Source organism: Haloterrigena gelatinilytica, assembly GCF_013342145.1.
GTDB lineage: Archaea > Halobacteriota > Halobacteria > Halobacteriales > Natrialbaceae > Haloterrigena > Haloterrigena gelatinilytica.
The window spans coordinates 3,515,769-3,740,680 of record NZ_JABUQZ010000001.1 but is presented as its reverse complement, the minus strand read 5'-3'; the positions used below and the strand labels follow the sequence as shown (position 1 = coordinate 3,740,680).

The window sequence follows — 224,912 nt, the reverse complement described above, 5'->3', positions numbered from 1 at the left end:
TCCGCAGAGGAGATCTGCTCCGCGCTGGACGATCCCGACTGCCGCGAGATCATCCGGAATCTCGAGGAACCGATGACGGCCTCTGAGCTCACGAAGCGGTGTGAGATCCCTCAGTCGACGCTGTATCGGAAGCTGGAGGTGTTGACCGACTCGACGCTGCTCGAGGAGTCGACCGAGATCCGCCAGGACGGTCACCACGCGAGCAAGTACGCGATCGCGTTCGACGAGATCACGATCACGTTGGACGAGGATCGGTCGCTGGCGGTCCAGATCGAGCGTCCGGCCCGGACGGCAGACGAGCGCCTCGCGGAACTGTGGTCGGAGGTGCGAAAGGAAACATGAGTCCGTACACCGGCGTCACCGAAATCGCGCTCGCACTCGCGGTCGTCAAGACGCTCGTCTTGGTGGTCGGCGGAGTTATCACGTACGTCGCGTTCAAAGCCTATCGGCGGACGCGCCAGCGTCCGCTCGGCTATCTCGCCGCCGGGTTCGGGCTCGTGACGCTCGGGCTCGTCCTCGCGGGAATGCTCTACGAACTCCTCAGCGTTCGGCTCGCGACGGGGATTTTACTCGAGAGTCTCCTCGTTCTCGCCGGCTTCTTGGTGATCGCGTACTCGCTGTACGTGCAGTGACCCGCCGGAGAACCGTTTGCGAACGGATCAGGGTTAGCCCTCGTATCCGGCGTCGTCCATTACCTCGGCGAACTCCTCGGTATCCATCGCTTCTTCGTAGACGATCGCGGTCGCCATCCCGCCGGGGTAGCGACCGTCGGTCGTGACGTGGTCGACCTTGTGACAGTGGACCGGGTAGAGTCCGGGGTCCGCGTCGGCCTCGAACTCGAGGGTGAGTCGCTCGGCGGGCGCGATCGGAACGACGTCCTGCTCGTAGCGGGCCGCCTCGGGGATCGGACTGCCCTCCTCCTCAACGACGGTAAATCGGTGGCCGTGCGTGTGGAACGCGTGGGTCTCGTAGCCCGCGTTGACGACGTGGATACGGACCGTCTCGCCCTCGGACATGAGCAGCGGCGAGCCGAGTTCGGGGTGGAACGTCGTCGGCGCGCTTCGCCCGTTGACCGTGTAGAAGTTCGGCTGGCGGTCGCCGACGTCGTACTCGGCGTCGCCGCCGGCCGTCTGTTCGTGGAGTCGGCTGTCCCACTCCCGGAGCGTCAGGAAGTACTCCCGGTCGGGCGCCTCGTACCCCTCGGGGTCGACACGGATGATGCCGTACATCCCCATGTCGAGGTGGTTGTGCGTCTGGTAGTGACAGTGGTAGAAGTGCGTCCCGGGGACGTCGCCCTCGAGAACGTACGTTTTGCTCTCGCCGGGGTAGACCTTCGTCCGCGTGGAGACGGGCGCACCGTCGTCTTTCCAGGACTTGCCGACAGCGTGGACGTGGACGGTGTGTGGCCGACCGTGATCGTTTTCGAACGTGAGTTCGAACGTCTCGCCCTCTTGCATCCGGTAGATCGGTCCCGGCACGCTGGGCGCGAGGTCGTCGGCCTGCCAGGCCCACACCTCGGGGAGTTCGACCGGTCCGCCCGTGGCCTCGTCGCTCACGAGCTGGTGGCGCGCGGAGACGGTCCGCAGCGTCGACTTGTGGCCCTGCTCGGCGAGGTCGACGATCTGCGGCGGCTCGGTGTACTCGTAGTCGGTCAGCGGGTTCCCCTCTTCGTCAACGTCGGACTCGTTGTCCGGTTCGGTCGCCGTGGTGTCGTCGCTCGAGAGGCCGGAGAGACAACCCGCGAGGGCGCCGAGGGCGCCCGTACCAGCCATCGAGAGGACGGTTCGGCGTCGGAGAGCGGAGTTCGAGGTGGGTGTTGTGTTCATATTCGAAGAGAGGTCCCCCCTAATGAAGGGTGCAGAGGTAATTCCCACTCCGAGAGAGATATTCCCGCTCGAGGAGAATCAGCGATGATCGACGGCGCGTTCTCCGCCCGAAAAGCGGCGGCTACGGGCGGGACGCGCCGCTTACCGGTTCAACGTGTGAATCGCGTGGCCGAGCGCGTTCTCGGCGGCCTCCATTACCGACTCCGAGAGCGTCGGGTGGGCGTGGACCGTCGACGCGACATCCTCGAGGGTCGCGCCCAGTTCGATCGCGAGCCCCAGTTCCGCGATCAGTTCGGAGGCCTCGGGGCCGACGATGCTGGCGCCGAGCACGTAGCCGTCGGATTCCTCGGCGACGACCTTGACGAACCCGTCCGACTCGCCGGTCGTCAGCGCGCGGCCGCTGGCCCGGAACGGGAACTGGCCGACGACGGTCTCGAACCCGTTCTCTGCGGCCTCGGACTCGGTCATCCCGACGGTCGCGATCTCCGGATCGGTGAAGACGACCGCGGGCATGGCCTGGTAGTCGATCGCCGCGGGCTCGCCGGCGATGACCGCGGCGGCGACCTGCCCCTCCGCGCTGCCCTTGTGGGCGAGCATCGGCTCGCCCGCGACGTCGCCGACGGCGAAGACGTGGTCGACGTTCGTGCGTGCGCGCGAATCGGTTTCGATGAAGCCGCGGTCGTTCGTCTCGACGCCCGCGGCCTCGAGCTCGAGCGTGTCGGAGACGGGTTCGCGGCCGACGGCGACGAGGACCTTCTCGGCGTCGAGTTCGAGGGAGTCACCCGGTTCGCTCTCGACGGCCTCGGCGCTACCGCCGTCGGCGGCGGTCTCTTCGACGGGGTCGGCGGCGACCGTGATCCCCTCGCCGTCGGCCCGTTCGTGCCACTCGGAGGCCGTGTAGCCGAACTCGAACTCGATGCCGAGGTCGTTCGCCCGCTTCTTGACGGGCCGTTTCAGGTCGTCGTCGTAGCCCGGAAGGATCGAGTCGAGCATCTCGATAACCGTCACGTCGGTGCCCAGCTTGGCGAAGACGCTGGCCAGTTCCATCCCGATGTAGCCGGCGCCGACGACGACCAGCGAGTCGGGGACGGAGTCGAGCGCCAGCGCCTGTCGGGAGTTGAGGACGGGCTCGTCGCCGAACTCGAAGTTAGGGATCTCGATCGGTCGCGAGCCGGTCGCGATGACGGCGTGTTCGAACTCGAGGGTCTCCGAGCCCTGCCCCTCGCCGCTGTGGGAGACGCGGGCGGTGTGCTCGTCAGTGAAGGTGGCGGTCCCCTCGAGCAGGTTGACCTGGTTGGCCTTGCAGAGCTTCTCGACGCCGCTGGTGAGCTGGTCGACGACGCCGTCCTTCCAGTCGACCATCCCCGCGAGGTCGATCGCGGGGTCGGCGTGGATCCCCATCGCCTCGGCGTTGCGGGCGTCGTGGGCGACGTCGGTCGCCGTGATCAGCGCCTTCGACGGGATGCAGCCGTGGTTCAGACAGGTCCCACCGTAGGCCTCCTTCTCGACGAGCGTGACGTCCAGATCGAGCTGTCCGGCGCGGATCGCGGCCACGTAGCCCGCTGGGCCGGCGCCGATTATCAGGACGTCCGTTCCGGTGGTGACGTCTCCGACGACCATCAGTTCGCTCCCTCCCCGGTGTGTGCGTACGGCGCGTCTCGTGTGTGCGGTGGTTCAGCGTACATAATCGGTGAATCGTAAATCGGTGGTGACGAGTCGTGGGTCCGTCTACGCTCACTCGAGCAATAGTAGGCTGGGGTTCTCGAGGTACTCCATGACGGCGTTGGTGAACTGCGCGGCGATCGCGCCGTCGATCAGCCGGTGATCGAACGACAGCGAGAGGGTCAGCACGGAGCGGGGCTCGATCGACTCGGCGCCGTTCTCGTCGGTCATCACGCGCGGTTTGCGCTTGATCGCGCCGATCGCGAGGATCCCCGCCTCGGGGTAGTTGATGATCGGCGTGGCGTACTCGCCGCCGATGGCGCCGACGTTGGTGATCGTGAACGTCGAGCCCCGCAGTTCGCCGGGGCTGATCGACCGCTCGCGGGCCTTCTGGACGAGTTCGTTCATCTCCGAGGAGAGTTGCAGGAGCCCCTTCTCGTCGGCGTTCTCGACGACGGGCACCATCAGGCCGACGTCGGTCGCGGTGGCGACCCCGACGTTATAGTAGTCGCGGTAGACGATCTCGTCGCTCTCCTCGTCGATGACCGCGTTCATCTCGGGGTACTCCTGTAGCGCCGCGACGACCGCCTTCATGATGAAGGGCATGTAGGTCAGCCGAATGCCCCGCTCCTCGGCGCGGGGTTTGAGCTCCTCGCGCGCCTCGACGAGTTCGGTGACGTCGACCTCGTCGTGGTGGGTGACGTGGGGCGCGCTGTACTTCGACTCGACCATCGCCTCGGCGATCCGCTTGCGCACGCCTCTGAACGGCTCCCGACGCTCGCGCTCGCCCTCGGCGAAATCGGTCCCCTTCGTTCCGACCGGTTCGCCCGCCTCGACCGCCTCCCGGTCGGCCTCCTGGGCCCGCTGCTGGGCCTCGGCGTACTCCCGGACCGCTTCGGGCGTGACGAACGCCTCGCCCTCTCGCTGCTCGTCGGTCGGGACGGCGTCGATGTCGACGCCCTTCTCCCGAGCGATCCGTCGAGTCGCCGGTGCAGCGAGCGTCTTCTCGCGGTCCGCGGACTCGAGGCCCGACGGTGGAGTCGTCGGTTCGCTGGTACTCGCGGCTCCGGATTCGGTTCCGGCCTCGGTCCCGGGTTCGGGCTGCCCCTCCGTTTCGACTGCAACGCCGCCGGTCTCGCTCGAGTCGCCGGTCGTCGCGTCCGATTCGGCCGCCGTCTCCGCCGGCTGCTGGGTCTGCGTTCCGCCGTCCATCGGACCGGTGCTCGCGGCGGCCTGCACGTCGGCCGCGGTGATCCGACCGCCGGGGCCGCTGCCCTCGAGGCGCGAGAGGTCGATCCCCTCCTCGCGGGCCGTGCGTCGCACGCGCGGCGGCGCGAAGACGCGGTCCTGGGGCGTGGCGGTCTCCTCGGCGTCGGCGCCGATCGCTTCGGGACTGCCGGCGGATTCACCGCCTGCGGCTTCGGCTTCAGTTCCGGCCCCAGTCGCCTCGTCCGGTGTGTCCACGCCTTCGGGTTCGCCGGCCCGCTCCTGTTCCTCGTCGGTCGTTTGCTCCGCTTCTTCACCCTCTACATCGAACGAGATGATCACCGTCCCGACGGGGACGACCTCGCCCTCGTCGACGTGCAGTTCGCGGACCGTCCCGTTGACTGGCGCGGGAACCTCCACGAGCGCCTTATCGGTCTCGACCTCCGCGACCGGCTGGTCCTCCGAGACCGTGTCTCCCTTCTCGACCAGCCACGAGACCAGTTCGCCCTCTGCAACGCCCTCGCCGACGTCCGGTAGTTCGAACTCCCTGACCATGATCAGAACTCCGCGGCGTCTCGAATGCCGTCCTCGATGCGCGCCGGTTCGGGCAGGTAGTAGTCCTCGAGCGCGTACAGCGGGAACGGCGTGTCGAAACCCGTGATACGCTCCACCGGCGCCTCCTGATACAGTAGTGCTTCCTCCTGCAGGGTCGCGGTGATCTCGGCGCCCAGCCCGCCGGTCTTCGGCGCTTCGTGGACCACGGCGGCGCGACCCGTCTTCTCGAAGGAGTCGACGATCGTCTCCTCGTCCAACGGCGACAGCGTCCGCAGGTCGACCACCTCGGCGTCGATCCCCTCCTCGGCGAGGTTCTCGGCGGCCTCGAGCGTCGGTCGGGTCATCGCCCCCCACGTGTAGACCGAGATATCGCTGCCCTCGCGGCGGATCGCGGCCTCGCCGAGGGGCACCTCGTAGGATCCCGTGGGCACGTCCTCGCGGAACGCCCGGTAGATGAGTTTGGGCTCGAGGAAGATCACCGGATCCGGGCTCCGAATCGCGCTCGTGAGCAACCCCTTCGTGTCGTAGGGCGTCGACGGAACCACGACCTTCAGTCCGGGCTGGTGGACGAACATCGCCTCGGTCGACTCGGAGTGGTGTTCGGGCGCCCGAATGCCGCCGCCGTAGGGCGCGCGAACGACCAGCGGGCAGGTGAATCGTCCGCGCGAGCGCGTCCGCAGGCGCGCGGCGTGGGAGACGATCTGGTCGAACGCGGGGTAGATAAAGCCCATAAATTGGATCTCGGGCACCGGGCGCATCCCGTAGGCGGCCATCCCGATGGCCGTGCCGACGATCCCCGACTCGGCCAGCGGGGTGTCGATCACGCGATTGCCGCCGAACTCGTCGTACAGCCCCTCCGTCGCCCGGAAGACGCCGCCGTTCTTCCCGACGTCCTCGCCCATGACGACGACGTCGTCGTCGCGTTGCATCTCCGTCTCCAGCCCGTCTCGAACCGCCTGGACGAGGGTGAGGTTCTCCGTCTCCGATACGTCCGATACCGACTCCGATTCAGGTTCAGTCTCTGCTGCCATGGTATCACTCAAGAAGCGCGTCGTCGCCGTGGCGTTCGCGAATCGATTCGAAGTACTCGAGTTGCCGCTGTAAGCGCCGGGGCATTCCCTCGTAGACGTGGGCGAAGATCTCCTCGGGATCGGGCCGTTCGATCGACTCCGCGGTCTCGATCGCGTCGGCCACATCCTCCCGAACGCGCTCGTCGATCGCGTCGACGCGGTCGTCGTCGAGGATCCCCTCGTTTCGCAGGTACGACTCGAGTCGCGGGATCGGATCCTTCGCCTTCCAGCGTTCGACCTCGTCCTCGTCTCGGTAGACCGAGGGATCGTCCGCGGTCGTGTGCGCGCCGAAACGGTACTGGACGGCCTCGATCAGCGTCGGCCGCGTCGCGTCGCCGGGGGAGTCGTCCTCGACGGAGTCGGGATCCTTTGCCTTCTGGACGGCCTCGTTGGTGACCTTGTAGACCGCCAGCGGATCCATCCCGTCGACCTGCACGCCCTCGAACCCGTAGGCCTCGGCCTTCTGGGCCAGCGTGGCGCTGGCCGTCTGGCGCTCGCGAGGCACCGAGATGGCCCACTGGTTGTTGTTACAGAAGAAGACGGTCGGCGTGTCGAAGACGCCGGCGAAGTTCAGCCCCTCGTGGAAGTCGCCCTCTGACGTGGCGCCGTCGCCGAAGTAGCACATGAAGGCCTTCTCCTCGCCCTTGAGCGTCGAGGCCCACGCCGCGCCGGTCGCGTGGGGAATCTGGGTCGCGATGGGCACCGCGACGGAGAACATGTTGACGTCCTCCGGGATGTAGTTGCCCCGCTCGTGGCCCATCCAGTACAGCAGCGTTCGCTCGAGGCTCACGCCGCGCACCAGGCCGACGCCGTGTTCGCGGTAGCTGGGAAACACCCAGTCGTCCTCGGCGAGCGCGTGGGCGCTGCCGATCTGGGACCCCTCCTGCCCCGACAGGGGCGGGTAGGTACCCATCCGCCCCTGCCGCTGGAGGCTCACCGCCCGCTCGTCGAAGTGGCGCACCAGCCGCATCTGCTCGTACATCTCGACGAGTTCGTCGGCCGAGAGGTCGGGCACATCGGCGCCCTCGAGGACCCGGCCGTCCTCGTCGAGCACCTGTACTCGTTCTCGGGGGTCGCGCTGTATCGTACTCACGGGACAACCCACCTGTACATACCCTAGTGAACTATCGCTCGGGATAAAGGAGTTTCCCAAAATATTTTACTATTGGTGAGATTCTTGCCCGCCACGCCGAAAAGATCTGGACACGACTGTACAGTTCTGGCCGCTGACGGGCAGCGAGTTGCGATACCGGTCGCGGGCGCTACTGCTGTTCGAGTAGCGTGACCGCAGCGATGGACCGCTCAAATTGGAGAAGAGTTGTCCAAGACCGAGTGCTCAGTGAGAGCCGAATCACTCGGCCGCCGGCGTCTGCCCGTCGCGTCGCGCGTCCGCTCGCGCCTCCTCGACGCTCTTGCCTTCCCGGAGCACGGCGTCGACGAACAGTTCGCCGGCCTTGTACGACGAGCGCACCATCGGCCCGCTGGCGCAGTAGAGGTATCCGAGTTCCTCCTCGGCGACTCGCCGCCACGTCTCGTACTTGTCGGGATGATCGTACCGTCGCACCTCGAGGTGGTCCATCGAGGGCCGGAGGTACTGGCCGAGGGTGACGACGTCGACCCCGCGCTCGCGGCAGTCGGCCAAGGTCTGGTAGACTTCGTGGTCGTACTCGCCGTGGCCGAGCATGATCGACGTTTTCGTGTAGATATCGGACTCGCGGTCGACCTGCTCGAGGACGCTTAGGCTCTGCTCGTAGCCCGCACGGCGGTCCCGGACGGGAAACTGCAGGCGCTCGACGGTCTCGACGTTGTGGGCGATCACGTCCGGATCGGCGTCGATGATCTTCCGGACGAGACGCTCCTCGCCCTGGAAGTCGGGAATCAGCACCTCGACGAGGATGCCCGGATGGCGCTCCTTGATCTCGCGAATCGTCTCCGCGAAGTGGCCCGCGCCCTGGTCGGGCAGGTCGTCGCGGTCGACAGAGGTCAGGACGACGTAATCCAGCCCGATCTCGGCGACCGCCTCGGCGACGTTTTCCGGCTCGTCGGGGTCGAGGGCCTCCATCCCACCCGTCTCGACGTCACAGAAGTTACAGGCTCGAGAGCAGCGATCGCCCATCAGCATGAACGTGGCCGTGCCGCCCTCCCCGTCACCCGTTCCGGCGCCGCCCGACCAGCATTCGCCGAGATTCGGACAGTTGGCCTCTTCGCAGACCGTGTGGAGGTTCCGCTCGCGCAGCGTCTCCCGGATGTCGGTGAACTCCCGACCCGACGGCGGCCGCATCTTGAGCCAGTCGGGCTTACGTGCGCTGCTCATACCCGGTCTCTAGCGACGGGCGGTGAAAAACGGTGCCCCTCGAGTCCCCGGACGATCGCAGCCGAGACGTCTCCTGTCGCGCTGGTCGTCCGGACGGGAGACGTTTCAGCGGAACGATTACTTGGTTGCCGACCGGTTGTGGAGGTATGGTCGTTCCGCTGCAGATGGGCTGGCGGCACCTCCTCTTCGAGAACTGGCCGGTGGAGCCGTCACTTCTCGAAGCCCACCTCCCGAGGGGCCTCACCGTCGACGAGCACGACGGCCGCGGCTGGCTCTCGGTGGTTCCGTTCACCAACGTCGCCGTCCGGCCGCAGGGCTGCCCGAGACGACTTGGAATACGGCTGCCCGAAATCAACCTCCGAACGTACGTCCGCCGGGACGGCGAGCCGGCCGTCTACTTCTTCAGCCTCGACGCGCAGGGGATCGCGAGCGTCCTCGGGGCGCGGCTGTTCCATCATCTGCCCTACTACTACGCCCGGATCGCCCTCGAGTCCGATCGGGAGAGCGGCCGCGTTCGGTTCTCGAGTCGGCGCAAGCACCCCGGCGCGCGGCCGGCGGCGTACGAGGCCACCTACGGGCCGACGGGCGAGGGGATTTCGGCGCCGGACGATCCGCTGGCGCGGTTTCTCGTCGAACGATACCGGTTCTACACCGAAGCGCCGGACGGGACGCTCCGGCGGACGCGGGTCGACCACGAGCCGTGGACGCTCTATCCCGCAACCGCGGACGTCGAGACGAACACGCTCCTGCGGGCGAACGGGTTCGAGCTTCCGGAGTCGGACCCGGTGTACTACTACAGCCCCGGACTGGACGTGCAGGCGTCCCGCAGCGAGTCCGTCTGAGCGAGACGTACCCATAGCTTTACGGGAGCGAACGGAATACCGCCGACAATGGCGTTCAGCACGACGCCCGACTGGTTTCACATCAGCGACGAGGACGACATCGTCTGGGAGAGTCGTCCCCACCCCGTCTCGATGGGATCGCGGCTCCCGCTCGGCGTCGCGGTCGCGATCGTCGGCCTCGTTCTGACCGGGTGGACGGCGGGCGACGGCGTCGGACTCCTGACGCTCGTCGGCGTCCTCGTCGCCGTCGCCGGGACGGCTCTGGCGGGCGCGCGCTACCTCGTCTGGACGAACACCCGCTACGTCATCACGACCTCGGAACTCTACAAGAAGTACGGCGTCGTCTCGCGGGACGTCACCCAGTTTCGCCTCGAGCGCGTCCAGAACACCAGCCTCAGCCAGAGCGTCCTCGGCCGCGCGCTGGGCTACGGCGACCTGACCGTCTACACCGCCGGCTCCGGCGAACCGGAACTCGTCTTCGAGCGCGTCCCCGAGCCCGAACGCGCCTCGCGGCTGTTGAGCGACCAACTCGAGGAGACGGCGGCCTCGAGCGAGGAAACGGCCGTCTGATCGCGAGCGACGAATTACAGCCCTCAATTGTATTACGGTCCGTCGCTGTCGGTTCGATGTTCCCGCAGTCGACGGTATCCGACGAGGGACCCGCATCGCGCGACTCGAGGGCCGCGGCCGTCGCCGCGAGCGCGGGACGATCGGCTACGCCGTCGTGTTGGGGCTGGGTGCGATCGTCACCGGGGCCAGCGCCGAGGGAACGGTCGTCGGCTTCGAGGTGAGCCGATCGATGGGGCCGCAGCTCCTCCCCACCGTCTTCCTCGGGGCGTCCGCTACCCGCTCGTCTTCGCCACCGCTGGCGCGGTCCTCGGCGCCTCGCCCGCGGGCCGGTCGGGTCGGCGACCTCGAAGGAAACGCCTTTGACCCGGCGCTTCCCGTTTGAGGGTGATGGAGGTCGCCGAGGTTCTCCCCGAATTCGCCGACGCCTTCGCCTTCGAGGAGTTCAACCGAATGCAACGCGAGGCACTGCCAGGGCTGCTCGAGTCCGAGGACAACGTGGTCGCGAGCGCGCCGACGGCCTCGGGCAAGACCGCGCTGGCGGAACTGGCGATCTGCAAGGCCTTGGCCGACGGCGGCACCGCGCTCTTTATCGCGCCGCTGCGAGCCCTGACCAACGAGAAGGAAGACGACTGGGACCGCTTCGAGGACCTCGACTACTCGGTATACGTCGTCACCGGCGAACGGGATCTGAATCCCCGCCGGGCGCGGCGCGCGGACATCCTCGTGATGACCCCCGAGAAACTCGACTCGGCGACCCGAAAACACGATTCCCGGCGGTACGACTTCGTCACCGACGTCGACGTCTGCGTCATCGACGAGGTCCACCTGCTGGACGCCGATCGACGGGGGTCGGTGCTCGAGGTGACGATCTCGCGGCTCCGACGGCTCTGTGACCCGCGCGTCGTCGCCCTGTCGGCGACGATGCCCAACGTCGACGACGTGGCCTCGTGGCTCGACGCCCCCGAGGAGACCACCTTCGAGTTCGGCGACGAGTACCGACCCGTCGATCTCAAATCGGGCGTCAAGACCTACACGCACGGCGACAACGCCTTCGCGGACAAGTACCGCCGCCTGTATCGCGCCCTCGATCTGGCCGAACCGCATCTGCGAGAAGACGGCCAGGCGCTCGTCTTCGTCTCCTCCCGCCAGGACACCGTGCAGGCGGCCAAGAAGGCCAGAGACGAGATCGCCGAACGCGACGTGCCGATGGGCGCTCGCGGCGACTACGATTTTCATACCGACGCGAAGGAACTCGACGACGCCACGCTCCGCAAGTCGGTGTTAGACGGCGTCGCCTTCCACCACGCCGGCCTCTCGAAGAACGACCGGGATCTGGTCGAGGAGTGGTTCAAGGAGGGCCACGTCGAACTCCTCTTTTCGACGTCGACGCTGGCCTGGGGCGTCAATCTGCCCGCTCGCTGCGTCGTGATCCGAGACACGAAATACCACGATCCGCTCGAGGGCGAGGTCGACATGAGCCCCCTCGACGTCCTCCAGATGCTCGGTCGCGCCGGCCGCCCCGGCTACGACGACGTCGGCTACGGCTGGGTGGTCTGCGACGGCGCGGACGCGGACAAGTACCGCCGGCTGCTCCGGGACGGCAAGGAGATCGAGTCCCGCCTCGCCGAGAGCTTAGAGACCCACCTCAACGCCGAGATCGCGATGGGGACCATCACCGATCTCGAGGCGGTCATGGACTGGCTCGAGACCACGTTCTACTACGTCCGCGGCCAGTCGAAACCCGAGGCGTACGACTTTCCCAATCTCCGTGAACGCGTTCGGAACTGCCTCGAGGACCTCGTCGACCGCGGGTTCGTCGAGATGGACGCCGACGACCTCTCGATCGAACCGACGCCGCGGGGAAAACTCGCCTCCGAGTACTACCTGCGACTCGAGACGGCCGCGGGGTTCGCGGACCTCTGTGACCGCATCACCGATGGCGAGACGACCCTCGAGACCGGCGACATCCTCGAGACGGTCGCGACCGCCGAGGAGTTCGACTCGGTGTCGGCCCGCCAGTCCGAGCGGGACGCGATCAACGCCGTGCTCGTCGGCCAGGAGACCGACGACCTCGAGGCGGGCCAACGGAAGGTGCTGGCCATCCTCCGAGGGGCGGCCGACGGCTCGACGCCGTCGGAACTGGCCAGTGACGCGTGGGTGATCCGGCGCAACGCGACGCGACTCGTCTCGGCGCTGGGCGCCTTCCTCGATCGGTTCGTCGGCCCCCACGCCGCGAACCTCGCCCGGCGCGTCGAGGCCCGCATCGAGAACGGCGTCGCCGAGGACGCGGTCGGACTGACCGCCATCGACGGCGTCGGGCCGGGCCGGGCGAGCAAACTCGCCAGAGAGGGGCTGTCGGCCCCCGGCGACATCGTCGCCGTCGGCGTCGAGGGACTCGTCGACGCCGGCCTCTCCGAGGGCGTCGCCGAGCGCGTCTACGAGGGCGCCCAGTCGCTGCCCGCCCTCGAGATCGACTGGGGCGAGTTCCCGGAGACGATCGCCACCGGCGAGAACGAGGTCTGCGAGGTGACCGTCCGCAACGTGGGCGAGCCCGCGCGGGCCGGCATTCGCGTGACCGTCAACGGGGTCGAGATGACCAGTACGAACACCTACCTGCGCGATACGGACACCGTCCCGGTCGGCGTCTTCGGCGCCGACGCCGAGGACCTCGAGTTCACCGTCAGCGTCGCCTTCCCCGAGGAGCCGCTGGTGCCGATCGTCTCGAGTCGAACGGTCGACGTCGTCTGACCGGCGTCGGATCCGGCTCGAGGCCTCGAACGGGGTGTGAAAGAGGAGTTCTCGGTAGCGCCCAGATACGCGGGTCGGTGCACTGACTGATCGAAATGTCGAGCCGACGGTCCCGACGTGATATCGAGCCGGCTACGACGCCAACTCGAGGACCGTCTCCCGCAGTTCCGCGGCCGAGTCCGCGATCTCGTCGGCCGGCGAGAGGTCGAGGTCGTCGTGGGCGTCGATTCGGTAGGCCACGACCAGCGCGCCGGCCCGCGCGCCGGCCTCGACGCCGTTCTCCGAGTCCTCGACGACGACGCACTCCTCGGCCGGCACGCCGACCTCGCTCGCGGCGTACTCGAAGACGTCCGGCTCCGGCTTGCCCGCCGCGTCGATGTCCTCGGCGCTGATCACGTGGTCGAACGACCCCTCGAGGTCGAATCGCTCGAGGACGATGTCGATCCACTCGTGCGGAGACGAGGAGACGAGCGCTCGCTCGACCCCGCGGTCGTCGAGTTCGGCGAGGAGGTCGTGGAGACCGTCGACGGGGTCGACGTGCTCGCGGTAGATCTCGCGAGCGGTCTCCTCGAAGCGCTCCTCGAACTCCTCGCGGGAGACGGCGGTCCCGTACTCCGCCTCGAGGTAGTCGTAGGTCTCGCGGTAGTTCATCCCGGTCACTTCGGCGACGTCGACGTCGTCGTCGGGGACGGCCGCCGGAAGGATGTCTTCGGCCTGGAACTCGGTCCAGTAGTCCTCGCTGTTGACGAGGACCCCGTCCATGTCGAACAGCACTGCGTTCATGTGGCCCTGCCTACCCGGGCGTCACGGATAGCAATTTGGCAAGGAGCAACCGGGCGCGGTGGCTCGGGAGATAGTGGTCCGTCGCTCCTCTCGTGCTGACCGCGCCGCGTTGCGTGGCGCGCGCTGTCGATCGTGCCTGAGCGAAGCGAGAGCCGATCGATGACAGTGCGCGAGGGATGAGTGAGTGAGTGGCGCGGGACCTTCGGTCCCGCGTACCGTGCGAACGGGCGCTTCGCGCCCGTGAGCAGACGAAGCGAACGAGCGAATCGGCTGGGGAGGGCGTGGCAACTCCCTGTTGCCACGATAACGGAACGCTCCCGTTGCTACTCACTCGAGACGAGAGCAACGCGACCGCCGATATCTGTACGGGCTGTTATCAACCGAACACTTCGCCGCGCTCGTAGGCCATCTCCTCGCTCACTTCGCTCGCGACGTCCTCGCCGAACTCCCGCTCGACGAGCCACAGCGCCAGATCGAGTCCCGAGGTGACGCCGCCGGCGGTCAGCACGTCGCCGTCGTCGACGACCCGCTCGTCGACCACGTTCGCCGCGTGGGCCTCGAGGTCGTCGACGGCAACCCGGTGTGTAGCGGCGGGCCGGCCCTCGAGCAGGTCGGCCTCGGCCAGCACCATCGCACCGGTACAGACCGAGGCGACCGTCGAGCCCTCGGCGTAGCATTCGTCGACCCTGTCGGGCAACACGCCGTCCTCGACGACCGCGCGGACGCCCTCGTTGGCGGACGTCCACCCGCCGCCGGGGACGAGCAGGATGTCGGGCCGGCCGAGCGTCCCCTGCGGTTCGACGCGCAGGTCGTGGCTCGCCGTGACGAGGTCGGTCTCGTCGAGGGTCACCAGGTCGACCTCGAGGTCGGCGCCCGCGTGGGCGGCGTTCTCGAGCACCTCGTAGGGGCCGATCGCGTCCAGTTCGTCGAAGCCGTCGAACAGCACGATCTCGGCGGTGGTCGCGGTCATAGGACGACCGACGGGGGCACGGAATAAGCGCGTTGTGCAAGAATTGGCAGAACGAGTCGGCGGAGCGAACGCCCAGATCAGACGTTCGCACGCGCGATCTCGCGGAGCGCGTCGAGCACCGCCTCGTTGCCGGCGCCGACGAACCACCGGCCGTCGTCGGACCCCTCGCCCGTGGCGGTGTGGAGTCCGCTCTCGGACGCGAACAGTTCGCCCAGGAGTTGGTCCTCCCGGTCGGGTCGGTAGCGGACGATGCCGTCCAGCCGCCCGCGGGCGAGCAGCCCCCAGTGGACCGTCGGCGACCAGCTCTCGAGGCGGCGCTTGCACCGATCCTTGAGCGCCCGATTGACCGACGACGAGACCGCCGCCCGTTCGGGGCTGGCGTCGGTCGCTCCGCGCACGGTCGTTATTTGTGGCTCGATCGCGAAGTCCGAATGATAATGTCTCACGCATTCGTGATGATCGACGTCGCGACGGGCATGTCCGAGGCGGTCTGCGAATCGGTTCGCGAGGTCGACGGCGTCGTCGAGGCGCACGTCGTCGCCGGCGACTTCGACGTCGTGGTCGAACTCGAGGGCGAGCGACCGCACGACCTCCTCTCGACGGTCACGTCGGCGGTCCGGCCGCTCGAAGACGTCGGCACGACGCGGACGTACGTCTGTCTCGACTGACGCTCCCCGACGGATCGGAGGGGTACGATTCCGCCGGCTGACCACTCGTTCTCGTGCCGGGCCACGTGGCCGAAGCCGGGGAAACAAACACGTGACTCCGCGGCGACGAACTCGTATACGGAGCCGAACCGGCGGGCGGCGGCCGTCCGATACGACATGAAACGACGCGCATTCATCGCGGGCACGGCGGTACTGGCGGCGGGGTCGGGCTGCCTCGAGGACGGCGCCGACTCGAACGACGGCGACGAGTCCAACGAGTCGGCGGTCGAGCTCACGACCGTCGACGCGCCCGGGAGCGAGGGCGGGACGATCGGCGTTCCGAGCCGAGGGCAGGTCCAGCTCGTCAACTGCATTCGAACCACCTGTCCGACCAGCCGCGCCATGCTCTCGCGGGTCGGCGAGGCCCGCGACGAACTCGCGACGGCCCGCGAGGTCGGTCCCGACGGCGACGTCCACGTCGTGAGCGTCGTCGACGAGTACTCCGGCGCCGCGTCCTCGCCGTCGGAACTGGCCGACTGGTGGGCCGAGCAGGACGGCGACTGGACCCTCGCCGTCGACGAGGACGGCGCGCTGTTCGAGGACTACGGCGTCACCGGCACGCCCACGACGCTGGCCGTCGACGGCGCCGGCGAGGTCCACTGGCGCGACGAGGGCGGTACGACCGCGACCAATCTGGTCAGCGGCGTCGAGACGGCGCTCGAGGCGTCGGACTCGTAGCGTCGGATTCGCGCCGGCGAACTCACAGCGTTTCGGTACTCGAGGCGCCGGAGAATCGGACCCGATAGCATCGCGTGCAAGCCTCCGATAGCGCCCCCTCGAGACCGCGCCGATCGCCAGCTCGGATGCGCGGCGTCGTCGACCGGACGGCGCGCGCTCGAGTCGTGTTCGCCGCTGCGCTCGACCCGACGCCTCGGCGACGGGATCCCCGCCTTCGATCGGCGTTAAACCGGAGACAAACCCGCGAAAACGTCCCTCAAATGGCGTCAAACGCTCGAAAACCCGATCCACGACGAACCCCCTTCAAGTCGGTCCGGCCACCGAGAGCGGGATGCGAGCTATGAAACGAACGACGCTCATCGCAGTCGGCTGCGCAGTACTGATCGCAACCACCGGGTTCGCCGCCGCGGCGCCCGGGAACGCGCCCGTGTCCCCGGACGCGAGTTCGGAGAGCGCGGACGAAGGACACGCGAACGACAACGCGGATCGAAGCGGGAACGGAACCGCCGGCGATACCGCCGCAGACGATCGGAACGGACAGGGACCGAACGTCGAGCTCCCCGGCCAAGTTCCCGATCACGTCTCCGCGATCCACGAGCGGATTTCGTCGTTCCTGAGCGGAGACCTCGGCGGTTCGCTCGGCGACGCGATCAGCGACGTGACGCCTGATGGCGACGAAGACGAGAGCGAGAGCGCCGACGAACGCGACGGAAGCGGGGACGCTGACTCGGACAGCGCTGAACGCGACGGCGGCGCGGACGCCGACGAGAACGGCGACGGCAAGACCGACGAAACCGGCGAATCGAACGATGAGGAGTCTGTCGAACCGGGCTCCTCGGACGATAGCGAACAGACCGATGGCGACGACGAATCGGGCGGCGACGAATAAGTCTCCCGTAACTTCCCCATCCCATGCCACCATTCGCTTCCCCGGCGCCGATCGGACTCGAGGACCGGCTGCTGGCGTTCGCCGTGAGCCTGTTAGTCGGCGGCGCGGCCCTCCACACCGGCACCCACGTCGCCGCGGACGCCCGCGACTACGGCCACGCGGTGGTAACCGCGCTGCTCGGCGCGCTGGCCTGGGCGTTCCTCGAGCCGATTCCGCTGCTCGGCGGTCTGCTGGCCGCCGTCGCGTGGATCGCGGTCGTCAAGTGGCGCTATCGACTCGGCTGGCTTCGCTCCGGCGCGGTCGGCCTCGCCGCGTGGGCGGCCGCGGTCGTCGTCCTCGCGGCCCTCGAGTTGCTCGGTATCGGCTCGATCACGGCGCTCGGCGTTCCGGGAGCCTGAACGGCGCTGCCACCGTCCCCCGCTGACGCACCCTCCACCGGTCCCGTCCCTCGCTGACGCTCCTCTTCACTGCCGCCGTCCCCCATTGATGCACCCTCGCTGACGCTCCTGTCGGCTCATGCATCGAGACGCATCCGTCGACGTACTCGATCGCCACGAGAACACGGATCAGAGACGAGAGTGAGTACGAGAACGGCGACGCCGCATCAAGTCGGTGTAATACGTGCCGGTCGCGTGTGGCTACCGGACGCGTCGGTATCGCTATCGGAGGCGACGGCATCGCTCGGTTCGGCGTCAGTGCGTGGAACCATCCGGCACGTGATGAACTGAGAGCGGTCGAAAACGATCGATAACGGGCGTAAATCGGCGCAAAACGAGCTCACGAACTGACCGGTTCAAGAGGGTGAACGTCCAATGGAGAACTGTGATGCACGGACGAACGCTACTCGCGATCGCGATTACGATGTCACTCCTCGTCGGCGCAACGGGCGCGGCGGCAGCACAACCGGCCAACGGTCCACCGGACGAGCTTCCGGATCCGGTACCGGAGTTCGTCCTCGACGCCCTCGGGGAGATATCCGACTTCGTCGGCGGCCTCCTCGAGTCGCTCGGTGAGGTCGTTCGGGGCCTCACGCCCGGCGGTGCCGACGCAGAGTTGAACGGCGCCGGGAAATGAACATTCGTTGAACACTTCTTCGCCGTTTCAGCCCTGTTGCACCGTTGAAGGTAGGTAGCGACGCTCTCCCAGCTTCCGCATGTTTTAACAGAGGTGAAAAGTACCCACTCGTATGAACGATCGCGTCGGCGTGATGGCCGTGGTCGCCGCGCTCCTCCTCGCCGCAACGGGCCCGATCGGCGCCGCCGCCGGAGCCACGGACGCCGGACAGTCCGAGTCGACGCCGTTCGCGATCCAGCAGGACCAGATCGACGCGGACGAGGTCCGAATGGACGTCGCGCTCCGATCGAACGGGACCGCCGAGTGGCGCCTCGAGTTCCTCGTTCGGCTCGACGACGAGGAGAGCACGACGGCGTTCGAATCGCTGCGGGACGATATCCGCGACGATCCGGACAACCACACGCGATCCTTCGCCGATCGAATGGCCGAAACGGTCGCCACCGCCGAGAACGCGACGGGTCGCGAGATGTCCGCCGACGGGTTCGCCGTGGAGACCGAGCGACGGTCGTTCGCTCGAGAGTACGGCGTCGTCAGGTACACGTTCCAATGGCGCGGGTTCGCCGCCAGCGAGGGCGACGAACTCCGGGCGGGCGACGCGCTCGAGGGGATCTACCTCGACGACGGAACCCGATTGCTGATCGAGTGGCCGGACGGATACGAGCGAACCTCGGTCGCGCCGGAACCCGACGACGAACGCGATCGCGCGGTCATCTGGCGGGGCGGCGACACCGACTTCGTCTCCGGCGAGCCGCGCGTCGTCGTCACCGCTGCGGGGACGGGGCCGTCCTCGGCGCTGCTCGCAGCGGCCGGCCTCGCCGTCGTCGGACTCGGTGCCGCAGGCCTCTGGTGGTATCGCACCCGCTCGCGGCCGAGCGCGCCGCCGACCGACGGAGACGCCGATCGAAGCGATCCCGACGCCGCTCGAGCGGACGATGCGACGGCGTCGCCACCGAGCAACGAACCGACGGAGCCGGCAGAGTTGGCGCAGTCCGCACAGTCGGCAGACTCGAGTACGAGCGCAACCGGGACCGGGACCGGGGCGCCGGATCCGGACCTGCTCAGTAACGAGGAACAGGTCCTTCGGCTCGTCCGCGAGAACGGCGGCCGGATGAAACAGCAAGCCGTCGTCGCGGAACTCGACTGGACCGACGCGAAGACGAGCAAGGTCGTCAGCGGCCTCCGCGAGGAGGGGAAACTCGAGTCGTTCCGCCTCGGTCGCGAGAACGTGCTCTCGCTGCCCGACGAGGGCGGCGGTCCCGAATCGACATGAGAGCGAACCGAAACCGCATTCCGCTCCGGACGGATGGCAGACACGAATCGTCGAAACCGACGAAATCGCCCGACGGCGTCGGATCGAAAACGGCGTTGAATCGCGTTAACCGTCGGTGAACCCAAGTCATCGTCTCGAGTGTCTATCACCACACGAAGACAACACCCACCAATGAACCGAACCACGTCGATCGCACTGGCAGCGATTCTCCTCGTCGCGACGGTCGCGGTCCCCTTCGCGGCGGCGAGCGCGACCTCAAGCGACGGCGCGCAGTCGGAGACCGACGCCGACGACGGAACCGAATCGATCGAACCCGGCGCGCAGTTCGCCGCCGCCGTCGGCGTCCAGAACGCCGAACTCGAGGGCAACGTCTCGGAGCGGGCCTTCGGCGTCCGAATCGCGAACGCCGAGTCCAACGAGACGAAAGCGGCCGTCATCGCCGCGCAGTTCAACGAGACCGACCGGCGCCTGACGGAACTCGAGGACAGACTCGAGGAGTTGAACGAGTCCCGCGAGGCCGGCGACCTCAGCGAGGGGCGCTACCGCGCGGAAGTCGCGACGACCGTCGCCGAGATGCGGAGCCTCGAGCGACGGGCCGACGCGGCCGAGACCGCCGCAGCCGGGGTACCCGAAGCCGTCCTGTCCGATCACGGCGTCGACGTCGAGTCGATCCGGACGCTCCGGGACCGCGCCGGCGAACTCGGCGGCCCGGAGACCGCGGAAGGCCCTTGAAAAGCTCCGTCTATGTGATTAGAGCAACGAGGTTTATCGCATCAATGATAGTAGCTGTCATTGGGAGCATGAGTGCGGGCCCGCCAGCAACATACAGAAGTAATGCCAGTGAATATCTCTCCAGAGTTGGCTGCGGCCCTTTTCTCATTTCTCGATGTAGTTAAAAACTACTTATTCTAGGATGGAGTCTATTCTGAGTTACTTAAAAGGGTTTGTCGAAGAACAGAAGCGATGTGTTATTTGCTGAACGAGGACTGGAATCCCCAATATGCGAACAGAATCAGGGCGGTTAGCATGAACGTGAGGCCGCCCGCCGTTATCCCACTTATCACAGCCACGAACACCGGTTGACCGGACAGTAGCATTGCGAAGATGGCGAACAGGACGATAGCCGCAGCTAATACTTGGAGCGTTCGAACTCTGGATTTGTTAATTTCCATTATTGTTTGGTTAATATTCTATCCGAGATAGATTTAGTATTGCGGTTGGTTACTGGAGACGGGACACCGTGGGTGACCCTTCGGGACTGCTATTTCACGGTAAGGGTAGCAGTCGACCATGACTGGTACGGCCAGAATGTACCCGTCTTCGCCTTAACGTTTCCAGAGCTGTACGGGTCGATTTCTGCATCTACCATTGCAGAGGTCCCGAAGGCGTCAACGGTCCAGATTTTGGCCTGCCAGTGATATGCAGAGCCGACTGGGCTGCTACTCCTGTACTCCCAGTTCTTGGTGATCTTGCCTGAACCGACGTTCGTCGACCGAGTGGTGGGCTTTCTCACGTTATTCGAATTCACGAGGATGTCGAGCTGGTAGTTGTTTGCCGGAATCAGAGGGATAGTCTGGAATTCCCACCGGCTTTTCAGAATTGAGGTCCCCGAAGTGGAGATTGAGTACGGCGAGAACGTGGTCGTGGCGTTCTTCATCGCGTCCGGCTCAACCGTAGGCTCGTCGCTTTGGGTACCGAACGTGCTCGGTCCCTCGACAGACTGGTTGTTGGCATCTTTCGCTGCGGCAGTCCCTGCTCCGAGAGCCGAAAGCGATGCTGCACTGATGCCGATCGTTTTGATGAGAGAGCGACGCGATTGCGAGTTCTGTTTGGGTTGCTTCTTTTTCACCATTAGCTTTCGCATCAACTAACACATGTGTTGATATTATGAATCTAAGTAATACAGATAGTATTAGTCATAAGCAATATTTATTATGAGTACATGTATAATCAAACCCTGAGATGCCGTTCGACCGTCGATCGATTGATGTGGTTGCTGAAATTATAGTAAGGGACGGACACCGCAAGCCACTGGCGGACGCTCAGTCGACTGCCGACCCACGAATTATGGAAACGGTCGACTCTCATTTCAACATGTGAAACCCACTACGGCACTGGATACGTCATGGTGACGTCAAAAACAATTCCATCTGACATCACACAGGCAGTAGCCTGATGTCAGCTCGACGTCAATATGGCGGCTGCTATGCGGCTCTGCTGTCGTGTTGGCCGATTAGCGAACGAGGTCGCCGATGTCAAACGGTCGCTCAAGGCCGATGAACTTCTTCCGCCGGTAGAGGTAGACCAGCCCTACGAACGTTGCGAGAAGCGGCGTAACTGAGACCGCGATGTAGAGGTACCACCAGTACCGTCGTTCGTGAGTGTCGTTGAGGTACATGCCATCGAGAGCGAGAGCGATTGGAAGACCGACTCACCCGACTATGATCGCAAGGCCATCAGTCGGCGATCGCTCGCTCGATCGTCGATGACGACGACCGTTCGTCCGGCGAGCCGAACGAACGAGGGAACGGACCGCAGGGCGACGAGCGCGGCGGCCAGTCGTAATCGCGACCGCGACCGCCATCGAGAGCACGTGCGAGTGCTGACCCGGTTCTCACGTTCGAAACCAGCCACCGAGCCGCGGGTTTAAGTACGAAACCGGGGCCAGACCGCCCATGATCGACGACGCGATCCGCGTGCTCGCGGGCGACTGTACCGTTATCGCCGAGACAGGGGACCGCGAGGAGTACCGCGGCCGTGTGACGACCATCGTCAAACCCGACAACACCGTCCTGGTCCACGACAGCGGCGGCTACCAACCCGTCGCGTGGCTGACCCGCGCCGACAGCGTCTCGAGCGATCACACGGGCGATTTCACGCTCGTCGCGAAGAAGGGCACGCAGACGCTCCGGATCGCCGCCCACGAGCAGGACGGCTTCGCCAACTACCCGGCCTCCGCGGCCGGGACCCCCGTCGGCCAGTGTCCCGACTGCGGCGCCGCCCTCGTGCGCTCGAGCGGCGTCCACTGCGTCGGCTGCGGCGACCGCTACGGCGTGCCCGCCGACGCGACGATCCGCGACGAGCAGAGTGACTGCGACTGCGGCCTCCCCCGGATGCGCGTCGAGCGCGGCCTCGCGTTCGACGTCTGTCTCGATCGGAGCTGCGAGTCCCTCGACGCGGCGGTCCGGGAGGCCTTCGACCGCGAGTGGGACTGCCCCGAATCCGACTGCGACGGCGACCTCCGAATCCTGCGGCGCGGCGGACTCATCGCCGGCTGCGAACACTACCCCGACTGCGATACCGGCTTCGCGGTCCCCGCTGGCGTCATCGACGGCGAGTGCGGCTGTGGCCTCCCCACCTTCGAGACCGCCAGCGGCACCCGCTGTCTCGACGCGACGTGCGAGAAGGGGGTAGCGCTGCCGCTCGAGGCCGATTCCGCAACTGACGACTGACGACTGACGACGGAACGCCGCAACGAAGCGGCGCTTCTCACCGAGCTACGGCCGCCCGATCGACCGGCGCTGCGGTGGGTGGGACTGAAAGGGGCCGATTCGCTCGGGGAAGGCGGACGATGCAAGCACTGCAGAGGCGATCGAAGTGAGCGTCGAAGCGCGCAGCGAGTCCTCCGACTCGAGCGAATCGGGGGCTTTCGAGGTGCTCGTCGCACTACCACCGGTACTCACTGGGACGAACGACGAAGAGGAATCGATCCGCAGCCCCTTAGTCCCCGACCGTCAAACCTCGGCTATGGCACTCGAGGGGCGGTTCGACGAGGCGGCGGGCGTCGTTCGCGTCGGCGACGACGCGCGCCAGCGCTATCACGATTCCCGGGGGTACGGCTATCCGCTCGAGGGCAACGAGATCGCACTCGCACCGGTCGAGGCGGCCCACCTGCTCTACCGCGGGGATCTCGAGGCGGTCGTCGACGATTCGGGCGAACGACTCGATTTCCGGGCGTTCGTGGCCCGCGAGCCCGGCCGGAAGTTCGGCGTGCGATTTCTCGTCTACGCCGACCTGCGCTCGCGGGGGTTCTACCTCTCGCCGGCGTCGGAGCCGTGGGTCGCCGATCCGCCCGAAGAGCCGGCCGATTTCGCGGTCTTCCCGCGCGGAAAAGGGCCCGGCGACGGCGAGATCGAGTACGCCCTCCGGGTGATCGGCGAGCGAACCGACGTCCCGGCCGGCGAACTCACCGCCGGCGTCCTCGCGGTGGTCGACGAGGAGAGCGAAATCACCTACTTCGAGGTCTCCCGGCGGGACCCGTCGGGGACGACCGGCGCCACACTTCCCGACGGCTGCGAGGCCGACCTGCTGGCCGACCGCGTCGTCGTCTGGGAGCCGCCGGTCGACCTCTACGAGTCGGCCTTCTACGGCCAGCCCCTCGAGGGACGGGAGTACGACAAGCCGACGCTGCAGTGCTCGCTGCTCGAGGCGGCCTATCTCGCCGAGCGCGGCGCGATCGCCCTCGAGCCGACGGCGGTCCGCGAGCGGGGCCGCGAGGTCGAGGGAGAACGGTTCGACCGGCGGCTGGCGGTCTACACCACCCTGCGCGAACGCGGCGTCGTCCCGAAGACGGGCTACAAGTTCGGTGCGGACTTCCGGACCTACGCCGACGTCGAGTCCGTCGAGAACCTGGGCCACTCGGAGCTGCTGATCCGGGTCCACCCCGACGACTACGTCTTCGAACCGCGGGACCTCGCGCTGGACGTTCGGCTGGCCCACGGCGTCCGGAAGACGATGGCGTTCGCGCTGGTCGACGAGGCCGGCGGCGTCGACTGGTGGTCCCTCGAGCGACTGACGCCCTGAGCCTCGAGCGAGCGCAACCGTGAAAACCCCTCGGCCGAGTATCCCGGTATGCAACTCGAGGTGATCGGCGTCGGGGGCGCGGGCTGTCGGATCGCCGACGCGATCCGAGCCGCGGAGCCGGCGGACCACTCGTTTCTGACGGACGTTTACGTCTTCGACACCGACGCGGCGACGCTCCGGCGAACCGTCGTTCCCGAATCGCACCGCCACCGGTACGGACAGGGCACCGGGATCGGCGCGGACGACGACCTCGAGCGACGGTTCGAGACGGGCGAGACACACGCCGAGGAACTGCTCGAGGCGCTGAATCAGGGAACGCCGGGCGAGGCCGACGCGTTTCTGGTCGCCGTCGGCCTGGGCGGCGCGACCGGCGGCGGAACGGCGCCCGCACTCGTCGCCGCGCTGCAACGGCAGTACGACGCGCCCGTCTACGTGCTCGCGACGCTGCCGGCCGACCGGGAGTTCGACCCCGACGCCGACGCCGGGGATACCGGACCGCACTCCCGAACGACCGCGGCCGCCGGGAGCGACGAGCCGCCGCGACCGAACGCGGCATCGAACGCGGTCGCCACGCTCGAGCGCCTCGAGGGGCTGGCCAGCGCCATCGTTTGTTTCGACAACGAGGCGTGGCTCCGCCCCGGCGAGACGATGTCGGACGCTCGCGACCGGTGCAATCGGGAGCTGGCGGGTCGCGTCGCGGCCGTCTTCGCCGGCGGCGGTGCGTCGGACGGGCCCGTCGCCCAGAACGTGATCGACGCGAGCGACGTCGAGCGGATCCTCGGCAACGAGTCGGCGATCGTGGCACTGGGCTACGGCGATCAGGACGTCGAGACGAGTAGTTCGCGGTTCGGGCTCGGACTCCTGTCGACCGATCGGGACGTCGAGACGAGCGAAGCGGTTAGCGCCGTGGAAACGGTCGTCCGGAAGGGAATCCACGGGAAGCTCACCCTCGAGTGCGACCCCGAGACGGCCGCCCGCGGGCTGTTAGTCGTCGGCGGCCCGCCGACGTGGCTCAACCGGCAGGCGATCGCCGAGGGCCGGCGGGCGCTGCAGTCGACCGTCGGCGGCACCGGCGTGCTGGGCGGCGACGCGCCCCGTCCCGACGACGAGACGGTCTTCGCGGCGGTCGTGCTGGCCGGGGTCGAACCCGGTCGACTGGAGGAACTGCGGGCGGCCGCCGATCGAACGGCGTAGAGCCGTTCCAACGGACTTACGCGAAGTCCTCGAGAAATCGCGTCCCGAGCACGACCTCCGTTCCCGCGAGTCCGACCGAACAGAACAGCGTGATCTCGTCGGCGTCGGTCCGACCCAGGTCCGGGTGCTCGAGCACGTCGGCGAGTTCGACCATCCGGTCGTAGTCGTCGCCGGAGACCAGATACTCGCGGTCGTAGGCGTCGACCTGCGAGAGCGAATCGGTCGCGATGACATCGGCGCGGTTGACGACCTCGAGGGGCAGTTCGTGAGCGTCTCGGAAACGCGGGCCGATGGTCGTCACGTGGGTTCCGGCCTCGAGCCAGTCCGGATCGAAGACGGGGTCGGTGCTGTCGGTCGCGCAGACGAGCGCGTCGGCCTCGCGGACGACCGGCTTCGGATCGTCGACCGCACGGACGGGCGGTTCGACGTCCTCGGCTGCCGTCTCGGCGAACGCCGTGCGGCTCTCTGGCGTTGGGCTGTAGATCAGTACCTCGTCGAAGTCCCGGACCGCACAGGCCGCGCCGACCTGCGTTCGGGCCTGTACGCCCGCGCCCAGCACGCCCAGCGTCTCGCAGTCCTCGCGGGCCAGACAGTCGATCGCGACGCCACCGATCCCGCCCGTTCGGAGACTACCGGTCGCGTGGCCGACGATCAGCCCCTCGACGGTGCCGGTCGTCGCGTCGAAGACGACCACCAGTTGCGTGTGGTCCTCGCCCGACCCGTGGGTCTCGTAAACCCGGAATCCGGCGGCGTTCGTCGGTCCCGTCGCGGCGCCGACCGTGAAGACGAGTTCGCCCTCGCCGGCCTCGACGTACCAGCGCGGCGGCGCCTCGAGGGTCCCAGCGGCGCGTTCGGCGAACGCGTCGCGCATCGCGTCGACGACGGTCTCGTAGTCGAACTGCGAGTAGACGTCGCCGTCCGTCAGAATCGGGAACTCGACCATACGCGGACGTTACGGGGAGCGAATATAACGGTTCGCGGACCGCTCGAGCGGATCACACACCGAACGAACGCCGACCTACGCCTCGCCCGGAATCGAAGCCCCCTCGTGCTCGAGCAGCCGTCGTTTCAGCTCCAGTCCGCCCGCGTAGCCGGTCAGCGAGTCGGCGCCGACGATCCGGTGACAGGGGACGACGACGGGGATCGGGTTGCGGCCGCAGGCCTGTCCGACCGCGACCGGCGCCGTCTCGAGGGCGGCCGCGACCTCGCCGTACGTTCGCGTCTCGCCGGCCGGAATCCGTTCCATCGCCCGCATGACGTCGCCCGTGAACCCGTCGGGATAGTCGATCTCGAGGTCGAACGTCGTTCGCTCGCCGGCCTCGTACTCGCGGACCCGCTCGCTGATCGCCTCCGCGTCCGCGTCGATCCTCGAGTCGTCGATCTCGCACTCCCGGCCGAACACTCGGATCTGCATATCGCGTCGTTCGTCGGGGCGTCGCTTTACTCTAGCAGGTTCCGTCGAACGGGATCACTCGCTTCGGTTGGGACGGTCAGGGCCGCCGCTCCGGCGGCCAGTATCGTCCGTCTAGATCGTTCGGTCGTACGATACTCGTCGCCGGATCGCGGTATTCTTGTACGCGCGGTATCCCGTCGCCTGCGAAAACGGTTCGAGCGAGCGAAACGGTGAGTGTGCGAGGCAGATCGATTCCCGATTCGGCGCGATACCGCCGCGAAGCCGAAGGCTTTTGCGAACTGGCGCGCCAAGACGAATCTAATGACCGGAGACGACCCACTCGAGGAGTCCGAGTCAGGGGAATCGACGACTGCAGAACCCCGTACCGACGGGGGAGCAGCTGGTGCCGATGACGTTGCACTGGACCCCTGGGGATCCTCGAGCGTCTCCGACTACCGCAAGCTGTTCGAGGAGTTCGGCATCGAGGAGTTCGACGAGGTCCTGGAGGAGGTCCCGAATCCGCACTACCTGATGCGGCGGGGCGTCATCTTCGGCCACCGCGACTACCGGCCGGTCGCTGAGGCCTTACAGAACGACGAACCCGCGGCCGTTCTCTCCGGGTTCATGCCCACCGGCGACCCCCACATCGGCCACAAGCTGGTCTTCGACGAGATCATCTGGCACCAACAGCAGGGGGCCGACGCCTACGGGCTGATCGCCGACCTCGAGGCCAACTCGGCCCGCGGCATGTCCTGGGAGGAGATCGACGAGCACGCCCGGGACTACCTGCTCTCCCTGCTCGCGCTCGGCTTCGACCCCGAGGAGGGCGAACTCTACCGCCAGTCCGAGAACCGCGAACTGCAGGACCTCGCCTTCGAACTGGGCGCCGACGCCAACTTCTCGGAGTTCCAGGCGATCTACGGCTTCGACGGCGAGACCGACGTCTCGCACATGCAGTCGGTCGTCACCCAGATGGCCGACATCCTCTACCCGCAACTCGAGGAGCCCAAGCCGACGGTCATCCCCGTCGGTCCCGACCAGGACCCCCACGTCCGGCTGGCGCGGGACTTAGCCGAGCGAATGCGCTTCTTCAAGGTCACCGAGGCCTACGCCAGCTTCGAACTCGAGGACGAGGAGCGCGCGCTGGTCGCGGCGTTCTACGAGCGACTCGAGCCCGAGGCGTTCGACGACGACACGCTGCGCTGCGTCCACGTCGCCGAGGCGTTAGAGGAGACGCCGCTGTCGGAACTCGACGTCGACGCGAGCGTCCTCGACTCGGTGCTGACCAAGCTCGAGGAGGGCGGCATGGAACCGCTGCGACCCCGCACGCGCTTCTTCGACCGGCGAGCGACCGAGGAGGCCTTCGACGCCCTGGTCGAGACCATCGACGGCGAGAAACGAGTCTACGAGAGTCACGTCGACGCCTTCGAACTCGACCGCGGGGAGGCCGAGGAGCTCGCCTGCGAGATCGAGGTCGACAACGGCGGCTACGGCTTCCGCCCGCCGTCGTCGATCTACCACCGCTTCATGACCGGCCTCACCGGCGGGAAGATGTCCTCCTCGATTCCCGCCTCCCACATCTCGCTACTGGACGACCCCGAGGACGGCTACGACAAGGTCAAAGCGGCCTCGACCGGCGGCCGCGAGACCGCGGAGGAACACCGCGAGAAGGGCGGGAAGGCCGACGAGTGTCCCGTCTACGAACTCTACGCCTACCTGCTGGCCGGCGACGACGACGAGTTCGCCAAGCGCGTCTACGACGAGTGTACGAGCGGCGAGCGACTCTGTGGCGACTGCAAGGAGCAGGCCGCCCAGCTGATGCGAGAGTTCCTCGAGGAGCACCAGGAGAAACGCGAGGAGGTCGAGGACCTGCTCGCGGAGACGGACATCGAACTCGAGTCGCCGCGTCGACGATAGTAGATGGCCCCGCGGTGACAGGGGATGACTGGTGTCCGCTCACTGATTTTTCTCGAGTTCAGGAGAAAGCATATCCGGGGTCGCGGTGTAGCCCGCGTCGATGGAGACCGGTCGCGCCGACGATCCGGACCGGGACGTCGTCGTCTGCGCCGACGTCCTCGGCTCCTTCGGCGTCACGCCCGACGACGTCCGCGCCCAGCGTCGGGAGTACCGCACCGCGGTCCCGCCCGGTCAGGAGGAGCGCACCCTCGAGTCGATCCTTTCGGACGTCCTCGCGGACGCGCGCGACCGGACGGCGACGGTGCGCCAGCTCGTCTGCCGGAGCGACCGCGGGCTGACCTGCTCGGCGCGCTACGCCCAGCGGGCACTGGGACGGGAACTCGAGGCCGTCTTCGACGCGATCGGTTGGTCGTTCGAGTGGACGCGAACGGGGCCGACCGAGAACGGCCGCGACCGGCTGGAACTCGCCGCGACGGATCCGAACGGTCGCAAACGTGAGGCGACGGTCGCCTACCCGCGAACGCCGCTGGCCGACGACAACCTGCCCGCCATCCTGCGGGCGGTCGACGAGCGCCTGCTCGCGGGCACCGACGCGACCGTCGTCCTCCTCTCAGCGGGCGTCGACCGCTGGCGGGCCGCGCTGGTCGAGGACGGGGAGCTCGAGGCGCTTCGCGATCGCTACGGCGAGCGGATTTCGGCGTTCGATCGGCCACTATTGCCGAAACACGACCTCGAGGCGTACGTGCCCGAGGACCCCGACGGCGGGATCGACCCGGCGGACGCGACCGAGTCGGATCCGTGGCCGACGTGGGCGCTCGAGCGCGCCGAACGGCGCTCGGGTCCCCTCGCCAGCGCCGTCGAGACGGAAGCGGCGGCGTCCGACGACGGGCGGGACTCGGTCGCGTCGCTCATCGACGAAGCCGAACCCGAACTCGAACGCCCCTCGACGCCACGAACCGACGACACCCCGACCGACGCGAGCGAGTCGGCTCGGGAGTCACAATCGACGACAGCCACGTCGGCGCCGTCGACGGCGGCCGGCGGGCTCGAACTCCGGGGCGGGTCGCCGACCGTCTCGCGGGTTCGCGACGACGACTCGAGCGCCGGCGCGTCGCCGCGGGACGTCGCCGATTCGATCCTCGAGACGGAGCGCGAGCGAGCGGCGGGGAGAGAGGATCGATGCGATACCGACGGCGACGACGAGAGCGAGACCGAGGACGAGGATAATTCGTCTGACGACGGGTTCGGCACGCTCTCGGGAACCACGAAGACGACTCGCGTGACCAACGACTCCTTCGGCGCGGGCGAGGCGTTCGCCACGGAGAACGACCGCTACCGCGCGCTCGGCGTCGCGCTGGGCGCCGGCGGCGCCGTCGACGTCGAGGGGCTCCTCGAGGACGACGACTTCCTCCCGGAACTGCCCGCGAGCGGCCCCTGCGAGACGCGTATCGAGTTCGCCGACGAGTTCGATCCCGCGGCCGTCCCCGAGACGACGGCCAGCGCCGAGCAGTCGGGCTTCGAGTGGGTCGACAGCGGCCGCCTCGAGACGACGCGGCTCTCGAACGACTGAGCGGGAGCGCCGTCGGATCGCCGAGTCACGGTGGCCGCGTCGTGGTGTGAGTGATCGTATCACAACGTTTTTGGCTCGGAACTGAGTCTAATCGCGTATGGCAACCGAATCCCACGACGGTGGCGGTGTCGCCGAACAGTCACAGCGACTGCGATCGGGATTCGGCTTCTTCTTCGCCCGGTGAACCCGGACCAGTGGAGCCGCGAGCGACCGTAACGGGTGCTCGCGGCGAAACCGGCCGTTCTGTGCGCCCGCCCGGACGATCCGGCGGGCGGTATGGTATCGGAACCGCTAACTGACCGACACGCAGCCATACGAACAAGCGAATGCAACTTCCAGCACAACAGGTCGCGGTCTTGGAGGCCGCGAGCGCGGACGAAGCAACGTCCGTCGACGCGCTCGCCGAGCGAGCCGACCTCCCGCCCGAAACCGTCACCGGGGCGGCGTTCGAGCTCGAGGACGAGGGTCTGGTCGAAATCGAGGAACGCGTCGACGAAACGGTGGCGCTCACCGAGGAGGGCGCCGACTACGCGAGCGACGAACTACCCGAAATCGCGCTCTACGAGGCCGCCCTCGAGGCCGGCGCCGACGAGGAGGCCGTCCAGATGGGGCGAGTCATCGGCGCCTCGGGACTCGAGGGTACAGGGGTCGACATCGCTCTCTCGAACTACGCCCGCAAGGGGTACGGCACGATCGACAGCGGCGAGATCACGGCCGATGCGGACGCCGATCCGTCGGCGGACGCCGAGGCGAACGCGCTCGAGACGCTTTCCGGCGCCGACGAGGCGGCCGTCGATAGCGTCGCCGTCGATTCGGAGACGCTCGACCAGCTCGAGCGTCGCGGCCTGCTCGAGCGCCGGGAGTCGACCGTCCGCGAGATCCGTCTGACCGACCGCGCCGTCACGGAGCTGATGGCCGGCATCGAGACCGCCGAGACGGTCGGACAGGTGACGCCCGAACTGCTGACCAGTTGGGCGAAGCAACGCTTCGCCGACCATTCGAGCGGCCAGGGGCCGCGAGAAGACGGCGACTGGGAGGACGTCGAGTTCGCCGAGTACAACGTCGAGGCCGACGCCGAGGAGATCGAGAGCGGGACGGTCCACGTCCTGCGCCAGATGTCCGAGCGCGTCAAGGACGTCCTCGTCGGGATGGGCTTCCAGGAGATGGACGGCCCCCACGTCGACGCGGACTTCTGGATCAACGACTGCCTGTTCATGCCCCAGGACCACCCGGCGCGGACCCACTGGGACCGCTTCGCCATGGAACAGCCCAGCCACATCGACGAGTTGCCGGAAGACCTCGTCGCGGACGTCGAGCGCGTCCACCGCGAGGGACTGGGCGAGGACAGCGAGGGCTACCACTCCCCGTGGGACGAAGAGTTCGCCCGCGCGCTCGCGTTACGCGGACACACGACCTCGCTGTCGACGCGCTACCTCTCCGGGACCCAGATCGGCGAGATCGAGCCGCCGGCGCGGTTCTTCAGCGTCGAGAAGGCCTACCGCAACGACACGCTCGACGCGACCCACCTGCTCGAGTTCTACCAGATCGAGGGCTGGGTGATGGCCGAGGACCTCTCGGTGCGAGATCTCATGGGCACCTTCGAGGAGTTCTACGCCCAGTTCGGCATCGAGGACATCCAATTCAAACCCCACTACAACCCCTACACCGAACCGAGCTTCGAGCTGTTCGGCACCCACCCCACGACGGGCGAACTGATCGAGATCGGTAACTCCGGCATCTTCCGCGAGGAGATGTTAGAGCCGCTCGGCGTCGACTGCGACGTCATGGCCTGGGGACTGGCCCTCGAGCGACTCGCCATGCTGACCACCGGCGCGGAGGACATCCGCGACCTCCACGGCACGCTCGCCGATCTCGAGTTCCTGCGGAACGCTGAGGTGACCTACTGATGCCCACCGTCGACATCGATCCCGACGAACTGCGCGACCTGACCGGTCGCGAGGAGAAGAGCGACGACGAACTCAAAGACGACCTGTTCGGCCTCGGCCTCGAGTTCGAGGGGCGCACCGAGGACGGCGAGTTCGAACTCGAGTTCGCGCCCGACCGCCTCGACCGGCTCTCCGTCGAGGGCGTGGCGCGCTCGATGCGCTACCACTACGGCGACTCGCGCGGGGTCCACGTCCCCTCGACGAACTCGGCGGACTGGACCATCGAGGTCGACGAGTCGGTCCCCGACGAGCGGCCGTACGTGACCGGCGCCGTGATCCGCGACGTCGATCTCGACGAGGAGGCCCTCGAGTCGCTCATCCAACTGCAGGAGAAGCTCCACGCGACGATGGGCCGCAAGCGCGCGAAGGGCGCGATCGGGATCCACGACCTGACGATGCTGAAGGGGCGGTCCGCCACGGACGAGAGCGCGCCGACGATCGAGTACGTCGGGCTCGAGCCCGACGAGGACACGTTCGTCCCCCTCGATTCCGATCGGGAGATGACGCCCGCGGAGGTCCTCGAGGACCACCAGACCGGCCAGACCTACGCCGACCTCGTCAGCGAGTACGAGCGCTACCCCGCGATCTACGACGATCTGGGGCTGTTCTCGTTCCCGCCGGTCATCAACGGCCGCCGGACCGAGGTCTCGACGGACTCGAGAGACCTGTTCGTCGAGATGACGGGCACCGACCAGTGGACGATCGACAAGATGCTCAACATCGTCTGCTACGCGCTGGCCGCGCGCGGGGCCACGCTCGAGGACGTCGAAGTTGAATACCCCGACCGCGAGATCGTCCGGCCGGACCTCTCGACGAAGACGAAGACGGTCGCCCACGACCGCATCGAGACCATCCTCGGCATCGGCCTCGACCCCGAGGAAGTGATCGACCTCGCCGAGCGTTCCGGCCTCGAGGCCGAACGCGAGGAGAACGACGACGGAGACCTGGTCTACGAGGTCACCGTCCCGCCCTACCGCGTCGACGTCCTCCACCCGCTGGACGTCATCGACGACCTCGGGCGCGCCTACGGCTTCAACGACCTCGAGCCGACCTATCCCGACGTGGGGACCGTCGGCGGCCGCCACGAGCGCTCCCGCCTCGAGCGCGCCGCGCGCACCCAGCTGGTCGGGCTGGGCTTCGAGGACCTCCTCAACTTCCACATGATCAACGAGGCGGAGAACTACGAGCGCATGGATATCGAGCCCGGGAGCGACGCGTACGGCGCCGGGGAGCCGGCGACCATCAAGGAGGCCTACAGCGAGGACTACACCATGCTGCGGACCTGGACCATGCCCTCGCTGCTGATGGTCTTAGAGCGCAACACCCACCGCTCGTACCCCCAGCACCTCTCGGAGATCGGCTTCACGGCCCGCGTCGACGAGCGCGAGAACACCGGCGTCGGCGAGAACCGCCACGTCGGAGCCGTCCTCGCGAGCCACGAAGCGGGCTACGAGGACGCCAAGGCGCGCCTGCAGGCGCTCGCGGAGAACTTCGACGTCGACCTCGAGACGCCGCCGACCGATCATCCGACCTTCATCCCGGGTCGCACCGCAGCCGTCGTCATCGACGGCGAGGAAGTCGGCGTCATCGGCGAGGTCCATCCGAAGGTGCTCGTCGAGCACGACCTCGAGGTGCCCGTCGCGGCCTTCGAGTTCGACCTCGAGGCGTTACGGTAGGTCCGCGAACGACCGCCGATCACGATCGGGTTTCGGCCGACTCCGATTCTCGCTCGAGGACGATCGATCGACGGAAAACGAGTAGTGCGCGGTCGAAGGCGAAGGGAGACCGCGACTCAATCAGAAGCTGTTCCGGATCGTCGCCTCCTCTTCGGTGATCGTGGTCAACTCTAACGAGCCGCGGCCGTTCCCGCCGGCGGACGTTTCCTCGATGACGACCGTTTCCGCACCGAGGGAGAATCCGTGGCCAGAATTGTCCTCGGCGACGCAGTTCGTAACCGTCTGTTCGTCGTCACCTCTCGTACCGAGGACGCGAACGCCGTCTCCGCTCGCACTCTCGATGAACGACGAATTGCGCACGTCGACCGTCTGTCCGCGAACGTCGTTCCCTTCGATATTGAGTTGAGTCCCCTCGTTCCGGCGCAGTTCGACGTTTTCGACCTCGATCGTCTCGCCGTTGACGACGTGAATCCCGTAGCCGTACTCGTCGACACTGGAGCTGAACCAACTCGTCGTCGTTTCCCGCTCGGTATCGGTGACTGTGGTATCGCGCACCGTCACGTCGCCGTTACTCGAACTTTCGATCGAGATACCGCTGTCCGCGGCCCCGCCGCTCTGTACCTCGACGCCGGTGATGTCTACGGTTTCGGCCGCGACATCGATGCCGTGATACGAGTTGTCGACGAAATCGACGTTCTCGACGGTGACCGTATCGTCGCCGCTCGTTCCGATGATGGAGAGACCGTTACCGCTCTCGTTCTCGGTCATCGACGAGTTGCGAACGGAGACCGTCTGTCCGCGAACGTCTCCGCCTTCGACGCGGAGCTGATCGTTCCCGTTCTGGAGTAGTTCGATCCCTTCGATTTCGATCGTCTTCCCGCCGGCGACGCGAATCCCGTATCCGCCGTCGTGCGTGACATCGCTATCGCGTACCGCCACGTCGCCGTCGCTGGTGCTCTCGATCGAGAGCCCGCTTCCGGTCCCGTTTTCCCGGAGATCGAGGCCGGTCACGTCCACGGACTCGGCCGCGATATCGACGCCGTAGCTCGAATTATCGACGGCCTCGACGGTCTCGACGGTCACGGTATCGTCCCCCCGCGTTCCGGTGACGGAGAGCCCGCTCCCGCCGTTCTCCAAACTGGTCACGCCCGTGACCTCGACCGTCTGTCCGCGCACGTTCCCGCCGCCGACGCTGATGCCCGTCCCGCCGTTTTGCAGCGCTTCGACGCCGTCGAGGACGACCGTCTTCCCGCCGGCGATGGTGAGTCCACCAGCAGCAGAACGGACGAAGTTGCTGTTGCGTACCGTCACGTCGCCGTCGGCAGACGCTTCGATACTGGCCGCTCCGCCGTTGTCCTCGAGGGTGACGTCGGCGAGCGAGACGGTCTCGGCGGTAACCTGGAGTGCCGCTCCCGAGATATTGTATAGCTCGACGTCAGTAATCGAAATCTCGGCGGGATCGCCGGAGGTACGAATCCCGGCGGTCTCGTAATCGAAGATTTCGAACCCTTCGATCTGAACGCCGGACTCCGACACCGTAATGGCCGAACCGCCGTCGGCGTCGACGCCGTCGAGGGCCGCGCCGTCCGGAGCGGTGAGCACGAGTTTCTTGTCGACCGCGAGGGACTCCACGTACGTCCCCGACCGCACCTCGACGGTTCCGTTCGGACTGACCTCGTCGATCGCATGCTGAATCGAATCGCCCGATTCAACGACCACCGTCTCCGCCGTCCCCGTCGTCTCCTCGTCGCCGTTCGATTGCCCGCCGTTTCCGGTTCCATCGCCGTCACCGTTCGGCGAATCCTCCGAACCCGTACAGCCGGCGATACAGAGCGTCGACACCGATCCGACTCCGGCAAGTAGCCGTCTCCGTTTCATATCGGAGCGTGATTGTAATTGGATATTATAAGTCGTTTCGGCCGATAAGAACCGAACAAGATCCAATCAACCGTACAGTTCTGAAACTAACCGAATATTATGATTGGATATAGGAGAGCGGCAATCTGATGAAGTTAGCTCATCGAGTTGCGCTCGAAAGCCGGATTCGCGGTCGGCGACGCATTTGACGGAGCGAACGTGATTCGGTAGTCACGCGGAAACCGATCGCCGCGCGAAGCGACAGTCACAGCAGTTGTAGTATCGACGGCGCCTCGAATTCCCGAGCAACGCTGGGACGTACGCTGCGCGGCCGCGACGCGAGCGCGGCGGAGTCAGAACTCGTGTTCGACGTCTTCCTCGTCGGCTTTCTGGATGATGATCTTGCCGTCTCGGACGCGGACGAAAACCTCGTCGCCGATATCCATGCCCGCGACTGCCAGTTCGTCCTCGTGGAGGTTCAGATGGACGTTGTGATAGTTGCCGTCTTCGTCTTTGGCACCGCTTGGACTCAGCTTCTTTTTCCGTACCATCGCGGGATTCTATCCCGAACTTCGCCGTAGGATATACTTAAGTGTTTTCGACGCCTCAACGAATGACCGAACGAGCGGTGAAACCAGGGGACGGAACCGTCAGCATCGTTGGAGTCGTCCGCCGGGTAGTGCGGTACACTGGCGGAAGCTACTTACTTAAAGATACCGCCGCAGTCGGTCGGTTTTGGGGGATATCTTTATGTCGGATCGTGTGCTGGATTGACACGGAGGCGAAACTTATGGTACGCGAAGACGGGAAACGAAACTTTGCACTGCGCGAGTCGGACGGCGAAGAATCGAGCGTCTTCTCCGGAAACACCCCGCGACAGGCCGCTCTCAAGGCGGCCCGGCGGCTCGAGCCCGGCTCGAGCGAGGACGCCGCGGAACGCGTCGAGCTCAGGTTACGGGAGAAGGGAACGGACAAGGTCCACATCTACGACGGCTGGGCGTGGGAGGAGACGGCTCCCGACGACAAGCCCGACTGGATGCCCGGCGAGATCACGGAGGCGAACGTCTCGAAGAAAGGTATCGAACACTTAGACGAGTGAGTCGCTGGCGGGCGAGCTTTTCTCTTCGCGAGTTACGTAGCGATATCCGTCGACATATTTCCGTTTTTAGTTTAATCTTTCGTATTCTCCCGACTATCCGTTGACTTCGATGAAGTCCTAGAGGGGGTTTAGTCCGATAGCTACTCCACACTAGTATTGAGTTCGTCTAAGAAATACGCTTTTATAGCATCAGACGTCCAGTCTAATTCAGAATATGAGTTCGTCCAACATCCGTATCCGGGAGAAAGAAAACGATTGTACTCAAAATCTGACCTCAGCACGCGAGTCACACGCAGGCCGAGATTCGGCGAACGGGGGTGAGGGAGCCGCATGATTCCCGCGAAGTACAAGAACCTGATCCTCGCGACGGCGATGTTCAACCTCGGGTTCGTCATCTGGTTCTCCTTCGCCCCCTTCACGGGCGAGATCGCCGACGAGTTCGGGCTCTCGGTGGCCCAACTCGGGATCGTCTCGAGCGCGGCCGTCATCGCCGTGCCGCTCGGCCGGATCGTCGTCGGCCCGCTGACCGACAAGTACGGGGCGCCGGTGACGGCGGGGGGCACGATGCTGCTCGTCGGTACCTTCGCGATCGTCAGCGCGTTCGCGCAGACCTACGAGGTGTTTACGGCCTCGCGGATCGTCGCCTCGCTGGCGGGGATCACCTTCGTCATCGGCATCCAGCACGTCTCCGAGTGGTTCGAAGCGGAGGAACTCGGGACGGCGGAGGGGATCTTCGCCGGGATCGGCAACGCCGGCGCGGGACTGGGCGCGTACTTCACCCTGCCGCGGCTCTTCGGCGAGGGGTACGCCGGACCGCTGTTCTCGTCGAACTGGCGAGCCGCGTTCTTCTACACTGGCGTGCTCGCCGTCGCGATCGGCATCCTGTACTTCGTCTTCGGCGACGCGGCGAAAAGCGCCGCGAAACGCGCGGAAACCAAGCAGGGCGTCAGCCGGGAGCAGTGGCTCTACATCGCGACGCGCCACGGCGCGGTCGTGCTCGCGGTGGCGTACGTCATGACCTTCGGCCTCGAGCTGGCGATGAACGGCTGGCTTGGCACCTACTACCGCGAGGCGTTCGGCCAGAGCGACATCGTGATCGCGGCGACGTTCGCGGCGACGTTCTCGATCGCGGCGGGGCTGCTCCGCCCGATCGGCGGCTACGTCAGCGATCTCGTCGCGCGCGAGGAGAAGAATATCCTTCCGTGGTTTACGGGCCGTTACCGCGAGCAGTGGACGTTCGCGACGCTCGTGTTCGTCGTGTGCGCTATGTTCGGCATGACGGCGGCCGGCCTGACCGGCAACATCTACGTCGCCGTCGTCGCCGGCTTCCTCGTCGGAACCGGCTGCGCGTTCGCCGAAGGGGCGATCTTCGCCCAGGTGCCCGCGATGTTCCCCGACAACTCGGGCTCCGTGGCCGGCTTCGTCGGCGGCATCGGCTCCTCCGGCGGCTCGATCTACCCGCTGATCTTCGCCGCGCCGTTCCTGTCGAACCTTCACCTCGGCTACGCGGTCGTCGGGCTCACCATGATTCCGATCGTCGCCCTGAGCGCGTGGGTCTTCCAGCCACAGATCGCCGAGCGCGCGACCGAGAACGGCTGGCTCATCGCCGAGAACCCCGCCGCCAGCAACGGCAACCCAGACCCGACCAGCGACGACTGACGTCGTCCTCGAGTCGCGCTCGAGCGGCGACCCGATCGCACTGCGACGCGCTTCTCACTCCGCCGCGGTCGCGTCGTCGACGATCGACGCGAAGTTCTCGACGACCCGGGTCGCGTTCACGTCGCCGAACCCGCGCTCGGCCTCGGTCCAGCCGAAGTCCGCCTCGAGTCGCTCGCGCAGCGCGGCGGTGAACTCGGGGTGGAACTGAACGGTCCACAGCGGCGCCGTCCGGTGGCGCGTCGCGAACGCGGGGTAGTAGTCGGCCGACGCGATCGCGTCCATCCCGTCGCCGGGTTCGGTGACGACGTCCCCGTGGGCGACCGGGACGACCGACGAGACGCCGTCGAAGAGCGGGTCGTCCGCGAGATCGGCGTCGACCGGGCGGGCGATCGTCTCGGCCCGCTCGACGGTTCCGCCCAGCGCCGCGTTGGCGATCTGATGGCCGAAGCAGACGCCCAGCGTCGGGATCTCGCGGTCGACCAGCTCCCGGACGAGCCGCTTCTGGTCGGCGATCCACGGCCGGTCGTCGACCTCGTAGACGCCCGCCGTACTCCCCGTGATGACGACGCCGTCCGTCTCCTCGAGGTCTGGACGCTCGCCGGCCGGGTAGTCGACCGCTCGAGCGTCGGCCGCGGCGTCGGAGACGACCCCCGCTAAGGCGTCGCAGTGGTACTCGCAGTCGGGATCGACCTCGTTGCGGACGACGGTGATCGTCGGGGACGACATCGGTAGTTCGGTGGCCCTTGGATCGCCTTCGAAAAAGGGCTATCGCGATGGAGTGGGGCGTCGAGCGTCCGGCGTCCGATCTCGAACTCCGGCGACGGTCAGGCGAGGACGTCCTTGTAGGCCTCGAGGGTCCGCTCGACGTCCGCCTCGGTGTGCGCGTCGCTCACGAACTGGCTCTCGAACTGATTGGGCGGCAGAAGGATCCCCCGGTCTTTCATCGCGGGTCGAAAGAGCCGCCGCCAGCGCTCGGTGTCGCCGGCGTCGACGTCGCCGCCGTCTCGCGGGTAGCGGTCGGATCCATCGACCGACTCGTCGCGGGTGAACAGGAGCTTGAACATCGAGTCCGTGCCGACGACCGCGTACTCGGGCGCGTGGTCCGCGACGATCTCGCTGAGGCCGGTCCGGAGCCGATCGCCGAGCGCGTCGACGCGTTCGTAGACGTCGTTCTCCTCGGCGTACTCGAGGGTCGCCAGGCCGGCCGCCATCGCGACCGGGTGCCCGTTGAACGTCCCCGACTCGAACACCTCGCCGGTCGGCGTGAACTCCTCCATCACCGACGCGCGGCCGCCGATCGCGCCGACGGGAAAGCCGCCGCCGACGATCTTCGCGAACGTCGTCAGGTCCGGTTCGATGTCGTACTTCCCCTGCGCACACGAGAGGCCGCCGACCCGGAAGCCGGTGATGACCTCGTCGAGGACGAACAGCGCGCCGTACTCGTCGCACAGATCCCGGACGGTGTCGTGGAACCCCTCGACCGGGCGGACGATCCCGCGGTTGCCGAGCAGCGGTTCGGTGATGACGGCCGCGATCTCGTCGCCGTGTCGTTCGAACGCGTCGGCGAGCGCCGTCTCGTCGTTGAAGGGGACCGGAATCGTCTGCTCGGCGAACGCTTCGGGAACGCCCGCGCTTCCCGGGCGCGGCCGCTCTGCGTCGCCCTCGACGAGGAACGACTCGTGGCCGCCGTGATAGCCGCCCTGCATGACGACGATCTTGTCGCGGCCGGTCGCGCCGCGGGCCAGTCGAACCGCCGCGGCCGTCGCCTCGGTCCCGGAGTTGACGAACCGCAGGCGCTCGACCGACGGGACGTGGTCGGCGATGAACTCCGCCAGTTCGACCTCGAGGTCGGTCGAGAGGCCGTACATCGGTCCCGCGTCGACCGCCCCGTCGACCGCGTCCCGAACCGGGTCGGGCAGATCGTGACCGAGCAAGAGGGGCCCGTACCCCATCACGTAATCGAGATAGCGGTTCCCGTCGACGTCGACGACGTGGGCGCCCTCGCCGCGCTCGACGAACTCCGGATAGGGCTGGGAGCCGGCCCGCACGGGCGAGTTCACGCCGCCGACGAGCGTCGACAGCGATCGTTCGTACAGGGCTCGAGTCGTCTCTTCGTTCATCGACTCACCTCGTCGCGGTCGGTTTCGTCTCGCATGCTTCTTTCGGTAGTTTCCTGTCCGGCTAAAACAACGTTCCGAACGCGTTCATCGACTCGACGATCCGCGTCCGTCGAGTCCGTTGAGAACGCAAGGAGTAGTTCGATTTCGCGGGTCGCCGGAGGTCCACACATGACCGACTACGAGATGCACGAACCCGACTTTTCGGGCACGACGACCGAGGAGTGGGACGAGCCGCAACTCGAGGACTTCGACACCGATGATCTGAGCGAGGTCGCGGACCACTTCATCCTCTCGTCGTCCGGGTTCCCGCCGGAGAACTTCACGGACCTGAAACTGCCCGTGGTCGATCCCGACGGCAACCTGAACAAGAACGCGCTCCAGACCGCCAAGAGCGGCGGCCACGGCGTCGGCGCGGTCGAGGACTTAGACGACGACACGCAGGAGGAGATCGAGGACATGATCGACGAACTGGCCAACGACAACTTCGACGACGCCGATTTCGGGGACTGACGTCGATCGCGTTGATCGGCGACGGTCGGTCGAACGCCGACGATCGACTTACCGCCACTCGCAGGTCGTCCCGGCAGTCAACCCCTCCTCCTCGATGTGGGCCGCGAGACAGCCGTAGTTGCAGAACCGGCTCGGCGGCGTCTCGACGCTTCCCTCGCTGACGAACACCGGCTCGTGGCGCTCGATATCGCAGCCGCAGTAGGTGCAGTCGGCTCCCATACCGGAACCGTCGGGAACCGACGGGGAAGGCGTTACGCCCGGAGAGGCGTCTCGACGGCTCGCTCGAGCGCCGCGGCCTCGCGGTTACGCGATCAGGCCGGACTCGAGTCCGACGCCGACGGCCCACCGCCGCGGACGAGTTTGAGAAGGCCCTGCGCGGCGAGTCCGGCCACCGTCCACTTCCAGGCGAGGACGGCGACGCCGAGGAGCGCGATTCCGCGAGTCCGGTCCCCCCGCCCGAACGCCTTTCGAGCCTCCGAGAGCACCGAAACGACCGTCAGCGACCGCGTCGCTTTCGAACCGAGGAGTTTCTCGAGTGGCATATCCGTCCTGAGGGCGCCGACGGAATAACGAGCGTCCCGGAGCGCGCAAGCGCGACCGAAGCCGCCGAGTTACTCCGGATCGAAGCCGCCGACGAGGTACTCGAGACCGAACAGGACGACGGCGCCGAGGGCCGCCCACGCGGCGGTCAGCCCCATCGTCTCGGCCGTCCACGCGTGGGTCTCGCCGATGTTGTGCAGCGGGGCCGGCACCGAGCCGGCGATGAGGCTCACCAGGAAGATCAGCGTCACCGATCGGTGGCGGGCCAGCGCGGCGCGGACGAGGCGATCGTCACGAGCGAACAGGACGACGGCGCCGAGGGCCGCCCGCGGCAGTCAGCCCCATCGTCTCGGCCGTCCACGCGTGGGTCTCGCCGATGTTGTGCAGCGGGGCCGGCACCGAGCCGGCGATGAGGCTCACCAGGAAGATCAGCGTCACCGATCGGTGGCGGGCCAGCGCGGCGCGGACGAGGCGAGCGATCGTCACGAGCCCGACGATCCCGCCGGCGACGAACAGCGCCACGGTCGTCCCCGGGTCGACGACGGCCGCGAGCGAGCCGCCGCCGACGAGGTCGGCGACCGCGCGAACGAACGCGCTCAGTTCCCCGGAAAGGAACACGTACTGGCCGAGCAGGATCAGGATGAGCGAGCCCGAGATCCCCGGCAGGATCATCGCGCTGATGGCGACGGCGCCGGCGAGGAAGATCACGACCCCGCCGCTGCCCGGAAGCTGGACGATGTCGGCGGCGACCAGCAAGGCGAGCCCGGCGCCGGCCAGCCCGGCGACGACGTGGCTCGGCGAGGAGATCTCGAGGCTCCGGTAGAGGGCGACCGCCGAGGCGGCGATCAGGCCGGTGAAGAAGCCGAACAGGGCGACCGGGTGAGACGACGCGAGCGACGAGACGATATCCGCGATGAAGACGACGGCGGTGACCATCCCGACGCCGAGGGGCAGCAGGAACTGGAGGTCCAGCTCGAGGAGCGCGTCCCGGGCCTTGGAGCGTCGCTCGGGGCGGTACCCTCGCAGGACGGTGAGCGCCCGGCCGGGGGTGAACGCGGTGACGGCGGCGATCAGCCGACCGTAGAAGCCGAGCAGGAGCGCGACGGTGCCGCCGGAGACGCCGGGCAGGGCGTCGGCCGCGCCCATACAGAGGCCGTACGCGTAGGCGCGAAGCAGTTCGACGCGGTCGACCACGTCGGTGCGTTCATACTCCATGCGTCTCCTCTCGTCGCCGTCCGTTCGGGGTGGGGATCGATCCGAGTCGGTACCGCGCCGACGAACCGTAGGGCGGTCTGGGCTGCATGGTCGAGTGGGTAACGCGCTGCCGTATAAAAGTGCGACACCGACGCCGACGCGCGGCCCTCGTCGGCCGTCGGTCGGCTCTCGCCTCTCGTCTCGCATCGCCGCCCGTTTCCGCTTCCCGCTGGCTTCCGCCACACGTCACCGTCCGATTCGGCGACGAGCGTCTCAGGCCGGTCGTCCGATCGTGTACAGGAACATCGGGGTCTGTCCGGCGGCTCGCGGCGCGAAGAAGTCCGTCACGACGTCGTCGTAGAACGTCAGCCCGGTCCCGCCCAGCGTCCGGTGGGCGTAGGTCCCCAGATACAGCCGCCCCGCGGTCAGGGCGGCCTCGAGTTGGGCCGCGCGATAGCCGCGGTCACCGAGCGCGTCGACGAGTTCGTCCAAGTCGGTCAGGAAGTAGACGCAGACGGCGGCCTCGCCGCCCAGTCGCTGGTCCAGCGCGAGGTGGCTCGCCTCGCGGCGGAACGCGCCGGACTGGAGGCGCTCGAGTTCGCCCGCGTCGGGGTGGTAGTGGTAGCTGCCCGACTCGAGGCCGTCGACGCCGTTGACGATCAGGTAGGGGTCAACGAACGAGAGCGGCGGGTCGGCGCCGGTCTCGCTTCGCTCGCCCCCGCCCCGCACGTCCATCGGGACGCCGCGGACGGCCCGGTCGAGCACGGTCGAGAGCTGGCGGAAGCTGATCGGCTCGCGCTCGTACTCGCGACAGGAGCCGCGCCGACGGATCGTTCGATGGAGGGGGCGGCTCGAGGCCGTCTCCGGATCGACCGGCTCGAGCGGGACGCGCTCGCCGTCGCCGGGGTCGCGGGTGCCGATCGTCCGGTTCCCCGTCGGTCCTCTAGCGCGCCACGAAGCGGCAGCGGCGCCGTCCTCGAGCGTCCCGGCCTGCCAGGCCTCGTGGATCAGCGGGAACTCCCGTTCGTTCGGTGAGAGAGGTTCAGTAGCGGGATCGATCGGGTCGATATCGGCGGCCGCCGAACTCGGAACGGGCGCGTCCGCGCCGATCGGGACGATCTCGAGCGGTGCCTCGCGCTCGGGATCGACGCCGAGCAGATCCGCGACGGGGCGGTCGGCGAAGCCGGCGACGACCTCGGCGCGGTAGTCCAGCGCGTGGGCGGCCGCGAGCAAGTTCGCCAGCGTCGTCCCCGAGTCCCAGAAGGCGTGGCGAACGGTGCGCGCCTCGTACTTCCATGCGTTTCGCCACCACGTCGAGGTCGCGACGATCGACAGCGGCGCCTCGGCGACGGCATCGTACTCGCTGGCGGCCGCGAGGACGCGGCGGTGGTCGCCCTCGCGGAGGACATCGAGCGAGCAGGTGCTGGGATCGAAGTGGTAGACGCCGGCCTCGAGATCGAGGTCGAGATCACCGCTCGAGCCGTCGCCCGGTCCCTCAAGGTCGCCGCAGACGACGTACAGATCGACGTGGTAGAGCGCGCCGGTGGTCGCCGCGGCGCGAAAGAGTTTCGTCCGGTTGCGAAGCTCGATCGCCTTCGTGATGCCCGCGGCGTAGTAACAGAGCGTCGTGACGGTCTCGCACGCTTCTGGGCGAGTGTTTCGTCCGTTCGTGGTACTCGAGTGCCCCAGTTGGCATGCACCGAGTTACCACGCCGGTCGCCAAAAACCGGGCGGGAGCTTTTTCTCGCTCCGGTTGGATACGACCCTCGAGAAGCAATGGACCTCGAGTCGATCCCGGGCGTGGGCGAAAAGACCGCTCGGGCGCTGGAAGCGCTCGACGAACCCGAGCGCGCGCTGCGGCGGGGCGACGTCGCGACGATCGCGACCGCGCCGGGGATCACCCAGGGGCGAGCCGCCCGCATCGCGCGCGGCGCGATCCGCCAGGAGCACGACGACCCCGGCGGCTTCCTCGCGACCGACCGCGCCCGCGAGGTCTATCGAGAGGTCCTCGGGCTGCTGAAAGAACGCACCGTCACCGACTACGCCGCCCAGCGCCTCGAGACGATCTACCCGAGTCCGCGCCGCTCGCGCATCGAGGACGTGCAGGCGTTCGCCCGCGAGGCGATCGACCGCGACTACGACGACGCGGTGCTCGAGGCCCTCGAGGGGCTCGAGCCGCTCCGGAACCCGGGCGACGTCCGCGTCCGCGAGCGCTGTCTGGCGACGACCGACGCCGAGCGGTACAGCGAGGCGAAAGAAGCGATCCCGGAGCTCTCCGTCGAGATCGTGGAGGACGCTCAGGGACTGGCCGAACTCGCGCGGGGGTACTCGACGGTGATCGCCCTCGACGAATCCTTCGCCGGCGTCACCCTCGAGGGCGACGTCCAGGTCAAACCCGGCGCGCTCGAGAATCCCGCCGAAGTCGTCCCCGAGCGCCCGCTGTCCTTCTTCGCGCGCAACCGGGACCGCCTGCAGGCGGCCGTCGAGGTGCATCAAGCGGCGGCTCTGGAGCCGGCTTGTGACCTCGCAGCGCTCGAGGACGGCCTCTCGCGGCTCGACGAGGACGGCACCGTCGCGGGCGACGACGAACTCGACCGGCTGACGACGGCTGTCGACGATCTGGACGCGGCCGCGAGCGCGGCCGAGAGCGTCGCCAACGACCGGCTGCGAGAGGCGATCCGCGAGCAGGACGTGACGATCGAGGGGTCGGACCTGCTCTCCCTGGTCGAACGGGGCGCCGGCGTCGACTCCCTGCTGTCCCGAGAACTCGCGGACGAGTACGCCGCGGCCGTCGAGGCCGCCCGCGAGCACCTGATCGACGCGCTGGATCTCGATCAGGGGGAGAGCGAGATCGCCCGCCGCGCGTTCAGCGACGAACCGGCGTTTCCGGTCGAGCGCGACGAGGCGGTCGTCTCGCGGCTGCGCGAGGAGCTGACCGCGGCCAAGGAGCGCCGCGCCGGCCGGCTCAAACGCGAGCTCGCCGCCGATCTGGCCGACCAGCGCGAGGGGGCCCGCCAGCTCGTTCGGGACGCCCTCGAGTTGGACGTCGAACTCGCGATCGCCCGCTTCGCCCGGGAGTACGAGTGTACGATGCCGGAGTTCGTTGAGAGCGAGGCGCGTGGCGCCTCGGAAGACGACGGAGCGGCGACCGAGAGCGACGACCCCGTCGGCTTCGCTATCGAGGGCGGCCAGTCGCCCCTGCTCGACGAGCCGCTCGAGGCCATCGATCCCGTCGACTACGCGGTCTCGGACGTGGCGCTGCTGTCGGGAGTCAACAGCGGCGGGAAGACCTCGACGCTTGATCTGGTCGCCGGCGTCGTCGTACTTGCCCACATGGGCCTGCCCGTCCCCGCGGAGCGCGTTCGCCTCCGGCGGTTCGACGACCTCCACTACCACGCTAAGACCCAGGGGACCCTCGACGCGGGCGCCTTCGAGTCGACGGTCCGGGAGTTCGCCGATCTCGCCCAGGGCGGCGAGGGCTCGCTCGTGCTGGTCGACGAACTCGAGAGCATCACCGAACCCGGCGCCTCGGCGAAGATCATCGCCGGCATCCTGGAAGCGCTCTCGGAGAACGGCGCGACGGCCGTCTTCGTCTCCCACCTCGCCGGCGAGATCCGGGAGATGGCCGACTACGACGTGACCGTCGACGGCATCGAGGCGGTCGGCCTCGTGGACGGCGAACTCGAGGTCAACCGCTCGCCCGTCAAGGACCACCTCGCGCGGTCGACCCCCGAGTTGATCGTCGAGAAACTGGCCGACGAGGCCCGAGACGACGCGGTCGCGACCAACGGCGGCGCGCCGGACGGCGAGGGCGATCCGGAGCCCGTCTTCTACGATCGGCTGCTCGAGAAGTTCGACTAGCCGTCGGGTCGGTCTCGAATCCTGTTCCCGCAAATGCAAGTGAAATAGCTACCCCGATACTCGAGCGATGAACGGCGGCGCGCCGGACGGCGAGGGCGATCCGGAGCCCGTCTTCTACGATCGGCTGCTCGAGAAGTTCGACTAGCCGTCGGGTCGGTCTCGAATCCTGTTCCCGCAAATGCAAGTGAAATAGCTACCCCGATACTCGAGCGATGCTATGATATGCCCTACCAGTTCGAGTGTTCGGGGGATCACTGCCAGTTCATGATCCGCTCGAGCAGCTCCGACGAGGTGGAGCGGTTAGTCCGAGCGCACGTTCGAATGACCCACAACGGACGGATCGCGAAAGCCGATATCGAACGCGAAATGGATCGCGTCGAACTCGCGTAAGCAGGCTGTGCGGTCGAGTCGACCGCGCCGGAGATCCCGCCGGTCGGCCGCTCAACTGTGCCAGTCCAGGATTCGCCGGTGACCCCACGATTCCTCGTCGTCCGTATCGTCGCCGGTGATCGCCTCGAGCGAATCGACGTCGCGCTCCTCGAGGAAGTCGGCGAGTTCGTCGACGTACCCTGCGATCGCCGCGAGCGTCTCCTCGTCCTGCAGCGCGAAGGCTTCGACGATGGAGTCGGCCGCCGCCTCGGGCGCGACGTAGGTCTCCTCGCGGGCGTACTCGCCGATGGCTCGCAGCGTCTCCGGCGAGTGATCAGTGAACTGATCGAGCAGGAAGTCGGGAATCGTCGCCGGTGGGTCCGGTGGTGTCATATCGGTATCCTCGCCCGAAAGTCAATATAATAAACATTAATTATTGTGGTGTGGTCACACACATCGATCGATTCCTCGCGACCGCGGGATCGGCCGCCCGAATCCTTAAGACGCTGCGGGAGCAGGGTGAAAGTGATGGCAGACGACCCCGAGGAGGGGATGTTGTCGTGGGACGAATCCGTGTTCCGGGACGAGCACGTCTTCGAGATCGACTACGTTCCCGAGACGTTCAAGCACCGCGAGGGCCAGACGCAGGGCCTGACGTACGCGCTTCGGCCGGCGGTGCGCGGCTCCCGGCCGCTGAACGTCATGGTCCGCGGACCGCCGGGCACCGGCAAGACGACGGCCATCCAGAAGCTGTTCGACGAAGTGGGCGCCCAGACCAGCGACGTCCGCACCATCCGCGTCAACTGTCAGGTCAACGCCACCCGGTACTCGGTGTTCTCGCGGCTCTTCGAGGGAACGTTCGACTACGAGCCGCCGTCCTCGGGGATCTCGTTCAAGAAGCTGTTCGGCCAGATCGCCGAGAAGCTCGTCGAGGAGGACAAGGTGCTCGTCGTCGCCTTGGACGACATCAACTACCTCTTCTACGAGAACGAGGCCTCGGACACGCTCTACTCGCTCCTGCGGGCCCACGAGGAGTACCCCGGCGCGAAGATCGGGGTCGTCGTCGTCTCCTCCGACCCCGCCCTGGACGTCATCGACGAACTCGACTCGCGGGTCCAGAGCGTCTTCCGGCCGGAAGACGTCTACTTCCCCGTCTACGACCAGCCCGAGATCGTCGACATCCTCGACGAACGCGTCAAACGCGGCTTCAACGACGGCGTCATCGGCCGGGACACTCTGGAGTACGTCGCCGACCTCACCGCCGACAGCGGCGATCTGCGGGTCGGGATCGACCTGCTGCGCCGGGCCGGGCTGAACGCCGAGATGCGCGCCAGCCGCACCGTCGAGCGCCAGGACGTCGAGGATGCCTACGAGAAATCCAAGTACATCAACCTCTCGCGGAGCCTCTCGGGGCTGACCGGCACCGAACGGACGCTGCTCGAGGTGATCGCCCACCACGACGGCGAGCAGGCCGGCGACGTCTACGAGGCGTTCCACGAGGAGACCGAACTGGGCTACACGCGCTACTCGGAGATCGTCAACAAACTCGACCAGCTGGGGCTGATCGACGCCGACTACGCCGAGGTCGACGGCCGCGGGCGCTCGCGGTCGCTGTCGCTGTCCTACGAGAAGGACGCGGTGCTCGAACGACTCGAGTGAGCCGTATCGGTCCCTCGAGATACTGATTCTCGCCGTCGCCGTTCGCCGCATAGCAATGCCGGCCCGTCGCTTAACCGCCGACGCGGCCTCGTTCGGGATATGCCGACCCTCCTGATCTACGGCTCGTACGGGTTCGTCGGCGGTCTGATCGCCGAGGAGGCGATCGACCGCGGACTGGATCCGATCCTGGCCGGCCGCGACCGGGAACGGCTCCGCGAGCAGGTCGCCGCCCTCGAGCAGCCGGGGCGCCGGTTCTCGCTCGAGGACCCCGTGACCGTCGCGACGGCCCTCGAGGACGTCGACTGCGTGCTGAACTGCGCGGGGCCGTTCTCGAACACCGCCGAAGCGCTGGTCGAGGGCTGTCTCCGCAGCGAGACGGACTACGTCGATATCACCGGCGAGATCCCCGTCATCGAGTCGATCCACGACCGCGACGCGGAGGCGGCCGAGGCGGGGATCACCCTGCTGCCGGCCGCCGCCCTCTCGACGATTCCGATGGACTGTCTGGCCGCCCACCTCGCCGACCGGCTGCCGGAGGCGACCCGCCTCGCGCTGGGCGTCGACTCGTTCCGCGTGCCCTCGATCGGCACCCTGCGGACGGTCATCGAGGGCGCCGACACCGAGAACGCCGTCCGCCGAGACGGCGACCTCGAGAGCGCGCCGACGGGGTGGAAGACCCGCGAAATCGACTTCGGTCGCGGCGAACGGCCGGCGGTGACGATGCCGATGGGCGACGTTTCGACGGCCCACTACACGACCGGGATCCCGAACGTCGAGATGTACGCGGTGATGCCCCAGCCCGCTCGCACCGCGCTGCGGTTGCATCGCTATCTCTCGCCGGTGTTCGAGTCGAAACCGGTGCGCTGGACGCTGAAGCGGTTGGCCGGCGTCCGCGACGGCCCCTCCGAGCGGGCCCGCGAGCGCGGCTCGGCCTACGTCTGGGGCGAAGCGCGCACCGAAGACGGCGAGCGCGTCGTCTCCCGCCTGCGGACGCCCGATCCGTACGTCGTCACCGTCGACGGCGCGGTGACGGTCGCCGAGCGCGTCCTCGCGGGCGACGCCGACCCCGGGTTCCAGACCCCCGCCGGCGCGTTCGGCGCCGACTTCGTCTTCGAACTCGAGGGCGTCGAGGGCTTCTTCGACGAGGAGACGCCAGCGGAGACATCGCCGGTGAGTCCGCTGTTACAGTAACGTCGATTGTCGGGTTTCTTCCCTCGAAAACGTGTTTCCGGCTGGCTCGATCGGTCACTTGAACTCTCCGACGCGGAATACGACCCGCGTTTCGCCTCCTCCTTACTCAGAGGGAGTGCGTGAAACTCGCGTTCAGTAGAGGTGTGAGCGTTACCGCTGTGACCGCGAGCGAACGGCGTGAGCGAGTGGGCCAAGGAATCCCTCGAAGCCGCGCCGCTGGCGCGGCTGAGGGGGTGACGCCGTGCTTTTCATCGAAGTTTTGCCGAGGGCGCGACTTCGTCGCGCCCGCAGCGCAAAAGTTCGTTATGCACACGTAGTTACCAAACTACGCGATTTGGTTTCAGACACTGTTCTGAATGGAGAATGCGCGCTACGATCTACTGCGAGAGCTCGAGCGTGTAGACCGCCTCGTCGTAGCACTCGCCGTCGATCTCGACCTCGTCGACGTCGGTCCGTTCGAACCCGAATCCCTCGTAGAACTGCCGGCTGGCGTCGTTGAAGGCGAAGTCGAAGGCGCGGATCCGCTCGACGTCGTAGACTCGGAGCTGCTCGACCAGCCGCTCGTGGAGGTCGGTGCCGACGCCCGCCGCCTGCCGGTCGGGATCGACGTACATCCGGAGGATATCGGCCGTGTCGCCCTGGACGACCGCGTGGGTGAAGCCGACGATGTCGCCGTCGGAGTCCGACCGTCCCCCGTCGGTCGCTTCCACGACGAGGACGACCGTCCCCGGCGCCTCGAGCGGCATCGAGTCGTCGGTGTACCAACTCTCGACGGTTCGGTCGATCAGGTCTTCGTCGAGTTCGTCGTAGGTATCGTGCCAGGTTTTTCGAGCGATCGCTCGAATGTCCGGAAAATCGTCGTCCGCCGCCGGACGAATCCTCATACTCGTACTTGCGAGGACGGACATAAAGCGACTTCGACGCGGGGCCGGTTTGCGGCCCCGGGTCGACGCGAAAAGCGTCAGTTCGACCGTTCGGGACGGCTCACTCGCGGACGTCGAATCCTCGGTCGCGAAGCAAGTCGGGCACGCGATCCCGGTGGTCGCCCTGCAGTTCGATCCGGCCGTCGTCGACGGTCCCGCCGGTCCCCATCGAACTCTTGAGGTCCGACGCGATCGATTTGATCTCGTCCGACTCGAGGTCGAAGCCCTCGACGATCGTCACCGGCTTGTCGTACCGACGGCTCTCCGTCCGGATCGACAGCACCTGCTGTGACGTCTCGAGGTCGCCCTGGCTGTCGAGTTCGTCGAGCAGGTCGTCGAGTTCGTCGTCGTTTGACATGCCGTATCATAGTACCGGTACGGGGGATAGCCCTGTCCTTGCTTTCGCAACGGTCACACGGCGGCGGCCCGCCGGGGTTTCGGTCATTCCTCGAGGTCGAACTCGAGGACGTCCCCCTCGCTGACGTCGTGGTCGGTCGTCCACTCGTAGTTGACCTCGAGCACGTACTGCCCGCGGCCGGGGTACTGGTGGTGTTCTTCCTCGCCGTCTTCGTCCGGTTCGGGCGCCGGCGCGTGGTGAACGTCGGTGATCGTTCCGTCCGCGTCGGCGAAGACGATATCGATGCCGAAGTCCATCTCTCGCATGACGAAGCCGCGCTCCTCGACCGACTCGAAGACGAACAGCATGCCGCGGTCCGACGGCAGTTCCTCGGTGTCGCTGAGTCCGAGAGTCCGGAGGTCCCGCGTGTCGGCGATCGCCGCCGTCACCGCCCCGAGTTCGTCGCCGTCGGCGGAAACGACCCGGACCTCGGTCGTTTCGTAGCCCTCGTGAACCGTGTCCGCGGTAGCGTTCGTCTCCGATCCATCCGTCTCGTCGTCGTCAGTCGTTCCGTCGGTCGGTTCGGCCTGCGTCTCGTCGTTCGCCTCGCCCGAGTCGCCCGCGTCGAGACAGCCGGCGACCGCGACCGCGCCGGAGACGGCGAGCAGGGTTCGGCGGCGCAGTTCGGTTTTCATAGCAGTGCCTCCAACGATAGGGGATAAATTACTTCTGCATAGTTCCGGTAAGTAATCGCCGGCAGAGAGTGTCAGCCACCGATACCGGTTCCGGAAGCGAGCGCGTCAGAGCCGGGATTTGATCGTCTCGGCCGTCTTCTCGCCGATCCCCTCGACGCTCTCGAGGTCGGCGACGCTCGCCTCGCGGACGTTCTCGACGCTTCCGAACCGGCCGAGGAGTCGCTTTCTGGTCTCGGGGCCGACGCCGGGGACGTCGTCCAGCACCGTCTTGACCTCGTCGCGGACGGTCTGGTGGTACTGCACCGCGAAGCGATGGGCCTCGTCGCGCACCCGCTGGAGGAGGTGGAGGTGCGGTGCGTCGCTCGGCCACGAGAACGTCCGGTCGGGCGTGACCACGCGCTCTTCGGCCTTCGCCAGCGCGACCGCGGGCACGTCCCAGCCGACGGCGGCCAGCGCGTCGCGGGCGGCATCGAGTTGGCCTTCGCCGCCGTCGATCAGGAGCAGATCGGGGTCGGGCCGATCGTCGCGGCCCTCGACGGCGCGGCTGGCGCGCCACTCGAGGAGGGTCCGCATGTTGTCGTAGTCGTCGTTCTGATCGGTGAGTTTCTTCCGCCGGTAGTCCGCCTTCTCGGCGCTGCCGTCGACGAACGTCACGTTGCTGCCGACCGCAGACTTCCCCTGGGCGTGGCTCACGTCGAACCCCTCGATCCGCCGGGCCGCGTCGATCTCGAGGGCGTCGGCGAGCATCCCGCACTCGTCGCGGCCGCCGACGTTGCGGCGGGCGTTCTTCAGCGCGAGGTCGACCAGTTTGGCCTCCCGGCCGGCGCCGGGGACGCGGACCGAGACGCCCTCGGCCTCGAGCCACGCCGCGACCTCGCCGTCCCCGTGGCGTTCGGGCAGCAGCAGGGCGTCGGGCAGGTCGCGCTCGGCGTAGTACTGGACGATGAAGGCGGCCAGCACCGCTGGGACGCCGCCCTCCTCGTCTCCGGCGCCCTCGGCCGCGGGCGCCTCGAGGGTGTGACGGTCCCGGTCGACCAGTTTCCCGCGCTCGGCGCGCAGGCGGGCGACGGTCGCGTCCTCGCCCTCGATGGCGACCCCGAGGACGTCGACCGCGCGCTCGTCGCCGACCGACTGGACCGCCTCGCCGCCCTCGCCGTGGAAGGCCTCGACGGTCTCGAGGCGGTCCCGGAGATTGGCGGCGCGCTCGAAGTTCTGGTCCTCCGCGGCGGCTTCCATCTCCCGTCGCAGCGGGTCCGCGAGGATCCCCGTCTCGCCCTCGAAGAAGCGCTCGACCGCGGTGACGTCCTCGCCGTAGCTCTCGAGGTCGATCTCGCGGGTGCAGGGCGCGGTACAGAGCCCCATCTCGTAGTCCAGACAGGGGCGCTCGCGACCGCTGTACTTGTGGTCCGAACACCCGCGGACGCCGTAGGTCTCCCGCAGGGCCTTCACGACGGTCTCGACCTGCCCCTTGTCGGTGAACGGACCGAAGACCGTCGGCCCGCTCGCGGCTCCACCGCTCGCACTCGAGGCGCCCTGCGCCTCGCCGTCGGGATCGCGCGTGATCTCGATCCGCGGGGCCTCGTGGTCGGTCAACTGCACCATCGGGTAGGACTTGTCGTCCTTCAGCCGGACGTTGTAGCGGGGCTGGTGGCGCTTGATCAGGTTCGCCTCGAGCAACAGCGCCTGCGTCTCGGTGTCGGTGACGGCGATCTCGATCTCGTCGGCGCGGTCGACCATCCGGCGGATCCGCGCCGTCCGCGGATCGGCGTAGGAGCGGACGCGACTCCGGAGGTCGACGGCCTTCCCGACGTAGAGAGTGGTTCCCTCGGCCCGGAACTGGTAGACGCCGGGCTCGCGCGGCAGCGACTTCGCTCGTTCGCGGACCCCGTCGACGTTCATCGGCGGGGCTAGGTCGTCAGCGGCTTTCAGCCTGACTCATCGACCCCGGCAGTTGACGGATCGTTGGTCGACGGGCCGTCGATCGATGCGTCGTCGGTTGACGGATCGCCGGTCGATAAGCCGTCGGTCGGCGAGTCGCCACCGGCGTCGCCGTCCGCGGGCGACGTATTCGGGAGGATCGCCTCCTCGAGGGCGACCGCCCGCCCGGCCTCGAGGTCGGCGTCGGTGACCGGGAGCAGGATGTCGTCGCCGCCGCTGACCCGGAGGGCGAGTCGCCGCCATCGCGACCGGGCGTAGCCGGCGAAGAACAGGGCGGCGAGCGCGAGCAGGAGTCCGCCACCGACGAGGATCGAGAGATCGAACACCAACAAAATCGTCGCGAGCGTCTCGAGAGCGGCGTCGACGATACCGGTCGGGTCGCCGGTTGCGCCGGCGTAGTCGTCGGCGAGGCCGGCGAGATCGACCGTCGTGCCGATCAGTAGGAGGCCGAGCCCGAGGCACAGGAAGAGCGACCCCCAGAGGAGCCGTCCCGGCGCGCTGTCGGTTTCGACGGAGACCCGCGTGACGTTCGGCCGATCGGCGGATCGGTAGTTCGGCCCGTCCTCGTCGGGCGTAAAGGCCAGCACGCGACGGTTCGTGACGACGACCGTCGCCCGATCGAGGTCGACGCGGTGCTGTTCGCGCTCGCGCTCGTCCAGCAGCTGGTCGACGTGGTCGCTCCAGGTCTCCTGCATGGAGTAGTACGAAATCTCACCTCGAAGGGCAAGTACCTCGCGGAATCTGGCACTGCGTGAGACCGTCCACCCGGTGTCACCCGACGAGAGACGCGGTACATTCTCGGTCGTCGACACCGAAGGGCCGAGCATGAGTGAGTCGACGGTCCAGTGCTGGCTCGTCGAGCGCGACTTCGACAGCCGGAACATCGTGACGCTCGTCTACGCGACGCCCGACGGATCGCGGTATCAACAGCGGGAGCGATCGGGCCAGTCGCTGCAAACCGGCGCCGAAGTCACCGCGGCGGTCGACGTCCCCGAGGACGAACTCGAGCCGGTCGACGACGAGGAGACCCGGGACCGGTACGCCACGGAGGCCGAACGTACCGCCGAGCAGTACGGTCCCGACGACCCGATTTAGCCCATTTTTCCCCTCTGAGGGGCGGAATATTATCGCGGGAGAGTAACAACTCTTATCGGACGCGGGTGAGACCACACAGCTATGCCAGCTATTACAGTCGATACCCTGACCAAGTCCTACGGTCAGACCCTCGCGCTCGAGGATCTGTCGTTTCAGGTCCAAGAGGGAGAGGTATTCGGCTTTCTCGGTCCGAACGGCGCCGGCAAGTCGACGACGATCAACGTCATCCTCGACTTCATCCGGCCGACCGCCGGACAGGTCGAGGTTCTGGGAATGGACGCCCAGGCCAACAGCCGCGAGATCCGCTCGCGGACCGGCGTCCTCCCGGAGGGCGTCGAGACCTACGACCGCCTGACGGCCCGCCAGCACCTCGAGTTCGCCATCGACTCGAAGGGGTCCGACGACGACCCCGAAGCCCTCCTCGAGCGGGTCGGCCTCGTCGACGCCATCGACAAGAAGGCCGGCGGCTTCTCGAAGGGGATGTCCCAGCGACTCATGCTGGCGATGGCCCTCGTGGGCCAGCCGGACCTCCTCATTCTGGACGAGCCCTCGACGGGGCTCGACCCCAACGGCGCCCGCGAGATGCGCGAAATCGTCCGCGAGGAGAACCGCCGGGGCGCGACCGTCTTCTTCTCGAGTCACATCATGGAGCAGGTCGAGGCGGTCTGTGACCGCGTCGGCATCCTCCGGGACGGCGAGATGGTCGCCGTCGACACCGTCGAGGGGCTGCGCGACTCCGTCGGCGGCGGGACGACCCTGCGGGTCACCGTCGACCGCCTCGACGACGACACGCTCCAGGTCGTTCGCTCGCTGCCCGACGTCTCCGACGCCACCGTCGAGGGCGAGACGTCTCCGGCGTCTCGAGCAGACGGCGAAGCCGTCAGCGGCCGGAATCCGCCCGTCCTCGTCGTCCAGGTCCAGGGCTCCAAGACGGCCGTCCTCGGCGAACTCGAGGACCGGGGCATCGAGGTCAAGGACTTCACGACCCGCGAGGCCTCCCTCGAGGACGTCTTCCAGTCGTACACGACCGGCACGGAGGTGCACGCGCGATGAGCACCGAGACCGCAGCCGGATCATCGGGGTCGGGGTCGGGATCGGCCTCGAGTTCCGTGAATCTCGAGAGCGTCCGCGCCGTCGCGAAGAAGGACTTCCAGGACGCGGTCCGTTCGTGGCTGTTCTGGGGACTGAGCGTCTTCTTCTTCCTGTTGCTGGTCGGCGTCACGGGCGCGCTCTCGTACTTCGGTGCCGAGGTCTCGCCGACGCAAGCGGAGACGACCGGGGCGCTCGTCTCGCTGGTCAGCCAGATGACGCGGGTCATCATTCCGCTGATCGCGCTGGTGTTGGGCTGGAAGGCCATCGCCGGCGAGCGGGAGAGCGGGAGCATCAAGGTGTTGCTCTCGCTGCCCCACTCGCGAAAGGACGTGCTCCTTGGCAAACTGATCGGCCGAGCGGCCGTGCTGTCGCTGTCGCTGATCGTCGGGTTCGTCCTCGCGGCCGTCGTCGTCGCCGCGATCCTCGGGAGCTTCGACGTGGTCGAGTACGCCGGACTGCTCGCGATGGCGATCCTCTACGGCCTCGCCTACACCAGTATCGCCGTCTCGCTCTCCTCGATGACCAAGTCGACGACGATCGCCGGCGCCGCGGTCTTCGGCGTCTTCCTGCTGTTCTACGCCGTCTGGAACCTGCTTCTCACCGGACTTCAGATCCTGATGTCCCGGGGGACGATCGACGGCGTCGAATACACGCGGACCTTCGAGATGGCCGACGGAACGACCGAACAGATAACCGCCCAACGAGTGCCCGACTGGGCGCTGTTCATCGACTCGCTCGATCCGGGTAACGCCTTCGCGAACGCGCTCTCGATCATCAGTTCCACCGTCGAGGGCACCACGTATCCGGACTACTACTTCCCGGACGGCATGCCGTTCTTCCTCGAGGACTGGTTCTCCTTTATCATCCTGCTGCTGTGGATCGTCGTCCCGCTCGCGGTCGCGCTCTACCGGTTCGACCGCGTCGACCTGTAGACTGACGGCGTTCGCAGCGATTTCGTTCTTTTCGCCTCGCTTCGCGCTCGAGTCCTCACCCCGACTCGATCGACCTGCATCCGATCGCCAGCGATGACACTCCGGCGATCGTGGCAATCGATTTAGGTGTCCGTCGATCGTACGCGAGACCGTGACCGACTGCATCTTCTACGGCGGTAAGGGCGGCGTCGGCAAGACGACCTGCGCGGCGGCGACCGCCGTCCGACTGGCCGACGCCGGCCGGCAGACGCTGGTCGTCTCGACCGACCCGGCCCACTCGCTGTCGGACTCCCTCGAGGTCGATCTCGAGGCCGAACCCCGCGAACTCGATCTCGAGGGCGTCGGCGACGGTGACGGAAATCTCTGGGCCGTCGAGATCGATCCCGACACCCAGAAGGAACGGTACGAGAAACTGGCGCGAGCGCTCGCGAAGGACCTCCGCAGCGCCGGCATTCGGCTGGACGACGAGGAGGTCCGACGGCTGTTCGCCTCGGGCGCACCGGCCGGCAGCGACGAGATCGCGGCCCTCGATCTGCTCGTCGAGTACGTCGACGAGGGCGACTGGGACGTCGTCGTCTTCGACACCGCGCCGACGGGCCACACCCTCCGGCTGTTCGACATGCCCGAGGTGATGGGGCTGGCCCTCGAGACGGCCCAGTCGCTGCGCGGGCAGGCCAAGCGGATCGGCAACGCCGCCCGGACGGCAGTGCTCGGCCCGATGTCGATGATGGGCAGCAGTAGCGACGACGAGGAGGAAAGTCTCGAGGCGTTTCGCGCCCGCCTCGAGCGCGCTCGCGACCTGCTGACCGATCCCGAACGGACGGAGTTTCGGGTCGTCCTCCTGCCCGAGGGGATGGCCATCGCCGAGTCCGAACGGCTGGTGGGGACGCTACGGGAAGCCGACGTTCGGGTCGACCGCCTCGTCGTGAATCGGGTCTTCGAAGACCCCGAGGACGACTGCTCGCGGTGTCAGTCGCGCCACCAGCGGCACCTGAAACGGGTCGAAGAGGTCCGGGAGACGTTTCCCGATCTCGAGGTCGTGACGCTTCCCGAACGGGACGGAGAGGTGCAGGGCCTCGAGGCGGTGTCAGAGATCGCGGCGCGGTTGCCCGCCGAGGCGTGAGCCGGAGCACCCGTCGTCGACTCGCGACGTCCGTGACCCCGCCGCATCCTCCTCTCGATTCCGTAACGACTGTGCCCGAGCGAATAGTTTTTAGTTAATGACACGAAAGGAGGCGCATGTCGATGTTTCCCGTCGAGATGGAGAGCGAGCGACTCCGGTACGAGCGGCTCCATCCCGACGACTTCGATCCGTTCGAACTGTACGAACACGCCCGGGAAGGCGCGCCGGCTATCGATGAGATCACCGAGTACGTCACCTGGGACGCGTACGAACAGCCGAAGGAGGCGTTCGACTGGGTCTCGACCTGTGGCGAGGCGTTCGACGACGGCGAGAACGCGACCTACGCGGTCCGTCCGAAAGACGGCGACCGGGCGGGAGAGCTGGCCGGACTGGCCGGACTGCATCCCAACTGGGAGCAGCGGCTGGGGATTCTGGGTGTCTGGTTCCGAAAGCCGTTCTGGGGCCGAGGCTACTCGGGCGAGCGCGCCGGCCGGATGCTCGAGCTCGCGTTCGATCGACTGGACCTCGAGGTCGTCGCGGTCACCCACGACGCGGACAACGAGAACTCCCGGCGGGCCATCGAGGGGTACGTCGACCGGTTCGGCGGCCGGAGGGAGGGCGTGATCCGCAACGACGTCATCATCGGCGGCGAGCCTCGCGACTCCGTCCGGTACAGCATCTCGTGCGAGGAATGGGAGGAGAACCGATAACCGGTACCGTCGATAGCCGTCGATCGGTCCCGAGCAGCTACTCGAGGTCGATCCCGTACTCCGCCAGCAGCTCGCGGAACTCGTCCTCGTCGACGATCGGCACGTCGTTGGCCTCGGCGTCGTCGCGTTTGGTCTGTCCCGGGTTCTCGCCGACGACGAGGTAGTCCGTGTTCCCCGAGACGCTGCCCGTCGCGTTGGCACCGTGGGCCTCGACGGTCTCCTGTGCCTCGGACCGAGTGACGCCCTCGAGTGACCCAGTGAAGACGAAGGTCAGTCCCTCGAGTTCGTCGCCGCCGCTCTCGAGCTCCGACTCCTGGGGCGAGACGTGCTCGAGCAAGTCGTCGACCGCCGCGGCGTTGGCCTCGCTGGTGAAGAACTCGTGGAGCTGGTCGGCGACGGTCTCGCCGACGTCAGGTACGTCCTCGAGGCGTTCGGGCTCGTCCTCGGCGGCCTCGCGGAACGCGTCGAATGTGCCGAACTCGCGGGCGAGTTCGCGGGCCGTCGTCGGGCCGACGTGGGGGATGCCCAGCGCCGAGAGGAAGTCCGCGAGCGGCGGCTCGCGGCTGGCCTCGATTTCGGCGAGGACGTTCTCGGCGCTGGTCTCGCCCCAGCCCTCGAGGGCCGTGAGGTCCTCGCGGTCGAGTTCGTAGAGGTCCGCGACGGACTCGAGGAGGGCGGCGTCGACCAGTTGGCGGACGCTCTTCTCGCCGAGCCCCTCGAGATCGAGGCCGTCGTCGCCGGCGTAGTACTCGATCGACCGCCGGAGCTGGGCGTCACAGGCGAGGCCGCCGGTACAGAAGGCCATCGGGCCGTCCCGCTCGACGGCGCTGTCGCAGACGGGACAGTGGTCGGGCAGCTCGTAGTGGCCCTCGCCGTCCTTCTCGACGACCTCCTCGACGTAGGGGATGACGTCGCCGGCCCGCTGGACGCGGACCGTGTCGCCGATCCCGACGTTCTTCTCGGCGATCTCCTCGGGGTTGTGCAGACTCGCTCGCGAGACGGTCACGCCGCCGACGTCGACCGGTTCCAGGAGGGCGACCGGCGTCAGCCGACCCGTGCGACCGACCTGAACCGCCACGTCGACGATCGGCGTCACCTCCGCGCGGGCGGGGAACTTGTAGGCGAACGCGTAGCGGTCGTGACGGGCCGTCCGGCCCAACTCCTCGCGAGCCTCGCGGTCGTCGACCTTGATGACGGTGCCGTCGATCTCGTAGTTCAGGTCGTCGCGGGCCTCGAGCATCCGCTCGCGGTAGTCGATCGCCTCGTCGATGTCGGCCGCGAGTTCGACGTGTTCGGTAACCCGCAGCCCCCAGTCGGGAAAGCGTTCGAGTTCGGCGCTGTGGGAGTCTTCGAGGTCCGAGGCCTCGAGCACGTCGAAGAAGAACACCTCGAGGGGACGGTCGGCGACGATCGACGGGTCGAGCTGGCGGATCGTCCCCGCGGTGGCGTTGCGCGGGTTGGCAAAGGGCTCCTCGCCGCGCTCGATGCGCTCGCGGTTGTGCTTCTGAAAGGCGTCCTTGGGCATGTAGACCTCGCCCCGAACGGCGAGGAAGTCGGGGTAGTCGCCGTGGAGCTTCTGGGGAACGGAGCCGATCGTGCGCGCGTTGCGCGTCACGTCGTCGCCCTCGCGGCCGTCCCCGCGGGTCGCCGCGCGCTCGAGGCGGCCGTCCTCGTAGACGAACTCCATCGAGACGCCGTCGAACTTGGGTTCACAGACGTAGTCGACGTCACCGACCTCTCGCTGTACTCGATCCGCGAACTCCCGGACGTCCGCCTCCTCGCCGCTCTGGTCGATCGAGAGCATCGGCGCGACGTGCTCGACCGTCTCGAACTCCTCGAGCGGTTCGCCGCCGACGCTGCGCGTGGGGCTGTCGGGATGTTCGAGCCCGAAGGCGTCCTCGAGGTCCCGCAGGCGGGCGAACAAGGCGTCGTAGGTCCGGTCGGCGATCAGCGGTTCGCTCTCGACGTAGTACCGGCGGTCGTGTTCGCGGACGGCCTCCCGGAGCAGTTCGACCTGTTCGCGGGCCTCGTCCTCCGAGAGCTCCGCGACCGGCGCGAAGTCGGTCGGCGGATCCCGGAGGTACGGGTTCTCCGCGTCCTCGTCGGCGACAGACATTGCTCGAGGGTTGCCGCCCGCGCCCGTTAACGTTACTGACTGCCGCTCGAATGCGGGATCTCCGCTCGAGACGCGACCGGTTCGTCCGAATCGGTCACTTCCACGGGTTGTCCACCAGTTCGGTGTGGACGCTCGCGCCGACGGCGAGCCGGCAGCCGACTCGCGGCGAAGCGATGCAGAGAAGCACGTAACCGTCGGCCCGATGTCGGTCCTTCAGCGCTCGCGGCGAGCGACGGTACGAGAACGCGTCGGTGACGTCGATCGTACCGCGTTCGTCGTCGCCGGCCGCTGACTCTGCTCCGTCGGCCTCGAGCAGCCGCCCCGTACAGGTCCCGCAGGCGCCGGTGCGACAGCCGAAGGGAAGGGCGATGTCGGCGCGCTCGGCGGCCTCGAGGACCGTCTCGTCCTCGTCGACCGCGACGGTTCGCGTCTCGCGGTCGGCGTCGGGCCACTCGAGGGTCACGTCGTGGTGCTGTTTCGCCATCCGGTCACTGCCAGACGTCGCTGGTACAGTCGCCGTCGGGCCAGCGGATCTCGTGGGCGCGGGCTGGACCCTCAGGGCACTCGCCCCAGTCGACGAGGAAGTCCTCATCGAGTTCAATCGTGCCCTTTCGGGGGTCGACGTCAGCCTTCAGCATCACCGAGCCGCGCTCGCCCTCCTCTGGGTAGAACTGCTCGTCCCACGAGGAGAACAGCGAGGTGGTCCAGTAGAGCCGTTCGCCGTCCAGCGAGAGCTGGATCATCTGCGGCCCCGCGGACAGTTCGCGGCCCTGGACCTCCTGCACCTCGCCGAAGGTGCCCCCGACCGAGAGCGAGTCGGCCCGCCGCGGGTTCGACGGATCGGAGATGTCGTACATCCAGACCTCGCCGTGGAGCCAGTTCGAACCGAACAGGTAGCGGTCGTCCATCGAGATCAGGATGTCCGTCGGGAGCGCGGGGACCGGCATGTCCCAGTCGTCGTGCTCCCGGCTCTCGAAGTCGATGACCTTCTCGGCGCGGTACTCGCCGGACTCACCGTCGCGCCAGAAGTGGAAAATATTCGACGACAGCGCGGCCCCGACGAACCCGTGGGTCGACTCGGGGGTGTGGAGGAATCGCACCTCGAGCGGGATCAGCCCCTCCTCGCCGAGGTCGATGGTCTGCTCGACGGTGCCGTCCTCCCAGTCCCAGAAGTGGAGCCGCTGGCCGTAGTTGCCGGCCTCGACGTCCTCGAGGTCGAACCCCGGGTAGTACGTCTTCGGAGCGGCCCACTCGCTCGAGACCATCACGTTCTGGCGGGGCTGGTACCAGTAGTCGTAGTTCATCTCGATCTCGCCCGGCGGCTCCCACCGGCCCTCGATCTCGAAGTCGTCGTTCAGTTCGAGGAACCCCCCCGGCAACTCGCCGTCGGCGTCCCCGAGCATGCTGATCAGGATCTCCCCGTCCGGGATGCAGTGGACGGTGTGGGGTGCCGAGAGGTCGTACTCGAAGACCTCCTCGGGTTCGATCACCGTCTCGAGTTCCGGGTTGTGTCGATCCTTCGCGTCGATCACGTGGATCCGCGAGGATCGCTGGCCGGGAACGATCAGGTGTCGCCGCTCGAGGCCCTCCATGTGACACGACGAGGAACAGGCGTTCCACCCGAAGTGATGGAGTTCGTCGCCGCGGTTGGGGAGTTCGATCCGGTCGACGATCTCGCAGTACGTGTCGGAGTCGGGATCGAGGTCGACGACCGCGACGAAATCCGGCGCGTCGACGTCCGTGCCGACGTAGAGGCTCATCACGTAGGCCAGCTTCTCTCGGTCGCCCTCCTCGATGGCGGCCTGGGGCGTCGCGTAGCCGGGGCCCTCGTGGTCGTGGTGGTCGTGATCGTGCTCCGGTTCGACGTCACTGGGTGTGTTAGCATCGCTCATATTCCTTCCGACTACGAGCACGGAGATAAGTCTGGTCGGGGGGAGAGACATAGGGGTGGCGAGAGCGGCGTTACGCCCAGGGACTGTCGCCGACCTCGGCGTGCACTCGCGGTCCGACTTCGATTCGACAGTCCGACTGCGGGTGCGCGATACAGAGCAGGACGTAGCCGTCCGCCTGCTCCTCGTCGGTCAGCGCCGCCGGCGCCCGCCGATACGTGAACGCGTCCGCGGCGTGGGGCGGCCGTTCCGTCCCGTCCTCGGCCGACTCGTCGGCGCCCTCCTCGCCCTCGAGGGCGAGCAATCGACCGACGCAGGTGATACAGGTCCCCTCCCGACAGTCGTAGGGCAGCCGGGCGCCGGCCCGCTGGGCCACGTCGAGGACCGACTCGTTCTCGTCGACCGCGATCGTCTGCGTCGAGCCGTCGGTCCACTCGAGGGTCACGTCGTGGCTCGTCATCGTCCCCGTTCCGTCGGTACGCGTTTCGCGTGCAGTTCGACCATGACCGACGGTACGGCGGCCGACGAGAAAAAGTCCGCGCGTGGGTGCGATCGGTCTCACTCGAGTCGTCGTCAGTACCGCCCGCGGTTCGAGGTGTCGTCAGCGCCAGCCACGGCCCGGCTTCGAAACGGTGGACGAGACCCAACGACGACGACGCTATTCGACGGAGGGCGCCGGCGCGTCGGCTTCCGCCGGCGATTCACGTTCGGGGTCGTCCGTGTAGAAGATCCGCCAGCCGGTCGCGCCCATCAGGATCAGAATCAGCGGCGAGAGGATGCCGAAGAAGTAGTACGGGGCGTACTCGATCACCGGCACGCCGAGCGCCGAGGCCATGAAGACCCCGCCGGAGCCCCAGGGCACGAACGCCGACGTCGTCGTCCCGGACGCCTCGACCGCCCGCGAGAGGTTCCGGCTCTCGAGGTCGTACTCGTCGTACAGGTTCTGCAGCGTCATCCCGGGGACGACGATCGCCATGTACTGTTCCGCGGCGAGGAAGTTCATCGCGATCGTGCCCGCGGCCGTGCCGGCCGTCAGGCCCGCGACGCTGCTGACGGCCCGGCCGATGTGGTACGCGATCGCCGCCAGCACGCCGGTCTCCTGCAGGATACCGCCCAGCGCCAGCGCGGCCACGACGATCGAAACGACCCACACGGAGCCCTCGAGGCCGCCGCTCGCGAGCAGTTCGTCCGTGAGGTCGACGCCCGTTTCGGGGCCGGTCCCGAAGTGGACGGTCTCCCAGGCGGCGGCGAAGCCGACGCCCTGCACCGCGGTGCTGACCGCGACGCCGGCGAAGATCCCGGCGCCGAGCGACGGCAGCGCGGGGAAGCCGTAGAAGGCGAGCGCGAACGTGATGACCAGCGGAACGAACGTCAGCGGCGAGATCGCGTAACTGCTCTCGAGGCCGCCCTGGATCTCGGCGATCCGATCGACGGGGATCGTCCCGCTCGCGCTCAGGCCCAACACGACGAACAGGAGCAGCGAGATCGCGAACGAGATCGCAGTGCCGGGGCGCATCGCCCGGATGTGGTCCATCAGCTCCGTGTTCGTCACCGCGGCGGCGAGGTTCGTGGTGTCAGAGAGCGGCGAGTTCTTGTCGCCGGTGTAGGCCCCCGACAGGACGGCGCCGGCCGTCATCGCCTCCGGAATCCCGAGCCCGGAGCCGATCCCGATCATCGCGACGCCGAGCGTCCCGGCCGTCGTCCACGACGAGCCGATCGCGAAGGCGACGACCGCCGAGAGGACGACGGTGAAGGGGAGGAAGATCGCCGGCGAGAGGAACTCCAGCCCGTAGTACATGAGCGTGGGGATCGTTCCGGAGTCGATCCACGCCGAGATGAGCATGTAGATGACGAACAGGATGAGGATGGCCTGCAGGCCGGTCAGAATACTGCGACCGATCCCGTCGTAGAGGCCGCTCCAGGCGTAGCCGAAGTAGTACCGGCCGAACAGTCCCGCGAATGCGATTCCCCACAACAGCGGCATCTGCGGGTCCATCTCGAGCCAGATCATCCCGAGCGAGAGGAACAGGATCATTCCCGCGATAGGGACGAGCGCTTCCCCCAGGGACGGCCGCTTGTCCGCGGGGATTTCGTCGTAGGTCTTCGGTGTGAAGTCCAGTGCCATGAGCAGGTCGCACGCGTTTTTTCGACAGCGGATACAAATAGATCGCCGTTCCCCGTTCGCCGTCGACACCCGACATCGCAGCGGCCGGAACGGACCGGCGACCAGACCCAGTACTTTACCCGTCGGGGCGCCTACGACCGAGTAGATGGGAGAGGGAACGGAATACGGGCTGGTCGACCTCGAGGAGGTCGAGACGCCGGGCGACGAGTGGGAAGAGATCGACGTCTCGGACACCGAGGCCGACCGGATCGCTCGCAAGCGCGACCGGGAGTTCGAGCAGTTCGAGGAGCGCATCAAGGACGCCGACCAGTTCAAGGTCGAGCAGTCGGTGTTCGACGACGCGACCCTCGCTGCGCTGTACAAACTCGTCCAGGACGGCCACGTCGAGGCCTTCGGCGGGCCGCTGTCGACGGGCAAGGAGGCCAACGTCTACCACGCGCTGGGCGACGACCGCGAGGTCGCGGTCAAGATCTACCGGATCAACGCCTCGAACTTCCGGCAGATGCGCGACTACCTCGAGGGCGACCCGCGCTTCGAGGGGTTGGGCGGCAAGAAGAAGGACGTCGTCCTCGCGTGGACGAAAAAGGAACTGGCGAACTTGGAGCGGGCGAAGGCGGCCGGCGTCCGCGTGCCCGAACCGATCGCCACCGAGCGCAACGTGTTGGTCATGGAGTACATCGGCACCGACGACGGCCGCGCGAAACGCCTCGGCGAGGTCCACATCGAGAACCCCCAGACCGCCTACGAGGTCATGCGCGAGTATATGCGCCGCCTCTACTCGGCGGGGCTGATACACGGCGATCTCAGCGAGTACAACGTCGTCTTCGACCAGGACGAGGGCCAGCTCGTCTTCATCGACCTCGGCCAGGCCGTCACGGTCCACCACCCCAACAGCCGGGAGTTCTTAGAGCGGGACTGCCGGAACGTCGCCGGGTTCTTCTCGCGGCAGGGGATGGACGTTACCGAAGACGACCTCCTCGAGTTCGTCACGAGTCCGGAGCCGGATCCGTCGCGGGACTAAGAGCCGGGCTACCGTCTCCGAGCGCAGTCGAACCCGGCCTCAGACGACCTCGATCCGTCCCTCCGTTTCGGGTCCGATGACCTCGGCCTCCTGGACGGCCTCGATCGCGAGCGCCGAGAGCAGCGTCCCCTCGTCGGCTGGGACGAGCACGTCGCCGTCCGCGAACATCTCGTAGCCGTCGCCGCCGCCCGCGACGAAGTCGTTCGTCGCGAGTTCGTACGTCGCGTCGGTCTCGAGGGGCTCGCCGCCGACCGTGATCTCTTCGACGCGCTCGCCCGCGGGGGCGTCCGGATCGTAGGCGTAGGCCATCCCGCTGACCTGCGGGAACCGACCGTGGCCCTCCGCGACCGCACTCACGCCGAGTTCGATCGCCTCGCGAAGCGTCGCGCCCGAGACCTCGAGTTTCACCGTCCGATTGGGGAACGGGAGAATATCGACGATCGTCCGTCTGGTGACGCCGCCGGCCGCGTACAGCTCGTCGCTGCGGATGCCGCCGCCGTTCTGGAGGGCGACGTCGGCCTCGAGGTCCGCGCGCACGACGTCGGTCAGCCAGTTCCCGAAGTTCGACTCCTCCCTGCGGACCGTTTCGGTCCGCACGTCCAGGGGCTCGGTCGTCTCCCCGATGACGACGTCGAGTTCCGCCTCGAGGTCGGCCTCGTAGCTCTCGAGCAGCGATTGGACCTCCTCGTGGGGCGTGACGTCGCCGTTCTCGACCAGTTCGGCGAGGTCGAAGCGTCGGAACGAGTGATCGACGAGTCCGTCGCTCCCGACCTCGAGATCGAGGCGGCCGACGTAGTCGAACTCGTCGCCGACGAGGGAGACGACGGTGTCGTTCACCGACATCGGCTCGTCGCGCACGACGGCGGCGTGGTCGCCGACGGCGACGTCGATGCCGTCGACGGCCGCGACCAGATCCGCGGCGACGGGACTGGCGAGGTGCGAGAGCAGGACGACCACGTCCGCGCCCTCGTCGCGGAGTTCGCCGACGACGTCCGCGGCCGCGGTCTCCGGCTCGAGCACCTCGACGTGGTCGCCGACGGAGGTGACCTCGGGCGTGTCCACCGGCGCGAGTCCGGTGATTCCGAACCGGACGCCCTCGATCTCCTCGACGGCGTAGCGCCGAGCGCCCTCCTCGGCGGCGAAGACGTCGCCGGTGCGCTCGTCGCGGACGTTGGCGCTCACCCACGTGAACTCGCTGTCGGCGACGTTCTCGCGGAGGCTCGCCGGGCCGTTGTCGAACTCGTGGTTGCCGTACGTGTCGTACTCGAGGGGGGCCGCGTTGAACAGCGAGACGATGTGGCCGCCGTCGAAGACCGAGGACTCGACGGACGTGTGCAGATCGTCGCCGTTCCCGACGACGAGCGCGTTTCCGTCGGGCGCGTCGGCGGCGAGATCGCACATCAGCCCGAAGTAGTTCGCGACGTTGAGCGCCTCGTCGGGCGACCCCATCGATCCGTGCAAGTGCGTATCATGGAGCAGTCGGACGGTCGTCGTCGACCCGTCGTCGGTCGACTCCTCCGGCTCCGTTTCTTCGGAATCGGGGTCGCCGGAATCGGTGGCGTTCTCGTCACCGTTCCCCTCGTCGTCCGTCGTTTCCTCGCCGAACAGGCACCCCGCCAGCGCGGTGACGCCCGTCGCACCGGCGTACCCCAGCAGTCGCCGCCGTTCGATATCGGTCGTCCGGTCGGTCATACGCGGACCCTCTCGCGGAGCGCTGATATTCCTATCGGAAAATTTATACTAAAACAACAACACGCAAACGTAGCGGGATGCGTCTCGGGGAGACACGATAGGCCCCTCTATTGGCATCCATAGTCGATGGAGGGGCCTCGAGAGACGACCGTTACGCCCGATCTCGAGAACCGAAACCGTTAGAGTCGCCGACAGGCTACGGATCGGTAATGGCGTCCGCTCTCGAGTGGCACTGGCGCTGGCAGCTCCCCTCGAGAGCGGACAGTTCCGTCGCTGCGGGCGACGCGGCCTAACCCGGCGGCCGCGGCGGCGGGCGCTCCCTTCGCTCTGGTTCTCGAATCGCGTTCCGACCGCCGCAGTCGCACCTACGAATCCGATGCCAGCACCATCCGACACGCCGAACAGCACCGACAGCGAGACGAACGCCGACTCACCCGCCGAGGCGACCGCGGCCGCCGACGGGTTCACCGTCACGCCCTACGCCGTCGACGGCGAGATCGACTACGAGAAACTGCTCGAGCGCTTCGGCGCCGATCCGCTCACCGACGCGCAGATCGAACGCTTCCCCGACCACCCGCTGCTCCGGCGGCGGACGTTCTACGCGGGCCGGGGCGTCGACCGCTACCTCGAGGCCGCCGCGGCCGGCGATCCGCACGCGATCGTCACCGGTCGCGGGCCCTCGGGACCGATGCATCTGGGCCACGTCCTCCCGCTGTCCCTCGCGAAGCGCTTTCAGAAAGCGACGGGCGCGACGGTGTACATCCCGCTCTCGGACGACGAGAAGTTCCTCGCCAGGGACCAGTCGTTCGAATCGATCGGCGAGCACGCCCGCGAGAACCTGCGGGATATCCTCGCCGTCGGTTTCGATCCCGACCGGACGCGGATCGTCGTCGACACCGCCGACGCGGACGTGGTCTATCCGATCGCGGTCCGACTCGCGAAGCACCTCACGCCGGCGACGGTCGAGGCCGTCTACGGCGAGCAGGACACCGTGGGTCTGCAGTTCTACCCCGCCGTGCAGGCGACTCACCTCCTGCTCCCGCAACTCGTCGCCGGCCGGCAGCCGACGCTCGTCCCCATCGCCGTGGATCAGGATCCGCACGTCCGCGTCTGTCGCGACGTCGCCGCGAAGGAGGCGCTACCGGTCGACAAACCGGGCGCCCTGCTCGGGCGGTTCCTCCCGAGCCTCGAGGGACCCGGCAAGATGAGTTCCTCCGGGGACGCGCCCTCGATCGAACTCACGGACGACCCCGAGACCGTCGCCGAGACGATTCGAACCCACGCCTATACCGGCGGTCGGGCGACTCTCGCCGACCACCGCGAGAAGGGCGGCGATCCGACCGTCGACGTCCCCTTCCAGTACCTCCGGTTCTTCTTCGAACCGAACGACGACCGCCTCGAGCGCATCGCCGCCGACTACCGGGCGGGCGACCTGCTCAGCGGCGAGTTGAAGGAGATCGCGATCGACCGGATCACCGAGTTCCTCGCCGACCACCAGCGCCGGCGCGCGGAGCTGGGATCGCTCGAGTCTGAATTGGAGCCCTATCGGCTGACGTCAGAAGAGCGGCGGCGGGCGCTCGAGCGGGCCGGCGTGCCGACGGGACTCGAGCCGTAAGTCCGCTCTCGAGTCCTCGTGATCATCGGATCGTGTACTCCGCGTACGTCTCCACGGCGCGGTCGATGGCCGCCCTCGAGACGGCCAGCGCGATACCGATCGTCAGGAGGACGGCGGCGCTTCGAACGAGCGGTGCCGGAACGCCGAGCACCGCCGTCACCGTCTCGGTGACCAGCGGGACGGACGCGACGGCCGCCGGCAGACAGACGGCGGCGAGCGCGACCCCGATCAGTCCGAGTCGGATGAACGACGCGCGACCGATCTCCCCGTAGATCATCGCGCTGGTGAACGGATACGGCATCGGGTAGATGTCCCGATACCGGACGTCCATTCCGAGCGCCGTCGCGACGGCGACGCTACAGCAACACCACGCGACGCTCGCGGCGGTGATCAGGACGGCCTCGAGAACGCCGATCGAGCCGACCAGTCCGGCGCCCAGCGTGAGCAGCGCGGTCGGCGGCGCACCGGCGGCGACGCCGGCGAGGATGGTTCCTCGGACGAACTCCCGGCCGGAAACTGACGTGAGCGTCATCGGTAACACGGGGTACTCGGCGCCGAGCACCTCGCTTCCGAACCCCTGTCCGACGCCGGTCGCACAGACGAACGCGATAGATACCAGCGCGAGCGGCGGGACGTCCCTCACCGTGCTCGTGTAGAGAGTGATTCCGGTCAGACCGAACAACGGGAAGCAGATCATTCCGAAGAACGCCACCGACACCCGCCACTCCTGGACCCACCGCTTCCGGGCGACGGTCAGGGCGGGGCGCGAGACGTAGCGTCCGAACAGCCGCCTCGAGAGGCCGTCACCGACGAGCGATCGCGATCCGGCCGTCAGTTCGGCAGCGTCCGCTTCCTCGCCGAGGACTCGATCGGCGATCGCGACTGCAGCGATTACGCCACCTGGAATGCCGACGGCGAGTACCACCAGCGCACCGAGGCCGCGACGTGAGACGGTGTCGATTTCCGGGACGGCGATCAGCCCCAGATCGACGAGCCACGCGCTCGGCGCTCGGCGAGCGAGCTCCGTCACCCGATCGAGCGGGAGCACGATGACGACGACGGACCCGATCAGCCATATCACGCCGATCAACGCGTACCGCAGGACGGATCCCTGCCGAAGGACGGCAGTAACGCGCGCGGGAACGAGACTCCAAGCGAAGACGACCACGGTACCGATCACCGCCGCGAGCGTGACGCCACCGCCGACCGCGACGGCGATGGCCACGGCAGTCGACGGGGACCGAACGCCGGCGGCGAACCCGACGGCCCCGCTGCAGACGGGGAGGAGCCACGGCAGCGCCACTCGGCTATAGACGGCGAGGGCGATCCCGACCACGAACTCGCGGGTGGTAACCGTCGTCAGCAACAGGTCGGTTTCGGCGCGTTCGAGTTGCCGCGACGTCGCCTGTGCGAAGACGACGATCGCGGAGAGCAATCCGACGGTCGCTCCCGTCCGCACGGTCTCGAGCGGGAACGCGAACAGGTCCCGGGAAACTGCTGCCCCGAGACCGTACGCACCGATGCCACTGACGATCGAGAGCGCGATCAGTGCAATGCCGAGAACGAGACGAAGGCTTCGCGGACGGCCGCGTTTCCGCCGTGCACACGTCACTTCGATCCAGGCGATTCGGACGCTGCGGCCCGACCAACCAGGGACCATCACCATACTAGATGGTGACAGAGACAGAACATATTAATTCTAACAATCGCTGTACGAGCGACGCCGTGGCGAAGACGGGTCGGCTACGAGCGACGACTCCTCAACGAATTAGTGGCTCGCCCGCGCGTACTCCCGTATGAACATCGGGATCGTTGCCGACACCCACGACAACGTCGCGGCCATCGAGCGAGCGACCGAAATCTTCGCCGAGGAAGGCGTCGAGATCGTCATTCACTGTGGCGACTTCGTCGCGCCGCTGATGGTCGACTACTTCGAGGCGTTCGAACTCCACGGCGTCCTGGGGAACAACGACGGCGACGTCGCCAACTTGCAGGCCGCGTTCGACGCATTGGGCGGCGAGAGCGAACTCCACGGCCGGTTCGCCGGCCTCGAGTTCGACGGGCTCTCTGTCGCCGTCCTCCACGGGGAGAGTCTCGAGGAGGTCGAGGCGATCGCGGCCGGCGAGACGTTCGATTTCGTCTGTTACGGCCACCACCACGAGCGCGAACTGTCCGAGGAGGGCCGAACGACGGTCCTCAACCCCGGTGCGCACGTGCTGGCGGCAGACGAGGATCGCACGGTCGCGATCGTCGACACCCGTTCGGAGTCGGTCCGGTTCCGGTCGGTCGACGAGTGACTTGGGCCACCGCGCGCTCGTCACCGCGACCGCTCGATTCGGTTCGACTCGAAAACGGAGGCCGAAACCTTATTAATCCAATAACATATAATTAGCCAGTAGAAATTGATGAATTAGATGATTACGACCCCGAACCACCGTAGCTGGCCGAAAAAGTATTATCGACCTCTGTACTCTTTCGGCTATGCCGGTAATAAGGACTAGCAATGTGTGACGATCTACCACCCGTCGACGGATCCGGAACGGGGCCGTGCCTCGACGATTTCTTCGCCGTCTTCGCGAACTACCGGCGGCGGTGCGTGCTCCACCATCTACGAGAGGAACAGTGTGTATCGCTCGGAGCCATCGCCCGACAGATCGCGGCGTGGGAGCGCGCGTATCGGGCCGAGATCGACTCCGAGAACCTGATCGATCGAATCGAGACCGAACTGATTCACACGCACTTGCCGAAATTACGCGAGGTGAACCTCGTCGAGTACGACCGACAGTCTTCGATCGTCGTCTATCGCGATCCGCCCGCCATCGTCAGCGCGCTTCTCGATCTCTGCACCGACCGCGATATTCCGAAGTGAGGAGGCGTCCGGTCGCGGATCGGAACGCGACACTCGTCGGCACCGCGATCCCGTCCGGACGTTCGTAATCGCTCGAGTGGGACTCACATGAACATTCGATCCTCCGGAAAGCTCCGACTTCCGGCGCCCTCGTTGGCCTCCAGCGTCGCCATGCGATCCGCGAGTTCGGCGTAGTGTCGCTGCAGCTCCGCGGCGCGTTCGCGGAGCTGATCGTCGTCGATCTCGAGGTCGTAGACCGTTCGCAGGAGGTCCAGATACCGCAGCGCCGCCTCGAGGTCCGGACCGGGCGGGTGCGTCGGGGTGACGTACGCGCCGAGCGGCGGGGCGTCCCCGTCGAGACTGCGGGCCGTCAGTTCGCCGGCGACGCCGTCGAGCACGCCGCCGCTGGCCGGCGACACGTCCGCACCGTCGAGTCGCCGGTCCCCGTACGCCGGGGTGGCGACGTAGCAGACGTCGTGCTCGTCCGGACCGTGCGGGTACGGAATTCCGTGCAAGACGGCCAGCTCGTCGATCTCGGTGGTATCGAGCCACTCCAACAGCCCGTCGGCGAACGCGTCGGCCGCCCACACCGGGACGAACAGTTCACTGAGCACCGCGCAGTAGCCGGCCCGCGGGGCGGCGTACACGCGCATCGGGTGTCGCGGGACGCCGTCCTCGACCGGCGTGATGTCGGGCAGTCCGCGGGCCCGGACGTGACCGACCTGCTCGAACTCGAGGTGCGAGACGAGGTAATCGACGGCCGTGAGTCCCGCCAGCCCCGCGTTCGAGAGGCCGACGAGCAGGGGGCCCTCGAGCGCCTCGTCGCTCTCGACGGCGACCTCGTACGCTGGATCGGAAGCCATGAGAGCCCTACGCGGGAGCGACTCTTCAACGTCGCACCTCCATTTTCCGGCGACGGTAGCGGGACTCGAGCGGCCCTCGAGATCGGTTCCCCCTCCCCCCGCCGCGGCCGCCGCGAGGGGGCGCCCCGAGCGTCGTGGGACCGCTCCCCGCAGACCCTGAACGCTCGGACCAAGGTCTTAACCTCACCCAGCCAGTATCGGGCAGTATGCAACACGTGAAGATTCCGCAGGACCGCATCGGCGTCCTCATCGGCGAGGGCGGCGAGACGATGCGCGAGATCGAAGCGGAAGCGGAGGTGCGACTCGACATCGATTCGGAGAACGGCTCCGTCGCCGTCGAGACCGTCGGCGATCCCGTCCGCGGGCTCAAGGGCCCCGAGATCGTCCGCGCCGTCGGCCGCGGCTTCGCGCCCGACGCGGCGCTGCGCCTGCTCGAGGACGACATGATGCTGTTCGACGTCGTCGACATCGACGCCGCCGCCCGCAACAAGAACGACATGAAACGCAAGAAGGGCCGACTCATCGGCGAAGGCGGTCGGACCCGCGAACTCATGGAGGAGCTCACCGGCGCCGACGTCGTCATCTACGGCTCGACGCTCGGCATCATCGGGACGCCCGAACAGGTCGACGCCGTCCGCAGCGCCGCCGAGATGCTCCTCGACGGCGCGCCCCACGGCGCGGTGTACTCCTTCCTCGAGGAGAAACACAACGAGATGAAACACCAGGGGATGGAGTACCACCGGTTCCCGGGCGGCCAGTCCTAATTTCGAAGTCTCGAGTTCATCGACCGGCTCTACGGACGGTCTCTTTCGCCGCCGAATAGAACGGAACGAGTCTCCTCGCGAGTCACATGTGTTTCGCGAGGTTCTCCGGCAGGTCGACCTCCTCGCGGTCGCACATGTTCTCGAGGCGACGGGCGATGAGGAACGCGGCCACGTCGCCGGCCGTCGCCACGTACGCGCCGACGAGGTCCCCGAGGACCGCCCGGCCGTCGCGTTCGACGTCGACGACGGTCCCGTCGCCGTCGACGACGAGTCCGTCGACGGAGTCGGCGCACTCGATCGCGTCCGCCGGCCCCAGAATGTCCTTCTCCCGGTCGATCGCGGCCTGAATCAGTACGGTGTAGCCGGGGGTTTCGTCCGTCATGGACATGGGTTAGGCGCTCTCGCCCGTCGCGGCGGACGCGGGGTTACAGTGATTCATTGGTGATAACCTCGATGGCGATGCTCTGGTGGTGGACGTCCTGACGCATGAGCGACCGCGGATCGTCGTTCCACAGCGGGTTCGGCGTCGCGATCTCCCCGTAGCTGTAGAAGCCGGCGACGGGAACGTTCGGGCCGACGCGCTCCCTGACGATGTCGAGTTCGGCGTTTCGCGTCTCCTCGTTCGACAGGTGGTACCAGCGGCAGTTGCAGTCGAACACCAGCACGGCCGCGATATCGTCCGGCCCGCCGGCGGCCGTCAGCGCCCGATCGACGGCGGTCTCGACGCCGTCGAGGACCGCGTCGGCCGACGTATCCATGACCGTCAGTTCCTGACCCTCCTCGAGCGGTTTCTCGCCGACGATCATCGATCCCGTTTCCTCGTCGACGTCGGTCATCATCGCGATGTGGGTCTCCTCGCCGTCGTCGTCCGCGCCGAGGGGATGGGTCATCAGGAAGTGTTCCTGGGTTACCCGGTCGCCGTAGCGGTCGCGGTAGGCCTCCAGTGCGGGTTTGTCGTCGAGTTCGTAGAGGCGGTTGTCCTCGGCGCTCGTCACGATGAACGTGTGCTCGGTCTCGCGCAGGCCGTTGGCGACGCCGATGCCGGTCTTGACGTCGACGTCCATCGCGGCGACGGCCATCGAGTCCTCGACCGGTTCGCCGTCCCGGTAGACCCACGTCGAATCGAGCTTCCAGTCGTCCCCGGCGAACCCGCCGGCGACGTGCGCCCAGCCCAGCGCGTCCTGGACGCCGATCAGGGCCCACTCCTTGCTGCCGGTCAGGCCCGGGCCGAACGCGTTCACGAGCAGCTTCGGATACCACCGCCGCCGCCCCGACTCGGACGCCGAAACCGACGTCGGGACGGGGCCGTCGTCGAGGTCGTCCACGGCCGCCGAGGCCGCTTCCATTCCCGCCTTTCTCGAGAACTCGGCGAACTCCGGTGCGGACCCGACGCCGGGGCGAATACCGTCGCCCGCGAGCGCGAGCACGACGACGCTTTCGGTGTACGACTGCGCGTGGGCGATTTCGCCGGCCGTCGAACAGCCGACGACCGGACAGTCGAGTTGGGCCTCGATACCGCCGAGTAACGCGGCCTGATCGTACTCGCTCGAGCCGAACGCGTACGCGATCCGTTCCTCGCCGCCGAGGTCGTCTCGTGCGGCGCGGGCTGCGCGGCGGCCGGCCGCCGTCGAGTCGTCGTCGGTCGCGTGGCCGACTCCGGCGAGAATCTCACTCATCGATGCTAAGGCAAGGATGGAAGTACACTCACATAAACGTACTGTCCGTCACAACGGCAGAGACGTCTCCGTCGCCGCGAGTCGGCGACGAGCGAAGCGCCGGCGAAAGCCGCACGCGACCGGCCGCGGGCGCCCATCGCCACCCCCACAATGACTATGCCGGTTCGTTACTATCTGCAATGCAATGTCCGATCTCGATCCGCTGTCGGACATCGACGCCGTCGAGGCCGTACTGGCCGACGAGTCGCCGGCGACCCGCGAGGGGTTGCTGGTGGCGCTGGCGTCGAACCGGGGCCGTTCGACGGCGGAGATCGCCGCACTTACCGGACTCTCGAGCGACGCCGTCGAGCAGTGGGTCGAGGCGCTCGACGTCGAGGGGCCGCCGGCGGAGAGGGACGACGGTGACGACGATGGGACCGATCGGTCCCGGTTCGAACTCGTCGACGCGGCCGTCCGTTCGTTGGTCAAGTCGGAAACGATCGACGGGATCACGGAGCCGGTGACCGACGTCGCGGACGAATTCTTCGGGACGACCGCGGTCGCCGTCTACCGGTACGACGGTCTCCGATCGGAGCTCGTACCCGAGATCGTCACGCCCGCGGCCGACGCCCGCTTCGAGATCGAACCGATCGCCGAAGGGGGAGATCCGCGGTGGTCGGCGTTCCGATCCGACGACCCGACCGCCGCGGCGTCGACCGAGCTCGTCGTCCCGTCCGAGACGCTGGGAATCGTCCGCCTCGGCGGTCTCGACGCCGACGCGGTAGACGAGATCGACGTCCGGACGTTCCGACCGATCGCGACGGCGGCCATCGGCGCGATCGAGCGCCGCCGCCGAATCCGGGCGCTCGAGGACGACCGCGCCGAACTCAAGGGGAAGAACGAGGACCTCCAGGACTTCGCGAACATCGTCTCCCACGACCTGCGGAACCCGCTGTCCGTCGCGGAGGGCTACCTCGATCTGGCCGTCGAGACCGGCGACGAGGAGTACGTCCGGGAGGTCGAAGACGCCCACGAGCGCATCGATCGGATCATCGAACACACGCTGACGCTGGCCCGACAGGGACAGGGGATCGACGACGCCGAGCCCGTCGATCTCGAGTTGATCGCGCGACGGGCCTGGAGAACCGTCGAAACGCCGAACGCGACGCTCAACGTCGCGGACTCGACGACGTTCGACGCCGATCCGGACCGGCTCCGACAGCTGTTCGAGAACCTGTTTCGAAACAGCGTGGAACACGGTTCCACGAGCAGTCGGCCTGCGGCCGACGACAGTGTCGAGCACGGCTCGACAACCCCTCCTTCGCAGGCTCAGGAGGACAGCGTGGAACACGGTTCCACGAGCAGTCGGCCTGCGGCCGACGACAGTGTCGAGCACGGCTCGACGGGCGGTCAACCGTCGACCGACGACAGCGAACCCGGCGAGACCGACGACGAACTCGTCGTCACCGTCGGAACGCTCGCGGAAGGAAACGGGTTCTTCGTCGCCGACGACGGTCCCGGCATCCCGGTCCCCGAGCGGTCCCGGATCTTCGAGCGAGGGTACACCGACAGCGACGACGGAACCGGCTTCGGACTGCACATCGTTCGCGAGATCGTCGACGCCCACCGCTGGAGCATCTCCGTGACCGACAGCGATTCCGGCGGCGCCCGATTCGAGATCGACGGGGTGTGAGAAACCCCCGTACGGAACGGGGATCGCCCGACCAACAAACAAAAAGCTTATATAGAATAACAATCAATCGTTCCCTTGACTATGGCTCAGCAGATGGGTAACCAGCCCCTTATCGTTCTCTCGGAGGACAGCCAGCGGACCTCCGGAAAAGACGCGCAGTCGATGAACATTCAGGCCGGGAAAGCCGTCGCCGAGTCCGTACGGACCACGCTGGGTCCGAAGGGGATGGACAAGATGCTCGTCGACTCGACGGGCAACGTCATCGTCACGAACGACGGTGTCACCCTGCTGTCGGAGATGGAGATCGACCACCCGGCGGCCGACATGATCGTCGAAGTCGCCGAGACCCAGGAGGACGAGGTCGGCGACGGCACCACGAGCGCCGTCGTCATCGCCGGCGAACTCCTCAGCCAGGCCGAGGAGCTCCTCGACCAGGACATCCACGCGACCACCCTCGCCCAGGGGTACCGACAGGCCGCCGAGGAGGCCACCGAGGCCCTCGAGGACGTCGCCATCGACGTCGACGAGGACGACGACGAGATCCTCGAGCAGATCGCCGCCACGGCGATGACCGGCAAGGGCGCCGAGAGCGCCCGCGACCTGCTGGCCGAACTCGTCGTCGACGCCGTCCAGGCCGTCGCGGACGACGACGGTGTCGACACGGACAACATCAAAGTCGAGAAGGTCGTCGGCGGCTCCATCGAGAACTCCGAGCTCGTCGAGGGCGTCATCATCGACAAGGAGCGCGTCTCTGACAGCATGCCCTACTTCGCCGAGGACGCCGACGTCGCGATCATCGACGGCGACCTCGAGATCAAGGAGACCGAGATCGACGCCGAGGTCAACGTCACCGACCCCGACCAGCTCGAACAGTTCCTCGAACAGGAGGAACAGCAGCTCAAGGAGATGGCCGAGGGCATCGCCGCAGTCGGCGCCGACGTCGTCTTCGTCGACGGCGGCATCGACGACATGGCCCAGCACTACCTCGCCCAGGAGGGCATCATCGCCGTCCGCCGCGTTAAAGCGAGCGACCAGTCCCAGCTCGCCCGCGCGACCGGCGCCACGCCCGTCTCGTCCGTCGACGACCTGAGCGAGGACGACCTCGGCTTCGCCGGGAGCGTCGCCCAGAAGGAGATCGCCGGCGACCAGCGCATCTTCGTCGAGGACGTCGACGACGCGAAGGCCGTCACCCTCATCCTGCGGGGCGGCACCGACCACGTCATCGACGAGGTCGACCGCGCCATCGAGGACTCGCTCGGCGTCGTGCGAACGACCCTCGAGGACGGCAAGGTCGTCGCCGGCGGCGGCGCCCCCGAAGTCGACCTCTCGCTCTCGCTGCGCGACTACGCCGACTCCGTCGGCGGCCGCGAGCAGCTCGCCGTCGAAGCCTTCGCGGACGCCCTCGAGGTCATCCCGCGCACGCTGGCCGAGAACGCCGGCCTCGATCCCATCGACTCGCTGGTCGAGCTGCGCGCCGACCACGACGGCGGCGAGACCAGCTCCGGTCTCGACGCCTACACGGGCGACACCATCGACATGGCCGAGGAAGGCGTCTACGAGCCGCTGCGCGTGAAGACCCAGGCCATCGAGTCCGCCACCGAGGCGGCCGTCATGCTGCTGCGCATCGACGACGTCATTGCCGCCGGTGACCTCGCGGTCGCCGACGACGACGATGACGAGGAGATGCCCGGCGGCCCCGGCGGCGGCATGGGCGGCATGGGCGGTATGGGCGGCGGCATGGGCGGCATGATGTAAACCTAAATTTCGCTCTGCGGGGCGGCTACGCCGCCCCTCGGCAAAATTTAGTATAAAAGCCTCCTCCCTCCGTTCGCTCCGCTCACATCGGTCGTCGGCCCGCTCGGGCCTGCGGCCCTCGCGGCGAGGAACGGAGGACACCGCTCGCACCGACCGCCGTTTCGACTAGCCCATCTCGATTCCACCGAGTCGGCCCATTTCTCCATATTTCGTCGTCGCTCCCGAATCCCGTCTTTCGGATCCGTTCGTCGTTCGTATCGCCTGCTCTCGTCGAACCCAGCCTCGAGTCTCGTCCCCACCTCGAGAGCCGTCCCCACCAACCTTCATGTTCGTTTCACCACAAGAACGGCTCGTGACGAACGACGCCGACAGAAAACGCGACGTAGCGACCGCCTTCGGAGACGCCACGGACGGCTATCGGGACGGGGCCGTTCTCAAGGAGGGGAACGACCTCGAGACGCTCGTCGACTGGTCTGCCGACGCGACGCGGGCCCTCGACGTCGCGACGGGCGCAGGCCACGTCGCCGGTGCCGTCGCCGACCGAGGCGTGTCGCGGGTCGTCGCGTCGGACCTCGCTCCCGAGATGGTCGCGACGGCGACGAGCGAGTACGACGGTCTCGAGGGGACCGTCGTCGACGCCGAGCGCCTGCCGTTTCCGTCGGATCGGTTCGACGCGGTCACCTGTCGGTTCGCCGCGCACCACTTCCCGGATCCCGAGGCGTTCCTCGCCGAGGTCGAGCGGGTGCTCGCGCCGGGGGGCGTCTTCGCGTTCGAGGACCTCGCGGTCCCCGCCGACCCGGAACTGGCGAGCTACGTCAACCGAATCGAACGACTGCGCGATCCGGGCCACGTCGAGACCTCCTCCCCGGCGCAGTGGCGCGACTGGTTCGAGGCCGCGGGACTGACCGTCGACGCGGTCCGGGAGACGAGCCGACGCCTCGAGGTCGACGCGTGGCTCGATCGTATGGACGTGCCCGACGACCGCCGACGGGAGATCCGGTCGCTGCTCGCGGACGCGCCGGTCGCCCTCGAAGCGGCGTTCGACTTCAGGTACGCCGACGACGGCGAGCGGTTGGAATCGTACCGCACCGGCGTCGTGCTGTTTCGGGCGCGGGCCTGACGACCCCCGATCGAGACGGTGTCGGTGAGACGTGCGGGTAGACGACGCGACGGACGGCTCCCGTCTACCACGGGAACAGCGGCGGGGACCGAGTCGCCACCGTCGACGCCGTCAGTTCGTCGCCGTCCTCGCCGTAGGCCATCGCGGGATAGCGGCCGATCGAGGTGGCGTGGTCGAGATACTGTTCGTACCCCGTCCGAATCTGCGGGGAAAACGGCGAACGGAGGTCCTGCTCCTCGAGCGCCCACTGACCGAACCGCTCGTTGGCGTTCTCGTTCTGCCGCCACTCGCCGCCCTCGAGCCGGCTCCCCTCCTCGAACTCCGTCTCGTCGCGCTTCCGCTCGTCGACGTAGAGATAGTGTTTGGGGTATGGGCTGACGTCCCAGACGCGGACGAGACTCGTCCCGTCGGCCATCACCGCGAGCTCGAGGAACGTGTACATCGTCGGCGGCTGGACGATGAACGCGGGGACCGCTTCGGTCTCCATCCCCGTCGTCTCGAGGAACTCGACCGGCCCGAGTTCGTAGAACTTCTCGCGCATGATCTCGATGTACGTGTCGCTCCCGCCGAAGAGGACGGACGCGCGCACGCCCTCGATTCCGTCGACCGCCTCGCGGACGGCGTCGCTCTCGAACCGCTTGCCTTCCACGTCGGCCCGGAGCTTGTCCTTCCCGTCGAACCAGTCGAGGTCGTCGCGCTCGATGATGTCCCTGACGACGTTCTCCTCGCCCGCCTCGCCCTCGACGCCGACGTACGACGGCTTCTCGTTCGCGTTCGTCGCCCGGGTGACGCTCGAGTCGACGACGGTCCGGCCGTCCTCGGTCGAGAAGGAGAGTTCGAGCTCGTTCGCGAGGCGGTACTGGCGCAGCCCCTCGTCGTACTCCGGGAGGTGCTTTCGCATCTCGCGGACCGTCTCGAGGTCGTCGGGGAGGTCGGTCGCGGCGTCGGCGACGAACCACGCGTCGAGGGACTTCCCGTCGTAGTCGGGTATCGCGCTGTCGAGCGCGTCGCCGCCCTCCGCGGTGTTCTCGCTGTGGCCGGGCAGCAGCGTGATCGTCGCCGCCGAGGTCGCGCGCTCGACCATCAGGACCACCCCTCGCCGAACTCGATCTCCGCGTCCGCGACGGCGAGCAGATACCGGTCCGCGCCGACCGTCTCGAACCGGTACGGTTCGGTTTCCCCGTCGGCGAAGACGAATGCCCCCGCCTCGCCGCCGTCGAACGTCTCGGTCACCTCGGTCCGGACGTAGGGGCCGCGGTCGAACTGGAGGTCCCGCATCGTCGCCGCGAGTCGGGCGCTCCCCACGGCGTCGACCGAGGCGGTCGCACGGACATCGTCGACGACGACGTCGCCGCGGGCGGCGACCGTTCCGTCCACCGGGTCGCCGTCGGTCGGATACCAGCCGATCTCGAGGCGAGAGACCGCGTCCAGGAGACCGAAGTCGACGTCGCTCGCGTCCCAGTAGAGACGGCCCGGCGTCGCCTGCGGGACCGTCACCGGATCGGACTCGGCGACCGGCTCCCCCGTCGAGCCGTCCGCGAGGAGATCGGTCGAGCGATAGAGTCGACACTGAAAGGCGACGCGGGCGTCGGTCCCGACGAGTCGGCCCGGCGTGACGTCGGCAACGAAGTACGGATGCGTCGCGAGGTCGAGGTCGGTGACCGGCCTCGAGATCACCGGTTCCGTCTCGCCGTCGACGGCTGCCTCGAGGGCGTACTCGCCCTCGGTGACCGCCACCGGGCGCTCGTCTCGGCCGACCCGCGACAGCGCGAGGTCGCCCTCGGGGCGCCACTCCTCGAGCGACGACTCGAAGGTGCCGAGCGAAATCTCGTCGATCGCGTCGAGCGCGGCCGCGTCGGAAACGCCGTATTTCGACGCGAGCGCCCCGATGGCGGCGACGCCGGTTCCCGCGACCGTCGATAGCACGCGCCGGCGCGACGCTCGAATCCCGCTCTCGTTTCCCGACATCACCCGAAGCGTGACACTCCCGGACGTATGAAAGTACGTGTAGCGCGAACGTCGCCGCCCGGCGTCGGACTACGCGCAGGCCGTCGATTCAGGACGAACTAAGTGTCTTCCCGCGATATTTGCCAGCATGAACACGCTTCTGTTGGACAGCGAGGACGTCGACGAGTACGCCGCCCTCGACGACGTCATCGACGCCGTCGAACAGGCCTTCGCGGCCTTCGAGCGCGGAGACACGCAGATGCCCGCGAAGTCCTACATCGACCTGCCCCGGTACAACGGCGACTTCCGGTCGATGCCCGCCTACCTCGATACGGGCGACTGGGACGCCGCCGGGCTGAAGTGGGTCAACGTCCACCCCGATAACCCCGCGGACCACGACCTGCCGACGGTGCTGGGGACGATGATCTACTCCGACCCCGAGACCGCCTTTCCGCTTGCGATCATGGACGGGACGACGCTCACGATGAAGCGGACCGGGGCCGCGGCGGCCGTCGCGACCGACCACCTCGCCGTCGACGACGCCTCGAGTCTCGGCATCGTCGGCGCCGGCGTCCAGTCGTACACCCAGCTTCGAGCGATCAGCGAGGTCCGACCGATCGAGGAGGTCGTCATCGCGGATCAGGACGAGGACCGCGTCCGGCGGTTCGTCGAGACCTTCGCGGACGAGTTCGACGTCCGCGCTGGCTCGATCGCCGAGGCCGGCCACTGCGATATCCTCTCGACGGTGACGCCCGTGGAAGACCCCATCGTCGGCCTCGAGGACGTCGGCGATGACACCCACATTAACGCCATCGGCGCCGACGCCGCGGGGAAACACGAACTGAGCGACGACCTCCTGCTCGAGGCGACGATCGTCATCGACGACCGCGAGCAGTGTACCCACTCCGGCGAGATCAACGTCCCCTACGGCGAGGGCACCCTGACCGACGACGACATCCACGCCGAAATCGGCGAGGTCGTCGTCGGCGCGACGGAGGGGCGGACCGAGGAGACGGGGATCACCGTCTTCGACTCGACCGGACTGGCCATCCAGGACGTCGCGGCGGCCCACGTCGTCTACGATCGCGCCAGCGACGCGGGGAAGGGACTGTCCTTCGACCTCGTCGGCGCCGGAGACGCCGCGCAGTAGTCGACGCCGCTCGAGCGGACCGCTCGCGGCGAATCGAACCGACGGAAAAGGGAACCGCGCAGCGCGTCAGTCGTCCGATTCGGCGGGACGCGGACTGTCGTCACCGACGGTGGAGCCGAACGCCGTCTCCCGCAGGTCGGCCTCGATCTCCTCGAGCGACCGTCCCTTCGTTTCGGGGACGAGTTGATAGCAGAAGACGAGCGCGAACAGCGTCAGGACGCCGTACAGCCAGAACGTGCCGGACTGGCCGAAGACGTCGACGAGTCGGAGGAACGTCAGCGAGACGATCAGGTTCGCGGCCCAGTTTAAGACCGTGACGACGCCCATGGCCGTTCCGCGGATCTCCATCGGGTAGATCTCCGAGATCATGAGCCAGAACACGGGGCCGAGCCCGATCGCGAAGAAGGCGACGTACAGCATCAGGCTGCCCGTCGCGAACCAGCCGAGCATCCCGGAGAGCCCGGGCAGGTAGAACACGGTACCGAGGACCGCGAGCATGACGGTCATGCCGCCGAGCCCGGAGAGCAACAGCGGTCGCCGACCGAGTCGGTCCATCAAGAGGACCGCGACGACGGTCATCGCGACGTTGACGGCGCCGATGCCGACGGTCGCGAGGATCGAGACGTTATCCGTGAAGCCGGTCGACTCGAGGATCGTCGGCGCGTAGTACATCACCGTGTTGATGCCGGTGACCTGCTGGAACACCGCCAGTCCGATCCCCACGACGAGCATCGGGCGGACCCACGCCTGAAGCAGGTCGCGGAGGGTTCCGGACTCGGTCCGGATGGTCTCTTTGATCTCGCGAAGTTCGCCGGCCACCTGACTCTCGGTGCGCGTGCGAGAGAGCACGTCGCGAGCGTCGTCTTCGCGGCCCCGCTCGTAGAGCCATCTGGGACTCTCGGGCATGAAGAGCATGCCGGCGAACAGGATCGCCGCGGGGACCATCCCGAGGCCGAGCATCCAGCGCCACTGGCCGCCCTCGGAGAGCGCGTAGTTCACGAGGTAGGCGATGAGGATCCCGCTCGTGATCGTCAACTGGTTCAGCGAAACCAGCGAGCCGCGGATCTTCGGCGGCGAGATCTCCGAGATGTACAGCGGCCCGACGACGGAGGCGAAGCCGACGCCGATCCCGTCGACGATGCGACCGAGGATGAGCACCTCGACCGTCGGCGCGACGGCCATGATGAGCGAGCCGACGAAGAAGACGACGGCGCCGACCAGGATGAGGCGCCGACGTCCGAGTCGGTCGGCCAGTCGGCCGCCGAACGCGGCGCCGACGATCGCGCCGATCATCGCACCGCTGACGATGACCCCTTCGACGAGCGAGGGGTTCATCGAGTAGCCGAATATCGTTGCCAGTTCGAACGTCTCCCGGATGTAAAGCATCGCACCGGAGATGACGCCCGTATCGAAACCGAACAGTAAGCCGTTGAGCGCGGCCAGCGCCGCGACGACGTAGACGAACGGATTTCGTTCGTCGACCGAACCGCCGGTCGATGTTGCAGTCATGGGTGATTAGCCAATATAATTATCTCGGATCATAGTTAACAAAGACTCCGATCTTCTTCGGGAGGTGTTGACCCGCAATCAGGAGAGCCCGAACTCTCGAACGATGTCGGTATCCCGCCGGCTGCGGTCGGCAGCGGACCGTTCGCCGCCGGACCGACCGACCTCATTCCCCACGGAGTCGCCGCGGAATCGAACCCGTCATCGGGAGTTCGTCGCAGTAGTAGACGACCGGATCGCCGGCCGGCTCCGGCAGGTCGTTGACCTCGAACATGGTGTTTTCGTTGATCGTCACTTCGCCGGGCCGGAGGGGCCACCGCTCGTGGGCGATTTCGCCGGTCAGGACTCCCCTGTCTTCGGCGGCGTAGAACCGACGGCGTTCGACGAGCCAGTGGGCGAGCGTGTCCGGTTCGGGGCGAAAGACGCCGCCGTCGGGGCGATACGTCGCGTCGAAGCGAGCCCGCGGCGCGTCCTCGTCGAACCGCGGCCGCGCGCCGGCCGCGGTCTGGCCCCGCGTACTCGAGAAGCGGACGTCGCCGCTGTCGGCGCTGACCCGCATGTGTGCGTGATAGACCGGGAGCCGCGTCGTTCGGCCGACGATCGCGGCGATCAACGGGCTCCCGACGTCGATACTGAAGAAGAACAGGCCCGGGTCGCCGCGGTACCGGACGTACGTCCGGACGTTGAGTTCGGCGACGGCCGTTCTGGTAAACGCCGGCGCGCCGCGGATCCCGACCTTCGTGAGCACGAACGGCAGCACGCTGAGCCAGGCGTCGCCGTCTCGCGTCTCGAGCGTCAGTTGGTCGGGAACGTGCGGACGGAGGGCGTCGGCGTCGACGGGCCAGTTGACGAACAACCCGTCGCGCCACGTCATCGAGGCGACGTGTGGCGCGGTCGGGGTCGAGCCGTCGGCGAAGTCCCACCGAAAGGGATCAGTTCGCGGTCGTGTTCGACGTCGTGTCTGTCTGTTGCTGTGATCCGTCATCCTCGAGAGCCAGTCCTGTGGACTGTGGTCCCGAATACGAGGAGCGATCGGATAAAGGAGACAGTCGACTGTCAGCTTCGATTGAGGTCTCGAACGGTGACAGTCGAGCGGCCGTTCGAACCGGAACTGCGACCGGTTAGTCGGCCGGTTCGATGTCGGGATCGGCGTCGGAGTCGCCGGACGACTCCGCGAACGTCACTTCGTCACCGGGCTCACCGGAGCCGCCGTTCGACTCGACGTCGTCGATGAGGTTCGCCATCGCATCGGACCCCCGGAGAAGCAACAGTCCGAAGCCGATTCGGGTGGCGATGTCGAGATAGGCGCCCGCGAAGACGCCGCCGAAGGCGTCGAGCAGGCCGAGCCCCTGTCGCGAGATGACGCCGATAACCAGATACGCAATCCAGAGCAGGATGATCAAATTCCTGAGTTTGCCGTAGAGAAGCACCCGCTCGCCGGAGGTCTCGCCGGAGCGTTTCGTCACCGGCCAGATCATCACGTAGAGGAGCGCGGCGAGGGCGACGGCCGTACCCAGGTTCGCGGCGAGCACTGCCGCCCCAGTGAGGAAGTATCGGCCGAGGCTGAAACCGATCCAACCGATCGTCAGGGCGATGAGCGTGGCCAACTGGCGTCGGGTCGCGTCCGCGACCTTCCCCGCGACCGCGATCATGATCGTCGTCGCGACGAAGTAGTCGACGTAGCGGCTCATCGGAAGCGGCTGGCCGTTCGGCGTCGTCACTCGAAGCAGTTCGAGCGACATCCCGAAGTACGCGAGCGAGAGCGTCCCGCAGACGATCGGCGCCGGCAGGAAGTACCGGCGCGTCCCGGCCGGTTTCTTCGCGACCCAGCCGAGAAACGCCAGCGTCGCGACGGCCGTCACGTAGGAGCTGAGCCGGTACATCTCGAGCTCGCCGATCATCGGCTCTCACCTCCGTGTTCGGCGGCCGGCAGCTGTGAGTCGGATTCCGCCGCCTCCGAGACGGCGAACTCGTCGACGGCGTCGGCCAGCTCCGTCGCCCGCCGGTCGAGCCGCGTCGCCTCGGCGGAGACGTCGGTGATCGTCGCCGTCGTCTCCTCGGAGGCCGCCGCGACCTGCTGTGCCTGCGAGGTCGTTTCGTTGGCCACGCTGGCGACGTCCTGAACGATCGTCGCGAGCTCCTCGGCGGACTCGGACTGCTCGTTCGTCGCCTGATCGATCTGCGTGACGCCGCTCGCGACCTGCTCGATCTCCCGGGCGATCCGGTCCAAGTTGTCCGCGAGGGAGTCGACGCGATCGGTAGCCGATCCGATCGTCTCCTCGGTCTCCTCGATCTGTGCCGCACTCTCGGTCGCGCGCCGTTGTATCGATTCGATCATGGCTTCGACGTCGTCGACTGCCGTCTGGGTCTGCTCGGCCAGCTCCTTGACCTCGTCGGCGACGGCCTGGAAGCCGCCGTCCTCGCTCGAGGCGCTCTGGGACCGGGCCGACTCGATCGCCGCGTTCAGCGCCAGCATGTTCGTCTGGCCGGCGATCTCGTCGATCAGCTCGACGATCTCCTGAATCTGTTCGGCCTCCCGCTCGAGTTCGTGGATCGTCTCGGCGACGGTCTCCGTCTGGTCGCTGGCGACGTGCATCTCCGCCGTCGTCTCCTCGGCCGCCTCCTGTCCGGCGGTCGCGAGCTCGTCGACCTGCGTCGACTGGTCGGCGATCGTACTCGTCGCGGCGGCGACCTCCTCGACGGTCGCCGACATCTCCTTGACTTCCGTCGTCGCCGTCTCCAGATCCTCGGCCTGCGTCGAGGAGCCGGCGGAGATCTCCTGGACCGAGGCGCTGACCTCCTCGCTGGCCCGGCTGATCTCCTCGGAACTGGACTGGACCTCCGTACTCGTCCGCGCGACGTCCCGCGAGATCCGCTTGACCTGAGACACCGTCGTCTCGAGGTCGGCGATCATCTCGTTGAACGACTCGGCGATCTCGACCATCGCCTCGTGGTCGGTCTCGGCCTCGAGGCGCCGCTGCAGATCGCCGTCGGCGCAGTCGGCCATCACCTCGCCGAAGCGCTCGGCCTCCGCCTCGAGTTCGCGGTTGCGCTGCTCGGTGCGGCGCTGGGCCTCGCGTGCGCGTTCGCGTTCGTCCTCCAGATCGGCCAGCGTGGTGCTGAGATCGTCGCGCATCGATCCGAAGGAGTCGTAGAGGATGCCGACCTCGTCGATCCGGTCGCTCTCGAGGTCGACGTCGAGGTCGCCGTCGCCCATCCGTTCGGCCTTCTGGGCGAGCCGGCGCAGCTGTAGGGAGAGGTTGCCGCCGAGGACGATGGCGACGAAGCCGAGGTTGATGACGAAGATGAACGCCAGCGTCGCGATGGCGGCCGTCGCGGTGTTCTGGGCCGCGAAGACGTCGTCCGCGACGCCGTAGGTCGTGACCCCCATCGTCGACTCGCCGACGTCGATCGTCGCCGTCGTCGCGGCGAGTTCCCGATCGGTTCCCTCGGGAGTCGCCGTCACGACGCCCGACGCGTCGGTTCCGACGGACTCGAGGACGGCCGCGTCGTCGACCTCGACGTCCTCGCTCAGTTCGCCGACGCCGACGATCCGCTCGCCGTCGGCGCCGGTGACGACCGTCCGGTAGTCGTCACCGCTCTCGAGCGTCGACGCGAAGGCGGCGACCGGCGCCGAGAGGGCGACGTAGCGATCCTCATCCGGGACGCTCGCGACGAACGAGAGCACTTCGCCGTCGCTCGAGAGCGCCCGGTGGGCCGCGGTCGGGCCGTCGGTCTCGCCGTCGACGCCCGCGGCGTCGAAGAAGTTCTCGGTCGTCGCCGCGTCGTCGCTGCTCGCGAGCACCTCGCCGTCGGCGGCGAGGTAGTGGATTTCCGCGACGCGATCACCCCGGGCGGCCTGTGCGTCGGCGAGCCGGTCGGCGATCGCTTCGGTATCGCCGTCGCGGACGGTCGCGTCCGCCGCCAATCCGTTCGTCGTCTCCGCGTTCGTTTCGAGCCACGTCTCCGCGACGTCGCTTCGGTCGTCGGTTCGGTCGCCGAAGTGCTGTTCCGCTTCCGGCCCGACCGCCCCGGAGACGTGGGCGAAAAAGACCGCCGAGACGAGCAGCGTCACGAGCGCGATCGCGACGAAAATCAAACCGATCTTTACACTGTACGTTTCTCTGAGCCGATCGGGGAGTGAGTCCTCGAATGCCATAGTGTACCGTGGACGTGTCGGGCAGCGTGGCGCTGCGACGTGTCTCCGTAATACTGGTAATTCACACTAATTGAATGTATCGACACAATTGAACACTCCGAGCTGGTTTGTACACATCGTTATAGCTCTCGGAGCTCCCCCGAATCCGCGAGCGCGAGCGGACGGTTCGATCGAAAAGTGGTCCCTGATAGCCGCACGCAGCCGTCGGGGAGAGAGGACGGTCCGTACGCTCGAGCGATCGCACCGTATTTCGGCCCAGTTATACCAGTACGGATAGATAACAGCGGACGGAATCGGTCGGCGACATCGACCGCGATCGACGAGTCGGGGACGACGCTCGATTGATGGGGTCCCCTCGGTAGCGTCGAGTGCGGACGGCGAGTCTCGAGGTCGGGACGTTCGAGCGAAACGCGGTAATCGATTGCCGACGGCGTCGGACGGCGTCGATCAGTCGTCGATTTCGATCGCCGGGCGGCCGGGTTCGGCGTTCGCGAGCACGTCCTCGTCGGCTTCGTCGGCGCCGACGACGGTTACCGGCGCCTCGAACTCGCGTTCGATCAGCCAGGCGGCCGACTCGAGGGCCGCATGCTCCGCCTCGGGCGAGAGAGTCATCGACAGCGCCTCGCGTTCGGCCTGCAGGTCCTGACCGTAGTCGGCCGCGGCGTCGCCCTGCTCGCGGATGTGGGATTCCTGCATGAGTTCGCCGATCAGGTTGTCGGCGTCGCTCTCGATCGCGATCTCGAGGGCGTCGTACTTCCAGTCGGGCGCGACGACGACGTCGATCGCCTTCGGATCCTCGATGCCGGCGACCTCGACGATGTCGCGGATGTCCTCGCGAGTGTTCTCGACCAGTCGGCGGCGCTTCGTGACGTGGTCGCGGTCGACCTCGGCGGTCGGCCAGGCGGCGTCGGCGACGAGGCCGTCGTTGCCCAGTTCGTCCCACAGCTCCTCCGCGAGGTGGGGCGCGACCGGCGCGAGCAGGCGGACGACCGCCGACAGCCCGCGCTCGTAGGTCTCGGCGTGGGGCTCCGCGTAGTCGGCGTATTGCCGCAGCGTTCGGACCAGATCCTGCGTCTCGCGCAGCGCCTTGTTGAACGTCAGGTCGTCGTACTCGTCGGTCGCCAGCGCGATCGTCGCGTCGATCTCGCTGTCGACGTAACTCGCGACGGCGTCATCGTCGCCCGCGGGCTCGTCGGCAACGTAGTCCTCGACCATTCCCTTCAGCCGCGCGAGGAAGGCGTTCGTCGACCGGACGCCCTCCTCGCTCCAGTCGAAGTCCCGCTCGGGCTGGGCGGCCTGCATCATGAACAGCCGCGCCGTGTCCGCGCCGTACTCCTCGACGATCCGCTGGGGCGAGACGACGTTGCCCTTGGACTTGGACATCTTCTCTCCCTCGAGTTGCACCATCCCCTGGGCCAGCAGGTTCGTGAAGGGCTCGCGGTGCTCGAGCCCTTCGTGGTCGGCCAGCACCTTCGTGAAGAACCGCGAGTACAGCAGGTGCATCACCGCGTGTTCGATGCCGCCGACGTACTGGTCGACGGGCATCCAGTCGTTGGCCCGCTCGAGGTCGAACGGCACGTCTTCCGCGCCCGGCGAGACGTACCGCAGGAAGTACCACGAGGAGTCGACGAAGGTGTCCATCGTGTCGGTCTCCCGTTCGGCCGGGCCGCCGCAGTCGGGACACGTCGTCTGCTTCCACTCCTCGGCGGCGTCCAGCGGATTGCCGGTGGTGTTGATGAACTCCGGCAGTTCGACCGGCAGCTCCTCCTCGGGGACCGTGACCGGACCACAGTCCTCGCAGTGGATCACCGGGATCGGCGTTCCCCAGTAGCGCTGGCGGGAGATCCCCCAGTCGCGAAGCTGGTACTGCGTCGCTTCCGCGGCGCTGTCGATGTCCTCCGTCAGACGCTCTCGAGCCGTCTCGCTGTCGAGGCCCGAGTAGTCACCGGAGTTGATCAGGACGCCGTCCTCGGTGTAGGCTTCCTCCTCGACGTCGGGCGCTTCGGGCTCCTCGCCCGCTTCGGGTTCGGGGGCGATGACGGGGACGACGTCCAGCCCCTTCTTCTCCGCGAAGACGTGGTCGCGCTCGTCGTGGCCCGGAACGGCCATCAGCGCGCCCGTCCCGACGTCCGAGAGGACGAAGTCGGCGACGTAGACCGGAATCTCGTCGCCGGTGGCGGGGTTCGTGGCCGTGAGGCCGGTCGCGACGCCGTTCGGCTCGTCGCCGTCGGGGTCGGCCTCCTCCTCGACGAACCGGCGGACGTCCTCGTTTTCCTCGGCGAGTGCCTCGCTGATCGGGTGGTCGGGCGCCAGCGCGAAGAACGTCGCCCCGTGGATGGTGTCGAGGCGAGTCGTGAAGGCCGTGACGGGGCCGTGACCCTCGATATCGAAGTCGACTTCCGCCCCGTACTGGCGGCCGATCCAGTTGCGCTGCATCTGCCGGACCGAGTTGGGCCACCCCTCTAAGTCGTCGATCGATTCCAGCAGTTCGTCCGCGTACTCGGTGATCTTCAGGAACCACTGCTCGAGTTCGCGCTGCTCGACCGGCGTATCGCAGCGCCAGCAGAGTTCGGCCTCGCCCTCGACCTGCTCGTCGGCGAGGACGGTCTCGCAGTGGGGACACCAGTTGACCTCGGCGTCGCGGCACTCGACTAACCCCTCCTCGTGGAACCGCTCGAAGAGCCACTGGTTCCACTGGTAGTACTCCGGCGTGCAGGTGGTGATCTCCCGCTCCCAGTCGTAGCCGAAGCCCATCGACTCCATCTGCTCGGTCATCGTCTCGATGCAGTCGAAGGTCCAGTCCCGCGGGTTGGTGTCGCGCTCCTTGGCCGCGTTCTCCGCGGGGAGGCCGAAGGCGTCCCAGCCCATCGGGTGGAGGACGTCGTCGCCCTGCATCCGTCGGAACCGGGCGTACGCGTCCGTGATCGTGTAGTTTCGAACGTGGCCCATGTGGAGTTTGCCCGACGGGTACGGATACATGCCCAGCACGTACGTCGGATCCTCGACGTCGTCGGGCGTCCGATAGGCGTCTTCCTCGTCCCACGCCTCCTGCCAGCGCCGTTCGACCGTTGCGTGGTCGTATCCCGCGTCGCTCATTTGCTTATATAGCTATAGGCGGGGACGGCGCCCTATACCTTTCCATACACTAGCCCGCGCCCGACGACCGCCGCGCGACCGACGTGACCGGTTCCGAGGAAGCCGCCGAGCGAGCCGTCCGCCTCGAGGGTGCGGACTCGAGACACAGTGCGGGACGGGGCGTCGACGTCTCCCCGGGCGGCGCGCGGTACCGACGTCGCGAGACGTCGAGACCTTCTAGAGGACGGCGAGTATCGCGACGAGCACACCGAGCCCGAAGCACACGCCGCTGACCGCCTTTCGCATGCGGACCTCCGAGCGCAACCGGTCCTCCTGGTTCTGGAGATCACCGGCCGCGATCGACAGCGGCGTCTCGTCCGATCCGCGAAGCACGTACCCGTCTGCCGTCTCGATCAGGTCGCCGCGGACGATCAGTTCGTCGCCGTCGCGGACGACCGTGGCCTGATACTTGTCGGGCATGGTGGTCTTCCCGCCGACGCTGATCGAGACCTCCACATCGCTCACGATACCTCCTTCGTCCGCGAACCCGTGGCGTTCGAGAAACCTGTTGATCGGATCGAGCTCGCCGAGATAGACGTCCGTTTCCGGCTCGTCGAGGAACGACTGCGACGAGTCGAACGGATCGTCCACCTGGGTCGAAAGCGCCTCGGCGTCGACGCGAACGCGGTCCCAGCCGTGGTCGACGGTGAACTCTCCGACCGCGAGTTCGCCCTCGACGGTCCGCCATCCGTTGTTCTTCTTCGCTCCCTCCTTCCGGCGGAGCCGCCACGCCCAGAGGGCGGCCGCGTCGGTCCCGTTCGACTCGGGGCCGGTTCGTTCCGGCGACGCCGATTCGAGGACGGAGACCGGGCCGCTGATCGTCGCCTCGCCGCCCGGCTCGAGACGACCCGCGTCAGTCGATTCGAGTTCGTCGATCGTCGTCTGCCGGCCGCGCATCGCGCGAGCGCTGGAGAGCGCTATCCACCCGAACAGCGTGAACCCTGCTGCGACAGCGAGGACGAATAGCCGGACCATACCCGCAGATATGTAATAGTGCTATAATAATCGACTGGAAACGTACGGGTGGCCCGACGCGGTCGGTCGACGAGAGTCGCCATCGCTCGTCGGGCTCGCCGGCTCACGGTCTGTCGGCGAGTCTCGGTCGGCCGATTCGCCGGCTATCAGCGAGCGGCCACACTACGGCGGGGCTCGAGCAGGCGCCTCGCCGATCACTCGATGTCGATCCGCTTCGAGTCGTCGGTTCCCGAGACCTTCGGGAGCCGGACGGTCAACACGCCGTCCTCGAAGCCGGCCGAGACGTTCTCCTCCTCGACCGGTTCGGGAAGGCGGATCCGGCGGTTGGCCGACGTGCGCGTCCGTTCGCGACGGAGGTAGCGGCCCTCGGCGTACTCCGACTCGTCCTCGCGGTTGGCCTCGAGGCGCAGGGTCCCCTCCGAGAGGGTCAGTTCGATGTCGTCGGTCTCGTAACCGGGGAGGTCGGCCGTGACGAGGTACTCCTCGCCGGCGTCGACGACGTCGACCGGGACCGAGCCCGGGACCTGCAGCCCGCCGGCGCCCATACCCTCCTCGACCTGCCGGCTGACGCGGTCGAGCAACTCCTCGATATCGTCGAACGGGTTTCGTCGCATACGCACAGCTAGGGACTCGAGCGAGATAAATTCTGCCCGCGATTCGAGGTCAAAAGATCCTACTCGGGTAACGTCACCAGCCCGTCGTCGAGCGCGTCGAACAACACCTCGCGCGCGTGGCCGTCGGGGTCGACGTTCTCGTAGACCGCCTTCACCTCGCCGTCGGCGAGGACGAAGGTCGTCCGCGCGGTGACGCCGCCGTCCCGCCGATCGACGTCGAACGCCTCGGCGATCTCGCCGTCGGGGTCGGCCAGCAGGTCGAACTCGAGGCCCTCCGACTCGCAGAACGAGGCGTGGGAGTCGACGTCGTCGACCGAGACGCCGTAGACGTCCACGCCGGCGTCTCGGTAACTCTCGCGTTCGCGCTGGAACTGGTTCGCCTCGATCGTACAGCCGGGCGTGTCGTCCTTGGGGTAGAAGTACAGCACCGTCGGCTCCTCGAACTCGAGGGAGACCGCCTCGCCGTCCTGGTTCGGTGCGGTCACGGTCGGGGCGTCGTCGCCGTCGTCGAGCGTCATGTGCGGGGCTACCGCGGGGACGCGGAAAACCGTTTGCGGTGCCGAGGCGTGCCGTCGTGCGAACTGCACGGCCGGCGGCCGCGGCCCGTCGACCGGCCGATCGCATCGCGTTCAGGTGAAAGCCCCGCACTGAATAGCCGGCCGACTGTCTCTCTTCGTGCTATGTCAGTCGGCGAACTCGGTCCGAAGAACGTCGTAACGGCAGGTCCGGACACCGAACTCGAAACGGTCGCACAGCGGCTCGCGTCGAACAACGTCGGCGCCGCGGTCGTCACCGAGGGCGAGGAGCCGGTCGGGATCGTCACCGACCGCGACATCGCCCTCGAGGTGGGTCAGAGCGATGACGTCGCCGGGACGCCGGCGGAGGACGTGATGACGGCGGGGCTGACCACGCTGCAGGCGGACGCGGACGCGATCGAGATCTCGCGGGCGATCAAGGAGGAGAACGCGCGCCGCTTCCCGGTCGTCGACGAGAACGGCGAGCTGACGGGCATCGTCACGCTCGACGATCTCGTCGCGACCATCGGCGAGCAACTGGACAACGTCGCCGACACGATCGAATCCCAGTCGCCGGAGTACAGCCCGTAGCCCGTAATCACCGTCCGGCGTCGGTCACCTCGAGCGGCACGTCGGGGCTCACGCGGTCGTGAACGGTGATGATGCGTTCCCCGCGTTCGGTGAGCGTCACGACCTTCCGGTCTCGGTCGTAGCTGACCGCCCCTCGATCGGCCAGCCGCGGGACGTGCGAGTGGTGCAAGGAGAGGTAGATCCGCTCGATCTCCTCGTCCGAGACGTCGGGGGCTGGCGTTTCGTTGCACGCTCGCGCCACGTCCGCCGCCGCGTCGGCCAGCGAGACGGGCGTGTCGTGTCGATCGAGACACTCGAGCAACGCGCGACGATAGACGTGACTCAACAAGCGGAACGCGACGTCTTGCGAGACTTTCTCATTCATCATTGAGGTAGCTAGCCGACCCGGCCGGAAGAGCGACGAACCTGCCGAGCGCAACACTTTAAAAGGCGTCACGCAGCTACGACGGTCCGGGCTCCCGCTCCGCCGGCAGCGTCGCGAAGACGAGGTTCTCGGTCCCCCGCCGGAGGAGTTCCGAGACCGCCTGGTGGGAGATGCCGAGATCGTCCGCGAGTTCGGCCGTCGTCGTCTCCCGCGGGACGCGGTAGTAGCCGCGCTCCGCGGCGGCCACGAGCGCGTCCCGTTGCGCCGCGGTGAGGTCCTGTAACTCGTGGTCCGAGCGGGTCATTTCGGTCAGACTCAGGAGCCGGAAGGAGTAGTCCCGATCCGCGAACTGATCCCGGAACGCGTCGAACTGCTCGCGGTCGGCGAAGCGGAAGTCGACCCGCCACTCGCCCCCCGAGAGCCGGGCCTCGAGCAGCGCCCCCTCCTTGTCGACGTACGAATCGATCCGCCGAATCACGTCCTCGGTCCACTCGACGTGGTAGAACGCCGCCTCGTCGAACCGCACGCTCGCGACGACCTCGTCGATCGACGGATCCGACTCCAACGCGTTCTCGACGGCGTCGAACTCCTCGTCGGCGATCCAGAGACACGGCATGACCCACTCCGTGCTGTGTGCGGCGATCCGCTCGGCCTCGACCTCGATCCCGGGAACGGCGCTCGACGCGTGATCGAGCGCCAGCGCTTTCGCCGGGATGGCGATGGATGCGCGTAACATACGGAACGGAGGGGTTCCAGCGAGAAAAAGCCGCGAGGGGGGTCGACTCGAGCGAGCGAATCGGCGGAGGCGCACGATGAACGTATTCAGCAACACCTAACCGCGTTCTCCCGGTTGAACACGCCGTGAACTACACCGTCCTCCGGGTCTGGGGAATCCCGATCCGCGTGAACGTCTCGCTGCTCGTCTTCGTTCCGGTGCTCGTCTGGCTCATCGGCAGCGGCGAACAGCTCGCCGCGTACGAGGTCGTCATCAACGCCGCGACGCCGGCGACGGTCGACGCGGCGAGCCTCTCCGCCGCCGACCGGTGGCTCGTCGCCACCCTCGCGGCCGTCGGGCTGTTCGCGAGCGTCGCCGTCCACGAACTGGGCCACGCGTGGGTCGCGATGCGCTACGATATCGAAGTCGAGTCGATCACGCTCTGGATCCTCGGCGGGCTGGCGAGCCTCGCCGAGATGCCGAGGGAGTGGAACCGCGAGTTCTGGATCGCCGTCGCCGGCCCCGTCGCGAGTCTCCTCGTCGGGGCCGCCTGCATCGGCGCGCTCTTCGTCGTCCCCGAGTCGGCGACGGTCCTCGTCTTCGCGATCGGGCTGCTCGGCGTCATGAACGTCTCGCTGGTGGCGTTCAACATGCTCCCCGCGTTTCCGATGGACGGCGGGCGGGTGTTGCGGGCCGTGCTCGCGCGCAACCGGTCGTACGTCAGCGCCACCCGGACGGCCGCCCGCGCCGGAACGCTGTTCGCGATCCTGTTCATCTTCCTGGGCGTCGTCGTGACGTTCAGCCCGGTCCTCGTGCTGGTCGCGCTCTTCATCTACATCGGTGCGACCAGCGAGTCCCGCGCGGTCGTTCTCGGCGACCTCCTCTCGGGGCTGACCGTGACGGACCTCCTCTCGCCCCGGGAGCCGGTCCAGGTCGGCGCGACCGTCGAAACCGTGTTCGCCCGCTTGCTCGCCGCTCGGCGAACGGACCTCCCCGTCGTCGACGAGAGCGACGCGATCGTCGGCGCGATCACCGCGGCCGCGCTGCGCGACATCGGGCCGGCGGAGTACGAGACGACGACCGTCGGCGACGTCGCGACGACGGACCTCCCGCGAATCGACGCCGAGACGAGCGCGTTCGACGCGCTCCAGACGTTACAGCGGAGCCGAGCCGACGTCGGGTTCGTCGTGCGCGACGGCGAACCCGTCGGACTGGTCTCGCAGGCCGACTTCGCCGCGGCGCTCGAGCTCCGGCGCGAGACGACGGCGTTCTAACGGTTCGAGCAACGCCGGTAGCGAACGCCGGTATCGAAACGAAATCTCGACGGCGGTCGGTCACTCGACGACGTGTTCGGTGTCGTACGAGCCCAGTCGGCGGACCCAGCCGTTGTCGGCCAGTTCCTCTAACTCCTCGATCGCCTCCTTCGTCCGGGCCTCGTAGAGGCCGGCCTCGAAGTCGACGTGGAACACGTAGTCGCCGAGTCGCTGCCCGCTGGGGCGGGACTCGACGCGCGTGAGGTTGATGTCGCGGTCGGCGAAGGGCTCGAGGAGTTCGAGCAGGAGCCCGGGGTAGTTCGCGTTGGGGTAGACGACGAGCGAGCTCTTGCCGCCGCCCTTCGAGCGCTCCTCGGCGGGCGCCAGCGCGAAGAAGCGAGTCGCGTTCGAGTCCTGGTCCTGGATGTCCTCGGCGAGCACCTCGAGCGCGGGTTCGTCGTCGGCATTGGCCGGATGCCCGATCCCAGCGACGGAGGGATCGTCGCGGGCGAACTCGACGCCCTGGGCGGTGCTGGCGACCGCCTCGAGGGTGGCGTCGGGGTACTCTCGCTCGAGGTAGGTGCGACACTGCGCCAACGCCTGGGAGTGGCTGGCGATCGTGTCGAACTCCGGTCCCTGGGCGAGGAGGGCGTGACGGATCGGGGTGACGATCTCGCGGACGACGGCGACGTCGTACTCCGCGAGGGCGTCCAAGCTCTCCGTGACCGAGCCCTCGATGCTGTTCTCGATCGGGATCACGCCGCGATCGTACTCGCCGCCGGCGACGGCGTCGACGATGGCCGTCACCGACTGTCGGAAGTCGATCTCGTCGCCGTCCGCGACCGCCGTCGCCGCCCGGTGCGAGTAGGTTCCTTCGGGACCCAGCGTAACTGCGACCATCGTCCGGTGATAGCGGGGACGGGATCAAAAGGCCTCGGGTCCGTCTCGAGTGCTGTCGGCGACGGCGGCGACTCAGGCCGGCACCGTGACGATATCGTCCTCGTACTCGGCGATCGCGTCCAGCACGGCCTCGCGGTCGTCGGCGTCGACGTCGAACTCCTCGAGCGTCGCGTCGAGGTGTTCGACGATGACGTCGAAGTCGGGTTTCGTGATTCCGAGGTCGTCGTGTGCGGCCTCCATGTCCGCGCCCGAGTAGTCGACGGGGCCGCCCGCGACCGCGCTGATGAACTGGGTCTGGTGGGCCCGCTGTTTCTGCATGTCGACGTCCTCGAAGTAGTGGGCGACCCGCTCGTCTTCGACGACGCGTTCGTAGAACCGGTCGACGACCGCACCGATCGCGTCCTCTCCGCCGAGTCGTTCGTACAGAGTTTCGCTCATCCACCCGGCCCTACGAATGGCGGAGGATTAAGTACTCTCTCGAATATGTTCGCGCAAAAATTCATGTTCCTTGGTCACAAACACCATATGTTTTCCCGAATGAACGACCGCACCGACCGTCGCCCGACAAGCGTGCGCTTTTCATACCCCAGGCGCCGACTGTTCTCCCATGAGAACGCGCGGGACGCTGCGACTGGCGACTCGGGGATCCACACTCGCCCGGCGACAGGCCTCACTGGTCGAAGAGGCCTTAGAGGACCGGCGCTACGAGGTGGAACTGGTCACCGTCGAGACGACGGGCGACCAGATCAGGGACGAACTGATTCATCGACTGGGGAAGACGGGCGCGTTCGTCCGCGAACTCGACGAGCGCGTCCTCGAGGGCGACCTCGACGGCGCCGTCCACTCGATGAAGGACATGCCGACCGAACAGCCACAGGAGCTCGTTACGGCGGCGGTGCCCGAGCGCGGGCCGCCGGGGGACGTCCTCATCACGCCCGACGGCTCGACCCTCGAGGAGCTTCCCGAGGGGGCGACCGTCGGCACCTCGAGCCTGCGCCGGCGGGCCCAGCTCCTCTCGGAGCGCCCGGACCTCGAGGTCGAGCCCCTGCGCGGGAACGTGGACACGCGCCTCGAGAAGCTGCTGGCGCCGTCGCTGCAGGCGGAACATCAGGAACGGACGGAGGCCGAGAAGGAACGCAAAGGAAATGCCGGCGACGACGACTACGAACCGGAGTACGATCGCACCGTCGAGGAGTGGTTCGACGACCTCTCGGAGCTCGAGCGACAGGCGATGGAACGCGAGGTCGAGACCGAGTACGACGCGATCGTCCTCGCGCAGTCGGGACTGGAGCGCAGCGGCCTCGCTCACTACGTCGACTATCGGGAGCTCCCGACGGGGACGTTCGTTCCCGCGCCGGGACAGGGGGCGCTCGCGGTGACCGCGCGCGACGGCGAGACGGCCCGCGACATCCAGTCGGCGATCGACTTCCCGCGGAGCCGCGTCGAGACGACCGTCGAGCGAACGGTCCTCGCCGAACTCGGCGGCGGCTGTATCGCGCCGGTCGGCATCTACGCGGTCGTCCAGGGCGAGTACGTCCACGCGACGGTCAGCGTCTTCGACCGCGACGGCGAGGAGTCGGTCGAGGGGAGCCGCGACCTGCCGGTCGAGACCCACGCCGAGGCGGCCCGCGAGTTCGCCCGAGATCTCGCGGACCGCGGCGCGGCCGACCTGATCGAGGCCGCCCGCGAGGACGCCGAGAGCGACGAAGGCGACGTTTCCGCGGAAGATAAGCCGGAGGGGAAGTGAGGGAACGTACGGAGATGTCAACGGATCCCACCAGCGCCGACCCGGGAACGGTCTACCTCGTCGGCAGCGGCCCCGGCGACCCCGAGCTGCTGACCGTCAAGGCCAAGCGACTGCTCGAGGAGAGCGACGTCGTCCTCCACGACAAACTGCCGGGTCCGGAGATCATCGATCTCCTGCCCGAGGACCGCCGCGAGGACGTCGGGAAGCGCGCGAACGGCGACCGGACGCCCCAGTCGGAGATCAACGAGCGACTGGTCGAGCTCGCCCGCGAGGACAAAGCCGTCGTCCGCCTGAAGGGCGGGGACTCCTTCGTCTTCGGCCGCGGCGGCGAGGAGGCCGAGTACCTCGCGGCCCACGACGTTCCCTTCGAGGTCGTTCCTGCGGTCACCTCGGCCATCGCCGCGCCCGCAGTGGCGGGCATCCCCGTCACGCACCGCGACCACGCCTCCTCGGTGTCGTTCGTCACGGGCCACGAGGACCCGACCAAGCCGGAGTCGGCGGTCGACTGGGAGGCCCTCGCGGCGACCGGCGGCACCATCGTCGTCCTGATGGGCGTCGGCCGCCTGCCCGACTACACGAAGGCGCTGCTCGAGTCCGGGATGGCCCCCGAGACGCCCGTCGCGCTCGTCGAACGGGGCACCTGGCCGGACCAGCAGGTCGCGACGGGGACCCTCGAGACCATCGTCGACGCCCGCGACGAGGTCGGGATCGAACCCCCCGCGGTGACGGTGATCGGCGACGTCGCCGGCACCCGCGCGTCGGTCGTCGACTTCCTGCAGAACGACTACGGCGCCGTCGGCGCCGGCGAGGAGGTGAGGAGCGACCGATGAGCGACACGCCCGACGCGCCGACCGTCGCCGTCTTCCGCCCCGACGACGAGCGCCTCGAGTCGGCCGCGACCCTGCTCTCCGAACTCGGTACCGAGCCGATTCCGGACCCGATGCTGGCCGTCGAAGCTACCGACGCGACGCCCCGGACCGACGCCGACTACGTCGTCTTCACGAGCAAGACCGGCGCGGAACTCGTCTCCGAGGCGGGCTGGGAGCCCGGCGACCAGACCGTCTGTGCGATCGGCCCCGCGACGGCCGACGCGCTCCGCGCGGAGGGGTACGCGGTCGACCTCGTCCCCGAGGAGTTCACCTCGAGCGGTCTCGTCGACGCGGTGGCGGATCGCGTCGCGGGCGCCCGCGTCGAGGTCGCCCGCAGCGACCACGGCAGCGCTGTCCTGCTCGACGGCCTCGAGGACGCGGGCGCGTACGTCCACGAGACGATCCTCTACCGACTGGTCCGTCCCGAAGGCAGCGGCGCATCGGCCGAGTTGGCCGCCGAGGGCGACCTCGACGCCGCCTGCTTCACGTCGTCGCTGACCGTCGACCACTTCCTCGAAGCCGCCGCCGACCGCGGCGTTCGCGACGCGGCCCTCGAGGGGCTCGCCGACGCCACCGTCGGCGTCATCGGCGAGCCGACGGCCGAGACGGCCGCCGAGCGCGGGATCGACGTCGACGTCGTGCCCGGGGAGGCCACGTTCGACGCGCTCGCGCGGGAGACGGTCGCGGCCGTTCGCCCCGGTCGCGAGTAGCGCCTCGCGACCCGACTCCGTCCGGGACATTGCGAGCGTAAAAACCGCGTGCAGGGCCGTCACAACCCGCGTTAGCAAGGGTAACCAATACTCGTGTTGGACCCCACGTTTCGAGTACTGTGTCCGTACAATCGTCCCTCGGAAAACGGCTCGACCCGCCGGACTCGGTCGGCGTACGCTTCGCGTTTCTCACCCTCTGGGGGATCGACGCGGTCGCCGCGACCCTGTTCTTTCTCGTCCCGTACGCGAGCGAACTCAACCCCGTGACCGTCTTCTTCTACCACCTGTTCGGACTCCCCGGAGTCCTGCTCGCCGCGGCGTGCTACGCCGCGGTCGTGATGCTGATCGGGCACGTCCTCTCGGACCCGATGGACGTCCGGTTCGTCGCCATCGTCGTCGGACTGTACGTCCTGTTCGCGGCGAACAACCTGCTCCTGCTCATGTATCGCGAACCGCTGCCGGAGCTCCTCGGACTGTGGTGAGGTCCCGGAGTTGACGCCGGTCGCCGTCCGATGACCGGAGGTTTATCCCGAATGCCGCCCCATCATCGACCGATGTACCGATGACCGGTCCGGTTCCCGAACTCGCCGATCGCGCCGCCGCCTGCGCCGACCGCCTCCTCGAGGCCGATCGCGTCCTGCTGGCCTCCCACATCGACGCCGACGGACTCACAAGCGCCGCGATCGCCGCACAGGCCCTAGAGCGCGCGGCGATCCCCTTCGAGACGGTCTTCGAGAAGCAACTCGACGAGGCGGCGATCGCCTCGATCGCGGCAACCGACTACGACACCGTCCTCTTCACCGACTTCGGGAGCGGGCAACTGGATATCATCGGCGAGCACGAGGACGCGGACGACTTTACGCCCGTCATCGCCGACCACCACCAGCCCGCCGACCGCGACACCGAGTTCCACCTGAATCCCCTGCTGTTCGGAATCGACGGCGCCTCCGAACTCTCCGGCGCCGGCGCGAGTTACGTCCTCGCGCGGGCGCTCGCCGACGCGTCGGATTCCGATCCCGCAGTCGACGCCGACGGCGGGGAAGCGAACCGATCCACGTCGGAGCCCCGCTCCGATGGAGGTGAGGCGAGCGAAGCGAGACGAGCCTCGTCAGCGCATCGCCGATGCTCTGACGGAGGTATCGTCACCGCCTCGGGCGCGACCGACGTTCGCGCCGACAACCGGGATCTGGCCGCCCTCGCGGTCGTCGGCGCCGTCGGCGACATGCAGGCCTCGAGCGGGGAGCTCCACGGCGCCAACGAGGCGATCGTCGAGGAGGGCGTCGAGGCCGGCGTCCTCGAGACCGGCAAGGATCTGGCGCTCTACGGGAAACAGACCCGTCCGCTGCCGAAACTGCTCGAGTACGCCACCGACGTCCACATCCCCGGCATCTCGAACGACGAGAACGGCGCGCTCCGGTTTCTGGATAGCCTCGACCTCGAGTTGAAACGCGACGGGGAGTGGCGCCGCTGGTCGGGGCTGACCAACGACGAGAAGCAGACCGTCGCCAGCGCGCTCGTCAAGCGGGCCGTCTCGACGGGCGTCCCCGCGTCGAAGATCGACCAGCTCGTGAGTACGGCGTACGTCCTCCCCGAGGAACCGGTCGGCACCGAACTCCGGGACGCGAGCGAGTTCTCGACGCTGCTGAACGCGACCGCCCGCTACGAGCGCGCCGACGTCGGCCTCGGGGTCTGTCTCGGGGACCGAACGGGCGCCTTGGAGCGCGCCCGGAAACTGCTGCGAAACCACCGGCGCAACCTCTCGGAGGGGATCGACCTCGTCACGCGCGAGGGCGTGACCCACGAGGAGCACCTCCAGTGGTTCCACGCGGGCGACGAGATTCGCGAGACCATCGTCGGCATCGTCGCCGGGATGGCGATGGGCAACGAGGGGATCAGCCGCTCGAAGCCGATCCTCGCGTTCGCGGAAAAGAGCGCGGAGGGTGACGCCGCCGAGGACGCGGCTGAGGTCAAAGTCTCCTCGCGGGGCACCCACAACCTCGTCCGACAGGGACTGGACCTCTCGGTCGTCATGGGCGAGGCCTCGCGGGCCGTCGGCGGCGACGGCGGCGGACACGACGTCGCCGCCGGCGCGACGGTACCCGAAGGAAAAGAGGACGCGTTCATCGAGCGCGCCGACGAAATCGTCGGCGAGCAACTCTCCTGACGGACGCCGAGTAGCGGCCGGCTCGAGTCATACGGTACGATCAGGTCGAACGATCCATCGAGGCCGGCACCGTCGGCACCAGCGGTGCCCGCGAGGTCAGCACGTACGACACCTTCCGAACCCCGCCCTTGGCGTACTGGACCGAACTCTCGCGAATCGGCGTTCGCTTGCCGCGAATCTGGGTCCGGCCCTCGAGGATGGCCGCGACGAGTTCGTCGCCGTCGATGTCGGCCTTGGTGGCGGCGTCCGCGTCGAGCGAGACGAGAATCTCGGTGTAAGCCTTGCCGACGTTGGGCAGGTAGTGGGCGTCGCTGGCGCCGATCTGGGGATAGCCGCGGCGACGGGCGAACGTCCGCGCCCGGCGGTTGCGGTAGCCGGTGAAGACCATCGAGTTGTAGGTCTCGATCGCGTCGGCGTCCTCGAGGTGGCGTTTGCGGACGCCGTGACGGCTGCGCTGGAACGGGTGGGGAACGATCGCGATCCCGCCGCGGGCGCGGACGGCCGCGACGGTCTCGGCGAACGACTGGCCGGGTGCGGGCCGTTCCTCGACGCCGATCGCCAGCAGGTGGCCGTGGCGCGTCGACACCTCGACGCCGGGGATGCCGATCAGGCCGTACTCCGGCGCGAGTTCGGCCGCGCGGAGCGACTCGCCGATCTCGTCGTGGTCGGTGATCACGACCCCGTCGAGTCCGATGTCGGCCGCCTGTTCGAGGATGAGTTCGATCGGTTCGTGCCCGTCGTAGGAGTCGTCGGAGTGAACGTGAAAATCGATCGCGAGCGGAATCTGAGTCGTCATAGCGGGATCAGGGCGGGGAACGCTACGCCCAGTACTTCGCTGGTCCGCATAAACGCTGTGTTGCCGCTCGAGGGGAGATCGACATCCGAATTCAATATAGCATTATCAGATTTATCGTGGTGAGAACGCCTCGTGACGGACCGGATGACGACCTGCAGACGAAGCGACGGGGTAGAGCGGTACGACGGATATCAGGGGCTAAACCCGGTGACGGCGGGCAATCACTCGTTTCCAGCAGTTCGGCGGACGGATCGACTCGCCTCGAGAGGATTAGGTCACCCTAAAATCCGGTGGACTTATGTTGGTTTAGGTAAGCCTAAAGAACGACGGCGGTCCCCGCTACCTCGATCGGCGCGACGCGGCGATTCCGCCCCTAACGGGGCCGTGGCGCCGCACGACCGCCCTGCGATCCGCCGAGCGACTGGAGGAAAACCATGGTCGGAACGACACTCAGAGAGATTCGCCACGAGATCGAACGGTTGGCCAGCGACGACGGCGACTACTACGTCGTCTGCGCTCGCTCCGGCGAGCGACCCGTTCCCGTCGCCGGCCAGCGGTTCGCGACCCGTACGGCCGCGGCCGACGCGGCTCGAGCGACCGAACAGTACCGGGCGGCGCTCAGACGGTACGATCCGCAGTTGCCCTACTACGATCCCATCGTCCGGCAAGAGCAGCCGCTGCACGTCGGCGACGGGCCCGACGGCCCCGACGAGGGAACGGACCGCGTCCCCCAACAGCCCGTCGGTCACGGCGGCGAGGCCGACGATCCGCTGATCAGTTTCTGTCACGACGTCTCCGGCGCCGTGTTCGAGGCCCTCTCGGGGAGCGAGCACGACGAGGCCGAGACGGCGATCATGGAGACCTATCTGGCCGCCGCCGAAGCCACGACCGACCGGAACACGCTCTGTCTGGTGTTGCTCGAGGCGATGGCGGCCGAACTCGAGGCGCACTTGACCGTCGACGAACGGACCCGACTGCTGCGGGACGCGGCGGCGAATCTCCCGTCGGTCGCGTCGGCGGCCGATCCCGTCGAGGCGAGTCTGGCGTATCTCGACTCGCTGTCGCTGGTGCGGGCGTACGACGTCGTACGCGAGCCGCGGCCGGAGATCGACGCCTGGAGCGTCTCCCTGCGCGGGTACGCCATCGACTGCGACGGCCGGCGGTTTCCGACGCTGCCGATCGGGATCGACATCCTGCGCCGGACGTCCGAGGCGACCGCGGCGCTGGGCGTGACCGACGTGACCGCGCTGGGCGAGGGCGACTGGGAACTCGTCGTGACCAGCGACGTCGAGGCTGCGGGCGGCCTCGTCTGTCTCACGGAGGACGAGCCGTGACGGACTCGACGGTCGTCCACCGGGCGGTGGCGTGTCTCGAGGACGAACGGGACGACGTCGCCGACCGCGCGTCGGCCCTCGAGACGTTCGCGCGGGAGGTTCGAGACGTGCCGACGGCGTCAGGACCCGCGCGGGCGGCCGGTACCGTGCCGGCGACGCCGAAGGCGATGGCGACGGCGGTCGGCTCGGCGGTCGCGACTCCGCAGCCGTCCGACGACCGCTGTGAGACCGTCAGGGAAGCGTTCGTCGAGACCGTCGAACCGCACACGATCGCGGCCGACGACGACTCGCTCGTCGAGACGATGGCGACCGAACTCTCGGAGGAGATCGCGGTCTCGCTGGCCGCCGACGCCGACTGGACGCCGGCGCTCAAACGAGCCGCTCTCGAGGAAGTCGAGACCCAGCGCCGGAAGACGGTGCTGCTCGAGGAAACGCTGCAGCGCGAGCGACGGACGCTCGAGGAAGCGATCGACGAAATCGACGAGATCGTGGGGTGGCTTCGGGCGACGGCCGACGAATCGCTACTCCAGTGCGGGTTCGACGACCTGCGCGAGAAACACGACCGACTCGAGACTCATCGGGACCGCCTCGAGACGCTGACCGACGAGCGACAGCGGCAGTTCGCCGGGGAGACGAACCCCCGCGGGACCGCCGACTACCGGGAACTCGTCGCGGCGATCTACGCGGATCTCCCCGTCCAGTTCCCGCTGCTGTCGACCGCGGCGCGGCTGTACGGGATCTGCGGCGACTGCCAGCGGACGGTTCGCGCGCATCTGTCGCGGCGCGCCTAGGCGATCGCCCGCCGAGCGCGGACTACGGCGACGACTGCGAGAGGCCGTCCGGGACGAGATCCGGAAGGGGGACGCTCTCGAGGACGTCCCGAACCTCGAGGGGATCGTCGCCCGTCGAAACGGTGTCGTGGACGCGTTCCATACACGCGAGGGCGCCTTTGACGGCGGCCCGGCGGGTCGACACGCGGCCGATCACCTCGGTGATCGTCTGGTCGGTGAGGAAGTACCGGTACCGAAGCTCCCAGCACCGACAGAGGCCGAGTCCCGGATGCGAACGATCGGCGGCGGTGCGATCCGCGACGAGTTCGAGCGGGGGCTGGCTGTGACGGTATTCGAACCGGTCGTCACAGCAGTCGAGGGGTCCCCATCCCGGTGGTAATGCCTCGCGTGGGATGGGGGGCTGATCGGGAGGCATGTGCCTCCCTGAACCGGGAACGGGAGTGTCGGTTCGGCTTGCGTACGCATCGTTCGTATACCGCATCCCCTACTGTGTTATTTCGCTGTCAGTCTCAGGTGGCCTCGAGACCGCGAGACGGCGGCGGCCGACCGATCGTCCGACTTTTGTCTCCGGTCGCCGTCCCTCCGGGTATGGCCGACTTCGACCCCGAACAATTCGAAGACAAGTACGCCAACTACTTTCCCGAGCTCCAGCAGGCGTACAAGAACGCGTTCAACCGGATGAACGACCGGTACGACTCCGAGCTGGTCCACGCGATCGACCAGCAGGTGTTAAACGAGAGCGAACCCTTCTACGAGGGCGACGGCGAGTTCCGCGTCGAGCTCCCCGAGGACCCCTACGACCGACTCACGGGCGTACTGGTCGAGCGGGACCGGTTCGAGGAGGTTCTCGAGCGCCACGTCGAGGAAATCGAGACCGAACTGCAGCGGGTGTTCGGGTTCGCCTGATCGGGACCAGACGACTCGAGGACCGCGATTCGGCCGTCGCGAGTGTCGGCAGCCGAACGGGTATGACGGAAGGTTTAGGGGCACCCACATCCAAGGGTGGTTCATGAGCACGGAATCCCAGAACGACGGGGACGACCTCGAGGACCGCGTCGCGAACTTCCTCCGCCGCAACTTCCCGCAGATCCAGATGCACGGCGGCAGCGCAGCGATTCAGGACATCGACCGCGAGAGCGGCGAAGTCAGCATCGCCCTCGGCGGCGCCTGCAGCGGCTGCGGGATTTCGCCGATGACGATCCAGGCGATCAAGAGCCGGATGGTCAAGGAGATCCCCGAGATCGAGACGGTCAACGCCCACACCGGGATGGACGGCGGCGAGGCCGACATGGGCGGTGGCGGCGGCATGAGCCCGTCGTTCCCCGGCGAAACCGTCGACGACGACGGCGACGCCGACGAAGGACCGGAAGCACCGTTCTAACCGCCGGTCGTCCCGCGTAGTTCCAATCGAGTTTTTCGCTATTTCACCCGCCGAGAGCCGGTCGTATCGCTCGGTCCCGACGGAGAGCCACTCGAGTGCGTAGCGCGACGGTTCCGTCTCGGCGTCGTTCTTCTCCGATTTCCACCTCGTCGTCGATGATCCGCTCGCGGAGAGAACGGATGGCGTGACGGTCACCTCGTACGGAACGGCTTCGGAGAGCCGTGATACGCCGGCAGATCGCTCATCACTCGATCGCCACTCGTTCACGACAGGAGTATGGAGACGAACTACGGCCCGCTCGACGTGACGCTCCGGGGACCGGGAGAGCCCGAAATCGTGGTCGTCGCCGGCGTCCACGGCGACGAGAAGAGCGGCGTTCGCGCGGTACGTCGGCTGCGCGAGGCCGGCCTCGAACTTCGACGCGGCGTCGCGTTCGTCCTCGCCAACCCGGCCGCGATCGAGGCCGGCGAACGCTACCTCGACTCGGATCTCAACCGCGCGTTCCCCGGTGATCCGGACGGCGACCGCGAAGAACGGATCGCCGCTCGCCTCTGCGAGTTCGTCGAGGGTCGAACGACGCTCTCGTTGCACGGAACCGAAGCCCAACCCACGCCGTTCGCGCTCGTCCACAGCGCCCAGGAGCGCGAGTTCGAACTGGCCTCGGAGCTACCCGTGCCACACGTCATCGATCACTGGGGGGTCAACGAGCACACGATCACGACGTGTGGCTTCAGCGTCGAGATCGAACTCGCCGCCGAGAACTCCGAAGAGGTGGCCGCGACCGCCGAACGCCAGACCCGCGCGTTCCTCGAGCGGGTAGACGCGCTCCCCGGCGAGCCGCCCGACGCCGACCCCGACTACTACCACATGGGCGAGTCCGTGCCGAAGCCCGACGGATCGTCCTACGAGGTACACGTCGAGAACTTCGAGCGCGTCCCCGAGGGGGCCGCCTACGCGACCGTCGACGGGGAGGAGCTGACCGCCGACGAGCCGTTTCGGCCCCTCCTCTTTTCCGAGGGCGGGGCCGCGGACATCTTCGGCCATCGGGGACAGAAGATCGGGGACTCGCTCGAGGAGGTCAAAGAGACGTGGATCGGCGCGGAGCGGGACTCGCGAGAGTCCGACTAGCGTTCCCGCGACGATTCGAAGCGAACGTGACCGTCACCGAAGGTCGCGTCCGCGCTCCCACGTCTGCACCAACGACGTCAGGAGCCGATTCGTCGGCACCTCGAGCCCTTGCTCGGCCGCCCGATCGACCACGTAGCCGTTGATGGCGTCGATCTCGGTGCGCCGCTCGGCGCGGACGTCCTGGTGCATCGAGGACGTGTTCGCGGCCGTCTCGCTCGCGACGGACTCGAGTGCGGCGAGCGCCTCGCGGTTCGAGAGCCCGACGCCGCAGGCCCGTGCGACCCGCGCCGTCTCGCGGGCGGCGGCGCGGGAAAGCTCGGTCGCGTCGGCCTCGAGGACGGCCCCGTTTTCTGTCCGGGTCAGCGCCGTGACGGGGTTGATCCCGGCGTTAACGGCGAGTTTCTCCCAGAGGCGACGGGGCATGTCGTCGGCGACGGTCGTCTCGATCCCCGCGGCCGCGAACGCCTCGCCCGCTCGATCCGCGGCGGTCGAGGAGCCGCCGTCTCGAGTCCCCAATATGACCTCGCCGACGCCGGTACACGCCACGACGCCCGGTTCGCGCAAAATCGCGCCGTAGGTCGCCGTCGCCGCGAGTATCGGGGCCTCGAGCCGCGCGGCGAGGGTCTCCTCGTTCCCCATGCCGTTTTGCAGGGAGCAGACGACGTCGAACGAACCCGTCGCGAGCGCGTCGGCGGCGGCCGCGGTGTCGAACGATTTGACCGTCACGACGGCCAGATCCGCCTCGAGTCCAGTTCCGTCGGTCGTCGCCGCTGGCGACACGGTGAACGGAAAGCCGGCCGCGTCCCCCTCGGGCGTCAACCCCGACTCGCGGACGGCCCGAGCGTGGGCCTCGCGGGCGACGAGCGTCACGTCGTGTTCGCGGGCGAGCAGCCCGCCGACGAGACTGCCGAGGCTTCCGGCCCCGAAGACGACGATCTCCATGGCTCGAGGTGGAACGAGCGGGCTGAAAACGGTTGCCGTCTGCGGGCCCGCTCAGTCCTCGGTCCAGTAGTAGAGGTTCTCTCGCTCGGTGCCACACGACGGGCACTCGTCGGGGATGTCGCGGTCGAGTCGGCCCATTTCGCCGCACTCCCAGCAGCGCCACATCAGTTCGGCCTCGCCGAACTGCTGTCCCGAGCGGACGTGTTCGACGCTCATCCCCTCGATTCCGTCACGCAGGGTGACGTAGAGTCCGTCCTCGTCGAACCCGCGGATCCGTCCGATCGTCTCGCCGTCCTCGGTGTAAACCGTCGTTCCGAACCCCAGTCGCGGCTGTTTTTCGGCCATGGCGTCTCACCGCCTACAGCTACGTCGTGCGAGACGATAAACCCTAATGCGCGATATAAAATAAGCCGCGGACGGCGGGCGCCGTTCAGTCCTCGGTCCAGTACATCAGGTTCTCGCGCTCGGTGTTGCAGTTCGGACACTCGTCGGGCAGTCCGTCGTCGATCTCGCCCATTTCGCCACACTCCATGCAGCGCCACATCAGGTGGGCCTCGCCGAACTCGTGACCCGAACGGGCGTGTTCGACGCTCATCGCCTCGGCGCCCTCGCGCGTGGTGACGAAGAAGCCGCTCCGCTCGAAGCCTCGAACCGTTCCGAGTTTGTTCCCGTCCTCGTCGTAGACGACCTGCCCGAGGTTGAGGTCCAGAACCTCCTCGACGGCGTCTTGCTCGCCTTCTTTCGCCGGAGTCTCCCCAGTTTCGACCATGGACGAACGGACGCCGGCAACGCGAATAAAGTCACAGCGCGCATTATGCAAGCGGCCGCTCGAGGCCCGGGACCGGCCGGGAACAACCGATCCGCGAGCGGCACGGACGGCCATCTGAAACTGTAAACCAGACGCGAGAAAACGGAATCAGTGGAAGGGACTCTCCCCGGTAATAGAAAACGATATACACCTCCCATCTAGATAGCCATCGTATGGTAATCCCCCGCACAGTAGAGGTGTCCGGCGGTCGGCGATCGGCCGGCCGGTGCGGTACCGACGGCGAGGGGGGCCGAGCGGTACCGACCGTTGCAAGGGAAAAGGTCGACAACAGTCGAGCACCTTCGGCGGACGTGTTGCTTCAGACGCCCGCGTTCGGTCATCAGTTCGATCGCTGTCTGACCGTCGTCCCGTCGACGAGCCGCGCCGACGATAGCGCGAGGGGGAGGGGAGTATGACGGGAACCGGCGTTACCACCGTCGGTGACTGTCGGATCGCCTACCGGCGCGCGGGGACGAGCGGCCCGCCGGTCGTTCTCTGTCACGGCGCCGGGATCGACGACGCGACGGTCTCGTGGCGCCACGCCATCGACGCCCTCTCCGAGGACTACCGCGTCTACGCGATCGACTGGCCAGGGTACGGCCGCAGCACCGGCTCGGTCACCCACACGATCGAAACCTACGTCGACGTCCTCGACGGGTTCCTCGAGTCGCTCCCCTACGAGCAAGTCTCGCTGGTCGGGATCTCGATGGGCGGGGGCGCGGCGCTCGGCTACGCCCTCGAGCGACCCGACCGGATCGAGCGACTGGCGCTCGTGGACAGCTACGGCCTGGGCGGGCGGCTGTCCAACGCGCTCCCGTGGAAGTTGCTGGCGCAGGTCCCCGGGATGACGGAGTTGAGCAAAATCGCCGCCGGGGCCACCACCGATAGCGTCAGGATGGTCCTCGATAGCCTCGTCGCCGACTCGAGCGCTCTCTCCGACGGATTCGTCGACGACGCCCGGGAGAAGCTGATGGAACCGGGCTCGATTCAGGCGTTCACGGAGTTTCAGTCGAACGAACTCTCCTTCGACGGTCGCGTCGCGACGAACTTCGTCGACGACCTCGAGTCGCTGTCCGTCCCGACGCTGCTGATCCACGGCGAGGAGGACCCGTTGGTCCCCCTCGAGTGGTCGGTGCGGGCCGCGGAACTGATTCCGGAGGCCGAGCTAGACGTGATCGAAAACTGCGGCCACTGGGCGCCCCGAGAGCGCCCCGAGCGGTTCAACGAGAGTCTCCTGAACTGGCTTCCGGACCGTCGCTGTGCGCCGACGCCCGAGTATCCGCCGGCCGAGATGCCTGGGGTTACTCGAGTCGGCGACTGACTACGTTCGACCAAATTTCGATGGCCGGGAGCACGGCTCGAGCACCGCGAGAGCCGTGCGATCCGGGGGAGGGCAGGCGTTCCATCCGTTACGACCGCGAGAGAGCGCCGCAGGCGCTCTCGAGCGGGCCGACGACTGACTCGAAATGAACGGAGTGAATGGAGGGGAAGGAGGAGTGCTTTTGGTGGAGCTTTTGCCGAGGGACGTCGCGCTGTGTGGCAGCTACGCTGCCGTCAGCGCGACAGACCGCAGGGCAAAAGGTCCTACATGAAATCCTCGATCCCGCTCTGCTTGTTCTTGTCGTTCTCGAAGATGCTCTCGAGCGAGCGCTCCAGGACTTCTAACCGCTGTTTCGTGTAGTCACGGCAGTCGTACTCGTCGGCGACCTGGATCGCCGTCTGCATGTACTTGTTGACCGAGCCCTTGTGGACGGTGAGGTTGACGCGGCCGCCACACTCCCGGCAGTCCCCGGTCAAGGGCATTCGGCGGAACTTCTCGCCGCAGTCGAGACAGCGGGTCTCCTGTCGCGAGAACGCGCGCAGGTTCCCGATCAGGTCCGGCAGGAAGTGGTACTCGATGACTCGCTCGGCGACGTCGGTCTCGTCGACGGCCTCGAGTTTCCGCGAGAGCTCGAGCTGGGCGTCCATCTTGTCCATCATCGAGCCCAGCGTCTTGTACGCCGAGAGGTCGGGCCCCATCGCGATGTCGGTGGTGTCGTGGGTGTGTTCGAAGCCGGTGTACTCGAGGTCGGTGCCGAGGTTCTCCTCGGCGATTTCGACGTCGACCTCCTCGGGGTCGGCCTGCTCGCGGGTCGCGAGGAAGAACTCGCGGGGGTACTGCGAGACGACGTCCATGTTGTGAGCCTCGTCGTCGATCTCGGAGGGATCGATCCTCGAGGACATGACTAAGGGCGCGTCCATCTTACCCCCCCGTTGATCCGGCAAGAACGATTTGCTAAAGTTAAGAAGTCCGTCAAGAAGCAGCATCACGCAATCTTCGTCACCGTCGCAGTTGCGCCGTTTCGCGGCGTGAAAGTACGGATGCGCGTATCCGACCGCCGCGCTCGTGAAACCGATCACTCTGCCGACAGTCGCCGCCGACGTGTGGGGCGCCATCCCGAAGACGAGTTCGCCGACGAGGTCCTGCCGGTCCTCGAACTCGTAGAACGGCTCGAGGCCGTAGTACTGCTCGAGCAGGTCGTCGATGAAGTCGGCGGTCTGGAGCATGTGTTCGGCGGCGCCGTCCGAGAGGACGATGTCCTGGACTTTCAGCTCCACGAGCTGGTCCTCGTGGGTCAGCGGCTCGCCGTGGATGTCCTCCTCGTAGCCCAGCGCCTGCAGCTGGCCGACGTCGATGTCGAGTTCGCTGGCGCGGACGGACGTGACCGGGAGGTCGGTCATGTCGTAGCGGACGGTGCCGTCCTTGAACGCCGAGACGTCGTGTTTCGCGCGCAGGATCCCCTTCTCGATGGGTTCGGGGATCTTGTTCGTCGAGGACAGCCCCTTGACGCCTTTGAGGATCTCGAAGGCGTTCTCGCGTTCCCCGACGGACTCGAGGGCCGAGCGGAACTCGTCGTTGACGTCGATCTCGCGGACCTCGACGCAGGTGCCCTCGCGTTCACAGCGGTCGCACTCGACGCGGCCGGCGTCGTCGGGTTCGAGGGACTCGTCGCAGTCGGGACAGCGGTAGTCGGGTTCGGTCCGCGCGTCGCAGTCGGGACAGCGGTTCTTGAACGTCTCCGTCGCGCAGTCGGGACAGCGCTGGCGGCCGACCTGGAGTTCGACGACGCCGGGGGTGTCGGACATCGTCTCGGCGTGTTTGGCGGCGTCGGCGACGTTGCGCTGTGCGCCGCCGGCCTCGCCGATGGGGAACAGGGTGTGGACCGCCGGGCTCAGGTCCCGGCTCTCGGACTTTTCGGGGCGGCCCATGCGGTTCCCGATTCGCGTAGGTGCGCGCTCGCGAACCTGGAAGGGGGCGACCTCGTTGACCGCCTCGATGGCGTTGTCGCCCTCGGATTCGTGGCCCCAGGTGCGGGCGCGCTCGGAGAGGTCGTCGTCGGTCCAGGTGCGCTCGAGTTCGATGGTCGGCTCCTGGGGGTCGTCGCCGTCGCCGTCGTGGTCCGGATCAGGGTCCAGCGCGGCACCGTCGGCGACCGCCTGCCGGGGCTCGCAGCCGACGGTGTGGACGAACGGCCGCCAGTCGTCGACCTCGAGTCGATTCTCGTCCGGTCGCTGACGGTGTTCGATGACGATCCGCTCGAGCGCCTCGCGGACGGGGTCGGAGTACTCGAGGACGAGGACGCTGTCGTCCCCGTTCCCGTTCACGCTGCCGTCGCCGTCCCGCTCGATCCGGCCGTCGGCGACCGCCGCTGCGAGATCGCAGAAGGCGTCGACCGAGATGTCGTGCCAGAGATAGGTGTACTCGGGGTGTAAGGGGGCGTCGTACTCGACGGCCCACTCCAGCGCCTCCTCGGGGTCGGGGAACTCGAGGTCGATTCGGGGGTCGTCCTCGAGCGCTTGCGTGTCCGCGCCCGCGGCCTCGAGGTCCTGGATCCACCACTCGTAGGTGTAGGAGGCCGGCGCGAGCGGGTGGTTGTTCTCGACGAACTCGCCGTAGTTGACCAGATACTCCCCGAGATCGAGGATTTTCTCGACGCCGTTTCTGATCTCGAGGGCGTCCTCGGGGTCGTCGATCCGGCGGACGTCGCCGTTGGCGAGTTTGACCGTCGGCCCCTCGATGGAGTCGACGGGGACGACCCCCGCCGCCTTGCCGGGGCGCTCGGTCTTGATCTGGGTGCCGGTCGCGAGGAAGTCGTCGACGAGGTGCATCGCGGCGGGGTGGACGCCGGCGGTCGCGAAGCCGTGGTTGCGCGCGCGACCGTAGCGCAGTCGGAACCCGCCTTCCGCGCAGGGGTGTGAGAAGACGGGGCGGCCGGCGATCAGGTCCCGGAGGAACTTCTGGGACTTCTCGACGCGCGGGGGACCCTGCGGTTCGTCGGTGTCATCGCCGTCCGCGGGGGCCTCGCCCTCGCCCTCGCTCTCGGCGTCGGCGGCCTCGTCCTCGTCGGCGTCGTCCTCGCCGTCCCCCTCGTCGGCCGCGTCCTCGTAGTAGGTGCCGTCGATCAGGTCCTGAAGCCACGGCCAGTCGATCTCGTCCAGGTTGCGGGTGTAACGCTGGATCTTCGGCGCCTTGAGCGCGATCCCCTCGGCCATGACCAGACACATCCCGCCGCGGGCGCTGTTGGTGTCGACCCGCTCTAAGTCGCGGAAGCCGGAGACCTCCTCGTCGCCGGTGGCCTCGCCGTCCAGCATGATCGGCATGTGCTTCGCGATGAACTTCGTCTCCTTGTCCTTGGGCGTGTACTGGAGGCCGGTCTCCTTGTCGTAGAGGGCGATCTCCTCGGCGTAGCGCTCGATCTCCTCGTCGCGCGCGTTGAACTGCTCGATACCGACGAGCGCGCGGGTGTAGTCGGCCACGAGGACCGAGAGGGCCTGCGCGGTCCCGCCAGCCGACCGGATCGGGCCGGCGTAGTAGACGTTGACGAACTCCGTGCCGTCGTCGTTCTCTAAGATCTCGACCTTGTCGATCCCCTCGATGGGCGCCGCGACGACCCCTTCTGTCAGCAGGGCGACCGCGGTGCGGACCGCGCCCTCGACCTTCCCGGCCTTTGACTCGTAGTCGCCGACCCGACCCTCGGCGAAGTCCTCGGCGAGTTCGAGAGCCGCCTCCTCGCGGCTCATCTCCCCCTCGAGTTCGCGGACGCGCTCGGCGACGCCGTCGATTCCGAGGATGTTCTCGACGCGGTCGGCCATGTCCCGCGCGGTCGGAATCTCGACCTCGGGTTTCGGGTCGGCGCCGCGTTCCTTGGCCCGCTCGGCGACGTCGAAGGCCTCGTCCAACCGGGACTCGAGGCGCTCGAAGTACCGTTCGTCTACCTCGCGCATGTCAGAGCCACAGGTCCAGATCGGTGGTTTCGTCGTGTTCGCGCTCGAGGCCGTCCGCGAAGACGCGCATGTAGACCTCGCCGGCCCAGACCGTCGCCTCGTTCAGGTGCCCGGAATACGTCGTCCCCTCGTCGTCCGAGAGGACGGCGTGGGTGTGTGCGAATCGGTCGTCGTCCAGCCACGAGACGTTCCCGACGCAGCTGGCGACCTCGAGCGGCTCGTCGAACTCGATCGGGTAGTACTCGCACTCGTCCTGGTCGTAGAACCAGAGTTCCGCGTCCTGCACCGCGCCGAGGGCGGTAAACCAGGCCGCGTCGGCGTCGACCTCGTCCGCGAGCGACTCGATCTCGGCCCGCCAGTCGCCGCCGTGCTCGAGGCGAGCGACGTACTCGTCCGTCGTCTCGACGGTGCGGTAGTTCATATCCCACATCTGTATCGGCCGATAGAAAAAGCTCTCCGGTTGGCTACCGAGGCGTGGTCCCCGCCGAGTCGCCAGCAGGGGTCACCATTCCCACGGGAGATTGACGACGACAATGACGAGATAGTGACGGTTGCACACGGTATCGAAGGCTTCTGAACACTATGATGCTTGCATGTCCAATAATCGCCCATATCACCCAGACATTCGAATGATACTATTATTTCCATATACTATTGGATATTATTTTCCGTGGTGGTATATGATACGGCAAAAACTATATTTGGTTCGTGATAGCATATCATGTGCTATGGTGCAACGAAGCTCAGCAGTAACTCGACGGCAGCTCCTCGCCTCGGGTGCTGCCGTCTCCGCGGCGGCGGTCGCAGGGTGCATCGGTGGTGGCGGCGGCGACGGCGACGCCTTCCATTTCACGCAAGAGCAATCGCGGGAGGATCAGTTCGATCCCGTCGTTTCGAACGACGTCTACAGCTTCCAGGTGATCAACCACGTCTTCGACGGGCTCTACGAGTTCGGCGAGGACCTCGAGCTCCAGCCCAAACTCGCGACGGGCGAGCCGACCGTCGAGCGCGAGGGGACGCGCTATATCTTCGAGATCGAGGAGGCGGCCGAGTTCCACAACGGCGACGACGTGACCGCCTCGGACGTCGCCTACTCGTTTACCGCCCCCGTCGAGGAGGAGACGGAGAACGCCGCCGAGTACGACATGATCGAGAGCACCGAGGTCATCGACGACTACCAGCTGCAGGTCGACCTCGGCGAGGAACCGTACGGCCCGTTCGAACTCCAGACGATGGGCGTCTCGGTGGTTCCCGAAAGCGTCCGCTCCGAGGATCCCGAGGCGTTCAACAGGGATCCGGTGGGGAGCGGGCCGTTCACGTTCGAGGAACTCGAGGGCGATTACGTCGAGATCGCGCGGTGGGACGACTACTGGGACGATCTGGACCCGAACTTAGAGCGGGTCCGCTTCGTGGCCCACGACGACCCGGCGGGGCGGGTCTCGGACATCCGGGCCGAAAACACCGACGTGATCGCGGGCGTTCCGAACGACGACTGGGACGTCCTCGAGAACGAGCAGGGCGTGAACCTCCACTCGGCGGAGAGTGCCACGTACATGTACATGGCGTTCAACTGCAACGAGGGTCCCACGACCAGCCCCGAGGTCCGCCGGGCGATCGCCCACTCGTTCTCGATGCAGGACTTCATCGAGTCAAACGCAGCGAACGTGACCTCGCCGATGTACAGCCCGATTCCGCCGGTCGTCAACGAGGTCTGGGGATTCCCCGAAGACGAGTATCAGGAGCTCCTTCCGGGGTACGATCCCGACGAAGCCCAGTCGCTGTTAGACGAACACGCGCCCGACGACTTCGAGCCGACGATCATTACGCCGGAGGGGATCCGCGCGCAACTGGCCGAACGGATCGCCACGCGGCTCGACGAGATCGGCTACGGGGCCGACGTCCAGCAGCTCGACTTCTCGACGCTCGTGGACACCTATACCACGGGCAACGCGGACGACTACAATATATACCTGCTGGGGTGGAGCGGGGGTCCCGATCCGGACTTCTACCTCTACTCGCTGTTCCACGAGAGCCAAGAAGAGCTCAATCAGGGCCACTTCTACGAGGGCAGCGACGGCTTCCACGAGGGGTTGGCGCAGGCGCGAAACATGGCCGATCAGGAGGAACGCTACGAGATCTACGAACCGATCATCCGGGAGATCGTCGAGCAGTTGCCGGCGCTGCCCGCGTTCACGCAGGACAACACGATGGCCTCGCGGGACTACGTGCAGGAGCTGCAGGCCCACCCGGACTCCACGTACAACCCGACCCTCGCCTCGGACTACGCGAACGTCTCGATCGAGTGAGCGCGCCGGCCCGAACGCCGCGTTCGGAGCCGTCGACCGACCCCCGGCGGTCCGCGCGACCGCCGGAAGCGGTGTAACGACGAGAACATCGACCGACTCGCGGACCAATGAAACTACTCAAATACACGATATACAGGCTCCTACAGGCGATCCCCGTCCTGATCGGGATCTCCGTCATCACGTTCCTGCTGGCGAACCTGGGCCCGGGCGATCCCGTCAGCCTCATGCTCCAGGGACAGGAGCACACCGAAGCACAGGTCAGAGCGATCGAACAGCGGTACGGACTGGACAAGCCGTTACACGAGCGGTACGTGACGTACATGGCCGGGCTGTTACAGGGCGACTTCGGCCGGAGCATCCACTACCGGCGGCCGGTCGCGGACCTGATGCTGGAGCGGATCGGGCCGACCCTGCTGCTGGTCCTCTCCGCGTACGTGTTCGCGCTCGTGACGGCGATCCCCCTCGGCATCATCGCCGCGAACAAGCGCAACGAACCGACCGATCACGTCTCGCGGATCGTCGCCCTCTTCGGCGTCAGCACGCCGTCGTTCTGGATCGGGATCGTCCTGATCCTGATCTTCGCGGTCAAACTCGGCTGGTTCCCCTCGAGCGGGCTCGTCTACCCCTGGCGATCGCCAGATTCCGTTCGGGGAATCAGCAGCTACCCGGAACTGTACTACGAGACGATCAGGCACTTGCTGTTGCCGATGATCGCGCTGGGAACCCTCCAGATGGCGACGATCATGCGCGTCGAGCGCACCCAGATGATCGAGTCGCTGCAGGGCGAGTACGTCAAACTGGCCCGCGCCTACGGCGTGCCCGAGCGGACGATCCTGCGAAAGCACGCCTTCAACGTCGCCCAACTGCCGATCATCACGATCGTCGGGCTGAACCTATCGACGGCGATCGGCGGCGCGGTGCTGGTCGAAACGGTGTTCAACATCAACGGCATGGGTCGGCTGTTCGTCGACGCGATCGCCCAGAACGACTACCAGCTCGTGATGGGGATCACGATGATGCTCGGGTTCCTGTTCGTGATGGGCGTCATCATCACCGACATTTCCTACGCGTACGTCGACCCGCGCGTTACCTACGGAGAGAGTGACTAAACATGGCAGTCGGCGAATCACAGATCGAAAGCGGCTCGGAATCGGTCCCGGAGGACGACGAGGAAGTCGAGGCCCGCGTCGGCTGGCGGTACACCGTCGCGCAGGTCAAGCGGGACACGACGGCCCGCTGGGGGCTGTACATCGTCGCCTTCGTGCTGTTCGTCGCGGTGTACGCACTGATCGACAGCAACCTCTCGCGACTCACGTTCGGGCACGTGTCGAACTATCGGTTCGCGCAGCTGTTACCGATCTTCGACCACCCGACCCGCATCCCGCCGCCGGGCGAAGGCCAGGCGCACGTCCCGCCGTACTTCCCGCTCGCGGAGCAGTCGTGGAATCCGCTGCCGGCGGGCGGCACCCTCGAGCACCCGCTCGGAACGGACCGTGCCGGTCGGGACTACTTCACGAGAATCGTCTACGGCACCCAGGTGTCGGTATTCGTCGGGCTGATCTCGGCCTTTATCGGACTGCTCGGCGGGACGCTCATCGGCGCCACCGCCGGCTACTACGGCGGCCGCATCGACGACGTCCTGATGCGGGCCGTCGAGACGGTCTACTCGATCCCGCCGCTGATCCTCATCATCGTCTTCACCGTCTTCGTCGGCGGGGCGAACATCTGGTACGCGGTGCTGGGCGTCGGGATCACGTTCGTGCCGGTGTTCGCCCGCATCATCCGGAGCCGGGTCCTGAGCATCCGCGAGATGGACTACATCGAGGCGGCGCGGGCGGCGGGGGTCAAGGATCGCAACATCATTCTCCGGCACGTCATTCCGAACAGCTTCGCGCCGGTGCTGGTGTACGCGACGCTGCAGATCGGCGTGACGATCCTCATCGTCGCCGGACTCTCCTTCCTCGGCTACGGCGCCCAGCCGCCGACGCCGGACTGGGGCGCGATGCTCAGAACCGCCCACGGCTACATGCACTCGAACGTCTGGCTGTCGATCTGGCCGGGAATCGCGATCATGATCACCATCATGGGCTTCAACCTGTTCGGCGACGGCTTACAGGACGCCCTCGACCCGCGGATCAACGACTAACATGAGCTCCGAACCACTCCTTCGCGTCGAGAATCTCAAGACGCAGTTCTTCACGGAAGCCGGTACAGTGCGCGCAGTCGACGGGATCTCCTTCGAGGTCCGCGAGGGCGAGATCGTCGGCCTCGTCGGCGAGAGCGGCGCCGGCAAGTCGGTCGCCTCGATGAGCCTGCTGCGGCTCGTCGAGGATCCCGGCGAGATCGTCGCCGGCGAGATCACCTACAAGGGCGAGACGATCTTCGGCCTCGAGGAGGGGCCGAACGGCGAACTCCGGGAGCGCGACGACGTGCTCTCGAACGAGGAGATCCGGACCCGGATCCGGGGCAACGAGATCGCAGTGATCTTCCAGGATCCGATGGAGTCGCTCAACCCCGTCTTCACGGTGGGCGGCCAGCTCCGGGAGTTCATCGAACTCAACCGCGGCCTCGGAGAGGACGAGGCGAAAGCGGAGGCGATCGACATGCTCCGGGAGGTCGGCATCCCCGATCCCGAACAGCGCTACGAGGAGTACCCCCACCAGTTCTCCGGGGGGATGCGCCAGCGCGTGCTCATCGCGATGGCCCTGGCCTGCGAGCCGAGCCTCATCATCGCCGACGAGCCGACGACGGCGCTCGACGTCACCGTGGAGGGCCAGATCCTCGATCTGGTCGACGAACTCCAGGCGAAGTACGGGACGAGTTTCATCTGGGTCACCCACGACCTCGGCGTCGTCGCGGAGATCTGCGACCGCGTGAACGTCATGTACCTCGGCGAGATCGTCGAGCAGGCCGCCGTGGACGACCTCTTCTACGATACCAAACACCCCTACACGGACGCCCTGCTCGACTCGATGCCCCGCCCCGACCGAACCGTCGACGACCTCCAGCCCATCGAGGGCGTGATGCCCGAAGCGATCGATCCGCCCCCCGGCTGTCGGTTCCACCCGCGCTGTCCCCACGCGCGGGAGGTGTGCAAGCGGGTCCACCCCGAGCCGAAGATCGTCGCGGGCGGCGGCGAGCCCCACCGGGCGGCCTGCGTGAAACACGACGCCTTCGACGTGGGCTACGACGAGAGTCCGCCGCTTGAGGACCGCGAGCCGACGCCAGGCGGGGAGGACTCCGCCGACACCGACTCCGAATCCGGCCTCGCCCCGAACCCGACGGCCGACGACGGAGGTGAGCGCCGTGAGTAGCGACCTCCGGTTGGGCGACGACAGCGGTTACGAGGGCGACGGCCCGCTGCTCGAACTCGACGCCGTCTCGAAGCACTTCGCCCAGGAGTCGGGGCTGTTCGCGGGGCTGCAGTTCGAACCCGATCGGTTTCCGCCGATCAGCATGGATCCCGGGACGGTGCAAGCGGTCGACGACGTCTCGCTCGAGATCCAACCCGGCGAGACCCTCGGGCTCGTCGGCGAGTCCGGCTGCGGGAAGAGCACGCTCGGGCGGACGATCCTGCGCCTGCTCGAGCCGACCGAGGGGGACATCTACTTCAAGGGCCGGAACCTGGCCGACCTCGGCGGCGAGGAGCTGCGGCGCATGCGCTCGGACATGCAGATGATCTTCCAGGATCCTCAGTCGTCGCTCGACCCCCGCATGAAGGTGGGCCAGATCATCGAGGAGCCGATGCGGGCCCACGACATGTTAGACGACGAGGGCCGGGAGGCGCGGGCGAAGGAACTGCTCGAGAAGGTCGGGCTCGACCCGCGCCACTACAACCGCCATCCCCACGCGTTCTCGGGGGGCCAGCGCCAGCGGATCAACCTCGCGCGGGCGCTGTCGGTCGACCCCGACTTCGTGGTCTGTGACGAACCCGTCTCCGCGCTCGACGTCTCCATTCAGGCCCAGGTGATGAACACGATGGACGAACTCCAGGCGGAGTTCGGCCTGACCTACCTCTTCATCGCCCACGACCTCTCGGTCATCCGCTACGTCTCCGACCGCGTGGCGGTGATGTACCTGGGCCACATGGTCGAGGTCGCCGAGAAGGAGGAGCTGTTCGAGAACCCCCAGCACCCGTACACGAAGGCGTTGCTCGAGTCCATCCCCGTCCCGGATCCGCGGGAGTCGGGCGCCCGCGGCGTCCTCGAGGGGGAGGTGCCGAGCCCGCAGGATCCGCCCTCCGGCTGCCGGTTCCGGACGCGGTGTCCGCGGCTGATCGCGCCGGCGGCGTACGACCTGACCGACGAGGAGTGGGCCCACACCCGCGCGTTCATGCGGGCGGTCAAACGCCGGACCTTCGAGGCGATGTCGGCCGACGAGATGCGCCGGGAGTTCTTCGGCGGCCAACCGCCCGGCGGCGAGGCCGGCGAGATCGTCACCGAGGCGATCGACCGGATCGCGACCGACCGCGGCGACGCGGCCGTCGACGAGGACGACTGGGACGAAGCGAGTTCCCTCCTGCTCGAGTCGTTCGCCGAGCGGAGTATCTGCGCTCGGGAACGGCCCGCGTACCGACTCGAGTCGACCGTCGGCTCGGGCGAACACTTCGCCGCGTGTCACCTCCACCGCTGACCGTCTGCCGTCGATTCCGCTGACCTATCTGATTTTATACCCTTGTGAATCGTCCTCTAGATTTGGTCATTCCTATCGGTAAATCTCCCACATTCTCGATCTAGAGCTTCTAAATCGCTCGTTCGACCGATAGGAAGATCTGCGCTCGTTACCGGCGTACCCACACGATCTTTCATCTCGAAAATACTTATATGCGTCCCGTGCTTCTTTACTCGTGTATGAGTAAGATCCTCGCCACCGTCACGGCAAGCACGCAGCGACTGGCAAAGGCCCGACGAACGATCCGCCACTCCCCCGACTTCGGCGACGACGCGTCGACGAACGAGGACGGCACGCCCGCGACGCGTATCCCGACCGGCGGAATCCTCACCGGGTGAGGACGATCGCGATGCCCGCCGCCCGCGATCGCGACCCCTCTCCTTCCACTCGAGACTAACTTCGTAGCGACCGCGTCGAGTGCAGTCGCCGACCTCCGCTGGCACGACAGTCGTTCGCAGGGAGTTCTACCGTTCGACCGCCTCCCGCAACCGTCGTTCGACTCCCGTTTCGGTTCCACTCGAAGCGACCGTTCTAGAAACCTGTTACCACCCCACAGAGTGGGTGAAACCACTTTGACAGCCGACGGTGTAGCGGGCGGTATGGAACTTCGACCGGCCACCCTCGAGGATCGTGCGGCGATCAGGAACGTCGCTCGCGACACCTGGCACGAAACGTACGACGAACTCGAGGCCGACGCGATCGACGAGACGATCGACGACTGGTACGGCGACGAGCGACTCGAGCAGGCGCTGTCGAAACCGGGGACGGCGTTTCTCGTCGCCGAAGCCGACGGCGAGGTGGTCGGCTTCACCCACGGCGTCGTCAGCGAGGCGGAAGGCGACGTCCTCCGGATGGCGGTCCACCCGGACCATCAGGGGCAGGGGATCGGGACGGCGCTACACGAGCGGCTCTGCGAGGACTTGCAGGACTTCAACATGGAGCGAATGCGGGCGATGGACCTCGCTTCCAACGAGGGCGGCCGGCGGTTCTACGAGGAACAGGGATTCGAGCGGACCGGCGAGGACACGGTCGAGATCGGCGGCGAGGAGCGCCGGGAAGTCGTCTACACGCTCGATCTCTGACCGTCGGGCTCCCGCCGCTCGAATCGACCGACCGAGTCGCACTCGAGCGATCGTTCTCGAGACGCTGCGCCGATCGCTGACTGTTCGCTGACGATCGCTGACGACTGCGGCGGCGAACGCAGCGTAGCCACGCTCTCCGTAGCAGTGATCGCTCGACCGTGGTCACGCCGACCGGCACGGGCCACCAGCAAGTATATATCGCATGCTACTAAACCTATGTTTAGAGATGTCTAATCTTGTGTCGGTCCCCTCACAGACGGCGGGTGAGGAGACGTGAACGAACTGCTGATCGTCCTGCTCGAGTCGCTGCGGGACGGCTACGTGCAAGTGAGCGCGTTCGTCGCGGTGACGGTGCTGGCGTTCGGACTGATCCAGTACCGAACCGACGGCGCCGCGCTCGCGGCGATCGAAGACAACGAACGGCTCCAGGTCCTGTTCGGCGGCATCCTCGGGCTGACCCCCGGCTGCGGCGGCGCGATCGTCGTCATGCCGCTGTACGTCCGCGGTACGGTCAGCTTCGGGACCGTCGTCGCGACGTTAGGCGCGACCGCGGGCGACTCGGCGTTCGTTATCCTCGCGCTCGCTCCCGAGGCCGCGCTGTACGCCTACGCCATCGCCTTCGCGGCGTCGGTCGCGACCGGCTACCTCGTCGACACCGTCGGGCTGGGCGTCACTCGAGTCGACGACGCCGTCGCGCAACTCTCGCCGGCGATGGCCGACGGCGGCACCGTCGTCAACGGCGGCGTCGGACCGAACCCCGCCCACGACTACGGCGGACCGTCGCCGGCGTGCGCTCACGACGCGGGTCCGGATCGACGCTCTCGAGTGCTCACTCCGCTCTCCCATTTCGCGCACGTCCTGTGGTGGGTCGCGGCCGTCGCGGGGCTCGTCCTCGGGAGCCTCTACCTGCTCCGCGGCGGCCCCGAGGTCGCGCTCGCGGCCGGCCTCGGCTTCGACGGCCTCTTCACCGTCGTCGGCATCGTCGGCGCGGCGCTGTCGCTGTACCTCTACGCGGTCGGCCGCCACTACGTCGGCGAGGGGGAGATCGCTCGAGCGCGGGACTCCTTCGGCTCGGTGTACGACACGCTCACCCACGCGGCGATGGAGACGAGTTTCGTCACCGTCTGGGTGCTCGTGGCCTTCCTCGTCTACGAGTACGCCGTCCTCCTCACGGGGATCGACGTCACGACCGTCGCCGCGGCGGCCGGGGTGCTCGCCCCGATCGGCGGCGCGGTCGTCGGACTGATCCCCGGTTGCGGCCCGCAGATCCTGCTGGCCAGCGTCTACGCCGAGGGCGGCCTGCCGTTTTCGGCGCTGACCGCCAACGCGATCGCCCAGGACGGCGACGCGCTGTTCCCGCTGCTGGCCGTCGACGCCAAAGCGGCGATCGTCGCCACGATCTACAACTTCCTGCCCGCCGTCGTCGTCGGCGTCGCGCTGCACCTGCTGTGGGCGCCCGTCTTCGGAATGGCGGAGTTCGGGTTCGGCGTGCTCTGATCGTCACTCGAACGCCGTGAGATTGCCGTCGTTCGTCCCGACGAAGACCGCGCCGTCGGCGACCGTCGGTCCGGTCGCGATCCCGCCCTCGAGCGAACGGGACCACCGCCGGTCGCCCGTCGCGAGGTCGAGCGCGACCAGTTCCGGTCGGCCAGTGGTCAGATAGGCGCGATCGTCGGTGACCGCCGTCGCGGAGATCGGACCGACGAACGACGCGTGCCAGTCCGGAACGCCCTCGGCGCGATCGAGTGCCGTGAAGCCGCCGCCGCTCCCCCCGCCGAACAGCGCCGTCGACGTCGTCGCCGGGGGCGCGGGGTACGACGTCCCGAAGCCGGTCCGTTGGCGCGGATCGCCCGCCGGCGTCAGGATCGTCACCGCGTAGCCGCGAGCCAGAACGCCGTCGTCGACCGCCGCCGGAGACCGCATTCGATCGGCTTCGTGAACCCACCGTTCGGACCCGTCGGTCGGCTCGAGCGCGTACAGGCGCCCGTCCCACGCCGAGTGGGCGGCGACGTAGACGCCCTCGCCGGAGACGGCGGGGTAGTCGACGGCGTCGAGGGCGAGCGGGAACGACCACCGTTCGACGCCGCTGGCCGCATCGATGGCGTAGGCGACCGGGTTCTCGCTCGTGCCGACGTAGACGGTTCCGGCATCCGCGGTCGGCCCTGCAACTGGGCCTGCCAGGTCAGCTGTCCACTCCCGCTCGCCGTCGGCCGCGTCCAAGGCGACGAGTTCGCCCGTCTCGGTGCTGACGACGACCAGTCCGTCGACGATGCACGGACACTGCGCGCGGCCGCCCTCGAGCGACTCGGTCCAGATTTCGTCGCCCGACGCCGCCTCGAGGGCGTGAACGGTCCCGTCGTCGGTGACCGCGTAGACGGTACCGTCGACGACCGCGACCTGCTCCTCGAGCGCGCCCGAGAGCGTGGTCGACCAGCGCTCAGCGGGGTCGTCCGTCGGCGCCGACGACGGGGTGTAGCCGTCGTTGCCCGGCGTCCGCTGGAACGACGGCCAGTCGTCGGCCGCGAGGCCCGTACTCGACGCGTCGCTGTCGGCATCGGTTTCGTCGTCCTCGTCGGTATCGGGATCCGCGTTCTGGTCACCGCTGTCGTCGGTCTCGCCGTCCAGCAGACTCGTACAGCCGGCGGCGCTCAGCGCTGCCGTGCTCCCCGTCATCGCCAGGTATCGGCGCCTCGAGATGATCATGCGCCATACAGTTCAGTAGCAGATAATAAAGACAGGTGAAACGTCAGCAACGAAGGTGCGTCGGACAGCGACGGCCGCTCAGAACTCCTCCGTGGGCGGCGCGATCCCCTCATCCTCGCCGCCGCCGGCGAGGTCGAACTCCTCGCGAACCTCGCGAATCCGATCGCGGATGTCCGCCGCCAGTTCGAACTCGAGGTTGCTCGCGGCTTCGTCCATCCGGTCCTCGAGTTCGGCGACGTAGCGTTCGGCCTCCTCCTCGTCCTCGATCTCGCGGCCCGAGACTTGCGTGGTCTCTGTCTTGCTGCCGGGCAGGTTCGTCTCGCCGACCTCCTTCTCGATCGTCGTGGGTTCGAACCCGTGCTCTTCGTTGTACTCCTGCTGGATCCGGCGGCGACGCTGGGTTTCCTCGATCGCCGACTCCATGGCGTTCGAGGGGTCGTCGGCGTACAGGATGACCTCGCCGTTGACGTTTCGCGCCGCCCGGCCCATCGTCTGGACGAGCGTCGTTTCGCTGCGGAGGAAGCCCTCCTGATCGGCGTCTAAGATCGCGACGAGGGAGACCTCGGGAATGTCCAGCCCCTCCCGCAGGAGGTTGATGCCGACGAGGACGTCGATCTCGCCCAGACGCAGCGAGCGGATGATCTCGTGGCGCTCGAGCGTGTCCGTCTCGTCGTGCATGTACGCGACGTCGACGCCGGCCTCCTCGAGATACTCGGTCAGGTCCTCGGCCATCCGCTTGGTGAGGGTGGTGACGAGGGTCCGTTCGTCGCGTTCGATGCGCTCGTCGATGCGATCCATCAGGTCGTCGATCTGGCCGCTGGCCGGCGAGACCTCGATCTCGGGGTCGACGAGGTGGGTGGGTCGAACGATCTGTTCGACGATCTGGTCGCTCTCCTCGCGCTCGTAGTCGCCCGGCGTCGCCGAGACGTACAGCGTCTGGTTGGTCTTCTCCTGGAACTCTTCGAAGGTGAGCGGCCGGTTGTCGTAGGCCGTCGGGAGTCGGAAGCCGTTCTCGACCAGCGAGTCCTTGCGCGACTTGTCGCCGGCGTACTGCCCGCGGACCTGCGGGAGGGTCACGTGGGACTCGTCGACGACGGTGAGGAAGTCATCGGGGAAGTAGTCCAGCAGGGTGTAGGGCGCGTCGCCGGACTCCCGATCCGAGAGGTAGACCGAGTAGTTCTCGATCCCCGAACAGTAGCCCGTCTCCTGCATCATCTCGAGGTCGAAGCTCGTTCGCTCCTCGATGCGCTGGGCGGCGATCATGTCGCCCTGCCGTTCGAAGTACGAGATGCGCTTGTCGAGGTCGGTCCGGATCTCGTCCATCGCCTCCTCGAGAGTGGTCTCCGGGATCGAGTAGTGCTCCGCCGGGTGAACGAGGACCGCCTGCTGGTCGCCCTTGGTCTTGCCCTCGAGGGGATCGACCTTCACCATGCGGTCGATCTCGTCGCCCCACAGTTCCACGCGGACGGCGTAGCGGCCGTACATCGGGTAGATCTCGACGGTGTCGCCCCGCACGCGGAAGGTGCCCTGCGTGAAGTCGACGTCGTTGCGCTCGTAGTTCAGGTCCACGAGGCGTTTGAGGAGTTCGTCGCGGCCGACCTCCTCGCCGACCTCGAGTCGCATGGACATGTCGACGTAGTTGCGCGGGTCACCGAGGCCGTAGATCGCGGAGACGCTCGCGACGACGATGACGTCCTCGCGCGTCAAGAGGGAGCGCGTCGCGGAGTGGCGCAGACGGTCGATCTCGTCGTTGATCGACGCGTCCTTGTCGATGTAGGTGTCGGTCTGCTCGACGTAGGCCTCGGGCTGGTAGTAGTCGTAGTAGGAGACGAAGTACTCGACGGCGTTCTCGGGGAACAGGTTCCGGAACTCCTCGTAGAGCTGGGCGGCCAGCGTCTTGTTGTGGGCGATGACGAGGGTCGGCTTCTGGATCTCCTCGATCAGCCACGAGACGGTGTTGGTCTTCCCGGAGCCGGTCACGCCCAGCAGGGTCTGTTTGTCCATCCCCTGCCGGAATCCCTCGGCTAACTGCTCGATCGCCTCGGGCTGGTCGCCCGCGGGCTCGAAGGGCGCGTCGACCGTGAACGGCCGATCGACGTCGGGACGATCCGGCTGGAGGGGGCCTCGAGAATCGGAGTCGCTCATTATCGGGTTCAGGGCGTCGAGCTACTTTACGCGCTCGCATTACGCGACGCGCGAACGCGGGCGGGGGCGACGGCGCCCGACGGCTCAGTCCGCGTGCTCCGTCTGGGTTTGCGCGGTCCCGCGACCGATCGCCGCCCGCGTGGTCAACGCGGTCCGTTCGAGGAGTTCGCGGACGCTGTCGCGCCGCCGCACGAACAGGGCGAGCCCGAGCAGGACGTACACGGCAGTGTAGCCGTAGAGGACGCTCATGCTGAGTTCCGTCACGACCGGTTCGGAGTACGTCCGAATGACGTAGAACTCCGCGAGGACCTGCGTTCCGAACAGGCCGAGCAACGCGATCGCCTCGCGGACGCTGATCTCGAAGTTCGTCAGGACGGAGATCGCGAAGAAGCTCTGGGCCGCGGTGATCCAGATCTCCGCGACCTGCTTCGAATCGAACGGGAGCGTCCCGACGTGCCCGGCGGAGATCGAGTAGACGACCGCGAGCGTCCCGATGAGCAGCGTCCACTGATTGAGCTTCGAGGAGATGAGCGCGTTGAATCCGGCGGTCGTCCGCGCCTTGTTCACGAGGTAGGCCACGACGATCAGCTCGGGGCTCTCCGAGGCCAGCGGGGCGAGCCACTGGATCATGAAGAACTCGGGGACGCCGTACTGGAGGCCCATCTGCTCGAGTCCCTCCGCGAACGGATGTACCGCGGTGAAGATGATCGCCCCGGAAAACGCGAACCCGAAGAGGACGAGCGATACTCGCGGGAACTTGGAATACCCCTGGAAGTACGCGGGAACGCCGACGTGTTCCTCGGTTTCGTCGACGTCGCTCCGGATGATCACGAGGAGATAGAGCAGATAGAGGCCGACGAGAACGAGCGTATCGACCATCCCGATCCCGCCGCCGAGCGGGACGAGAAACGCGAACGCCGTCGCGACGAGGAGGAACACGATCTCGAGGGAGATCGCCCGGTCCAGCCTGACCGCGTCCGCGAGGACCCCCGACCGGTGTTCGACTGCCGGATCGACCGTGCGCTTCGCGCGGTAGATGCTGAACAGCGCGATCCCCGACCAGCCGAGCCCGATGAGGATCCGGTTCGCGCCGGTCATGTTCGCGACCGCGAGGTTGCCCGCTTCGCTGGAGCCGGCGCCGGCCTGCCAGGCGTAGAGCGCGTCGACGGCGTACTCGGGAGCCACGGCAAGCACCGCGAGCACCGCGATGGCGAACGCCTGCGGGACGTCCTTCTCGGCGGTTTCGGCCGCCCACGCGAGCAGGAACGCCGCGCCGAGGATCGCGGTCCCGGCGACGAGGACGGCGATACCGGCCGCGATGTTTTCGCTCGGATGGACGGTTCCGTAGCCGCCGTAGGAAAGGAACGTCCCGATCCACGGGACTGTCAGGAGTAGCGTAACGATGACGGCGACGAGCGGATGGCGTAACCGAGACGACATGTATGTGATACTGACGAGAACGTCCCCTCATATAAGGCACAAGATGTGCCTCTTACCACCGATTTCGAGGCCCACGGGGCATCGAACGCGGGGAATCGGAGATTTACCGACATTCGAAGATCTGCCCGCCTCACGGGCTGTTTCGTCGGAATTTAGCTGTACTGGAGATAGAGAGCTGCAAACGCCGGTGTCGGAGTTGGTGTCCCGACGGGACGAAATTTCGAATTCGTCCGCCGACTGCGAAGCCGCCTCAGTCGTCCGTCACGAACTGGACGTCCGCTCCGGCCGCGCTCCGTTTGACGCTGTCGATGCCTCGCTTGACACCCTGTTTGGACGCGTAGCCTTCGCCGCTATCGGCGATGATGTTCCCGTTCGCGGCGACGAGACGCCACCGCCATTCGCCCGCCCTGTCCTGAAAAACCTCGAACGTCGCCGCACTGGTCATTCACCGGCAAGGTAGCGTCGGTCGATACTAATAGCCTTCCATGCCCCGGAATCGGCTCGTGCGAGCGTCGTTCGGAGTTCGAGCGGACGTGGCTATTGCTCGCCAAACCGTTATGGGTCGTCTCGGTTTGGATTCGACCATGACCGAGCAACTCCAGCAGGCCCGCGACGACCTCGAGGAAGCGGCCAAGTCGGCCGACGACGACGTCCGCGACGACATCCGCGAGACCACCGACGCGTTCGCCGACTACGTGATGGGCGACACGACGCCCGATCACGCGATCCTCGACGAACGGCTCAACACGCTGCGACAGGTCCGCGAGCGGGCCGACGGCAATACGCGGGACAAGGTCGAGGAGGCGATCGAGGAGATCGAAGACTACCGCGAACAGGTCGATCAGGCCTGAGCCGGGCGCTCGAGCGACTCGAGGAGCGTCGAGACGATCCGTTTTCGCGATGTGTTCAACCGAACCCGTAGCGACTCGAGCACCGATCGGATCGACTCCGACCATCGGCGCGCAGCGTCGCGGCGAGCGATAGCGAGACGCGACGCGACTCGCGAGGGACGAGTGAGCTGACGGGCGAACGGCCGACGGCCGTGAGCCAGCGAGCGAGTCGGCTGGGGAGGGTGTGGAACTCCCCGCTGCCAGCGCGAGGAAAACGAGCGGCGATTCTCCGATCGGTTCGCTCCGAGACACCAGTTACCGTCGGTTCGACGCACCAGCCAAGACGCACACTCACTATCGCTCTCGAGGCGAGCGCTCGCTGACGTCGATGTCGGCGTCGGTCTCTCCCAGCAGGGTCTCGAAGCCGTACTGTTGGAACTGGTCGACGACCGCGGAGCGCTCCGCCTCGTCGACCGACTCGAGGAGCGTCGCCATCACCGCGGTCGCGGCGCGCTCGCCGGTCACGTCGAGCGTTTCCATGCGCTGATCGACCCGGGAGATGAACTCCTCCTCGGAGAACTGCGCCCCGGACTCGCCCTCGGTGAGGTGCTCGCTCAGGTCCGGGGGCAGTTCGGCCGCCAGATCGTCGGCCTGATCGGCGCTCAGGCGCTCGCCGAGCGTCTCGAGGACGGCTCGCGTGGCGTCCGTCGCGCCGTCTTCGTCGGCTTCGGTGCGGTCGCTGACCGTCTCGACGATGGCTGCCCGTTCCATGGGCGTCCCCACGCCCACTCGCTCCCTCACTGTTCGGGCGGCAACTGCCGGGACCGGAACGGTGGCGACGGTCCTCCCGGCCACCGTTACGGCTTACCGTCGAGCACCGGGCCCGACCGCCGGGATCGCCTCCTCGAAGTCGAGTTCCGCGAGTCGCTCCCGCAGCGCGTCGCTTTCCTCCGCATCAACGTGTTCGAGCAGCGTGCCGACGACGGCGCGGGCGAGCCCCTCGGGGTCGCCGACGGCAGCGCGATCGGTCCGATCTTCGATCCGCTCGAGGAACTCGTCGTAGTCGAACCGACGGCCCGAGTCACCCTGGACGAGGTGCTCGCCAATCTCCTCGGGTAACTGTCCGTCGAGGCGTTGGGACCGCGTCTCGTCGAGTCGCTCGCCCAGCGCGGAGAGCACGGCTTGGGTCGCGTCCCGCGCGTCGGCCTCGCCCGCGAGGTTCGCCTCGTACTGCACGGACTGGTAGAAGTCGTGGCGTTCCATAGCGACCCGTTGCACGGAGCCGTCCGTGGCGGTTGGGCCGGCGAATGCTGGCGTCGCGTCGGGACCGCAGACGCGGTCGAACGCCGACGATAGCGCCGCGTTCGAGGACGTCTCACTCGCGCGACCGGGGACGAGCGGGATCCCGAACGGAACGCGACGACGTCACTCGAGCACCGACGTCGGCCGTTTGAGGTACACCTCCTGCTCGGTCACCCGCTGGTAGAGGTCGTACAGCGTCTCGACGGCGGCCTCGTCGGGCTCGAACCGGATGTGGGGCGCGCCGTAGTAGCCCCGACAGCTGACCAGGAAGAAGTACAGCGTCCGGTGGTGGGCCGGCGTCGCGTCGACGACGCCCATCGATCGCCCGCCCAGATCGTCCGAGAAATCGTTCAACAGCGCCGCGATGTCGTCGGCCAACTGCTCGTCCGGGCGGTATCGGGGGACGCCGAACGTCTGTCGCATGTGCGTCGTCGCCGCCTCGAGGAACGGGTTCGCGTCGAGTCCGGCCGGGTCCACGGCCCGAAACGTCTCGTACAGCTCCAAGACCGCCGTCAGTTCCTCGCGCGCGACCGCGATCGGAAACACGGGCTCGCCGCGGGGCAGCGAGTGGTCCGGGAACGCGTGCGATCGGGGGTCCGGCAGCCGCGAGAACACTTGCTCGAGCGACATATGCGCTACCACAACACACCCGAGTAAACGGTTACCGGTGGTCCCGCCGAGCGTCGGCGGAGGTTATCGACCGTTCGAGCCGAGAACGGATGCGCGACTCGAATCCTCGGGACTCGGCCTACTCGAGGCGAATCGTCGTCCCGTCGCTGGGCCGGTGGCGATCGGCGCCGGTCGCGACGAACGCCCGGAGCTCGTAGGTTCCGGGATCGGGGACGACCGATTCACGGCGGTCGCCGTCGGTGCGCTCGAGGCGGCCGTTCCAGGTCACCCGGACCCGTTTGCGCTCGCCGCCGCGGAACCGAAACGTCGAGGGCCGCTCCGGAACGTAGCGACGCTCGTCGCTGCCCTCGAGGTCGCCGTCGATCGTCCATCCCCAGCGGCGCCGCCGCGGCGTCGGCACGGAGATAGGTACCGGCAACCGGTTTTCGAAGTCGATCGAGATGTCGACCGGCTCGTCGCGAGCGTAGACGTCGCGGTCGGTCGCGATCGAGACGGCGACCGCGCGCCGGGCCAGCGCCGCCGGAACGAGCGACGAGAGGAACGTCGCGACCGTCGGCCGCGAGTCGTCGCGCTCGAGGCCGGCGGCGTCCGCCGTCCGCGGGCGCTCGGGGCCGCCGTCGCGTCGGGGGTCTGGACCGTCCATCGATCGGACGCTCGATCCTCGCGTACTAAAATCGTCGGGCGCTGCGGACCGGTCGCTCGACGCGGACGCCCGCGGTCGGACCGAATTCGAGGGGCCAGGGCGAGCGTCGAGATTCCGATTCACGGGCGTGGCAGTCTGCCTCGATGTCACCGAGGATAGTCGATAACACCGCCGTTACCAGGGGATACGGATGTCCGAGAACGGCTATTACGGTTCGGTTACTACAGCAGGTTACAGAATGATAGCTGCTATCGAAACGGTACCGCTACAGAGTTTCGACGGCCCGCTCGCGGCCGAACTGTTCCTCGTCGCTCGGATCCTCTTCGGCGGCGTCCTCGCGTTCACGGGCGTGAACCACTTCCTCGACCTCGAGGGCATGGCCGGCTACGCCGAGATGAAGGGAATTCCGGCGCCGACGGCCTCCGTCGCCCTCTCCGGGGTCGTGCTCGTGGCGGGCGGCCTCGGCGTCGTACTCGGGGTCTTCCCCGCGCTCGCGGCCGGTGCGCTCGCCGCGTTCCTGCTCGTGGCGACGCCGACGATGCACGACTTCTGGGCCGTTCCCGAGGACCAGCAACAGTCCGAGATGACCTCGTTCCTGAAGAACGTCGGCCTGCTGGGCGCGTCGCTGACGCTGGTCGCGCTCGGCGCCCTCGAGTGGCCCTACGCGGTCGGCCTCGGCCTCTTCTGAACGTCGCGGACGGTGTCAGGAATCGACTCGCTCGTTTTCCGACGGCTCAAGCGTCCCGGTCGACGATCTCCTCGAGCAGCGGTTGCAGTCGGCGACAGCGTCGTCCCGTTGTCGCGTCGGCGAAACCGTCGGTTGCCGCGCTCGAACGGCACGTAGTCGTGACTGGCCTCGTCAAATAAGCCGTCGAACGGAACCGATACGCGCGCACCGATCGACCGGTGACGCGCCGAGCGTCGGCGCGTCGTCAGCCTGCATGGAAAGCCAGGCGCCATCGGCCGAGATGTCGGCGATGACGTACTCCGTACTCGATTCCGTCGAGTCGATCGAACCGACGACGGTGTCGTCGGACGTCATGGCGTGGGGGTTCGTCGCCATGTATGTTATTCATTCCCAACCACATATAAACTCATCGAATCGAACTATCAGAACGAGTGACTGGTCGGGCCGGTATCGCGGGCGCACGAAACACTGGGTTTATACTCATTTTCGCCGTACCGTGGGGATATGAACGTAGCCGACGCGATGACGCCCCGCGAAGACGTGGTAACCGTCGAACTGCCGGGTTCGCGCTCGGACGTCCTCGAGTACCTCCAGGAGCGGCCGTTCTCGTCCGTTCCGGTGCTCAAATCGACCGAGGACGGTCTCGAGTACAGAGGGCTGATCTCCCGCGACGCGCTGATCGAACAGCCCGACGAGGACCAGCTCGTCATCCTGATGGACGAGGACGTCCCGACGACGACGGCCGACACCAGCCTCGAGGACGTCGCGCGGACGATGGTCGAGGACGGAGCCCGCCGCGTGCCGGTCGTCGACGGGGAGTTCGAGGGCATCGTCACGGTGACCGACGTGATCCACGCGATCGCGGCGGGCGACCAGGAGACCGAGGGCACCGTCGAGTCCTACGCGAGCGAGGACGTCAACACCACCTACGAAGGGGCACCGCTCCCGGTCGCCGAGCGCGAACTCTCGTACGCGAACGTCCCCTACACCGTCGCGCTGGACGACGAGGGGCGAATGAACGGCGTCCTGACGGAGGTCGACGTCATCGACGTCGCCCGCATCGTCGAGGGCGAGGAGGAGACCGGCGACAACTTCGGCGATCAGGACGACGACTGGTCGTGGGAGGGGATCAAAGCCGTCGGCAGTCGCTATCTTCCCACGCGGGACATCGAGATCCCGGCCGAACCGGTCAGCGAGTTCATGAGCGGCGACGTGGTGACGGTCTCGGCGCAGACGTCGATCCAGGAGGCCGCCCAACGGATGATCAGCAACGATATCGAACAGATCCCGATGGTCACGGGCGAGGACCTCGTCGGCATCGTCTGTGACGTCGACCTGCTGGAGGCACTCTATGAGTGAGCGAGAACGCGCGGACGACACCGAGAGCGCGACCGCGGCGACGAGCGAGAAACTGGTCGAACTGGCCAAGCGGCGGGGCTACTTCTTCCAGTCGTCGGGCGCCTACGGCGGCGTCGGCGGCTTCTACACCTTCGGCCCGCAGGGCGCGGCGCTGAAGGGCAACGTCGAGGACGCCTGGCGCGACCGCTTCGCCGTCGCCGAGGGCAACATGGAGATCGACGCGCCGACGATCATGCCCGAGCCCGTCTTCGAGGCCTCGGGTCACCTGGACGGCTTCGACGACATGCTCGTCGAGTGTCCGGAGTGCGGCGAGAGCCACCGCGCGGACCACGTCGTCGAGGACAACACCGAGTACGAGGACGCCGAGAGCCTCCCCATCCCCGAGGTCGAGGAGGTCATCGCCGAGTACGAACTCGTCTGTCCGAACTGCGGGTCGGGACTCGCGGGCCAGGCCGTCGAGACGTTCAACCTCATGTTCGCGACGAACATCGGCCCCGGCGACTCCGACCCCGGCTACATGCGCCCCGAGACCGCGCAGGGCATCTTCGTCGAGTTCCCGCGGCTCAAGGAGTACGCGCGCAACCAGCTGCCGTTCGGCGTCACCCAGATCGGTCGCGCGTATCGAAACGAGATCAGCCCGCGGCGCTCGATCATCCGCACTCGCGAGTTCACGCAGGCCGAACTCGAGTACTTCATCGACCCCGAAACGGACGAGCCGGACCTCTCGAGCGTCGAAGACGTCGAGGTCACGCTCTACCCGGCCAGCGAGCAGAACGCCGAGGACGGCGGCGAGATCCGGACGACGATCGGCGAGGCCGTCGACGAGGGCATCATCACCAGCCCGTGGGTCGCCTACTTCCTGGGCGTCGCCAAACCGTGGTACGACGCGGTCGGCGTCGACATGGACCGGTTCCGGTTCCGCCAGCACCTCTCGGGCGAGCGGGCCCACTACGCCAGCGACTGCTGGGACGCGGAAAGCGAGGTCGACGGCAACTGGATCGAGATGGCCGGCTTCGCCTACCGCGGCGACTACGACCTCTCGAAACACGGCGAGCACTCCGACGACCGCTTCACGATCTTCAAGCAGTACGACGAACCGAAGACCGTCGAGCGTGCCACCGTCGACCCCGACATGAGCTACCTGGGTCCCGAGTTCGGCGGCGACGCGCAGGCAGTCGTGCAAAAGCTCGAGGACCTCGCCGCGCGCGATCGCTCGGCGTTCGACGGCGACGCCGTCGAGATCGACCTCGAGGGCGAGACCCACGAGATCCCCGTCGAGAAGACCGGCTTCGCGGTCGAGGAGCAGACCGAGGCCGGCGAGCACATCACGCCCCACGTCGTCGAACCCTCCTTCGGCGTCGACCGGCTGGTCTACACCGTCCTCCACCACGCCTACCGCGAGGACGAGGTCGCCGACGAGGAGCGGACGTACCTCGAACTCGAGCCGGAAGTCGCGCCCACCTTCGTCGGCGTCTTCCCGCTGCAGAACGACGACGAACTCGAGTCCCAGGCGAACGAGATCGTCGCGGACCTGCGCGAGGTCGGCCTCTCGGTCACGTACGACGACTCGGGCAACATCGGCCGGCGCTACCGCCGTCAGGACGAAGTCGGCACGCCGTTCTGCGTGACCGTCGACTACGAAACGGTCGAAGACGAGGAGACGACCGTCACCGTCCGCGAGCGGGACACGACCGACCAGAAGCGGCTGCCGGTCGACGACCTCGCGGAGACGCTGTCGTCGATCCGGGAAGGCGACCTCGAGTTCGACGAGCTGTAAGGCGGCGTCGACCGCGTTGGTCGTCTCGAGCGGAAATCGAGTTTCGACGCCGCTACCGGCGAGATACCGTTTTATCCCGTGGTGTCGTAGGAAGTATCATATGGGAGCCGAGGAGTTCGCGGTAGACCATCGGATCGACGCCGACGACGACACCGTTCACAGCGACTGGGACAACGGACGCGAGCCGGCCCTGACGGTCGAACCGGGAGATATCGTCCGAATTTCGTGTCGGGACGCGACCAACGGACAGCTCGGCCCAGAGTCGACGCCCGCGGACGTCGCCGCGCTCGACATCGATCCGATCCACGCGCTGACCGGCCCCGTCGCGGTCGAGGGCGCTCAACCGGGCGACGTCCTCGCGGTCGAACTGCTCGAGGTCGAACACGAGGGCGTCGGCTACACGCTGGTCCTCCCGGGGCCGGCGGAGCTCGGCGTGTTGGCCGACGAGTTCCCCGACCCGGCGTTGCACGTCTGGGATCTCGAGGGCGACGTCGGTCACTTCGGAGACGGGATCGAGGTCCCGCTGAATCCGTTCCCCGGCATCGTCGGCGTCGCGCCCGCCGAGGACGGTCCCCACGGAACGTTTCCGCCGCGGGACGTCGGCGGGAACATAGACGTCAAGCAGCTCACGGCGGGCTCGACGGTCTATCTCCCCGTCGCGGTCGAGGACGCCCTGTTCAGCATCGGCGACGGCCACGCCGCGCAGGGGGACGGCGAGGTCTGCGGGACCGGCATCGAAGCGCCAATGACCGTCACCTGCCGGTTCGACCTGCGCTCGGACCGCTCGATCGAGCAGCCGCAGTTCGAGACCGCCGGCCCGTTCACCCCGACCGGTCGGGACGAGCCGATGTACGGGACGACGGGCATCGCCGACGACCTGATGGCGGCGACCAGACGAGCCGTCCGGAGCATGGTCGACCACCTCCGGGACGAGCGCGGACTCGAGCGGGACGACGCCTACATGCTGTGTTCGGTGGCCGTCGACCTGAAGATCAACGAGGCCGTCAACGCGCCGAACTGGGTCGTCTCCGCGTACCTCCCGGAGAGCATCTTTCCCGAGGCGAAGCGGCGTCCCACGCGTGCGTGACGACCCTCCGATAGAATCCCATTTATTCGTCGGTCCCCTCTCACTCGTATGGAGCAGCGCCAATTCGTCGAGACGCCGTCGGAAGGGGGCGAGCGCGCGCGACTGTTCGGCGGCGGCCGGCGTGACCGCGACCGTTCCGGCGAGAGGGACGGCCGAGGTCGAGGGAGCGTCCGACCGTGCGGGGCGATGAGACGGTGACGGAGTCCACCGAGAACGACGAGGCCGAGAAGTCGGTCGACCCCCGAGAAGACGAGTTCGTCCGAACCCCGCCCGAGGATCTGGCTCGGCGCGTGTTCGACGTGAACCCGGTCAGCACCGTCGTGATCGATTCGGCGGGAAACTACGCCTTCGCGAACGAACGAGCGGCGGAAACGCTCGGCCGGACGAACGAGGAGATCGTCGGCCGCGCGTACGACGACGCCGAGTGGAACATCTACTACGACGACGGATCGCCCGTTCCGGCGTCGGAGAACCCGGTCACGCGCGTCCTCGAGACGGGCGAACCGGTCTTCGGCTTCGAACACTGGATCGAACTCCCCGACGGCTCCGAGCGGTGGCTCTCGAGCAATTCGGCGCCCGTCTTGGACGACGACGGGAACGTGGAGTACGTCGTCGTCTCCTTCGAGGACGCGACGGCGCTGAAGCGCCGCGAGGAACGGTTGACCAGCGACCACGTCCGGCGCCTCGAGTTCCGCACGGACCGGACCGCGGTCCCGCCCTCCCTGCGGGTCGCGGACGACGAGATTCGACTCGAGGTCGACTCGGTCGTCTCGCTGCAGAACGGGACGACCGTCCAGTACATGGGGACGTCGGATCTCCCGGCGAACGAGTTCGTGACCGCCGTCGAGGAGGTCCCCCACTACCGCGACGCGCGGTTGCTCAGTTCGATCGACGGGTACCATCGCATCGAAGCGAAGGCGGAGTCGGCGACGGTCTCGCAGGTGTTTCAGGACCTCGGCGGCCGCGCCCGCGCCGTCGTCATCGCTCCCGACGAGGTCCGGTTCCTGGGCGAGTTGCCCGGCGACGTGGATCCCCGGCAGGCCGCGTCCGGAATCCGGCGGTTCCACCCCGAAGTCGAACTGGTCTCCGAGGACCTCGTCTACTCGCCGCAGCTGCTGTACGGCGTCGTCGCCGACGCGCTCACCGAGCGACAGTTGTCGGCGCTCGACGCCGCCTACTTCGGCGGCTACTTCGATACGCCCCGGACCAGCACCGGCGACGAGCTGGCCGACCGCTTCGACGTCACGCGCCAGACCTTCAACCAGCACCTGCGCAAGGCCCAGCGAACCGTCTTGCGACACCTCTTCGAGAAGTCCGGCGCGGACGCACGCTGACTGGTCAGCGTCCGCCCTTACCACGACCGCTTGCGTACTGAGCCCAATGGACGAGGATACGATCCACTCGGACGTCATGCCTTCCCGACCGATCGGCGAGGACAGCGTCGGTCACGATCCCACCACGGAGACGTTTCACACTCGGTTCGACGCGGCGCTCGAAACGAAGCACGGTACGGTTACCGACGCGCTCACCACCGCGATCGTCGAGACGGTCGGGGCCGTCACGGACCGCGACCCATGTACTATGGCGCCGCTGTTCGCGACCGTCGACCCCGAGTCGCTCGCCGACCTCGTGACGTCGACTCGCGACCACCCCCTCACCGTGAGCTTTTCCTACGAGGCCTGTCACGTGGTCGTTTCGAGCGACGGAACCGTCGTCGTCAAACTCGCTACGGACTAATTCGTCCTCCGCGGGCGGGGAGGATCGGCGTCCGAACACGGATCGTGTCGAACGTAACCGACGGACTGAAGGTCGTTACCTTCGACGGGAAATCTGATGGCTGACGAACTAAAGCGACGAGCCGTCCACGCGAGCGGGGCGGGACTGGTCGCGCTCTATCTCCTCGCCGCTCAGTTCGATCTCGGACTGACCTGGGATCGATTTCAGCTCCTGATGGGCCTCCTCGCGGTCGGAACGATCGCCCTCGAGTTCCTCCGGCTCTACGTCGGCGTCGAGTTGTCGCTCTACGACTCGCTGACCCGAGAGTACGAACAGAACCAGTTCGCCGGCTACGGCTACTACATGCTCAGCATGACGGTCGCCGTGCTGTTCTTCGAGCCGCGGGTCGCCCTCCCGGCGATGTTGATGCTCGCGATCGGCGATCCGATCAGCGGGACCGTCTCGGACGACAGCCTCAAGTTCGTCAAGGGGCCGAAGGTGCTGGTCACGATGTTCGTCGTCTCGACGCTCATCGCCGCGCCCTTTCTCCACGAGACGCCGCTGGCCGTCGTCGCGGCCGCGGTCGGGGCGACCGTCGCCGACGGCGTCAAGCTCAGGATCGGCGATTTCATCGTCGACGATAACCTGACGATCCCCATCTACGCCGGCCTGCTGGCCACGCTCGCCCTCGAGTTCGGGCCGGTCTGAAGCCCGTCGCACCTCGGGCGAGTTGTACGCGCCCGCCTCAGTTGACTTTTCTGTACCCACGAACGTCGAACTGCCGATAGCGTTCGGTCACCCCGCGGAGTTCGATCGCGAACAGACGAGCGATACGTCGTCGAGTTATTATTATTATTTTGATGGGGTGGCCGGCGCCGGGTTCCGGTATCGGCAACACCGTACCGTTCAGGAGGTCTCAACACCGCCTGTCGCGAACGTGGAGGCCCGTGTCTCGGTTGCAGCGGTTCGAACGAGTGTCGCGGATCCGATCGGTGCTCGCGGAGGGTCGCGGGAAGATCCTGTTCGCCGTCGCCACCGGCTGGTGTTTCTCGATCGGCGTCCGACTCACGTACCCGGTGTTGTTACCCTTCCTGCGGGAGGCCTACGGCCTCGACCTGACGACGGCGGGGTTCCTGCTGACGGCGCTGTGGCTCGCGTACGCGCTCGGACAGCTTCCCGGCGGGATCCTCGCCGACCGCCTCGGGGAGGGGAACATCCTCGTGGCGAGCTCGCTCGTCTCGGCGATAGCGGTCGGCGTCGTCGCCGTCGCCGACTCGGCGGCGCTGGTCTACCTCGCGACGGCCTGTTTCGGCTTCGGGACGGCGCTGTACGGCGTCGCCCGGTTCACCATCCTCTCGGACGTCTTCCCGAACAACGCGGGGACCGCGGTCGGCGTCACGATGGCCGCCGGCGAAGTCGGGAACGCCGCGCTCCCGCTCGCGGCCGGCGCCATCGCGACGACGCTGGCCTGGCAGTTCGGTTTCGGCATCGCCGCGCCCGTCTTTCTGCTGGTCGCCGGTCTGCTGTGGGCCGTCGTCCCCGGCCGAACCTCCGGCGAGGGCAGCGCCGTCGACAGCCTCTCGCTCGAGACCGTCCGGTACGTCGCCGTCCAGCTGCGCCGCCGGGAGATCGTCGTCGTGACGGCGATCCAGATCCTCACCTACTGCGTCTGGCAGGCGTTTACGGGCTTCTACCCGACCTACCTGATCGAGGTCAAGGGGTTCTCGGAAGGGGTCGCCACGGCGCTGTTCAGCGCGTTCTTCGCGCTCGGCATCGTCGTCCAGCCGACGACCGGACGGCTCTACGACGAGTTCGGGATTCGACGATCGTTGCCGATCGTTCTGGGCGTCATGGCCGTCGCGCTCGTCGCGCTCCCGCTCCTGGAGGGGTTCTGGCCGATCGTCGCCGGGACGGTGTTGCTCTCGAGCATCCTGGGGTACGGGACGATCACGCTGCCGTACATGACGGCGGCGTTCCCGACGGACATGCAGGGGACGGGCGTCGGATTCCTGCGGAGCACCTACATGACGATCGGCGCCGCGAGTCCCGTCCTGTTCGGCGCGTTCGCCGAGCGAGGCTTTTTCGACGAGGGCTACGTCGTGCTGGCGGCGTTCGTCGTCTGCGCGATCGCGCTCGTTCGGTGGCTGCCGGCGCTCTCGGCGGCCGCGACGGACTGACCGGCGGCCCGACGGCGTCTCACTGCCCCGCGTCGGCGTTCTCGGGAACCGTCCCGTCCATCGTCAGCGTTCGTCCGTCGACCTCGAGTGTATCGACCTCGTCGGCCAGCGCCCGAAGCTCCGCGCGAACGTCGTCGGTGATGTCGTCGGGATCGTCGAAGACGAACGCCCAGGTCGCCGTCTCGGGGCCGCGTCCCGGCATCGACACCCCCCAGCAGTAGATCTCGGGGACGTCGACGGCGTCGACGAGCGGTTCCAGATACTCGCCGGTGACGAGGGGCTCCTCGGGCAGCGTCTCGAGCAGGTGCGTCATCCACGGGTCGACGTCCTCGAGGCGGTCGCGGTCGCCGTGTCTGGCGTCGATCGGGTTCTCGTAGCCGGAACCGAGGACGAGCGCGTCGTCGCCGACGGCGATCGGTCCCGCGGACGGTTCGTCGTCGGCGCCGTCGGCGACGGCGTAGCCGCCGTACTCGTCGGTGACTTCGTACCGGTCCGACTCCGCGAGTCGCGTCTCGAGCGCGTCGGCGTCGAACTGACCGAGGACGACCTGCGTCGTCCCCTGGCTGACGAGCGCATCGACCTGGTCCGGATAGACGTCGAGCACCTCGATGACGGGAGAGTTGACGTCCTCTGCGGGCGGCAGATCCGCCGTGTAGTCGAACCGGCCGTTGCTCTCGTTACCGTCGTCGAACAGCCACGCGCGGAACTCCCGCGCGTTAGACCAGTCGACCGCGATCCCAGGGTCGGGCATCTGCTCCCGGCGAGCCTCGATGTCCCCCGCCGGGACCCCGTTGACCCGTTCGGTCGAGTCCTCCGTTCCGTCGTCGCCGTTCTCGTTCGAATTCCCGTTCCCACCGTCATCGTCGCTACTCCCGAGACAGCCGGCGAGGCCGACGCCGGCGGCGACGACCAGTCCGCGCCGCGTCGTGGTCCACTCAGTCATGGTTTCGAGAACATCAAAGCTGTTGAAAAGTGCGAGGTGATTTATCAGTTTTCGAAGGCGGGCGAAAGTCGCACCCGTTAGGCGTTCGCGCGCCAGAGTTCGAAGTTGAGGACCGCCGCGAAGGTGACCCAGAGGAGATACGGCGCGAGCAGCGCCGCGGCGCGGCGATCGACCCGTCGAAACGCGACGATCGTCGCGGCGACGAGCGCCCAGAGGGCGAGAATGATCCCGAGAGCGAGCAGTGGCGCTTCGAGCGCGAAGAACGCGGGCGTCCAGGCGACGTTGCACGCCATCTGGAGGACGAACAGGCCGATCGCGAACCGCCGGCCGGCGTTCTCGCTGCGCCAGACCAGCCACAACGCGATACCGAGCAGCGTAAACAGCGCCGTCCAGACGATCGGAAACGCGACCGACGGCGGGTAGAACCACGGCTTCTCGAGGCGTCGGAACCAGTCGGTGTCCGGTGACGAGAGGAGCCCCGGGAGACCGCCGACGACGTTCACCAGTAGTACGAATCCGACGGCGCGGAGCAGCGGCCTGCGGTCGGGAAGCCGGGCGAAGCGAGCGAGAGCGGCGGTCATGGGGAACCGTAGGCCGCGAATACGGATAGCAGTATTGCGGGCGGCTACGTCGCGGGCCGACGCGCCGGTCAGTGTCGCGTCGTCTGTTCTCGAGCCGATTCCATGAACGTCGCGTGGACGTCCGTCGTCGCCTCGTCGACCCGCTCCCGGCACCGCTCGTAGGTGCCGTCCGGTTGCATCACCCATCGGTTTCGGGTGTCCTGGAGGAGCGTCTCGAGGATTTCGTCGAGCCGGGACTGGAGGCGCGGATCCTCGATCGGGGTGACCGCCTCGACGCGGTTGTCGAGGTTCCGGGTCATCCAGTCGGCCGAGCCGGTGTAGTAGCAGTCCTCGTCGCCCGCCCGGAAGTAGAAGATCCGCGAGTGCTCGAGGAACCGGCCGACGACGCTGTGGACGGCGATGTTCTCGCTGACGTCCTCGAGTCCGGGCCGGAGCCGACAGATGTCGCGAACGACGAGGTCGATGTCGACGCCGGCCATCGACGCGCGGTAGAGTTCGCGGACGAGCTGCGGATCCTCTAACCGGTTCATCTTGGCGACGATTCGGGCGTCCTCGCCGTCGCGGGCGCGCTGGGCGACCGTCCGAACGAGGTCGACGAACCGCTCGCGCATGTTGCCGGGGGCGACGAGCAGTTTGCGGTAGTCGCGGTGCATCGAGTGGCCCGTGAAGTAGTTGAACACGCGCACGAGGTCCTGTCCGATGTCGGGGTCGGCGGTCAGCAGGCCGAGATCCTCGTACTGCTTGGCGGTCTCGGAGTGGTAGTTGCCGGTGCCGATGTGAGAGTATAGCTGAACGCCGTCTTCCTCCTCCCGGACGACCAGCGAGGTCTTCGTGTGGGTCTTGTAGCCGATCGTCCCGTAGGCGACGTGGATCCCCTCCTCCTCGAGTTTCTTCGCCCACTCGAGGTTGTTCTCCTCGTCGAAGCGGGCCTTCAACTCGACCATGACCGCGACCTGTTTCCCGTTGCGGGCGGCCTCGATGAGCGTCTCGATGATCTTCGAGTCGCTGGCCGTGCGGTAGATCGCCGCCTTGATCGCCAGCACGTCCGGATCGTTGGCCGCCTCCTCTAAGAACCGCTGGACGGTGTCCTCGAAGGCGTGGTAGGGGTGGTGGACGAGGACGTCGCGATCGCGGATCACGTCGAAGATGGGACGGCCGTCCTCGCGGGTGCCCAGCCGCGGGTGTGGCTGGGGCGTCCAGTCGGGTAACTGCAGTTCGGGCCGGTCGAGGGCGGCCAGTTCGAAGAAGTCTCGGTAGTCGAGCGGCCCGTCGAGGTGGAAGACCTCCCGCTCGTCGAGTTCGAGTTCGCGCCTGAGGATCTCGAGGATCTTCTCGGGGGCGTCGCGCTCGATCTCGAGGCGGACGACGGTGGCGAACCGGCGCTCCTCCAGAACCTCCTCGATCATCTCGATGAGGTCCTCGGCGACCTCCTCGTCGCGGCGGACCTCGGCGTTTCGCGTCACCCGGAACAGGGCCGTGTCGACGACTTCGACGTCCGGAAACAGCAGGTCGAGGTTCGCTTGAACGATGTCCTCGAGGAGCACGTAGCGGTCGTCCTCACCGAGTTGGACGAACCGGACCTGGTTGCGCGGGATCTTCACTCGCGAAAAGGTGAGATCGGCGCCGGGTCGTTCGCGGGTCAGGACGCCGAGGGAAAGGCTCTGGTTCGAGATGAACGGGAAGGGGTGGGCCGGATCGAACGTCAGCGGCGTCAGGGTCGGCAGGACCGAACTCTCGAAGTAGTTCCGAACCTCCCGTTGCTCGGCGGCCGAGAGCTCGTCGTAATCGACGATGTGGATCCCTTCCTCGTCGAGGGCGGGTCGGATCTCCTCCCGGTAGCAGCGACTCTGGCGCTCGAGCAGCGAGCGGGCCTCGTCCAGGACCTCCCGCCACTGCTGGCGGGGCGTGCGGCCGTCGGGCGTCTCCTCGGTGATGCCCGCAGCGATCTGCTGTTTGAGCCCCCCGACACGTTTCCGGATGAACTCGTCGACGTTCGTCGTGAAGATCGCGAGGAACTTGACCCGCTCGAGCAGCGGGTTCTTCTCGTCCATGGCCTCGTGGAGGACGCGACGCTGGAATTCGAGGACGCTGTGTTCGCGGTTGAGGTAGTAGCGCGGATCCGAGAGGTCGACGGACTCGGCCCGGGCGCCGCCCGCTCCCGAGGCCGCGTCGGTCGCCGCCGCGGCGTCCGAGACGGTCGCCTCGTCGACCGACAACGTGTCGGCGGGAACGACGCTGGTCGGCGCGGAGTCGTCGGCGTCGGGCTCGGACTCGGTCCCGGTCCCGTCGCCGGAGTCGGCGGCGGGCGCGTCGTCGGCATCCCCGCCGTACGCGAGCGACGCGTCGTCGGCTTCCTCCTCGGCCGTCGCGTCGGCGTCGCCCGCCGACGAACCGCCGTCGCTCATCGCTCGAGCGGTCGGCACGTCGTCTCGGTTCGTGCGGTTCGGTCGGTCGGTCGGTCGATTCCACTGCTCCGCTCGGTCGGATTCGGACGTGTCATCCCCCTTCATCCCAATCTCACTCCGCAGGTTCGGCGAACTTCTCGTCCGGGCGCGGCTGGTGCTCGGGCGTCGAGACGCTCACGAACCGCTCGCCGCAGAGGTCGTAGGCCGTGAGCCGACCGCCGTAGACACAGCCCGTATCGAGGCCGACGGCCCACTCGCGTTCGACGGGCTCGTCGAGCACGGTGTGGCCGAAAAAGACCCGCAGCGGGCCCGCGTACTCGTCGAACCAGAACGGGCCGTCGTAGCCGTCGCCGTTCGGACTCCGCATCGTCAGCAGGTCTCGATCCGAGTGCTCCGAGAGCGGCCGCGCGGGATCGACGCCGCCGTGGACGACGAGGTGGTCGTCCCACGAGATGGCGGTCGGCAGCGACTCGAGGTACCGATAATCGGCCGGTTCGAGCGCCTCGAGGTCGGCCTCGTCGTCGAGGAATTTCTGCTCGTTGTTCCCCCGGACCGACCGCAGCTGCGGCGAGTCCCGCACCCGCTCGAGGACCGCCTTGCTCTCCGGTCCCTTCCGGACCAGATCGCCGACGAACACGCCGAGGTCGTTCGGGCCGAACTCGAGCGTCGAGAGCAGCCGCTCGAGGGAGTCGAGACAGCCGTGGACGTCGCCGATTACGTAGACGTCGTCGTAGGAGTCGGCGTCGAGACGCTGATGGTCGAACGATACCTCGTCGTCGGCAGCGGATGGAACAATCGTCACGAGTGCCCTACCAAAAGCTTCGAAAAATCAGAGATAAGATGTTATATTTTATATACGTTTGAATACGTACCAGTACATAGTCCATCATATCCGCTCTCGGAGCGGATTCGGTTCGGCTCTCGAAACGGGACGCACGGCCGGTCGGCCCGGAGTACGTACTCCGACGACGACTCAGAGCGATCGTGATAGGGCTTCAGACTGGCCAAAACGGGCCGAGTGACGAGTTCGAATCGGGAGGATGAATTGATCGACGGGGACTCGGTACTCCCCTCCGCCGAGCGGACGGGGCGTTCGATATCGCAAATGGATCCCACTGTCGTCGGATTCTACGTTCGAAACTCGAGAATACGTTTTCGAACGTACAGCTATTATCCGAAGTATTAAATACATATTAGTCAGTATGATTCGACGACTCATGGGAGGGGAACTCAGAATTCGCGTCGACGAGGAACGGATGCCGCCGCCGGTCGAGGGGCACGACGCCGAGGACGACGTGTGGCGGCTCTCGCTCGAGCACCACCGCGACCTGCTGCTCGATATCACGGGCGTCGATCCGACAGGCGAACTCACGCTCCGCGAACTGGAGACGATCCGGGCGCGACTCGAGGGGTATGTCGAACGAGAGAAACGAGCGTCGGCCGGAATCGCCGACTCGACCGCACGCGAGGAGCGGGCACGCGGTCCGTCCCCGCTTCGTCGACTGGTGGGACGACTCCTCGACGTCATTCCGTCCGTCGGAACGCGGCTCCGCGGTTCGAAAGCGAGCGAGCGACCGGCCGGATCGCAGCGATCCTACTCGGTCTCGAGGGTCCAGCGACTCGCCGAGGTGTTCCGGATCGCGATCGACGCTCGACGCGCGGAGATTCCGTCCGCGAGCGTCGATCCGCTGACCGACGCGACCGCGAGGACCGGTTCGTCGGCCGACGTGGCCGCGGACTGAACCAGGTCGGCGTCTCGAGTCGGCCTCGACCGTCGGAGAACAACGGGTTCGATCGACGAGAGTAGCGGAATCGATCGTCAAGGCAGCGGCATCGGTCGTCGGATCGGTAGATTCGACGTTATCGCCACGAGCGGTCGCGAGACACGCACATATCGTTCCCACTACCGTCCGGCTGTCTCTCGTCCTCTCCGGATAATATAAATGCTTTAATTGTAGTTCAGATAACAGTATTCGTGGTCCCCCTATGATCGCAATCGACGCACTCGAGGTGATCCCATGAGCACGCTTGCCGTCGCGAAGAAGGACTACCACGACGCCATCCGCTCGAGAGAGCTGTGGGCGCTGATCGCGGTGTTCGTGTTGTTCCTCGGCGGTGCAGCGCTGATCGACCTGTGGGCCGATACCAGCATCGACGACGGCCTCCCGGTCGTGGTGTTGCTGACCTCGATATTCGTGATGGTCTTTCTCGTCCCCTGTGCGGCGCTGCTGGTGAGCATCAAGTCGATCGTCCGCGAGCGATCGCTCGGAACCATCATCTTCCTGCTCGCCCTCCCGCACTCGCGGTTCGAGGTCTACGTAGGGAAGCTCCTGGGTCGACTGGCCGTCTTCACGACGGCGGTCCTGGTCGGCTATCTCCCGGCGCTGCTCCTCCTCGCTGCCGGCGTCGACGGCTTCGATCCGGTCCCGTTCGTGGGCGTGCTGGTCGTCATGCTGTTGTTCGGCTTCATCTACGTCGTTCTCGGACACAGCGTGTCCGCGATGACGACGTCGGAGACGCGCGCGAGCGTCGCCGGATTCGCCGTCTTCGTCCTCATGTACACGTGGGACACGCTGTTCTACGTGCTCAACAGTCAGTTCGAACTCCTCGACGGCCACGCGGAGACGTTCGTCCTGCGCTTCCAGCTCCAGACCGTCGCCGAGGATATCGTCAAGGCGGTCGAGTCGCTGCGGGACAGCGACGTCGGCAGTGCCTCGGTGGCCGTCAGCGGCGGCGGCGACGTCCCGTTCTACCTCCACCACTGGTTCGCGGTCGTCGTGCTCGGCATCTGGCTCGGGCTGCCGCTAGCGCTTGGCTACTGGCGATTCAGCCGCGCCGATCTGTGAACAGCGTCACTGGAGTGTGCCTCGAGCGGCCACTCGAGGCCGTCAGTGATGGTGTGGGACGCTCGGCGTGGCCGTCATCGCGCTCGTTCGTTTTCCGCTTCGGCGGACTCGCCGTCGACTTCGGATTCGGGCTCGTCCTCGGATTCGGAGTCCGCCTCGGACTCGGACCCGGTCTCGAGCAGCCGACGCTGAAGCCGTCCGCCGACCGACGCGTCGACGTCGGGTAGCGGAACGCCGGGGAGAAACGGCATCGACGCAACGTCGAGGCGGACCGAGACGAGATCGACGCGTCGCTGGAACGGGCTCTGCGAGACGGAGAGGTTCTGAACGGTGTCGGTCGGGACGACGTACGTCCGACGCGTCCAGAAGCCGCGCCGGACGACGACGTGGTCCTCGAGCAGCGCGTAGCCGCGATGACTCCACGTCACGTGGCCCGCGAGCGGCGTGAGCGCGAGCAGGGGGGCGAAGAGCGGAAGGGGAATCACTCGAGTCGCCGGGACGAACCGCTGGGCGATCACTGTCCCAACGGCCAGCGCGACGACCCCGAGGGCGTACCTGACGACGTACCGCCGGCGCGCACGGTCGGGGAGGGGCTGAAGTCGAACCGCCGATCGATCGACCCCGACAGCTCGCTCGACGAGGTCCCACGCGACGTCACGCCGGGCCAGCGGCGCCAGCGGCCACTTCAATCCGAACGGAGCGGGATCGGAGAGCCCGGCGGTGCCGATATCCGCCTGCGCCAGCCCCAGCCGTCGGTGGAGCGGATTCGACCGAACGCGAGCGATCTGGATGCGGTCGCTCGAGACGTCCGCGTCGGTCGTCCGAAAGAGCCCGTGTTGTCGCCGAAACGAGCCCTCGCCCGCGGAGAGGCGAAAGCGGGCCATCCGTTCGATCCCGAGGGCGACGCCGGCGAGCCAGCCGGTGAGGACGACCAGCCCCAGCATAACCGCCGGCGACAGCGGCAAGAGATCTTCGAGGACGGCGACGGCGGTCGATCGCAGGTCGGTCATCGCGTCCGGTTCGAAGTAGTGTGCTCCAACCCACGCCAGCGCGGCCAGGAGCACCGTCTTGGTGTGGGTTCGGGTCACGCCGTACAGGGCCAGTTCCCGCGGTCGAAGCGTGAAGACGCGACGGCGATCCGGCGGTTCCGCGGACGTCGCATCGACGTCGGCGGCCGACTGGATCCGCTGCTGGAGGTCCTCGGCGTCGGCCCGCTCGAGGTACCGCACCGAGAGGTCGGCCTCGTCGGGATTGCCGGCGGTCTCGCACTCGAGGGCGGCGAGTCCGAACGGGCGGCTCACCGTCGTCGTCGAGACCGTCGACCGCTGGATTCGGGAGAACGGGATCGTTCGGCGTTTCGGCCGGAGGATTCCGGACCGGACGACGATCGACTCCTCCTCGAGGGTGAGTTCGTAGCGCCACCACTCGACGGCCTGGATGGCGAGCTGGAGGAGCCCGACGAAGACGGCGAGCAGCACGAGCCGCACCAGTCCGGAGGTGAGTACATCGATTCCGGACGCCGATCCGTCGCCGAGCACCGTCAGCATCACCGCGAGTATCGCGACCGTCGTGAAGTCGACGTTCTCGAGCGCTCTGACCGGAATTGACCGGATATCAGGCTTCAGACGCGTGTGCGCACTCATACGCCCGACTCACCTCTGGCGAGCCGGTCGAGTCGGTCCGCGAGATCGGCCGCGGTGTCCGAGTCGAGTCCGGGGATCGCGACCCGCCCGCCGAACGTCCCCGCGGTGTAGAGTCGGACGGAGACGAGGCCGAACGGCCTCGCGAGGAGCGGTTCGTCGACGTCGACCTGCTGGATGCTCGCGGCGGGAACGACCGTCTCGTTGACGGTGACCAGCCCGCGGCGCACGTAGACGCCGTCGTCGGTGATAGCGTATCGGAACCGGCGGTAGCGGACGACCGCCAGCGGGATTCCGGCGACGGGACTCGCCGCCGCGACGGTGAGGAGGGGCCGCTCGAGACTCGAGTCCGAGAGGACGACCGTCGCGACGATCGCCGCGACGACGCCGACGAGCAGCCACGTGATCGCCCAGACGATCCGTATGCGTGGATGTATTCGGTTCGTCGCCGATTCGGCGGGGGACCGACTCGAGGGCTCGTCCATCACGTCGAGGATCTGTACATGGTATATTTAAATCTACACGTTCGGGCTGAAATAGACGATAGCGCCGCGGGAGGAAGTCGGCTCGAACACCGCGGTCACTTCCATCCCGCTTTCCGAACGCGTAACCGCGACCGTCTCGAGTCGCCGGCAATGGCAACACAGGACGAGGGACGTCATCGATCGAGCATCCGCTCCTCGAGTCCGACGTCCTCGAGCGCCGACGCTACCAGTTGAAACTCGCGGGAACGGCCGCGAACCGTCACACGCTCATCTGTCTCCGACCGGCCTCGGGAAGACCACGGTGAACCCGTTCGTCACCGCCCATCGGTCGATTGGTTTCGACGACGGCTGAGACGATGATCCTTCCGTGTCGTTGAGCGGGCCGACCGCAACTGTCCGAGCGGTGACCGAGTTACGGTTCCCGTTCGAGCCTCGAGAGCGATTCGATTCGGTCGGACGTCGGTGGATGCGTGCCGAAGAACCGTCGCTCGAGTCGGCGGAGGCGCTTTCGGAGCCACCAGTACGACGGCTCGGTGTCGCCTTCGGGACCGAGCATAACCGTTTCGGGGTCCGCCGGTTCCAGCGGCAGGATCGAGAGCGAAGAGACGGCTGAGGCGTCCCTGAGATCGCGCTCGGGCGTCTCGGCGATTTCCTGATCCAAGCGGGAGAGCGCACTGGCGAGGGCGGCGGGAGAGCCGGTCACCGCCGCGGCGGCCCGGTCCGCGGCGCGTTCCCTGGCTCTCGAGAGGTGGGCCGTGAGCAGTCGTCCGACGACCCACACGGCATTCGTCAGAAACAGGAGGAACACGGCCGTGACGATTCCGGGGTGGTCGATCCGCGCGATTCGCGATCGCAATCCGGCCGCGAGAACGACGGGGAGGGAAACGATCGTCATCACCATCGCGTCCCGGTTTTTGACATGTGCCAGTTCGTGGGCGATTACCGCTTCGAGTTCGTCCGAGTGATCGAGCGTCTCGATCGTTCCGTGCGAGAGTACCAGATGGATGTTCGTCGGTCGAAATCCGACCGCCAGCGCCTCGGGCGCGTCGCGCTCCGATACGGCGATCGTCGGCGGTGGCACGTCCAGTCGAGCGGCGACGCGGGTCGCTGTCTGGTACAACTCCGGAGCCGTCTCGCGATCGATCGGACGCGCATCCGAAAGCCGTTCAATCGTCTCGAGGTGTCTGTACTCGAGATAGCCGATCGCGACTACTATCATGGCCGTAATACCGACGGCAATCGAGACGGGGGACGGACTTCCGATCAGAACGAGTGCGCCGTAAAACGTCGCCCACACGCTGACGAGAAGTCCGATCGCGACTAGCAGCAGTCCGACGAGCGAAGCGATCATTCGCAATTGTAATCTGCGTACTGTGGAGGGCATAATCGATATCTCGAGACGGTTTTTCAAAAGAGCGATGGTGATGGATTACTGACTCTACAGGCTGTATCGTCATGTGATTTTGGTGATTGATTACTATGCACCCGAGTAGCCGCTTCGCGGCCAGTACGTATCATGAAGATGCCGTAAACAGGCGAGGATTTCGGTGTGTTGAACCTCTCATTGAACTTGATATAGTCGCCATCACTGACTGAGAGATCTAGTTCTGTGAGTTCGTATTCCACCGACGAGCGCTCCACCTCCAACGACCACGAGAACGCCTATGGTAAGGGGACTTGCCCCTCCACGCACGAGAAAACCGGCGATGGCGAGCGAGAGGATGCCGAAGCCAGCCATGATATACCCGAACATCGTTGGACGTACAATTACGATCAGAAGACCGAACCAAACGATCGTTGGATAGAGGGAGAATATACTCACGCCAGTCATAAGGTATCCAACGATACTGAGGCCGAATATCAAAAGTGCTAGAACTAAATACACGTACTGCCACCGTTCCAGCGAAGTCATACAGATTTTACTACTATGCAGTATTTTGTAAATTTTTCTATGTCAGATAATAGAACCACATCTGGCAAATATACTACTATGTTTTTGATACGGTTCAGATACCGAAATAGTCGGAGATACGAGACACGTGTTTCGATATGTGGCGAATATTGGGTTTTACGTTCTGTCTCTACGGAATTGCACCAGGAATAGGCGGGGTAGCAGCCATCGTCGCGAATGCAACTGCAATTCCAATGGCTGTGAGGACCAGAAGCACTTCCGGCGGACTCATGCCTGCCGCATCGTACAGATCCTCTGCAAAACTGTAACTCAGATCGTACAGCGCTTGAGCGAGTTCGCGAACCGATACCTCTCGCGGATCCGGCATATCCGGGCACTCTGTCACGACACACGCGTTCTGACCGGTGCTTATTAGTTCGAGATAGAAGCACCCGTTGGCTTCGTTGATCATCGCGTTAAAGCCGATCTGGTATTGAATGTCTCCTTCGACCTCACCGTCATCAATGTGGACACTGGGCCCGTAGCCGAACGTCATACCGACACGCCGTCCGGTAAAGTTGACGTTTCCGCAGGAAAGCGGCATCTGCGTCACTGGATTATTAGCGATTGCGCAGAACTCGTCACCGAGCGGAATGTTAACGCACCAGTTGAAGGGGAGTCCGGTCGGAACGCCGGGAATCCAACTCGGCCAGCTCGGCGTCACTACACGGTCGTCGTAGACCTCCTTCCGAATCTCTCGTCGAGCTATTCGGTTGAGTTCGGCGACGACAGCATCTTTCTCTTCTTCAGTGAATTCGTACTCGGTCGCGTTCTCGGACGCATCCTCCTTCGCTTGTGCGCTTCCTGCTGTGGAGAGAAGAACACTGGAACCCGCAATACCGACACCCGCTTTTCGGAGGACGTTTCTTCGATTAACATGATGGTCTTCTTTTTCAACCATATCCAGTTGTAAATACATGTTTCGGCGTATTAATTCTTTTCATGGTTTTCTCTATTAGATTTTATATACCACCCATAATAAGAATGTATTAAACATTTCTAATTATATTTCTGATAGATTTAAGAATTATAAGGGAACGGCAGTCTCGCGATCGGTCGTGGTTCGAGAACCACCAAAATCAGATCTCGGCAACAATCGTGTTCGACCGAAACCGTCGCGATATAATCAGCGGAAATGATTCGGACCAGGTCTTCGAGCGGGCGACCAGAGCGGACTAATCGGACATCGCTGGAGTAAGGATAGCGAACTGATAGGAGTTACGAGGATGGTACCACAACGCGAGCCCATTACGTCGAGTGCGAGGCCGAAGAGTACGAGACGTAACCACAATACATAATCCAACAGGGTAGTCGACGTCGAACATGACGCGAATACACGCGAACGACCCCGTTCACTTCCACCCCGCTTTCTCAACGCTTAACCGCGACCGTCTCGAATCGCCGGCAATGGCAGCACAGGACGAGGAACCGCCCTCGATCGAGCATCCGCTTCTCGAGCCCGACTTTCTAGAACGACGACTCTACCAGCTAAAGCTCGCGGGCACGGCCGCGAACCACCACACGCTCGTCTGTCTCCCCACGGGGCTGGGGAAGACGACGGTGAGCCTGCTCGTCACCGCGCGCAGACTCGAGGAGGTCGGCGGGAAGTCGCTGATGCTCGCGCCGACGAAACCCCTCGTCCAGCAACACGCCGATTTCTACCGCGAGGCGCTGCAGATCCCCGACGAGGAGATCGTCGTGTTTACGGGCGACGTCAGCCCCGACGACCGCGCCGCGACGTGGGAGGAGGCGACGGTCGTGATGGCGACCCCGCAGGTGATCGAGAACGACCTCGTCGGGAGTCGAATCTCGCTTGCCGACGTGACCCACATCACGTTCGACGAGTGCCACCGCGCGACCGGTGACTACGCCTACAACTACATCGCCGAGCGCTACCACGCCGACGCGACGGATCCGCTGGTGACCGGCATGTCGGCCTCGCCCGGCGGCGACGAGGAGGCCATCCTCGAGGTCTGCGAGAACCTCGGCCTCCGGGAGGTCGAGGTGATGACCGAGGAGGACGCCGACGTCGATGAGTTCACCCACGACACCGACGTCGAGTGGGAGCGCATCGACCTCCCCGAGGAGGTCATCGAGATCCGCGACGCGCTGAACGAGGTGATCAAAGAGCGCCTCGAGAAGCTGAAGGAACTGGGCGTGGCGTCCTCGACCCAGCCCGACCAGTCCCAGAAGGACCTGAACCGGATGCGCGCCGAACTCCAGAAACTGATCAACAACGATCAGTCGGAGGGGTTCGAGGGGATGTCCATCCACGCGGAAATCATGAAGCTCCGGCAGGCCGTGACGCTGGTCGAAACCCAGAGCGTCGAGGCCGTCCGCCGGTACTTCGACCGCCAGCGCAACCAGGCCCGCTCGTCGGGCGCCTCGAAGGCGAGCCAGCGGCTGGTCTCCGATCCGCGGGTGCGCGAGGCGATGCGCAAGGCCGAGAGCTTCGACCAGCTCCACCCCAAGTACCGCAAGACCCGGATGCTGCTCGCCGAGACGCTCGGCCTCGAGGGCGGCGAGCGCGTCATCGTCTTCACCGAGTCCCGCGATACGGCGGAGGCGCTGACGGAGTTCCTCTCCGAGAGCTTCGACGCCAAGCGCTTCGTCGGCCAGGGCGACCGCGAGGGGAGCGACGGGATGACCCAGAAGGAACAACAGGAAGTGCTCGACCAGTTCCGCGGCGGCGAGTTCGAGGTGCTCGTCTCCACCTCGGTCGCCGAGGAGGGGCTCGACGTCCCGGAGGTCGACCTGGTGCTGTTCTACGAACCCGTCCCGACGGCGATCCGCTCGATCCAGCGGAAGGGCCGAACCGGCCGCCAGTCCGAGGGTCGGGTGGTCGTCCTGATGGCCGAGGACACCCGCGACGAGGCCTACTTCTGGATCTCGCGGCGCCGCGAGAAGGAGATGGAGTCGGAGCTGCGCGACCTGAAGGGGGTCGCCGACGACTTAGCGGAGGAGTTAGACGACTCCCAGCAGGCGCTGACGGATTTCGACGGGAGCGAGGAGCGACGCTCCTCGGACGGGGCGGGCGGCGGAGCCGCGAGCCGAGGCGCTCTGGAAAGCGAAGTGAAAGTGGACGGTCGCGGCGAAAACCCCGACGCCGTCGGCGATTCTTCCAGTGGAAGCGGGGGGGTTTCGGCACAGCCCGGCCTCCGGGAGTTCGCGGGCGACGACGGAGCCGAAGACGACGCCGCCGGAGGCGCTGGGAGCGACGACCCGGAGGAAGAGACGGTCGAAACCCACGAACCCCACGCCGAGGGCGACGCCATCGAGGTCGTCGCCGACCAGCGCGAGATGGACGCCAACATCGCGCGGGACCTCTCGAGACGCGAGGAGATCGAGGTCCGCCTCGAGACGCTCGACGTCGGCGACTACGTCCTGTCGGACCGCGTGGTCGTCGAGCGCAAGTCCGTCGCGGACTTCGTCGACTCGCTGGTCGGCGGCGACCGGTCGGTCTTCGAGCAGGTCGGCGCGATGGCCCGCCACTACTCCCGCCCGATCGTCGTCGTCGAGGGCGACGGCCTCTACGAACAGCGGGACGTCCACCCGAACGCCGTCCGGGGCGCGCTCTCGAGTCTGGCCGTCGACTTCGGCGCGAGCGTCCTCCGGACGGAGGGCGAACAGGAGACGACCGAGCTGCTGGCGGTGATCGCCGGCCGCGAGCAGGAGACCGCCGACCGGGAGGTGTCGGTCCACGGCGAGAAGCAGTCCAAGACGCTCGCCGAACAGCAGGAGTACGTCGTCTCTTCGATCGCCGAGATCGGGCCCGTGACGGCGCGATCGCTGCTCGAGGAGTTCGGCACGGTCGAGGCGGTGATGATCGCGACCGAAGAGGAGTTACAGGAAGCCGACGGCGTCGGGGCGGTGACCGCCGAGCGGATCCGAGAGGTCATCGGGAGCGAGTACACGGGGTAGTCGGTCGCCGCTCGAACCCGACCGCTCGCGTCGGGTTCGACTCAGTCGCTCGCGTCGGACGCGATCCCCTCGTCGCGCTCGCCGGGAACGGAGACCCGATCGGCGTCGCCTTCCGCGCGGGCGACGATACGTTCGGCCGCGTAGACGCTCCCCACACCGAGGACGATGCCGGCCACGACGTCCGACAACCAGTGGATGCCCAGGTACATCGTCGAGAAGACGACGCTGGCGGCCACGAACGCCGCGATCGGGAGCCAGCGGGGGTACTCCCGGCGCGAGCGCCACGCGAACAGCAAGACGACGACCGCCAGCGACGTGTGCAGGGACGGGAACACGTCCGTGTTCGCCGAGACCGCCGCCGTCATGTCCTGGGTCTGCGGATAGAAGCTGTACATGAGTCCGTCGACGGTCGACAGGTGGTTGCGGGGGCCGTACGCGATAAACAGCGTGTAACAGATCGCGCCGATCGCGTAGTTGAACACGTACGCGATGAGCAGTTCCTTGAGGTGGCGCTGGGAGGACAGCGCGAAGTAGAGGATCGGCGCGGTCACCAGGAGGAACGGGAACCCGAACATGTACATGACGGAGAAGAACTCGAGCGTGGACCGCGGGACGATAGCCTGGAGGTGGGCGACGAACTCGCCTTCGACGGTGTAGAGTTCGGCCGTGATGTCCCAGTCGAGCGCGTGCGAGAGCTTCACGCTGTAGTCGTGGGTCAACCGCTTGGTCAGGAAGAACAGCGCCGCGGCGCCGAGATACGGGGCGACGTCCCGGAGTCGGTGATCGTACTCACCGATGGTTCGGCGGAGTTGCCGCCGATCGAGACAGAGAACGCACGTCATCGTCAGTCCAGCCAAGACGGCGAGGCCGGTCAGGAGGAGCATATTTAGCAGGGCCATGTTCGTATCGGTCTGGTTATTCTAGTAATTCTATAGCTTCGGCTTACTTATATCTATTTACTCGAGCGGAGGACAAACTCGCGATCGCTCGAGGAGACGCGACGATTCGAAGATCCGTCTATCGACGTCTCTCGTCCGAAACAGCGGAGAAACCGTAGATATCGACGCTGTCCGCACTGTGTCGCGGCTGTCGTCGGAGCGTGACGCCGCGTCTCACCTCGGTGAGCGGATCACCCCTCGTAGCCGGCGTACTCCATGAGATCCGCGAAGACGTCGGTGTCCATCGCGTCGCGGTAGACGATGCCGTTGACCATCCCACCGGGGTAGGAGGTCCCGTTCATGGCGTGGTTGACCTTGTGGCAGTGCATGAGGTAGATGCCGGGGTCGGCGTCGGCCTCGAACTCGATCGTGTGGCGTTCGGCTGGCGCGACGTTGGTGATGTCCTGTTCGTACTGGGCGGCTTCGGGAATCTGGCCGCCGTCCTTCTCGACGAGGCGGTACCGGTGGTTGTGCGTGTGCATCGGGTGGGACATGTAGCCCGCGTTGACCATGTGAAGGCGGACGGTGTCGCCGCGGTCGACGATGATGGGCGATCCCTCCTCGGGGTGGAGCGTCCGCGGGAGGCTCTTCCCGTTGATCGTGAACACGTCGGGATTCCGCTGGCGCGGACTGTAGTCGACGTTCTCGCCGGCCATCTGCCGGTTGACCCGCGAGTCCCAGTCCTTGAGGGTGAAGAAGTACTCCCTGTCGGCGGGTTCGTATCCCTTCGGATCGACGCGGAAGATGCCGTACATCCCCATATCGATGTGCCGGTGGGTCTGGTAGTGGCAGTGATAGAAGTGCGTCCCGGGGACGTTCGCCGGAATCGTGTAGGTGTGTTTCTCGCCGGGATAGACCGTCACCCCGGTCGTCGTGGGAACGCCGTCGTTCTTCCAGGACTTCCGCACGCCGTGGAAGTGGAGGGTGTGGGGATGGCCGGCGTCCGTGTTGTCCAGCGTGACTTCCATATCGTTCCCCTCCGTCGTCCGAAGGATCGGCCCGGGAACGCTCGGCTCGCCGTCGTCGGCCTGGAACGCCCAGACCTGCGGGAGTTCGATCGGTCCGCCCATCGAATCCATCGGGTGGACGGGGTGGCGGGCCGTCACCGAACGCAGCGTCACGCTCCCGCCCTGCTCGTCGACCCGGACGACTTCGGGCGCGCTCGTCTGCGGGAGGCCGGACGACGCGTCCTCCTCGTCGCCGCTCGAGTCCGACGACTCGGGATCTGCCCCCTGACCGCGACTCATACAGCCGGCGAGGGCCGCCGCGCCGCCGGTAGCGATCATCAGTTCGCGTCGCGAGAGCCCGGACCCGGGTGCGCCGATACGGTCGTTCATAGACAGTTGCCCTATGAAGCGCCGTCGTATAACGGAGCGAGCCCGTTCTTACCGGGCGAGAAGTCCCGAGAACACGTTCTCCGAAACAGTTATAAGGGGGCGCGCTCGCGATCGCGACTCGCCTTCCGTTCGACTACGGCGAACCGACTCGAGCGATCGGAACGACTGAAAACGGTGTCGAGCGACCCGACGGCCGACGGCGCCGGTGGAGACGCCGTCCGTTCGAACGGCGCGCGGGAAGAGCGTCGATCAGCGCAGCGTCTCGAGAGTCTCGGCGGCCTCGCGGGCGGCCTCGAGACACTCCCGGGCGTAGCGGGGGTCGTCCGTCGCCGCGGCGTTCCCGGCGAACTTCTCGAGGGCCGCGACGAGCGAGTCGCGGGCGGCCTCGAGGTCGCCGTCGGCGGACCGAGCGGCCCCGCCGGCCCCGGCGCCGTCGATCGATCGCCGGTCGCCGGCGGGCGATCGGGCGGAGCGTTCGCGGTCGGCGTCGGTCGAGCGCGTGGCCGCCGAACGGGCGGTCGACGGCTGCCGATCGCTCGCGGAGGCGGCGGTCGGTTGCTCCTCGCTCGCGGCTCCCGGTTCGGCCGCCGCGGTCTCGTCGGCCGCCGGACTCGAGTCGGCGGTCCCGCTCGCGTCGGCACTCCCCGTCTGTTGGTCGCGCTGGCGGTTCCGACGCGCGGCCGCGGCGTCGGTTTCGGGGGTCTCGTCCCCCTCGGAACCGCCGGCCGCCGGGCTCGAGTCCTGGCGGCTCGGCTCGCGGTCGGCGGCCGTCCCGTCGGCCGACTCGTCGGGGGCTTCCTCGGCCGATTGGGCCTCGAGTTGCGTCCCCTCGACGGCGTCGGGGTTGCCGTGACAGCTCGGGCAGAAGGTGGTGCCGTCCATCTGGAACAGGGGGTCGCCGCAGGTGCCGCAGTGGGCGTTGGTCATCGTCGCGCCCTTGAGCAGCAGATCGCTCATGCGCTGGGTGGCCTGTCGCTCCTCCTGGTCGCGCTCGTACTTCTCCCGGAGTTTCTCGCGCTCGGCTTCCTTGTCGAAGTCGCTCATGGTCGTCTAGAGACGATGGAACGTCGAAAAAGCTGCGAAGGGGAGCGGGGCTACTCCGTCCGACGGTACATCCCCTTCGAGGCGGGCCGGGTCTCCTCGAACCCGAACCGCTCGTAGAAGCCGTCGACGTCCGCCACGAGGTTCACGTACGCCCGCGGCGGAGCGGTTTCCTCGATATAGGCCTCGAGGCGTTCCATGATCCGGGTTCCGAGGCCCCGACCCTGATGCTCGGGGCGGATCGCCATGTCCGAGATCCGGTAGACGGTGCCGTCGTCGCCGACGATCCGGCCCATCCCGACGACCTCGTCGGTCGGGACGTGGACCGCGACGACGCCGTACAGCGAGTTCGGCAGGCCGCGTTCGATCCCTTCGAGCGAGCGCGGCGGCATGCCGGCGGCCTCGCGCAGCGCGGCGAACGTCTCGGGATCGGGGAGGTCCTCGCGAATCCGGTACGAATCGGCGTCGTCCGTATCGCCGTCGTCTGCAGCGGACATACGACACTCGAGGCGCGCGGTCGAAAAGACGGTACCGGGTTCCCTCGCGCGGGGGCGAGTCAGAAACGGTCCGCGAGCGCCGCCTCGACCGCGTCGACGGCCGCCTCGGGGGTCTCGACGGTCTCGAGGTCGACGTCGATCTCGGAGACGTCGTGGGTCTCGAGGCCGACGACGGGTCGGTCGTAGATGCCCGCGAAGCCGATCTCCGAGAGGGTCCCGACGCCGCCGGTGAGCGCGATTACCGCGTCACCAGAAATCTCCGATTTCTGGTTGGCACGAAAATCGCGAAGCGATTTTCGAACGTCGCCGTTCATGGGGACGAGCGCGTTCCGAGCGTGGCCGAGCCCCGTCGCGATCGGGACGTCGACGTAGTCGTTCGCCTGTGCGGTGCGGTCGCTCGGGAGGATTCCGATCGTCGTGGCGCCCTCAGCTTTCGCGCCGCGACAGACGGCTTCCATCGTCCCGCCGCGGCCGCCGCAGACGACCGTGTGGCCGCGGGCCCCGAGTTCCCGCCCGACGGCTTCCGCGCGGGCCGCCTGTTCGTCGGTGATCGCACCGCCGCCGATGACGCTGACGCGCATACCCGATCGACGGCGAGCATCGGCAATGATCGATTCGGTTCCTCTTCGGCGGTCGCGTTCGTTTCCGCGCTCGTCGGCCTCGAGACGGGGCGCTCGAGGGGTGACGCCGGAATGGCTCGAGGCCGCCGGTCGACGAACGTCGGATTTGAACCCGGAAACTGCGCAGGATGTGCTGGTTCGTGTAATTCGCTGGGACGCAACGAAACGAGTGCGGCGACAGTCGACAATCGTCGAAATACAGCTCGTTGAACCGGGTAACGAAGCGGTTTCCGACGGATTTAACGCGTAGCGTGGTAGAGATTTACGTGGTATGACGAAAGTTAGCGTAGTCGGAGCGGCCGGCACGGTCGGGGCCGCTGCGGCGTACAACATCGCGCTTCGGGACATCGCCGACGAGCTCGTTCTGGTGGACATTCCGGACAAGGAAGACGACACGATCGGCCAGGCCGCCGACGTCAACCACGGCGCGGCCTACGATTCGAACACGACGATCCGACAGGGCGGCTACGAGGACACCGCGGGCTCGGACGTCGTCGTCATCACCGCCGGCATCCCGCGCCAGCCGGGCCAGACCCGGATCGATCTGGCCGGCGACAACGCGCCGATCATGGAGGACATCGGCTCCTCGATCGCCGAGCACAACGACGACTTCATCACCGTCACCACGTCGAACCCCGTCGACCTGCTCAACCGCCACCTCTACGAGACGGGCGACCGGGCCCGCGAGAAGGTGATCGGCTTCGGCGGTCGGCTCGACTCCGCCCGCTTCCGCTACGTGATCTCCCAGCGCTTCGACGCGCCGGTCCAGAACGTCGAGGCGACGATCCTCGGCGAGCACGGCGACGCCCAGGTCCCCGTGTTCTCCAAGGTGCGAGTCGACGGGCAGGACCCCGAGTTCGACGAGGACGAGAAGGACGACCTGCTCTCCGAGCTCCAGACCTCGGCGATGAACGTCATCGAAAAGAAGGGCGCGACCCAGTGGGGTCCGGCGACCGGCGTCGGCCACACGGTCGAGGCCATCGTCCGCGACACCGGCGAGGTGCTCCCCTGCAGCGTCAAACTCGAGGGCGAGTACGGCCACGAGGACGCCGCCTTCGGCGTTCCCGTCAAGCTCGGCTCGGACGGCGTCGAGGAGATCGTCGAGTGGGACCTCACCGAGTTCGAGCGCAACCAGCTCGGCGAGGCCGCCGAGAAGCTCTCCGAGCAGTACGACGAGATCTCGTAATCGCGGTCGTCTCGGTTTCGAACCCGCTTTTCTCGTCGACACCGGGGGTAAAGAGACGCGTAGCGTCCGCGGCTACGGTCGGCGAACCCGCATTTCGACGGTTCCGGGATCGAGCGAGACCTCGATCGACGGCTCGAGCGACGTCGAGACGCGGTCGAGCCGGACCCGACGCGCGATCGTCGCCAGCGACAGTTTGAGCTCCGTCATCGCGAACCGCATGCCGATACAGTGTCGCGGGCCCCCGCCGAAGGGGAAGGCTGCGTACTCGGGTCGATCGGCGTCGTCGAGCCAGCGCTCCGGACGGAACGAATCGGGAGCCGCCCACCAGCGCTCGTCGCGGTGGATCCCGTACATGTTCAACTGGATCGTCGTCCCGGGCCCGACGCGGACGCCGTCGAGAGCGGTCGGCTCGCGGGGCTCCCGGTGGAGGAACGGCAGCGGCGGATAGAGTCGCAACGCTTCACGGCCGACGGCCTCGGCGACGGTCAGTTCGGGGAGATCGGCGAACGTCGGATCGCGGTCGCCGCAGACGGCCTCGACCTCCCGCTCGAGCCGGTCCCGAATTTCGTCGTCGGCCGCGAGGAACCAGCAGGCGTAGGTGAGCGCGGTCGCGGTCGTCTCGTGGCCCGCGAGCAGGAACGTCAGCAACTGATCGGAGATCTCGTCGGCCGAGGGACGGGTTCCGTCGGGATACTCGGCCGTCGCGAGCAGCGAGAGGAGGTCGTCGCCCTCGGCGTCCGATTCCCGGCGCTCCGTCAGGAGCTCCCCGACGAGCGCTTCGACGTCGGCCGTGGCGCGCTCGTACTCGCGTTCGGTTCGCCGCGGGAGCCACGACGGCAACACGGCACCCGGGCCGAAGAAGTCGGCTTCGAGGTACGCGCCCATGGCGTCGACCCAGCGTCGCACGCGGTCGGCGCGGTCGCCCTCGAGCGGGAGGGCGAACAGCGATCGCGTGAGCGCGCCGAGGGTCAGCGCCGACAGCCGCTCGTTTACATCGATGACTTCTTCCTCGGGCCAGCTGTCGACTTCTCGGACGGTCTCGTCGACCATGACCTCGGCGTACGATTCGATTCGCGCCGGCGTGAACGCGTTCTGTAAGAGCAGTCGCTGCCGTCGCCACTGCTCGCCTTCGGAGAAGAACACGCCTTCGATACCGACACCCTCGCCCAACTCGTGTTCGAACGATCCCCGCCAGAACTCGTCGCTCCGGGAGACCAGCACCGCCTCGACGAGATCGGGGCGGGACACGACGACGAACTCGCGACCGAACGCCTCGTACCGGGCGAGGTCGCCGTACTCACGGATCGCCTCGAGGAACGCGAGCGGTTCGCGGGCGAACGAGATCGTGTTTCCGACGAGCGGGAGGCCCCGGGGGCCCGGAAGCGAGGACGTCGACGGTCGTGTGTCGCTCATAGCTCTCGGTTCGCGCCGACGGGACATCGTCGCTCGTTCGAAGCACTGAACGTCTTTATATAGGGCTGTCGAACGTCCGCTGTGCAATCGGCCGATCTCACCCTTCGGCTCCCGCCCGCGATGCAGTCGCCGGCCCCCGAGGCGACCCTCGAGTCGGTCCGGCGCGAGGAGGTGCTCTCCTGGGAGATCGACCGCGAGGCCCGGCGAATCCGCTTCCTGTCGCTGATCGTCGGTGACCCCGACGTGCTCGGCGATCTGGCCGACGACCTCGAGCACATGTACCGGTACGACCTCACGCCGGTCGACGCCGACACGTTCTACGGCTACGTGGAGATGGACCTCCGGAGCTCCGACGTGACGCTCCTCGAGGCGTTCGATCTACCCGGCCTCGTGATCGTCCCACCGATGGTATACACGGGCCGGGAGAGCGTCCACATCACCGTTCTCGGCGATCCCGAAGCGATGCCGACGCTGCTCGAGCGCATTCCCGACGGCGTCGGCGTCGAGGTCCGGCGCGTGAGCGAACACCAGCGTCGCGCGGAGACGCTCGCGGGACGGCTCACCGCCCGCCAGTTCGAGGCGCTCGAGACCGCGCAGGAACTGGGCTACTTCGACGTCCCGCGAACGGGGTCGCTGGCCGAGGTCGCCGCCGAACTGGACTGTTCGGAGAGCGCGGCGTCGACGCTGCTCCGGACGGTCGAGTCGGAACTGGTCGACGCGGCGCTGGGGGAGTGAGATCGAACCGGCGTCACGCAGCCGCGGAGTGGACGGTCACTCGACGCGCTGCCAGACGTACCACGCCTCGTCGCGGGGTTCCTGCCCGCGAGTCCACCACTGCGCTTCCCAGACGGCGCCGTCGTGGTTCACCCGATCGCCTGCGGTGTAGATCTCGTCGGGAGTCCACGCGGGAACGTCGCGGTCACCGCCAGCGTCGTTGTCTCCGTCGCTTCCGTCTCCATCGCTGCTGTCTCCATCACTGCCGTCTCCGTCGTCGACCGTCGACCCGTCGCCGCTCGAGTACGTCCGCCCGTTGATCGCGACGTCGAGGGTGTCGAACGTGACGTCGCCGCTCGTCCCGGACCAGTACTCGTTGCCGACTTCGATGCCGCTGAGCAGGAGGTCGTCGCTCACGCCGCCGATCTCGGTCTCGACGTAGGACATGATGGCCGTGAGGTCGACCGTGCCCGAGGTGGTGGGATCGGCGAGTCGGAAGATGTGGAAGTCAGCGTCGGTGCCGCCTGAGTCGTAGCTTATCCAGTGGTCGATGGCGTTCCCGTGAGCGTCCTCGATAGCCCCCGGCGCGACCGGGTCGCCGTGGCCGTGCTCGTCGCCCCAGTCCAAGACCAGCATGATCTCGTGGGTGTGCGGGCCGTCCGGGTTCGGTTCGCCGTCCATGAGCCACCACTCCTCGGCGAGGTTCCAGTTCTCGCCGTCGATGTCGACGTCGACGTCGAACGTCAACTCGAGTTCGTCGACGTCGCCGCGGGGGACGGGGAACGCGTCGACGCCGCTCTCGGTCCCCCACGGCTTGGTGCCGAGGAGTACCTCGGGATAGTTGGGTTCGCCGCCGGCCGTTCTGGTCGCCCACTCGTAGCCGTAGGTCCCGTCGTCCGCGGCCCAGATGCACATATCGACGTCGGCGCCCCACTCGTTGTTGATGAGCAGGAAGTCGCCGTCGCCGACGTCGAGGGTATCGGACGAGCCACACGCCTCGGTGACCGCGTCCCGAGCGGCGACGCTCGAAGCACCGAGTGTCGTCGCCGCGAGCGCGCTGGCCCCGAGTTGCAGGAAGCGTCGGCGGGAGTTTCGGACGGGCGTCCGGGCGTTCGTCGTCTCGATGTTGCGGTTCGTCTCGCCGGTCTCGTCGATCTCTCGTGACATGGGTTTCTCCGCGCGCCATCGCCGTCGAATCCGGTCGACGACCGTGCGCCTCGACGCTCGTCGAGCAGGGTTCGATCGATAACGGCGCGTATTAATATAATAAAACTAGGCCAAAATATTAGTTCCGCAAAAATCGTATCGATGGTCGAAACGCGCTCGACTAACGAGGGAGCGGGCGTCGTCCGGTCGCTCGAGCGATCACCAGGTCAGTCCATCGGCGGTCGGTGACGATCGCGTGCGGCGAGAACGAGCGGTTGACGACTCGAGACGGTGACTCGAAGATCGGTGCGAGACGGAAGGAGGGCGATCCACTCGAGTGGCGCTCGTCGGCCGCGGCCGTCAGGGGATCAACTGCTCGCCGTCGTCGTCGTAGATCTTGATCGCGTCGACGGGACACGTGCGAGCGGCGAACTTCGCGTCCAGTTCCGACCCCTCGGGGACCTCGCGGACGAAGAGTCCGTCCTCGACCTCCTCCGAGTCGTTCAGGACCGCTTTCCCCTTCGACGTGTCCTTCTCGAACTCGCTCCACTCGGCGACGCACTGGTACATCCCGATACAGACGTCCTCGTCGAATTCGACCTTCATGCGTGGAAGTTGGATCGATCGTCGTAAATCGGTAGCGGTCGGGAGACGTGTTTAGTGTTATCGTTAAACAAATGTCACCAAAATATTAGTATCGATCGGATCGTCTGGTACATCCCGATACAGACGTCCTCGTCGAATTCGACCTTCATGCGTGGAAGTTGGATCGATCGTCGTAAATCGGTAGCGGTCGGGAGACGTGTTTAGTGTTATCGTTAAACAAATGTCACCAAAATATTAGTATCGATCGGATCGTCGATTCGAACATGGATCGAGAGCGCACCCGACCGGCGGGGGATCGCGACGAGATGCGGGCGGTGGCCGATCCGCTCGGCCGAGCGATGCTCGCACACCACCGCGACGAACCGGGGGAACTCGTCTATCGCGACGGCGCTGCCACTCGGGACGGCAACGTCGAGGCGTTCTATTTCTCGTCCAGCGAGTCCTGGGACCGACCGACGATCGAGGCCCTCGAGCGACTGGCCGACCGCGAGCCGATCCTCGACGTGGGCTGTGGCGCGGGGAACCACCTCCTGTGGTGGGCCGACCGCGACGTCCGTGCCGTCGGCGTCGACGCGAGTCCGAACGCGGTACTGACGGCCCGCGAGCGGTTCGAGGTCCGCAGGACCTCGAGGCGGAGTTGCGTGGAGCGACGCTCCACGCACCGTTCGAGCGGGCTGCGAGGCGGTGGAGCCGCCTCGAACGGAACGGCGAAGCCGTCCCCCAGCCCGCGAGAAGACGGCGAAGCCGCGGAGCGGGGTCTCGAGGACGTGCTCGTCGGCGATATGTTCGCCCTGCCGGTGCCGACGGACGCGTTCGGGGCCGTCCACGCCGTCGGCACGCAGTTGGGCCTGGGCGGCTCGCTGGCCGGGATTCGCGAGTTACTTCGGGAGTTCGCCCGCGTCACGGCCGACGAGGCGACGGCCGTCGTCGACAACTACGATCCGACCCGGCTGGACGACTGCTTCGGGTACCGGTCGGATCCCCGCGAGGGAATCGCCCACCGGTGTTTTCACCTCGAGTTCGAGGGCGAAGACGCCGACGGCGAGCGGTACCGCGAGATCGGTCGGACGCTCCACTTCCTGCTGTGCTCGCCCGCTCGACTCCGCGAGGCGACCGCCGAAACGCCGTGGCGCGTCCGCGACGTGCTCCGGGCCGACGGAGACGCTCATTACCGTGCGGTACTGGGAAAGCCGTCCCTCGAGAGCGAGTAAGCGGGAACCGCGTCCGTCGCACGTCTCCGGAACCGTCCTCGAGCCAACGCTTTTCCAGCGGGTCGTGGAACGACGCGGTACGAGACGAAATGGTCGCACTGTCGTCTACGATACTCGTCGGGACTGCGATCCTCACCTGTCTGTTCATGTCGTGGGTACTCGGGGCCAACAGCAACTCGCCGCCCTTCGCGCCCGCGATCGGCGCGAACGCGATCTCGACGATGCAGGCCGCGTTCGTAATCGGGCTGCTCGCGGCCGCGGGGGCGCTCATGCAGGGCGGGAGCATCTCCGAGACGGTCGGCGCGGATCTCATCGACGGCGTCGCGATCACGCCGCTGGCCGCCACCGCCGGCCTGCTGACGGCGGCGACGTTCATGGCGATCGGGATCTACACGCGGTATCCGATCCCCGCCGCGTTCGCGACGACGGGCGCGATGGTCGGCGTCGGCCTCTCGCTGGGCGGCGATCCGGCCGTGGCGACCTACCGTCGACTCGGGATCTTCTGGGCGCTGGTGCCGATCATGTCCGGCGGGCTGGCGTACGCGACGGCGACGGTCCTGCGGCGCGACGACGTCCCCGAGACGACCGGGGTCCCGCTGCTGGCCGGCATCGTCGGCGCCATCGTCGCGAACGTCCGGCTCGGGGTGATCCCCGATCCGACCGCCGAGCAGGGAACCCTCGCCGGATTCGTCGCCCGGCGGTTCGGCGGCGGCCCGGCGCTCGTCGGCGAGTTCGACCTCGGCACCGCCCTCGTGACGGTCGGCGTCGGCGCCCTCGCGTTCTACTGGGTCCGCGAACGGGTTCGCGACTCCGTCGAGGACGGCATCCGCTCGTTCCTGCTCGTTCTCGGCGGCATCGTCGCCTTCTCCTCGGGCGGCTCGCAGGTCGGCCTCGCGACGGGGCCGCTCGAGAACCTCTTTCGGACGGAACTCGGCCTGCCGGGAATCGTCCTGCTGGCGCTCGGCGCGACCGGCATCCTCGCGGGCGCCTGGATGGCCGCGCCGCGCCTGCTACAGGCGACTTCGCGGGAGTACGCCCAGCTCGGGGTCCGGCGCTCGATCGCCGCGCTCGTGCCGGGCTTTATCGTCGCGCAGCTGGCGATCGCGCTCGGGATTCCGATCTCGCTGAACAACATCGTCCTCTCGGGGGTCATCGGCGGCGGGCTGGCCGGCGGTTCGGCCGGCGTCTCCCGCCGGAAGATCGGCGTCACGATCACCTTCTGGCTGCTGACGCTCGGGAGTTCGACCGCGGTCGGCTACGGGCTCTACCGCCTGCTCGCGGCCGTCATCGGCGGGTGATCCCGTTCGGGAACCGGCGTCTCACTCGAGGACCGTCACCGGACGCGAGGTCCGTTCGACGACGGTCGCGGCGATTCCCCGGCCGAGAAACCGCCGAACGAAACCGCGCGTGTCGGACCCGTGGCCGTACATGACGACGTGGTCGACGTCCGCGTCGCTCGCGTACTGCGGGATGATCGTTCCGGGCCGTCCCTCGACCGCCTCGACTCGAACCCGCGCCGTCGCGGTCGGTCCCGCGACCGACTCGAGCAGGTCGGCCGCGCTTGACCGCGCCTGCGACGAGCGGTCCTCGCTTCGCTCCAAGACGCCGCCCTCGCTGAGCGGCGCGTCCAGCGGGGTCACGACCGCCAGCAGAGTGATCTCGGCGTCGGGGAACGTCTCGAGGGCGTAGGCCAGCGCCTCGTCCTCCCGCGGACGGCCGAGCGTCGGAACGAGGACGCGGTCGGGATCGATCATGGGGACGGGTTCGGTCGCCACGGCCATCGGTCTATCGCCGGTATCGTCGCCGACCGATCGCGGGACGACGAGCGGCGACTCGACGGTCGGCGTTCGGTTACCGTCCTCGAGTCGGTCGACACGCTCGAGTCGCTTGCGAGGTACTCGAGTCGCCGAGAGTGTGAAAAACGCAGCCGTCGAAACGGCGATGAGACCGCCTCAGAGGACGGCCTTCGCCAGTCCGAGGAAGATGAAAAAGCCGAGGACGTCGGTCATCGTCGTGATGAAGATCGTCGCCGACGTCGCCGGGTCCTTCCCGATCTTGTCGAGGACCAGCGGGATGGTCGTTCCGAAGAAGCCGGCGATGACGAGGTTCAACACCATGGACACGCCGAGCACGAGCCCCAGGAGGGGGCTCTGGTTGAACACCGACGCGATGACGGCGACGAGGACGCCCGTGATGAGGCCGTTCGCGGCGCCGGCGATGATCTCGTTGACGACGGCTCGACCCCCGGTCGACAGCGAGATCTGATCGAGGGCGATCCCGCGGACGGTCACGGCCATCGACTGCGTGCCGGCGTTCCCGCCCATCCCGGCGACGACCGGCATGTACACCGCCAGCAGCGTGAACGCCGCGATCGTGTCCTCGAAGAAGCCGACCGCGCCGGCAGCCAGGAACGCCGTCCCGAGGTTGATGATCAGCCACTTGTACCGGTACCGGACCTTCGAGAGCGGGCCGTCGAGGATGCTCTCCTCTTCCTGGACGCCCGTGAACTCGTAGAGCGTCTCGGTCGCCTCCTCCTCGACGACCCGGAGGAGGTCTTCCGCGTAGATGACGCCCATGACGGAGCCGTCGTCGTCCAGGACGGCCACGGAGCTCTCGGGATGCTCCCGGAACACGTCGAGGACCTCCTCGTCGGCCGCGTCGTACGCGACCGTGGGCGTCTCGAGGACGTGGTCGCGAAGCTCCACCGGACCGTCGTCGCTCATCGCCAGTACCTGTCCGGGCAGTTCGCCGAGGAGTTCCCCGTCCTCGGTGACGAAGATGGTCGGGATCCGGCCGGTCCGGGCCTCGTGGCGCTGGACGCGGTTCGAAATCTCCTCGAGGCCGCGGTCGGCGTCGACGGTGACGTAGTCGAGGTGCATGAGGCCGGCGGCGCTCTCGGAACTGAATCCGAGGAGGTACTCGACGCGCTCTCGGCGGTCCTCGTCGAGTCGCCGGAGCACGGCCGTCCGCGTGTCTTCGGCCGCCAGTGCGAGAATATCCGTCACTTCGTCGGGGTCGAGTCGCCGGACGAACTCCCGCAACTGGTCGGGGTCCATGTCCTCGACGAGCGACTGCTGGATCGTCTCCGGGAGGAGGAAGAACACCTCCCGCTGGCGGCTTCGGGACAGCCGCTGGAACTCCGCGGCCGGCGTCGACGACGTCGCGATCGCCTGCTGGACGTCCGTTAGCTGTTCGGCCATACGTCGAAGACCTTCACGTCGTCCTAAACGGTTGGGGTAGCGGATAGAAATCGGACGACGGTGTGGCGTTGGCTCCCTGAGAAACTCCCCTCGCGAGCAGCGGTGCTGAGACGATACTTTAAACCGCGGGACGCGCCAAGGACGGATAATGAATCTCGAGGAGCTGACGGGGCTCCCGCCCGGCGCGACCGACCACTTCCGGGGGGAGGGAATCGAGGAGCTCTACCCGCCCCAGGCCGAGGCGGTCGAGGCCGGCGCGACCGACGGGGAGAACCTCGTCGCGGCCGTCCCGACCGCCAGCGGGAAGACGATGATCGCCGCGCTCTCGATGCTGTCGGCGATCCAGCGCGGCGGGAAGGCGCTCTACATCGTTCCCCTGCGAGCCCTCGCCAGCGAGAAAAAGGAGGAGTTCGAGGCCTACGAGGAGTTCGGCGTCACCGTCGGCGTCACGACCGGAAACTACGAGAGCACCGACGACTGGCTCGCGACGAAGGACATCATCGTCGCGACGAGCGAGAAGGTCGACTCGCTGGTGCGAAACGGCGCCGACTGGCTCTCCGAGCTGACCTGCGTCGTCAGCGACGAGGTCCACCTCATCGACGACCGCAACCGAGGGCCGACCCTCGAGGTCACCCTCGCGAAGCTCCGCCGGTTGAACCCGGGGATGCAGGTCGTCGCCCTCTCGGCGACCGTCGGCAACGCCGACGAGATCGCCGACTGGCTCGACGCCGCCCTCGTGGATACCGACTGGCGACCGATCGACCTCCAGATGGGGGTCCACTACGGCAACGCCCTGAACTTCGACGACGGCTCGACCAGGGAGGTTCCCGTCGAGGGGTCGGAGAAGCAGGAGGCCGCGCTCGTTCGCGACATCCTCCGGGAAGGGGGGTCCTCGCTCGTCTTCGTCAACTCCCGGCGCAACGCCGAGGGCGCGCACCCAGCGCTCGCTCGTCGAGGACGCCTTCCGCGACCGCCTGCTGAAGGTGATCTCGGCGACGCCGACGCTCGCCGCCGGCGTGAACACGCCCGCCCGGCGAGTCATCGTCCGCGACTGGCGGCGCTTCGACCCCAGCGCGGGCGGGATGGCCCCGCTCGACGTCCTCGAGGTCCACCAGATGATGGGTCGGGCGGGCCGTCCGGGGCTCGACCCCTACGGCGAGGCCGTCCTGCTCGCGAAGAGCCACGACGAGAGCGAGGAGCTGTTCGACCGCTACATCTGGGCCGACCCCGAGCCGGTCCGCTCGAAGCTGGCGGCCGAACCCGCCCTGCGGACCCACGTGCTCGCGACCATCGCCTCCGGCTTCGCCCGCACGCGCGGCGGACTCCTCGAGTTCCTCGAGGCCACTCTCTACGCGAGCCAGTCGAGCGAGGCGGGCCGACTCGAGTCGGTAACCGACGACGTGCTTGACTACCTCGAGCGGAACGACTTCATCGAACGGGAGCGGGACAGCAGTAGCGACGAAGCGGACGGCAGCGACGACGGCCCGTTCACCTCCGCCGCCGACCTCGCCGAACAGCAGGCGGCAAAGCGCGAGGAGACCCTCGAGGCCACCAGCCTCGGCCACAGCGTCTCGCGGCTCTACCTCGATCCGATGAGCGCCGCCGAGATCGTCCACGGCTTAGAGCGGGCCGACGAGCGCCCGACCGCGCTCGGTCTCTACCAGCTGGTCTCGCGGACGCCGGACATGTACGAACTCTACCTGCGCTCGGGCGAGGACGAGAAATTCGGCGAGCTCTTCTACGAGCGCCAGACCGAACTGCTCGGCGACGCCCCCAGCGAGTACGAGGAGGACCGCTTCGAGGACTGGCTGGCCGCGCTGAAGACGGGCAAACTGCTCGAGGACTGGGCCGAGGAGACCGAGGAGGAGACGATCACGGACCGGTACAAGATCGGTCCCGGCGACCTCCGCGGGAAGGTCGACACCGCCGAGTGGCTGCTCGGCGCCGCCGAGTCGCTGGCCGCGGAGATCGACAGCGAGTGGACCGTCGCCGTCCGCGAGGCCCGCGCCCGCGTCGAACACGGCGTCGGTGAGGAGCTGCTCGAACTCGTCAGCGTCGGCGGCGTGGGCCGCAAGCGCGCCCGTCGGCTCTACGACGCGGGTATCGAGGAGCCCGCGGACCTGCGGACCGCCGACAAGGGCGTCGTACTGAGCGTTCTCAAAGGCGAAAAGACGGCCGAGAACATCCTCGAGAACGCCGGTCGCGAGGACCCCTCGATGGACGGCGTCGAGCCGGCCGGCATCGACGTAGACGGTGCGGACACCGGAGACTCGAACGGCGGCGACGAAGCGGCGGCGGCACGAACCGAATCGGACGACAGCCAGTCCAGTCTGGGTGATTTCTGATGGAGCTCCTGGAGTGTACCCTCTCGATCGACGACCTCGACGCGTTCGTCGCCGACCTCGGTGCGATCGGCGACCGCCACGACGTAACGATTCAGGCCTTCGACGCCCGCTACGTCGCCGGCCGGGCCCACCTCGAGCGGGCCGTCGATCTGGCCGATCGGGCCATCGCCCGCGGCGAGAACGTCGCTCGCGATCGGGCCGTCGAGATCCTGCTGTACGCCGCCGGCCGCCGCCAGATCGACCGCGCCCTCGAGATGGGCGTCGACGAGGGCGAGACCAGGGCCGTGGTCCTCGTTGACGAGGATTCCACCGGAAACGAAGGGGTTCGCAGCGACGGGGACGGGAACGCCGACGCCGACGAAACGGCTTCCCTCGAGGCCGTCGCAGACCTCGCAGCCGTCGTCGCGACCGAACCGACGCTCGAGGAGCCCGACGAAGAGACGCTGTGTTCGTTCTTCGAGATCACCGACGCCGAGCGCGGGGCGACCGACGCCTCGCTGTCGGCGCTGGTTCGGGAGCGAGTGGCCTTGCTCGAGGTCGAGAAATAGTCGGTATCGGGCGAGAGCGGAAATCGCGATCGGCGATACTTCAGTCGTCCGCGGGTTCCTCGAGCCGTCCCTCTCTCGCCTCCCGGAGGCCGTCGCAGATACCGCCCTGACTCGACATGTTGACCTGAGCGAGCCGGCCCCGCTGGTGGACGAGGTCGAACGAGTCGGCGTCGATCGGCTCGCCCTCGGGCGTCCGGAACAGCACGTCGTCCGGCCCCGAGACGAGGTCGGTCTCGCGGGCTTTCTCGAGGTAGCGTTCGATCGGTTCCGCGGGGACGCTGACCGCGAACGAGCGGTCGCGGACGTAGACGGCGACCGCGGCGTCGTCCCCGTCCGCTTCGGGCCGCTCGAGGTCGCGGGGACGGAGGGCGACGATCGCCTCGGCGTCGAGCCCGGCCTCGAGCAGCGTCTCGACCGCGTCGTACTGGCGGGCCACCCGAGCCTTCTCGTCGAGTTCCGCGCGGACCGCCGCGACGTCGCCGTCGGCGTCCGGAAACGCCTCGGCGAACGAGAGGTCCTCGTTGACGCCGCGGTTGATCTCCGCCTCGTGCATGTGTTCGCTGAGCGTGATCCGGGCCGCCTCGACCGCCGAGAGCGACTCGATTTCGTCGCGGGCGTCGACGGCCATCATCCAGGCGAAGGCGGGCGAACACCACGCCGTCGGGAGCGTGAATTCGACCGCGACGCGGTCGCCGTCGATCTCGATCCGATCGACGTACTCGAGTTCGACGATCGAGCGGTCGAGTTCCGGATCGGTGACGCGGTCCAGTCGGTCGCGGACGGCCGTCCGCGAGGGCTCGGACGTCGAACCGTCGGATTCGGTCCCGGTCATCAGTCGTCGGCCGCCGCGGGTTCCTCGCTGGCGTAGTGGTCCCCGAGATCGAACTCCCGACTGATCTCGTCGTCCCGGAACTGGCGGCGCTTCTCCTCGATGTCGATATCGTAGAGTTCGGCCGCGTTCTCGCCCATGACCTTCTGCTTCGTCTCTATGTCCCACTCGACGCCGTACTCCATGCGGTGTTCCTGCGTGAGTTCGGCCTCGAGGACTTCCTCGACGAGCCAGTCGGGATTCCACAGCGCGTAGTCCGAACCGAACAGGATGCGATCCTCACCGAGCCACCAGAGGAGTTCGGACATGATCTCGGAGAACTTGCCCGGCCGGTTCTGGGCGAACGGCGCGGCGACCGCCAGCCCGCCGTAGACGTTGTTCTCCTGAGCGGCGATCCAGCAGAAGTCGTCGAGGCGGGGGAGTCCGACGTGCTCGACGACGAAGTTGAGTTCGGGGAACGACGAGGCCGCGTCGTCGACGTCCGCCACGTCGAAGGCGTCGCGGTTCAGCGGCCGGATGGTCGGCCCCTTGTGGGCGTGGATGTTCTCGATGCCGAGTTCGGCGCACTTCTCGAGGTAGCGGAACGCCTCCTCGTCGTCGAGGCGCCACCCCTTCGACTCGCCGCGCCACTCGGCGGTGTAGAGCTTGACACCCGGAATGTCGTACGTCTCGTGGAGGTCCTCGAGGTACTCGAGTCCCTCGTCGCCGTCACGCGGATCGAAGGAGCCGTTGAGCACGAATCGTTCGGGATACTCGGTCGCGAGCTCGGCGTTCTGTTCGGTGGTGTTGAACCCCTCGACGTAGAAGTCCGAGAGGTACGTCGGCTGGAAGATCGCCATGTCCGCGGCCGCGTTGCCGAACAGGTCCTCGACCATCCGGTCGGGACCGTACTTTCGGTACTCCTCGATGCTCCACTCCCGCTCCTCCGGTGTGAACGTCGTGTGGTAGTCGTAGAAGCACTGGATGAACTCTTCCCCGCCGTCGTGATCGATGTTCTCCGTCGTGGCGTCCCACAGATGGACGTGCGCGTCGATGACGAAGATCTCCTCCCCGTCGTGCTGATACATGCCACACTGAACGTTGTTACCATTCCACATTACTCTTTTTCAGACACGACTGAGTTACGCATTCACACCAGTTTTCTCGGTTTAAATGAGCGTACTCTGCAACTGATATCAATATCTGAATATTCACACGGGCCGATATCGGTGGGGAATGTTATCACGAATGACGGTGAACTGTGACGCGATTCCATGCAGGCAGCCAGACTCCACGAGTACACCGACGAGATGAGCGAGGCGCTGCGGATCGAGGATATCGACCGCCCCGACCTCGAGCGATCGGATCAGGTACTGGTCGAAGTCGAGGGGGCAGGGTGGTGCCAGACGGACAACCACATCATTGAGGGCATGTGGACCGACTACGCGCCCCAGGACCTGCCGATGACGCTGGGCCACGAGAACGCCGGCGTCGTCGCCGAGACGGGCGACGAGGTGACGCTGGTCGAGGAGGGCGACCCGGTGATCTGTCACCCCGTCCAGACCTGCGGCATCTGCCGGCCCTGCCGCCTCGGCGAGGACATGTACTGCGAGAACAGCGCGTTCAACGGACTCACGACCGACGGCGGCTTCGCGGAGTACCTCCAGACCAACGAGCGCGCGGTGATTCCGCTGCCCGACGGCGTCGATCCGGCCGAGATCGCGCCCCACGCCGACGCGGGGATCACGGCCTACCACGCCGTCAAGAAGGCGGTCGACGAACTGAACCCCGGCGACACCTGCGTCGTCGTCGGCGTCGGCGGCCTCGGCCACATCGGCCTCCAGTGTCTCGAGGCGATGAGCGCCGCCGACATCGTCGCCGCCGACATCAAAGACGAGGCCCTCGAGCTGGCCGAGGACCTGGGCGCTCGCCACACCGTCAACTCCGCCGAGGAAGACCTCGCGGACGTGATTTCGGACGTGACCGACGACGAGGGGGCCCAGCAGGTGATCGACTTCGTCGGGAGCGACGAGACGACCGGGCTCGCGGCCGACGTCGTCGCCGCGGGCGGCGACCACCACATCGTCGGCTACGGCGGCCACATCCACGAACCCAGCCAGGCGCTCGTCGACGGCGAGTTCTCGTTCCGGGGCACGCTGGTCGGCAAGTACGCCGAACTCCAGGAACTCGTCGCGCTCGTCGACCGCGGCGACGTCGAGTTGCGCACCGAGCGCCACGACTTAGACGAGATCAACACGGTCGCGGAACGACTCGAGCACAACGAGATCGAGGGCCGAGCGGTGATCCAGCCGCCGTGATGCGACCGAAGCGGCCCGAGGTGGGCCGCCGACGGCAACCGTTGCGGTCGTCGCCGGTCAACAGCCGGGAGCTCGCGACCGGCGGCGATCCCGTTCTAACGGCAAAAATTCGGACGGACGGTTTTCGGGCGGTACCTCGGCCGAGCGTCCCCGGACGGCCCTCGCTCGGCGCGGCGCTCAGCGGGTGGGACGGGACCACGGCTCGTCCGAATCGGAGCGTTCGTATCGAACGCCCCGCCCGCACTCCGGGCAGTTGAACTGCCGGAACTCGACCTCGCTCCCGATGAGCGGCACGGTCTTCGAGGTTCCCTCGCCGCTGAGCCGCATCTCGACGTCACAGACCGAGCACGTCGGCGGGTCCGTGATCGGATCGGTCTCTACGGCCATCGCTATACGTGTTGTACGTTAGCATTCATCCCACTTCAGCCATTCGCCGACGCCGTTCGACGGAGCCGAACTGAGCTACTGGCGTCGTCGATCGATACGCGACCTCGCCGCCGCTATCCTCTTGTGTGGCCTCGTGATACGCCCTGCATGGCCACCCTCGAGGACCCCATCGAGATCGGCGGCGTCACGATCCCCAACCGGCTCTACCGTGCGCCGCTGCTCGAGTGTGCCGGCAACGGTCCGGACGCCGTCGACGCGCTGATCGACGACCTCGATCCGGCCGCCGAGTCGGGCGTCGGCCTCGTCTGTCAGGGGGCGACGATCGTCCGCGGCGACGGCGGCTGCGCCGCGCCGGGGATGACTCGCGTCCACGATCCCGACTTCGTCTCGCGACTGTCTCGGCTGACCGACCGCATTCACGACCACGGGAGCCGGATCTTCGTCCAACTCGAGCACGGCGGCCTCCGGAGCATGGAGACCTGGCACGCCGAGTACCGCCGGGAGCATCCCGACCTCGAGCAGCTCGCGGTCTCGCGGCCGCCGTGGCAGCTGCGACTGCTCGACCGGCTCGGGTTTCTCTCCTACGACCCGCACGTCCTCTCGACCGACGAGGTGTACGAGCTCGCGGCCGATTTCGGGCGGGCGGCGGCGTCCGCGGTCGACGCCGGCTACGACGGCATTCACCTCGCGGGGGCCAACATGGGTATCGTCCAGCAGTTCCTCTCGCCCTTTTACAACCGACGGGACGACGAGTTCGGCGGGAGTCCGGAAGCCAGACTCGAGTTCCTCGCCGTCGTCCGCGACGAGATCCGCGAGCGGGCCGGCGACGTCCCGCTGATGACGAAGGTGCCCGCGGAGACGCCCGCGCCGCCCGCACCCGTCGTTCGCCGAAAGCTGTCGCTCGAGGACGGCGTCGAGATCGCCCGTCGACTCGAGAAAATCGGCTACGACGCGGTCGTGCCGGTTCAGACGTCGGTCGTCTGGGACATGAGCATCGTCCGCGGGGAGTATCCGGAGCGGGCGTGGAACAACGAGGGATTACAAGCGGAGTACGACGCGGCGTTCGGCGGCGCGGCGCGCAAGCGACTCGTCTCGCTGGCCAACCGAATTCAGTCGCTACGGTACGATTTCGAACCCGCGTGGAACGCCGACTTCTGTCGGCGCGTTCGCGAGCGGGTGTCGATCCCCGTGCTGGCGGAGGGGGGCATTCGCGAGCGCGAAGAGATGGACCAGCTACTGGGAGGTGCGAACGGCGAAAGTTTCACTTCAGGCACGCCGGCCTGCGACATGGTCGGCATGGCCCGTCCCTTCTACGCCGAACCGAAACTCGGGGCGCGGCTCCTCGAGAGCGGGACTGGCGGCGAGACGAGCGAACGCACGCGCGTCCTCTGTGAGAGCTGTAACAACTGTACCGTTCCGCAGGTCACGGGCGCCCCCGGCATCTGTCGGACGCCGGACGTGCTTCGGGCGCGGGGCGAACTCGAGCGTGAGGGGGCGTACGAACGGCCCGAATCGTAGCTTATCCGGAGACGGTGCCGTTCGTCAGTTCCTCGAGGGTTTCCTCGACCGTGTAGTCGGGGGCCTTCACGCGGAACTGCGAGTCCGTCGATCCCGCGAAGTAGAGCTGGAGCGTGTACGAACCGTCATCCTGGATCGGTGCTATCTCGCTGCGATCTTCCTCGAGTTGCTCGAGAGTGACCATCTCACCGGCGTACTCGGAATCGGTCGTCCCGTTGATTTCGTACTTTTGCCATTCGGCGTCGACGGCCGACCCCTCGAGCGGATAGCCGCCGTTGATCCACCCGCGGAGCCCCTCGTCGATCGCGTACGCGTGTTCGTACCCCGCGTCGATCAGGGACGCGGCCCGCTGAGACGATAGGTGGTGTGGACACTGGCAGTAGGTGACGATCCGGGTGTCTTTCGACCACTCCTCGACCGGATCATCGTCGACGCTGCCCGCGTCCTCTGCTGGCGAGAAGACGGCACCTTTGATCCGCGCCTCGTCGTACTGGGTCCGACCGCGCGCGTCGGCGAATCGCGCCTCGTCGTTTTTGTACCACTCGTAGACGTCGTCGACCGGGGCGAGCGGAACGTCGACGCCGCTGGGCGTCGAGTACAGTTCGTAGTCGAATTCGTTGGCCGCGGTCGCATCGCTATTGTTACCGAGACAGCCCGCAACTACGCCCACCGTCGTCGCCCCGCTGACGGCGAGGAACGTCCGTCGGTTCATACTCGACCACTAGCGGCGACGACGAGATAGGGCTTCTGGTGACGGAAGGCGCTCGCCGGACCCCCTCGTTTCGGGTGGAAATCGCCAGCAGTGACTGGGGAGTGTACTCGAGTCGAAAGAACGGGAGGAGTAGTCCATCCTGGATTCGAACCAGGGTCGAAGCCCCCAGAAGGCTTCAGGATTGGCCGCTACCCCAATGGACTGACATGTCTCCGTTGGTGTCCGCTTCCAACGGCGTATCTCGAGATAGTAGGTACCCGTATTAGAGTGTTACGAACTTAGATAGTCGGTACAGCGTGGCTCGTAGTGTTCCTTTCGGTGGCAATTAGCACAGAGAACGATACACTTCTCGATCACACTCTCGATTCTATCCTTCGAATATCCGAAAGAGACCATCTTTCCGACAGCCATCACCTTTTCATCTTCATCTATATGATGGAGGTCTAAACACCGTGGGTCGTCCTCGTCACATCGATTACAACCCTGATCGTGCTTATATTCATACACCCATGCTCGATGTCTCGCTCGTCGATCAAGGGACCGTTCTGTATTCCAGTCGGCGTTCCGATAATGCCACCGCTGATCGACCGTGAGGTCCGCCCACGATGTCTCCTCGGAGAGTTCGACATCGTCAGGTTTCGGTCCGACTCGAGACCCCCTCGAGTACGATGTTTCGAGCCCCGCCTTCTCCTTCGCACCGTTCCAACCACCACACGTCCGAATAATCGTCGCGGACGCCGGCGTCAATTCCAGCTCCTCGTACTGTGCCTTCGTCGGCGACTCCCGGAGTCGCTGGGCGGCTTCGCGTAGCGCCTCGAGGCACTCCGCCTCCGTAGTCACACCCCGGTTGGCCGCTCGATACTACATAAATCCCCGGACGAGCCCGGCACGCCCCGCCCTCAGCCCGAACCGACATCCCTTTTTCCCGGTCGCGCGCACGCTCGAGTATGTACGTCGGACGATTCGTCGTCGTCGGCCCGGAGGGAGGCGCCTACCGCGTCTCCTCGCGATCGTTCCCGAACCGCGAGCTCACCGAGCGAGACGAGGCCCTGACCGTGGGTCCCACCGAGGACGCTCCGGAGACGGACAACCCCTACGTCTCCTATAACTGCCTGCGCGTCGTCGAGACGCCGACGGGCGAGACGGCCGCCTTCGGCAACGGCTCGCACGTCGATCCGATCGCGGAGAAACTCGAGTTGGGCTACCCGGCCCGCGACGCCCTCGCGGAGAGCCTGCTCGCGCTGGACTACGAGAAGGACGACTACGACACGCCCCGCATCGCGGCGACGATCGGCGCCGACGGCGAGGCGCTGATCGGCACGGTTCGGAAGGACGCCCTGCTCGTCGAGACCGTCGACGAGCCGACGCTGGTCGCGACCTACGAGAAGAACGCCCCCGAGCCGATCGACTTCGAGGCCGAGAGCGCCGACGCGGCGGCAAGCGAAGCGTACGACCTCGAGTTCGAGCACGCGGTCTGTGCGGCCGGCGTCGTCCGGACCGACGACGGCTTCGAGACGGCGATCGAGAACAGCGACTGAGCCATCGCAACGCGAAGAAAGGGGTGAGCGATCAGTGAAAACGGCACTGGTCACTGAGCCGGTCGAAACTCCTCGGATCCGCAGACGCAGGAGTCGATTCCGATCGGGCGGATTCGCCCGTCCGATACCACTCTCGCAGCGTACGCCGAATTACACTGTTTGCAGACGGCCACGATGCGGGCGCGGTCGCCCACGAGGATCACCCCGATATCAACAGGACGGCCAGCATATTCAACCCCTATAAAGGATATCGTGTCAGTTGCCGGCGCGAGAAAGTCGTTCGGAGACTGCTATCGAGCGACCGGACAACCTACAAACCGCTCGCACCTGTTAGACTCGCGCATGAAAGTCGGACTCATCTCGGACGTCCACAGCAACCGGGTCGCCCTCGAGGCCGTCCTCGAGGACATGCCCGCGGTCGACGAACTCCTGTGTGCCGGCGACGTGGTCGGCTACAACCCGTGGCCCGCAGAGTGCGTCGACGAACTCCGCGAGCGGGGCGTGCCGACGGTGATGGGCAACCACGACGCCGCGGTCGCCGCGACTACCCCGTTTCGCTTCAACGGGATGGCGAAGGCGGGCGTCGAACACGCGAAGAAGCGCCTCGACGACGACCAGTTGGCGTGGCTCGAGTCCCTGCCCGCCGAGCGCCTCGAGTGCGACGGACGGGTGAAACTCGTCCACGGCCACCCGGACGATCCCGACCGGTACACCCGCTACACGTATCCGGACGAGTTCTCGCCGCGGCTGCTCGGCGACGAGGACGTTCTCGTGCTCGGCCACACCCACGTCCAGGGCGTCGAGACGTTCGCGGAGGGGATCGTCGTCAACCCGGGCAGCGTCGGCCAGCCCCGCGACGGCGACCCGCGGGCGGGCTACGCCGTCGTCGACCTCGACGCGATGACCGTCGAGACCCACCGCCTCGAGTACGATATCGAGGCCGTGCAGGCGGCCGTCGCGGAGGCGGGGCTCCCCGAACGGATCGGCCGACGACTCGCCCGCGGGAAGTGACGGCCCGCCGGTCGGTGGCAGACCGCGGGGAAACGAACCCTTTTAGGCGCCCTCGGCGGTATGCCAGGATATGGTAGCCGCCGGCCACACCGGGCGTACCGACAGGGAGTATCCTCGTCGCGACAGTGGCCGGTGTTGCTGTCGGCCGCGTCCTCGCGGGCGATCGCGCCGCCAGCGTCGCATTAGGACCGCTCCGGCCGCAGGCAACCGGGTGAGCGATGTTCCGGCGGATTCGTGAGGACGTCCGGGCGATGGCCGCCCGCGACCCCGCGGCGACGGGCCGACTCGAGGTCCTCTGCTGTTATCCGGGTCTCCACGCCGTCTGGGCGCACCTGCTGCTCCACCGGCTCTGGACCGCCGGCTTCGAACTCACCGCGCGACTGTTGTCCAACGTCGTGCGCCTGCTGACCGGCGTCGAGATCCACCCGGGCGCGACGGTCGGGGAGCGGGTGACGATCGACCACGGTATGGGCGTCGTGATCGGTGAGACGGCCGATATCGGTGACGACGTCCACCTGTACCACGGCGTCACGCTCGGCGGCGACACGAACGAACCGATCAAGCGCCACCCGACGGTCGAGGACGGCGTCCAGATCGGCGCGAACGCGACGCTGCTCGGCGATATCACGGTCGGCGAGGATGCGGCCGTCGGCGCGGGATCGGTCGTCACGGACGACGTCGAACCGGGCGCGACGGTCGCCGGCATCCCGGCGGAACGCGTCGACTGAGCGACGTCGCGAACGGGAGAAACGGAGCGCGGACCGCTCGAACTGTTCGACTCTTACTGCTGATCGCCGCTTACCACGCCGTCCGAGCCGGCCGGCTCCTCCGACGACGGAACGCCCTCCTCGGTCTCGGCGTCGCTGGCGGACTCGCCGGGCGCCTCCTCGCTCATCGTCTCGTCGGGAGCGGAGCGGTAGCCGAGTTCGAGGTGGAGTTTCGCCGTGCAGTCGAAGGCCTCCTCGTCGAGTTCGGTCTCGTCCTCCTGTTGGTTCATGTAGCCGTTACAGCGGCCGTGCTTGACGATGTTCATCAGCGACGCCGCGGAGCCACACTCCGGGCAGTCGATGTAGTAGTTGCCCTCGTCGTTTTGATGCCACGCGTCGGGGGTGAGTTCCATGTACGTGGCGTCCTCGTGATCGCGTTGGCTCATGGGCGTACAGAACGGACCGACGCGGGTAAAGAAGGGCCCGGAAGTCGCAACCCGCCGTCGGCTCGAGGATCGAGAACCGGTTCGAAGCGGCGCTCAGACCAGCGGTTCGACCAGTTCCTCGCCGGCCTCGAGCAGCTCCGCGACCCGCTGCTCGTCCTCGGCCTCGGCGTAGACCCGCAGGACGGGCTCGGTTCCGCTGGGACGGATCAGCAGCCACGAGCCGTCGGCGAGCTGGAGTTTGAAGCCGTCGGCGGTGTTGACGCCGTCGACGGCGGTTCCCGCCACGTCGTCGGGGATCTCCGCCTCGAGGTCCTCGATCACGCGGGTCTTCTCCTCGTCCGGGCAGGCGACGCTGATCTTGTCCTGGACGACGGTGCCGTGCTCGGAGAGCAAGCGGTCGACCCGGTCGTCCAGCGGTTCGTCGGCGTGCATCGCGGCCGCGAGCAGGGCCATCAAAACGCCGTCCTTCTCGCGGACGTGGCCGCGGACGGTGAAGCCGCCCGACTCCTCCCCGCCGACGAGGGCGTCGTGTTCGCCCATCGCGTCGGCGACCCACTTGAAGCCGACCGGCACCTCGTGGACGGTCTCGCCGTGGGCCTCGGCGACGCGGTCGATCAGGAACGTCGTGGAGACGGTTCGGACGACCGCTCCCGCGTCGTTCTCGAGCAGGTAGTCGTAGAGCGCGGCGAAGAAGAGGTTCTCGTCGAGATAACCGCGTTCGGGGGTGACGATGGCGATCCGATCGGCGTCCCCGTCGTTGGCGACACCGAGGTCGGGGCCGGCGTCGTCGTCGGTGACCAGGTCGATCAGCGTCCCCAGGTTCTCCGGGGCCGGTTCGGGCGCGCCGCCGCCGAACTCGGGGTCGCGCTCACAACGCAGGCACTCGAGCGAGGCGCCGGCCCGCTCCAGGAGGGCGTCGGTCGTCCCGCGGCCGCTGCCGTGCATGGCGTCGTAGGCGACGGTCAGCCCCGAGAGGTCGGTACTGCCCGTGATCGAATCGACGAGCTCGAGGGCGGCGTCGGCGTGGGGCGTGACGAGATCGACCTCCTCGACGGTGCCGTGCTCCGCTTCCGGGAGCGGCTCGGGTTCGGCGAGTCGGTCCGCGATGGCGTCGGTCACTTCGGGGAGCGCCGGCGCGCCGTCCCGCGGAATGAACTTCACGCCGTTGTACTCCGGCGGGTTGTGCGAGGCGGTGATGGCGAACCCGCCGATCAGATCGCGCTCGACGATGGCGTGGGCGACCAGCGGTGTCGGCCGGTCGCGCTCGGGCATCACGACGTCGAACCCGTTGACACACAGCACGCGCGCCAGTTCTTCGGCGAATCTGCGGGAGCTCTCGCGGGCGTCGTATCCGACCGCGACCGTCCCCTCGAGTCCCTCGTCGGTCAGATACGTTGCGACCGCCTGTCCGACCATCCGGACCCGCGGCGTCGTGAACTCGTCGAGCGTCGCCCGCCAGCCGTCGGTGCCGAAGCTGATCGACTCCATATGCGTGCGTCTACGTCGGCGGCGAAAAAAGCGACGCCATTCCGCGGACGTGGTCGGGGGCGGGCGACCGACCCCGGCGCAGTCGGACCGACTCGCAGCCGGTGGGTTCCGGCACTGGTGTTTTCCGGTCGCCGATCGTAGGGCCTGTATGAGTCAGACGCCCTCCGTCGTCGCCGTCAGCGGCAGTCTCCGGGACGAGAGCTACACTCGGACAGCGCTGAAGTACGCGTTACGGGCCGCCGCCGACGCGGGCGCCGAGACGACGCTGCTCGACCTCCGGGAGTTGGACCTGCCCGTGTACGATCCCGACCGCGACCTCGAGGACCAGGGCGACGCCGCGGCCGCGACGCGACTCGTCCGCGAAGCCGACGCCGTCGCGCTCGGAACGCCGGTCTACCACGGCTCCTACTCGGGGGCGCTGAAGAACTTCCACGACTACTGCGGGTTCGACGAGTACGAGGAGACGACCGTCGGCCTGCTGGCGACCGCCGGCGGCGGCAGCTACGGCTCGACGCTCGATCACCTCCGCATTACGGTTCGGGGCGTCCACGGGTGGGTCCTCCCCCACCAGGTCGGCCTCCGAAACGCCTCGGGGACGTTCGAGGCCGATCCCGAGGCCATCGACGGCCGTCGGTTTCGCGATCCCGGCCTGCAGGATCGAGTGGAAAAACTCGGTCGAAATCTCGTCGAGTACGCCTTCATCGACCCCAGCGTCACGTCGGCGCAGTCCGCGGCGGGCGACGACTGAAGACGATCCCTCGAGGGGTCGACGCGAGACGCCTCCTTCAGACGTCGACGGCGTCGAGTCGCTGTTCGAACAGCCGCTCGCCGGTCTCGTCGCAAGTCACGGCGAAGACCTCGTGTGAGGTACAGCAGGACTCGACCGTTTCCTCGCTCATGCTGATCTCGCCGCCGGTCGGGCACGTCTCGAGGAACATCCGGAGGCCGTTGAGGATCTGGCCCTTCAGCTCGGGGTCGTGAACCTCCCAGTCGTCGGTCCACTCGGCGAGCGCGCGGCTGGCGCCGACGTCGGCGAGCAGCGCGGCCCGGGACGGCCAGCGGCCGGCGATCCCCCGCTCGGATCGGAGGACGCGGACGTCCTCGCGGACGTCGAGTTCGAACTCGTCGGAGTCGGCGTCGAACCCGAACGCGTCGACGGCGGCCGCGACCTCGAGGCCCGACTCCTCGACGGTCTCGATCGCCTCGAGCCAGGCGGACTCGAACGCGTCGGTGAGACAGAGGTCGTCCGCCTCGGCGCAGGGCTCTAGGACCTCGTGGTCGAGGAAGTACGTCTCGAGGTCGGCGACGGGCTCGTCGGCGGGGTCGACCGCGTCCGCTTCGGCGGGCGGTTCGTCGGCGGCCGCGCTCGACTCGGCGGACTGGTCGTCGTCGGTGGTACTGGCGTCTGCGGCGGTCTCCGCGACGTCCGTGTCGTCCTCGCCGGAGCGGGCGTCCGAGTCGGACGACCGCGAGTCAGATCGGTCGGTCGCGGTCCCCGCGGTACCGTCGACGGCGCCGAGCCCGCTGGCGATCTCCGGTTCGGGTTCCTTGCCGAACCAGCGGAGCACTTCCGGCGGGAGGTAGCGCTTGGTCAGCGTCGGCGTTCCGGGGACGAGATACCCCCGAAGGTAGATGAGCGCGATCGATACTCCGACCGCGAGCGCGCCGCCGAGCCTGGATTTGCGCGCGATCAGCGACCCGGCCACGGCGGCGATAGCCAGGTTCAGTATCGTACACGGCTCGCACCGGTTCTCGCCGGTGTACTCCGGCTGTTTGAGGTCGTCGACAATCTCGAGATCCATTTCGTCCCCAGAAGGGGGTGCCAATAATATCTATTTTTCGGGACATCTACCGAAAGAATACTAGCACGAATGCGTCCGGTCCCACTTTTCCCCTCGAGGACAGCGGGCCTGAGACTCTCTGTGTCTCTCTCGAGGGTGGACGGAATCAGCCTCTCACTCGAGGCCGACGAGACGTTCCTTCTCCGGGCGGGAGAGCTGTTTGATCTCGTACTCCCGAGACATCGCGGCCGACCGCGACTCGTAGCGCTCGTGGTAGCGCAGTTCGACGGGCGCGCGACCGCGCGTGTACTTTGCGCCCTCGCCGGCGTCGTGTTCGGCGACCCGTCGCTCTAAGTCCGTCGTGTAACCGGTGTAGAGCGAGCCGTCGGCGCACTCGAGGACGTAGACGACGTGATCGGCCTCGGTCATGAGCGATCGATCGAAACGGGGCGTAAAAAGCGTCACGCTATAGGGGGCGCGTGGTCGTCGATCGCGATGCTCCGCGGGATCAGGCGCCGCGCGCGCGCTCTCTGGCGGCTTGTTCGATCCCGGCGTTGGCCGAACAGCTCACGCAGGCGCGGATCTCACCGTTTTCGTCGGCGAAGACGCGTGCGAACCGTTCGGAGACGTGTGCGCCGCAATGGTCACAGGTTGGCATTGGATACTGGTCACACCGGCCAGAGCCGGTATGCAAAACTACCCAGTGCATAGGTAAATAACCTTCTCCAAACACCGTTTGGCCTTCCGGTCTCGAGAGATATTTTTGCAGGTTAGTTAGATCGACCGTCGTCGCGGGCGCCGTCGATCGCGCGAGCGATCAGCGTCGCCTGGGCGCCGGCGACGAAACCCGCGTCGATGTTGACGACCGAGAGGACGGTACACGACTGGAGCAGTCCCGCGAGTGCGGCCTCGCCGTCGCCCCCGTGGCCGTAGCCGCTCGAGACGGGGACGGCGATGACCGGCGTATCGACGAGGCCGGCGATCACCGTCGGAAGCGCCCCTTCCCGGCCGGCGGCGACGATCAGGACGTCCGCCTCGCGGAGCCGATCGACCTGATCGAGCGTCCGGTTCAGCGCCGCGACGCCGATATCGTCGATCCGGTCGATCGTCGCTCCCGCGTCGGCGCAGACGACCTCCGCTTCGTCGGCGACGGGGCCGTCGACGGTCCCCGCCGTCACGATGCCGACCGTCGCCTCGAGCGACGGCGGCTCGTAGTCGGCCGCCAGCACCCGAACCGTCGACCCTCGACGCTCGAGGGTCGCGTCGGGGAACGTCTCCTCGAGACTCGCCTCGAGGGCCTCGACCTGGCGGTCGTCGGCGCGAGTCACGAGCGCTCGTCCGGTCGTCTCGAGGGCGGTTTCCGCGAGCGCGACGACCTGCGGAGCCGACTTCCCCTCGGCGAGGATGGCCTCCGGAATGCCCCGTCGCTGCTTTCGAGCCGCGTCGAATCGTCCGGCCTCGCCGGTGACGTATCCTCTGAGTTGTGCTTCTGCCGCCGACGGCGAAAGCGAGCCGTCAGCGACGGCCTCGAGCAGTTCGCGCATACGCCCAGTCGTGGGCGAACGTACTCCAATGCGTCGACCCGTTCGAACGCGTTTTGGTCCCACGTGTCAGACGAAAGCGCGCGCGAGCGGACTCACAGCGCGCGCGAGCCGTATTTGCCGTCTCGACGAGGGTCGAATCACGGCCGGTGACTCATCAGACATATATTTTCCGGTGGTATCGGGTGTCGAAACAGGCGAAGCAACCGCTGCAACCCCCGTATTCCGGATTTCAACCAGAGCATTTATATTGGGTAAAGCGGAACCGGTAAATCGTATGGCAGACCTTATCGTCAAAGCCGCCGTGAAGGAAGCGCTCGATGACAAGAACGTCGCCTCGGACTTTTACGAAGCACTCGACGAGGAAGTCGACGAGCTTCTCGAGGACGCTGCGCGACGAGCCGAAGCGAACGACCGGAAGACGGTCCAGCCCCGCGACCTGTAAGGTTCGCCACAGAAGCGTTTTTTATCGCCGACAGATTTCGAGTAGCGACGGCACCCGATCCGCGAGCGGCGAGCCGTTGCCGACTCGAGTTTTTTGACGCTGGCGCTGGTAGCAGTCGATCGAGGATGCTTCGGAAACTGTTGATCGGCTTCGGCTGTTTCGAGATCGTCAGACCGAAACCGGTCATGGACATGTGCGAGCGGATCGGTCTGGAAAACCCCGACGAGGCGGAGCTACGCCCGCAGGCGCTGTGGGGTGCGCGTCTCGAGGGGCTCCTGTTCGTCTGGTTGCTGGTCCGCGGTCGGGAGGGAACGACGGCCGGCAGCGCGCTGCTCGGGCTGGCCGGCGCCGTCTTGGTACTGCTCCCGCAGCCGGTTATCGAACTCAGCCAGCGCGTCGTCTACGAGAACACGGACGACCTCGAGTTGAAGCCGTGGATCGAGCCGGCGGCGCGAGCCCTCGGCGCGCTCTACCTGCTCGTCGTCGTCCTGTCGATGCGCAGCGACGAGACGACCGAAAGCGACGAGGTACTGCCCGAGATCGAACCGAAGTCGACGGCGTAAGGACCGTCGACACTCCCTGATTCGGTCCGCAGCGGACCGCTCGCGAACCGTTTTGTGACCGGCGCGAGAACGAATTCGTATGCGACGATCCCTCGCCTTCGGTCTCGGACTGCTCATGGCTCTCGCTCCGGAACGGATCGTCGAGCCCGCCGAACGGCTCGCCTTCGAGAACCCCCACGTCGGCCGGCTGCGACCGTGGACGCTCCCGATCGGCCGGCTCGAGGGGCTGCTGGTCGTCTGGCTGACCGGTCGCCGGTCCGACGGGACGACCGTTCTCGAACCGCTCGTCGCCGGGCTGGGCGTCGTCCTCGCGCTGGCACCGCGAACGGCGCTTCGACTCGGCCTCCGAACGGCCTACGAGAATCCGACTGAACTCGAGGTGAAACCGTGGGTAGTGCCGGCGACGCGACTCGTTGGAGCGTGTTATCTGGTCGCCGGGCTGTTCGCGGGTCGCGGGGCCGCGCCGGAAGACGCCGGCCGCGAGCGAACCGCTATCGGCGAGTCGCCGAGCGCCGATCAGTAGTCGCGAACCGCGACGCCGTCGTCCGTCCCGACGTAGGTCGCGTCGGCCAACCCGACGAACAGCCCGTGTTCGACGACGCCGGGAAGCCGCGAGAGCCGGGTCGCCAGGGCCTCGGGCTCGTCGATCGACCCGAACGCGCAGTCGAGGACGAGGTTTCCGTTATCGGTCACGACCGGGCCGTCCTTGCCCTCGGCCTCCCGAAGGGTCGGCTCGCCGCCGCCGTCGCGAACGCGATCGGCGACGACCGTGTGGGCGTCGGGGATGACTTCGATCGGGACCGATCGCTCGAGCGTCGGCGCGAGTTTCGAGGGGTCGGCGACGACGACGAATCGGTCGGCCGCCGCATCGACCAGTTTCTCGCGCGTGTGCGCGGCGCCGCCGCCCTTGATCAGCGCGCCGTAGCCGTCGGCCGCGGGGTCGTCGGCCACCTGATCGGCGCCGTCGATCGCGAGGTCGATCCCCTCGACCGCGTCCAGCGTCGTCAGTTCGATCCCGACCTTGAGGGCCAGTCGGCGCGACTGGAAGGAGGTCGGAATTCCCCGGATCTCGAGGCCGTCGTCGACGGCCCGGCCGAGCGCCTCGATCGCGTACGCGGTCGTCGAACCGGTACCGAGCCCGACGACGAACCCGTCCGTGACCTCGTCGGCGGCGCGTTCGCCGGCCCGTCGCTTCGCCGCGTCGGAACCGCCTGCCGTCTTCATGGCTACTACGGCGCGGGGGGACGGCAAAAACGTTGTACTCTCGAGTCGGTCGGTGGTCGGTCGCCTCAGAGATCGGTGCGACCGAACCGCCAGACGCCGAGTCCGAGCGGGACGAGCGCCCAGAGCGCCAGCAAGACGAAGCCGAACCACGGCTCAGCGATCGTCGGGAGGTCCTCAACACCGTACGCGCTCGCCATCGTAAGGGCAGATTCGTCGAAGACGGCGCCCAGTGCGGAGCTGTAGGCGGCGTCCGGCGAAATCGAGGCCAGTCCGATGTACCAGCCCGGATACTGTTCGGGAATGAGCGTGCCCTCGACGTAGTACAATAGGGCCTGTAGCAGGAACGACCAGACGATCCAGAAGAACACGATCAGTCCGAACGCGCCGACCGCCGCGCGAGTCGTCGAGCGCGTCAGCGAGGAGATGCCGATCCCCAGACAGACGTAGACGAGGCCGAACAGCATCGTTATCAGCGTAAACAGGAGGTAGTCGACGATCGAGACGGAGCCGACGAAGGCGACGAGGCCGCCCAGCCCGACGGCGAACCCGATCAGGATCGACGCGGCCACGACGGCCGAGCGCCCGAGGACCTTCCCGAACACGACGTCGGTACGCGTGTGGGGCAGGCCGAGCAGGAACTTCAGGCTCCCGCTCTCGCGCTCGCCACAGATCGCCTTGTAGCTGACCATCAACGCGATGATCGGCACGAGAAGGCTCGCGGGCGTCTGGAGGGCGAAGACGAAATCGAGCGTCCCCTCCGCGCCCTCCTCGCCGATTTCCGCGAACAGCTCCCCGAGCTGGGCGGCGAGATAGGCCCCGCCGAACGTAAACAGAGCGAAGACCGCCGTCATCACCATCAGCTTGCGCGATCGGACGGCGTCCTCGAACTCCTTTTTCGCGACGGTGACCGTGCTCATTGCCGCACCCCCTGGGCGTCGCCCTCGGTGTACGCCATGAACAGCTCCTCGAGCGACGATTCGTCGGTCGCGAAGTCGTCGACGGTGACGCCGTACTCTTCGATCGCCCGGAGGACGGCCGACTTCGCCCGGTCCTCGCAGGTCACGACGAGCGTCGTGCCGTCGGCCGAGACCTCGGAGACGCCGTCGACCGACTGAACCGCCTCGAGGGCGCCGGCCGAGTCGTCGGGGACCCGATCGAGTTCGACGCGAAGCCGGGTCCGTTCGGGCATCGAGTCCCGGAGCCCTTCGATGGTGTCCTCGGCGACGAGGTGCCCGTCTCGAAGGATGCCGACGCGGTCACAGATCGCCTCGACCTGCCCGAGGATGTGCGACGAGAAGAAGACGGTCGCGCCCCGGCGGTTCTCCTCGCGGATAATCTCGCGCATCTCGCGGGCGGCGTTGGGGTCGAGTCCCGTCGAGGGTTCGTCCAGAATGAGGAGGTCGGGCTCGCCGACCAGCGCCGTCGCGAGCATGAGCCGCTGGGCCATCCCCTTCGAGTAGCCGCCGGCCTTCCGGTTGGCCGCGTCGGCGATGCCGACCCGCTCGAGGAGTTCGTCGGGGTCGTCGTCGGCCCCTTTCGATTCGATGGCGAACTCGACGTGTTTGCGGCCGGTCAAGCGGTCGTAGGTCTCGACGCCTTCCGGGAGGATGCCGGTCCGATTGCGGATCTCGAGGGTCTCCGCTCGAGCGTCGAGGCCGAAGACGCGCACCTCGCCCGTCGTGGGGCGGATGAAGTCCAGGATCAAGTTGATCGTCGTCGATTTCCCCGCGCCGTTGGGCCCGAGAAAGCCGTAGATCTCGCCGGACTGGACCGTGAGATCCAGCCCGTTGAGGGCCGTCTCCGACCCGTATCGCTTCGTCACGTTGGAAAGTTCAATTGCTACCACGGTATTAATTGAATGTTTTTCTCCAACACACATATACGTTTATCTGTGCAACAGGTGCGCTAGCACGGGGAACTAGGCAGAACGAACGATTCGATCTCGCAGACAGTTACGGCAGCGTTCGGCGTTAGTAGGCACATCAACGCTATATTCACCGTCCGTTCGCTACAATTTATCAGTGTACAAACAAAAGAAATATGTTTACTAGGTAGGATTTTTCAAACGAAGGAATATATGAATACGATATCCCCGCAAACAACCGGTCGGTACGATTGTGGCCGCCAGCGACGTCACGACGCTCGAGCGAATTTCGGAGCGGAGGTGAGAGCATGATACAGTTTGCGCACCTTCCGTTACAGACCGACGGAGCGGAACCCCTGATCGATCCGACGATCCTTCTCGCGATCGGGGTGGTCTTCCTGCTCATCTCGATTGGCATCGGCTACTGGGTCTACAAGGACGCTTCGAAGCGCGAGAACAACGAGCTCGTCTGGGCGTTCGGTGTCACTGGGCTGTTGTTCCTCACGGGAATCTTCGGTATCGTCGCCCTCGTCGCTTACTTCATCTTCCGCGGCGAGAAGACCGCGTCGGTCGAGACCGACACAACGGACGAGGACTGGGGAGCGACCCAGAGTGACGCCGACGAGACCGACTGGTAGCGAGGTACTGCGACGCATCACCGTCAAGATAACAATTTTATGACCCGCCCGAACACGGATACAAAGATAGACGCCGCAGAACGACGCAACCTCATCGAGCGCGCCAACCGCCAGAGCGCGACGATCGGGCAGGAACTCCTCGAGACGATCACCGTCGGCGACGACGATCTTCCTCTCGAGGAGTTCCTCATCGAGACCCGGAAGGTCGACGGCATCCCCGACGACGCGAAGCCGCTGGTCCGAGAGACCGAGCGGGAGCTGGCCGCCGAGCGGAAACGCCTCGTCGAGCGCCTCGAATCGGCCTCTATCGATCGCGGGGAAGGCGAGGAACTCGTCGAGACGATCGTCGGCATCGACCGCGCCCGAAACGCCCTCAAGAGCCTCCGGCGCGAGCGGTTCGGCGCCGAGGCCCGCTCGGCGACGCTGGCCGATCACGAGCGCTGGCTCGAGTTCGTGGACGCGATCCGCCGCTAGTACTAGCTTTTTCGGTCGGGCCGTGGTCGACCGCCTATGGCGACATCGGGAACCGGGGGCGCCGCCGGCGTCGGCGCCGACGCCGGCACGGCGGTGGCCCTCGAGGACGTCCGGAAGACCTACCAGCTCGGTGAGCCGGTCCACGCGTTAGACGGCGTCTCCCTCGAGATTCCGCGTGGGTCCTACACCGCGATCATGGGGCCGAGCGGCTCGGGGAAGTCGACGCTGATGAACCTCGTGGGCTGTCTGGACACGCCGACGGCCGGCACCGTCGTCGTCGACGGCGAGGACGTGGCGGCGCTGACCGACCGCGAACGGACGACCCTCCGGGGGACGACGGTCGGCTTCGTCTTCCAGACGTTCAACCTCATGCCCCGGTTGACCGCCACGGAGAACGTCGCGCTCCCGCAGTTGTTCCAGAACGTCGATCGCGAACGGCGCCGCGAGCGGGCCCGCGACCTCCTCGAGCGGGTCGGCCTCGCGGATCGGACCGATCACCTCCCGAACGAACTCTCCGGCGGGCAGCGCCAACGGGTCGCGCTCGCGCGGGCGCTGGTCAACGATCCGGCCATCGTGCTGGCCGACGAGCCCTCCGGCAACTTGGACACCGACACGGAGGCCGACATCCTCGACCTCTTCGGGGAGTTTCACGACGCCGGGACGACGATGGTCGTCGTCACCCACGAACGCCACGTCGCCGAACGCGCCGAGCGGATCGTCCACCTGCTCGACGGGCGGATCGAACGGATCGAGATCCTCGACGAGAGCGCGGGCCAGCAGGAGGACGACCCCTCGAGTCGAACCGACTCCGGAGCGGGCGACTGATGCGGGCGATCGAGAGTCTGCGCCTGGCGTGGCGGTCGATCCGCGGCCACAAACTGCGGTCGTCGCTGACGACGCTGGGCATCGTGATCGGCATCGCGGCGGTGATCGCCTTCGTCACGCTCGGTGCGAGCTTACAGGAGGGAGTGCTCGGGGACGTCAGCCCCGACGACCGGCGCAACGTCTACGGCTGGGCCGCCGAGCCCGAGACCGAGGGCGGCCCGCTCGCGGGCGCCCAACCCGTCTTCAGCGAGGACGATCTCGACGAAATCGAACGGCGGGAGGGGGTCGAGGCGGCCTACGGCTACATGCCGTTATCCACGCAGGCCCTCGCCTACGAGGGCGAGATATCGCCACAGAGCGACGCTCTCGTAGCCGCCGGGCCGTCGTATATCCGGGAGAACAGGCTCGCGGAGGGACGGCAGTTCGAGCAGGGCGAGCGCGAGGCCGTCATCAACCCGGCCGTCGCCGGCCAGTTCGAGGAGGAGGTCTCGGTCGGCGACGAACTGACGATCGCCCTGCAGGGCGGCCAGCGGACGACCGTCACCGTCGTCGGCATCACCGAGAGCTCCGAGGGGCTGAGCCCGTTCGAAGGGTTCGAGCCGTCGCCGCGGGTCTACGTTCCGACCGATCCCTTCTACACTGAAGACGCCGCCGCGGCGTTCCCGAGCGGCGACTCCGGCGGGGCGAACAACGGCAGCGACGGGAACGAAACCGAGACCGACGGGAACTCGAGCGACGCGAACGACGCGCTGTTCCTCGCGATCGTCGTCGAGGCGGAGTCGACCGACGACGCGGCGATCGAACGGGCGAAAGAGAGCGCGCGGAGCTACCTCGAGAGCGACGAGTCGGACGCCGGCGCGTTGCTCGACGACGGCCTCGAGGTGCGACTGCAGACGAGCGCGGAGTTGCTCCAGCAACTCGAGGACGTGTTGAACCTGCTCCAGAACTTCATCGTCGGCATCGCGGCGATCTCGCTGGTCGTGGGCTCGGTCGGCATCGCGAACATCATGCTGGTCTCGGTGACCGAACGGACCCGCGAGATCGGGATCATGAAAGCCGTCGGGGCTCAGAACCGGGAGATACTGGGGCTGTTCCTGGCCGAAGCGGTGATTTTGGGCGTCATCGGCGCGATCCTCGGCACGCTGTTGGGCCTCGTCGCGGGCTACCTGGGCGCGTGGTACATCGACCTCCCGCTGGTCTACCCCCTCGAGTACGTCGCGCTGGCGATCGTCGTCGGCGTGCTCGTCGGGATCCTCGCGGGCCTGTATCCGGCCTGGCGAGCGGCGCGGACGGATCCGATCGACGCGCTCCGCTACGAGTGAGCGGTCGGGAACGGGAAAGAGTGATCCTCGCGGCGACGGCCGGAGCGGGACCCGACACCCTCGTCGGCTGGACCGCGTTCTCGAGTCCGCTCCGTCAGAACCGCTCGGGTTCGGTATCTCGGTCACCGTCGGACGACGCACTCGAGTCCGGGTCGGTGTCGGAGTCAGTTTCCGGGCTCGTTTCCGTCCCCGACTCCGACACGGACTCGCGCGTTCCGAACCGTCCGCGTTCGCGGTCGCGTCCGTGATCGCGTCGGCCGCGATCGCGATCCACCCTCACGTCCGATCGAGTGCCTCGCGAGCCGGTCGCGCCGAGCGATCGGGATCGCTCCGAACGGTCCGAAGAGAGGCCGATCGTCTCCTGGGTCCGGCGCCGTTGATCGGGGTACTCGCGGGCGAGCAGCGCGCCGAGGTAGCCGCCGAGCAGCGACAGGCCGACGGTGTAGAGGAACAGGACCAGTCCGAATCCGACGATCGCCAGCGCCGCGATCGCGAAGCCCTCGATCGGCGCCGCGACGATCCCCATTCCGAACCCGAGGACTCCGAGTCCGAGCATCGCGAAGCCGGCGACCGGGAGGAACGCGATCGCCCCCGCGAGCGCGCCGGCGACCGCTCCCTGTCTGGCGTTCGATCCCTCGAGAAAACCCGCGGTAACGCCGCCGATAACGGGCGAGAGCGGGATGAACGACAGCACGACGCCGACGATGGCGCCGACGATCGCGTTGGCGAGCGTTCGGCCGGAAGTCATAGGGAACGGACGACGACCAGCGTAAAAAGATGGGGAGGTCGTCCGGAGTTGCCACGTTCGGACGCGACTATACGGGACAATGTCGACGATGGTAACCCGGAAAAGCGGCCCGGTGGGAAATGATAGAGCGCCGATCGACGGACTCGGAACGCAGGACGAGCGACCTGCCTACGAGTTGAAAAGCTAACTAAAAGAAGTTCGTTCGCCCGATTCGATCCCTACGTCGGGGTATTAATTCTGTATCGATCTGCAAAAAGTATATAATATAGTGGAGATGAATATTAGGTTGAGGTACGAAACCGGCTGGCGGAACGTCGCCCTCCGAGCGTAGTATCGCCTCTCGAAACCGACCGAAGCGCGATCGTCGACCGCCCAACGGCTGAGAGACGGAAGGCGGCAGACTATCCACCGAACAATATGACAGACGCATCCGCGTTCGAACGATTGAATCAACAACTGAAAGAGAACCACATATTCCACGCGATTGCCGCGGTAGTCGTCCTCTTCGCAGTAAGTATCGCGTACGACCTGTATACGGGGTCAGAGCCCGCCTTTCTCGAAGCGATCGGTACTAGTATTGTGTTAGGCGCAATTTATTACGGAGGACTGAAGTACAACGATTCGGCGAACGAGTCCGACTGAGATGATACGACGGCTTCGGACGCTCGCCCACGGACTACGGATCGGCCGGACCGAAGTGCGTCGAGACTGGCGGGCGTTCAAGCGGGATCGGATTCGACTCGCGTTGCTCGTGGGCGCCGGGCTCTTCGGGACGCTCTATCTCGGGCTGATGACGCTGGTCGTCCAGAGCCGAACGGCCGAACTCGCGGCTCGATCCGATCCGTCACTGCCGCCGATCGTCGGACTGCTCGTGACGCTGCTCTGGCTGTCGAGTACCGCGCTATTCGGGCAGCGAGCGGCGATACGGACCGTAGATATCGACAACCCGGCGCTGTTACTGACGAGCGTGCGACCGTCGGCGGTAACGATCGGCGTCCTCGTCGCGGAGGAACTCCGCGCGCTGGCGTTCGCCGCCCTCCCCGTCGGGATCCTCGGTGTCGGATTCGTCACCGGTGCCGACACGGCCGTTCCGATTGCGACGATTCCGGTCGCCACCGTCCTGTTTCTGACGAGCAGCGTCTGCTGTGGCTACGCGGTCGGCACCGTGGTCGCCGTCTTGAGTCGCCGCGTCCGCTGGAAGACGGCGCACGTGGCCGGCGGACTCGGCCTTCTCGGAGCGGTCGTCGCCGCCGGTGTGATGACAAAACTGAGCACAACCCTGGAGTTCGCCGCGAGACTGCCGACGAGTTGGTACGCCGATCTCTTCGTCGTCGGGACGCCGATCGCGGCGTCCCCGTATCGGGTCGTCGGAGCAGTGCTCGGAACGCTCGTGGTCGCCCTCGCAGGCGGATCAGTGACCGAGCGGTTCGCGATTCAGCTCTGGACCGACGGCGAGGGGACGGACGGTGATGTTCGACGGGCGCCGGCTACGAGCGATCGACCGCGTCCGTTCACCCACCTTCGAGGACGGATCGACCGACCGACGCGGTACGTCGCGTGGCGATCGGTACAACGAGCGAAACGCGACCTGACGCGCGTCTCGCATCTCGGCGTCCCGCTGCTCGTCGGCGTGTGGTTGGTGGTCGATCTGGCACGGACGACGGGCGGGCGCTCCCTGCTTCCGGTCGCCGTCGGTCTCCTCGGCTCGTGGTTCGTCGGCGGCTGCCTGACGCTAAACCCGCTCGGCGACGACGGGGCGGCGCTACCGGCGACGGTGGCGTCACCGGTCGACGGACGCCAGTTCGTGGGTGGCACGGCGCTGGTGAGCGCGATCGTCGGCGTCCCGCTGCTCGTCGCGACCGTCGGCGCGGTCAGCGCCGCGACATACGCGCTGCCGATCGCGGTCGGACTGGCGCTCTGGGCCGGCGTCCACGGTTCGGCCGCGATCGGGATCGCGCTCGCCCTCGGTATGCGGTTTCCCCGATTCGGCGCGATACGAGTCAGCCGTCGGCGGAACGTGGTTCCACCGAGTCTGTCGGCGATTGCGATCTACTCGATGGTCGTGCCGTCGCTCGGGACGCTCGGGAGCGGCGCTGTCGTCGGTTCACGGCTACTGTTAGGCGACAGTGCGGTAGCGACCATCGGTTGGGCCGCGTCCGTACTGGTCTGGCTCGCTCTAGAGGGCGGCGTCGGCTACGGCTGTTATCGGGCGGCGGTGCGACGGTTCAACCGGTACACGCTCGAGTGAGCGGCGATTACAGTTCTCGACGGAGCGTACCGAGCATGTCGAAATAGAACGACAGAATGAAGCAGACGAACATCACGACTATCGTGCCGAGATACGGTATGAGTCCGATCGTGTCGAGCATCCAGTCGGGGTCGAGAAATCCGGTCGCGAGCACTAGCATACAGAGGACGGAGACACCGGTAACGAGGATCGCAATCGGAAGCGACGCTCGACGATTCATATTTGAGTTTCCGTTTCTATGAGTAATTAATTTAATGGCTTCATTTCGGTTGCACTGATCTCGTGACGGCGATCGGAACGAGAACGACCGTTGGTCGCGTGCCGATCTTTTTTCCCATAATTCTACCCGGGAAAGAACTATAACATCTGATAGTGTATTAAAACTATGCGGACGAGTTAGATCGTGACAGTCACCAGAACCGGACTGGCGTGGATAATAAAGAATCGGTGACGGATCGAATACGAGGACCGTAATCGTCGCGCATGCAATCCGAAAACGAACACAAACGAGGACTCGAGAACAATGGGTACAGCGACGTTCAATTCCTGGCTGGAACACGGGACCGACTTCGAATCCTCCAGGTGCTCTCGGAATCACCGCACAAACAGTCCAAGTTAGAAAAGAAGGTAGATGTCCATCGAACGACGCTCAGACGCAATCTCCGTGAGTTACAGGAACGGGACTGGGTCACGGAACGAAGCGGAAAAGTATACGAGATTACGCCGGTAGGCAGGTTCGTTCTGTCGAGTTTCACTGACCTGTTACAGGACGTCGAATCCGCAGCGAAAATCGGATCGTTCCTCTCGAAAGTTCCGCGAAAGTTTTCGGTCGACGTAGACGCTCTGTCATCGGGCGAAATCGCGGTAAACGGATTCGATGTGCCGTTCGAAGCCGTCAACGAGTTTACTGCGTTCATCGAAAACGCCGATCGACTGCGGCTGTGCGCTCCGGCGATCAACCCGAAATACGCGTCCGTACTCGCGCAACGAGCGTCGATAACGGATAGCGAAATTGTCGGTCCTGTAGAATGTTTCGAAACGATAGGGCAGGCAGAACCGGCCGATTTCGACGCGTTACAGCGGTCGGAGACGGTACGGATGACCGTTATTGACGAGTATCCGTCGTACGGAATTTGTTTCAGCGAAAACAGATGCATGATTATCGCGTACAACGACGGAAGCGGGATCCACGGGGTCGTGCGATTCGACGATCCGGTACCCGGTGTCGAACGGTGGATGAAAGAAAAGTACGCGTCGTTCAAGCGAGCGGAAAACAGGATCAAAACGTACTGATTCTCGACGTCCACATCCGATCGACAGACACGTATCTGATCGTCGACGAACGAGGTTCTCGAAAGAGGTGCGATACGACTGTACCGCGGTCGCTATTCTCCGACGAAACCTACAGTGCCGGACCACCCGCTGCACGACGAGGATCGACTGCACGGACAGCGAACGACGCTTTGTGAGCAGAAGTTACTATCAATATTTCATCCATTCTACCGTGTACTGTAGCGATGAAAGAAGATAATAACGAACTAGAGGAAGATAGTGGAATTAACCGTCGAAACGTTCTCAAAACCGTCGGTGCCGCCGGGTTATTCGCTACCGGGTCGACGGGAATGGCTGCCGCGGCAGGTGACCTCTCACAGGCTGAGGAAGCGAAACTGCTCACCGGCGCTGAGAAACGAGATCTCGCTCGCAAGCTCGCAGCGACGCCCGCGTTCCGCGAACTCGCACAGCGCGCTCGAGCCGACGGCGCACAGGTCCGGACCGACGTCGATGGCGTCGTCGCCGGCTACGCCCGGGGCGAGGACTTCGCTCGAGAAGTCGTCCAGTACGATCTCGAGGACCCGGCGGACGCCGACGAGGGCAGCATCGTCGTGGGTCGCAATCCCGATACCGGTGAGATCGAAGTCGCCAGTCTCGATTACTACTACGAAACCGACGACGGTGTCCTCAACGAAGTTCATCGGTTCGAGCCCACGGGCGGAGGGGAATCCAACGGGCCACGGCCTGCGGCCACGTCCGGCGGAGCGACGGTCATTTCCGTCGATACGGACGCGATCCGAGAAGCGCGCAATAGTGAACTCGATCCGGATCAGATCAGCCCCTCAGGCACTGCTGTCACTCCAGCAGATATCGAAGTCACGGGCTGTAGCGCCTGTCAGTACGCCGCAGGTCAAATTTGTACCATCGGGTGTAGTGCCGCCGGCGGATTCATCTGCGGGTTCCTCGGTATCACGATTCCCGTTGCGGGACTCAGCTGTCTGGGCTTCGTCGAAATCGTCTGTACCGTCGCCGACGAATACAGCGGCTGCGGTGACGCGGTCGCTGAAGAGGCCTGTGATCGAGCGGGACTCTGTTAGACGGTTCGCGACAGTGAGAACGAGTCCGGAACCGAAGCGAGCGAAATCACCGCTCCCTTCCGGGGCGGACGACGCGACGTCGACGGTCGTCCGGTAGCGAGACGGACCGGGCCAGTCGGTTCGATCAGTCGTCGGCGGTCCGCGTCTTCGATTCGTCGAAACTGGTCTCCGCGTCCGTCTCGGACGCCGTCGTCGATGACTCCTCGAGGTCGGCCTCGAGGAGGTCGGCGAACGTGGCGTCGCCGTTGACCTCGTCGGCCAGCAGGTCGACGGCCTCGACGAAGACGGCGACGATCAGCGGCCCGACGACGACGCCGATGGCGCCCAGCGTGAACAGCCCGCCGGTGAAGCCGACGAAGTAGAGGCTCCCGGGGAGGCCGGCCGAGCGGCGAGCCAGTCGCGGTCGGACGACGATGTCGGGAAGCCAGGCGACGAGGGCCATCCCGAGGACGCCGACGAGGAGGCCCGCGACGAGGTCGCCGACGGCGACGTGGTAGAGCGCGATCGGCGCGATCAGCAGACTCGGGCCGATCATCGGGATGAACTGCAGTATCGCCGCGAAGAAGGCGATCGTGAACGCCGCGTCGTAGCCCAGCAGCCAGAACAGCGGGTAGGCGATGACGAGCGTCGCCACCGAGGTCGCGAACTGCAGGACGTAGATCGCGTACAGCGTCTCGCGGGCCCGCATCGCGAGCGCGTAGACGACGTCGCGGTAGCCGTGAGGAACCGGCGCGATGGCCGCGCGACCGGCGGCGTCGGCCTCGAGCAACAGCGCGAACAGCAGGATGACGAACAGCGCGAACTTGATCCCCAGCACGGGCAGCGCCGCGGCGAAGGAGACGGCCGCGTCGCTCAAAAAGTCGATCGCGAGCGAATTGACGTCGGCGACGTCGACGGTGTACGTGTAGCCCGCGACCGCGACGGGCAACTCGTCGGGAATCTCTTCGAGGACGGTCTGGACCTGATCGAAGCGGACGTAGAGCGCGACGACCAGCGGCGCGAAGACGGCGACGGTTCCGAGGAAGCCGAGCAGGGTCGCCGCGACGGCCGACAGCCGCTCCGAGAGGCCGCGCCGGTGGAGCCAGCCCTGGACGGGCAACAGGACGTAGGCGACCGTCAGCGCGAACATGATCGTCCCGAGGACGTCGAGCAGAATCGCACCGGTAACGAGGCCGAGTAGCGCGACGATACCCGCGAGCACGTATCGTCGGTCGGCGTCCGCAGTCGCGTTCGCTGTCACAGCCGTGACTCTCACCGGTGTGACAAAATCTTTCGGATTAGCGTAACGTCGAGCACGGACGGGGCCGCGACCGACGCGTCGCCGGCAGCGGTCGACCTCGAGCGATCGTCACCGACGCAATTCGCCGAACGTCTTCGCACCGTTCTTTCCGAGTGAGAATAGGCGGCGTCACTGAAGTACGAGAGCCGCGGACACCGTACTACCGAGTCGCTCGGAGCGATCGACGGAACGGCGACGATCGCAATCGTTTCGGAGACGCCGAGTGCTTGCACGTAGCTATGGACGAATACACGCTCCTCATCGCGGCCGCGAACACGGCGACGTTCGTCACCGGCGGCGCCGTCGCCGCGCTGGCCTACCGTGCCTTTCGACGAACGGGGTCGGCGGCGCTGCGAGCGGTCGCCATCGGCTTTAGCGTCATCGTCGCCGGCTCGATCGGCGGCGCGATCGCCCACGTCGGCGCCGACGACGTCGCGCTCGGCGTCGCGATCCAGAGCAGCTGCATCGCCGCCGGCTTCACGATTCTCCTGTACTCGCTGTACGCCGAGACGACGACGACAACGACGACGATCACGCTGGATCGGTCCGGATCCGGCTCCGAGTCCGATCTCGAGTTCGACTCCAACGCGTCCGACCCCCGCTCGGACTCCGAGTCGGAGTGAGGGTCCGCGAGTCGAGCGTCGTTCCGGCTACTGTTCGAGTCGGCTCCGAAATCGCTCGAGGCCGACGTCGAGCATGTCCGGGCTGACGGGCTGGAACTCGCCGTCGTCGGGCAGGTACGGCCGGACGGAGTCCCAGCTGTCGCGGGCGTAGCGCTCGTCCAGAAGGACGCGGACGCCGACGTCCTCGGGGCTGCGAATGACGCGGCCGATCGCCTGCCGCGCCTTCCGGACCGCGGGAATCGTCAGCGCGTAGGTGAACCCGTCGCCGAACTCGTCGTCGTAGGCCCGGCGGACGGCCTTCGTGCGCGGACTCGAGGTGTTGACGATGGGGACGCCACAGACCACCGCCGCCGCGAGGCGGTCGCCGCTGTAGTCGACGCCCTCGGTCAGGGTCCCGCGGAGGCTGGTTACGAGGACCTTCCCCTCGCCGTCGAAGAACTCCCGTTTGAGCGCCTGCGTCGTCTCGTCGTCGCTGGCGGCGTCGAGCAAGACGGGTTTCTCGAGTCGCTCCTCTAAGACGCCGGCGAGCCAGTCGGCCTCCGCGTAGCTCGGCATTCCGACGAGGACGTTGCCCGGCAGTCGGCCGACCTCGGCGACGGCGTCGACGTACTGCCGTCGCGTGGGGTTCTCTTCCCCCGGTCGACCGCGATTGTCGTAGGTGTACTTGGGTGCTGCAACGGCGAAGCTCTCGCGGTTCTCCTCGGGGAAGTGCAGGCCGTATCGGCGTTCGACGACCGGGCGGTCCTCCTCGCGTTCGAGGTAGTCCAGTCCCGTTACTTCCGTGAAGGCGTCCATCGGCTCCAAGGTCGCGCTCATGAGGATGCCGCCGCCGAACATCCCGAGGCGTTCGCCGATGGCGTCGCTGGGGACGCAGTTGTGCAGGGCCATGCGGGCGTTGTACGCGCGGCGCCACGAGTCGGCGGGTTCGGTGTCGTCCCAGGTGCGCTCGAGTTCGATCTCGCGGAAGTAGTCGGTGTGGCCCCGCCGGTACCACTCGCCCAAGACGCGGCCGACGGCGGGTGCGGCGCGGGTGCGGTCCTCGTCCTCGGCTTCGTTCAGAACGCGCTCGACGACGGCGCCGACGGCCTCGGCGCGGACCCAGTCGGCGTCGCCGTACCCCGCCTCGCGGGCCCACGCCATGAGTTCGTCTTCGGCCGGTTCCGCGGGGTCGCGCAGCGGAATCTCGTCGTCCCCGAGGTCGGCGAGGTTCGACTGCCACCCCCTGTGGTTCCGGTCGAGATGCGCCGTGACCCGGCGGTCGAGTTCGCTCCGGAGGTCGCGGACGAACTCGAGGGTCTGCTCGAGTTCGTCGTAGGAGACGTCGCTGTCCTTGAGTTCCGCGCGGACGAGGTCGGCGTCGGCCGTCTTGGAACCGCCCTCGGCGCGCCGTCCCTCGCGCTCGAACTTGATCGGTTGAATGACCCGCGAGAGTTCGGTCTCGGCGTCCCGAAGGGTCCGATCGGCGACGCCGTCGCTGACCAGATCCCGGACGCGGGGCTCTAACATGTGGGCCTCGTCGCAGACGACGAACGTCGAGTCGTCGAGGAGGGCGCCGGTAAAGGAGCCGGTCGTTCTGGGGTCGAAGGCGTGGTAGTAGTTCCCGATGACGACCTCGACGTGGCCGAGCACGGCGCCCATCACCGAGTGCGGACAGGTGCCGTGGGCGACCGAGCGGGCGACGAGGTCCTCGGGAGTGATCATTCCCGCCTCGGTGAAGTCGTAGGGGACCGCTTCCACTGCATCGCCGTCGCTGCCCTCTTCGGGAAGGTCCTCGAGGTACTGGGCGTAGAACGGACAGTACTCCGTCGAAACGTCGACGGGGCCGCCGTCGCTGTACTCCGGGAGGTCGGGCGAGTACGGCGCGGTCTCGCCGGCGGTCTGCAGGAGGCGCGGCCCGCCGCCCTGCCTGCCGCTGTCCGCTAAGCCGATCTGCTGGCTGCGGGCCTGCGCGGTCAGGCTTCCGGCTGTCGTGTCGCCGCCCTCGCCGGTGAGGTCGCGGGTGCGATCCCGCAGGGTCTCACAGCGGTCGTAGACGTTGCCGTCGTCGATCCCGCCGGCGCCGGCGCGGTTGTACGGGCAGACGTCGGCCTTCCCGACGAGGGTGAGCCCCGAAACGGGGTTCCAGTCGTCGGGGAGGTTCTCGTTGATCGTCTCGAGGTCTTCCTCGAACTGGTGGAGTTGCTGTTTGACGCTCGTGAGCACGAACACGCGCTCGTAGTCGGTGTCGGGATCGCGCACGAGGTCGATCCCCGCGGTCAGCGCGATCATCGTCTTTCCGGTGCCACAGGCGCCCTCGACGACGGCGTAGCCGCCGTCTCGAGCAGCGTCGATCGCGGTCTCGATGCCGTCGACCTGCTCGTCGTAGGGGCGTTCGTGGCCGAAGATCGAGCGCCAGTCGGTCATTCTTCGCCTACTCGGTGACGGTGGTGCATATCCCTGACGGAGTACGGTGGCCGCGGCTTCCGCCGTAAACGTCGGGCCGGCCGACGGGTGCGAGAACCCCGGCGCTTACGCCTCCCCGGTCGACGACTCGAGCGTCCCGGCGTCGCCGCCGTGATCGCCGTCCTCAGCGTCGGAGCCCGCGGCGTCCTCGCCGGCGACGGCCCAGTCGGCGGTGAGTTCCGGCGCCCCGCGGAGCGCGATGAGGACCGCGGCGATCCCGAACGCGAGCGCGCCCATCAGGCCGACGGGGTTGACGACGAGTTCCGACCCGCCCTGCGCGAAGACGACCAGCGCGGTCGCGAAGGCGTTGAACGTCCCGTGGAAGATCGCCGGCGCCAGCACCGACCGCGCGGAGAGGGTGACGTAGGTGTAGACCGGCGACATCGCGAGGCAGGCGACGGTCATGGCGCCGACCCCGAGGACGGGTTCGTTCGGGAAGTTGTACCCCTCGAGGACGATCGGCGCGTGCCACAGCCCCCAGACCAGTCCGATGACGGCCGACGCACCCCAGAAACCGAGGGGCGAGAGCGAGGTGAGGAACGCGCCGCGCCAGCCGAACTCCTCGCCGAAGGCGAAGATCACGTTGAGCGTCGCGCCGACCCCGATCGCGACGGCGATCGTCGCGAGCAGGTTGAGCGGCCAGCCGGGAAGCGACGGCCCGACGGGTTCGCCGCCCTGGGTCTGTGCGAAATCCGTCCCCTCGCCGGTCAGCGGATTCGCGTCGGGAACGAACTCGACGCCCGGTAGGGCGAGCGAGAGGGCGGTCCCGAGCAACACGAGCGCGATCGGGACGACCGCGGCGACCGCGAGCCAGCGGAGCCGTCCCCAGCCGACGCGGAGCCCGGCCCGTTCGAACGACGGCGGGCCGACGAGGCAGGTCGCGATCCCCGCGAGCATCGGCGTGAACATGTACAGCGGCGCGAGCACGACCATGCCGACGCCGGTCAGCTGCGAGAGCGCGACGACGCCGGCCGAGAGCGCCGCGAGCGAGCCGAGGAAGACGAGAGGAGGACGACGGTCCGTCATCGCCGTCGGCCCGCCTCCGCGCTCGTCCTCGGTTCCGGTTCCGTTCCCGTTTCCGCTCGAGACCGTCGAGCCCGCCGCGACCGTCGAACCCGTCGCGGCCGGCGCGAACGCCGTGACATACTGGTGCGTTCGCCGGAATTTCGATAAGCGTTACGTCGACGGCGGGTAACCGGACGCTGCCGGCGTGCCCCTTTAATCCGCTCGGCTCCTACCCACGGGTACACAATGAAGGTCCCCAATTCCCTCAAAAACGTCGAGCGAGACGATGCGGTCATCCGCACGTTCGAGTACGACGACGGCAGCGTTATCGCCGTCGACTTCGGGAACGCCGCCGCGGACCTCGAGATGGACGTTCTCGGCTCGACCGCGATCATCGTCGCCGACGGCGACCAGTTCGAGTTCGAACTCCCGCCGGAGGCCAGCGACGTCTCCGCGAAGAACGGCGTCCTGACGATCGCGGAGTAGCGACGACGACTCGAGCGGAGACAGTCCGAATGCCTCGTCTCGTCTCCGTCTGCCACAGCAACCGGTTTATCATTCCGTAAACTGTTAGCGGCCGGTGTCGGAATCGAGACGTCCGCTCGACGAGCGCCGGACGACGAACGCGCTCCTCGGGCTGATCCTCGTGACGCTCGCCGCGTGTTTTCTCTATGTCGAAGACGGAACCGGTAACGTGACCCGCCGCGTCGCCGGCCTAATTCTCACGACGGCGCTCTGGCTGCCGCTTCTGACCGGTATCGCGCTGTTGCTCAGTCGCGGCTAACCCCGTCGACAAACGCAACGCACTCCAGTCGCGACGCCTAACGAACGCTATGAGCACTCTCGACGACGTCGATCAGTGGCGCGCGGAACTCGAGTCGAAACGCGACGAGAAAGACGAGTTCTTCGCGGACCACCCCCAGTCGCCGATCCCGCCCGAAGAGCGCGACGACTTCGACGGTCTGGACTACTTCGATCCCGATCCGGACTACCGCGTCGCCGCGACCGCGACGGTTCACGACGACCCCGAGGTCGTCCTGATGGAGACGACCGCGGGCCGAGAGATGCGGTATCTGCGGGTCGCGACCCTCGAGTTCGACCTCGAGCGTGACGACGAGGACCTCGAGGACGGCGCGTTCGAACTCAACGCTTACCAGATGGAGAGCCCCGAAGAAGAGCCGCTGTTCGTCCCCTTCCGGGACAAGACGACGGGCCAGCAGAGCTACCAGGGTGGCCGGTACATGGAACTGGCCCCGGACCGCGACCTGGAAACCGGCGACGAGATCGTCGTCGACTTCAACCTCGCGTACACGCCGTTTTGCGCCTACAGCGACACCTTCGACTGCCCGCTGCCGCCCGAGGAGAACTGGCTCGAGGTGGCGATTCCGGCCGGCGAGCGGTTCGAGTAACGGCGGCGTGTCCCCGGCTGCTGTGTGACTTCGTACCCCGCGGACAGTTTCGGGTCGAGTTACAGTTCGGAAATCGATAGACAGCGACGCATCTCGAGTCGAAGCGAAGGGGTTGTCAAACGGCGGATAGCTCGAGTCGAAACGGGGGCGTACAGAACCGAGTAACGGCTTTCGAGAACTGTGCTGATAGCGGACGAAACGGCGATAGCAGATAAAGCGGCGATAGTCGACGGGGACGAACGGAAGCGCCCTGCTATCGTGGCGACGGGGAATCGCCTCGCCCTCCCCGACCGATTGCGGTCCTCGCTCCTGCTGGTCGCTGCGGTCCTCATCCCCCGCACGGCTTTGTCCTCCGACTCGTATTCACTCGTCGCGGCACAGCGCGCGCCATCACATGCCGAGCGGTCCCTCTCGAGCAGTCTCTCTCGAGCGTTCCGTAGACCGCCGAAACTGAACAGTAACAGTCACTACCGACGGGGCGTCAGGGAGCGACGCCGACGGTCAGCAGCGTGCCGAACTCCCGGTAGCGTTCGACCATCTCCTCGCGGGTGTCCCAATCATCGGTCGGGAACTCGCCCTCTGCGGGGATCGCGATTTCGCGGTCGGGGATGTTGTCCTGCTCGGCGACGTGTAGCCCCGCCTCGCGGAAGGCCTCGCGGTACCGGTCGCGGTCCCAGCGGGTCATCTCGATCGAGATGAACTCCTGCCACTCGTGGGAGTGAACGTTCTCCTCGTAGTAGTTGACGGCGCAGTAGAAGGTGCCGCCGGGTCGGAGGACGCGGGCGATTTCCTCGAGGGTGTGTGCTGGATCCGCGGCGTAGTAGAACGACTCCATGGACCAGACGTGGTCGATCGAGTCGTCGGCGAACGGCAGTTCGTCGAAGTCGCCGACGAGGAATCCGACCGCCGGATCCTCGGTGTACTCCGCGGCGTTGCGGGCCATCTCCGGCGCGCCGTCGAGGCCGTAGACGCGGCCCGCGTCCTTCGTGTCCCGCAGCGCGCGGCCGGCGTAGCCGCTGCCACAGCCCAGATCGAGGACGACGTCGCCCGATTCGACCGGCATCCGCGCGAGCGCGTGCTTGGCGGTGTGCCAGTGGCGGTCTTCCATGCCTCTGTCCCGGCCGCTCGCGGCCCACTCGTCGAACTCCTCGCGAACGCTCATACGCGAGTCCTCACGCCGGGCGAGGAAAACGTGTTCGACTCGGCATCGCGACCCGCGTCGGGTCGGCGCCGATTTGGAAAGACGGCGATTCGAGTCGAACCGATGGCGACGGATCGACCGACAGTCTTTTTAGGCTAGCCTAAATAGGAAAGAACGGAGAGGTTTAGGTCGGCCGAAATCCGTGGGCATCGGATCGTGGCCGAGCGAACCCTTCCGTGGGTCGTCTTTTCGCGCGGCGAGCGAACGCCCCGCAAACATCCGCACTATTAAGTCGGTGCCGGAAGTTGTTCACGGCAATATGGAGTATACGCTTGAGATAGACGGCACTCCGGAGACGGTACCAGGCGGCACCGGCGTGCTCCTTCTCCACCCCAGCACCGGTGAAACCGACCGCATCGACACCGAATTTCTCAAGACCGATACCGACCATTTCCTCGTCGTCTCTACGCGAACGACCGCGCGCGAAGTCAAACAGAAACTCGAGTACTACGACGTCGACGAGGATCGCGCCGAGATCCTCGACACGCTGAGCATCGAACACGGCTACTCGCGGCGCAAGAGCGACACCGTCCACTACGTCGCCGCCCCCGACGACATCGACGGCATCGTCGAGCACATCGACGGCTTCCTCCAGGCCCACGACGGGAAACTCCGCCTCAGTTTCGACTCCGTGACCGAACTGGCCTACTACGCCGGCGACGAGGCCGCCCTCGAAGCCGTCGAGCGCATTCTCGACCTACTCGAGGAGTACGACGCCATCGGCCTCTTCCACGTCTCCGAGGAACCCCACGACGAGGAACTCGTCGAGCAGTTCCGCGAGCGCTTCGACGGCGTCATCGACCTGGACGAGGACGGCAGCGTCGACGCCGAGTTCTGAGCGGTCGCGCGGGTTTTCTCGAACGGGTTCGTGAGTGTCGCCGCTGGACGACTCGAGGGACCGGTCGGTCCGTGTCTCGCTGGGAACTGGGCCCTGATCGCCGAACGGTTCCGGACGCGCCCGTCGCGGAGCGCGGATGTCAGCCATCGTGAACGACGGATCGACGGCAATAGAGGTTTATCACACCGTTCGGTGAAGGCGCGCCTGTCGCTGTGAGTCCCATCGCGGCGACGGAACGGTGAAGACAATGCCCGAAATCAAATCGATCGTCCGCGAACAGGTCGTGAGCGCGTCCCCGGACGCGTCGCTCACCGAGTTAGCCGATCTTATGGACGATGAGGGCGTCGGAAGCGTCGTTATCGTCGAGGAAGAGCAACCACAGGGGATCGTCACGGACCGCGATATCACGATCGAGGCGGTCTCCCGCGGGGAAGATCCCACCTCGGTGACCGCCGCCGACGTGATGAGCGAGGACCTCGTGACCGTCGACGTCGACAGCGGAATCTTCGACGTCCTCCGAACCATGGAGGACGCGAACGTTCGGCGGGTGCCCGCCACGGACGCGGACGGGAACCTCGCCGGAATCGTCGCGTTCGACGATTTCGTCGTTCTCCTCGGTCGAGAGCTGAAACTGCTCGGCGACGTCGTCGAAGCCGAGATTCCGCCGTACGAACACACCTGAGAGTGCGCTGCTCGGTCGCGATGCAGTGACGGCCGAGACGGTCCCGGCCGTCTCCGTCTCTCGATCCGCCCCTCGGGCGACCGTCGAGAGCGACTCGAATCGTGCACGACCCGCCGACGTCACTCGAGTCGAAAGCGGACCCTCGGAGCCACTCGATCCGGCGGTCCGGATGTTTCACAACCACCTCGTATCCGGTCGTGCCGGCGGGATGTGTTTTATGCTATCGTCAACCACGATCGAAGTAGTCACTAGCGTCCGATAGATCAAAGCGATTTGGAGGGGTCAGACGCGGGAAGCGGCGAAATGGATGGGATCGGAGAGAACGAGGCGAGGCGATGCGATGAGCGGAGTGCGACGCTCAGTCCGCGAGCGAGTCGAACGTCTTCTCGGCCCAACGAATCGCGTACTCGGGGCCGTGATCCCGGTACGCGTCGGTATCCAGCGCCGCGAACGGCGCCGGTAACTCGATGGCGTGTTTGATCGCCGCACACGCCAGTTCCGTCGCGTCGGCGAACTCCGTCTCGCCGCGGGCGACCGCCCGCGGCAGTCCCGAGACGCGGTCCTCGAGTCGCGCGCCCGCGTCCTGCCACGCGTCGGCCAGCTCCGGATGGTCGCCGTGCCAATCGGCGAAGGCTTCGCGGGTCTGGAGTCCGACCCAGCCGTCGTACAGCGCGGCGGCCACCTGGTAGGTTCCGTTCGGGTCGAGCGGGACCGCTCGGTTCAAATCAGGATACGTCTCCTCGAAGAAGCCGATGAAGTGCTCGGGGACTTCGAGGTCGAGTTCGACGAGCGCCTCGGCGAGCAGGAAGTCGATGAACGGCTCGGGCGACCCCTCGACGCGCGGTTTGACGATGACCGTCGGCGGATCGGTCTGGCGGGTCCAGACGACGCTGCCGTCGCCCGGCATCCCGACGGTGAAATCCGAACTCGCGTACCGGGCGAGTAGCGTCGGGGCGTCCGCCGGCAGCCAGTCGGCGGGGTAGCTCGCCGGCTCGAGAGCGTCGGCGAACAGTCCCAGTTCCTCCGCCTGGGCGGGCGGTAACGTCTCGAAATCGCGCTCGCAGTCGACGATCCGCGCGTCCGGTGCGTACTCGTCGCGAACCGCTTCGACGGGACTCGAGAGGTCGCGAGCCGTAAACATCAGGCGAGGGTGGTCTGGGCGACGACCAGCAGCGCCAGCAGTGCCGATGCAGCGATCGTGGTGAGAACGATCTTGGTTGGGGTGCTCATACGGAAGCCAACTCGAGCGCGTCGCTTAAATCCATCTTTCTCTCCCGGCAACAGCTCGTTTCTCTCCCGGTAGCAGACCGCTATCGAGGCGTTTCGCCGTCGTCGACGACGGTACTCGAGTCTCTCCGGTAGCCGTTCGAGCTTATTCTCGCCCCGCCGTCGGGTTCCCAGACCATCATTTCATGTGGAACCGAAATACCAATGCCATATCCAAAGGCCGGTAGTACACCGCGGATTGCACTCGAAAGAGTGGGGTACAGAGAAATCGGTCGTGACGGCGCCGGTCTTACTCCTCGCCGTCTCGCCACGAATCCGGGACGTCGATGACGTACCGACCGTCCTCCTGCAGGGAGATGATGTACTCTTCGCGATTGTAGAGTTCCATCAGGTTGAGCTCGTACTGACCCGGACTGACGATCTTGATGCTCTCGAACTGCTCGTTGAGCTCCTCGCGAAGCTCCTCGATCGAGGGCTGCTCCCCCGACGGTTCGCTGACGACCCGACCGTCGCTCGGCGGGGTCTTCTCGTCCGGGGTGGCCGCGGCGTCCGGACCCCGATCGTGCTGGGGCGGGCTGTCGGGAAGATCGTTCGTCGAGACGACCTCGCTTCGAGCGTCGGCCTGCGCGTCGTTCTCGCTGTCGGCCATGATCGACTCGCTCGGCGAGTCGGCGCGCTCGGCCGCCGAAGTCGCACTCGAGGCCGTCGAGGACGCGTCCATCGTCGACGTCGATGTCGATGTCGATGTCGATGCTGATGCCGAGGACGCGTCCGTTTCCGATGGCGATGCCGACGCCGAGGACGAATCCGCTTCCGACGGCGAGCGATCCTCGGGTCGACGAGCCGTCTCCGGCCACTCCTCGAACTCGCCGGCCGGCGTCGCCTCCGCGCCGTCGGACGGTTCGTCGCTCGAGGGCCAGGAACGCTCCGCACGGTCGTCGGTCGACCGGTCGCGTCGCGTCCCGTCGGTCGGCGTCGATCCGGCGGCCGCGGCGGCCGAGGTCGGATCGCTGCTGGCGGCCGTCGAGTCGTCGCCACCAACCGTCGAATCATCGGCGTCGGTCGCCGATGCGTCGGCCGATCGGCTCGTCCCCGACGAGACCCAGTCACGAACGGTCTCTGCGGCGCGCTCGACCGTCCCGGCGTCGTCGGCCGTTCCGGCCGCGTTCCCGCCGGGACTCCCGGTCGAATCGGACGCTCGCGTGGCGGCCGACTCGCTCGAGTCGGTCGCGGCCCGCGCGGCGGGTGCAAACTGGAACTTGTTCCCGCCGCAGTCGGGACAGCCCGACAGCATCTCCTTGGAGCCGTCGGGGAACGTCCGGCCGCAGTTCGTGCATTCGTGTGGCATTAGTCTCGGGAAACGAGCGCGCTGATCAGCGTTTCGTCCTTGTGGAGCGTCTCGATCTGGTTGGCCGGTCCGATAACCGTCAGCTTCGCCGTGGACTCCTCGCCGCCCATGATCCGGCCGAGCAGCGACGAGTCGTTCGTCTTGGATTTCGGATAGGTTTCGATCTCGATCCCGTTGAACTCGTCGGGACTGATCTCGGACATCGTCACTTCGATGAGTCGGCTCTCCTCGTCGGGAGTCAGCCCCTCCTCGAGAATGACGATGTTGCCGTCGTGGACGCCGTCCAGGATCATCCGGATTTTCTCCATGGTGGCCATGTTCTCCATCCGTTCGCCGCTAATCAGGTCGATCTGGACACCGTCGGGACCCTCCGGATCGTCCGTGTTAGTTGCTTTTGGCATCGATACTCACCCGAAGTACTCCGCGATGTTTTCGTAAACTTCGTCCATGTTTTCGCCTTCTTTCGCGGAGAGGGGAATCGTCTTGTGCTGCGGGAAGGCATCCTCGATGCGCTTGACGCTGGCGTCGTCGAGATCGATCTTGTTCGCGAAGATAAGAACCGGGAGATCGCGAGATTCGATGATACCGATCAGCATCGTGTTGACCTGCGTGATCGGATCTTCCGCGCTGTCGAGGACGTAGATAACGCCGTCGACGTCCTCGCGGAGCCAGTGCATGGCTTCGGCGACACCTTCGGTCGCTTCGCGGGAGCGGCGGATGGCGTCGTCTTCCTCCATCTCGTCGGTAAACTCCTCGTAGTCGACTTTCGTCGTCACACCCGGCGTGTCGACGATGTCGATCTCGACCGACTTGCCGTTGCGTTCGATCTCGACGCCTTCCTTCCGACGCGCGCGTCGCGTTTCGTGTGGAATGTGGCTCTCCGCACCGACGGCGTCACCCGTCCAGTCGCGGGCGATTCGATTGGCAAGCGTCGTCTTTCCTGCGTTCGGCGGACCGTAGATACCGATTCGTTTGGGTTCCTCTTCCGAGAAGAGGCGATCCGTAACCCGAGAGATACTATCTTTGAGTTCTGTGAACAGTCCCATCTGTGGGGCCCTCCAGCACCGCGGGGTGGTGCATCTGCGCGTACTACAAACCGAATCCACTTAAGCCTACGTCAGACGTGTAGACTATTCAACGATACGGAGTTATACGGAGAGATACTGACTACGAGTGCGGTCGTACTAGGATGACTGATGAACGGCTGTCCCGACCGACGGACGACTTCCTCGAATCGAAACGAGGGGCGATCGGGCTCGAGACTGTGATTAGGGATCGACCTATCGGTGACTCGAGAACCGTAGTGTGGAACCGTACAATGAGATATCGTAGTGCAGCACTGCACGATGTGAGAGTATACCACCGAAAAGATGCGTCATTTGGTACTAGATGCCACTACGAGAGGAGGACTGTAGAGGGGTGTACTAGTGTGAGATCGAACGACATACTAGGAACGCGTTTGGCTTCAACGGAAGCCCCCCACCCCTTCGTTTCGAGTGGAGAGCCACGATAGTGGGGGAGGGGGAGCGGTACTGTTCGGGTGGAAAGACTCTGTAGCGATCCCGAGATTCCGCTTAGAGGGACAGTACGGACCGTAAGCCGGAGGATTTCGGGTCCAAATATGTCTCTAGCAACTCGAGCCGCTTAGAGCAGTCGTTCTAGTAGAGACTAGCAACTAAAACCAATACCTCTAGTAAAAATCTATCTTTGCTAGTGCTACGGACCGTGTTTCTGGCCTATAGACATAAAGGTTCCTGTCCTAGAGACACCCCTCCCCCCACCCCCTCCTTCGCAGCGTTCCACCCGAAACGAAGGGGTGGGGGGGGGGGAGCTAGGATACTCCCCTCCTTCTCTCCTCGCACCTGTTCTCTTGAAACACAGTTTTGTTATCCGATAACGCATACTATGTCTTGATAACTCATACCACGGTTTGGTCTCGAGAACCGTTCCCAGTGACAACCGAGATCTCACGCCTCACCAGTTAATATAAGAAATCATATATAATTCGGTGGAGCCTTCCAGCAACAGTCCATACCAAATCGAGCTCGAGTAACCGAACGACAACAGCGGGTGGATACGAGCCTGAAGCCAGCGGGTGGCTCCAGATTTCACACGCATATCGCGAGCGCGCGCAAACATCTCTTATCGACCCGAAACGGACGTCTCTTTCACCGTCGTCATCGGTAGCGTGTCTCGAGGACGCCGTACCCTCCCGAGTAGGCCGTCAGACGGCCGATACCGCGAATCGCGCTGGATCCTTGTGGAGGGAAGGGAAGAATTTAATACCGTGGTTTTCCTCTGTTTCGTTTGCATCAACTGGACTCGGACCAGGGAGGCGAACTAGTGGGAGACCCTATTCGCCCCATCTACTGCGTGATATTCCTGCTTTCGGGTCCGGATTCCACTCGAAACGAGGGGGTATGTGTACGACGGATGTCAGACGACGATTCAGAACGGACGAGAGCGGAGGAGGTCGAGCAGGTGGATACTGACGAGACCGGTGGGTTCTCGAGTTTCGACAGCTCCGAGCTCGCCGACGAGGAGCCGAGCCAGGGACTGTTCGACGACCTGCTCAGCGGCGAACCGATCTTCGAGAACAAGGAGGTTCTGCGACCGTCCTACACGCCACACGAACTCCCTCACCGGAGCGATCAGATCAACAAGATGGCGACGATCCTCGTCGCCGCGCTCCGCGGCGAAACGCCGTCGAACATCCTCATCTACGGCAAGACCGGGACGGGGAAGACCGCCAGCGCGAAGTTCGTCAGCAAGGAACTCGAGAGCACGTCCCAGAAGTACAGCGTCCCGTGTGACGTCGAGTACATCAACTGCGAGGTCACCGACACCCAGTACCGCGTGCTCGCGCAACTGGCCAACAAGTTCATCGAGAAAAACGAAGCCCGGATCGACGATCGGATCGACGAACTCGAATCGCTGCTCGAGGCCGTAGACGAGTACGAGGCTGCCGACGCGGACGCGGACGCCGCCGTTCGATCCGAAACCGAGGGCGACCTCTTCGACGAGGACGATCCGTTCGAATCGGCGCTTCCGAACGAGGACGAGTCCGTTTCGACTGGAACCGAAACCAGCTCGCAGTCAGGTGACTCTCCACTCGAAACGGAGGGGTCCTCGAACGGAGTAGACGATCCTTCGAACGGGGCTATCGACGGCTCGAACTCGGCCGGTCAGAACAACCCGAATCGGCTGCCGGCCGACAGGGACGAACACCGTTCTGACGGTGACTCCGACCGCGAGCCCTCCGATATCGATCTAAGCGGCGCCGGCTCGAGCGACGGTCGATCGGACGACGTTCCGCCGAATCACCCCCTCGACTCGACGCCGTTCGATTCCCGGGCGGGCATCGAGGACGAAATCGAGTCCCTCGAGGAGGACAAGGCGTCGTTCGAAGAGGTGCCGATGACCGGTTGGCCGACCGACCGCGTCTACAGCGTCTTCTTCGACGCCGTCGACTACGACGAGCGGGTCGTCGTCATCATGTTAGACGAGATCGACAAACTCGTCGAGAAGAGCGGCGACGACACGCTCTACAACCTCTCGCGGATGAACTCCGAACTCGAGAACTCGCGCGTGTCGATCATCGGGATCTCGAACGACCTGAAGTTCACCGACTTCCTCGATCCGCGAGTCAAGTCCTCGCTGGGCGAGGAGGAGATCGTCTTCCCGCCGTACGACGCCAACCAGCTGCGGGATATCTTGGAGCACCGCTCGGAGGTCGCGTTCAAGGGCGGCGCCCTCTCCGAGGACGTGATCCCGCTGTGTGCGGCCTTCGCGGCACAGGAACACGGGGACGCGCGTCGCGCGCTGGACCTCCTTCGGACCGCGGGCGAACTCGCCGAGCGCTCTCAGGCCGAGACGATCGTCGAGGAACACGTCCGCGAGGCCCAGGACAAGATCGAACTCGACCGCGTCGTCGAGGTCGTCCGCACCCTTCCCACGCAGTCGAAACTCGTCCTCTTCGCGATCATCCTCCTCGAGAAGAACGGCGTCCACAGCATCAACACGGGCGAGGTGTTCAACATCTACAAGCGCCTCTGCGAGGAGATCGACGCCGACGTCCTCACCCAGCGCCGCGTGACGGACCTCATCAGCGAACTCGACATGCTCGGAATCGTTAACGCCGTCGTCGTCTCGAAGGGACGATACGGCCGTACCAAGGAGATCAGCCTCTCCGTGCCGCTCGAGGAGACGGAGGCCGTCCTCCTCTCGGACTCCCGGCTCTCCGATATCGACGACGTCCAGCCGTTCGTGCAGGCGCGGTTCGAGAACTGACCCGTCGTTCGCGCCGCAATTCGCCGATCGCGTCGAACTCGCCGCGGTCGTTCCTCGAGTCGAAACCGAGCCCAGTCGCGGGTCGAGACGGAAGCGAGACCGTTCGAGACGGCGCCGGAAATCAACGACGCACCGATATACCTCGAGTCACTTCCTCTCCACATGAACCGACGGGCGGTCATCGCCGGGGCCGGATCGGCGACGTTCCTCGCACTCGCCGGCTGCGTCTTCGTCGACGGCACGGTCGAAGCCGACCGAGGCGACATCGCGGTCGTCGTCGACGGCGAGCCGATCGACCTCTCCGCGGACCGATTCCAGTCCGAAAACGTCGAGAACGACTCGATCAAGTTTCACCTCCACGAGAACACTGACGACTGGTTCATGGAGGGCGAGGAGCCGGTCACGTTCGCCGAGGGGATCGATTTACTCCCCCACTTCGCGTACGCACAACGCGACGGCGACCACGTCGTGACCGTCGACGGCACGACGTACGACGGGAGCGAGTCGGGGACGGAACTGACCTTTCTCGTCGACGACGACCCGGTCGATCCGACCGAGTACGTGGTCGACGACGGCGACGAGCTTCGCCTCGATATCACGACGGACGCGGACGCGAGTGACGAGTGATTATTCTACACTACGGGCGTCGTACACACAGTCAGTACTCGGAGAACTTACGGACCGGATCAGTTTCGGCGTCGGCCGATTGCGGTAACGGCACCGCCTCCGCAGGCTGCGAGTCCGGTCACGCCGCTGAGACCGGGCGAACTGACGGGCGTGTCCGGTGCGGCGGGACTCGAGGCGCCGTCGATGGCCGGCCCCGGTGACGGGGCGAGCATGCCGCCGAGGAGTTTGTCGATGGTCAGGCGGATATTACCGAGCCACGGGATCCGGAACATCGCCTTGCCGGTGACCCACTCGGATTTGACGACGGTCGTATCCGCACCGCTTCCCCTCCCGATCTGGTCGTAGTTGGGATTCGCGTCACCCTTTGTGATGAATCCGTCATGTGGCGCCGGACAAATGTTGTCGTTGACGTCTGCGCAGGTGATATCACCGACGAGATCCTCGTCGGCTTTGGTGTCGATCCAGTTTTCGCCCTCTTCGACCCTGAAGTGGGCGCGATGGATGATCGGCGTCGTCTGCTCGTTTCCGTTCGGCTCGAAGACGATCACGTCGCCGGGGTTGTTGAACTTCTCGTAGCCACTTTCCTGTCCGCTCTCGAGGGTGACCACGCCGGTCCCGGCGACGGCGCCGTCGCCGACGAACCGCTCGTTCTCAGCGACGAAGATGAGGTCGCCCGTCTTCATGTTCGGGTCCATGCTGGGACTTTCGACGGCGACCAGCGGCGGCCAGACGCCGCTGACGCCGAACAGGATTAACCCGATGACGGCGACGATCGCGACACTGCTCAGCACGTCGCGAGCGAAGCGCACGTTCTCGTCGTCTGATCGGAGAAACCAGCGAACGACGCCGTCGTCCTCGATCGTGACGGGGACCGTCTCTTCGTCGCCCGGCTTCGTCCTAGACGTGTTTGACGACCCTCCGCGTGAAGACGAATCGGCCCCATCTTGGGCTGTCCCGTCCGAGACGCCATCGTCACTCGAGCCACTGGAGGTATCCGTGGGGCCACCACTCATTGTCACCCGTTTCGCCGCGCCTCTTAATCAACTTTCTGTTACAAAAAATAGTATTGAAATAAAATCCGGTTGGCGGAAACGAACGGTGTGACCGCAAGCGAGCGAACGTCTGCACACCTCGGTAACCACCGGTATTTCGGAACGTGCCCGAGCACTGCTCGAGATGCTCGAGTCGTGATCACAGCCAACGGGAACGAGAATCGGTAGTTCAGCGAACTCCGTTGATCCGTCAGTTCCGTCTCCGTCCGACGGCGGTGACAGCACCGCCGCCGAGGGCTGCAAGTCCGGTTGTGCCGGCGAGACCGGCCGGGGTGACCGGTGTGCCCGGGGTCGAGGCGTCCGGTGCACTGGTAACGGTCGAGGTCGGTTCAGGCGACGGGGCGAGCATGCCGCCGAGGAGTTTGTCGAAGGTCAGGCGGATATTACCGAGCCACGGGATCCGGAACATCGCCTTGCCGGTGACCCACTCGGATTTGACGACGTTCGTGTCCGCACCCCCTGCGATCTGATCGTAGTTGGGGTTCGCGTCGCCCTTCGTGATGAACCCGTCGTACGGTGCCGGACAGGTTGTGATGTCCGCGCAGGTGATGTCGCCGGCGATATCCTCGTCGGCTTTAGTTTCGATCCAGTTTTCGCCCTCTTCGACCCTGAAGTGGGCGCGATGGATGATCGGTGTCCGCCGTTCGTTTCCGTCGGGCTGGAAGACGATCACGTCGCCGGGATTGTCGAACTTCTCGTAGCCGCTTTCCTGCCCGCTCTCGAGGGTGACCACGCCGGTCCCGGCGACGGCGCCGTCACCGACGAACCGCTCGTCCTCGGCGACGAAGATGAGGTCCCCTTTCTGCATGTTCGGATCCATGCTCCCGCTCTCGACGGCGACCAGCGGCGGCCAGACGCCGCTGACGCCGAACAGGATCAACCCGATGACGGCGACGATCGCGACGCTGCTCAGCACGTCGCGAGCGAAGAGCACGTTCTCGTCGTCCGATCGGAGAAACCAGCGAACGACGCCGTCGTCCTCGATCGTCACGCCGTCGTCGGACGCCGGCGCTGTTGCAGCCGAGCCGTCCCGTCCCGAACCGGGGTTGACGGCTGCGTCTCGATCCCCGCGATGTCGCTCCCGATCGTCGGGACGGTCGGGATCGGGAGTATCGTCGGGGTCGTCGGATACGTCACCGGGGCTAGAACCGCTCATCGTCACCCGTTTCGCCGGGCCGTCCAATCAATTTTCTGCTCCGGCGTGTGGCGTCGAGTCCGGTCGATTCCGACGCCTCATCACTCCCGCTCTCGCTACCGCGTCGTAGGCGCCGTAGCGACCGAGTACCGTATCCCGTCCCTGCTCTCGGAACGAGCCCGTCGTGTCCTGCCATCGTGCGTGAATTGTCGGTCTCGGAAATAATGGTACTGGTGGTGGCCTCCCCGCTCCCGTCGCGACGTCCCCCGATCGGGGACGCCGATTACGGTACCCTTTTCTCGTCGCTCGCGAATGCGACGCGTGTGCCACTCGAGGCGCCGGCCCGAATCGTCAGCGAACTCACCAGCCGCGGCTACAACGCCGAGCGCGAGGCCGTGACCAAACTCGCGTCGGCCGAGAACCCGCAGGCGGCCCTCGAGCGCGTCGTCGACGAACTCCCCGAAGACGCGCTGGTCGTCCGAACCGACCACGTCGACGCGGCCCTCTCGGGTGCGGACTCGAGGGCCGCGGACTCCACGGCCGATTCGTCGGCAGGACCGACGGGATCGACGGGACCGGACGCCAACGCAGCTCCCGGCCCGCCGACCAACCCCTCCGTTTCGACTGGAGACGCTGCATCCGATCCAGCGGACCCGGACGGGAGCGCTCCAGTTGAAACGAAGGGGGGAGGAGCCACCGACCGATCGGTCGATCCCGAGCTCCGATCGCTGGAGATCGCCGGGGATATGACCGGCCAGAGCACCGGAACCGGCGAGTACGAGGATTTCGTCGCCGTCTTCCGGGACCGACTCGAGCGACTGGGTTCGAAACTCCGCGGGCGGGTCAACCACCGCCCGGCGTCGGCCATTCAGGACATGCCCGGCGGCAGCGACGTCGCGATGGTCGGACTGGTCAACGACATCCGGTCGACGGCCAGCGGCCACTGGCTGATCGAACTCGAGGACGCGACCGGGACCTTCCCGTGGCTCGTGATGAAGGATCGGGAGTACGTCGACCTGGTCGACGAACTGCTCTGCGACGAGGTGCTGGCGATGGAGGGGACGCTGGCGGACGACTCGGGGATCGCCTTCGTCGACTCGATGTACTTCCCCGACATTCCCCGAACCCACGAGCCGTCGACCGCGGACCGCCACGTGCAGGCGGCGCTGATCAGCGACGTCCACGTCGGCAGCGACGAGTTCATGGAGGGCGCCTGGAACCGCTTCGCCGACTGGCTGCACACCGAGCAGGCCCAGCACGTCGAGTACCTCCTGATCGGCGGCGACATGGTCGAGGGCGTCGGCGTCTATCCCGACCAGGACGAGGAACTCGAGATCGTCGACATCTACGAGCAGTACGAAGCGTTCAGCGAACACCTGAAGAAGGTCCCCGGCGACATCGAGATCGTGATGATCCCGGGCAACCACGACGCGGTCCGCCTCGCGGAGCCCCAACCCGGGTTCGACGAGGAACTGCGGGAGATCATGTCCGCTCACGACCCCCAGATCGTGAGCAACCCCTCGACGGTCACCCTCGAGGGCGTCTCCGTCCTGATGTACCACGGCGTCAGTCTGGACGAGGTCATCGCGGAGTTGCCGGAAGAAAAAGCCAGCTACGACGACCCGCACAAGGCGATGTACCAGCTTCTGAAAAAGCGCCACGTCGCCCCGCAGTTCGGCGGTCACACCCGTCTCGCCCCCGAAGAACGGGATTATCTCGTGATGGAGGAGGTCCCCGACATCTTCCACACCGGCCACGTCCACAAGCTCGGCTTCGGCAAGTACCACAACGTACTCGCGATCAATTCCGGCTGTTGGCAGGCCCAGACGGACTTCCAGAAGAGCGTCAACATCGATCCCGACGCCGGCTACGCGCCCATCGTCGACCTCGATACGCTCGACGTGACCGTCCAGAAGTTCAGTTAGCTACTCGTCCTTCCAGATGATTCCCTCGACGCTACCGGCGAGCACCGTCTCTCCGTCGTCCTCGTCTCGGCTTTCGTTACCGTCCTCGCCTGCACCGTCACGTTCGCAGGTCACCTCGACGTCGATCACGTATCGATCGTCGCGTTCGTCGACGCTCTCGAACGTCCACGTACAGGTAATCCGCTGGCCGGTGTAGACCGGCCGACGGAACTCGAGGTCCATCGATCGCGCGAGCACCTCGAGGTCGCCGCCGATCTTCGTCGGCAGCGTCGCGGTCAGCAGGCCGTGGACCATCAGGCGGCCGTCCTCGTCCGGCTCGGTGTGGATCGGCTGTCTGTCGCGGGAGAGTTCCGCGAATCGCTCGACGTCGTCGGTCGTGAACGTCCGCTCGAACGTGTGGGTCTCACCTTCGACTGGCCGGCTCATGCGGTGTTCTTCCGGGTCCCACTATGCGAACGCCCATAATTACCTCGACCGCGGGACGGCGAGTCCGATTGCCGCCGGCAGTACGTCTATGCCCGCCCCCGTGATACGCGTTCGCAACGCTCGACGAGGACGGATTCAGATGTCTCCGCCAGATCAATCGACGGATTCCGACGACCGCGAGACCGCCTTTCGACCGGCGATCGACGCCCACACGCACCTGTTCCCCGACCGGTTGGCGGCCGCCATTCAGCGAGCGCTCAGCGCCGAAACCGACTGGGAGTTCTCGACGCCGACGGCTCGAGACGACATCGAGGACGTCCTCCGCTCGGCGGGCGTCGAGGCCTACGTCGCCCTCCCGTACGCCCACGAGCCGGGGCTCGCGAGCGACCTGAACGACTGGCTCCTCGAGCAGGCCGCAGCGTCCGACTTCCTGATCCCGTTCGCGACGGTCCACCCCGACGACGAGGACCCCGCGGCCGTCGTCCGGGACGCCTTCGAGGCGGGCGCACGCGGGCTCAAGATCCACTGTCCCGTCCAGGAGTGTCGACCCGCCGACTCGCGCCTCGAGCCCGCACTCGAGGTCGCCACGGAGTACGACCGGCCGATCACCTACCACGGCGGGACGGCGCCGATGTACGAGGGGAGCCCCTACGTCGGCGCGGACGCCTTCGAGGAGTTGCTCGAATCGTATCCGGAACTACGGGTCTGCTGTGCCCACATGGGAACCTACGAAACCGATCGGTTCCTCGCGTTCGCCCGGGAGTACGACACCGTCTACCTCGACACGACGTTCGCGATGTCGACGTCCGCACCGGAAACGATGGGGTTCGATCCGTCCTCGATTTCGGACGCGACGCTCGTCGAACTCTCCGAGTCGATTATGTACGGCTCCGACTTCCCGAATATTCCGTATCCGTACCGCGAGGAGCGGACCCACCTGCTCGAGCGGGACCTGCCGCGGGAGGCCGCGCGGGACATCTTCTACCGGACGGCCGTCGAGTATCTGGGACTGGAAGACGACCCCGGCTTCTCGCGTTAGAATCCCTCGCGGTCGCGAGATAGTCGGCGTCCGCGGACGCGTTCGCAGTTGCTCGAGCCGTCTCCGCGGGCCGCCCGTGCCGGCGCTAGTCGTTCCGCTCTTCTTCCCGCTCCCGCTCGAGTCGTTGGCAGCCGATCACTAACGACTCGGGAACGTCGTCGGCCGCCGTCTGTAGGGCGTCGATGACGACGGCGACTTCGTCGAACTGCGGACCGCGGGACGCGACGAACGGTTCCCGCTCCCAGTCGACGAACTCCAGGTCGGCGAGCATCGGGAGGTGCGTGTGCAGGAGGTCGCATCGTAGTCGCTCGGGGTCGGTCGGGACGTTCGGATTCGCGGCGCGCTCCGGGAGGGAGATCGACCGGTCCGGCGGCGCGTCGAGCAGCGAGACCACGATCTGCCGTCGCGGTTCCGCCGAGAGCGCGGTGAAGACGCGATCCCACTTCTCGATGACCCGTCGGCCGTTCTCGATCCGTGCGTCCAGTCCCATACAGCGATAGTAGGCCGTCCGATCGCATAAAGTAGTAACAGCGACACGGCCGCAGCCAACTCTGGATTGAGTCCCGATATTGCTACGATCAGTCTCGAATATTCGGTGTTGATAGACGATCGCCGCTATATCGACCGAGAACGTTCACCTTTCAACTCCTTCGAACGCGTCGATGTCGTCGAGACCGCGACCTGACGACCGTTCGAGTCACTCCGCGACGCGGTCGCGCTTCAGCGAGAGGACGGTCCGGTCGAACTCGCAGACCAGCGGCTCGTCGTCACCGTCGGACTCGTCCGACGAGGTCCCACTCGCTTCGCTCGCGGGACCATCGTTCACCCTGAAGACCTCGACGCGCATGGTGACGATCCCGCGCTCGCCGTCGCTGGTCTCGCGTTTGTCCGTGACCGTCGACTGCACGCGGATCGTATCGCCGTGGAAGACGGGTTCGGGGTGCTCGACGTCGTCGTAGGAGAGGTTGGCGACGATGGTTCCATCGGTGGTCTCGGGGATGGTGATCCCGACGGCGAGGCTCATCGTGTAGAGCCCGTTGACCAGCCGTTCGCCGAAGTCGGTCTCCGCGGCGAAGTCGGCGTCCAGATGCAGCGGCTGCTGGTTCATCGTCATGTCACAGAAGCGCTGGTTGTCGCTCTCCGTGATCGTGCGCCGTCGTTCGTGTTCGATGGTCTCGCCGACCTCGAACTCCTCGTAATAGCGTCCTGTCATGGGTTTCGGTGGGATTCGTTTCAGTGAGGGTGGTACGGTGTGGGGTCGTTTCGACTCGAGCGCGCTACTCAGAGGATCGTCCCGTGTTTCTTGTCCGGGAGGTCCTTCTCGACGGTCTCGTAGAACGCGAAGCGGGCCTCGAGTTCGTCCCGAAGCTCGCTGGGCGGCACGATCTCGTCGATGACGACCTCGCTGGCCATCCGGTGGACGTCGATGTCCTCGCGGTACTCCTCTCGGAGCTCCCGTTCTTTCGCGGCGCGCTCTTCGGGGTCGTCGATCGCGGCCAGCTTGTTCGCGTAGACGGCGTTGATCGCCGCCTCGGGGCCCATGATGGCGATCTCGCCGCTGGGCAGCCCGAGCACGCTCTCGGGGTCGTAGGCGGGGCCGGACATCGCGTAGATGCCGGCGCCGTAGGCCTTCCGGACGACCACGGACTGCTTGGGTACCGTCGCCGAAGAGGTCGCGTAGATCATCCGCTTGCCCTGCTCCAGTATCCCGTCCTTCTCGACCTGCGATCCGGCCATGAAGCCGGGGGTGTCACACAGGTAGAGCAGGGGAACGTCG

218 protein-coding genes, 1 tRNA gene and 4 pseudogenes (2 of these 223 cut by a window edge) are annotated in these 224,912 nt (G+C 66.7%); 106 read left to right on the top strand and 117 right to left on the bottom strand.

The annotated features are described in order from the left end of the window. Positions 1–342: the 3' portion of a winged helix-turn-helix domain-containing protein gene (locus tag HTZ84_RS18535; protein ID WP_008893481.1), read on the top strand. It extends 36 nt beyond the left edge of the window; only the last 342 of its 378 coding nucleotides appear in the window; its start codon lies off the left edge, out of view; its stop codon occupies positions 340–342. Then, positions 339–632 carry a DUF7521 family protein gene (locus HTZ84_RS18530; RefSeq protein WP_174682032.1) on the top strand — a complete coding sequence of 98 codons (294 nt, stop codon included), beginning with the start codon at positions 339–341 and terminating at the stop codon, positions 630–632. Before HTZ84_RS18535 ends, HTZ84_RS18530 begins: the two co-directional genes overlap by 4 nt. A 33-nt stretch (positions 633–665) precedes the next feature. Here HTZ84_RS18530 and HTZ84_RS18525 read toward each other — a convergent pair whose 3' ends face one another. The 6 genes from HTZ84_RS18525 to lipA all read right to left on the bottom strand — a co-directional run bounded on the left by HTZ84_RS18525 (position 666) and on the right by lipA (position 8,633). Beyond that, positions 666–1,772: a multicopper oxidase domain-containing protein gene (locus tag HTZ84_RS18525; protein WP_174682623.1), complete on the bottom strand. Its 1,107-nt coding sequence runs from the start codon at positions 1,770–1,772 to the stop codon at positions 666–668. Positions 1,773–1,967: 195 nt separating this feature from the next. Next, complete coding sequence (gene lpdA, locus HTZ84_RS18520; protein ID WP_174682031.1) at positions 1,968–3,446, bottom strand: dihydrolipoyl dehydrogenase; 1,479 nt, start codon at positions 3,444–3,446, stop codon at positions 1,968–1,970. 114 nt (positions 3,447–3,560) lie between these two features. Further along, positions 3,561–5,249 (bottom strand): 2-oxo acid dehydrogenase subunit E2, encoded by a 1,689-nt coding sequence (locus HTZ84_RS18515; protein ID WP_174682030.1) that lies wholly within the window; start codon positions 5,247–5,249, stop codon positions 3,561–3,563. A gap of 2 nt (positions 5,250–5,251) precedes the next feature. Beyond that, the gene (locus HTZ84_RS18510; RefSeq protein ID WP_174682029.1) at positions 5,252–6,280 is read right to left on the bottom strand and encodes an alpha-ketoacid dehydrogenase subunit beta; all 1,029 of its coding nucleotides are present in this window, start codon (positions 6,278–6,280) and stop codon (positions 5,252–5,254) included. A gap of 4 nt (positions 6,281–6,284) precedes the next feature. Further along, entirely contained in the window at positions 6,285–7,412 is a 1,128-nt protein-coding gene (pdhA, locus tag HTZ84_RS18505) for a pyruvate dehydrogenase (acetyl-transferring) E1 component subunit alpha (protein WP_174682028.1), read from the bottom strand. A 258-nt stretch (positions 7,413–7,670) separates the two neighbouring features. Next, positions 7,671–8,633, bottom strand: coding sequence for a lipoyl synthase (lipA, locus tag HTZ84_RS18500; protein ID WP_174682027.1), 963 nt, complete (start codon positions 8,631–8,633; stop codon positions 7,671–7,673). A gap of 146 nt (positions 8,634–8,779) precedes the next feature. On the opposite strand from lipA, the gene HTZ84_RS18495 reads away from it, so the two are divergent. From HTZ84_RS18495 to HTZ84_RS18485, 3 genes are all read left to right on the top strand, one after another. Next, a complete protein-coding gene (locus HTZ84_RS18495; protein WP_174682026.1) occupies positions 8,780–9,475 on the top strand; it encodes a YqjF family protein in 696 nt (231 codons plus the stop codon). A gap of 48 nt (positions 9,476–9,523) precedes the next feature. Further along, positions 9,524–10,045: a PH domain-containing protein gene (locus HTZ84_RS18490; RefSeq protein ID WP_174682025.1), complete on the top strand. Its 522-nt coding sequence runs from the start codon at positions 9,524–9,526 to the stop codon at positions 10,043–10,045. Between the two features lie 387 nt (positions 10,046–10,432). Then, positions 10,433–12,793, top strand: a complete 2,361-nt coding sequence (locus tag HTZ84_RS18485; protein WP_174682024.1) for a DEAD/DEAH box helicase — start codon at positions 10,433–10,435, stop codon at positions 12,791–12,793. A 132-nt stretch (positions 12,794–12,925) separates the two neighbouring features. Here HTZ84_RS18485 and HTZ84_RS18480 read toward each other — a convergent pair whose 3' ends face one another. The 3 genes from HTZ84_RS18480 to HTZ84_RS18470 form a co-directional block, all read right to left on the bottom strand. Further along, positions 12,926–13,576, bottom strand: coding sequence for an HAD family hydrolase (locus HTZ84_RS18480; RefSeq protein WP_174682023.1), 651 nt, complete (start codon positions 13,574–13,576; stop codon positions 12,926–12,928). Positions 13,577–13,952: 376 nt separating this feature from the next. Beyond that, positions 13,953–14,546, bottom strand: coding sequence for a DJ-1/PfpI family protein (locus HTZ84_RS18475; RefSeq protein WP_174682022.1), 594 nt, complete (start codon positions 14,544–14,546; stop codon positions 13,953–13,955). A gap of 77 nt (positions 14,547–14,623) precedes the next feature. Beyond that, the gene (locus HTZ84_RS18470; protein WP_254611776.1) at positions 14,624–14,944 is read right to left on the bottom strand and encodes a hypothetical protein; all 321 of its coding nucleotides are present in this window, start codon (positions 14,942–14,944) and stop codon (positions 14,624–14,626) included. A 39-nt stretch (positions 14,945–14,983) separates the two neighbouring features. Between HTZ84_RS18470 and HTZ84_RS18465 the strand changes: the two genes are divergently transcribed. The 7 genes and pseudogenes from HTZ84_RS18465 to HTZ84_RS18435 form a co-directional block, all read left to right on the top strand. Then, positions 14,984–15,214, top strand: a complete 231-nt coding sequence (locus HTZ84_RS18465; protein ID WP_174682021.1) for an Lrp/AsnC ligand binding domain-containing protein — start codon at positions 14,984–14,986, stop codon at positions 15,212–15,214. A 156-nt stretch (positions 15,215–15,370) separates the two neighbouring features. After that, a complete protein-coding gene (locus HTZ84_RS18460) occupies positions 15,371–15,931 on the top strand; it encodes a TlpA family protein disulfide reductase (RefSeq protein ID WP_174682020.1) in 561 nt (186 codons plus the stop codon). Between the two features lie 340 nt (positions 15,932–16,271). Continuing rightward, positions 16,272–16,820 carry a hypothetical protein gene (locus HTZ84_RS18455; protein WP_174682019.1) on the top strand — a complete coding sequence of 183 codons (549 nt, stop codon included), beginning with the start codon at positions 16,272–16,274 and terminating at the stop codon, positions 16,818–16,820. A gap of 23 nt (positions 16,821–16,843) precedes the next feature. Next, complete coding sequence (locus HTZ84_RS18450) at positions 16,844–17,218, top strand: hypothetical protein (RefSeq protein ID WP_174682018.1); 375 nt, start codon at positions 16,844–16,846, stop codon at positions 17,216–17,218. A 427-nt stretch (positions 17,219–17,645) separates the two neighbouring features. After that, the gene (locus HTZ84_RS18445) at positions 17,646–17,894 is read left to right on the top strand and encodes a hypothetical protein (RefSeq protein WP_174682017.1); all 249 of its coding nucleotides are present in this window, start codon (positions 17,646–17,648) and stop codon (positions 17,892–17,894) included. Positions 17,895–18,006: 112 nt separating this feature from the next. Then, positions 18,007–19,164: a helix-turn-helix transcriptional regulator gene (locus tag HTZ84_RS18440; protein ID WP_174682016.1), complete on the top strand. Its 1,158-nt coding sequence runs from the start codon at positions 18,007–18,009 to the stop codon at positions 19,162–19,164. Positions 19,165–19,335: 171 nt separating this feature from the next. Then, positions 19,336–19,884: pseudogene (locus HTZ84_RS18435) on the top strand (DUF7096 domain-containing protein); the annotation flags it as partial. A 541-nt stretch (positions 19,885–20,425) separates the two neighbouring features. On the opposite strand, the gene HTZ84_RS18430 reads toward HTZ84_RS18435, so the two are convergent. Both HTZ84_RS18430 and HTZ84_RS18420 read right to left on the bottom strand, forming a co-directional pair. Then, positions 20,426–21,016: a hypothetical protein gene (locus HTZ84_RS18430; protein ID WP_174682015.1), complete on the bottom strand. Its 591-nt coding sequence runs from the start codon at positions 21,014–21,016 to the stop codon at positions 20,426–20,428. A 381-nt stretch (positions 21,017–21,397) separates the two neighbouring features. Then, the gene (locus tag HTZ84_RS18420; RefSeq protein WP_174682014.1) at positions 21,398–21,562 is read right to left on the bottom strand and encodes a hypothetical protein; all 165 of its coding nucleotides are present in this window, start codon (positions 21,560–21,562) and stop codon (positions 21,398–21,400) included. Between the two features lie 277 nt (positions 21,563–21,839). Between HTZ84_RS18420 and HTZ84_RS18415 the strand changes: the two genes are divergently transcribed. From HTZ84_RS18415 to HTZ84_RS18405, 3 genes are all read left to right on the top strand, one after another. Then, positions 21,840–22,616: a DUF91 domain-containing protein gene (locus HTZ84_RS18415; RefSeq protein WP_174682013.1), complete on the top strand. Its 777-nt coding sequence runs from the start codon at positions 21,840–21,842 to the stop codon at positions 22,614–22,616. 295 nt (positions 22,617–22,911) lie between these two features. Then, positions 22,912–23,967, top strand: coding sequence for a tRNA-intron lyase (gene endA / locus HTZ84_RS18410; RefSeq protein WP_174682012.1), 1,056 nt, complete (start codon positions 22,912–22,914; stop codon positions 23,965–23,967). 48 nt (positions 23,968–24,015) lie between these two features. Then, complete coding sequence (locus HTZ84_RS18405) at positions 24,016–25,161, top strand: tubulin/FtsZ family protein (RefSeq protein WP_174682011.1); 1,146 nt, start codon at positions 24,016–24,018, stop codon at positions 25,159–25,161. A gap of 16 nt (positions 25,162–25,177) precedes the next feature. Here the strand turns inward: HTZ84_RS18405 and HTZ84_RS18400 are convergent, their stop codons facing one another. Together HTZ84_RS18400 and HTZ84_RS18395 are read right to left on the bottom strand one after the other, a co-directional pair. Further along, entirely contained in the window at positions 25,178–26,104 is a 927-nt protein-coding gene (locus HTZ84_RS18400) for an ornithine cyclodeaminase family protein (protein WP_174682010.1), read from the bottom strand. A 75-nt stretch (positions 26,105–26,179) separates the two neighbouring features. Next, positions 26,180–26,575: a methylated-DNA--[protein]-cysteine S-methyltransferase gene (locus HTZ84_RS18395; RefSeq protein ID WP_174682009.1), complete on the bottom strand. Its 396-nt coding sequence runs from the start codon at positions 26,573–26,575 to the stop codon at positions 26,180–26,182. 300 nt (positions 26,576–26,875) lie between these two features. On the opposite strand from HTZ84_RS18395, the gene HTZ84_RS18390 reads away from it, so the two are divergent. From HTZ84_RS18390 to pheT, 4 genes are all read left to right on the top strand, one after another. Then, positions 26,876–28,471: a tryptophan--tRNA ligase gene (locus tag HTZ84_RS18390; RefSeq protein ID WP_174682008.1), complete on the top strand. Its 1,596-nt coding sequence runs from the start codon at positions 26,876–26,878 to the stop codon at positions 28,469–28,471. 100 nt (positions 28,472–28,571) lie between these two features. After that, positions 28,572–30,041 carry a hypothetical protein gene (locus HTZ84_RS18385; RefSeq protein ID WP_174682007.1) on the top strand — a complete coding sequence of 490 codons (1,470 nt, stop codon included), beginning with the start codon at positions 28,572–28,574 and terminating at the stop codon, positions 30,039–30,041. 326 nt (positions 30,042–30,367) lie between these two features. Next, positions 30,368–31,948: a phenylalanine--tRNA ligase subunit alpha gene (gene pheS / locus HTZ84_RS18380; protein ID WP_174682006.1), complete on the top strand. Its 1,581-nt coding sequence runs from the start codon at positions 30,368–30,370 to the stop codon at positions 31,946–31,948. Further along, the gene (gene pheT, locus HTZ84_RS18375) at positions 31,948–33,663 is read left to right on the top strand and encodes a phenylalanine--tRNA ligase subunit beta (protein ID WP_174682005.1); all 1,716 of its coding nucleotides are present in this window, start codon (positions 31,948–31,950) and stop codon (positions 33,661–33,663) included. The genes pheS and pheT overlap by 1 nt, the downstream gene beginning before the upstream one ends. A 120-nt stretch (positions 33,664–33,783) precedes the next feature. Here pheT and HTZ84_RS18370 read toward each other — a convergent pair whose 3' ends face one another. Then, a complete protein-coding gene (locus HTZ84_RS18370) occupies positions 33,784–35,541 on the bottom strand; it encodes a right-handed parallel beta-helix repeat-containing protein (protein ID WP_174682004.1) in 1,758 nt (585 codons plus the stop codon). A gap of 332 nt (positions 35,542–35,873) precedes the next feature. Next, positions 35,874–36,071: a hypothetical protein gene (locus HTZ84_RS18365; RefSeq protein WP_006111025.1), complete on the bottom strand. Its 198-nt coding sequence runs from the start codon at positions 36,069–36,071 to the stop codon at positions 35,874–35,876. Positions 36,072–36,310: 239 nt separating this feature from the next. Between HTZ84_RS18365 and HTZ84_RS18360 the strand changes: the two genes are divergently transcribed. Continuing rightward, a complete protein-coding gene (locus HTZ84_RS18360; RefSeq protein ID WP_012944734.1) occupies positions 36,311–36,619 on the top strand; it encodes a non-histone chromosomal MC1 family protein in 309 nt (102 codons plus the stop codon). A gap of 330 nt (positions 36,620–36,949) precedes the next feature. Then, a complete protein-coding gene (locus tag HTZ84_RS18355) occupies positions 36,950–38,278 on the top strand; it encodes an MFS transporter (RefSeq protein WP_174682003.1) in 1,329 nt (442 codons plus the stop codon). A gap of 54 nt (positions 38,279–38,332) precedes the next feature. On the opposite strand, the gene HTZ84_RS18350 is transcribed toward HTZ84_RS18355, so the two are convergent. Both HTZ84_RS18350 and hemL read right to left on the bottom strand, forming a co-directional pair. Then, complete coding sequence (locus HTZ84_RS18350) at positions 38,333–39,004, bottom strand: type 1 glutamine amidotransferase (RefSeq protein ID WP_174682002.1); 672 nt, start codon at positions 39,002–39,004, stop codon at positions 38,333–38,335. A 98-nt stretch (positions 39,005–39,102) separates the two neighbouring features. Next, positions 39,103–40,398 (bottom strand): glutamate-1-semialdehyde 2,1-aminomutase, encoded by a 1,296-nt coding sequence (gene hemL / locus HTZ84_RS18345; protein WP_174682001.1) that lies wholly within the window; start codon positions 40,396–40,398, stop codon positions 39,103–39,105. 168 nt (positions 40,399–40,566) lie between these two features. Here hemL and HTZ84_RS18340 point away from each other — a divergent pair, with 168 nt between their 5' ends. Then, complete coding sequence (locus HTZ84_RS18340) at positions 40,567–40,908, top strand: hypothetical protein (RefSeq protein ID WP_174682000.1); 342 nt, start codon at positions 40,567–40,569, stop codon at positions 40,906–40,908. A 48-nt stretch (positions 40,909–40,956) separates the two neighbouring features. On the opposite strand, the gene HTZ84_RS18335 is transcribed toward HTZ84_RS18340, so the two are convergent. From HTZ84_RS18335 to HTZ84_RS18315, 5 genes and pseudogenes are all read right to left on the bottom strand, one after another. Next, positions 40,957–41,127, bottom strand: coding sequence for a hypothetical protein (locus tag HTZ84_RS18335; RefSeq protein WP_008893447.1), 171 nt, complete (start codon positions 41,125–41,127; stop codon positions 40,957–40,959). A 92-nt stretch (positions 41,128–41,219) separates the two neighbouring features. Further along, the gene (locus HTZ84_RS18330; protein ID WP_174681999.1) at positions 41,220–41,450 is read right to left on the bottom strand and encodes a hypothetical protein; all 231 of its coding nucleotides are present in this window, start codon (positions 41,448–41,450) and stop codon (positions 41,220–41,222) included. A 69-nt stretch (positions 41,451–41,519) separates the two neighbouring features. Continuing rightward, positions 41,520–41,681, bottom strand: coding sequence for a hypothetical protein (locus HTZ84_RS18325; protein WP_455429277.1), 162 nt, complete (start codon positions 41,679–41,681; stop codon positions 41,520–41,522). Positions 41,682–41,726: 45 nt separating this feature from the next. Next, a pseudogene (locus tag HTZ84_RS18320) lies at positions 41,727–42,663 on the bottom strand (DUF368 domain-containing protein); the annotation flags it as partial. 252 nt (positions 42,664–42,915) lie between these two features. Further along, positions 42,916–44,232: a SagB/ThcOx family dehydrogenase gene (locus HTZ84_RS18315; protein ID WP_309138890.1), complete on the bottom strand. Its 1,317-nt coding sequence runs from the start codon at positions 44,230–44,232 to the stop codon at positions 42,916–42,918. A gap of 186 nt (positions 44,233–44,418) precedes the next feature. On the opposite strand from HTZ84_RS18315, the gene HTZ84_RS18310 reads away from it, so the two are divergent. Both HTZ84_RS18310 and HTZ84_RS18305 read left to right on the top strand, forming a co-directional pair. After that, on the top strand, positions 44,419–46,503 hold the full coding sequence (locus HTZ84_RS18310) for a MutS-related protein (protein WP_174681997.1): 2,085 nt from the start codon (positions 44,419–44,421) through the stop codon (positions 46,501–46,503). 222 nt (positions 46,504–46,725) lie between these two features. Next, positions 46,726–46,893 (top strand): DUF1059 domain-containing protein, encoded by a 168-nt coding sequence (locus tag HTZ84_RS18305; RefSeq protein WP_174681996.1) that lies wholly within the window; start codon positions 46,726–46,728, stop codon positions 46,891–46,893. Between the two features lie 51 nt (positions 46,894–46,944). Here the strand turns inward: HTZ84_RS18305 and HTZ84_RS18300 are convergent, their stop codons facing one another. After that, positions 46,945–47,265, bottom strand: a complete 321-nt coding sequence (locus HTZ84_RS18300) for a hypothetical protein (protein ID WP_174681995.1) — start codon at positions 47,263–47,265, stop codon at positions 46,945–46,947. Between the two features lie 135 nt (positions 47,266–47,400). On the opposite strand from HTZ84_RS18300, the gene HTZ84_RS18295 reads away from it, so the two are divergent. Further along, complete coding sequence (locus tag HTZ84_RS18295; protein WP_174681994.1) at positions 47,401–48,531, top strand: ORC1-type DNA replication protein; 1,131 nt, start codon at positions 47,401–47,403, stop codon at positions 48,529–48,531. A 99-nt stretch (positions 48,532–48,630) separates the two neighbouring features. Continuing rightward, complete coding sequence (locus HTZ84_RS18290; protein ID WP_174681993.1) at positions 48,631–49,722, top strand: saccharopine dehydrogenase family protein; 1,092 nt, start codon at positions 48,631–48,633, stop codon at positions 49,720–49,722. A 377-nt stretch (positions 49,723–50,099) separates the two neighbouring features. Here HTZ84_RS18290 and HTZ84_RS18285 read toward each other — a convergent pair whose 3' ends face one another. The 5 genes from HTZ84_RS18285 to HTZ84_RS18265 all read right to left on the bottom strand — a co-directional run bounded on the left by HTZ84_RS18285 (position 50,100) and on the right by HTZ84_RS18265 (position 54,310). Beyond that, the gene (locus tag HTZ84_RS18285) at positions 50,100–50,606 is read right to left on the bottom strand and encodes a GNAT family N-acetyltransferase (RefSeq protein ID WP_174681992.1); all 507 of its coding nucleotides are present in this window, start codon (positions 50,604–50,606) and stop codon (positions 50,100–50,102) included. A gap of 100 nt (positions 50,607–50,706) precedes the next feature. Further along, the gene (locus HTZ84_RS18280; protein WP_008893435.1) at positions 50,707–51,003 is read right to left on the bottom strand and encodes an SUI1 family translation initiation factor; all 297 of its coding nucleotides are present in this window, start codon (positions 51,001–51,003) and stop codon (positions 50,707–50,709) included. An 83-nt stretch (positions 51,004–51,086) separates the two neighbouring features. Beyond that, positions 51,087–51,677 (bottom strand): DUF192 domain-containing protein, encoded by a 591-nt coding sequence (locus HTZ84_RS18275; RefSeq protein WP_174681991.1) that lies wholly within the window; start codon positions 51,675–51,677, stop codon positions 51,087–51,089. Between the two features lie 105 nt (positions 51,678–51,782). Continuing rightward, a complete protein-coding gene (locus HTZ84_RS18270) occupies positions 51,783–53,576 on the bottom strand; it encodes an excinuclease ABC subunit C (RefSeq protein ID WP_174681990.1) in 1,794 nt (597 codons plus the stop codon). Positions 53,577–53,602: 26 nt separating this feature from the next. Then, positions 53,603–54,310 (bottom strand): hypothetical protein, encoded by a 708-nt coding sequence (locus HTZ84_RS18265; protein WP_174681989.1) that lies wholly within the window; start codon positions 54,308–54,310, stop codon positions 53,603–53,605. Positions 54,311–54,440: 130 nt separating this feature from the next. Here HTZ84_RS18265 and HTZ84_RS18260 point away from each other — a divergent pair, with 130 nt between their 5' ends. From HTZ84_RS18260 to HTZ84_RS18240, 5 genes are all read left to right on the top strand, one after another. Next, on the top strand, positions 54,441–54,710 hold the full coding sequence (locus HTZ84_RS18260) for a hypothetical protein (protein WP_008893431.1): 270 nt from the start codon (positions 54,441–54,443) through the stop codon (positions 54,708–54,710). Positions 54,711–54,791: 81 nt separating this feature from the next. After that, complete coding sequence (locus tag HTZ84_RS18255; protein ID WP_174681988.1) at positions 54,792–55,763, top strand: ABC transporter ATP-binding protein; 972 nt, start codon at positions 54,792–54,794, stop codon at positions 55,761–55,763. Next, on the top strand, positions 55,760–56,734 hold the full coding sequence (locus tag HTZ84_RS18250; protein ID WP_174681987.1) for an ABC transporter permease: 975 nt from the start codon (positions 55,760–55,762) through the stop codon (positions 56,732–56,734). Before HTZ84_RS18255 ends, HTZ84_RS18250 begins: the two co-directional genes overlap by 4 nt. A gap of 151 nt (positions 56,735–56,885) precedes the next feature. Beyond that, entirely contained in the window at positions 56,886–57,857 is a 972-nt protein-coding gene (locus HTZ84_RS18245) for an ArsA family ATPase (RefSeq protein WP_174681986.1), read from the top strand. Between the two features lie 116 nt (positions 57,858–57,973). After that, a complete protein-coding gene (locus HTZ84_RS18240; RefSeq protein ID WP_174681985.1) occupies positions 57,974–58,567 on the top strand; it encodes a GNAT family N-acetyltransferase in 594 nt (197 codons plus the stop codon). 37 nt (positions 58,568–58,604) lie between these two features. On the opposite strand, the gene ligA is transcribed toward HTZ84_RS18240, so the two are convergent. From ligA to arcD, 5 genes are all read right to left on the bottom strand, one after another. Then, positions 58,605–60,683: an NAD-dependent DNA ligase LigA gene (gene ligA / locus HTZ84_RS18235; protein WP_174681984.1), complete on the bottom strand. Its 2,079-nt coding sequence runs from the start codon at positions 60,681–60,683 to the stop codon at positions 58,605–58,607. A gap of 94 nt (positions 60,684–60,777) precedes the next feature. Further along, positions 60,778–61,167, bottom strand: coding sequence for a 2Fe-2S iron-sulfur cluster-binding protein (locus HTZ84_RS18230; protein ID WP_174681983.1), 390 nt, complete (start codon positions 61,165–61,167; stop codon positions 60,778–60,780). Positions 61,168–61,171: 4 nt separating this feature from the next. After that, positions 61,172–62,575 carry a selenium-binding protein SBP56-related protein gene (locus HTZ84_RS18225; RefSeq protein ID WP_174681982.1) on the bottom strand — a complete coding sequence of 468 codons (1,404 nt, stop codon included), beginning with the start codon at positions 62,573–62,575 and terminating at the stop codon, positions 61,172–61,174. Positions 62,576–62,645: 70 nt separating this feature from the next. Then, complete coding sequence (locus HTZ84_RS18220) at positions 62,646–63,032, bottom strand: 2Fe-2S iron-sulfur cluster-binding protein (RefSeq protein WP_174681981.1); 387 nt, start codon at positions 63,030–63,032, stop codon at positions 62,646–62,648. Positions 63,033–63,230: 198 nt separating this feature from the next. Then, complete coding sequence (gene arcD, locus HTZ84_RS18215; RefSeq protein WP_174681980.1) at positions 63,231–64,697, bottom strand: arginine/ornithine antiporter ArcD; 1,467 nt, start codon at positions 64,695–64,697, stop codon at positions 63,231–63,233. Positions 64,698–64,842: 145 nt separating this feature from the next. Here arcD and rio1 point away from each other — a divergent pair, with 145 nt between their 5' ends. Then, positions 64,843–65,718 carry a serine/threonine-protein kinase Rio1 gene (rio1, locus tag HTZ84_RS18210; protein ID WP_174681979.1) on the top strand — a complete coding sequence of 292 codons (876 nt, stop codon included), beginning with the start codon at positions 64,843–64,845 and terminating at the stop codon, positions 65,716–65,718. Between the two features lie 39 nt (positions 65,719–65,757). Here the strand turns inward: rio1 and HTZ84_RS18205 are convergent, their stop codons facing one another. Next, the gene (locus tag HTZ84_RS18205) at positions 65,758–67,410 is read right to left on the bottom strand and encodes a bifunctional metallophosphatase/5'-nucleotidase (RefSeq protein ID WP_174681978.1); all 1,653 of its coding nucleotides are present in this window, start codon (positions 67,408–67,410) and stop codon (positions 65,758–65,760) included. A gap of 376 nt (positions 67,411–67,786) precedes the next feature. On the opposite strand from HTZ84_RS18205, the gene HTZ84_RS18200 reads away from it, so the two are divergent. Continuing rightward, positions 67,787–69,025, top strand: coding sequence for a tryptophan--tRNA ligase (locus HTZ84_RS18200; RefSeq protein ID WP_174681977.1), 1,239 nt, complete (start codon positions 67,787–67,789; stop codon positions 69,023–69,025). 22 nt (positions 69,026–69,047) lie between these two features. Here HTZ84_RS18200 and HTZ84_RS18195 read toward each other — a convergent pair whose 3' ends face one another. Beyond that, a complete protein-coding gene (locus tag HTZ84_RS18195) occupies positions 69,048–70,691 on the bottom strand; it encodes a hypothetical protein (RefSeq protein ID WP_174681976.1) in 1,644 nt (547 codons plus the stop codon). A 130-nt stretch (positions 70,692–70,821) separates the two neighbouring features. Here HTZ84_RS18195 and HTZ84_RS18190 point away from each other — a divergent pair, with 130 nt between their 5' ends. Next, a complete protein-coding gene (locus HTZ84_RS18190) occupies positions 70,822–71,322 on the top strand; it encodes a metallophosphoesterase (protein WP_174681975.1) in 501 nt (166 codons plus the stop codon). Between the two features lie 206 nt (positions 71,323–71,528). Then, positions 71,529–71,894, top strand: a complete 366-nt coding sequence (locus tag HTZ84_RS18185; RefSeq protein WP_174681974.1) for a helix-turn-helix transcriptional regulator — start codon at positions 71,529–71,531, stop codon at positions 71,892–71,894. Positions 71,895–71,977: 83 nt separating this feature from the next. Here HTZ84_RS18185 and HTZ84_RS18180 read toward each other — a convergent pair whose 3' ends face one another. Next, positions 71,978–72,736: a proteasome assembly chaperone family protein gene (locus HTZ84_RS18180; RefSeq protein ID WP_174681973.1), complete on the bottom strand. Its 759-nt coding sequence runs from the start codon at positions 72,734–72,736 to the stop codon at positions 71,978–71,980. 206 nt (positions 72,737–72,942) lie between these two features. On the opposite strand from HTZ84_RS18180, the gene HTZ84_RS18175 reads away from it, so the two are divergent. Then, the gene (locus HTZ84_RS18175) at positions 72,943–73,500 is read left to right on the top strand and encodes a KH domain-containing protein (protein WP_008893413.1); all 558 of its coding nucleotides are present in this window, start codon (positions 72,943–72,945) and stop codon (positions 73,498–73,500) included. A gap of 82 nt (positions 73,501–73,582) precedes the next feature. Here the strand turns inward: HTZ84_RS18175 and HTZ84_RS18170 are convergent, their stop codons facing one another. Together HTZ84_RS18170 and HTZ84_RS18165 are read right to left on the bottom strand one after the other, a co-directional pair. Next, positions 73,583–73,888 carry a hypothetical protein gene (locus tag HTZ84_RS18170; protein ID WP_174681972.1) on the bottom strand — a complete coding sequence of 102 codons (306 nt, stop codon included), beginning with the start codon at positions 73,886–73,888 and terminating at the stop codon, positions 73,583–73,585. A 37-nt stretch (positions 73,889–73,925) separates the two neighbouring features. Beyond that, positions 73,926–75,176 carry an FIST signal transduction protein gene (locus HTZ84_RS18165; protein ID WP_174681971.1) on the bottom strand — a complete coding sequence of 417 codons (1,251 nt, stop codon included), beginning with the start codon at positions 75,174–75,176 and terminating at the stop codon, positions 73,926–73,928. A gap of 184 nt (positions 75,177–75,360) precedes the next feature. Between HTZ84_RS18165 and HTZ84_RS18160 the strand changes: the two genes are divergently transcribed. The 3 genes from HTZ84_RS18160 (at position 75,361) to HTZ84_RS18150 (ending at position 79,723) form a co-directional block, all read left to right on the top strand. After that, a complete protein-coding gene (locus HTZ84_RS18160; RefSeq protein ID WP_174681970.1) occupies positions 75,361–76,848 on the top strand; it encodes a sensor histidine kinase in 1,488 nt (495 codons plus the stop codon). A gap of 93 nt (positions 76,849–76,941) precedes the next feature. After that, on the top strand, positions 76,942–78,603 hold the full coding sequence (thsA, locus tag HTZ84_RS18155) for a thermosome subunit alpha (protein ID WP_174682622.1): 1,662 nt from the start codon (positions 76,942–76,944) through the stop codon (positions 78,601–78,603). 352 nt (positions 78,604–78,955) lie between these two features. Next, positions 78,956–79,723, top strand: a complete 768-nt coding sequence (locus tag HTZ84_RS18150) for a class I SAM-dependent methyltransferase (protein ID WP_309138880.1) — start codon at positions 78,956–78,958, stop codon at positions 79,721–79,723. A gap of 64 nt (positions 79,724–79,787) precedes the next feature. Here the strand turns inward: HTZ84_RS18150 and HTZ84_RS18145 are convergent, their stop codons facing one another. Together HTZ84_RS18145 and HTZ84_RS18140 are read right to left on the bottom strand one after the other, a co-directional pair. Further along, positions 79,788–80,807, bottom strand: coding sequence for a hypothetical protein (locus HTZ84_RS18145; RefSeq protein WP_174681968.1), 1,020 nt, complete (start codon positions 80,805–80,807; stop codon positions 79,788–79,790). Then, entirely contained in the window at positions 80,807–81,691 is an 885-nt protein-coding gene (locus HTZ84_RS18140; RefSeq protein ID WP_217468240.1) for a hypothetical protein, read from the bottom strand. The genes HTZ84_RS18145 and HTZ84_RS18140 overlap by 1 nt, the downstream gene beginning before the upstream one ends. Positions 81,692–81,818: 127 nt before the next feature. On the opposite strand from HTZ84_RS18140, the gene HTZ84_RS18135 reads away from it, so the two are divergent. Continuing rightward, positions 81,819–82,820 (top strand): ornithine cyclodeaminase family protein, encoded by a 1,002-nt coding sequence (locus tag HTZ84_RS18135; protein ID WP_174681967.1) that lies wholly within the window; start codon positions 81,819–81,821, stop codon positions 82,818–82,820. A gap of 66 nt (positions 82,821–82,886) precedes the next feature. On the opposite strand, the gene HTZ84_RS18130 is transcribed toward HTZ84_RS18135, so the two are convergent. The 8 genes from HTZ84_RS18130 to HTZ84_RS18095 all read right to left on the bottom strand — a co-directional run bounded on the left by HTZ84_RS18130 (position 82,887) and on the right by HTZ84_RS18095 (position 93,727). After that, positions 82,887–84,329, bottom strand: a complete 1,443-nt coding sequence (locus HTZ84_RS18130) for a sugar porter family MFS transporter (RefSeq protein WP_174681966.1) — start codon at positions 84,327–84,329, stop codon at positions 82,887–82,889. Positions 84,330–84,492: 163 nt separating this feature from the next. After that, on the bottom strand, positions 84,493–85,311 hold the full coding sequence (locus HTZ84_RS18125) for a YqjF family protein (RefSeq protein ID WP_174681965.1): 819 nt from the start codon (positions 85,309–85,311) through the stop codon (positions 84,493–84,495). A gap of 136 nt (positions 85,312–85,447) precedes the next feature. After that, on the bottom strand, positions 85,448–86,227 hold the full coding sequence (locus HTZ84_RS18120; RefSeq protein ID WP_174681964.1) for a bacteriorhodopsin: 780 nt from the start codon (positions 86,225–86,227) through the stop codon (positions 85,448–85,450). Next, entirely contained in the window at positions 86,224–88,425 is a 2,202-nt protein-coding gene (locus tag HTZ84_RS18115) for a methyl-accepting chemotaxis protein (protein ID WP_254611775.1), read from the bottom strand. Before HTZ84_RS18115 ends, HTZ84_RS18120 begins: the two co-directional genes overlap by 4 nt. 507 nt (positions 88,426–88,932) lie before the next feature. Continuing rightward, the gene (gene leuS / locus HTZ84_RS18110) at positions 88,933–91,581 is read right to left on the bottom strand and encodes a leucine--tRNA ligase (protein ID WP_174681962.1); all 2,649 of its coding nucleotides are present in this window, start codon (positions 91,579–91,581) and stop codon (positions 88,933–88,935) included. 216 nt (positions 91,582–91,797) lie between these two features. Continuing rightward, a complete protein-coding gene (locus tag HTZ84_RS18105) occupies positions 91,798–92,595 on the bottom strand; it encodes a hypothetical protein (RefSeq protein WP_174681961.1) in 798 nt (265 codons plus the stop codon). 194 nt (positions 92,596–92,789) lie between these two features. Beyond that, positions 92,790–93,209, bottom strand: coding sequence for an Hsp20/alpha crystallin family protein (locus tag HTZ84_RS18100; protein ID WP_174681960.1), 420 nt, complete (start codon positions 93,207–93,209; stop codon positions 92,790–92,792). 59 nt (positions 93,210–93,268) lie between these two features. Then, a complete protein-coding gene (locus HTZ84_RS18095) occupies positions 93,269–93,727 on the bottom strand; it encodes a peroxiredoxin (RefSeq protein ID WP_174681959.1) in 459 nt (152 codons plus the stop codon). A 162-nt stretch (positions 93,728–93,889) separates the two neighbouring features. Between HTZ84_RS18095 and HTZ84_RS18090 the strand changes: the two genes are divergently transcribed. Further along, a complete protein-coding gene (locus HTZ84_RS18090; RefSeq protein WP_174681958.1) occupies positions 93,890–94,315 on the top strand; it encodes a CBS domain-containing protein in 426 nt (141 codons plus the stop codon). 7 nt (positions 94,316–94,322) lie between these two features. On the opposite strand, the gene HTZ84_RS18085 is transcribed toward HTZ84_RS18090, so the two are convergent. Further along, positions 94,323–94,682, bottom strand: coding sequence for a DUF7344 domain-containing protein (locus HTZ84_RS18085; protein ID WP_174681957.1), 360 nt, complete (start codon positions 94,680–94,682; stop codon positions 94,323–94,325). 73 nt (positions 94,683–94,755) lie between these two features. After that, complete coding sequence (locus HTZ84_RS18080; RefSeq protein WP_174681956.1) at positions 94,756–95,415, bottom strand: helix-turn-helix domain-containing protein; 660 nt, start codon at positions 95,413–95,415, stop codon at positions 94,756–94,758. A gap of 125 nt (positions 95,416–95,540) precedes the next feature. Here HTZ84_RS18080 and HTZ84_RS18075 point away from each other — a divergent pair, with 125 nt between their 5' ends. Then, positions 95,541–96,668 carry a site-2 protease family protein gene (locus HTZ84_RS18075; RefSeq protein ID WP_174681955.1) on the top strand — a complete coding sequence of 376 codons (1,128 nt, stop codon included), beginning with the start codon at positions 95,541–95,543 and terminating at the stop codon, positions 96,666–96,668. Between the two features lie 60 nt (positions 96,669–96,728). On the opposite strand, the gene pheA is transcribed toward HTZ84_RS18075, so the two are convergent. Together pheA and HTZ84_RS18065 are read right to left on the bottom strand one after the other, a co-directional pair. Next, positions 96,729–97,547 (bottom strand): prephenate dehydratase, encoded by an 819-nt coding sequence (gene pheA, locus HTZ84_RS18070; protein WP_174681954.1) that lies wholly within the window; start codon positions 97,545–97,547, stop codon positions 96,729–96,731. Positions 97,548–97,619: 72 nt separating this feature from the next. After that, entirely contained in the window at positions 97,620–97,985 is a 366-nt protein-coding gene (locus HTZ84_RS18065) for a group I truncated hemoglobin (protein ID WP_174681953.1), read from the bottom strand. 169 nt (positions 97,986–98,154) lie between these two features. Between HTZ84_RS18065 and hemC the strand changes: the two genes are divergently transcribed. The 5 genes from hemC to HTZ84_RS18040 all read left to right on the top strand — a co-directional run bounded on the left by hemC (position 98,155) and on the right by HTZ84_RS18040 (position 103,037). After that, the gene (gene hemC / locus HTZ84_RS18060) at positions 98,155–99,294 is read left to right on the top strand and encodes a hydroxymethylbilane synthase (protein ID WP_174681952.1); all 1,140 of its coding nucleotides are present in this window, start codon (positions 98,155–98,157) and stop codon (positions 99,292–99,294) included. Positions 99,295–99,308: 14 nt separating this feature from the next. Then, positions 99,309–100,124 (top strand): uroporphyrinogen-III C-methyltransferase, encoded by an 816-nt coding sequence (gene cobA, locus HTZ84_RS18055; protein ID WP_174681951.1) that lies wholly within the window; start codon positions 99,309–99,311, stop codon positions 100,122–100,124. Then, positions 100,121–100,873 carry a uroporphyrinogen-III synthase gene (locus HTZ84_RS18050; protein WP_174681950.1) on the top strand — a complete coding sequence of 251 codons (753 nt, stop codon included), beginning with the start codon at positions 100,121–100,123 and terminating at the stop codon, positions 100,871–100,873. The genes cobA and HTZ84_RS18050 overlap by 4 nt, the downstream gene beginning before the upstream one ends. A gap of 119 nt (positions 100,874–100,992) precedes the next feature. Continuing rightward, on the top strand, positions 100,993–101,355 hold the full coding sequence (locus HTZ84_RS18045; protein ID WP_174681949.1) for a hypothetical protein: 363 nt from the start codon (positions 100,993–100,995) through the stop codon (positions 101,353–101,355). A gap of 80 nt (positions 101,356–101,435) precedes the next feature. Next, positions 101,436–103,037 (top strand): DHH family phosphoesterase, encoded by a 1,602-nt coding sequence (locus HTZ84_RS18040; protein ID WP_174681948.1) that lies wholly within the window; start codon positions 101,436–101,438, stop codon positions 103,035–103,037. 40 nt (positions 103,038–103,077) lie between these two features. Here HTZ84_RS18040 and HTZ84_RS18035 read toward each other — a convergent pair whose 3' ends face one another. Then, complete coding sequence (locus HTZ84_RS18035; protein WP_174681947.1) at positions 103,078–103,833, bottom strand: PHP-associated domain-containing protein; 756 nt, start codon at positions 103,831–103,833, stop codon at positions 103,078–103,080. 434 nt (positions 103,834–104,267) lie between these two features. Here HTZ84_RS18035 and HTZ84_RS18030 point away from each other — a divergent pair, with 434 nt between their 5' ends. Both HTZ84_RS18030 and HTZ84_RS18025 read left to right on the top strand, forming a co-directional pair. Further along, positions 104,268–105,167 carry a DUF7551 domain-containing protein gene (locus HTZ84_RS18030; protein WP_174681946.1) on the top strand — a complete coding sequence of 300 codons (900 nt, stop codon included), beginning with the start codon at positions 104,268–104,270 and terminating at the stop codon, positions 105,165–105,167. Further along, positions 105,164–105,958 carry a DUF7260 family protein gene (locus tag HTZ84_RS18025; RefSeq protein WP_174681945.1) on the top strand — a complete coding sequence of 265 codons (795 nt, stop codon included), beginning with the start codon at positions 105,164–105,166 and terminating at the stop codon, positions 105,956–105,958. Before HTZ84_RS18030 ends, HTZ84_RS18025 begins: the two co-directional genes overlap by 4 nt. 22 nt (positions 105,959–105,980) lie before the next feature. Here HTZ84_RS18025 and HTZ84_RS18020 read toward each other — a convergent pair whose 3' ends face one another. Continuing rightward, entirely contained in the window at positions 105,981–106,373 is a 393-nt protein-coding gene (locus HTZ84_RS18020) for a hypothetical protein (RefSeq protein ID WP_174681944.1), read from the bottom strand. Between the two features lie 173 nt (positions 106,374–106,546). Between HTZ84_RS18020 and HTZ84_RS18015 the strand changes: the two genes are divergently transcribed. The 3 genes from HTZ84_RS18015 (at position 106,547) to HTZ84_RS18005 (ending at position 108,467) form a co-directional block, all read left to right on the top strand. Next, a complete protein-coding gene (locus HTZ84_RS18015; protein ID WP_174681943.1) occupies positions 106,547–106,864 on the top strand; it encodes a DUF5783 family protein in 318 nt (105 codons plus the stop codon). A gap of 103 nt (positions 106,865–106,967) precedes the next feature. Further along, a complete protein-coding gene (locus HTZ84_RS18010; RefSeq protein WP_008893380.1) occupies positions 106,968–107,339 on the top strand; it encodes a NifU family protein in 372 nt (123 codons plus the stop codon). A 276-nt stretch (positions 107,340–107,615) separates the two neighbouring features. Further along, entirely contained in the window at positions 107,616–108,467 is an 852-nt protein-coding gene (locus HTZ84_RS18005) for a M14 family metallopeptidase (protein WP_174681942.1), read from the top strand. A 33-nt stretch (positions 108,468–108,500) separates the two neighbouring features. Here the strand turns inward: HTZ84_RS18005 and HTZ84_RS18000 are convergent, their stop codons facing one another. The 3 genes from HTZ84_RS18000 to HTZ84_RS17990 all read right to left on the bottom strand — a co-directional run bounded on the left by HTZ84_RS18000 (position 108,501) and on the right by HTZ84_RS17990 (position 110,178). Beyond that, entirely contained in the window at positions 108,501–109,409 is a 909-nt protein-coding gene (locus tag HTZ84_RS18000; protein ID WP_174681941.1) for a ketopantoate reductase family protein, read from the bottom strand. Positions 109,410–109,460: 51 nt separating this feature from the next. Then, positions 109,461–109,754: a DUF7130 family rubredoxin-like protein gene (locus tag HTZ84_RS17995; protein ID WP_126664141.1), complete on the bottom strand. Its 294-nt coding sequence runs from the start codon at positions 109,752–109,754 to the stop codon at positions 109,461–109,463. A gap of 85 nt (positions 109,755–109,839) precedes the next feature. After that, on the bottom strand, positions 109,840–110,178 hold the full coding sequence (locus tag HTZ84_RS17990; RefSeq protein WP_174681940.1) for a DUF7130 family rubredoxin-like protein: 339 nt from the start codon (positions 110,176–110,178) through the stop codon (positions 109,840–109,842). A 451-nt stretch (positions 110,179–110,629) separates the two neighbouring features. Here HTZ84_RS17990 and HTZ84_RS17985 point away from each other — a divergent pair, with 451 nt between their 5' ends. After that, positions 110,630–111,538: an alpha/beta fold hydrolase gene (locus HTZ84_RS17985; protein WP_174681939.1), complete on the top strand. Its 909-nt coding sequence runs from the start codon at positions 110,630–110,632 to the stop codon at positions 111,536–111,538. A 263-nt stretch (positions 111,539–111,801) separates the two neighbouring features. Here the strand turns inward: HTZ84_RS17985 and HTZ84_RS17980 are convergent, their stop codons facing one another. Beyond that, complete coding sequence (locus HTZ84_RS17980; protein ID WP_174681938.1) at positions 111,802–115,482, bottom strand: DNA polymerase II large subunit; 3,681 nt, start codon at positions 115,480–115,482, stop codon at positions 111,802–111,804. A 1-nt stretch (position 115,483) separates the two neighbouring features. Beyond that, positions 115,484–115,903: a PPC domain-containing DNA-binding protein gene (locus HTZ84_RS17975; protein WP_174681937.1), complete on the bottom strand. Its 420-nt coding sequence runs from the start codon at positions 115,901–115,903 to the stop codon at positions 115,484–115,486. 307 nt (positions 115,904–116,210) lie between these two features. Between HTZ84_RS17975 and HTZ84_RS17970 the strand changes: the two genes are divergently transcribed. The 8 genes from HTZ84_RS17970 (at position 116,211) to HTZ84_RS17935 (ending at position 125,038) form a co-directional block, all read left to right on the top strand. Continuing rightward, positions 116,211–117,788, top strand: a complete 1,578-nt coding sequence (locus HTZ84_RS17970) for an ABC transporter substrate-binding protein (protein WP_174681936.1) — start codon at positions 116,211–116,213, stop codon at positions 117,786–117,788. Positions 117,789–117,895: 107 nt separating this feature from the next. Then, entirely contained in the window at positions 117,896–118,897 is a 1,002-nt protein-coding gene (locus HTZ84_RS17965; protein ID WP_174681935.1) for an ABC transporter permease, read from the top strand. Positions 118,898–118,899: 2 nt separating this feature from the next. Continuing rightward, positions 118,900–119,934 carry an ABC transporter permease gene (locus HTZ84_RS17960; RefSeq protein WP_174681934.1) on the top strand — a complete coding sequence of 345 codons (1,035 nt, stop codon included), beginning with the start codon at positions 118,900–118,902 and terminating at the stop codon, positions 119,932–119,934. Position 119,935: 1 nt separating this feature from the next. Beyond that, complete coding sequence (locus HTZ84_RS17955) at positions 119,936–121,102, top strand: ABC transporter ATP-binding protein (RefSeq protein WP_174681933.1); 1,167 nt, start codon at positions 119,936–119,938, stop codon at positions 121,100–121,102. Beyond that, entirely contained in the window at positions 121,095–122,420 is a 1,326-nt protein-coding gene (locus tag HTZ84_RS17950; RefSeq protein WP_174681932.1) for an ABC transporter ATP-binding protein, read from the top strand. The genes HTZ84_RS17955 and HTZ84_RS17950 overlap by 8 nt, the downstream gene beginning before the upstream one ends. Positions 122,421–122,638: 218 nt before the next feature. Further along, positions 122,639–122,797, top strand: a complete 159-nt coding sequence (locus HTZ84_RS17945) for a hypothetical protein (protein WP_174681931.1) — start codon at positions 122,639–122,641, stop codon at positions 122,795–122,797. 261 nt (positions 122,798–123,058) lie between these two features. Continuing rightward, positions 123,059–123,541 carry a GNAT family N-acetyltransferase gene (locus HTZ84_RS17940; RefSeq protein WP_174681930.1) on the top strand — a complete coding sequence of 161 codons (483 nt, stop codon included), beginning with the start codon at positions 123,059–123,061 and terminating at the stop codon, positions 123,539–123,541. A gap of 273 nt (positions 123,542–123,814) precedes the next feature. After that, a complete protein-coding gene (locus tag HTZ84_RS17935; protein ID WP_174681929.1) occupies positions 123,815–125,038 on the top strand; it encodes a putative manganese transporter in 1,224 nt (407 codons plus the stop codon). Between the two features lie 3 nt (positions 125,039–125,041). Here the strand turns inward: HTZ84_RS17935 and HTZ84_RS17930 are convergent, their stop codons facing one another. The 4 genes from HTZ84_RS17930 to HTZ84_RS17915 form a co-directional block, all read right to left on the bottom strand. Continuing rightward, positions 125,042–126,244: an outer membrane protein assembly factor BamB family protein gene (locus HTZ84_RS17930; RefSeq protein WP_174681928.1), complete on the bottom strand. Its 1,203-nt coding sequence runs from the start codon at positions 126,242–126,244 to the stop codon at positions 125,042–125,044. 78 nt (positions 126,245–126,322) lie between these two features. After that, positions 126,323–128,389, bottom strand: a complete 2,067-nt coding sequence (gene uvrB, locus HTZ84_RS17925) for an excinuclease ABC subunit UvrB (RefSeq protein ID WP_174681927.1) — start codon at positions 128,387–128,389, stop codon at positions 126,323–126,325. A gap of 84 nt (positions 128,390–128,473) precedes the next feature. Then, a complete protein-coding gene (locus tag HTZ84_RS17920) occupies positions 128,474–129,829 on the bottom strand; it encodes a sodium/calcium exchanger protein (protein WP_174681926.1) in 1,356 nt (451 codons plus the stop codon). Positions 129,830–130,079: 250 nt separating this feature from the next. Next, a complete protein-coding gene (locus tag HTZ84_RS17915) occupies positions 130,080–130,274 on the bottom strand; it encodes an HVO_2922 family protein (RefSeq protein ID WP_174681925.1) in 195 nt (64 codons plus the stop codon). A 139-nt stretch (positions 130,275–130,413) separates the two neighbouring features. On the opposite strand from HTZ84_RS17915, the gene HTZ84_RS17910 reads away from it, so the two are divergent. Further along, positions 130,414–130,680 carry a DUF7553 family protein gene (locus HTZ84_RS17910; protein WP_174681924.1) on the top strand — a complete coding sequence of 89 codons (267 nt, stop codon included), beginning with the start codon at positions 130,414–130,416 and terminating at the stop codon, positions 130,678–130,680. Between the two features lie 333 nt (positions 130,681–131,013). Here HTZ84_RS17910 and HTZ84_RS17905 read toward each other — a convergent pair whose 3' ends face one another. The 4 genes from HTZ84_RS17905 to HTZ84_RS17890 all read right to left on the bottom strand — a co-directional run bounded on the left by HTZ84_RS17905 (position 131,014) and on the right by HTZ84_RS17890 (position 133,234). Next, entirely contained in the window at positions 131,014–131,430 is a 417-nt protein-coding gene (locus tag HTZ84_RS17905) for a DUF2267 domain-containing protein (protein WP_174681923.1), read from the bottom strand. 93 nt (positions 131,431–131,523) lie between these two features. Beyond that, complete coding sequence (locus tag HTZ84_RS17900) at positions 131,524–131,922, bottom strand: DUF2267 domain-containing protein (RefSeq protein ID WP_174681922.1); 399 nt, start codon at positions 131,920–131,922, stop codon at positions 131,524–131,526. A gap of 162 nt (positions 131,923–132,084) precedes the next feature. Next, complete coding sequence (locus HTZ84_RS17895; protein ID WP_174681921.1) at positions 132,085–132,591, bottom strand: hypothetical protein; 507 nt, start codon at positions 132,589–132,591, stop codon at positions 132,085–132,087. Between the two features lie 118 nt (positions 132,592–132,709). Beyond that, the gene (locus HTZ84_RS17890; protein WP_174681920.1) at positions 132,710–133,234 is read right to left on the bottom strand and encodes a hypothetical protein; all 525 of its coding nucleotides are present in this window, start codon (positions 133,232–133,234) and stop codon (positions 132,710–132,712) included. 238 nt (positions 133,235–133,472) lie between these two features. On the opposite strand from HTZ84_RS17890, the gene HTZ84_RS17885 reads away from it, so the two are divergent. Continuing rightward, positions 133,473–133,922, top strand: coding sequence for a DoxX family protein (locus HTZ84_RS17885; RefSeq protein WP_174681919.1), 450 nt, complete (start codon positions 133,473–133,475; stop codon positions 133,920–133,922). A gap of 222 nt (positions 133,923–134,144) precedes the next feature. On the opposite strand, the pseudogene HTZ84_RS17880 reads toward HTZ84_RS17885, so the two are convergent. Beyond that, a pseudogene (locus HTZ84_RS17880) lies at positions 134,145–134,297 on the bottom strand (DUF7556 family protein); the annotation flags it as partial. Between the two features lie 129 nt (positions 134,298–134,426). On the opposite strand from HTZ84_RS17880, the gene HTZ84_RS17875 reads away from it, so the two are divergent. The 7 genes from HTZ84_RS17875 (at position 134,427) to HTZ84_RS17845 (ending at position 142,038) form a co-directional block, all read left to right on the top strand. After that, positions 134,427–135,281: a CBS domain-containing protein gene (locus HTZ84_RS17875; protein WP_174681917.1), complete on the top strand. Its 855-nt coding sequence runs from the start codon at positions 134,427–134,429 to the stop codon at positions 135,279–135,281. Further along, positions 135,274–137,058, top strand: a complete 1,785-nt coding sequence (gene glyS / locus HTZ84_RS17870) for a glycine--tRNA ligase (protein ID WP_174681916.1) — start codon at positions 135,274–135,276, stop codon at positions 137,056–137,058. The genes HTZ84_RS17875 and glyS overlap by 8 nt, the downstream gene beginning before the upstream one ends. A 100-nt stretch (positions 137,059–137,158) precedes the next feature. Beyond that, positions 137,159–138,145 carry an acetamidase/formamidase family protein gene (locus tag HTZ84_RS17865; protein WP_174681915.1) on the top strand — a complete coding sequence of 329 codons (987 nt, stop codon included), beginning with the start codon at positions 137,159–137,161 and terminating at the stop codon, positions 138,143–138,145. Positions 138,146–138,339: 194 nt separating this feature from the next. Continuing rightward, positions 138,340–139,479, top strand: a complete 1,140-nt coding sequence (locus HTZ84_RS17860; RefSeq protein ID WP_174681914.1) for a bacterio-opsin activator domain-containing protein — start codon at positions 138,340–138,342, stop codon at positions 139,477–139,479. Positions 139,480–139,525: 46 nt separating this feature from the next. Continuing rightward, on the top strand, positions 139,526–139,882 hold the full coding sequence (locus HTZ84_RS17855; RefSeq protein WP_174681913.1) for a HalOD1 output domain-containing protein: 357 nt from the start codon (positions 139,526–139,528) through the stop codon (positions 139,880–139,882). Between the two features lie 96 nt (positions 139,883–139,978). Beyond that, complete coding sequence (locus HTZ84_RS17850; protein WP_174681912.1) at positions 139,979–140,569, top strand: diacylglycerol/polyprenol kinase family protein; 591 nt, start codon at positions 139,979–139,981, stop codon at positions 140,567–140,569. 248 nt (positions 140,570–140,817) lie between these two features. Then, a complete protein-coding gene (locus HTZ84_RS17845; RefSeq protein WP_217468412.1) occupies positions 140,818–142,038 on the top strand; it encodes an MFS transporter in 1,221 nt (406 codons plus the stop codon). Positions 142,039–142,057: 19 nt separating this feature from the next. On the opposite strand, the gene HTZ84_RS17840 is transcribed toward HTZ84_RS17845, so the two are convergent. The 4 genes from HTZ84_RS17840 to HTZ84_RS17825 form a co-directional block, all read right to left on the bottom strand. Next, positions 142,058–142,981 (bottom strand): hypothetical protein, encoded by a 924-nt coding sequence (locus HTZ84_RS17840; protein ID WP_174681910.1) that lies wholly within the window; start codon positions 142,979–142,981, stop codon positions 142,058–142,060. A 77-nt stretch (positions 142,982–143,058) separates the two neighbouring features. Further along, on the bottom strand, positions 143,059–143,562 hold the full coding sequence (locus HTZ84_RS17835; RefSeq protein ID WP_174681909.1) for a TspO/MBR family protein: 504 nt from the start codon (positions 143,560–143,562) through the stop codon (positions 143,059–143,061). 68 nt (positions 143,563–143,630) lie between these two features. Continuing rightward, the gene (gene ppk1 / locus HTZ84_RS17830; RefSeq protein ID WP_174681908.1) at positions 143,631–146,072 is read right to left on the bottom strand and encodes a polyphosphate kinase 1; all 2,442 of its coding nucleotides are present in this window, start codon (positions 146,070–146,072) and stop codon (positions 143,631–143,633) included. Positions 146,073–146,079: 7 nt separating this feature from the next. Further along, positions 146,080–146,769 carry a metallophosphoesterase family protein gene (locus HTZ84_RS17825; RefSeq protein WP_174681907.1) on the bottom strand — a complete coding sequence of 230 codons (690 nt, stop codon included), beginning with the start codon at positions 146,767–146,769 and terminating at the stop codon, positions 146,080–146,082. A gap of 400 nt (positions 146,770–147,169) precedes the next feature. Between HTZ84_RS17825 and HTZ84_RS17820 the strand changes: the two genes are divergently transcribed. Together HTZ84_RS17820 and HTZ84_RS17815 are read left to right on the top strand one after the other, a co-directional pair. Then, positions 147,170–147,709 (top strand): hypothetical protein, encoded by a 540-nt coding sequence (locus tag HTZ84_RS17820; protein ID WP_254611774.1) that lies wholly within the window; start codon positions 147,170–147,172, stop codon positions 147,707–147,709. 276 nt (positions 147,710–147,985) lie between these two features. Further along, the gene (locus tag HTZ84_RS17815; RefSeq protein ID WP_174681906.1) at positions 147,986–148,813 is read left to right on the top strand and encodes an ABC transporter permease; all 828 of its coding nucleotides are present in this window, start codon (positions 147,986–147,988) and stop codon (positions 148,811–148,813) included. Positions 148,814–148,887: 74 nt separating this feature from the next. Here the strand turns inward: HTZ84_RS17815 and HTZ84_RS17810 are convergent, their stop codons facing one another. From HTZ84_RS17810 to HTZ84_RS17790, 5 genes are all read right to left on the bottom strand, one after another. Further along, a complete protein-coding gene (locus tag HTZ84_RS17810; protein WP_174681905.1) occupies positions 148,888–150,456 on the bottom strand; it encodes a PH domain-containing protein in 1,569 nt (522 codons plus the stop codon). Then, positions 150,453–150,938 carry a PH domain-containing protein gene (locus tag HTZ84_RS17805; protein WP_174681904.1) on the bottom strand — a complete coding sequence of 162 codons (486 nt, stop codon included), beginning with the start codon at positions 150,936–150,938 and terminating at the stop codon, positions 150,453–150,455. The genes HTZ84_RS17810 and HTZ84_RS17805 overlap by 4 nt, the downstream gene beginning before the upstream one ends. Before the next feature lie 412 nt (positions 150,939–151,350). After that, the gene (locus tag HTZ84_RS17800; protein ID WP_394353283.1) at positions 151,351–152,322 is read right to left on the bottom strand and encodes a M48 family metalloprotease; all 972 of its coding nucleotides are present in this window, start codon (positions 152,320–152,322) and stop codon (positions 151,351–151,353) included. Positions 152,323–152,523: 201 nt separating this feature from the next. Then, entirely contained in the window at positions 152,524–152,850 is a 327-nt protein-coding gene (locus HTZ84_RS17795; protein WP_174681902.1) for a hypothetical protein, read from the bottom strand. Between the two features lie 169 nt (positions 152,851–153,019). After that, a complete protein-coding gene (locus HTZ84_RS17790) occupies positions 153,020–153,790 on the bottom strand; it encodes a hypothetical protein (protein ID WP_174681901.1) in 771 nt (256 codons plus the stop codon). A 506-nt stretch (positions 153,791–154,296) separates the two neighbouring features. Between HTZ84_RS17790 and HTZ84_RS17785 the strand changes: the two genes are divergently transcribed. Continuing rightward, positions 154,297–156,810, top strand: coding sequence for a DEAD/DEAH box helicase (locus HTZ84_RS17785; protein WP_174681900.1), 2,514 nt, complete (start codon positions 154,297–154,299; stop codon positions 156,808–156,810). 41 nt (positions 156,811–156,851) lie between these two features. Here HTZ84_RS17785 and HTZ84_RS17780 read toward each other — a convergent pair whose 3' ends face one another. The 5 genes from HTZ84_RS17780 to HTZ84_RS17760 form a co-directional block, all read right to left on the bottom strand. Beyond that, positions 156,852–157,709 (bottom strand): phosphatase PAP2 family protein, encoded by an 858-nt coding sequence (locus tag HTZ84_RS17780; protein ID WP_174681899.1) that lies wholly within the window; start codon positions 157,707–157,709, stop codon positions 156,852–156,854. A gap of 230 nt (positions 157,710–157,939) precedes the next feature. Then, positions 157,940–159,085, bottom strand: coding sequence for a multicopper oxidase domain-containing protein (locus tag HTZ84_RS17775; protein ID WP_174681898.1), 1,146 nt, complete (start codon positions 159,083–159,085; stop codon positions 157,940–157,942). A 249-nt stretch (positions 159,086–159,334) separates the two neighbouring features. Next, complete coding sequence (locus HTZ84_RS17770; protein WP_174681897.1) at positions 159,335–160,129, bottom strand: Sjogren's syndrome/scleroderma autoantigen 1 family protein; 795 nt, start codon at positions 160,127–160,129, stop codon at positions 159,335–159,337. A gap of 50 nt (positions 160,130–160,179) precedes the next feature. Beyond that, positions 160,180–160,623 (bottom strand): GNAT family N-acetyltransferase, encoded by a 444-nt coding sequence (locus HTZ84_RS17765; protein WP_174681896.1) that lies wholly within the window; start codon positions 160,621–160,623, stop codon positions 160,180–160,182. A gap of 59 nt (positions 160,624–160,682) precedes the next feature. Then, complete coding sequence (locus tag HTZ84_RS17760; protein ID WP_174681895.1) at positions 160,683–161,204, bottom strand: LOG family protein; 522 nt, start codon at positions 161,202–161,204, stop codon at positions 160,683–160,685. A 310-nt stretch (positions 161,205–161,514) separates the two neighbouring features. Here HTZ84_RS17760 and mdh point away from each other — a divergent pair, with 310 nt between their 5' ends. Continuing rightward, complete coding sequence (mdh, locus tag HTZ84_RS17755) at positions 161,515–162,429, top strand: malate dehydrogenase (RefSeq protein ID WP_174681894.1); 915 nt, start codon at positions 161,515–161,517, stop codon at positions 162,427–162,429. A gap of 72 nt (positions 162,430–162,501) precedes the next feature. Here the strand turns inward: mdh and HTZ84_RS17750 are convergent, their stop codons facing one another. Beyond that, positions 162,502–163,842 carry a cytochrome P450 gene (locus HTZ84_RS17750; protein WP_174681893.1) on the bottom strand — a complete coding sequence of 447 codons (1,341 nt, stop codon included), beginning with the start codon at positions 163,840–163,842 and terminating at the stop codon, positions 162,502–162,504. Between the two features lie 81 nt (positions 163,843–163,923). On the opposite strand from HTZ84_RS17750, the gene HTZ84_RS17745 reads away from it, so the two are divergent. Then, positions 163,924–164,577, top strand: a complete 654-nt coding sequence (locus tag HTZ84_RS17745) for a helix-turn-helix domain-containing protein (RefSeq protein WP_174681892.1) — start codon at positions 163,924–163,926, stop codon at positions 164,575–164,577. 36 nt (positions 164,578–164,613) lie between these two features. Here the strand turns inward: HTZ84_RS17745 and HTZ84_RS23055 are convergent, their stop codons facing one another. Next, complete coding sequence (locus HTZ84_RS23055; RefSeq protein WP_174681891.1) at positions 164,614–165,723, bottom strand: carbohydrate-binding protein; 1,110 nt, start codon at positions 165,721–165,723, stop codon at positions 164,614–164,616. A gap of 339 nt (positions 165,724–166,062) precedes the next feature. Next, entirely contained in the window at positions 166,063–166,308 is a 246-nt protein-coding gene (locus HTZ84_RS17735) for a ferredoxin (protein WP_174681890.1), read from the bottom strand. 263 nt (positions 166,309–166,571) lie between these two features. Here HTZ84_RS17735 and HTZ84_RS17730 point away from each other — a divergent pair, with 263 nt between their 5' ends. Further along, the gene (locus HTZ84_RS17730; RefSeq protein WP_174681889.1) at positions 166,572–167,519 is read left to right on the top strand and encodes a class I SAM-dependent methyltransferase; all 948 of its coding nucleotides are present in this window, start codon (positions 166,572–166,574) and stop codon (positions 167,517–167,519) included. Between the two features lie 89 nt (positions 167,520–167,608). Continuing rightward, a complete protein-coding gene (locus HTZ84_RS17725; protein WP_174681888.1) occupies positions 167,609–168,817 on the top strand; it encodes an inorganic phosphate transporter in 1,209 nt (402 codons plus the stop codon). 21 nt (positions 168,818–168,838) lie between these two features. Here the strand turns inward: HTZ84_RS17725 and HTZ84_RS17720 are convergent, their stop codons facing one another. Both HTZ84_RS17720 and HTZ84_RS17715 read right to left on the bottom strand, forming a co-directional pair. Then, positions 168,839–169,300, bottom strand: coding sequence for a universal stress protein (locus tag HTZ84_RS17720; protein ID WP_394353282.1), 462 nt, complete (start codon positions 169,298–169,300; stop codon positions 168,839–168,841). Positions 169,301–169,471: 171 nt separating this feature from the next. Next, complete coding sequence (locus HTZ84_RS17715; RefSeq protein WP_174681887.1) at positions 169,472–170,719, bottom strand: magnesium transporter; 1,248 nt, start codon at positions 170,717–170,719, stop codon at positions 169,472–169,474. A 148-nt stretch (positions 170,720–170,867) separates the two neighbouring features. On the opposite strand from HTZ84_RS17715, the pseudogene HTZ84_RS17710 reads away from it, so the two are divergent. Then, positions 170,868–173,064, top strand: a pseudogene (locus HTZ84_RS17710) (DEAD/DEAH box helicase). Beyond that, on the top strand, positions 173,064–173,612 hold the full coding sequence (gene cgi121, locus HTZ84_RS17705) for a KEOPS complex subunit Cgi121 (protein WP_174681886.1): 549 nt from the start codon (positions 173,064–173,066) through the stop codon (positions 173,610–173,612). The pseudogene HTZ84_RS17710 and the gene cgi121 overlap by 1 nt, the downstream one beginning before the upstream one ends. A 40-nt stretch (positions 173,613–173,652) precedes the next feature. On the opposite strand, the gene HTZ84_RS17700 is transcribed toward cgi121, so the two are convergent. Continuing rightward, a complete protein-coding gene (locus tag HTZ84_RS17700) occupies positions 173,653–174,444 on the bottom strand; it encodes an iron-sulfur cluster assembly protein (protein WP_174681885.1) in 792 nt (263 codons plus the stop codon). Next, the gene (locus HTZ84_RS17695; RefSeq protein WP_174681884.1) at positions 174,444–175,508 is read right to left on the bottom strand and encodes an amidohydrolase family protein; all 1,065 of its coding nucleotides are present in this window, start codon (positions 175,506–175,508) and stop codon (positions 174,444–174,446) included. Before HTZ84_RS17695 ends, HTZ84_RS17700 begins: the two co-directional genes overlap by 1 nt. A 186-nt stretch (positions 175,509–175,694) precedes the next feature. Between HTZ84_RS17695 and HTZ84_RS17690 the strand changes: the two genes are divergently transcribed. Then, on the top strand, positions 175,695–176,738 hold the full coding sequence (locus tag HTZ84_RS17690) for an NAD(P)-dependent alcohol dehydrogenase (protein ID WP_174681883.1): 1,044 nt from the start codon (positions 175,695–175,697) through the stop codon (positions 176,736–176,738). 177 nt (positions 176,739–176,915) lie between these two features. Here HTZ84_RS17690 and HTZ84_RS17685 read toward each other — a convergent pair whose 3' ends face one another. After that, complete coding sequence (locus tag HTZ84_RS17685; RefSeq protein WP_174681882.1) at positions 176,916–177,125, bottom strand: hypothetical protein; 210 nt, start codon at positions 177,123–177,125, stop codon at positions 176,916–176,918. A 147-nt stretch (positions 177,126–177,272) separates the two neighbouring features. Here HTZ84_RS17685 and HTZ84_RS17680 point away from each other — a divergent pair, with 147 nt between their 5' ends. Further along, positions 177,273–178,643, top strand: a complete 1,371-nt coding sequence (locus HTZ84_RS17680; protein WP_174681881.1) for an oxidoreductase — start codon at positions 177,273–177,275, stop codon at positions 178,641–178,643. 1 nt (position 178,644) lies between these two features. Here the strand turns inward: HTZ84_RS17680 and HTZ84_RS17675 are convergent, their stop codons facing one another. From HTZ84_RS17675 to HTZ84_RS17665, 3 genes are all read right to left on the bottom strand, one after another. Further along, positions 178,645–179,355, bottom strand: a complete 711-nt coding sequence (locus HTZ84_RS17675; RefSeq protein WP_174681880.1) for a rhodanese-like domain-containing protein — start codon at positions 179,353–179,355, stop codon at positions 178,645–178,647. Between the two features lie 130 nt (positions 179,356–179,485). After that, a tRNA-Gln gene (locus HTZ84_RS17670) sits at positions 179,486–179,558 on the bottom strand. Between the two features lie 67 nt (positions 179,559–179,625). Beyond that, a complete protein-coding gene (locus HTZ84_RS17665; RefSeq protein ID WP_174681879.1) occupies positions 179,626–180,195 on the bottom strand; it encodes a homing endonuclease associated repeat-containing protein in 570 nt (189 codons plus the stop codon). Positions 180,196–180,302: 107 nt separating this feature from the next. Between HTZ84_RS17665 and HTZ84_RS17660 the strand changes: the two genes are divergently transcribed. From HTZ84_RS17660 to cysE, 3 genes are all read left to right on the top strand, one after another. After that, positions 180,303–180,893, top strand: a complete 591-nt coding sequence (locus tag HTZ84_RS17660; RefSeq protein WP_174681878.1) for an IMP cyclohydrolase — start codon at positions 180,303–180,305, stop codon at positions 180,891–180,893. A 342-nt stretch (positions 180,894–181,235) separates the two neighbouring features. Next, the gene (locus tag HTZ84_RS17655; RefSeq protein ID WP_174681877.1) at positions 181,236–181,904 is read left to right on the top strand and encodes a metallophosphoesterase family protein; all 669 of its coding nucleotides are present in this window, start codon (positions 181,236–181,238) and stop codon (positions 181,902–181,904) included. Positions 181,905–182,122: 218 nt separating this feature from the next. Continuing rightward, positions 182,123–182,632, top strand: a complete 510-nt coding sequence (gene cysE, locus HTZ84_RS17650; protein WP_174681876.1) for a serine O-acetyltransferase — start codon at positions 182,123–182,125, stop codon at positions 182,630–182,632. Positions 182,633–182,685: 53 nt separating this feature from the next. Here cysE and HTZ84_RS17645 read toward each other — a convergent pair whose 3' ends face one another. Together HTZ84_RS17645 and HTZ84_RS17640 are read right to left on the bottom strand one after the other, a co-directional pair. Next, a complete protein-coding gene (locus tag HTZ84_RS17645; protein ID WP_174681875.1) occupies positions 182,686–183,057 on the bottom strand; it encodes a hypothetical protein in 372 nt (123 codons plus the stop codon). Between the two features lie 93 nt (positions 183,058–183,150). Beyond that, positions 183,151–184,545 carry a phosphoglucomutase/phosphomannomutase family protein gene (locus HTZ84_RS17640; RefSeq protein ID WP_174681874.1) on the bottom strand — a complete coding sequence of 465 codons (1,395 nt, stop codon included), beginning with the start codon at positions 184,543–184,545 and terminating at the stop codon, positions 183,151–183,153. 148 nt (positions 184,546–184,693) lie between these two features. On the opposite strand from HTZ84_RS17640, the gene HTZ84_RS17635 reads away from it, so the two are divergent. Continuing rightward, positions 184,694–185,293: an NADPH-dependent FMN reductase gene (locus HTZ84_RS17635; RefSeq protein WP_174681873.1), complete on the top strand. Its 600-nt coding sequence runs from the start codon at positions 184,694–184,696 to the stop codon at positions 185,291–185,293. Between the two features lie 37 nt (positions 185,294–185,330). Here HTZ84_RS17635 and HTZ84_RS17630 read toward each other — a convergent pair whose 3' ends face one another. The 4 genes from HTZ84_RS17630 to larB form a co-directional block, all read right to left on the bottom strand. Further along, positions 185,331–186,347, bottom strand: a complete 1,017-nt coding sequence (locus tag HTZ84_RS17630; RefSeq protein ID WP_174681872.1) for a hypothetical protein — start codon at positions 186,345–186,347, stop codon at positions 185,331–185,333. Positions 186,348–186,500: 153 nt separating this feature from the next. Beyond that, entirely contained in the window at positions 186,501–186,755 is a 255-nt protein-coding gene (locus tag HTZ84_RS17625; protein ID WP_174681871.1) for a GIY-YIG nuclease family protein, read from the bottom strand. Between the two features lie 79 nt (positions 186,756–186,834). Next, positions 186,835–186,984: a DUF7563 family protein gene (locus HTZ84_RS17620; protein ID WP_008893295.1), complete on the bottom strand. Its 150-nt coding sequence runs from the start codon at positions 186,982–186,984 to the stop codon at positions 186,835–186,837. 112 nt (positions 186,985–187,096) lie between these two features. Continuing rightward, positions 187,097–187,870 carry a nickel pincer cofactor biosynthesis protein LarB gene (gene larB / locus HTZ84_RS17615; RefSeq protein ID WP_174681870.1) on the bottom strand — a complete coding sequence of 258 codons (774 nt, stop codon included), beginning with the start codon at positions 187,868–187,870 and terminating at the stop codon, positions 187,097–187,099. Positions 187,871–188,144: 274 nt separating this feature from the next. On the opposite strand from larB, the gene HTZ84_RS17610 reads away from it, so the two are divergent. From HTZ84_RS17610 to HTZ84_RS17600, 3 genes are all read left to right on the top strand, one after another. Then, positions 188,145–188,312, top strand: coding sequence for a DUF1931 family protein (locus tag HTZ84_RS17610; RefSeq protein WP_005578700.1), 168 nt, complete (start codon positions 188,145–188,147; stop codon positions 188,310–188,312). Between the two features lie 125 nt (positions 188,313–188,437). Next, positions 188,438–188,875: a hypothetical protein gene (locus HTZ84_RS17605; protein WP_174681869.1), complete on the top strand. Its 438-nt coding sequence runs from the start codon at positions 188,438–188,440 to the stop codon at positions 188,873–188,875. 79 nt (positions 188,876–188,954) lie between these two features. Then, positions 188,955–189,398, top strand: coding sequence for a hypothetical protein (locus HTZ84_RS17600; RefSeq protein WP_174681868.1), 444 nt, complete (start codon positions 188,955–188,957; stop codon positions 189,396–189,398). Here the strand turns inward: HTZ84_RS17600 and rpiA are convergent. The 3 genes from rpiA to HTZ84_RS17585 form a co-directional block, all read right to left on the bottom strand. After that, a complete protein-coding gene (gene rpiA, locus HTZ84_RS17595; RefSeq protein WP_174681867.1) occupies positions 189,392–190,099 on the bottom strand; it encodes a ribose-5-phosphate isomerase RpiA in 708 nt (235 codons plus the stop codon). The two genes, HTZ84_RS17600 and rpiA, sit on opposite strands and share 7 nt — an antisense overlap. Positions 190,100–190,164: 65 nt before the next feature. Then, the gene (locus HTZ84_RS17590) at positions 190,165–191,016 is read right to left on the bottom strand and encodes an ABC transporter permease (protein WP_174681866.1); all 852 of its coding nucleotides are present in this window, start codon (positions 191,014–191,016) and stop codon (positions 190,165–190,167) included. Then, complete coding sequence (locus HTZ84_RS17585) at positions 191,013–191,945, bottom strand: ABC transporter ATP-binding protein (protein ID WP_174681865.1); 933 nt, start codon at positions 191,943–191,945, stop codon at positions 191,013–191,015. Before HTZ84_RS17585 ends, HTZ84_RS17590 begins: the two co-directional genes overlap by 4 nt. A gap of 326 nt (positions 191,946–192,271) precedes the next feature. Here HTZ84_RS17585 and HTZ84_RS17580 point away from each other — a divergent pair, with 326 nt between their 5' ends. The 4 genes from HTZ84_RS17580 (at position 192,272) to HTZ84_RS17565 (ending at position 195,222) form a co-directional block, all read left to right on the top strand. Further along, entirely contained in the window at positions 192,272–192,601 is a 330-nt protein-coding gene (locus HTZ84_RS17580; protein WP_174681864.1) for a hypothetical protein, read from the top strand. 66 nt (positions 192,602–192,667) lie between these two features. Further along, entirely contained in the window at positions 192,668–193,075 is a 408-nt protein-coding gene (locus tag HTZ84_RS17575) for a DUF5788 family protein (protein WP_174682618.1), read from the top strand. Between the two features lie 36 nt (positions 193,076–193,111). After that, positions 193,112–193,900, top strand: coding sequence for an ABC transporter ATP-binding protein (locus HTZ84_RS17570; RefSeq protein ID WP_174681863.1), 789 nt, complete (start codon positions 193,112–193,114; stop codon positions 193,898–193,900). After that, positions 193,900–195,222, top strand: coding sequence for an ABC transporter permease (locus HTZ84_RS17565; RefSeq protein WP_174681862.1), 1,323 nt, complete (start codon positions 193,900–193,902; stop codon positions 195,220–195,222). The genes HTZ84_RS17570 and HTZ84_RS17565 overlap by 1 nt, the downstream gene beginning before the upstream one ends. Before the next feature lie 94 nt (positions 195,223–195,316). Here HTZ84_RS17565 and HTZ84_RS17560 read toward each other — a convergent pair whose 3' ends face one another. Further along, positions 195,317–195,970 carry a DUF5518 domain-containing protein gene (locus HTZ84_RS17560; protein WP_174681861.1) on the bottom strand — a complete coding sequence of 218 codons (654 nt, stop codon included), beginning with the start codon at positions 195,968–195,970 and terminating at the stop codon, positions 195,317–195,319. A gap of 417 nt (positions 195,971–196,387) precedes the next feature. Between HTZ84_RS17560 and HTZ84_RS17555 the strand changes: the two genes are divergently transcribed. From HTZ84_RS17555 to HTZ84_RS17540, 4 genes are all read left to right on the top strand, one after another. After that, complete coding sequence (locus HTZ84_RS17555; RefSeq protein ID WP_174681860.1) at positions 196,388–196,612, top strand: hypothetical protein; 225 nt, start codon at positions 196,388–196,390, stop codon at positions 196,610–196,612. A gap of 1 nt (position 196,613) precedes the next feature. After that, a complete protein-coding gene (locus tag HTZ84_RS17550; RefSeq protein WP_174681859.1) occupies positions 196,614–198,218 on the top strand; it encodes a hypothetical protein in 1,605 nt (534 codons plus the stop codon). Positions 198,219–198,701: 483 nt separating this feature from the next. Next, positions 198,702–199,511: a helix-turn-helix transcriptional regulator gene (locus tag HTZ84_RS17545; RefSeq protein WP_174681858.1), complete on the top strand. Its 810-nt coding sequence runs from the start codon at positions 198,702–198,704 to the stop codon at positions 199,509–199,511. 329 nt (positions 199,512–199,840) lie between these two features. Further along, positions 199,841–200,587 (top strand): halocin C8-like domain-containing protein, encoded by a 747-nt coding sequence (locus HTZ84_RS17540; RefSeq protein WP_174681857.1) that lies wholly within the window; start codon positions 199,841–199,843, stop codon positions 200,585–200,587. Positions 200,588–200,711: 124 nt separating this feature from the next. Here HTZ84_RS17540 and HTZ84_RS17535 read toward each other — a convergent pair whose 3' ends face one another. Further along, a complete protein-coding gene (locus tag HTZ84_RS17535) occupies positions 200,712–201,827 on the bottom strand; it encodes an AI-2E family transporter (RefSeq protein ID WP_174681856.1) in 1,116 nt (371 codons plus the stop codon). A 278-nt stretch (positions 201,828–202,105) separates the two neighbouring features. Here HTZ84_RS17535 and HTZ84_RS17530 point away from each other — a divergent pair, with 278 nt between their 5' ends. Then, the gene (locus tag HTZ84_RS17530; protein ID WP_174681855.1) at positions 202,106–202,489 is read left to right on the top strand and encodes a DUF7521 family protein; all 384 of its coding nucleotides are present in this window, start codon (positions 202,106–202,108) and stop codon (positions 202,487–202,489) included. A gap of 27 nt (positions 202,490–202,516) precedes the next feature. On the opposite strand, the gene HTZ84_RS17525 is transcribed toward HTZ84_RS17530, so the two are convergent. Further along, the gene (locus HTZ84_RS17525) at positions 202,517–204,892 is read right to left on the bottom strand and encodes an ATP-dependent DNA helicase (protein WP_174681854.1); all 2,376 of its coding nucleotides are present in this window, start codon (positions 204,890–204,892) and stop codon (positions 202,517–202,519) included. Between the two features lie 105 nt (positions 204,893–204,997). After that, a complete protein-coding gene (locus HTZ84_RS17520) occupies positions 204,998–205,957 on the bottom strand; it encodes a CPBP family intramembrane glutamic endopeptidase (protein ID WP_174681853.1) in 960 nt (319 codons plus the stop codon). 225 nt (positions 205,958–206,182) lie between these two features. Between HTZ84_RS17520 and HTZ84_RS17515 the strand changes: the two genes are divergently transcribed. The 3 genes from HTZ84_RS17515 to HTZ84_RS17505 all read left to right on the top strand — a co-directional run bounded on the left by HTZ84_RS17515 (position 206,183) and on the right by HTZ84_RS17505 (position 207,345). Further along, positions 206,183–206,422, top strand: a complete 240-nt coding sequence (locus HTZ84_RS17515) for a DUF7127 family protein (RefSeq protein ID WP_174681852.1) — start codon at positions 206,183–206,185, stop codon at positions 206,420–206,422. A gap of 94 nt (positions 206,423–206,516) precedes the next feature. Continuing rightward, entirely contained in the window at positions 206,517–206,720 is a 204-nt protein-coding gene (locus tag HTZ84_RS17510; protein ID WP_174681851.1) for a hypothetical protein, read from the top strand. A gap of 49 nt (positions 206,721–206,769) precedes the next feature. After that, positions 206,770–207,345, top strand: coding sequence for a DUF1684 domain-containing protein (locus tag HTZ84_RS17505; RefSeq protein WP_174681850.1), 576 nt, complete (start codon positions 206,770–206,772; stop codon positions 207,343–207,345). A gap of 481 nt (positions 207,346–207,826) precedes the next feature. On the opposite strand, the gene HTZ84_RS17500 is transcribed toward HTZ84_RS17505, so the two are convergent. After that, positions 207,827–208,507, bottom strand: a complete 681-nt coding sequence (locus HTZ84_RS17500; protein ID WP_174681849.1) for a class I SAM-dependent methyltransferase — start codon at positions 208,505–208,507, stop codon at positions 207,827–207,829. A gap of 298 nt (positions 208,508–208,805) precedes the next feature. Between HTZ84_RS17500 and HTZ84_RS17495 the strand changes: the two genes are divergently transcribed. Both HTZ84_RS17495 and HTZ84_RS17490 read left to right on the top strand, forming a co-directional pair. Beyond that, positions 208,806–209,384, top strand: a complete 579-nt coding sequence (locus tag HTZ84_RS17495) for a DUF7090 family protein (protein WP_174681848.1) — start codon at positions 208,806–208,808, stop codon at positions 209,382–209,384. A gap of 247 nt (positions 209,385–209,631) precedes the next feature. Next, complete coding sequence (locus HTZ84_RS17490; protein ID WP_174681847.1) at positions 209,632–210,066, top strand: CBS domain-containing protein; 435 nt, start codon at positions 209,632–209,634, stop codon at positions 210,064–210,066. 358 nt (positions 210,067–210,424) lie between these two features. Here HTZ84_RS17490 and HTZ84_RS17485 read toward each other — a convergent pair whose 3' ends face one another. The 4 genes from HTZ84_RS17485 to HTZ84_RS17470 all read right to left on the bottom strand — a co-directional run bounded on the left by HTZ84_RS17485 (position 210,425) and on the right by HTZ84_RS17470 (position 213,687). Next, the gene (locus HTZ84_RS17485; RefSeq protein ID WP_174681846.1) at positions 210,425–211,207 is read right to left on the bottom strand and encodes a DUF7089 family protein; all 783 of its coding nucleotides are present in this window, start codon (positions 211,205–211,207) and stop codon (positions 210,425–210,427) included. Positions 211,208–211,582: 375 nt separating this feature from the next. Further along, complete coding sequence (locus tag HTZ84_RS17480) at positions 211,583–212,641, bottom strand: OapC/ArvC family zinc-ribbon domain-containing protein (protein ID WP_174681845.1); 1,059 nt, start codon at positions 212,639–212,641, stop codon at positions 211,583–211,585. Further along, complete coding sequence (locus HTZ84_RS17475) at positions 212,641–213,042, bottom strand: DUF2073 domain-containing protein (RefSeq protein ID WP_008893265.1); 402 nt, start codon at positions 213,040–213,042, stop codon at positions 212,641–212,643. The genes HTZ84_RS17480 and HTZ84_RS17475 overlap by 1 nt, the downstream gene beginning before the upstream one ends. Before the next feature lie 6 nt (positions 213,043–213,048). Continuing rightward, a complete protein-coding gene (locus HTZ84_RS17470) occupies positions 213,049–213,687 on the bottom strand; it encodes an Era-like GTP-binding protein (protein ID WP_012944884.1) in 639 nt (212 codons plus the stop codon). Positions 213,688–215,074: 1,387 nt separating this feature from the next. Here HTZ84_RS17470 and HTZ84_RS17465 point away from each other — a divergent pair. Together HTZ84_RS17465 and HTZ84_RS17460 are read left to right on the top strand one after the other, a co-directional pair. Further along, positions 215,075–216,931: a Cdc6/Cdc18 family protein gene (locus HTZ84_RS17465; protein ID WP_174681844.1), complete on the top strand. Its 1,857-nt coding sequence runs from the start codon at positions 215,075–215,077 to the stop codon at positions 216,929–216,931. Between the two features lie 162 nt (positions 216,932–217,093). Next, positions 217,094–217,558 carry a hypothetical protein gene (locus HTZ84_RS17460; protein WP_174681843.1) on the top strand — a complete coding sequence of 155 codons (465 nt, stop codon included), beginning with the start codon at positions 217,094–217,096 and terminating at the stop codon, positions 217,556–217,558. 59 nt (positions 217,559–217,617) lie between these two features. Here the strand turns inward: HTZ84_RS17460 and HTZ84_RS17455 are convergent, their stop codons facing one another. Together HTZ84_RS17455 and HTZ84_RS17450 are read right to left on the bottom strand one after the other, a co-directional pair. Further along, positions 217,618–218,571: a S24/S26 family peptidase gene (locus HTZ84_RS17455; protein ID WP_217468237.1), complete on the bottom strand. Its 954-nt coding sequence runs from the start codon at positions 218,569–218,571 to the stop codon at positions 217,618–217,620. 229 nt (positions 218,572–218,800) lie between these two features. Continuing rightward, on the bottom strand, positions 218,801–219,766 hold the full coding sequence (locus HTZ84_RS17450; protein ID WP_174681842.1) for a S24/S26 family peptidase: 966 nt from the start codon (positions 219,764–219,766) through the stop codon (positions 218,801–218,803). A 302-nt stretch (positions 219,767–220,068) separates the two neighbouring features. Between HTZ84_RS17450 and HTZ84_RS17445 the strand changes: the two genes are divergently transcribed. Next, positions 220,069–221,670 (top strand): DNA-directed DNA polymerase II small subunit, encoded by a 1,602-nt coding sequence (locus HTZ84_RS17445; RefSeq protein WP_174681841.1) that lies wholly within the window; start codon positions 220,069–220,071, stop codon positions 221,668–221,670. Here HTZ84_RS17445 and HTZ84_RS17440 read toward each other — a convergent pair whose 3' ends face one another. Beyond that, complete coding sequence (locus HTZ84_RS17440; RefSeq protein ID WP_174681840.1) at positions 221,671–222,096, bottom strand: MaoC/PaaZ C-terminal domain-containing protein; 426 nt, start codon at positions 222,094–222,096, stop codon at positions 221,671–221,673. A gap of 139 nt (positions 222,097–222,235) precedes the next feature. On the opposite strand from HTZ84_RS17440, the gene HTZ84_RS17435 reads away from it, so the two are divergent. Continuing rightward, complete coding sequence (locus tag HTZ84_RS17435; RefSeq protein ID WP_174681839.1) at positions 222,236–223,135, top strand: amidohydrolase family protein; 900 nt, start codon at positions 222,236–222,238, stop codon at positions 223,133–223,135. An 85-nt stretch (positions 223,136–223,220) separates the two neighbouring features. Here the strand turns inward: HTZ84_RS17435 and HTZ84_RS17430 are convergent, their stop codons facing one another. The 3 genes from HTZ84_RS17430 to HTZ84_RS17420 form a co-directional block, all read right to left on the bottom strand. Then, the gene (locus tag HTZ84_RS17430; protein ID WP_174681838.1) at positions 223,221–223,625 is read right to left on the bottom strand and encodes a hypothetical protein; all 405 of its coding nucleotides are present in this window, start codon (positions 223,623–223,625) and stop codon (positions 223,221–223,223) included. Positions 223,626–223,832: 207 nt separating this feature from the next. Continuing rightward, positions 223,833–224,348, bottom strand: a complete 516-nt coding sequence (locus tag HTZ84_RS17425) for a MaoC family dehydratase (RefSeq protein WP_174681837.1) — start codon at positions 224,346–224,348, stop codon at positions 223,833–223,835. Between the two features lie 68 nt (positions 224,349–224,416). Continuing rightward, positions 224,417–224,912, bottom strand: the final stretch of a protein-coding gene (locus HTZ84_RS17420; RefSeq protein ID WP_174681836.1) for an acyl-CoA carboxylase subunit beta. Its footprint extends 1,370 nt past the window's final position; the window shows 496 of its 1,866 coding nt (coding positions 1,371–1,866); its start codon lies beyond the right edge, outside the window; the stop codon is at positions 224,417–224,419.

Coding starts and splice junctions, on each gene's coding strand:
- HTZ84_RS18530 (WP_174682032.1), top strand. CDS start 339: ATGAGTCCGTACACCGGCGTCACCGAAATCGCGCTCGCACTCGCGGTC.
- HTZ84_RS18525 (WP_174682623.1), bottom strand. CDS start 1,772: ATGGCTGGTACGGGCGCCCTCGGCGCCCTCGCGGGTTGTCTCTCCGGC.
- lpdA (WP_174682031.1), bottom strand. CDS start 3,446: ATGGTCGTCGGAGACGTCACCACCGGAACGGACGTCCTGATAATCGGC.
- HTZ84_RS18515 (WP_174682030.1), bottom strand. CDS start 5,249: ATGGTCAGGGAGTTCGAACTACCGGACGTCGGCGAGGGCGTTGCAGAG.
- HTZ84_RS18510 (WP_174682029.1), bottom strand. CDS start 6,280: ATGGCAGCAGAGACTGAACCTGAATCGGAGTCGGTATCGGACGTATCG.
- lipA (WP_174682027.1), bottom strand. CDS start 8,633: ATGAGCAGCGCACGTAAGCCCGACTGGCTCAAGATGCGGCCGCCGTCG.
- HTZ84_RS18495 (WP_174682026.1), top strand. CDS start 8,780: ATGGTCGTTCCGCTGCAGATGGGCTGGCGGCACCTCCTCTTCGAGAAC.
- HTZ84_RS18490 (WP_174682025.1), top strand. CDS start 9,524: ATGGCGTTCAGCACGACGCCCGACTGGTTTCACATCAGCGACGAGGAC.
- HTZ84_RS18485 (WP_174682024.1), top strand. CDS start 10,433: ATGGAGGTCGCCGAGGTTCTCCCCGAATTCGCCGACGCCTTCGCCTTC.
- HTZ84_RS18480 (WP_174682023.1), bottom strand. CDS start 13,576: ATGAACGCAGTGCTGTTCGACATGGACGGGGTCCTCGTCAACAGCGAG.
- HTZ84_RS18475 (WP_174682022.1), bottom strand. CDS start 14,546: ATGACCGCGACCACCGCCGAGATCGTGCTGTTCGACGGCTTCGACGAA.
- HTZ84_RS18465 (WP_174682021.1), top strand. CDS start 14,984: ATGTCTCACGCATTCGTGATGATCGACGTCGCGACGGGCATGTCCGAG.
- HTZ84_RS18460 (WP_174682020.1), top strand. CDS start 15,371: ATGAAACGACGCGCATTCATCGCGGGCACGGCGGTACTGGCGGCGGGG.
- HTZ84_RS18455 (WP_174682019.1), top strand. CDS start 16,272: ATGAAACGAACGACGCTCATCGCAGTCGGCTGCGCAGTACTGATCGCA.
- HTZ84_RS18450 (WP_174682018.1), top strand. CDS start 16,844: ATGCCACCATTCGCTTCCCCGGCGCCGATCGGACTCGAGGACCGGCTG.
- HTZ84_RS18445 (WP_174682017.1), top strand. CDS start 17,646: ATGCACGGACGAACGCTACTCGCGATCGCGATTACGATGTCACTCCTC.
- HTZ84_RS18440 (WP_174682016.1), top strand. CDS start 18,007: ATGAACGATCGCGTCGGCGTGATGGCCGTGGTCGCCGCGCTCCTCCTC.
- HTZ84_RS18430 (WP_174682015.1), bottom strand. CDS start 21,016: ATGGTGAAAAAGAAGCAACCCAAACAGAACTCGCAATCGCGTCGCTCT.
- HTZ84_RS18420 (WP_174682014.1), bottom strand. CDS start 21,562: ATGTACCTCAACGACACTCACGAACGACGGTACTGGTGGTACCTCTAC.
- HTZ84_RS18415 (WP_174682013.1), top strand. CDS start 21,840: ATGATCGACGACGCGATCCGCGTGCTCGCGGGCGACTGTACCGTTATC.
- endA (WP_174682012.1), top strand. CDS start 22,912: ATGGCACTCGAGGGGCGGTTCGACGAGGCGGCGGGCGTCGTTCGCGTC.
- HTZ84_RS18405 (WP_174682011.1), top strand. CDS start 24,016: ATGCAACTCGAGGTGATCGGCGTCGGGGGCGCGGGCTGTCGGATCGCC.
- HTZ84_RS18400 (WP_174682010.1), bottom strand. CDS start 26,104: ATGGTCGAGTTCCCGATTCTGACGGACGGCGACGTCTACTCGCAGTTC.
- HTZ84_RS18395 (WP_174682009.1), bottom strand. CDS start 26,575: ATGCAGATCCGAGTGTTCGGCCGGGAGTGCGAGATCGACGACTCGAGG.
- HTZ84_RS18390 (WP_174682008.1), top strand. CDS start 26,876: ATGACCGGAGACGACCCACTCGAGGAGTCCGAGTCAGGGGAATCGACG.
- HTZ84_RS18385 (WP_174682007.1), top strand. CDS start 28,572: ATGGAGACCGGTCGCGCCGACGATCCGGACCGGGACGTCGTCGTCTGC.
- pheS (WP_174682006.1), top strand. CDS start 30,368: ATGCAACTTCCAGCACAACAGGTCGCGGTCTTGGAGGCCGCGAGCGCG.
- pheT (WP_174682005.1), top strand. CDS start 31,948: ATGCCCACCGTCGACATCGATCCCGACGAACTGCGCGACCTGACCGGT.
- HTZ84_RS18370 (WP_174682004.1), bottom strand. CDS start 35,541: ATGAAACGGAGACGGCTACTTGCCGGAGTCGGATCGGTGTCGACGCTC.
- HTZ84_RS18365 (WP_006111025.1), bottom strand. CDS start 36,071: ATGGTACGGAAAAAGAAGCTGAGTCCAAGCGGTGCCAAAGACGAAGAC.
- HTZ84_RS18360 (WP_012944734.1), top strand. CDS start 36,311: ATGGTACGCGAAGACGGGAAACGAAACTTTGCACTGCGCGAGTCGGAC.
- HTZ84_RS18355 (WP_174682003.1), top strand. CDS start 36,950: ATGATTCCCGCGAAGTACAAGAACCTGATCCTCGCGACGGCGATGTTC.
- HTZ84_RS18350 (WP_174682002.1), bottom strand. CDS start 39,004: ATGTCGTCCCCGACGATCACCGTCGTCCGCAACGAGGTCGATCCCGAC.
- hemL (WP_174682001.1), bottom strand. CDS start 40,398: ATGAACGAAGAGACGACTCGAGCCCTGTACGAACGATCGCTGTCGACG.
- HTZ84_RS18340 (WP_174682000.1), top strand. CDS start 40,567: ATGACCGACTACGAGATGCACGAACCCGACTTTTCGGGCACGACGACC.
- HTZ84_RS18335 (WP_008893447.1), bottom strand. CDS start 41,127: ATGGGAGCCGACTGCACCTACTGCGGCTGCGATATCGAGCGCCACGAG.
- HTZ84_RS18330 (WP_174681999.1), bottom strand. CDS start 41,450: ATGCCACTCGAGAAACTCCTCGGTTCGAAAGCGACGCGGTCGCTGACG.
- HTZ84_RS18310 (WP_174681997.1), top strand. CDS start 44,419: ATGGACCTCGAGTCGATCCCGGGCGTGGGCGAAAAGACCGCTCGGGCG.
- HTZ84_RS18305 (WP_174681996.1), top strand. CDS start 46,726: ATGCCCTACCAGTTCGAGTGTTCGGGGGATCACTGCCAGTTCATGATC.
- HTZ84_RS18300 (WP_174681995.1), bottom strand. CDS start 47,265: ATGACACCACCGGACCCACCGGCGACGATTCCCGACTTCCTGCTCGAT.
- HTZ84_RS18295 (WP_174681994.1), top strand. CDS start 47,401: ATGGCAGACGACCCCGAGGAGGGGATGTTGTCGTGGGACGAATCCGTG.
- HTZ84_RS18290 (WP_174681993.1), top strand. CDS start 48,631: ATGCCGACCCTCCTGATCTACGGCTCGTACGGGTTCGTCGGCGGTCTG.
- HTZ84_RS18285 (WP_174681992.1), bottom strand. CDS start 50,606: ATGAGGATTCGTCCGGCGGCGGACGACGATTTTCCGGACATTCGAGCG.
- HTZ84_RS18280 (WP_008893435.1), bottom strand. CDS start 51,003: ATGTCAAACGACGACGAACTCGACGACCTGCTCGACGAACTCGACAGC.
- HTZ84_RS18275 (WP_174681991.1), bottom strand. CDS start 51,677: ATGAAAACCGAACTGCGCCGCCGAACCCTGCTCGCCGTCTCCGGCGCG.
- HTZ84_RS18270 (WP_174681990.1), bottom strand. CDS start 53,576: ATGAACGTCGACGGGGTCCGCGAACGAGCGAAGTCGCTGCCGCGCGAG.
- HTZ84_RS18265 (WP_174681989.1), bottom strand. CDS start 54,310: ATGCAGGAGACCTGGAGCGACCACGTCGACCAGCTGCTGGACGAGCGC.
- HTZ84_RS18260 (WP_008893431.1), top strand. CDS start 54,441: ATGAGTGAGTCGACGGTCCAGTGCTGGCTCGTCGAGCGCGACTTCGAC.
- HTZ84_RS18255 (WP_174681988.1), top strand. CDS start 54,792: ATGCCAGCTATTACAGTCGATACCCTGACCAAGTCCTACGGTCAGACC.
- HTZ84_RS18250 (WP_174681987.1), top strand. CDS start 55,760: ATGAGCACCGAGACCGCAGCCGGATCATCGGGGTCGGGGTCGGGATCG.
- HTZ84_RS18240 (WP_174681985.1), top strand. CDS start 57,974: ATGTCGATGTTTCCCGTCGAGATGGAGAGCGAGCGACTCCGGTACGAG.
- ligA (WP_174681984.1), bottom strand. CDS start 60,683: ATGTCTGTCGCCGACGAGGACGCGGAGAACCCGTACCTCCGGGATCCG.
- HTZ84_RS18230 (WP_174681983.1), bottom strand. CDS start 61,167: ATGGCGAAACAGCACCACGACGTGACCCTCGAGTGGCCCGACGCCGAC.
- HTZ84_RS18225 (WP_174681982.1), bottom strand. CDS start 62,575: ATGAGCGATGCTAACACACCCAGTGACGTCGAACCGGAGCACGATCAC.
- HTZ84_RS18220 (WP_174681981.1), bottom strand. CDS start 63,032: ATGACGAGCCACGACGTGACCCTCGAGTGGACCGACGGCTCGACGCAG.
- arcD (WP_174681980.1), bottom strand. CDS start 64,697: ATGGCACTGGACTTCACACCGAAGACCTACGACGAAATCCCCGCGGAC.
- rio1 (WP_174681979.1), top strand. CDS start 64,843: ATGGGAGAGGGAACGGAATACGGGCTGGTCGACCTCGAGGAGGTCGAG.
- HTZ84_RS18205 (WP_174681978.1), bottom strand. CDS start 67,410: ATGACCGACCGGACGACCGATATCGAACGGCGGCGACTGCTGGGGTAC.
- HTZ84_RS18200 (WP_174681977.1), top strand. CDS start 67,787: ATGCCAGCACCATCCGACACGCCGAACAGCACCGACAGCGAGACGAAC.
- HTZ84_RS18195 (WP_174681976.1), bottom strand. CDS start 70,691: ATGGTGATGGTCCCTGGTTGGTCGGGCCGCAGCGTCCGAATCGCCTGG.
- HTZ84_RS18190 (WP_174681975.1), top strand. CDS start 70,822: ATGAACATCGGGATCGTTGCCGACACCCACGACAACGTCGCGGCCATC.
- HTZ84_RS18185 (WP_174681974.1), top strand. CDS start 71,529: ATGTGTGACGATCTACCACCCGTCGACGGATCCGGAACGGGGCCGTGC.
- HTZ84_RS18180 (WP_174681973.1), bottom strand. CDS start 72,736: ATGGCTTCCGATCCAGCGTACGAGGTCGCCGTCGAGAGCGACGAGGCG.
- HTZ84_RS18175 (WP_008893413.1), top strand. CDS start 72,943: ATGCAACACGTGAAGATTCCGCAGGACCGCATCGGCGTCCTCATCGGC.
- HTZ84_RS18170 (WP_174681972.1), bottom strand. CDS start 73,888: ATGTCCATGACGGACGAAACCCCCGGCTACACCGTACTGATTCAGGCC.
- HTZ84_RS18165 (WP_174681971.1), bottom strand. CDS start 75,176: ATGAGTGAGATTCTCGCCGGAGTCGGCCACGCGACCGACGACGACTCG.
- HTZ84_RS18160 (WP_174681970.1), top strand. CDS start 75,361: ATGTCCGATCTCGATCCGCTGTCGGACATCGACGCCGTCGAGGCCGTA.
- thsA (WP_174682622.1), top strand. CDS start 76,942: ATGGGTAACCAGCCCCTTATCGTTCTCTCGGAGGACAGCCAGCGGACC.
- HTZ84_RS18145 (WP_174681968.1), bottom strand. CDS start 80,807: ATGGTCGAGCGCGCGACCTCGGCGGCGACGATCACGCTGCTGCCCGGC.
- HTZ84_RS18140 (WP_217468240.1), bottom strand. CDS start 81,691: ATGTCGGGAAACGAGAGCGGGATTCGAGCGTCGCGCCGGCGCGTGCTA.
- HTZ84_RS18135 (WP_174681967.1), top strand. CDS start 81,819: ATGAACACGCTTCTGTTGGACAGCGAGGACGTCGACGAGTACGCCGCC.
- HTZ84_RS18130 (WP_174681966.1), bottom strand. CDS start 84,329: ATGACTGCAACATCGACCGGCGGTTCGGTCGACGAACGAAATCCGTTC.
- HTZ84_RS18125 (WP_174681965.1), bottom strand. CDS start 85,311: ATGACGGATCACAGCAACAGACAGACACGACGTCGAACACGACCGCGA.
- HTZ84_RS18120 (WP_174681964.1), bottom strand. CDS start 86,227: ATGATCGGCGAGCTCGAGATGTACCGGCTCAGCTCCTACGTGACGGCC.
- leuS (WP_174681962.1), bottom strand. CDS start 91,581: ATGAGCGACGCGGGATACGACCACGCAACGGTCGAACGGCGCTGGCAG.
- HTZ84_RS18105 (WP_174681961.1), bottom strand. CDS start 92,595: ATGGTCCGGCTATTCGTCCTCGCTGTCGCAGCAGGGTTCACGCTGTTC.
- HTZ84_RS18100 (WP_174681960.1), bottom strand. CDS start 93,209: ATGCGACGAAACCCGTTCGACGATATCGAGGAGTTGCTCGACCGCGTC.
- HTZ84_RS18095 (WP_174681959.1), bottom strand. CDS start 93,727: ATGACGCTCGACGACGGCGACGACGCCCCGACCGTGACCGCACCGAAC.
- HTZ84_RS18090 (WP_174681958.1), top strand. CDS start 93,890: ATGTCAGTCGGCGAACTCGGTCCGAAGAACGTCGTAACGGCAGGTCCG.
- HTZ84_RS18085 (WP_174681957.1), bottom strand. CDS start 94,682: ATGATGAATGAGAAAGTCTCGCAAGACGTCGCGTTCCGCTTGTTGAGT.
- HTZ84_RS18080 (WP_174681956.1), bottom strand. CDS start 95,415: ATGTTACGCGCATCCATCGCCATCCCGGCGAAAGCGCTGGCGCTCGAT.
- pheA (WP_174681954.1), bottom strand. CDS start 97,547: ATGGTCGCAGTTACGCTGGGTCCCGAAGGAACCTACTCGCACCGGGCG.
- HTZ84_RS18065 (WP_174681953.1), bottom strand. CDS start 97,985: ATGAGCGAAACTCTGTACGAACGACTCGGCGGAGAGGACGCGATCGGT.
- hemC (WP_174681952.1), top strand. CDS start 98,155: ATGAGAACGCGCGGGACGCTGCGACTGGCGACTCGGGGATCCACACTC.
- cobA (WP_174681951.1), top strand. CDS start 99,309: ATGTCAACGGATCCCACCAGCGCCGACCCGGGAACGGTCTACCTCGTC.
- HTZ84_RS18050 (WP_174681950.1), top strand. CDS start 100,121: ATGAGCGACACGCCCGACGCGCCGACCGTCGCCGTCTTCCGCCCCGAC.
- HTZ84_RS18040 (WP_174681948.1), top strand. CDS start 101,436: ATGACCGGTCCGGTTCCCGAACTCGCCGATCGCGCCGCCGCCTGCGCC.
- HTZ84_RS18035 (WP_174681947.1), bottom strand. CDS start 103,833: ATGACGACTCAGATTCCGCTCGCGATCGATTTTCACGTTCACTCCGAC.
- HTZ84_RS18030 (WP_174681946.1), top strand. CDS start 104,268: ATGGTCGGAACGACACTCAGAGAGATTCGCCACGAGATCGAACGGTTG.
- HTZ84_RS18020 (WP_174681944.1), bottom strand. CDS start 106,373: ATGCCTCCCGATCAGCCCCCCATCCCACGCGAGGCATTACCACCGGGA.
- HTZ84_RS18015 (WP_174681943.1), top strand. CDS start 106,547: ATGGCCGACTTCGACCCCGAACAATTCGAAGACAAGTACGCCAACTAC.
- HTZ84_RS18010 (WP_008893380.1), top strand. CDS start 106,968: ATGAGCACGGAATCCCAGAACGACGGGGACGACCTCGAGGACCGCGTC.
- HTZ84_RS18005 (WP_174681942.1), top strand. CDS start 107,616: ATGGAGACGAACTACGGCCCGCTCGACGTGACGCTCCGGGGACCGGGA.
- HTZ84_RS18000 (WP_174681941.1), bottom strand. CDS start 109,409: ATGGAGATCGTCGTCTTCGGGGCCGGAAGCCTCGGCAGTCTCGTCGGC.
- HTZ84_RS17995 (WP_126664141.1), bottom strand. CDS start 109,754: ATGGCCGAAAAACAGCCGCGACTGGGGTTCGGAACGACGGTTTACACC.
- HTZ84_RS17990 (WP_174681940.1), bottom strand. CDS start 110,178: ATGGTCGAAACTGGGGAGACTCCGGCGAAAGAAGGCGAGCAAGACGCC.
- HTZ84_RS17985 (WP_174681939.1), top strand. CDS start 110,630: ATGACGGGAACCGGCGTTACCACCGTCGGTGACTGTCGGATCGCCTAC.
- HTZ84_RS17980 (WP_174681938.1), bottom strand. CDS start 115,482: ATGCGCGAGGTAGACGAACGGTACTTCGAGCGCCTCGAGTCCCGGTTG.
- HTZ84_RS17975 (WP_174681937.1), bottom strand. CDS start 115,903: ATGAACTACCGCACCGTCGAGACGACGGACGAGTACGTCGCTCGCCTC.
- HTZ84_RS17970 (WP_174681936.1), top strand. CDS start 116,211: ATGGTGCAACGAAGCTCAGCAGTAACTCGACGGCAGCTCCTCGCCTCG.
- HTZ84_RS17965 (WP_174681935.1), top strand. CDS start 117,896: ATGAAACTACTCAAATACACGATATACAGGCTCCTACAGGCGATCCCC.
- HTZ84_RS17960 (WP_174681934.1), top strand. CDS start 118,900: ATGGCAGTCGGCGAATCACAGATCGAAAGCGGCTCGGAATCGGTCCCG.
- HTZ84_RS17955 (WP_174681933.1), top strand. CDS start 119,936: ATGAGCTCCGAACCACTCCTTCGCGTCGAGAATCTCAAGACGCAGTTC.
- HTZ84_RS17945 (WP_174681931.1), top strand. CDS start 122,639: ATGAGTAAGATCCTCGCCACCGTCACGGCAAGCACGCAGCGACTGGCA.
- HTZ84_RS17940 (WP_174681930.1), top strand. CDS start 123,059: ATGGAACTTCGACCGGCCACCCTCGAGGATCGTGCGGCGATCAGGAAC.
- HTZ84_RS17930 (WP_174681928.1), bottom strand. CDS start 126,244: ATGATCATCTCGAGGCGCCGATACCTGGCGATGACGGGGAGCACGGCA.
- uvrB (WP_174681927.1), bottom strand. CDS start 128,389: ATGAGCGACTCCGATTCTCGAGGCCCCCTCCAGCCGGATCGTCCCGAC.
- HTZ84_RS17920 (WP_174681926.1), bottom strand. CDS start 129,829: ATGTCGTCTCGGTTACGCCATCCGCTCGTCGCCGTCATCGTTACGCTA.
- HTZ84_RS17915 (WP_174681925.1), bottom strand. CDS start 130,274: ATGACCAGTGCGGCGACGTTCGAGGTTTTTCAGGACAGGGCGGGCGAA.
- HTZ84_RS17910 (WP_174681924.1), top strand. CDS start 130,414: ATGACCGAGCAACTCCAGCAGGCCCGCGACGACCTCGAGGAAGCGGCC.
- HTZ84_RS17905 (WP_174681923.1), bottom strand. CDS start 131,430: ATGGAACGGGCAGCCATCGTCGAGACGGTCAGCGACCGCACCGAAGCC.
- HTZ84_RS17900 (WP_174681922.1), bottom strand. CDS start 131,922: ATGGAACGCCACGACTTCTACCAGTCCGTGCAGTACGAGGCGAACCTC.
- HTZ84_RS17895 (WP_174681921.1), bottom strand. CDS start 132,591: ATGTCGCTCGAGCAAGTGTTCTCGCGGCTGCCGGACCCCCGATCGCAC.
- HTZ84_RS17890 (WP_174681920.1), bottom strand. CDS start 133,234: ATGGACGGTCCAGACCCCCGACGCGACGGCGGCCCCGAGCGCCCGCGG.
- HTZ84_RS17885 (WP_174681919.1), top strand. CDS start 133,473: ATGATAGCTGCTATCGAAACGGTACCGCTACAGAGTTTCGACGGCCCG.
- HTZ84_RS17875 (WP_174681917.1), top strand. CDS start 134,427: ATGAACGTAGCCGACGCGATGACGCCCCGCGAAGACGTGGTAACCGTC.
- glyS (WP_174681916.1), top strand. CDS start 135,274: ATGAGTGAGCGAGAACGCGCGGACGACACCGAGAGCGCGACCGCGGCG.
- HTZ84_RS17865 (WP_174681915.1), top strand. CDS start 137,159: ATGGGAGCCGAGGAGTTCGCGGTAGACCATCGGATCGACGCCGACGAC.
- HTZ84_RS17855 (WP_174681913.1), top strand. CDS start 139,526: ATGGACGAGGATACGATCCACTCGGACGTCATGCCTTCCCGACCGATC.
- HTZ84_RS17850 (WP_174681912.1), top strand. CDS start 139,979: ATGGCTGACGAACTAAAGCGACGAGCCGTCCACGCGAGCGGGGCGGGA.
- HTZ84_RS17840 (WP_174681910.1), bottom strand. CDS start 142,981: ATGACTGAGTGGACCACGACGCGGCGCGGACTGGTCGTCGCCGCCGGC.
- HTZ84_RS17835 (WP_174681909.1), bottom strand. CDS start 143,562: ATGACCGCCGCTCTCGCTCGCTTCGCCCGGCTTCCCGACCGCAGGCCG.
- ppk1 (WP_174681908.1), bottom strand. CDS start 146,072: ATGAAGGGGGATGACACGTCCGAATCCGACCGAGCGGAGCAGTGGAAT.
- HTZ84_RS17820 (WP_254611774.1), top strand. CDS start 147,170: ATGATTCGACGACTCATGGGAGGGGAACTCAGAATTCGCGTCGACGAG.
- HTZ84_RS17815 (WP_174681906.1), top strand. CDS start 147,986: ATGAGCACGCTTGCCGTCGCGAAGAAGGACTACCACGACGCCATCCGC.
- HTZ84_RS17810 (WP_174681905.1), bottom strand. CDS start 150,456: ATGAGTGCGCACACGCGTCTGAAGCCTGATATCCGGTCAATTCCGGTC.
- HTZ84_RS17805 (WP_174681904.1), bottom strand. CDS start 150,938: ATGGACGAGCCCTCGAGTCGGTCCCCCGCCGAATCGGCGACGAACCGA.
- HTZ84_RS17800 (WP_394353283.1), bottom strand. CDS start 152,322: ATGCCCTCCACAGTACGCAGATTACAATTGCGAATGATCGCTTCGCTC.
- HTZ84_RS17795 (WP_174681902.1), bottom strand. CDS start 152,850: ATGACTTCGCTGGAACGGTGGCAGTACGTGTATTTAGTTCTAGCACTT.
- HTZ84_RS17790 (WP_174681901.1), bottom strand. CDS start 153,790: ATGGTTGAAAAAGAAGACCATCATGTTAATCGAAGAAACGTCCTCCGA.
- HTZ84_RS17785 (WP_174681900.1), top strand. CDS start 154,297: ATGGCAGCACAGGACGAGGAACCGCCCTCGATCGAGCATCCGCTTCTC.
- HTZ84_RS17780 (WP_174681899.1), bottom strand. CDS start 157,709: ATGGCCCTGCTAAATATGCTCCTCCTGACCGGCCTCGCCGTCTTGGCT.
- HTZ84_RS17775 (WP_174681898.1), bottom strand. CDS start 159,085: ATGAACGACCGTATCGGCGCACCCGGGTCCGGGCTCTCGCGACGCGAA.
- HTZ84_RS17770 (WP_174681897.1), bottom strand. CDS start 160,129: ATGAGCGACTTCGACAAGGAAGCCGAGCGCGAGAAACTCCGGGAGAAG.
- HTZ84_RS17765 (WP_174681896.1), bottom strand. CDS start 160,623: ATGTCCGCTGCAGACGACGGCGATACGGACGACGCCGATTCGTACCGG.
- HTZ84_RS17760 (WP_174681895.1), bottom strand. CDS start 161,204: ATGCGCGTCAGCGTCATCGGCGGCGGTGCGATCACCGACGAACAGGCG.
- mdh (WP_174681894.1), top strand. CDS start 161,515: ATGACGAAAGTTAGCGTAGTCGGAGCGGCCGGCACGGTCGGGGCCGCT.
- HTZ84_RS17750 (WP_174681893.1), bottom strand. CDS start 163,842: ATGAGCGACACACGACCGTCGACGTCCTCGCTTCCGGGCCCCCGGGGC.
- HTZ84_RS23055 (WP_174681891.1), bottom strand. CDS start 165,723: ATGTCACGAGAGATCGACGAGACCGGCGAGACGAACCGCAACATCGAG.
- HTZ84_RS17735 (WP_174681890.1), bottom strand. CDS start 166,308: ATGAAGGTCGAATTCGACGAGGACGTCTGTATCGGGATGTACCAGTGC.
- HTZ84_RS17730 (WP_174681889.1), top strand. CDS start 166,572: ATGGATCGAGAGCGCACCCGACCGGCGGGGGATCGCGACGAGATGCGG.
- HTZ84_RS17725 (WP_174681888.1), top strand. CDS start 167,609: ATGGTCGCACTGTCGTCTACGATACTCGTCGGGACTGCGATCCTCACC.
- HTZ84_RS17720 (WP_394353282.1), bottom strand. CDS start 169,300: ATGGCCGTGGCGACCGAACCCGTCCCCATGATCGATCCCGACCGCGTC.
- HTZ84_RS17715 (WP_174681887.1), bottom strand. CDS start 170,719: ATGGCCGAACAGCTAACGGACGTCCAGCAGGCGATCGCGACGTCGTCG.
- cgi121 (WP_174681886.1), top strand. CDS start 173,064: ATGGAGCTCCTGGAGTGTACCCTCTCGATCGACGACCTCGACGCGTTC.
- HTZ84_RS17700 (WP_174681885.1), bottom strand. CDS start 174,444: ATGACCGGGACCGAATCCGACGGTTCGACGTCCGAGCCCTCGCGGACG.
- HTZ84_RS17695 (WP_174681884.1), bottom strand. CDS start 175,508: ATGTATCAGCACGACGGGGAGGAGATCTTCGTCATCGACGCGCACGTC.
- HTZ84_RS17690 (WP_174681883.1), top strand. CDS start 175,695: ATGCAGGCAGCCAGACTCCACGAGTACACCGACGAGATGAGCGAGGCG.
- HTZ84_RS17685 (WP_174681882.1), bottom strand. CDS start 177,125: ATGGCCGTAGAGACCGATCCGATCACGGACCCGCCGACGTGCTCGGTC.
- HTZ84_RS17680 (WP_174681881.1), top strand. CDS start 177,273: ATGGCCACCCTCGAGGACCCCATCGAGATCGGCGGCGTCACGATCCCC.
- HTZ84_RS17675 (WP_174681880.1), bottom strand. CDS start 179,355: ATGAACCGACGGACGTTCCTCGCCGTCAGCGGGGCGACGACGGTGGGC.
- HTZ84_RS17660 (WP_174681878.1), top strand. CDS start 180,303: ATGTACGTCGGACGATTCGTCGTCGTCGGCCCGGAGGGAGGCGCCTAC.
- HTZ84_RS17655 (WP_174681877.1), top strand. CDS start 181,236: ATGAAAGTCGGACTCATCTCGGACGTCCACAGCAACCGGGTCGCCCTC.
- cysE (WP_174681876.1), top strand. CDS start 182,123: ATGTTCCGGCGGATTCGTGAGGACGTCCGGGCGATGGCCGCCCGCGAC.
- HTZ84_RS17645 (WP_174681875.1), bottom strand. CDS start 183,057: ATGAGCCAACGCGATCACGAGGACGCCACGTACATGGAACTCACCCCC.
- HTZ84_RS17640 (WP_174681874.1), bottom strand. CDS start 184,545: ATGGAGTCGATCAGCTTCGGCACCGACGGCTGGCGGGCGACGCTCGAC.
- HTZ84_RS17635 (WP_174681873.1), top strand. CDS start 184,694: ATGAGTCAGACGCCCTCCGTCGTCGCCGTCAGCGGCAGTCTCCGGGAC.
- HTZ84_RS17630 (WP_174681872.1), bottom strand. CDS start 186,347: ATGGATCTCGAGATTGTCGACGACCTCAAACAGCCGGAGTACACCGGC.
- HTZ84_RS17625 (WP_174681871.1), bottom strand. CDS start 186,755: ATGACCGAGGCCGATCACGTCGTCTACGTCCTCGAGTGCGCCGACGGC.
- HTZ84_RS17620 (WP_008893295.1), bottom strand. CDS start 186,984: ATGCCAACCTGTGACCATTGCGGCGCACACGTCTCCGAACGGTTCGCA.
- larB (WP_174681870.1), bottom strand. CDS start 187,870: ATGCGCGAACTGCTCGAGGCCGTCGCTGACGGCTCGCTTTCGCCGTCG.
- HTZ84_RS17610 (WP_005578700.1), top strand. CDS start 188,145: ATGGCAGACCTTATCGTCAAAGCCGCCGTGAAGGAAGCGCTCGATGAC.
- HTZ84_RS17605 (WP_174681869.1), top strand. CDS start 188,438: ATGCTTCGGAAACTGTTGATCGGCTTCGGCTGTTTCGAGATCGTCAGA.
- HTZ84_RS17600 (WP_174681868.1), top strand. CDS start 188,955: ATGCGACGATCCCTCGCCTTCGGTCTCGGACTGCTCATGGCTCTCGCT.
- rpiA (WP_174681867.1), bottom strand. CDS start 190,099: ATGAAGACGGCAGGCGGTTCCGACGCGGCGAAGCGACGGGCCGGCGAA.
- HTZ84_RS17590 (WP_174681866.1), bottom strand. CDS start 191,016: ATGAGCACGGTCACCGTCGCGAAAAAGGAGTTCGAGGACGCCGTCCGA.
- HTZ84_RS17580 (WP_174681864.1), top strand. CDS start 192,272: ATGATACAGTTTGCGCACCTTCCGTTACAGACCGACGGAGCGGAACCC.
- HTZ84_RS17570 (WP_174681863.1), top strand. CDS start 193,112: ATGGCGACATCGGGAACCGGGGGCGCCGCCGGCGTCGGCGCCGACGCC.
- HTZ84_RS17565 (WP_174681862.1), top strand. CDS start 193,900: ATGCGGGCGATCGAGAGTCTGCGCCTGGCGTGGCGGTCGATCCGCGGC.
- HTZ84_RS17560 (WP_174681861.1), bottom strand. CDS start 195,970: ATGACTTCCGGCCGAACGCTCGCCAACGCGATCGTCGGCGCCATCGTC.
- HTZ84_RS17555 (WP_174681860.1), top strand. CDS start 196,388: ATGACAGACGCATCCGCGTTCGAACGATTGAATCAACAACTGAAAGAG.
- HTZ84_RS17550 (WP_174681859.1), top strand. CDS start 196,614: ATGATACGACGGCTTCGGACGCTCGCCCACGGACTACGGATCGGCCGG.
- HTZ84_RS17545 (WP_174681858.1), top strand. CDS start 198,702: ATGCAATCCGAAAACGAACACAAACGAGGACTCGAGAACAATGGGTAC.
- HTZ84_RS17540 (WP_174681857.1), top strand. CDS start 199,841: ATGGCTGCCGCGGCAGGTGACCTCTCACAGGCTGAGGAAGCGAAACTG.
- HTZ84_RS17530 (WP_174681855.1), top strand. CDS start 202,106: ATGGACGAATACACGCTCCTCATCGCGGCCGCGAACACGGCGACGTTC.
- HTZ84_RS17525 (WP_174681854.1), bottom strand. CDS start 204,892: ATGACCGACTGGCGCTCGATCTTCGGCCACGAACGCCCCTACGACGAG.
- HTZ84_RS17520 (WP_174681853.1), bottom strand. CDS start 205,957: ATGACGGACCGTCGTCCTCCTCTCGTCTTCCTCGGCTCGCTCGCGGCG.
- HTZ84_RS17515 (WP_174681852.1), top strand. CDS start 206,183: ATGAAGGTCCCCAATTCCCTCAAAAACGTCGAGCGAGACGATGCGGTC.
- HTZ84_RS17505 (WP_174681850.1), top strand. CDS start 206,770: ATGAGCACTCTCGACGACGTCGATCAGTGGCGCGCGGAACTCGAGTCG.
- HTZ84_RS17500 (WP_174681849.1), bottom strand. CDS start 208,507: ATGAGCGTTCGCGAGGAGTTCGACGAGTGGGCCGCGAGCGGCCGGGAC.
- HTZ84_RS17495 (WP_174681848.1), top strand. CDS start 208,806: ATGGAGTATACGCTTGAGATAGACGGCACTCCGGAGACGGTACCAGGC.
- HTZ84_RS17490 (WP_174681847.1), top strand. CDS start 209,632: ATGCCCGAAATCAAATCGATCGTCCGCGAACAGGTCGTGAGCGCGTCC.
- HTZ84_RS17485 (WP_174681846.1), bottom strand. CDS start 211,207: ATGTTTACGGCTCGCGACCTCTCGAGTCCCGTCGAAGCGGTTCGCGAC.
- HTZ84_RS17480 (WP_174681845.1), bottom strand. CDS start 212,641: ATGCCACACGAATGCACGAACTGCGGCCGGACGTTCCCCGACGGCTCC.
- HTZ84_RS17475 (WP_008893265.1), bottom strand. CDS start 213,042: ATGCCAAAAGCAACTAACACGGACGATCCGGAGGGTCCCGACGGTGTC.
- HTZ84_RS17470 (WP_012944884.1), bottom strand. CDS start 213,687: ATGGGACTGTTCACAGAACTCAAAGATAGTATCTCTCGGGTTACGGAT.
- HTZ84_RS17465 (WP_174681844.1), top strand. CDS start 215,075: ATGTCAGACGACGATTCAGAACGGACGAGAGCGGAGGAGGTCGAGCAG.
- HTZ84_RS17460 (WP_174681843.1), top strand. CDS start 217,094: ATGAACCGACGGGCGGTCATCGCCGGGGCCGGATCGGCGACGTTCCTC.
- HTZ84_RS17455 (WP_217468237.1), bottom strand. CDS start 218,571: ATGAGTGGTGGCCCCACGGATACCTCCAGTGGCTCGAGTGACGATGGC.
- HTZ84_RS17450 (WP_174681842.1), bottom strand. CDS start 219,766: ATGAGCGGTTCTAGCCCCGGTGACGTATCCGACGACCCCGACGATACT.
- HTZ84_RS17440 (WP_174681840.1), bottom strand. CDS start 222,096: ATGAGCCGGCCAGTCGAAGGTGAGACCCACACGTTCGAGCGGACGTTC.
- HTZ84_RS17435 (WP_174681839.1), top strand. CDS start 222,236: ATGTCTCCGCCAGATCAATCGACGGATTCCGACGACCGCGAGACCGCC.
- HTZ84_RS17430 (WP_174681838.1), bottom strand. CDS start 223,625: ATGGGACTGGACGCACGGATCGAGAACGGCCGACGGGTCATCGAGAAG.
- HTZ84_RS17425 (WP_174681837.1), bottom strand. CDS start 224,348: ATGACAGGACGCTATTACGAGGAGTTCGAGGTCGGCGAGACCATCGAA.